The sequence below is a fragment of the Streptomyces sp. NPDC006335 genome (assembly GCF_040612795.1).
In the GTDB taxonomy this organism is placed as follows: Bacteria; Actinomycetota; Actinomycetes; order Streptomycetales; family Streptomycetaceae; genus Streptomyces.
The window spans coordinates 1-182985 of sequence record NZ_JBEXQX010000018.1 but is presented as its reverse complement, the minus strand read 5'-3'; the positions used below and the strand labels follow the sequence as shown (position 1 = coordinate 182985).

The window sequence follows — 182985 nt, the reverse complement described above, 5'->3', positions numbered from 1 at the left end:
CTCTCTCGTTTTTTTTTTTTTTTTTTTTTTTTGTGTTGTTTTTGTCTTCCTTCTCCCCCCGTGCTTTTTTTTGGGGGGGCGCGGGGGGGGGGGCCCCCCCCCCCCCCCCCCCCACGCCTCCGGCGCACGTATCGGGTAATCACGTTCGGCCTGTCGCTCATTAGGGTGACCAGTGCCTCCGAAGTGTTGTCACAGGGCCCCCTATAGGTACGCACGCGCCACAGCCACACACCTGTCGCCGGCTCATGCGTGCCGAGCCGCTCGCCGTGCCCGAGTACGGAGGGCAGCTCCGTTCACGTCGCCCCAGCACAGAGGAGACCGCATGATCACCATCCGTCGGGTAGCGCTCGTCACCCCCGCCACCCTGGACGCCGACGCCTACCGCGAGTTCTGCTGGGGCGCCGGTCTGGAGCGTACGGACGCCGGCTACGGGCTGCTCCAGGCATTCGACGATGTCACCTGGGAGGAGGTCATCGCGGTCGTCGAAGATGTCGAGTACGTGCGTCTCCTGACACAGTGCTCCGGAGTCGTCGTGCCTGCCGACAAGGTCACCCACTTCCTGGCCGATTGGCCGGATTTGCGTCCAGAGTCCGACACCGTCTGGCCCTGATGTGCACCACGCCCGGTCAGGCAGCCGTCCCAGACGGCTCGCCGCGTAGCAGGTCGGGACGAGCGTCGGCCAGGGCGAAGGCCCGCTGGAGAACGGCCACCAGGAAACCGTCGAAGTACCGGCGGGCTCGCCCGTCCCGTAGGAGGAGCGGTCGGCGCCGTCAGGGCCGACGCGGCGCTGAACTGCCTTGACTCTGGTCAGGGTCCCGCCGATCTTCGACGGCGGGATCGGGTCGGTCGGATGGTCGGCGAAGTGATGTACGCCGCCGCAATGGCCGTTCTGCCCGGCTGGCCACCGGCACGCCAAAGAGCCGAGACGGCGTGGTCGAGGCGGTGAGGGCGCTGTGGACCACCCGCCGCCACCAGGCCCTGGACGCCGAGTTCGGCCCGCAGGTCAAGCCGAGCTGTTCGGAATCAGCCCCGAGACCGCCGCCCTGGCCAGCTGGCCTCCGCCGGGGACAATCCCGAACGCATGTGGTCCGAGGAGGCATTCGTGTACCTCGCCGATGCCGCTCGGATCCCGACTTCTTCCCGCACTCACTTCTACCGCCTCACCGCGGCGGTGATCGGACCGCGACCAACGCGCTGCACACCATCGCGCTGGTCCCGATGCGCTTCGACGGACGCACCGGCGCCTATGTCGAACGCCGGGCCAAGGCCGGGCGGTTCAAGAAGGACATCATTCGCTGCCACAAGCGAATCGTCGCCTGCGAAGTCCACCGTGCTCTGACCAGCACACCGGCCACGCACATCATTCAAAACAACCCCGCTCCAGCTGTTTGACAGCTATATGGGCGTCCCGAGAACGGAAATTCCGATGAGCGTCAAGCTGTACGACGGGTTGCGGCTGACCGCGCACGCGCCCGACCTCTTCGAACTCATCCGCCTGATCTCCAAGCGCATGCGCGAGGTCTTCCGCGAGCTGGCTGTACCCATCATCGCCAGGAACGTCGCCCGCGTCGTCGACGACACCGAGGTACGCGAACGCAACATGGGCGGCCCCCTGCACAACTATCTCGTCTACAGGGCCCGGAAGCTCTGGCTCGACGAGCAGTCAGGGCTCGATGACCGCATGACGTTCCACGATCCGCTGCGCTTCAGCATCGTCTTCGGTCAGGTCCACGACGGGTACGGCACGCGCCGGCTGGCCTACCCCTTTGCCGGGAACCGCGCGTACACCGATGCGCTCCTGGCCCTCGAAGCCGATGGTCACCCGGTCCTCGCCGACTACCACTACCAGGATCAGGCTGACCGACCGAAGGAGATCCGGAAGGACGAGTGGAAGCGCCGGCGCGACGACTGGAACTATCTGCTCGACGCCGACGACCGCGAGACGGACGGCACCTTCGGGCATCTCCCCGGTTGGCAGCTCCCGGACAGCATCGAGGGCGTCTTCGACGCAGTGCTGCTCGGCTACAAGGACACCACCATCGATCTGAACGCGCACCGCACCATCGAGCACCGCATGCGCCGGGCACTCAACCGGGCGGTGACCCTCGACCTGGACCTCGACGGGGTCAACGGCATCAACAGATTGCTGACTCGTAATCAGCGCATCGAGCGCGCGATCTCGCAGTTCCTCGACACTGCCGAGGGCAAGGCCATGCCGCGGCCCGCGCCAATGCCAGGTGCTCGGGAACTCGACGTCATGATCAGCGAGTTGCCGCCCGTCTATGAGCCTCCAGCTGGAGCCGTTGCCCGGATCGGCGAGCTGTATCGCGAGCAGGCGCTGGCAGGTGACTGATCTGGATCGACGCAGTCGATCCGGGAGTAAATCTGCAGAGGCATCAGCATCCCCTTCGCCCAGGAGCGCAATTGGTTCGTGGGTTTGAATCCCACCGTTGTGCTGGAATCCATGGGGCCGGTTGCGGCGGCGTGCTGGTGGGCGCGGACGATGGTGGAGTCGATCTGGACGAGCCAATCGATGTCGTCGGCCGCGTCGACGTGGGCCTGGATCTGCTGGAGAGCTCGCGTGAACACGCCGTCCAGCGCGTAGCGCCGGAAGCGGGTGTAGACCGTCTGCCATGGCCCGTAGCGTTCCGGCAGGTCACGCCAGGAGATCCCGGTCCGGATCTTGTAGACCATCCCGTTGACGACCTGCCGGTCCTCCACTCGCGGACGGCTTGTCGCGGCCCGCGGTATGAGCGGAGCAAGCAACTCCCGCTCCTGATCGGTGAGTTCATGGCGGCGTATCACCCCACCATGATCCACCAACTTGATGATCTTTGAAGACGGACCCTAGTTCACCCTGGCAGTCGTCCACCGCGGAAAGAGCGCCCATCTCGAATACTCCTACCGGCTCGCCTGCGAGGCCGGCGACACCGCACGAGCGGACCAACCGGAGGCCGAGTTGAGGGGCATCCGGACATCACGCCGGAGGTCTGGTCGGGGAAGTGGCCGGTAACTCACTGAAGAACACGAGCCTGATCGGCGGAGCCGATTCGGGACTCGGAATGACAAGGCATTCGATCAGCACAGCTGATTCGGATGAAGCATTGAAAGAGGACATCATCTGATCAGCGAAGCTGATCCGGATGGTGGCATGACAGACAACTGAAGGTCTCAGCTCAGCTCAACCCAACCCAACCCAACTGCGTGCGGACGACGACGTCGATCCGGGCGTTGTGCTGTACTCGAGGAGAAGAACTGATGTCGAACCCCCGCAATAACGGACAGCTCATCGGCCGCCTCGCGAACGACCCCAAGGTCTTCGAGAACAAGGACGGTTCCAAGAAGGTCCTCTTCACGGTCTTCACCGACCGTGCCTACACCAACGCCCAGAACCAGCGCGACTCGGACGCCGTGCCAGTCGAGGCCTTCGTCCGGGCCCAGACCCAGGGTCTGGGCCCCTACGCCAACGTCCACAGGGGTGACCTTGTCGCCGTCGGCTTCTCGCTCCGCATGGACCGGTACGCCAAGGGGGGCGAGCAGGTATTCGACCTCAAGGTGATCTCCGAGGACATCACCTTCCTGGAGTCCCGCGCCACCACCCAGGCCCGCCTGGCCGAGCGCGTCACCAAGGCCGAGGCCCAGAACCAGAACCTGCAGGCCCAGGCCCCCACCCCGGTCGCCGCTGCTGCGCCCGTCGCCGTCGCGCAGGCCAGCGCCGTACAGGACGAGCAGCTGCCCTTTGGCCCCGGTCCGCGCTAGTCGCTCCGGGGCCACCTGCACCTGCCCGGCCCCGCATCGGTGCGGGGCCGGCCCTGGTTTGCCTCAAGACCAGATTCGACCGCGTGACGTCAACTGCACTCATAGCACGCCCTGTTGCGTGTGTTGCACCGCCGGTGGCCAGATACACCCACCATCCCGGGCGGTCAGCCTGCGACCCCGTCAACTCAACAGGAGCATCATGACCTCTCGGGTTCCCCGCAGCACGACTCCCTCGGCCCAGTGCGGCGCCTCTCCGGCCGCCAGAGTCGAAGAAGTCTGGCGTAGCCAAGGCTCCAACGACCCGGACCTGCTCATCGTGTGGCACGAGCCGACACAGCACGACCAGGACCGCAGAATGACCACCGCAGATGTCGTCGCACGCTACCCCGAGGCTGAATTCGTCATCGCCGACCTCGCCTGGTTCCCCAGCGAGGCTGAACACCACAGGTTCTACCTCACCGGGCACGGCACATCCGAACCAGTCGCCTTCCCCGAAGACACAACCGCCGTCGCGATGTGGGCACACGGCTACCTCAGCGCCGCGAAAGCGATGGGCGGATGGAGTGCGTTCGCGGCGGAAATCGAGGACCGTGACGACCACGAGGCCGCCGACTGGGCCGACGAGGCCGCCAGCAACACCCACCTGTAACCGCAGCCCCCGCGAGAAGGCGAAGCGGACCGGCTGGACGGCAGGTCCGGTTTCCGCGCCCCACCCGATCGACCTGATAGGCCCAACGCCCTACACCGTCGGCATCATCCGACTGTGGCATCTACCGGGGTACCCGCCAGATCACTCACGACGCGGGCGGCGTGCACGGCACTTTCGGCACCATCCAGGTCGGTAAGACCAGCGGGAAGGTACTGCGCGCCGAGATCATCCACGGCAACGATGGCACCCGCGGCGCGCCCAAGGTACCAACGTCGTCCGCGCGCTCCTCAAGGCCGTGACGCTCACACCTGCCCCGAAAGCCGCACGACCTCCATGCTCACCTGCCGCCCGTAGCAGTCCGGAGCGGGACGCGCACGCCGCCCGGGCTGGCCTGGCATGACAAAGCCCCACACCGCAGACTCTGAGCGCGCCTCCGCGACAACGCACCGGCCCGCTGGGGTCAACATTCCAACGGAGCACCGAATGGAAACGCAGTTCTACGCGCACCTCAACTTCCCGGCAGCTGCGTGTGTCCTGGTCCGCCTGTTCTACTCGCCGGACACCCCCTACTGCGTCGATGTCACCTTCGACCTGGGCGGCGACCATACCCCAGTGATGTGGACGCTAGGTCGGGAGCTGCTGAGGGACGGACTGAGCGGGCCTGCGGGAATGGGCGATGTGCACATCGACCCCACCGATCTGCCTTCGCACACAGTGCGCCTTCGCCTGGATTCCCCGCACGGGAGCGCCGAGTTGAGCCTGCCTGGTCAGGCTCTCGGCGACTTTCTCCGACGGACCGCGAAGGCCGTCCCCTACGGCCGCGAGGCGGAAGCGCCCGGGTTTCTCACGAACCTGGACCGCGCGCTGGCCAGCATGCTCGCCGAGCCACGATAAGCCAGCCGGGAACGACAGCCGGCCGCTGCCGCGGCGGCGAGACGTGCCGTCCGTCCGGTCTGCTGCGTCGACGTTGCCGGATTCCGGTCAGGGATGCCGCGGCCGGATGGTGCGCGCAGCTCGCCCGGTGTGCCACCTCGCCGAACTGTTAGAAGTGCCACAACCGGCCACTGCGTAACCCCCGCGGGGTGGCGGATCCGTCACCCGCTCAGAACGAAGGGAGCGACCCGTGAGCAAGTCCCGTGTTCGCATCAACCTCGGCACAAGGGCCGACGACAAACCCATCTCCCGCGTCCGCATCCACCTGCGCGACGAGAGTCCGAAGGGTGCGGAAGAGAAGGAACCGAGCTCCCGCGTCCGGATCAATTTGGGAGGCAAGAAGGGCTGAATGCCTGGCTGCGAAAAGGGGCCCCTGACCAGGGGACCCGGCCGGGGCCGTTCTGGCCAACATTGGTTCAGCCGGACAATGCCCCGCACGCCCCCCCGATGTGCTGTGAGCGACCGGTTCGAACCCGTGGTGCGTCGACTGATCCCCGGCGTACTCCAGTAAGCACACCTGAGGACTGCAGCTGATCCATGCGTTGCGCCCCTGGAGATCTCCGCGGTTCCGGCTTCTGTAGCACCCCGGTGCACGCTGTCTTCGGGCAGCAGCTGCGCCGGGGTGCCGTATTTTTTCTTCTTCTTCGTGGCTCGCCTTGCTCGTCCCGTGACGGCAGTGAGCACAAGGGATCAGCGGAGCTGATCCGGATCTGGCGCTGAAGAACATCCTCGTCACGCCAGGAGCCGGCCATGAACTGCCCGAACTGCGCCACCGACATGGAGTCGAGCACCCACGGTGTCCGCGACGGCAAGAAGACCAAGAAGGTCACGCACACGTGCTCCGAGTGCGGCTACAGCGAGACTCGCTGACCAGTGGCTTCTTCGCCCTGTCTTTTCTCTCCCCCTCCACTGTGGTCTCGAAGGAAACCGCGCCGATGAAGATGCTCTAGACCGCTTGCCCATGATTCTCATCGTCTTTGCCGCTGCCCTCGCGACGATGGGACTCGCCTTCCTCCTGCCGGACCTGATCGGACGGAAGCCGAGGGCCAAGAACCACGGCAGCACGACCGAGCAGCGTGTCTGGCCCGCAGTCGGCAACTACGTCCTCCTCGCTGAGACCAGCGGCTACCTCGAATGCGCGTTCGGCGCAGTCCCCCGCCGCATCGGCGTCATCGTCCGGCATTCCTGGAACCGCATTGACGACACCAGGGTGTTCGTCCACTGGCTGACGAAGCCGGACGACCTCGTGGGCCAGGTCCTCGCCGCCTTGGACACACGTCTACGGCGTGCGCTGCGAGCGCGACGGGCCCGTCTTCCTCGAACATGCCGGCGGTCCGAGCCGAGCACAAGCCACTGACCCAGGGAGTACTGATCGCCATGAGCTTCCTCAGCCGCATCGGCTTCATCGAGACCGAAGAACAGGAGCGGGCTCGGCTGGGCCAGGCACCCGATGGCTCGACGAACCACTACCTGTCCACCCTGCCCGTGACCATCGAAGAGTGGCCCAGGGACCTACTCGTCGAGCTGCCCTGGGAGCCGCCGCGCACGAACCAGTCCTACCGCGTCGTCGTAGTGCCGATCGAGTTCCGGAAGGACGCTCTGCCCGACGGCGTCGAGGAGGAGCCTGTGCCCCGTAAGCGCCACTCCGGTTCCTGGATGTGCGCCGTGGTGTTCTCGACCCACCCGAGCTACCCGGTCGGCGGCTACCGCATCGTCGTCCCGGCCGCCGAGCTGGCCCGCGGCCGGAGGATCGACCTCGCCGGAGTACCGGCCCAGGTCTGACGCCACGCCCCTCAACACCACCCAGCAGAAGGCGAGTTCCGCTATGTCCACCGTCGGTGAAGAGCAGAAGGTCGACGCCGTCCACCGGCTGGGCGTGATGTCCGAGCGGCACCCCGAACTGAAGCGCCGCGTGGCGGACGCCCGGCTCGAACTCGCTGCCGCCATTCTCGCCATGGACGCCGTCGACGAGCGCATCCAGGCGGGGGAGGAGATCCACTCCCTCCAGGAGCAGGCTGCCGTTGAACAAGCGAAGAACGCCCATGCTCAGGCCTTGGCGGACCTCCTGCGAGGCGAGCACTGAGCCCGTAGGGGCTCGTCCCCGCAACCATCTCCGAACCGCACAGAGGGGCCCGGTCATGCCTGATGCACCCGAATACACGCCCCGCAGCGTCTACACGCTGGAACCGCACGCTGATCTTGTGACCGTCGAGAACGGACACATTGCGATCGAGGCCATCGCCGAGCGCGTCTACGGCAAGCCGTACAGCTCGCTGCGCGGATGCCAGCGGGACGACGAGCACATCGGCAATGACAGCGTGAAGCTCTACGAGCTCACCTCCGACGGGGAGTACCTGCAGGCACTCGGCGACCTCGACGACGCCGAGATCTACCTGGGCTGGGACTCACGCACCGGCGAGAGCGTCTTCAAGACCGGCACGACGGAGCTGGCCTACTGGCTGAGCATCCGCGTCGCTGACGAAAACACACCAGCCACCGTCGAGGCGAACCCGCCGGCGACGCAAGACCTTGAGAACGCCGTGTTCGAGGACCGGTTCTTCGCCGATCGTGCCTTCTCGCCGTCGCTGCGGCTGGTCCTGGCCGATCTGATCCGCCGCGGCGAACTGCCGCGCGGTGACTACCTGTTCCGGCACTGGTGGTGATGACCAGAGCGAGATGACAGGTGAAGCGGTGGCCGAGTCCCTGACATCCGCCTTCGACGTCGCCGAGTACATCCTGCAGAAGCGCGCCGCAGCCGAGCCCGACCGGCCGGCGTGGACCGAGATGAAGCTCCAGAAGCTCGTTCACTACTGACAAGCCTGGCACCTCGCCTGGGAGGGCAAAGCCCTCTTCCCGGAAGCGATCCAGGCCTGGGTCTCCGAGCCCGGCTGCCCTGCGCTCTACGAGCTGCATCAGGGCCACTTCGACATCGAGGCCGGCTTCTTCGCCAAGCGGCTGCGCGTGCGCAGCGATCTCGGAACTGCCTGAGCACCAGCAGAAAGAGAGAGACCACCACCATGTACAACACCCCCCTACGCGGGCGCTCGTTCCTTCGCGGCTGGGCGATCGCGATCGCGGCCATCGCCGTCCTGGTCGCGAGCCTGGTCATCTGGGGCAACCAGTTGAGAAGCCGGGAAGCCCAGGACCGCGCAGTCATGGCCAACACGAAGATCGTCTACGCCGCGGACCCCGTGCAGAAGCTCGTCGAGCGTGCCGACGGCAGCTACTACAGGGCCACGACCGCCTCGGAGTATCCGTCCGACATCAGCTACGACTACACGACGGTCCAGGACCGGGACGTCGTCGTGCACGGCACGGTGACCACCCAGGAGCAGAGGCCGACGGGTTTCCTCTGGTCCCAGAAGACCTTCGCCAACGACATCACGGTCCGGATCATCGATCCGCACGAAGCGGACCGGACGCCGCGGCTGGAGCGGCTGCGCTGCACGGTCCAGCCCATCGACCCCTCGAAGCCGAGCTACACCGGCGACCCGCACGTCAGGAGTCGGCTGAAGATCGGGCCCGACCAGGAAGGCACGGACGCAGGAAGCCTGACTGGTCTCTTCTCGAACGGCGGCCAGCAGCTGTGCCAGGACCAGATCACGATTCTCGTGCCGGACGGCAGCATCCAGCCGTAACCGACTGGGGCTCACCTCTGGGCGTCGGCAGGTGAATCCCGCGGAGCCCCCGTCGGCTGAGCATCATGCTCGCCGGACGGAGGTCTCTCTTTGTCTGCCTGATCAGCGGAGCTGATCCGGTCTGGTCTTCAGTGGATGAGGACACATGCACGGCGCGCGGCAAGGCAGCCCGCATAGCGGCGGTCGCCGAGTTAAACGCGAGCGACCGGCGCGCGGCGCGCGCCCTGGCAGCCACCGCCGGACTGACCCCGGCGAGCACCGCCGACAACGGCGCCCCGCTCTTCATCCCTTCCCCACGAGGCGCCGTCGACCGGCGGTGCCCCACGGCCACGGCACACGCACCAATCCCAAGGAGGAGCCCTGCATGTCCACGCTCATCGCACGCCCCAGCCTCACCAAGACGCGCCCCGCGTACGACGGGCACACCGGCGCCATGCTCCGCGAGGCACTCGAAGCGCTCGGGATCGTGCACCACGTGGACCAGCCGTGGCGCGGGCTGCCTACGGAGTACCTGGTGTGCAGCGTGCGGGGGCGTGCACGGGTGTGGATCCATTGCGTGGCCGACCCGTCCGCCCGCACCCCGGAGGGCCGCCAGTTCGCCGATCACTACGACCTGCCCACGGTCGCACTGTGGGCCGTCGCCGCCACGGTCACCGACGACGAGTCAACCCGGTTCGTGTTCAACGGGTTTGGCGACGAGCGCAAGCCCACGGCGAGCGCGGGCATGCAGGCCGGGCAGTGTGCTGCCGCCGTGGCCGGCCACTTCGGGCTGCCGGTGCCGGAGCCTGAGTACACCTGTCTGCACTGCGCGCGCGTTATCGAGTGGATCGAGGCCGACGGGCAGGGCGCTTGGTACGACTCGTCCAACTGGATCGGATGCGTGGACGGCGAGAGCCTGCACGCCCCTGAGCCGCTGTGCGGCTGGTGCGAGGACTACGGGCTGATCGAGGTCTTCGACGACTCCACCGACGCCCTGAAGGGGCACACCACGTGCGACAACGCCCCGTGTGTCGCCCGACGCATCATCCGCAGCGATCAGGCCGAGCGCGAACGCCAGGCCGCGCGGGCCCAGGCCGCCGCCCACGAGTGCACCGGCCCCCTGTGCTGCCCCCCGTTCTAGGCCGCATGGCGCCCTGCCCTGCGACGAGTGCGGGCGGCCGGCCGGGTCGAGACCGGCCCGGGGCCACTCAGCACACAACCGACCACGGCAGCAACCCGAGAGGAAACCCAGCATGAGGTCCCAGGTGTCGGCCACCCTGACCGAGCGGCTAGAGCGGATGCGTGCGGGCCAGCTCGTCGCCCTGCCGGCCGTCGCGGAAATCCGGATGGCGTACCTGCTCGCCGGTGGGGGCGCCACGCTGCGGCTCATGACCTCCGAAGGCAGCACGACCGAACGCCACACGGTCCCGCTCATGGACCGGGGCGCGGCCGGTCGGGAGAACGACCCCGCCGGTATCTACCTGGACGCCATCATCGACGGCGCGAACACGGAAGGGCTGAAGACCGCCGCCGGCTGGCACCTGATGAGGCTCGGCTTCAACTACGCGCCCGGCGCGGCCTGGGTGCCGTACACCGGCAGCGCGAGCAGCGAGGCGCAGTGGGAGGAGTGGGTACCGATGCTGCCCGAGGGGCACCGGTGGCCGCACACGGTGCGCGTCGCCATTACGGCGACGGCCGAACATCTTGCCTACATAGACCGTGCGTACGGTCCCGCGCCGGAACTACCGGACCTTCCAACTGGTGTGAGCGCGCACCCGTCCGGTCCGCGTTCCTGGCGGATCTGCTACGCCAATCGCCGGTTCTGGCAGCTCTCCTACCGACCCCGGATGGGCGGCGACGTGTGGACTCTGTACGCCGACCCGGCCCGTACCAAGTCCCTCGCCAGGGCCGCGAGCCCCGGTGAACTCCTCGCCACCATCCCCGACCGTGACTCCGAAGGGCTGGCCCGCGCGGCGGCCCGCAAGGGCTACTGAGGCGGGATCCGCCACGATGACGGTAAGGATCACCGCGGTGCGCGGCCGGTTGGTCCGGCGCCACACGGCCAGCATGCGTCCCACGGAGAGCGATCCTCCGCCTCGTCTGGGGCTCGGAGCAGTTCAGCTCGAAGCAGGAGCTGGAGAGTGAAGGAACTGAGTTCCGGCTGATCGGCTGGAGCGAGTGAGCCCGCCCGCATCCCAGTGAAGCCCGCTCCCCCGGCGCACCGGCCCCACCACCCTGAGGAACCCGAGATGACCGGGGCCAGCCGTCAGCCATGATCGCCTTCCTGCGCACTATCAACCCGCCCACTGCCTCGCCGCAGCGGAGCTTGCGCTGGCTGCATAAGGAGAACTCGATGCGTATCTCTCGAATCGTCCGCCAGACATCCGTGAAGCGCGGCGACGAGTGGACGCTGACCGTGTCCACCATCCAGGTCGACTTCCGCGCCTACGAGACCACCGTCTTCGACAACACCCCCGACAAGCGGCTTGAAGGCTGGCTGCTCGGCGACCGGATCGTCGAGACCACTGTCGACAAGGCCAGCACCCGCGAAGAGGCCATGGCCCAGCACCGCGAAGCCCTGTACGCGGCCCGCACCGAGACGCCGAAACCGCCCGCCAACTAGGAGACCGTGATGACCCGCCAGACCGCCGCCCCGTTCGACCACGTCAGCCTCAACCCCTCGTACCAGTCGGCCCGCTGGCTCGCCCGCCGCGTCGTCGAGGGTGAGATTGACGCCAACCCGTCCTACCAGCGCGGCAGCGTATGGACTGAGGATCAGCGCATCGCCCTCGTGCAGACCTGGATGCGCGGTCTCCCTGCTGGAGTCGTGATCCTTGCCGACCGGGGCAACGGTGCGTGGATCGGCGATGACCCGTGGCAGACCGGCCAGGGCATGTGGGCCGTCGTCGATGGCAAGCAGCGCCTCACGACCGCCGTGATGTGGTTCGGCAGCGAGTTCGCGATCCCCGCCAGTTGGCTGCCCGGCGATCACGTCGACGTCACCGAGGACACCGACGACGGCCCCTACGTCCGGCACAACGGCCTCGCGCCGAAGGGGCAGCGCTTCATGGAGCGCTACTGCTCGCTGCTCGTGGCGGAGACAAAGGACTGCGCCACCGAGGCGGACGAGGCCGCGTTCTACCTCCTCGTCAACGGCGGCGGCACCCCGCAGACCGACGCCGACATGGCCAAAGCCAGGCGCGTCGCCGAGGGCCAGCCGTGATCGCCTTCCCGCGCACCACGATCCCCGTCCCGGATGCGGTCGCCGGCCTGTCCGCCGGGCAGCAGCCGGCCCGCGTGCAGGCCGCGGTGGGTCATGGTGCGGAGGCTGCCCGCCTGCGCGCCGTCTGCCGAGACGGTCAGTACACGGAAGCCCGGCAGCGCCTTGAGGCCCGGATTCGGGTCGCGAACAAAGTGCTGGCCGCCCGCAACCCCCGGCTCGTCAACGGATGGGCGGACCTGACGAACCTCAACCGATAGGAACAGCATGACCACCACCGACTGGCCGTTCGGCACCGACGCCGACCGCGACGACCCGCTGACCAAGCTGCGCATCCCCGTCGTTACCAGCTTCAACCCTGAGTGGAAGTACATCGCCGCCTACATCGACGTCGACACCGGCCCGTACAGCTGGGGCAGCAAGGAACGGCCGACCGACGCCGAAGCCGCCATGCTCGCCTCGTACATCGATGAGTACATCCACTACTTCCTCGGCGACCGCGAACGGCAGCGCATGCTGAAACGCCCGCTCGATGTCGAAGGCCGCGTCGTCACCCGCGTCTTCATCAAGTACGGGGCCGCCGACTGGGGATATCGCGTCGTCACCTGGCAGTACGGTCCGCTGTTCGTGCCCGGCCCGCCCGGATCCGAATCCCGCCAGACCGTAGGCCCGCTGTCTCTGGAGCAGGCCATGGACCGCGACCACGACATCTACCCGAAGCGGTGGCTGGACTGGAAGGCCGCGCAGCCGGAGGTGTTCCCGACGTGAGCGTCCCCGACCCCGTCGGCTTCCTGGCCGCTCAACTCGGCCCACGGCTCGCCGCCCGTCTCACCACCCCGCAGCAGCAAGCAGACGCCGCTCGCATCCTTCAGCAGCTCGCCCAGGTGGAAGGCGAGGCGACCGCCCGCGCGTGGATGGTCGGCATGAACCCACACCTCGACAACATGGCGCCCATCCACGCCATCGCCGGTGGGCGGATGTGGGACGTCGAAGCCGCAGCCCGTGCATACCTGAACGGAGACTGGACGTGAGACTCCGCCAAGCCCACGCCATTCTCGAAACCGTCACAGCGCTCGAAGCGGCCGCCCTCGGCATCGACATGGCACCCTTCGACTGCGGCGAACCCGGCCGCACCCCGCCCAGCGACGGCGTTCAGATGGAAGGCGGCTGAGGACTCACCGACCACGACGCGCGGCCAGGTTATCGAGGGCGCTGGACGCCAACGCTCGTGGTGGTCCATCGACCGCAAGCTCCCTTCGGCGCCGAGCAGCCAGCGATGTCGCTGGAGGGTTGCTACCACTACACCGCCGGGCCGCAGCGCTGAAGGATCGGGCCATGTCTGAGATCAACGCCAACCAGGGCGACCCGCAGCAGGAAACCGTCGCGTACCTCATGGGCAGTTTCTGGGTCTGCCCGCCCTGCGCACGGGAGCGGGACGACATTGAGTCGTTGATGCCCGCGCGACGCGCGGACCTGATGGACGTCTACGCGTACCACTGCGACCAGTGTGGGAAGCCCATCCGGTGACTGATCGTCACAGCAGAAGCGATGCCCGGGGTTGTGGCGGGTTCTATTGATCCCCGCAACACACTGGAGTTGAGGTGGAGTGAGCCGCCCCGGTGCCGCGGCTGCAAACGCCAGATGAAGCACCGCACCCCATCCGGCTACGAGCCGGTCTGCGAACGCCGCTTCAACGGCATCCCGGCCCGGATCCGCACAAGCAGCCGCGACGACCAAATGCCCGGCGAGGAAGAACTCGTCTTCGAATAATGCGCAGTGACCTTGTGGAGCCTCTGATGACCGACACCGATTCCCGAGCCGTCCAGCTCGCTGAGTCCCGCTACCGCAACGGCTACGGGCCGACCGTCGCCGAATCCTGGGACGAACTCCTCCCGAGCACCCTTCAGTTCCTCGTCAGCGAGGCCGAGTCATGGCTGGGCGCTGCCGTCGCCGCCGGACTCATGCCGCCCGCCGCCCCGACCGCCGATGATCTCGCGGCCGCCGACGACCCGACGCATCTCCGCTGGGGCCTGAACGATGTCCTGTGGGGCGACGACGACACCGTGATCGTCCTCATGTCCGACGAGGAGCGGCGCCCGTACTCGCTGGAGCTCGATACCGAACACGCGACCGTACTTTGCCGAAACCTCGCCGGACCCGACAGGGAACCGGCCGATGAGGAGAACGGGCGCCGGCCGTGCGGCCACGACGATTTCCACGACGCCCACGAGTGGCACGACCGGCCCGGCGTTTGGTGCCCCGGCATCGGCACCGACTGACCGTGACGACCGAATGATGCAGCCCCGCCGCTGCCGGAAGGAGATCCACCGAAAGGCCCTTCGGGTGACATGGCCTCGAATCGAAAGGTGATCCCAAATGGCCTGACAGGGGGGCGAGCTGGGGGAGAGGGAATCGGATGAGACGCGGGCAATGCGCTGCAAAGCAGCGCCGGGGCTCTCACTGCCGAATCCATCACATCTTCCCGGGGGAGATCGCCATGCCCGAGCGCGCCGAGCACGCCCTGCTCTATATCAAGTATGTCGACGACGCCCTTGCCGAGCAGGGTGTCGCCGCTGTCGAAGGCGCGATCTCCGGCATCAGTCTGAGGATCCTGGCGCGGGCTCTACCTGACGGCCGGACGTCCGTTGCTGTCTCGCTCTACAAGCGCGTGCACCGCATGCGCGCCTCGGGCAAGGCATTTCACTACTGGACCTCCGAGAAGCTCACGTCGATGGCACGCACCAAGAAGAACCTCGTCGTCCTGCGCGAGATCGACCGCCGCACCGGCAAATCCACCACCCGCCATGTCTTCTCCGAGACCCTGGTCGAGTCCTGGATCCACGGGCTGTCCGAGACGCTGCAGCAGTGGATGCGCAGCAACCCTCTGGCCCGCCGGCTCGAAGGACCGGAGCCCGAGGGAGTCGACAACGCCGTGGACCAGGCGATCGCCGCGATCCGCGAACACATCGGCGGGCTACCGAACTGGAACGACCGCTTCCCGCTGCTCAAGGACGGCTGGCAGGGTCGTCCGGCCTCCGCCTACCTGCCCTATCTCGATGCCCACGACCATGCGCAGGTCGCGAAGAACCTCTTCGGCGTGCGCGCCTACCGCCGGCCGCTGGCCCGCGAGGTGGAACGTCTGGACAACAGCACCCTGAGCTGGTTCGCCATGTTCCGCGGACTGGTGCCTGTGGACTGGCTCATCGACGCAATGCGCACCACGAAAACAGCCGACGGCCGCAGCCTGATGCGCGAGCTGTCGCTCACATCCCTGCAGCAGCGAGGCATTCGCTCGATCCTGCGCCGGACTCCGCAGCCGGTGCTGCGACGGATCCTCAACGAGCCCGTCCACCAGGCGCGGCGCACGCTGGCCGATGCAGCCGACTGCACGGCTCACCGTTTGGCCGTCACCCGTGACCTCGACCTCCTTCCGGAGATCATCGCTGCCCGCGGGCAGCGCCGAGTCCGCGGCTCCCGTGACCTCGAGCACCTGGTCCGGGACCTGCCCGCAATCGAGCGCTGGCACAACCCCCGGGGCCGCACGGCCCAACGTGTCATACAGGAGGAGATCTACGCCCTTCGCGAGATGGAGCACTACAACCGCGAGATCCGGCTGCTTCCCGAGGGCACGGCCCAGGCCGCTGACTGGGACCTCTGGAAGGACGAGGCGTTCCGCGTGCAGGCGTTGGGTCTGATCGAGGACCGTCGGCGCGAGCTGATGGCTGCCCGCGATCGTGAGCGCTACGAACGCGAGGCGGCCCGCCGTCTCGAGCGGATCACGAAGCAGGCCCGGCGCCACCAATGGGCACTGCAGACGGCCGCCCTGCTGGACGGTCGGGAAGCAGCCCCTGGTCTGAGCCTCGTCGTCGCCCGTGATGCCGAGACGCTCTCCCGCTGGGGTGCGATGCTCAACAACTGCATCGGCGGGTACGCCGGCGAGCTGGAGCTGGATGTGTTCGCAGCGGTCTGCGAACCTGACGGTCGCGTGCGTCTCAACCTGCAGATCACGCAGGCGCATGGCGTAGAGCAGATCCTCGGGAAGAACAACCGCGACGCCGTGCGCGAGCTCGGCGAAGCGGCCCAGCAGGTCGTCGACGGGCTGGTCGCCATGGAAGTCAGCTTCCACTCGGAGGCTCTGGGTATGGTTGGGCTGCGACTGCCCCAGAGGACTCACTGACGTCAATCTGTACAAGATCCCCGGCTAAGAGGTCGCTTTCTCCCGTTGTTTCATCCTGGTATGCGTAGTTGGTCTGGAGATGTTGGGTCGCGCCAGGAGATGATGGCCTCGCCGGTGAGGCGGCGAGGCCATCAGGTCGGTCACGACACGGCGGCGGGCGATGCGCGGCACGATCTGTCTGCGGACGGTGTCGCCGCTGGATGAGCGGATAGACCTGGATCGTCTTCCTGGAGTAGCAAGCGTTGCTGTGGCCGGGCGTGTGCGATGCGATGAACGGGTGGGAAGGACGACGAGCATCGATGATCTTCGACGGCGCGCCCGTCGGCGCCGTCGCGTCGGTCGGTCTCGGCGCCAGGGGCGTTCGGCCGCGTCCAGGCGCGCCGACTTTCGTGGCGCGCAGCTGAGTGGCGTGAAATTGTCGGACACGAAGCGGGCCGGCGCTCGGGGGCTTCCGCCGGAGTAGCCGCCTGCACCGTCGACGCAACCACCTGGTGAGATCAGCGCCAGGTGACCGATCCTAGGCGCTGCGCGGCCGGCGGCCGGTCGCCTCCTTCCCGGCTCTCTTCTTCACCGCACTTTTCTTGGCCGGCTGCTTCTTCGCCGTCTTCTTGGCTGCGGTCTTCATCGACAGTTCGCGTACGTCGGCGTCTTCGCCACGGGAGGCCCGGGCCTTCTCCACCGACTGGTTGAGCGCGGCCATGAGGTCCAGGACCTGGGTTGGCTGCTCGGGCTCCGGCGCCTCGGGGAGCTCGCGGTCGTCCCGCTTGGCCTCGATGACTTTCGCGAGGGCGTCGGTGTAGGTGTCCTCGAAGTCGGGGCCGTCGAGGTCTTCGCGCGTCATCGACTCCATCAGGGCGAGCGCCCCCTCGATCTCCTCCTCCGACACCGTTTCGTTCGGCGGGTCGACGGCGGACGGGTCGCGGATCTCGTCGGGCCAGTGCATGGCGTGCAGGACGATCGCGCCGTCGCGGATCCGCAGTAGGCCGAGGCGTTCCCTGCCGGACCAGGCGTATTTGGCGACGGCCACCTTCGACGACCGGCCGAGGGCCTGCACGAGCAGCTTGTACGGTTTCGCTGCGACCTGGCCGTCGGGGGCGAGGTAGTAGCCGTCGCCGATCTGGATCGGGTCGATGCTGTCGAGGGGCACGAACGCTTCGATCTCGATGGCCTTCGCGGTCGGCAGGGGCAGGTCCCGCAACTCCTCGTCCGAGATGGGGACGACCTTGCCTTTGGCGTACTCGTAGCCCTTGCCGATCTCCGACTGTTGGATCTCGCGGTCCTCCAGCTCGCACACCTTCCGCGTGCGCACCCGGCCCATGTCCTCCAGGTGGTACATGTGGAACTGGATCGAGTGGTTTTCGGTGGCACTTTGGACGTGAATAGGTACCGTGACCAGCCCAAAGCTGATCGCACCGCTCCAAATCGTTCGGGGCATGGGTGACCTCCGCGTGAGCCCCGAGCAGCATCAGCGTATGACCGACGGCGAGGCGTCGCATGCGGACAGCCGCATACCCTCCCGCGGGGAGGACCGGGAGGGGCGGCGGGCCCCCGCTGCTCGCAGCGAACAGCAGGGCCCAACAGGGACTCCACCTGGGGGAAGGGGAAGCACCCGGACGCACAGCATGCGCCCAAAACCAGCCACGGGGGAAGATCTCGGCCAGAAGTAGTTCATTCGGCGATGTCAGTGCCGCCAGCGATGATGACCCCATGACGATCACCATGCAGAACTACGGCCTCACCTGGACCGACGCCGACGGGACTCCGCGCGCCTCCGCCGTCTCCTACGACGAGAGGTCCGCCGACCACCGCAAGACCGAACTGGAGAAGGCCGGCGCCACCAGCATCGAGATTCTGCCGATCAAGCCCGGCGAACTCCCCCACCCCAAGGCCTGACACACAGAGGGCCGCCCGGTGCCTCCGTGAGCCCGAACCGCGAGCGCCCGCCAAGACGGGGGGACTCAGGAGGATCGGGCGATGAGCCGGCGGGTCAGAAAGGCAGCAGACCGCGTGGGATGAGGTCCTGCACGACGAGCACCCGTCATGGGGGATCGTCGTAGGTACCGATTTCCCAGTCGGTGATGGTCGGCCCGAACGGCTTCCCGTGAGCGTTCAGTGGGAAGGCGTAGCCTCTGTGCCGTCTGGCGTGGCGCCCTGCGGGAGCGGCACGGTCAGGGACGAGTCGGGCGCTCGGAACGGCGTGCCCGCAGTGACCTCCGGGCCGCTCAGCATCAGGAAGACTGCAGCCAGCACGGCGGTACCTGCCGCGATGGCGGGGCCGAGGCCCTCGCCGCGCCTGTCGACGAGAAAGGCGGTTCCCGCCGCCAGTGATAGCGCCACAATGGCCGTGAGGGTCATCATCGAATGTCCTTCGCTCGGCCCGGCTGCTGCGCTCCGCCAAGAATCACGGCAGCCGGGCGGTCTATTCTTCGCGGACCGTAGCGGCTCGGCAATGCCTCTCACGGAAACCTAGGATCACCGCTGGCCGCGCGCACGAGGCGATCCGGTTTCCCCCCGCCCGTCCCTTAGCCGGCCTGACAGCCCGATCGCGCTGAGCCGACCTTGCACGAATCCCACTGCCCCCACTTACGAACAAACGCCGCCGCTCTCCCGCAGGCCGACACCACCGTCAGTGACCTCGGCGGGGCGCAGCACCGCCCCGAGGAGTGCGGGTGCCAGCGGCTCGACCCCGCCGACCGCTGACCCTGTTGCCCCGTCTGCTGCATGTGGCAGGCCGGGCTTCGTCACACTGGTTTGCGTGACGATGCCCCGCGATGAGTGCGCTTGCTGCAACAGGCAGTGCCTACGCGCCGAGCAGCGGGATGTCCTCCACGCCCAGCTCGCCTCGCAGACGTAGGAACCGGACCGGGTGACGGTAGACCCCGTCGTCCACCGCGGTATCGGCCAGGAACTCCGCGACGAGATCCGGCGCCACGGGGCGGTACTGCAGCTCGCCTTGCGTGCCCCAGCCGGCGGAGAAGCGCCGCCCGTGCCACGGATGCTCGGGCCCGGCAGGGCGGAGGCGTCCCGCGAGGTCTCGCCGCACCGCGGCGGGCAGGGGAGTGGACTTCGCGATCAGCCGCAGACGGCCCGCACTGTCGTACCTGGCAAGCAGCAGTGACGCGGGAGCCGCCAGTGTGCCGGTGACCCCGCCGATCACTCCCTCGGCGGTCACGCGCGACCGGACCTTGATCCACGCCCTCTTGCCCGGCAGATACCGCTGCTCGCTGCCCTTGAGGACGACGCCCTCGATTCCCGCTGCACCCCAGGCCGGGTCCAGCCAGTCGAGCATGGTCGCCCTGTCTGTGGTGGCCGGGCACAGCGTGAACGGCCCGGCGAGGACCGTACGGACGAAGAGGTCCTCCAGCAGGGCGCGGCGCTCCCTGTACGGCTGGTCCAGAAGCTCGACCCCAGCAGCCTCCAGGACGTCGAAAACGATGAGGTAGGCGGGGTGCTCGACGGCGGCCGCCACCGCGCCACGGCCCCGTCGGCGAGCGCGGTTCTGCAGCTGGCCGAAGTGCAGCCGGCCCTCGTGCGGCACGACGAGTTCGCCGTCGAGGACCAAGTCCTCCTCGAGCGCCGATGCGGCGGCGATCTCCGGGAACGCCGGCGTCAGGTCCGCGCCGTTGCGCGACTGGAGCATGACCCTGTCGCCCCGGGCGAACAGCACGGCCCGGAACCCGTCAGGTTTCTGCTCGGCGACCAGGCGCCCGGGCAACGCCCTGTCCGACGGCAGCTCGCGCCACGCTTCGGCCAGCATCGGCTCGATGGGAGGAGACAAGGTCACCTCTTCACATCTACGCGGTACCGGCCGATCCCGCGCGTCGGACATACGGCCGGGCGTTCGGGACATGGCCCGACAGATGACCTACGGACGGAGCATGGGGGGCTGTTCACCTCCGCCCTGCCCGGTACTTCCGGGAAGGCTGGTGGCAGCCCCTCGTCCGGGTTACGACTCTTCTGCTTCCTCCAGCAAAGCGTTGAGCCGCCGCTCGATAGCGCTCTGGTGTGCACTCTCGCGTAGAACCTGGGTCGCCTTCAGTTCCCTGTCCAGGACGGCATTACCGATAGCCTCAGCCCACCACGGCGGAGGAGGAGGGTACATTCCCTCCGGCCTCGGTAGCGGTAGCTTGTAGCCGTCGCGCGCGAGGTACTCGGACAGCATCGAGACGGTGATGGCGGGAGCCTTGGATGGTTCCAGCTTTTCGAACTCGTCCCGGTTCAGGGCGCGTGTGGGGTCGTGCCGTAGGACGGTGAGACGTGGATCGTGCGGGTCCGGCCTGAAGATCACGGACGTCGTCCAGGAGCAACCAGCAGTCGCGATGGAAGTCGCGGTGTCAGTGGTCGAAGGGCTGACGAAGGCGGTGCCGGCAAGGTCCCACCGGACAACGGCCGTACACCACTCGTGCTCACCGATTCGATATGTCCTGACGTCTCGCATGGAGTGGAACTGCGCCTTCATCGTCACCCAGGACAGGGCAGCGCCAATCTCCAGTTCGCCTCCGGAGAAACCGGCGAGAAAGCAGCACTCAGACAGACGCTCGTCGCCCACAAGCCGTCGCTTCGCCGCCTTCTTCACCGCCTTCAGGAGATTCGCTGCACGGAGAGTCTTGGCTACCAGTTCTTCATCCGTATCGGTCGGCTCGGCGAACCGGGTGATCACCTCGTCCATCTTTGTCAGGTGCCGGAAGCGGTCACCGAGGTCAGCGACGTCCGCATCCATAGGCCACGTGTACGCGGCGCCGTCGCCAAAGTCCCGCGTGTTGGAGCTGACGAAGTAGACAGTCTCCTTCGGGTGTTGACGGGCGTACTCGATGGCGGACAGCCAAATCGCAGCGTCCCGGGAGCCGACCTTCGCCGACCGTCCGCCGTCCGTTTCCTTGCACGGCGGCAGAGCGTTGGCCTCCCGGAAGACCGCCTCACGGAGTGCTTGCTCGCTGGTCGGCAACTCCTCGACGACGGTCAGATACTGGTCGCGCCAGTGCTGTCGTAGCCGCTCCAGATCGCACTGCGGCAGAACCGCCTCGTAGTCCCAGGGCGTCGCGTCTTCGAGGGACGTCACGGCCTGGATAGCAGCGTCGTACTTCTTCCGGTACGCCACTGCCTTCTGGGCGGCCAGTTCCTCCAGCACCATCCAGGGCGCGGCTACGCGCTCGGCTCGCGAAGTTCGGATGGCCCGCAGGAGGTCTGTGTTGCTGTCCTCCAAGGACAGGCCTCGGAGAATGCACGAATCGAGAATGATCACCGTCTGTACTCCTGCAGTTGCGCGCGTAGGGAGCAAGGGTGGCAGGAGTTGGTGCACTCGTGCACGGGAATACCGGTGAGCGTGCTGCCGCGGCCAGGAACGCGACCGCTCAGCACGCCGATGCGCGGTCTGCTGTACGCGGCAGGCCGGGCATTGTCACACTGGTTTGCGTTAAAATGCCCCGAGTTGAGTGCCCGTACTGCGAGCGGCACATCGCCGCCGGGATAGTCGCCGGGCGCCCCAAGAAGGGCCGCCTGTGGCGGCATGACCCCGCCGAGCAGCCGAGCGAGTTCGGCAACGTCCTGGTGTCCTGTACAGGGTCGCTGGCGATCGTGGACCTGCCCCGGCCGGGCGAGCAGCTGGCCCTTAACCTCGGCCTGGACGGCGATGAGGCCGACGAGGCGGAGCAGGGCATCGACACGTTGGCGCTGTTCTAGCAGTGTCGGAGGTCGGCGGTCAGCTCGGACGCCACTGTGCGAGCGGATCGAAGCCAAGGAGTGCGATCTTCTGCTGCCGTGTCGACTCCTTCGGCTTCCACCACAGATAGGGCGGGTAGCGCAGCGCAAGGTGTGCTGCTGGCGGATCGGTCATGTAGTCGGCTCTCGGGCAGCCATCCACGTGCGGACACTCCTCGACGACCCGGTTGCAGAACTTGCAGAGGAGCCCTCGCACGAGACCGGTCGCGTAGTCGTGATCCACCATCGCTCCGGGCAGTGCGTGGCACAGATGACATTCCGGGCCGAGGGCGTTGACCAGGGCGGCGCGCAGCCTGCGGACCACTGACGTCTTGGCTGGGGGAGGCGGCCAGTAGTGGAAGCCCCCGTAGCTCCCGCCGCCGCACCGCTGCTCGACCGGCACCGAGTCAGGAGGTACGCCCTCGTCCACGAGTTGCACGAGCCATCTGCTCTCGATCCATTGGTAGGTCCCGCGGGTGTCCTCGGCCGGCTCCTGGTGTGTCTCCCTCCAGGAGCAGTGCTGGCTGTGCTCCCATCCCTGCTTCGATGCGCGTTCAGAGCAGACGAGTTGGCCATCGCTCATCAGGTGACGGCGGCCGTCGGACCCGAGGATGGCCACGCGAGGTGAGGCGGGCACGGGGACACCGGGCAGGGGGCAGGGTTCTCCGGCCTGTTCGCGGATCATGTCCTCGATCCCGTAGATGCCGAAATGGGCGTAGTCCCAGAGCAGTTTGGCCCGGCGGTATGGCGGGAGGTCATCCAGGGTCGACATGTGCGGCATCGTGCCGCAGGGCACTGACAAAGCACTGCCGGGCCCCCGCGCTCGGGGTTGCGGGGGCCCGCAGATCGGGGCGGGTGGCACCGGCGGCCGGGGATGCGCGACCCCTGCCGTCCGGACGCTGTCAGCGGCGTGACCGTCGGCGCATTCAGGTTCGCCTCGTCCTCAGGCTAACCGAGCATCAGCCCGTCCTCCCTGGTGCCGCGCAGCACCACCGTGGACGCGGCGGCTGCACCGACTGCCTGAGCGACAGCACTCACCTGGTCCGCCGGGAGCATCGCCGCCACCGCGACCACGACCACGCCGACGAGGATGAGCTTGAGACGAGGCTTGCGGCGAAAGGGGTGGCGGGGGTCATCATGTGAAGAGGGCGTCAGCATCTGTTGCCGTCCTATCTGCCGCGAGAGCGGCGGTCCGGCCGCCAGGCGTCCTCACTATGCTTGCGAGGCAGAGGCGCCTGGCGGCCGCTGAGTTGGGGTTTGAGTCTGACAAGGCACTTGTGGCTCCAGAAGAGGGTCGAGACCGCCTCCGACGAGCCGGAGCAGCCGACCGAGACCGAGCCGGTCGTAGAGCCCGAGCCGGCCAAGGGGCCCGTGACGGCCTCCGCGGTCGTCAAGTCCCGCGCCCTCGACCTGTCCTGCGTCCGTGTTTACCAGCCGCACGTGCTGCCGAAGTACCCGAACCCGCGCTCTGGAGATCACCGTCTCCGTCGACGTCCCCGGCTACCAGCCGGGCCAGCCCCTCGACATGGAGGGCGTCACCGAGGGCATCATCCGCCGCGCGAACGCCCTGAAGACGGCGGGCGGCGGCGCCGGCCTGTACGCCTCGTACCGGCTGCCGTCCGACAACAACCTCATCATCAACGGCAGTTCGTCCGGCACGGAGGGCACCTGGGGCCCGCCGTCAGGCGTCTTGCTCCCTGGCCCGGAGAAACTCACCGGCACGCTGCCCCGTTCCTATGAATACGGCATAGCACCAGCGACATGATCAGCCAAGCTCAGTGAATGATCTCGGCATCGATGCCCGGGGTTGCGGTGGGGATGAACTCGCGGGAGACATGGAGGGGTTCGCCGCCGCTGGCCTGGTCGTCGTCCTCATCGGAGGTGACGTCGTCGTCCACGAACATCACAATGTCGAGAACCCACGCGCGGGCCTCTGACATCGCCTGGAGTTCGGTTCGGTCCCCCTTTCCGTCGAGCGTGCCGCCCGTGGAGAACTCCCAGCCGTCCGGCGTCCACTCCCAAAGCATCCGCACGACCCGGCCGCGGTCCTCGTTCACGTCGTGAACTTGCACCACGGCTGCACTCGCTGGGTGAACCAGGGTGCGCGACGTCCACCGGCCGGACTTCTCGGCCTCGGAGATGAGCGCGACCGCTTCTGCCGGGAGTCGCTTGGACTCCTCATCAAGGCGGGCCGCCTTCTCCTCGGCCGCCGCCTTCTCGGCCTTCTCAATCTCCTCGTCCACCGGCGTTTCCCCCGGCCAGTACTGACGAGCGGACAGCAGCCGGTACGGCTGCCCCTTCACGCCGTTGTGGGCGGTGTCGGTCTCCGGCTCAGTGACGGCCTCCGCCTTCATCACCCGGGACCACAGGCGGTAAGCCCGCTCACCGTCCTCCGTGAGGCCGAAGGCGCGCACGCCAGGCGCCACGGCGAACACCTTCACGTACCCGGCCGACCACAGCGCCGGGATACGGTTCCGTTTGATACGGGCCGACACGTCGGCACGGTCCGGGCTGACGTCGTACGCCTTGAACCCCCCGCGCGTCTCCTGGACCTTGCCCTCACGGATCCAGCCCAGCGCCCGCCACTGGTCGCGGGAGAAGCTCAGGGCTGCGGCCTGCTCGATCTCGGCCGGTGTGACCACACCCTCATCACGGCGCGCGTGGTCGTCGGCGTGCAGCTGGGCGGCGAGCTCGGCGTCGACCCGGTTGTCGAACTGCATCGCCGCGCTCTCGTACTCGGTTCCGTCGCCGAACCTGTCCACCCACACCGTCACCGGGGCATGCCGGGTGCACTCGACACCCCAACGGGTCTGCGCCAGGTCGAACGCGGCGGCCCGGGCGAACGCCTCACCGGTGTACGCCTCACCAACGGCCATCGGCTCGGCCTTGTTGCCGTCGTCGGCGGCGGACGGCTCGGGGGCGGACGCAACGACCGGGACGGCCACCGGCTCACCGTCGGCGTGCCTGCGGACGATGTCCCGGACGTCTTCAACGAGAAACTCGCCGTCGATCACGGACGGGCTGCCGATCCGGTCGCCGCTCGGGGCGACGATCATCCACGGCCACACCTCGCGGTCCTCATGAACCACCGTGTACACCTCGCCGCACGTGATTGCGTGCCACAGGCCGTCAGTGATCCGCTCCACCGTGATCCGCCGCCTACCCACCGTGCCCCCAAATCCTTCTGCGTCGTGGCTGCTCTGCTGTGTGTTCGTGCTGCCTGCCGGAAGAGCGGGGAAGTCCTCAATCCCCCGCGCTGCCAGTTCCCGGCACTCCCCGCACCGCCGTTCCATCGGCCACACCCCCCTGCAGCACCGGCGCGGCGCCCTGGCCTCCGCCTCCCGGGCCGCCTCACGCTGGGCCTCCCGGCGGTCCCGGATCCGCGCACGCCTCATCAGCGCCTCGGTGCGCTTGCGCGTCTTCTCCGCCTCGACGGCCGCCCGCTCCGCGCCCTTGCGGGCGACGGCCAGACGGCGGCGTTCCTCACCACCCCCGGGGAGCACCGGCAAGGCGTGCGCGTCCTGCCCGCCGAGGCTGTCCCACTGGCGGGCACGGCGGGCCTTGCGAACGGACGCCATGACGTCGGCCTCATCGCGCAGCACGCCCGGCCCGGCAGCCTCGGCGAGCCTGAGCGCCTCGTATCCGTCCTCTGTCGCCACGACCAAGCCCGACGAGTGGCGCGCGAGGTATCCGCAGCGGGCGAGTAGCCACACCCGCTCACTCTTGACCCGCCGGCCCGTACGGCCGTCCGCATCCACCGCGCGAAACCCGGAACCGTCGGCCTTCAAACCACCGGCTGCGGCCAGGCGGACCGTCGCCACGAACGCAGCGCTCCAACCGAGAGCGGCCATGGTCCGCGCGGCGTCGCTGTCCGGATCCTGCGAGCCGGCCGCGACCTGGGGGCTAGGGACCAGCGCCAGCCGGGAGCAGGGGGCCGCCCCGAAGGGGGCGGCCGTCGTCTTGCGGTGCGCCAGGGCGCCCCCCTCGCGCGCAGAGTGCCGAATGAGCTTCCGGCCGTCGGCCGTGCCGGGGGCGTGCCCGGTGACCGGCGCGGAGACAGCCGACCCGCGCCAGGCCGGAACGTCGTCGCTCTCGACGTCAGAGATCGTCATCGCTGCACCTCCAGAGCAGCAGCGGGTTTTTCGGTGGTCTCCTGAGGTGACACGATCCTCATCCGCCGTGATCCACGGACGGCCTGGCCCAGCCTGAGCCTCCGACTCCAGCCGCCCAGGACATGGGCTGGAGTGGGCCACGTCTCGAAGATTTCCAGGGTGAGGACGTCGGACCGACGTACCACCGCGGGGATGTGCAGCAGTGTCAGATGGATATAGATCATGTGCATGGCCTGCGGTGCTATGTCCTCTGCCGTCACATGCAGGTGCGTCTGAGGGTTCAGACCGTGCTCGAGCATCGCCTGCGACAGAGCAACCACGAACGCGCCCGCGCCGCAGGTGGGTTCATAGACACCGGCGAAGCCGCCCCGCTGCACCTGCTCGACCACCGTGTCGATCTGCGTCGCGGCCATCAGCTGGGCGATGTCATACGGCGTGTAGTACTGGCCGAGCCGCTCGTTGCCGAGCTCCAACTCCATGTAGAGGCGGCCGAGTACGTCGCAGGGCTCGCGCTCCATCTCTGTGGTCACCAGAGCCAGAGCGTGCGCGAAGCGGTCCAGCTCGGCGCGGTCGTAACGGCCGGCGATCTGTAGGTACTGAGCCTCGCGCGCCTGCCAGATCTCGCTCCCGCGGACGTCCACGGCGTTACGCATCGCCAGCGCCACCATCTCGACGAAGTTGTCGAAGACCTCGCTCATCCGCCTCGCGCCGGTGTTCGCCGCCAACAGCTTCACGATCTCCCGGTAGCCGCTCATGCGCTCGGCACCACAACAGTCGGAGCCTTGGAGTCCGGACGACACGGTGGGCCTCCGGATCGAAAGGAAAGACGTGCAGGTTTCAGGCACCTTGAGCGGCGGGCCCGCAGGAACCCGTACGGGCGGGCGTGAGTCATACCGTGCCCTCGGCTGTCGTGGCTGATTCAGCGGGGGGCTGTGAGTCGTCCTTCTTCGCCTGCTCGGCGAGGATCTGCTTCACCAGCCAGGCCGGTGCCCGTGTTGCGATGGCGATGTCGCGCCTCGTGGTACGGCGCAGGGCCAGGGAGTGCACCGCGGCACGCAGGGCCTGTTCGCGGGCGTCATCGGCGGCCCGGAGTGTCTCCAGCTCCGGTGTCACCGGGGTGAGCGTGACCTCTGCACTCACGCCGACGAGTTCGAGCCCCTCCACGGCGTTCGCCTCCGTCGCCCGTAGCGTTCGCCCGTGTGCGTAAACACCGTGTTCGGCAAGGTGGGCCACCCAGGTCCGGCCGCGCCGGTGGGCCTGGCCCTCAATGGTTTCGCTCACTCCGAGCTCCCCAAGTCCTCGATGACCTGCTGGACGAGCGTGTCCGGCACCGGGAAGGGCAGGACGATCTGCCGGTTCCCGATCCGGTACAGCGCGTGCGTGGAGCTGCTGCTGACCGCAGAGACGGTGAACCCGAGCCGGGAGGCCGCGGCCCGGATCCGCAGCAGCGGTCCGCCTTCGGCCCCCACGCGTAGTCCCGCGGTGACCTCCTGGGCCCGCGTCCACTCCTCCAGACTCACCACCGGCTTGTGCACGACCTTCGGCGACCACACCCACTGGGAAATGGGGTTGCGCCGCGAGAACCCGGCGCGGCCGGTGCGGTTCGCCCGCCGGTTGTACACCTGATATCCAGTCAGCTTTGGGTTCGCGACCAGACCCTCGACCCTGTTGTAGGTCCACTCGCCGTCGATCGGGTACCGGTCGGGCTCCGCCTTGAGGATCGCGACGATGTCCGGGCCCTTCAGGTGCTCCTCGCGCCGGAGGCGGCACAGCTCCCGGGCGGCGTCGAACCGGCGTTCGTCGGGATGCGGAACGAGCTTCTTCTTCGGCCGCATCTCACCGAACCGGCCCTGCCCCCGAACCGGGGCATCCTCGTCGACCACCGCGACGTAGGGGTAGGGAGGATAGCCGTGGTTCCATCCGTTGATGGCGTGCTGGAACTGGCCGCCCATCGACATCTCGATCATCGTCGCGCGGTAGATCTCCGCCTCAGCCTGCCCGTACCTGCGGGTACGCAGCCGGCCGGACTCGGTACCGCCCGTCGGCTCGTTGGCGTAGATCACCTCTGCCCCAAGGCGCTCCAGCTCGTGTTCCACGGTCAGGCTGGTCAGCATGGCACGTGCCACGCGGTCGGAACGCTCGGCCAGGACGTGCGTGACGCCCATCTGCTCTGCACGGTCCACGAGGTCTTGGAGGCCGCCGTCCCGGGGCGTTGGAACACCGAGCCCGTCGTACATCTCTTGTGGTCCCAGGCCCCTCAAGTGCGTGGGCAACATCCCGGACTCCACATCCCAGAAGTGCGCTACGAATTCTTCACCCGGATCGAGGCGTTCAGCGGCGAGGACGACTTGCCGCGGGATGGACGAGGCGGGAAGCTGCCGGTCCTTGGTGGAGACACGGCCGAGGAACACCGCGCGGCGAGGACGTGTGTCGGCCTGCCGGAAGTTCGGCAGGTGACTGAGGTCGATGGGCGGGGCGAACGGGTTGGTCATGACGTTCCTACGGACTCGGAGCGGACAGTGGTGCTCTGCTGAGGCCGCGGCGGCCACCATGGGGGCGTTCACCGTGCGGCGTAGGCCCGCGGGTTCCAGAAATCCTGGACATACGGGTTGGCGGCTCCGGATCAAACGTCACCGGGTGCGTCCAGTTGGGCGGGACGAGGCCCGAAGTCCTGGACCTCATCCAGGGAGCCGGTGTCGGGGACCCGAGGTGAGCACCGGTGGCGGTCGGCCATGAGATCGAGGCGCGCCAGCGTCCACCCCTGCCCCTCGTGTCCAGCCTGGGTGGTGATGGAGTCGCACTTCGTGCACCGCAAACCCTCGGCCACCTGGCAGTTGTCGCTGAGCGCGGAGTTGACGACCTCGAAGTCATCCCGGGGGAGTGCCTCGGACTCACCCACCGCGGCGGTCTCGGCGCCGCCGGTGAGGAACTCCAGCAGTTCCAGGGGCAGGGCAACCTCGTACCCGCGCTGGTGAACGCTACGGATAGCAGCGCCAACCCCATCGGTGACAGCAGAGCGGAGACAGCCGTTGTTGGCGGCGGGAGCACGCTCCTCGCCCTCCGGTTCGCTGTACCCGTCCCAGGGAGCCGGCAAGCACTCGATGCCACCTGCGGCAAGGATCTCGTCCAAGCGCGCCCAGAGCCTGCGCACCGGGTTCGTCTCGGGCAGTTCGCGGATGGCCTCGGTCATCAAGGCGTGCAGCTCATCCGTGCCCAGTTCGTCAAGGGTGGGTTCCGTGATCACGTCTCTTCTCCTAGACCTGGATGGTGAATTGGAGCGTGTCGGCGGCAGTCAGTCGGTGACGCGGTAGGGATGACCAACCTGCGGATAGTCCCCGTCTGCGGTGACGTTGTGCGGCCATCGGCATGCGACGGTCTCGATGTGCACGCCGGGATGCTCCTCGCAGCGGACCCGGTTGTTCGGGGCGACCTTGGGGAGCGGGACGGGGATGACCACAGTCGGCACGGATCCGAGTTCGGCTTCGTCGTGCGCGTGCTGCTCCAGGGCGGCAGAGAGCGCGGTGTCGCGGATGTTGAGGTTCTGGGTCTCGCCGTCGTGGTAGGTGACGAGGGCGGTGTCCTCGTAACTGATCCAGCCCGAGCCACCCCTGGTCGGTTCGACCGTGACGGAGGCGACGGCCTTGCCGGTGGATTCACGGTGCTGGAGGGCTTCAACGGCCGCTGATGTGAGCTTGCCGATCTCCATGCCTAGTTCTCCCGTCTTGCAGTCAGGCGACGCGCTCGACGTGAGTGAAGGTCACGGTCTCGGCAGCGTCACGGTCGCAACCGCGTTTCACAGCGTGGTGGATGACCTGGTACGTCACGGGCCGAGCCGGCCCAGCGAGCCGGAGCCGCGTGCGATGCGGGCCGGTGGTTCGTGCGTACTCGTGGCAGCCACAGTGGTGCCGCGTTGCTGTCCCGGCCTCGTTGAGCGCCCGGGCTCACCGAGGACGAAGTCGCCGGTCTTCCCGGCCTCGGCCTTCGAGGTCGCATCCAGTGCCTCACACATCAAGCCACCTCGTTAACTGCGCTTGCCCGCGGGCTTCGCAGCGAGGGCCTGCTGCTCGACGTGGCGCGCCGCGATGTACAGGCCCTCGCGGTTCAGGTGCCGCGAGTAGCTCGAGTCGAGGTAGAGCACGGGCACGTCGCCGGCGGCCTTCAGCAGCGCCGGGTGCAGCAGGTGCTTGATCGGGCCCGAGCCGCCGCCGTAGACGTAGACGACTTCGGTCGTCGCGCCGGCCTGGGAGAGGACGTCACCGAAGGAGGAGACGATCTCGTCGACCAGGTAGCTGGCCTCGTCCTCGACGAAGCCAGAGGCGCGCTGGTGACGGTTCTTCACCAGCACCGACGGCTCCGCGTGCAGGAAGTCGGCCAGCTGCTTGCGCGAGGAGAACAGCAGCGTGGCGTCCGACTCGCTCATGCGCTCCATGGCATTCATCAGCGCGGTGCCGTAGCCCTCCTCGAGGGTGTCGGCAGCCTCGGGGTTGAACCGGCCGTCGGTGAAGACCGGGAAGTTCACGGTGCCCTCGCCGACGTCGACGCCGATGGTGTTCTGCACCGCCACCAGATCGGAGGCAGAGACACCTTCCACGAGGGACGCGTCACGGGCGCGCAGATCATCGAGCAAGGCCTGTGCGAGCGGCTCGCCCTTATCGGTGATGGCGAACTGGGCGGAGGCACCCTCGGCCATCACCTGCACGTCGGCGAACTGCAGGCGCACCGAGACCGGGGTGCTGAAGTTCTTGATCGTCACCAGGTGCACCGTCGGATCCGCGCTGCCCAGCAGACCGATGAACTCGGCGGCGTAGGCGTGGCGACGCGCGACGAACTCCGAGATCGGCAACGCCAGGCCGGCGCGCACCTGCACGCGCAGTTCGTGATCGGGCAGTGCGCCGTTCTCGCGGACGTAGTCGCGCAGGGCCTTCGCGGCGAAGACACCCAGGACCAGAACCTTACTCAACTCCTGATCGGCCTTGGAGTGCTTGCCCAGCACCTCGAACTCGGTGAACTTCGAGCCGCGCACAGACAGCGCTGCGCGGCCGAAGATCCGGCGGTCGCTGGCCGCCACCAGGGGAGTGGTGAGCGAGCAGTCGATATGATTGTAGAAATCGCCGGCCAGCACGGAGGCCGCATCCGCGTCGGGGAGCGGCACCTTCGGAGAGGTACGGGAAGTCGAGACGACCGCGCTGGGCAAATCGATCTCGTCGAAAGTCCCCTGCTTCGTGTTCTGAATGACGCCCTTGACGTAGCCATTGCCGACGTCGATGCCGCCGGTGAGAGTGATGAGGTCGTTGCTGTTGGCGCTCATGAATTCGATCCCTCGGTATCTGTGGTGTCTGCCTGGAAAATGAAATTCACCGCGTCACTCAGCGCCGAGTACTCGCCATGATTTCGTCGATGGATGCCTGCTTCGGCGGCTCCGGCGGTGGAGAGCTGGCCGTGCTTGCCGCGGGCTCCTCGGCCGTCTCAACCGGTGCGGGAACCGGCTCGGGCTGGGCTACCGGCGCTGGCGCTGTCTTCTCGGCGATGGCCTCTGGGCCGACCTCGACCTCGTCGGCGCCTGCGGGCTGTGGCTGAACCGGCCTGGCGGTCGGACGACGCTCGATGACCGCCTCGTCGTCCTCGCGCTGCTCGATGCTCTCCAGCGGCGGTCGGCCGCGACGCGGTAGCTGATCAACGGGCTTGTAGAAGACGTCGATGTATCCGTCGCGCTGAATGGACTCCCGAATGAGCAGTCGCAGCGACTGCGAGATGTTCTCCTGCTGATCGAGCCACTCGATCACCGAGGTGTCGGCAGCGGGCACGGTCCAGCGGATCTTACGAGGTTCACCCGGCTGATTCGCCATTGCCCTCACCTCGCTCCGACCCTCGCACCTGCGCTTCATCCGGTCGTTCGCCGGATGCCTCTCGCTGTGCCATATGGACTCACCGTCCTGCGCGTTTGCTCTCGAATGCGAACCAACGCGAGCTCACTCTAGTGCCCTTATCGAGTCCTATGCAAGCCCTATTTGATACGCAAGGGAGACGCTGTCCGAGTCCCTGTCGAGTACCGGCAGGGACACTTGTGAGACACCCCCATGCCTCCATCAGGGGAGACCGCACGCAGGCCGCCGGCACCGTACGCCTCAGCGCCCCAACTGCGACGCAGCAGATGCTCACCCGGGACACCTGCGAGACACCTGAGGTACCGACACTGATCCAGGAGAGGCGCAGCGAAGTGCGGATGAGGTTTTATTGGCGTCCCTGTGGCGCCTCCCGGGAGACGCCACCCGGCATCCCTGCACAGGTGAGTACTTCGCAGGCTCTGTGTGCGACGCCAGTGTGGCACTGACAGGGCGCGCGCGAGACACCGTAAGGACGTGGGCAGAACTCCAAGAGGTACACCGGCATCAATCGGTGTCCTATGTGTGTCCCAGTCGCGTCCCCCGCGTGTCCCGATGAGTCGCCCCAGAGACACGCGGGGGACGCTGTTCCATGGGTTCGAAAAGCCTGTCTGTGCCCCTCGCGAGAGCCTGTCGGTGGGCATGGCAGCGCAGCCACGGAAGCGCCGGCGGAGTGAGATCAGCACACCGGCCGGTGAGCCGTCGGCACGATGCTGTTGCGGCGGTCTGTACAGGGGTGCCATCGGGCCGTCCTGGTCGAGCAGAGGGTGAAGGTGCGAAGGGGGAGTAGGTCCCCGCACGCACCGAGCGAGCGGGGAACGACTTGCTTCCGCAGCAAAGGCTCCTGGAGGAAGACGACAACAGCCCGATGAAGGTGCAGCTGCTCGCTGCGCGATGGTCAGCTGATCGCAGCAGTCCGGCCACTCTTCTTCTGATGCGTCCACGAAGGACCACCCCGGGCTCGCCGCGCAAGCGCAAGACGGAGCACATCCCGGGGCCGGATCGTGCGACGACAAGGTAGTGCCGAACGCCCACCTCGGACGCGGTGCGTGAGGTGATGGCACGCTGCCGCGGCAGCACCGGAGCAACCACCGGAGCGAGGCGAATCCACGTCGGTGCAGCCAGCACAACGCGACGGGGCGAGGCCGGCTGCGCCGCCGCAGCGAGCGGTGGAGGAGAGCGTTGTCCTGTTGCGGGAGGACGGATCCGCTGCGCGGCGAAGGCGGTGTCGCCGACGGCAGCAGGGCGATGAACCGGGGCTGTGCCCCGTCGGGAGCAGACCCGTACCCCCGCCTCGCTCGTGCCTCACGAGGACGGATCAGCGTAGGGTACGGCCGTATCACGGACGTCGAAAAAGCAGTACAGCCAGAAGGTGCGATGACCAGGCGAAACAGCCAGACCCGTACACCCGCTGCGCGGAAAAGGGGGAGGGGTACGGATCAAGAGGGTACGGACCGTTTCCCCTGGTGTTCCAGGCTTCCGCTAAGGCTCCAGCCGTGGAACAGCGACAACGACGACAAGAAAGCAAAAGGGCATAAGGGAACCTGATAACACGTGTCCTGCGGACCCTCGCTTCGCTCGGCCTCTCCACTGCGCTCCGAGGACGTGTCAGTCGGCATAGCCGACGGGTTCCACCGCTCGCTTCGCTCGCTGGTCCGTCGGTCGCTGGCGCTCCCTCCGTCTATGCCCAGCGCTGCGCTTGAGAGAGGAAGCCCCACCACTGCCCCGCTGTAGCTGTCCACAGATGCGGAGAGCAGCAGAGGGTGCAGCAGTGGTGGATCGCCTGGCGCTGCGCGCCTGGCGCAGGCGGGAAGTGCCGACCCGTGCGACCGGCTCGCTGCGCGATCCATCCGGGAGCAGATCACGCCAGCGAGTTCTTCAGGGTCGTCAGCCAGCAAAGCTGGCACGGGGGCTGGATCGATCATCGAGATCACACGGCCCCGAGCGGGTCCGCACTCGATGGTCGCCACTCGCACCCGAGTCCACGAAGGGACGCCACCAGCACGCAGTCCCAGCCCGAACTCTCGCCCTACGAGACCGGAGCCCGCTGCGAGCCGAAGTTGTGGCAACCGAACAACGAAGCCGTCGCCGAGGTGATGCGCTCCCGCGAAGGCGAAGGCCGCAACGTCGACTTCACCGACGACGAAGACAGCACCGTCGTCCCCCTGCACGTCTCCCACAGCGATGACGGGATGTACACCCTCATGCCGACGTGTTGACGAGCAGATCCGCGTCGAGCTCCACCGGGAGAAGGACCAGGCCGTCATCGATCTCAGTACCAGCCGACCGGTATGAGCCAGCGACATGAAGGCCGTCACGCCTGTCCAGACATCATGGCCACAGCTCCCGACTCCAGCTGTGGAGACCTCCGAGTCACAAGGAGAGGAGACTCAAATGATTGCTGAAATGATTCCAGAATCGTTCTCGCATGTCGTCCTCGTCACCGGTTCCCGCAGCTGGAACGACGAGCAGAGTATGCGCTCGACCTTCAACGACGCCTGGCGCGACTGGGGAGCGAAGAACGTCACCCGGCCGGTACTCATCTCGGGGCATTGCCCCGAGGGCGCCGACGCGATGGCCGAGCGCCTGTGGAGGGCCGCCGGCTTCAAGATCCTCCCCTTCCCCGCCGACTGGTTGGCGCGTGGGAAGCGGGCCGGCTTCCAGCGCAACCAGGAGATGGTCGACGCCGCCCAGGTCTTCCGCGGGGCTGGGGCTCAGGTGCTGTGCACGGCCTTCCTCGACCTCTGCCGGAAGCCAGGATGTCCGCAGCGAGCCCAGGAGCAGCTCATGCCGCATGCACCGGGGCACTTCTCGCACGGCACGATCCACTGCAGGTCTCGCGCGCGAGCCGCGGAGATCGAGACGACCACCGTGCTCCATCCGTCGCTTCCGCCGTTCTGAAGACACACGAAGGGCCCTGCAGTGTGCTGCAGGGCCCTTCAAGGACGGATGGGAGGAGTCGGCCGGGAGGTGAACACCAGGCTCAGCGCTACTTGCTCCGATCGATGCCGTGCGCCTCGTCATAGGCCTTCATGACCTTCTTCGGGATGCGCCCCCGTTCCGCGAACTCATAGCCCTCCTTCTTGGCCCACTCACGGATCTTGTCGCGCTCCTCGGCAGTCGTCTCGGGTACGACTCGCTTCTTGACCGGCATTGTCTTCCCGGCCTTCCGGCCGGCCTTGAGGTACGGCTTCAGTGCTTCCTCAAGCTTCTTCTGTTCTTCAGCGGTGAGATCGATTTCGTACCAAGTGTCACCCAGGCCGAACATAGCTGTCGCCGCATCCGGCTTCCCACTGAGATCTGACTCGACAATGCTCCTAATAGCCATACCGGCGATAGTAGCCGATGCACAAGGACCTTGGAAAGTCTGTCGCAGCCATTCGAGATAAGTGTGCCATTGAAAGCCCGAGTAAGACTCGGAAGTACTGCTAATTGGGCAGTAGATGCAAATGTCACTGCTAAAATCGCAGTGTCGGTTAGGGGGTTTTTGCACCGTTCCCACCGACCAACAACCCCGATCGAGAGGTCCCCGCCATGTCCACGCTCCGTACCGTCGACGACCATTCGCTCACCGACGAGGACACCGACCTCTTCGAGGTGCTGCGCCAGCGCCGGGGCTGGTCGGATCAGTACCTCAAGGAGATCGAGTCCACCGAGCACGATGAGCTCCTGGACCTGGCCGAGATGGTTGAGGCTCTTCATGACGCCCGGACCGCGGGCAAGAAGATCACCATCGCCCCCGACTTCGACATGGACGGCATCTCCTCCGGGGTCCTCGGCTACGCAGGCCTGTCCGAGCTCGGCTTCGACGTCGAGCTACACCTGCCCGACTACCGCCGCGGCCACGAGCTCGCACCCGAGGACGTCGCCGAGATCCACGCGAAGTGGCCCGACACGCGGGTTCTGCTCACTTGTGACGGGGGAGTCAACTCCCACCGCGGTATCGCCGCCGCACGCGCCCTGGGCTGGACGACGCTGGTGACCGATCACCACGAAGAGCTCGCGCCGGGCTCGACCGCAGACATCACCGTCGACCCGTGCCGGATCGACGAGACCTACGCCCACACCGGAATCTGCGGTGCCCACGTGCTCTACCAGGTGATCGAGGCCTACACTCGCGTGCACCGGCCCGAGAAGCTCTGGGAAATCCGCCTACTGCGCCTGTTCGCCGGCCTTGGCACCGTCTCCGACGTCATGCCCGTTCTGTACGAGAACCGCCAGCTGGTGCGCGATGCAATTTCGATCGCCCGCCTGCTGCGCGTTGCCGCGCCGAAGACGATCCCCAATCCCTGGGGTGGGTTCGACGCTGACCCCGATGCCATCGACGTCGAGCAGTCGATCCTGATGCAGCTGCTGCGCACCGAGCCACATCATCCGGTCTTCCTCCGGGCCTTCGAGGGCTTCGCGATCGTGCTCAAGGCCTTCGCGCAGATCGGCAAGATTCGAGACGTCGACGACCTCGACGAGGGCTTCTTCGGCTTCTACCTCGCCCCGGCGATGAACAGCCCGCGCCGCACGGGGGCCTCGCTTGAGCCGTGCTTCGCGGTGTTCACGGCCGCCGGTGCTGACGTCAAGCTCAAGGTCGCCCACCAGGTGATCGAGAGCAACGATCTGCGCAAGCAGCTGGTCATCGAGCACATGGAAGAACTCACCACCGGGGACCAGCCGTTGGCCCCGTGGGTGTACTTCTCGGACGCCTACCCGGGCATGTACGGGCTGCTGGCCAACCGGATGATGGAGCTCAACGGCCACCCGGTCGTCGTCGTCAACCTGCCCGCCGGCCCCGACGATTTCGTCAGCGGCTCCGGTCGCGCGCCGGGGTGGTTCGATTTCATCACCAGCCTGGAACCGCACGACGGACTCAGCGCCATCGGGCACCAGCAGGCCTGTGGCGTCCGCGTCGCGAAGGCTGAGAAGCTCGGTGACCTCGTCGCCGTGCTGCAGGAGGCCACCCAGGTCGCCCTGCTCGCCGTCAACACCGAGGGACCGAGCGGTGATCTGGTACTCGGCCCGGACGCCGACTGCGACGCCGGCCTCGAGGATCTGGAGCCGCTGTTCGAGCTGGTGCGCCGGATCGAGGGACTCAAGCCCTTCGGACACGGTTTCACCGCGCCGGTCGTCGAGATCGCGATCGAGCCCCTGGGACTGCGCGTGGACCGGATCGGATCCGAATCGCAGCACCTGCGCCTGGTCACCCGGTCCGGCCTGTCCTGCCTGTGGTGGAACGTCGCCGAGGAGAAGTTCGACGTGCTCCGGGGCTTCGTGCAGCGCGCCAGCCGCACCCAGCTCGGGACGCTGCGCTTCACGGCGACACTGCAGCTGAACACCTTCCGCGGCGACACCCGCGTCCAGGCCGTCATCAACGAGCAGATCACCACAGCGGCTTGAGATCCGTAGAGGGGGAGACCTTGACGACTTCACCGATCACCTCGCGTCTGCTCAGCATCGGTTGGTGCGTCCTTGTGCCGTTCGTGGTCATGGCGTTCTACCTCGGCCTCGGCACCTTCGCAGTCCTTCTTATCGGAGAGCCGATCGTCGCGACCGCCGTCCTGGGCATGCTCGTCGTCGTCCTGGTCGGTTGGATGAGGATCCAGCGGCCCCGGTGGCTCGCGCATGCTCCGGCCCCGCAGCCGAGGCCGGAGATCCCACGCTTCGGGTGGACCGTCCTCGGCTGCGCGGTCCTGGCCTTCCTCGCCGGCCAGGCGCCATCCTTGTGGATCTACGTGACGGCCGGGTCTGCCGGCTTCGACGCCTCGAACCAGACCAGGCATGCGGCCGGGGCTGCGGCAACTCTTCTGCTCACCCTGGTCGCGGCTCCCGCCGGGGAGGAGTTCCTGTTCCGAGGGCTGATCTACCCCTTGCTGCGCAAGCGGGTGGGCATCCTCGCCTCAACGCTGGTAACCGCTGTGGTGTTCGGCCTGGTGCACGGTAATGCCATGCAGTTCGCCTCGACCTTGCCGTTGGCGGTACTCCTGGCTCTGGTGTACGAACGCACGCGCGTGCTCTGGCCCTGTGTGCTCCTGCACTTGGGCTTCAACCTCGCTGCCGCCCTTGTCCCAGCACAGGTGCTAGGCGTTCTGGCGAACCCTGTCTCCGCGGTGTTCCTGTGCCTGGCCTTCGCTGGTTGTGCCTTGGGGCTCTACCGGCGGGTCGTCGGCGGGACTGCGCCGGGCTCAGTCCAGGGCGCGGAAGGCGAGTCCGCGATGGAGTGAACGAGGTACTCAGCCTCTCTTCTGAACAAGACGATGGTGCCCTCCGTGCGGGAGTGGCGGCCTTTCAGCCGCCGGCCCCGCGTGCGGAGGGCATGCTCGTGGTGACCGGGGTGTTCCGGTCACCGGGGGTATGACTGAAAGTAACTACTCAGTCATACTCGTCAGGAGAGGAGAGGATCTCATCATGGCTGTCGTCAGCACCTGCACGTACGACTCACGAGGACAGCTCGTCCGTCCCGACGCGCTCGACATCAGCCGTGCGAAGATCCGTCTGGACCTCGACACTGGTGAGAAACCCACCTTCGATCGCGGTCACACGCACGTCTTTGTCGTCTCCGACATGGGCATCACGGCCGAACAGGCCCGTGAGCGAGTGAACGCGAGGCTGCTCCGGTTCTTCGATCGCGCTGAGTCCGTCCGAGGCTTCCGCAAGATCACGATGGAGAAGAGCCAGAGTAAGAACCGGCTCAACCTCAACACCACGATTTCCTACGAGATCCTCTACGTTGTCGAAACAGACGATCGAGTCCGTAGGCGCAGTCCCGAGGCCTCCAAGGCGGGATGACAGCTGAAGCATGGTCACCCCTGGGTGATTCGCGCCATCCACGCCTTGCGCACGTCAGCACATGCAGAGAGGCCGGCGAGCTCCCTTCCCACGGGGATGCTCTCCGGCCTCTCTGGGTTCACGTTCCAGTGCAGCATCGATCACCTGGCGCCAACGATAGCAGCAGTCATGGATCACTTGCAATGAGCAGCGAATTCCAGTCCCATGCCCTCTCGTCTCCAGTGGAGCCTTATGGGCGAACAACTCGGACAGAGTTCCGACTTGCGCCCGGAGGATGCGTCAGCAGCCTTCTGTGAGCCTCGGGACGCCAGTGATGTCCCATACGGCTTCCAGTTCCCTGAGGCTCGGCCGGGACGCAGAGTCGTACGGCGTCCCGGCCCGGGAGGCGCCTCGGCTTGGTCGCCAGGCGGCGCATCGAACTGCCAGCTGTACCACGAGACGTGGTACAGCCCTGAAAACCGCGTCTGGCCTGGGCGAACATCTGTACCACGAGGCTGTTTCCCGCATCGGGCGTACCACTTGAGAGCATCGAAATGGTACGACGTTTTACCTGGTCACCCAGCGCATCCCGCCCGTGTACCACGAGTACCACGCATTTGTGACCGTTTACATAGGGGATGCGCTCGGGAGCAATCCACACAGCGCCAGCCCCTAGCTCGCCAGTCTGCTCTCATATCCCCCGCGCGTGTATCTAGTCGTCATTTCCTGGTACAAGTGGTACGGAGGGTATATAACCCTGTCTGACCTGGGGGAATGCCTGTACCACGCACAATCTCTACGTGGTACACCCTGCTCTTGAACTCCCAAAATTCCTGGTCTGACCTGGGGAAACAGGTGTACCACGTCAAGTGGTACAGGCTCGTATACCCCTGCGGTGTATGCAGCTTTCGGGGCCCTCCTGGAGGGCATCCCGTCGATGCTCTGGTGACGGCTGGCTCGGCTGGTCAGAAGAACTCCTCCGAACCTCGATCACAGGCCGGGCGGCTCACGCCGCCCGCGGGTGCGTGGTCGAGCATGAGAAGCCAGTGACTCCGTGAGGGCATGCGCCCGACGGAGTCACTGGCTTCTCACGTCTCACCCAGGCTCGTGACGTGTGTGGCTTGGCCGTGGTGGTCGCGGCACCCCTCTCCAATCCCTGTCCCGGCCCAATCGTGACCACCTTTGGCGGCCATCCGTGACCTCAGTGGACACGCTCATTGGCTGGAGACTCAATCATTGCGAAAGGCGACTCTGATGACATAGGGTCAAGATCGCGTTCCATTCGATTACGAGTCCAATCGGCTTCCCACTCATCGCCGGCAGGATTCGATCACGATCGAGAAAGCAGCAACATGACGCCTAGTGATGCCCCCACATCCGTACCCGCCGCCGGTTCCAGCGCCGGACCGCGCACCAACCCCGTCGCCGACGTCCTGGCCAGCGTCATGGGGTACTTCTCGAACCGCGACGACATGGCTCCGCAGAACGAGATCGTCACCTACGTCACCGCCGCCTACCTCGACCAGATCGACCCGGCCGATCCTCCGACGTCTCGCGTGCTGGAGAAGGAGCTGCTGGCGATCGTGGGCGGCGTCATCAAGGCCGAGAACTTCAAGGCAGCCGTGGCCGCCGAGAAATACCCCCTGCCGAGATATCTGACGTACTGGCAGGTCGCGCAGATCCTCCTGCGTCTGCACCACGTCATCCGCATCACGCCCAACGCCAAGGACACCGACCGTGAGTACGACCTGCTGGCGATGTACCAGGCCACGGGCCGCGCGCGTGGAACGTACACCACCAGCGAGGACGACATCCGCACCACGGCGCGCATGTACAACACCCAGTTGACCCTCAAGGAGTTCGCCGAGGTCCTGGCAGTTTTGCGCGAGGACAGCCCGCGTCGGCACCAGAGCACGCACCGCGACTTCATCGCCGCGCGCAATGGCATCGTCTTCTACGGCACCGAGCCGCTGGACGTCACGATCTTCGGCAAGGACTTCCACTTCGAGCCCAAGCAGGTCCACCCCTTCGACCCCGCCATCGTGCTGCTGACCAAGAACGACGTCGACTACGTGGACGACGCCCCGCAGCAGGTCATCACGCACCCTGAGGACGGAGATTGGGAAGTCGTCGCCTGGGTCGAAGAGCTCTTCGACCAGCCCGGTGACGAGGGTCTCGCTGACCTGATCTGGGAGATCATCGGCGCGATCATCCGGCCGCACGTGCGCTGGGGCAAGACCGCCTGGTTCTACTCCGAGCAGGGCAACAACGGTAAGGGCACGCTCTGCGCGCTCATGCGCAACCTCGTCGGCAGCGGCGCGCATACCTCGATTCCGCTCTCGGACTTCGGCAAGGACTTCGCGCTCGAACCGCTGGTGCGCGCCAACGCGATCATCGTCGACGAGAACGATGTCGGCACCTTCATCGACAAGGCGGCCAACCTGAAGGCGATCGTGACCAACGACGTCATCCAGATCAACCGCAAGTACCGGATGCCGATCGCCTACCAGTTCTTCGGCTTCATGGTCCAGTGCCTGAACGAGTTCCCGCGCGTGAAGGACAAGTCCGAGTCGTTCTACCGCCGGCAGCTCTTCGTGCCCTTCACCAAGAGCTTCACCGGAGCCGAGAAGAAGTACATCAAGGACGACTACCTCCAGCGCCGTGAGGTCCTGGAGTACGTCTTCTGGTATGCGGTCAACCGCGCCGGTGCGTCATCGCCGGGTGACTACTACCAGCTCTCAGAGCCGGTGGCCACCAAGGAAGTCCTGGCCGAGTACAAGGAGGTCAACGACCCCGTGCGCGCTTTCTGGGAAGAGTTCCGCGGCCGGCTGGCCTGGGACCTTGCACCGTTCACGTTCCTCTACGACCTGTACAAGGCCTGGTTCGCCGACGTCTCGCCGTCGGGCTCGCCGGTGAGCAACAAGCAGTTCATCACTGACCTCGTGGCGATCGTCCGGCCGGATGCGTGGTGGCACTGTCCGGACAAGAACCGCAAGATCCGGCCCGGCCAGATGATGAGCCACCCCGAGACGCTTATCGCTGAGTACGAGCTGAAGAAGTGGATGCACCCGAGCTACACCGGCAGCGACCCGAAGAAGAAGTCCCAGCCGACGCTGCAGGCCAACTACCGCGGACTGCTCCGGCACACGGGCGCCTCCACCCCAGCCGACGACACCACTGACGAACAGGACTGATGCACCCATGACTAAAACTGCTGGCGCACTCGGCGAACTCACCCAGGCCGGTACTCCAACTCGCCCGCGCCGCCTGATCACGGCGATGTCCGACGTTGCGCGCGGGCAGCAGATCACCCACCTCATCGTCCGCTCGCGGACCACGGCAGAGCCCGAGGAGAAGGCCCGGCTCATGAGTGAGGCGTCCCGGCGCATGGAGACCCCGCGCCTGTGCTCTCCTCACGATTTCCTCTGAGGCCACGCGCGCCTCCTCCCCGATACCGGCCGTGATGGTCGGACCGACGAGAAGAGATCCCCATCATGACCACACAGCGAACACCCGTCACGGCCTCGAAGGCGCGCTTCACGTTCTACGACATCGAGTCGCTGTCGGACGTCTTCACTCTGTGCGCCTACACCCCGCGGCCCGACAGAGCCGTCGACGACCTGGAGATCTTCTTCCTCGCCGACAATCAGCAGCTCTCCGACGCCGTGGACCCGCAGGCACTCTATGAAGCCATGGTGCGCTCCAACCCGGGCTTGCCCGCGGTGAGCGTCCAGCTGTGGAACCTGCGCGGCGAGCGGGGCAACCTCCGCCTTGCCGAGCTGATGGGCCTCTCGAACGCCGAGCAGGTCAACGACCGAAGCGAGGTCTCGTCCTATCCGGCGAGCCTACGCCCGGTCTGCGACACGGATCCCGAGTACGACCCGCTGAAGCACCCGTTCCTGGCCGGGTACAACTCGCTGAACTACGACACGACCATGCTCGCGCTGTACCTGATGGAGACCTTCCCGGCTCCGCACTCCGGTCGTCTGTTCCAGCCGACCACCGCGCGCGAGATGCGCGAGCACAACGACAAGCTGTTCAACGAGCACATCGAGTACATGCCCGGCTACCTCGGCTGGGATGGCCCGGCCGCCAAGATCCGCCGCGCCATGATGCACTCGGGCCGGCATCTGGACGTTGCCCGCCTCAACGAGCTGCAGACCAAGGTGAGCCTCAAGCGCCTGCTCGGGATGCTCGGCCGCCAGATCAAGGAGTCCGAAAAGCTCGGCCACGACACCTCGATCGCCGCGATCGAGGATCTCTACGAGCTGCTGGCGTACAACGTCTCCGACTGCCTGGGCCTGGCACAGCTCTTCCAGCACCCGGCGTACGCCAGCAACTTCGACCTCAAGGCGGGCCTCCTGGCGCAGTACTCCGAAACCGTTTACGCCAAGAACGGCTCGGTGCGCCGGGACCGCCTGACCATCGACTCGTCCTCGGCGAAGTTCGTCGGCCGTATCCTCGCGCCGTACACCTCGCTGAACGACATCGAGGCCGTGTCGTATCTCTATCCGGCCAAGGAGGTGGCCGAGAAAAGGGGCATCTCGCAGGTCAACGTGCTCGACGAGTGCGTGCGATTCTTCGAGGAGAACGTGGCCCCCGATCCTGCCAAGGACCCAGCAGCGACGCCGGCACAGGCGAATGCGCACCGCCAGTTCATGCAGGTCGTCAACTACTACCGCTCGATCGAGGGGCATAACTTCAACGACTCCGAGGAGTACCGCGACCTGTTCGACCTCCCGGCCAAGTCCTTGCGCGAGCTGCCGAAGACGCCGAACAACGTGCCCTACTTCCACCGTGACGCCTCCCCGTCGTCGTGCTTCGCCACGTTCAGCACAGGCGGCATCCACGGCGCGGAAGCGAACCTGGCAGTCTTCGACGCCGACTCTTTCGAGTACCGAGAACACGCAGCCATGATCGGCCTTGCCAAGCTCTTGTACCCGGATGCGAAAGACTTCGTCGCCGAGGCCAAGCGCCAGCACAACCTGCTCGCGCTGCCCGACGGCACCGCCGTCGACAAGCGGCTCGTGTTGCTGGGCTCGGACCCGAAAAAGGTGAAGTATCGCAAGCCGAAGAAGGACGATCCGGACCAGGCGGAGCAGCTCGCACGTGCGCAGGCCCAAGTGCCGGATCCGACCCAGCTACTGACTACCCAACGCCCGGACACCGAGGCGATGCACGTGCGCCTGGCCGACGGGACCGTGCTCGACGGCAAGGTCGTCTTGGCCGTCACCTCGGCGGCCAGGGCCGTCTACCGCGATGAGCCGGCGAGGAAAGCACCCGCGCTGTTCATTGCGAAGGCCGACAAGTCCACCAAGCTGCACCCGAAGTTCGCACGGACCTCGGCAGGCCTTGTCATCCACGAGGACTTTACGAGCTACTACCCGAACCTGCTGCGCAACATGAGGGCGTTTTACAATCCCGAGCTGGGCGAGGACCGCTACACGACGATCTTCTTCGAGAAGGAGCGCCTGGGCTTCGAGATGAAGAAGCCGGGGATCTCCACCGAGGAGAAGGCCCGGCTCGCGACCTTGCGCAACGGCACGAAGCTGATTCTCAACTCAGCCTCTGGAGCTGCTGACGCCGCGCACCGGACCCCGATCAGGATGAACAACCGCACCATCTCGATGCGGATCATCGGACAGCTGTTCAGCTGGCGGATCGGGCAGGCCCAGACGCTGGCCGGCGCGCGGATCATCTCGACGAACACCGACGGCCTCTACTCCGTCGTCGGCGGCGAGAACGGCTTCGATGAGACCGCCAACAACCGGGTGCTCGCCGAGCAGCAGGCCGCCATCGGCATCGACATCGAACCGGAGCTGATGTTCCTCATCAGTAAGGACTCGAACAACCGGCTCGAGCTGGAGTCGCCCAGTGAGGACCGGAGCGTCGCCGACAGCCCGATCATCACCGCCTCCGGCGGGACGCTCGCCTGCCACGCGGGTCCTACGCCGACGAAGTCGCTGGCCCACCCGGCCGTGATCGACTTCGCACTGGCCCGCTACCTGCAGACCGTCGCCAACAGGGGAGAGGAGGCTCTCGCCGAGCCGTTCGATCCCGTGCTGGGTCGGAAGATGATCGAGGAGGCGATCGACCCGGCCGATCCTGTGCATACGCTGCTGCTGTTCCAGAACGTCCTCGCCGCCTCGCGTGGATCAATCACCTACCCGTTCGCCGCCGACCCGGTCAGCGCCGGGCCCGACCGTGACGACAACGAGGACGCCGATGCGCAGCTGGTGAACCCGCGGGCCCTGCAGATGGTCAACCGGGTTTTCATCGTCCACGACAGCACCGATGGTGCCGTGAGCCTGCACAACGCCGGCGCATGGAAGGTGAACCCGGCCAGCCAGAGTAAGCGGCGCGAGTCCGGCAGGGCCGGGGTGCGACGTGACCCGATCGCGCTGGAGATCCTGCGCCACCACGGGTGGGCGAAGAACCGCAGCGAGGCCAGCACCTCCGACGGTCTCAGGCTGCTGCCCGATGACCAGGACGTCGTGATCCGCCGGATCAACGGCATCGACCCGCACTGGTCGGTGATCGTCGTCAACGACGACCTCCGCGCGCTGCCGGCCTACCGAGTCGAGCAGCTCATCGGGGCGCTCGATCTCGACATCTACACCCGGATGCTCGACGAGACGTTCACCAAGAACTGGAAGAACGCCGCCTGATCAGCTCCCCGCTCCACCATCGGACCGCAGGACGCCGGGCTGTGCCGACACGACGCTGCTCGGTGCCCGATTCGAATTTCAGATGAAGGCGAGTCTGGCTCGCCATGGCAAGAGAGTCGAGAGACGTCATGTTCCAGACCACCACACTTCCCGTCTGCATGGTTGAAGGGGGCGACGAGCTGTGAGTGCCGCGATCGACACCTCCGCCCAGGACGAAGACGCTCAGGCTCAGCAGGAGAAGAACACGACCCGCGAGGGCATCCTGGTCTGCCGGGGCCAGATCTGGGAGGACCTCGACACCCGGCAGGGCAAGCGCCACGTCGTCATCGAGTCCGTAGCGGACGGAGAGGCCCAACTCCGGGATCACTACGGCACGAAGTACTCCAGCCTCAGCGTCTCCCGAATGCACAGGCACTCTACGGGCTTCCGCCTCGTCGCGCCCGGTGAGCTGAAGTACGGCGCGCCGACGGTCTCCTCGGACGAGAACACACAGCCCTGATGGCTCGCACGCGTGAGAGCACCATCGAGGACTACCTCCTCAGCCAGTGCCGGGCGCACGGCTTCCTGTGCCTGAAATTCGTCTCGCCGGCACGCGGGGGAGTGCCCGACCGGATCGTCGTCGCCCCCGGCGGCACCGTGTTCGTCGAGGTCAAGCGCCCCGGCGGCCAGCTGCGGAAGCTGCAACAGCTCACGCACGCCAAGCTGCGCCGCCACGGGGCCGAGGTTCACGTCGTCGACGACAAGCCGAGCATCGACGTCTTCATCGGGCACCTCCTCAGGATCTCATCCGACCAACAGAGCGCAGCACCACGACCCACAGATACATAGGTGCGTCGTGAGCGAGCCTCGCTACGCGTGCCGCCGGTGCGGCACGTGGAACTGCTCCACCTGCGATGGACAGCGGGCGAACACGGACGTCCGGTACGTCAACTACCCCTGCAACCGCTGCCGGAGTCTGACCGGGACCCTCATCCCGACCATGCACACGGCCAAGATGTAGGGCACGCACAACGACGGCCCGCTGCCGATGGCGTACCCCTACGGCGAGCGCCCTCCGGCCGGGGAGTGGGGCCCTGGGTTCGGCAGCCGGGATGTTCCGCAGCCGCACTACCGGGGCGTGCCCGTCCCGGCGGACATTCGGTTGAATCTGGAGTCGTTCCGGCGAGGCGTGGACGCGGCGCTGGAGCGTTACGGCACCGGGGGCGCGTCGTGAGGTACAGCGGAAAAGATCCAGGAGTCCGTTCAGAAGGTGGCGCCGCTCCAGGCTGAACGCCGTCTGCGGAACCGACTGGACGCACAGAGCCTCCGCCTGCTGGATGAACTGCTGGCCGACGGAGGCCCCCGGGGTGCTGAGCACCCTCTGGGGCCGTCTGGGCGAGCCAGGGCCGACATGCGCCGGCTCATGGCCGAGCACCATGCTGACGTTCCATCGTCGGACTCCACTCATGAACCCATACCGGCCCAAGAGTTCACGGTGGCCCAGGCGTTCATCCAGCACAGCACAGCTTTCACCTGCCAGCCGCCGTACTTGATGACGTAGGACCACTCGTCGAGTTCGCCGTGGCGCAGGGCGATGCCCTGGAGGACGCGCAGGTGCCGGACGGGCCGCCGGGCTGACGCCTGGTTCGACGCCCAAGAAGGCAGCCTTCCTGCGGATACGCCGCTGAAGGTGACCTCCGACGGCCGCTATTCGAGGTCATACGTGCGGCTGAAGCCGAGACCGAAACCCAATACACGTCCCAGGCACAGGAGTTCAGGTACGAGGTCTGCCGGCGGCCCTTCAGCACTGCGGCTGCTCTGGGCTCGCGTCGGCGAGCCACCTCGATGGTGCCGCGTCAGTTCCCGCAACCAGAACGAACTCCGACATCACTCCCGAGGCTCCGCAGAAAGCAAATGAACACTCACTCGAAGAGAAGGGATGACCAGCGACATGACCGCGGCTACTGCTCCGTCTCCGATCTCGCTGATGCCGCATCAGCAGCAGATCCACGACTTCCTCGTTGACCACCCCTTCGCCGGCGCGTGGCTCGGCGTCGGGGCCGGCAAGACGCTCACGACCCTCAGGGTCCTGCAGACGGTCCGCCCGATGGGGCACATCCTCGTCATAGCGCCCGTGGCGATCGCCCGCTCCACCTGGATCGACGAGATCGAGAAGTGGGGCTTCCCCATCCGGATGAAGTCGCTCATCGTCGACGAGAACGACAGAACGCTCTCCAAGGCCAAGCGCCTGAAGCGCTTCCAGGAGGTCGCCACCGATCCGCCGACGATGTACTTCATCAATCAGGAGCTGCTGACTCAGCCGTCCCAGGAGACGAAGCTGATCACCCCGGTACCAGGCGCAGTGCCTGCCCCGACCGTCTCACCGGAGGCGATGGCGATCCTGGGCCTGCTCCAGGTACGGGGGCCGCTTGGCCGAGACGAGCTGGTCGACGGGTACCGTGCTCTGGTCGCCGGTAACGCCAACAACCGGGTGCCCGCCAAGGCAAAGATCCGCGCATGGATCCAGGAGTTGCTCAAGTCGGTCCTGGTGACGTGGGAAGCCTATTCCTGCCGGACCTGTTCCGGCGCAGGCTGCGCTCGATGCCGCTTCGGTCTGGTCGACCAGCTGCCGGTCCAGAACATCAACGGCCAGAACACCATCATCTGGCCCTTCCAGACGGTCATCATCGATGAGTCCCAGGGTTTCAAGTCGCACGACTCGCAGCGCTTCCTGGCCCTGGCGACAGTGCGGCCGGCCATGACCCGGCTCATCGAGCTGACGGGAACGCCCAGCCCTAACGGTCTTCACGACTTGTGGAGCCAGGTCTACCTGCTCGACCAGGGCCAGACGCTGGGACAGAACATCACCGCGTTCCGCAACCGCTGGTTCACGCCGAAGATGGTGCCCGGTACGACGACGCCGGCGAAGTGGATCCCCACGGCAAACGCCGAGGCTGAGATCCATCAGGCCATCTCGCATCTGGTGATGAGCGCTCAGAATACGAGCCTGCAGCTCCCGGCGCTCAGTATCCAGGACGTCAATGTCACGCTCCCGCCGGACCTGCTCCAGGCCTACAAGGACTTCAAGCGCGACCTGGTCCTGGACATCGTGCAGAGCTACACCGACGACGACGGGAAGCTGACGCAGAGCGTCGAATCAATCGTTGCCGCGAATCAGGCGGTGCTGACAAGCAAGCTGATGCAGTTCGCCTCTGGCACGCTCTACACCGCGGATCCTGACGACCCGACCACGAAGGGCCGGTACGAGGTCATCCACGACAAGAAGATCGAGATGACCGAGTACCTGGTGCGGAACAACGGCGGCGAGCCCGTGCTCATCGCCTATCACTTCAAGTCCGACAAGGAGCAGCTACTCACACGGCTCCGGAAGGCCGGCATCGACGCGCAGGCCTTCGATGGCTCGCGCGACATGGTCCGCCGGTGGAACGCCAAGCAGATCCCGGTGATGCTGCTCCACCCTGCCGCCGCGGGGCACGGCCTGAACCTGCAGCACGGCGGCTCGACGATGATCTGGTACACGCTGCCGTTCTCGCTCGAGCACTACCTGCAGACCAACGGCCGGCTCTTCCGCACGGGCCAGACAAAGCCGGTGACCATCCACCGGCTCATCGCCAAGGGCACACAGGACGAACGGATGCCCTCGGTGCTCGCTGGCAAGCAGCAGGTCCAGGACGACCTCATCGAGGCCGTCTCCGGGGACTCCAACGCCGAGCAGGCGCTTCTCGCCGCCCTGGAGGAAGAGATCCGCGAGGACCTCAACGACCTCTGGGCTTCCGAGCGGGTCTAACCCACACCCATCCGACGACGGCCCGGCGCTCTGTACCGATCCCCACCTCGGGTGCGACGGAGCGGGCGGCACAGCCGCCCCGGACGACGGCATGAGATGCCGAGAAGCCCTGGGGGATCCGTGTTGCCCAGGGCTTCTGCATTCCTGCGCCCGCGACAGGCACCACAGAGTACTGAGCGTGCCAGCACACAACAGAGGAGTGACAGCACAATGCAGGACTTCACCGGTGGAAGGCCTCGTAAGGGCTCCAAGCCGAACCCGGCAGATCAGAACGCCAGGTTCACCGGGCTGGTCGTCGATGACGACGATCCAGATGTGGCGGCACTCAAGAATTCCATCGCGGACAGCCTCGCCCCGATGGGCGTCACCAGCATCACCTTCACCGAGCCCGGTGAGATCACCGATGCCCGCAACCAGATCCGAGGGCGCGAAGACGCCTACATGCACGTGAGTGACGGCACGTACCACGGTTGCCTGTGCGGCTACACCGTGCAGCGCAACGCGCCGTCCGGGGCACCTGAGTGCCCCGTCTGCGCGCTACTCGACGCCTGAACGACGCAGGGTCGGCTCTGCCGCCCGTTCCACGCTACGTCCCAACGGGCACCTCGTCTCCCCTCAGGGGCATCCCCGGGTTCCGGCGGTGTCCCTGAGGGGACGTTCTGCTGCCACCAGCCGGACGCGACAACGACGCTGATCTCCGAAGCCCCCAGCAAAACACCGATGAGACCCGTCAATGCACCAGCCGGGACGCGCATCGACCTCCAACCAGACCCCTGACGGCCTCTCATTAGCGCGCCCTGACAATGCGTCTGGTCATGGACACAAAGGAACAGTGCGCCTCCGTCCTCTGCGCCAAGGGCAGCGGCTTCCTCTACGTCATGAGCGGAGGCCAATCCGGCCAGGACGGAGGCCCTGTCCCGGCTCCCCGAGCGGGACCCGATCTTCAAGGACCAGAAGTGATGAAGCACAAGACCACAGAGACCGTCGACGCCGCGATCCAGATGTACGCCGACCTCCAGGAGATCGCCGGACTCATCTCGCGCGTGCTCGCGAAGTTCCCCGCGGAGACAGTGCCTCAGATACTCAGGCCGTTCCTCGGCTCACCGAGCGTCGCGTTCGCACGACCGTCCATGACGGGCGACGGCAAAATCACCCTCCGACTTGAGCGCGGGCTGTCCCAGGCGCAGGCCCAGATCCCCACCACATGGCTGATGATGCACCAATCGGAACTGACGGCCGCCGTGCGTGAGATCTACTGGGGCGACAAAGAGCACAGCCTCCGCCGCGAGCTCAGCCGACTTGAGAAGTCGATCGGGGACCACAACCGACAGGCTGAGTATCACCGTGTCCGGGCGAGCGACGCACGTCGAGAGTACGACCGCCTCGCCGCCAGCATCCGTCGGCGCTCGGCCCGCAAGCGCAGCGCCATCGAGGGAGACTCCGATGGCTGACTCGACGGACCCCCACAACATGTCCCAGCGGGAGCTGGAGGAGTACCTCGACGCCCTGGCCCACGCAGAAAATGGTGAGGACCCTCCGAGTTCCGGCGTGCCTTCAGGGTGCGGGGGAGAGCAAGTAACCGCTGGCCACCTGAGGAAGACCCATGTCATCGACGACGTGCTCGTGCTGGGCCAGGTCCTGCCGCACAGCATCAACCCACATCACGCCCTTCGAGGAGGGACTCACGCATGGCCCGCAAGCAGAAGATCACGCAGTACCAGGTTGACCACTGGAAGAACGCGCTGGAGCAGATGCTTGAAGAGGGCAACTTCAGGCAGGACAGAGCAAGCGTTGGGCCGGCTCAGGAGCGAAAGAAGCACCCAACTGCCGGTGGGGCCGTGCTTGCACAACCAGCCCAGCTCCACCGGCAGTTTCGTTGCTGATTACAGCCAGCTGCCATACCCAACAAGCTCAAGGAGCAGCGCTCTCATGACTGATCACGACTGGGACAACCTCATCACCAGCGAGTTCGCCGGCGCGCAGCCACTCGAACACGCGAACGGGGAAAACGCTGTGTCCGGTACAGCGATTCCCGAAAGTCTCATACGAACCGTCACTGACGCCTACCTGATAGCCCTCAGACAGAGGGATCTTCACGCAGCGCTCGGACTCATGATGCAACTGGCCAACGCCTACGGTCTGGTAGCCGACCGTGGCCTCGCCGCCGAGCTCGCCATGAACCTTCACACCCAGTGCCCGTCACGTCTCCGTACTGCCTTCGGCGGCGCGAACCTCTCCGCTCTCGCCCCCGCGGCGGACGACGACGCGCTCACCACCCTCGAAGTCGCTTCCAAGACCAACCGCCTCATGGGACGCGGGCAGGTCACAGCTGCCGACTTGGAGGACACCGAAGTCCAGATGCGCGTCACGGAAACCGTCCGCCATACCGTTCAAGCGGCACTCAATGCCGCTGCTGGGCAGAGCAGTTCGGCTGCAGTCGCTCAGCTAGGCGCGCTGACCACGCCCCGTGAGTTGTCTGCGGCCGTGGCCCTGCTCACCAACGGGCTTCGTGCCGTGCTGACATAGGCGCACACCATGAGTCCCCCATGTCTGCCGCAAGGGCCATAGCCGCCCGATCCCGTTCCGCTGCAGGTCCGGCGCTGGACACCCAGGAACGTGCAGCGTCTTCACCCTCTGCCCCCCTGAGAACGCTGACGACTACGCTGCGCTCCTCGCAATGAGCAGGGAACACCCGGATCTCGGTCGGCGGCTCGAACGAGAGCCGGACCGGGCCGTGTTCGACCATCTTGCAGATCCACTCGGATTCCACGACGTCGGGCTTGGTGTCCTGGGCCGTGATCTCGGTCCACCGGGCTTTCAGGTCACAATGGTCTCGCCTGTGTGGATGATCATCCACGTTAGCCGGACCGCCGGTCCGCGCACCATGCCGCCGTTGACCGCCCCGGGCATGCATGGTTGAGTCCAGTTACAAGAACATGCTTGGTGTTTGCTCCTGTAGCCAACCTCGGGCAGGTTCAAGTCAAAACAACACATTCAAGTCTCGATGGTCGGCTTTTACATGCACGGTGTCTGCTACGAACGGGCTGAAGCGGCAAGAGGTGACGCGCGCGCACCTCAGGGCCGTATTTAGTCGATGTGGTGCACGACCCATAGGCATGCCGGTCGGTTTGTTCATGCGCGCACGGTGCGCATTCGGCATCGGCATAGCGTCCCGTGCAAGCCCAGCCAGACCCGATCTTCCGAAGTCAGGCACGGCAACAGCCGAGTACGACGGTGCATGACGGTTGAGGTTCGCTGCTTCGAGGCGTGTGTCGTAGCCAATGCGCCCCCTGGCATCGCAAACCTCCCGGATCTCGCATATGAAGGAGCGCACCGATGATCCACCCCCACACTGAAGCGGCCAACTCTGACGAGTTCAAAGGCTTCAATGAAGCCCGGCGCATCATGTGGTGCCATGACGCTCGTGCCCGCGTGTACGAGCGGTTCGAGCAGACGAGCTTCATCGGTGACACGAACATTGCAGCGGTCCACGTCGACAACACCACCAGGCCCGACCGTGTGTTCCTCGTGGCGTTCGACAAGGCCGGCCAGCAGGTCGGCGTTGACACGCTCTACATCGATGAGCCGGATCAACACCTCGACATCGCGCCCGAGTTCGACCATGCCTTCACCGGCATGGACGTCGTGCCGGGATCTCAACTTGACCAGGCCATCTCTCGCGAGAACGGCTGGGTCGTCGACTTGAAGGTATTGCGCGAGTACGACTCCTTGGCAGATCGCCGAGCCACACAGCGCGCAGTGTTCCTGGCGCACCTGCAGGACATGATGAAGAACGGTGACGTCCGCGGATTCCTGTTTGGCCGGGGTGAGTCCGATGACACTGATGCGGCGTGAGAGACCAGACCTCGTACTCAGACGACCCCCTCAGCAGTCTGGCCGGTGGGGCTTTCTGATCTCTGACGCTGGTTACAGTGCTGCATTTCGCAATAGGGGAGGGGATCAGCGCAGCTGATCCGGGTGTCGAACCCGGGCCGAGTGCTTTGCGGGGAGACATGCCGTGGGCCGGCTTACGCCGGTCCCGGGTGACGCCTCGCGGTGAGCCGGACGAGGCCACGCAGGTCGTCTTCGGCGCCTTTGACTTCCAGGAGCAGCAACCGTGAGCAAACCGCTAAGCATGGAAGACCTCACGGTCAAGTTCCAGAGCAACCGCGCCAGCGGCCACCGCGCCGACTGCGGCGAGACCACGATTTGGCAGGCTCCTGAGGGAGGTGATCGAAGTCTCAACCATAGATACGGGAGCCTTGTGGGCCTCTCATCCTGCAGCACTTGCGTGCCGTGGTCGCTCTGGTGCAGCTGCCCAAGCCGGCGCGGGCATCGATCTCCTGGCCGCGCGGGCGCCCGGTCTGCTGCGTGCCCTGCGTGGGGCAGACCCCGAGTTCGTCCTGCTCGACGGCGCCCAGGCCGAGTGTGACGCCTTTACACGCCGGATGCCCCCCCCGTCAATGAGCGATGAGGTCGAGTAGCTGCACCAGCTGCGCACCCGCGACTGATGGACCTTCAGGCCAGCGGGAGGCAGAGTCCTCCGTCTGAGAACACGCCGATGCCCTGACCGCCTCGTGACGGTCAGGGCATCGAATCAGGCTCGGTGCGGGGCAGTGCCGCCCTGCCGGGTCGTCACACCGGCGGGATGAGCAGCGAAGCCCCCGCGTAGATGAGATCCGGATTCTGGATCTTGTTCGTCTCAACCAGGATGCCGATCGGCACCCCCGTCTTCCCCGAGATCGCGGTGAGCGTATCGCCTGGCTTGATGGTGTATGGCTTCGCCGTTGGCGCGGGCTTCGCCTCGGCCGGTGCATCCGATCCGTTGGGCTTGTCCTCGTCGCCGCGACCCGGCGTCGGATCCTGACTTGCCCCGTTCTCGTCCTGCCTCTGAGTACCGCCCTCGCTCGGCTGCTGGGCGCTGCTGTCTCCGACGTTCGTCTCGCCGGGATTCACCGGTGCCTCGACCGGGCTGTGATTGCCCCGCAGTGCCTGGATGAAGCCGCCGTCGGACGTCGCGAGCTGCGTCAGGCCCCATCCGGCGAAGAGCGCCGCTCCGCCCACCATAACGCTGGCGGCGATGACGGGTCCGTTGCTGAAGCCCATCGGGCCGGCGTGACTCCCGGCAGCCGCTCTCATCTGTGCCGACGGCTTCAACGCCGTCCCCGCTGGCCTCTGAATCGTAGCCGTCATCCCTGTTTCAACTCCTCTGTGAATAGCGCGCACAACCATTCATGCCTAACAATGACATTCTACTCATAGTCGAACAGAAGTTGATACGATAGGAGACTGGATGGCAGTCCGAACCTTGTCTGATAGCTCCCTAATGGACCCCTGAGTCACCGACCGCAAGACCGAACGAAGGAACCGCATCACCATGGCCAACTACTCCATCTCCGCCAGTCAGATCACCGAGGGCAAGAACGTCTTCATTCGCGGGAAGCTCGGCTTCGCCGTGCTCGCCCGCCTCATCCAGGGCGCGGAGCTCGTTGCCAGCGATCAGCGCAAGACGAAGAACGGCATGAGCCCCGTCGGTAAGCCGCACACCACCGCGACGATCACTCACGCCGAGGTCCAGTTCGCCGATCCGAACAACCCCACCCTCGAAGAGCAGTTCGTCTCCGAGCGCCGCTACGACTCCCCGAAGCGGCCCGAAACCGGACCCAACTACTCCATCGACTCCAAGGGCAGCACCCTGCCGGTCATCGCGATCCCTTCTCCGAAGGGCGACGGCACCTACGACCAGGACGAGTCCGGCCAGGAGCTCGCGCAGGGCCTCGATGTCACGCTCGTGCTGCGCACCTACAAGCCGAAGGACTTCAACAACCGAGGCCTGGCCCTCGAACAGGTGATCGTCCATGAGGCGCCGCGCTACTACACTGCCGGCGGCATCGACCAGGCTGAGCTGGCTGCCCGTGGCATCGTGCTCAACGGCACGCCGCGCCCCGTTCAGGCCACTCCTGCCGCTGTCGCCGCTGTCCCGGTGGCGACCGAGGTGGAGGACGGCCTGTCCTTCCCGGCCCCGCAGCCGGTGTCCGCACCTGTGGCCGTGGCCGCGCAGGCTCCCGTTCAGGCCCCGGAGACCGCCGTGGCTACGCCCGTCGCTGCTGCTCCGGTTGCTGTTCCTGCCGCGGCTCCTGCCCAGCAGGAGACCCTGGAGGAGAAGCTCGCGCGTCTTGAGGCCGAGAACGCCTCCCTCAAGGACGCCGGTTCGGCGGTGGGCTCGCCCGTGGCCACCGCCCCCTGGAACGGCTCCGGCCCGGCCCAGCAGGCGGGGATCACCTACCAGGGCTGATCCACGCTGACCATCGATGAGACCCCCGTACTCGCATCCGTGCAGTACGGGGGTCGTGTCTTTCTCTTCCCCTCCTGACGCCTCCGATCGAAAGCGTGCGTCCCACGATGACTCCGGCCGACCCCCATGCCTGGTTCCCGCAGTTCTACGGCAACCCCGCGATCCGCACTCTCGCCAGTGCCTGTCGGTGGACCATCTCCGGACAGATCGGGGAAGAGACCCCCGACGACCCCACCAAGCCGCCGAAGCACAAGGCCCCGATCGACGTACGGCACCTGCTCGCTGGCTGCACGTCCAGCTGCAAGCACGCCGGCCCACTACGCGGAGCCTTCGCCCTGGACGAGACCTGCCTGCTCACCCTCGACGAACTCACCGCGGCGATACCGAACGCCGCGAACACCGCCTTCTACCTCCAAGCCCAGACTGACGGGCTGCTCGTCCTCGACATCGAGGCCCACTGCCCGCCAGGTGTGGTCACAGACCTGCTACGGCTGCCTGGCGTCTTCTACTCGGAGCAGTCGATGTCCGGCCAGGGCTTCCATCTCGTCATGCCGCTGCCGAAGAACTTCCACGACTTCCCCGTGGCCGCCGGCAAGCGCGTCCTGCGTGAAGAACACGGCTGGTACGAGCTGCTCCTGGACCACTGGTCGACCTTCACCCGCTGGCCGGTGCCCGATCGCATCATCGCTCATGTCAACGCAGCAACTAGCGCGCCGGCCTTCACCTCCATCGAGGACCTCTACGCGCAGCTGGCCGTGAACGCCAGCGAGAGCTCCGGTGCTTCAGCATCAGCTGTCGATACCGCTGAGGACATGCCCCACATCCCGTACTCGCAGGCGATCGTCGAGCAGACCCTGGCCAGTGCACACCATCAGCTCCGGGATCCCGGCGACTTCAACCACGACATGTCCCGCTGGGAGTTCTCGGTTCTCGCCTCGCTCTACGGCTGGATGCGGACGCAACTGCGTGCCTACAGCGCCCTCGGCGTCAAGTACTCGACTGGCGACACCGCATGGCTGCTCTACAAGGCAGCGCTGGACATCATCCCTGCGCGCCCCAAGCACAGCGAGCAGCGCAACGGCCGGCCCTTCCTCCTTGACCGCGCGGCTGCGCTCGTGGCCGACCGCGAGGCCCGTTCCTCGTCGACCAACTGACTGACGCTGTGGGCCTGTTCCTGCGGCTGATCCTGCGCCTGGTTCATCTGCTGCCTCCGGCAGCGGGCGGGGTGGGTGACGGGGTGTTACGGCGGGGTCGAGCACGGGTGGTGGACAGTGCTGGATCGCGCGGAGCGCGATCGGGTGGCGATGTGCAGCGGGGCTCCATCGCCACCAATGGCGGGAGTGCAGGGCTCCGCCGGGCTCCGAGGTCGCGGCCCGCGCCACAGGACCGTTCACGGCCTATGCAGCCTCGGTGACGCCGAGAGCAACAGCGCCGTCCTCCGACATCTCTTCTCTTTCTCTCTCTTCCTCGCCCGCCCACAGAAAAGACATCGACATGAAGTTCAACGACACCCTGACGACCCTCATCAAGCAGTCCCTTGAGGTCGGCGCGACGCCTGCTCTCATGGGCGAACCCGGCATCGGCAAGTCCAGCTTCGTCGAGGACCTGGCCTACTCCATGGGCACGCAGGCTTTCACACTGCCGTGTAACCAGCTCGCCGACAAGGCCGACCTCACCGGTGCGCGTCTGGTGCTGTACACCAAGGACGACGGCAGCCAGAGCTACAAGCAGGTCTTCTACCCGCACCAGGTGATCCAGGAGTGCATCGACTACGCCGAGAAGAACCCGCGTGAGTGGCCGATCCTCTTCCTCGACGAGATCAACCGCACCACCTCTGACGTCACCTCCGGCGCCCTGACCCTGGTCACGCTGCGCCGCATGGGGCATGTCGAGCTGCCCAAGAACGTCCGCATCGTCGTGGCCGGCAACGACAGGGGCAACGTCACCTCACTCGACGAGGCGAGCTTGTCCCGCTTCGCGATCTTTCACGTCGAGCCCGACGCCGCCACCCTCATGTCCGTGCTCGGCGACAACATGAACCCCTGGGTGAAGACGGTGCTCACGCAGTACCCGGGGCTCATCTTCCAGAAGTCGACGCCCGAGGCCATCGTCGTTGACGGCCAGGACGACGACGACAACGGCAACGTCACGATGGCCGATCTGTTCGACGGCGGTGAGGAGATGAACCAGCTCACCACGCCGCGCACCATCGACAACCTGTCGAAGTGGCTCAACGCGACCGACCCGCAGCAGCTGGCGCAGTACCTGGCCACCCCGATCCAGATCGGGGACCGCGAGACCTCGCTGCTGAACGAGGCCATCGAGGCCTACGTCGGGGACACCATGTTCACCACGCAGCTCGTGGCCACCATCTCCCAGGACCTGGCGAACAACGCCGGCGGCGTGCAGCAGAACCGGGTGAACGTCCCGAAGCCGAACTGCTACCAGAGCCTGAAAGCCGCAGCGACCATGACCGACATGGCCGCGGTCATCACGACGCTGACCGACAACGAGAAGTCCGGGTCGCTGCTGTACGCGCTCAAGGAGAGCAAGGACAACGCGCGCCTCATCGAGCAGCTGGCCCAGGCCATCACCCAGATCGAGCCGGAGCACACCCGCACGCTCATCGAGATGGTGACCAGCCAGCAGATCGACCGCCAGAACCTGGAGGCCTTCATGGAGATCGACGCTCCGATCGTCAACCAGGCCAAGCCGGTCCTCTCGGCCTTCCTCTGATCGCTCGCTCACTGGTGGTGGGGACTGCTGCGGGCTGCCGTCCTTGCTGCAACTCCCCACCGCCGGCGGCGCTCTGCCGCTGTCTCGTCCTCAGAAGGAGACCACGACCCATGACGATCACCGTCACGAACCAGAAGCCGGCCGTACTCGACGCATTGCACACCATCTCGTGCACCGGTGATTACGACCCGATGCCGGCGATCCAGCAGACCCTCATCGACCCGCTCCTGGAGCCGTTGAATCCCAGCGCCCCGACGACCATCACCGACGCTCAGGGTACTGATCTGACGGGGGGCATCCCGGACCTGATCCTGAGCTGCCTCGGCGACACGCTGAACGCGGCCAGCGAGCAGGCCGTCAAGGAGCTGCTCGGGCAGACCCTGATCAACTTCGACCAGGGCACACCGCTGCCGGTCGCCGAACTCTTCGCCGTCCAGGCCGGACAGCAGAACAAGATGCCCGCGCCTTCCCCGCGGGTGCTCTACACCGCACAGGCTGATGTCCTCCCGGCCGCGAAGGCCCTGCTGGCGGGTACCCGCAACGAGAGTGCCTTCTTCGCCTCGATCGCCTACACCTTCCACCCCGACACCCTCGGGTTCTGGTTCCAGTCCTCCGCGGCCTTCGACGACTTCAAGATCTGGCTGTCCCAGCAGACACAGACGATGGCCAGTGCGTTGCCGCCGGCCACCACCAAGCTGCTCAACGACTTCACGACCCTGTCCCTGAAGGGGCTCACCGAGTCGCTGCTGGTGCGTAAGGACGACGCTGACGCCAACGATGAGCACTCCTTCGCGCGCGTGCTCGTGCACATGCTCATGAACTACGCCGAGCGGCAGCGGGCCCAGGCCAGCCAGCAGAACACCGCCCTGGACACCGGCGTCCTGCCGTTCACGGTCGGGGAGTTGTTCTGCCCGCGCTCCCTCGTCCTGGTCAACGTCGAGGCCCATGCCCGGGCTACCGCGGCGAAGATCACGGGGGAGTGGAACCTCATCAACCAGTCGCTGGCTTCGCCGGTGAAGGTCGTCTCGAACACGTCGCTGTCCAAGCTGACGTCGCTGCCACGGGCCGCCGCCCGGGCGGCCGCCCTGGGAGCCACGCAGCAACCGGGCCAGCCTGGCAGCCGTAGCGCCCAGGTGGCGTTCCGCAAGCAGCCGCCGAGCAAGCTCGACTTGCTCAAGGACATCACCCGTGTGCTGCGCCGGATGGGCAAGGTCAACAAGTCACAGAACATCTTCCGCACGACGAAGGCGACCTTCCTCAAGGCCAACCGCAGGGACCCGGACGACTTCAACAAGCCCGGCCGGATCACATCGGTGCAGTACATGCCCGACCTGCACATCTACATCGACACCTCCGGTTCGATCTCCGAGGAGAACTACCAGGAGGCGGTCATGATGCTCATCCGGATCGCCAAGAAGCTCAACATCAACCTGTACTTCAACTCGTTCAGCCACTTCCTGTCCCAGGAGGTGATGCTGCGCACGGAAAACAAGTCGACGGCTCAGATCTGGAAGGAGTTCCGCAGGATCCCGAAGGTGTCCGGCGGAACGGAGTACACGCAGATCTGGCGGTACATCAACGCCAGCCGCGTGCGCCAGCGCAGGCTCTCGCTCATGGTCACCGACTTCGACTGGCTGCCGCCGTCCACGCGCCAGGACCACCCGAAGAACCTGTACTACGCACCGTGCTCCGCCATGGACTGGTCGTACATGGTTGACCTGGCAAAGCGCTACGCCGACTCGATGCGACACATCGATCCGAGCATCCGGCAGAGGCTCCTCGGCATGGTCGTCTGACCCCGCTGTCCCCAAGGACCGCCAATAGCAGTGCCGTGCAACCAACTCCCCTGGCCAGCACCGCCCTTGGTGACCCCTGGCTTCTTCTCTCACCCATCCCTATCCCTGCTCGGAGCCCGTGACACATCCACCCAGCGCGCCATCACGCCGAGCGACCCGCACCGAAGGAGGACCCGATGGGTCTCAGCAACTTCACGCCCGGTGGCTCCGACGACGACAAGGGCACCGGCGGTGGCCGACCTCCAGCGTCGTTGCCGCCCATGGGAATGCCGTCCGGTGGCAGCAACGACGATGACGTCAAAGAACTCCTCGTCGACTACAACGAGAAGTTCAAGAACGCCGGACCGACCATGTTCCGGGACTCGCTCATTGAGCAGGTGCTCTCGGTCATCATCAGCAAGACCAAGCCCAACACTCTGCTGGTCGGCTCCGCCGGCGTCGGCAAGACGAAGATCGTCGAGGACATCGCCCGGCGCATCGCGCTGGGCGACACCCTCATCCCCGATCAGCTCAAGGACCACACGATCTACGAGCTGCCCATCACCAACATCATCGCCGGGACTGGCGTCGTCGGTTCACTGGAGGAGAAGGTCAAGGCGATCGTCGAGTTCGCCTCGGACCCCAAGAACAAGGCCATCCTGTTCATGGACGAGATCCACCAGATCACCGGAGGCTCCGGCAGCCACGGCGACGCCGTCGGCCGCAAGATCTCGCAGATCCTCAAGCCGGCCCTGGCCCGCGGCGACATGTCCGTCATCGGCGCGACCACCAGTACGGAATCTCGGGCCTTCGACGAGGACCCGGCCTTCGCCCGCCGCTTCACCCGGCTCATCGTCGACGAGCTGAGCGTGGAACAGACGCTGGCCGTGATGACCACGGTCCGTCCCGGCCTGGTGGCGCACTACCGTCACCAGATCGGAGTCTCTGACGATGTCCTGGCCTCGGTGGTGCAGATCGCCGATGCGAACTCCCGGGCTGGCCAGCACCGTCCGGACAACGCCATCACGCTGCTCGACCGGGCGATGGCTGATCGGGTCCTGGAGCAGAAGAAGCTCATCGTCCAGGCAGAGAACGCCGGCGACACGGCACTCGCGCAGACCTTGCGGTCCATCCCGCAGGTGCCGCTGACGAGCACCCGCGTGCTCGACGTGGCCAAGCGCCTGATGACCGGAAACGCCCAGCGCAAGGACCTCGACGCCGCCGCGCTGAGCGCCACGCTCACCAGCCGCCTGCAGGGTCAGGACGACGTGCTCGCCAAGCTCACGGACCGTCTGGCCCGCGAAGAGCTCGACCTGTTCCCGACGAAGACGCCCACGACGTGGCTGTTCGCCGGGGCCTCGGGGGTGGGGAAGACCGAGGCAGTCAAGATCATCGCTGAGGAGACGACCGGCACCGAGCCGATCATCCTCAACATGACCGAATTCCACAGCGAGTGGTCGACGTCGAAGATCATCGGCTCACCTCCTGGCTATGTCGGCTCGGACTCCAACCAGGAGCTCCCGTTCGACACGCTGGAGGCCAACCCCCACCGGGTGATCCTGCTCGACGAGTTCGAGAAGGCCGACAAGGCCGTGCAGCGCCTGTTCCTCTCGGCGTTCGACGAAGGCTACATCCGCAATGCCCATGGCAAGGTGCTGGACTTCTCCAAGGCCCTGGTCATCTGCACAACGAACGCCGCCCGTGATTCGCTCGACGGCAAGATGATCGGCTTCGGCAACAACCCGAAGACCATCTCGAACCTGAGCCTCAACAGGGCACTGGGGCAGTTCTTCGACGCCGAGCTGCTGGGCCGGTTCTCCCTGATCGTGGGGTTCAACCCCATCGACCGGCAGACCTACCGGCAGATCATGGCCGCCGACTACGAGCGGCAGCGTGAACGGATCGCCACGGCCAAGCCGCGGCTGGCTCAGGTACTGCCCGCGTCGATGCCTGACGACGAACTGCGCGCCATCGAGGAGACAACCTACGTGGATTCCCAGGGTGCGCGGCCGGCGCGCAAGGCTGTTCGCGCCTGGATCGAGGACTACCTGCTCGCTGGCCAGACTGGCGGCACAGCCTCGGTATCCCCGTCGGACGACTGAGCAGCCGTTCGCATCGCATCGAGGGCTCCTGTCCCGGGTGTTCCGGAACAGGAGCCCTCGGCGCCATGCCCGTCGACGACATCACGGCGGTGCTGGCCCGGGCCCTGACCAGCATCCTGGGGCCGAACACGCTCCCGCGTCGGGGGGCCGGGCCTGGATCAGACAGCGGCCGCCGCTGGCCCGGCCCCAAGGGGCCAGCCGGTGCCACCCCACTTGACAGGAAGTGACATGACCGAGGAGATCCGGACCACCGCAGGGCGCCCGATTGGGGCACGCGGTCTGAAGACCCGCAGCCAACTGCTGCGCCATCTCAAGGAGTTGCTGGCCGAGCGCGGCTATCACGCGACGAGAGTGATCGATGTCGCCCGTCGCGCGCGTACCTCGCCCGCGACCTTCTACCAGTACTTCGCAGACGTCGACGCGGCCGTCCTGGAACTGGCCCGGCCCGTGGCGCAGGAGGGAAGCGACGGACTGATCTACGCGGAGATCGGCAGTGGGTGGGACGGCGGTCGTCACGAGGCCGGGAGCACGGTGGACGCCTTCTTCGCGTACTGGCGGGAGCACGAGGTGGTCCTGCGGGTGGTCGACCTGCGGGCGGCCGAGGAGGACATCCGGTTCACCGAGATCCGCCGCCGCATGCTCTCCGGTCTCCTGGGGCACCTGGAGTACGCGATCACCGCTCGTCCGTCATCACCTGGCGCGACGGAGGAATCCTTCGCCGCTGCCGAGGCGCTGACGGTGCTGCTTGCCGCGGCCGCCGGGCGCCAAGACCCCGAGACAGCGGCCTCACAGGTGGTTCGCCAGATGCTGGTCGAACTCATCGCCCGGGCCGTGTCCGGCGGCACCGTCGCCGTCCACCTGCCGACTGCGTGACCCGTCAGGGACGCGAGGCGAGCACGCGATGTCCAACCGGTGACACACTCGCGGTCGTGATGTGGTGCGCCAACCCCCGCCCAGACGGGCGGGGTACCCGCCACAATCCTCTCGGGAGTACCGCGTTGGCCGTGACCGCCAATGTGATGGACACACAGATCGGGCGGCCACGGGCCAGTGACGGCTCGGGCCGGCCCGCACCTGGCCGGACCGCCCTTCCCCGCCAGACGGCTTCGGCGCCCCGCCTCCCACCCAGGCGCCACTGATTCCACCGCCCATGGGCAGTGCAAAGGACGTCAGTCATGTCACTGTCTCTCTCAGCTCGAGAGGCACCTGCTGGGCGCCGCCGAGGTGCTGCGTGGCCCTCTGGGCCCGCACCCATATCAGGACTATCTGCTGCCGCTCGTCTTCCTGCAGCACGCCAGCGACGTACCTCGCCCCCACGCCCTCATTGCTCAGAAAGGGGGACAGTCATGGCCACCATGCTCCCCGAACCTCTGCGCCCCGCTGGTCTCCCGGAGCGCCTGCGTGACGACCGGTCGTACGCCATCCAATGGGGGACGGACGACGGGCAGTGGCACGGCAGCATCGTCTCCTCGGCGATATCCAGCCCCGACGAGGCCGGCGCGTACGTAGCTGACGTGCAGGCCCTCGCCGCTCCCGGTGTCACGGTCCGGGCGGTGGAGATCCGGCTGACGCACACCGTCCTCCCGGCGCCCAGCACGGCGAAGCCGGTCGATGCCGACCACGGGCCCGTCGCCGCCCGCACGCTGCACTCCGGGTGCAGCATCAACTTGTTCGACACCGACCGCCTGATCTACCGGGTCGAGTACCTGCACGCCGGCAACTACCTGCGGCTCCACACCGTCCCGCCGGCCGGCGAGCACTCGGGCTACTTCGTCTTCACCAAGTCGCCCCACGACCTGGTCGAACTGATCTCCCGCGGCCCCGCGGTCGACATCACCGGCAAACCCGTCGACGACGCCAGCTGATTCCGGGCACTGGTCGCTCGACCCGGTCCGCGCCCCTCACCCTCGGCCCGCCGCGGTGCCAGGCATGCCGGACCGACCGCCACCACGAGGGTTACGGCATGCTGGCCACGGACACCTGCTGGCCGAAGCCTCCCTCGGCGTCGACCAGTCGCGACGGTCGCATGTTTCTCCATGAACGGCCTCGTGTGTAGCTACCCACATGGGTCCCTCGGATCTCGACGCCGCGATGCTGCCATCGATGGTCCCGGCCAGCGCTCGGACTCACCCTCGAAGTGAGGTGAGTTGCCGCTGATGAACGACCGCGCGCCTGGGTAGCGCGCGGTGTCCGGGGTGTGGCTTCGCCACGTACCCGGACTCAGGGGCCTAACGGCCCCTGACGGGTGGGTTGAGAGGAACACGGGCGGGGCTCGTCGGCTGACGAGAGCCCCGCCCTGTTCGTACCTGCGCCCATGACCCAACCCCGTCGCTTTTCGCTCACCTCCGAGCATTCGATTGACTATTCACCTCTTGTTGGGATTGCCGTGCGGCCTGATTCGTGCTTTCTTTCAATCCGCCTCTCGATCCACTGAAGAAAGGCAACGACATGCCTGTCCTGCTTGATGAGCTCGACCTCTCGGCCGATGCCGTTGCTCAGAAGGCCGTCGACCCGAAGTTCTTCTCCTCGAAGCTCACTGGCAACGGCAAGAAGATCGGCTTGCTCAACGAGTCCTTGCTGCCGATCAACACGGCCACCAACACCGCCTACGCCGTGGCCACCGACATCGAGGTCAAGCAGAGCTCGACGCAGCACGACATCACCACGACGTCGATCCCACTCGCGCCGATCACGCGCCGTGCCCTGAACGCCGGCGGGTCCTTCACCCTGCCGAGTCCACACCCCGACGACCGCTTCGCTGTCGACGCCTCGTCCAGTCGATTCGACGACTGGGACATCGTCTTCGACATGACCCCGCAGGCCCTCGTGTTCTACGAGGACAAGTCCGGCGGCAAGACCACACGCGACCTCGTCATCCAGTACCGGATGGAGCTGTACTTCTTCAAGAAGGGGCTGCCCGAACCGGAGTGCGCGACCACCGTCTCGCGCTCGGTCGGCTACGGCAATCACGACGCCGCTGTCTTCCTGCAGTGGGACACCAGCCCGCTGGAGAATGCCCGTGACTACGTCCAGGACGTGCTCACATCCGTCGGTCTGGCGGCCTCCAACCTCGGCGATGAGTTCGATGAGTGGATGCGCAAGTACTCGATCTACGAGCGCATCACGCGACTGGCCCAGATCTGGGACTCCGAGGCGATTGCCGACGAGGTCTGCCGCTACATCCGGGACATGCCCGCGGGCCCGACGGAACAGCAGCTGAACATGCTCGCCGTCCAGCTGCGCTACCTGGAGAACTACAACGTTCCGCTGGAGGCCTACCGCCAGATCCACAAGCAGGTGGATGCGGCCTTCTCCGACCAGATCGCCACGAAGCTGTCGAAGCAGAACCTCAGCCTGCTGATGAACCACACGCTCGACCATCTGGAGCAGATGAAGCCTCAGCTGATCGTGCCTGCCCAGCCGGCCACGCCTCCGAATTTGCCGCCCCACCTGTCAAAGCAGCAGCTCGACGCGCTCACCACACACGAGCCGTTGGTGATGACGCAGGCCGGAGCCGGCACCGGCAAGTCGACCGTGATCCTCGAACGGATCAAGTACCTCGAAGCATGCGGTGTCCCCGCCTCGGACATCACGGTGCTCTCGTTCACCAACGCCGCTGCCGACAACATCACGGAGAAGAACCCGGACGTCGGCTCGATGACGATCGCCAAGATGATCATCGACATCTACTCGATGAACCACCCGAGGCACAAGGTCTCGGCGATCGACACGATCATCAACTCGATCGACATCTTCTACCCGAACAGCCAGTTCGCGGCGACGTTCCGCCACCGCCTGCTGGAGGTTGACCAGAACAGGACCGGCGCGTTCACGGCCCTGAACACCTTCGTTGAGAGCCACTTCGACGAAGTAATCGCCCTGCTCGACCGCATCGAACAGACGTCGCTGGAGCTGCAGATCATCATCTGCTACCAGAAGATCGACGACATGGTCGAGCCGGCCCACGTGCAGTCGAAGTACCTCATCATCGACGAGGTGCAGGACAACAGCGTCTTCGAGTTCATCTACGTGCTGAAGTACATCACCAAGCATGCTCAGTCCCTGTTCATCGTCGGCGATGCGTCCCAGACCCTGTACGAGTTCCGCTCAGCGAACCCGCGCGCGCTCAACACGCTGGAGGGCTCGGGGGTCTTCGCGACCTTCAAGCTCACGACGAACTACCGGAGCAACCAGGAGATCCTGGACTTCGCGAACGTCGTGCTCGGCGGACTGGAGACCAACCAGTTCGCCAACATCCAGCTGCAGGCGAACTCGCTCGCAATGCCCACGGCCGACTCGTTCCAGGAGAAGGTCATCCTGGAGTACCGCGAGGTAGCCAGACTCACCGGGTTCGTTACCCAGGACCTGCAGGCGATCGTGCGCAACACGGTCATCCCTGACTACGTGGACAAGTGCCTGGACCGGGGCGAGCAGGTGGCCTTCCTGGCCTACTCGCGCCGCGAGGTGTCCTTGATCCACGGTGTGCTCGAGCAGCGCTACCCGGACCGCCGCGTCGCCTCTCTGGTCAGCGATCGGGTCTACGCCACGGACATCTTCTCGAAGTACATCAAGTGCTTCTGGAACGACGTCCTGCAGGCACCGCCGGCCAACGCTGCCTTCGTGGTCTCCCAGGGGATCAAGGCCAACATGGACAAGCTGACGAAGAACGCTGCCAACGCCAACGTGGAGAAGGCGATTCTGCGCACGATCTCCGAGTGGTGGATCGACAACAGTGCGGCCATAAACGGCTGGGTCGCGCTTTGCCACCAGGGCACGCTCACGCACGAGGCGTTCTTCGACCGGCTGCGCGACAACCTGCTCTCCTTCGAGATTCAGCGGAACCAGCAGAAGCTGAACATCAACAAGCAGAAGAACCAGGAGCGCAAGCGGAAGAACCTCGAGTCCAAGGCCGACCTGGTCGTTTCGACGATCCACGGTGCCAAGGGTCTCGAATTCGACAACGCTGTCGTCCTCTACAGGGAGGACACGAAGATGACCCAAGACGCCAAGCGGATGTTCTACGTCGCCTTCACCCGTGCCATGAAGAGCCAGTACGTACTCGGCTACGGCACCGTGAAGAACCCGCCGATCCAAAGCAGTTATGAGCAGATCGTGACGGCTCTGACCGAGCGCGACAAGAGGAGCGCCGCTCGCACCCTCGGCATCGATCCGGATCTCCTGGACGACAACGACAACGACAGCGCTGCTCCCGGCAGCGCCGACGACCGCTCCGCGGTCACCGCGGCCGTCTGACCAACCGCCGCCACCACCCCATGCCGTAGGGGCGGCTGTCTCGTTCGTCGAGAACACCCGCCCCTACGGTCTTCCACACTTCACACTCCTGAATGACGCAGCCCGAAGGGGCACGCCATGACCACGCGTGGCGCACAAGGCGACGACTTTGACGAGTTCGCCGGTTTCACGACCAATGCGAGTCGCCCGAGCAGCGGCTGCGCTGGCTGCGTTAGTCGTCCGGCATGACGGCCAGAAGCCGCCGTGCCCAACAGATGGCAGCGCTCCAGCCCGAGAAATCCTGACACCCCTTGTGACGGAGAGGAAGCGGACATGAAGCAGACGGCCGACAGCCCCTGCGCGCCCGTGTCGTTCACGCCCTCACTGCGTGCGGAGCGGTACGACGAGCTAGTCATATCCGCTGGTTCCAGGACGGCGCTGTCGCGCCCCGCTGGAACAGCATCGAGGTGACGGGCCACGTGATCCTGCCAGACGAGAGCCTGGACCGTCGCCCCGTCCGGGAAATCTGGACCCACTACCACGCCGAGCTGGGCCAGGTACCCGACTGGTTCCTCCAGTTCGTCAGCGCCAACCCCGCGGTGCCGCAGACCGTTCCGGAGAGCTGACGCACAGCCCGCCCCCGCCGCTAACGACGTCCGTCTCACCAGCACGGTGACGCTGGAAGGCGTCGATGCGGGCACGGCCTGCGCCGTCGCGAACGCGCGCGACGGCTACAGCATGAGACAGGCTCTGGAGGAGGTCCTGCGCGACGCCGTCACCGACGTCCGCCGTACTGCCGTCCGCCTGAGCGCCCGTGTGGAGCAGACCGACCGCGCGCACAGCGCGCAGCAGCTTCACCACCCCGACAGAGCACGGAAGTTGGTCCCCGCGAGCAGCACCTGGCCGCGCTTGTCCCAACGCTCCGCATGTCGACACCGTCACCCTCACCAAGCCCGCGCTCACTGAGAACGAGGGCGTCTACCGGGACCGGCGGCGTGCTTCCGATCCGCTGCGTGTCGCTGCCCCGCCGCCTTCTCCACCCACATACTCCCGCGAAAGCGAGAAGTCTTCATGCCCGCATCCACGATCGTCGCCTCTGGCGGGGAGTTCCGCCTCTACGGGGACTCCGTGCAGACCTTCGCCGATCTGCCCGTGGCCACCTACACGATCGCCTTCTCTCAGACGACCGGCTACAGCCTGCGCCAGACGGAGCCGCTGGCATCCGTCGAAGAGACCGTCTACGGCAGACACGCCTCCCGTGTACAGCGGATCGTCACCGGCTACTCCGCCATGGACCGTTCGCTCGGCGTCATCCTCTCCGGCGACAAGGGTATGGGTAAGAGTCTTATGCTCCGCCTGCTCGCCGAGCGGATGCGCGAGGAGCACCACCTGCCCACCGTGCTCGTGCAGCACGACACGCCGGGGCTGGCCGCCTTCCTCGACGAGCTGGGCGAAGTCGTCGTCGTCTTCGACGAGTTCGAGAAGATCTTTTCCAACGAGGACGACGAGTCGCAGAACCAGTTCCTGAGTCTGTTCGACGGGCTGAGTACGACGAAGCGCCTCTACGTGCTGTCGGTCAACGAGCTGCACCGCGTCAATGACTACATGCTCAACCGACCCGGCCGCTTCCACTACCACATGCGCTTCGCCTACCCCGAGCCCGAGACGGTGGCCACCTACCTGCGCGACCAGGTGCCCGGAGTGGCCGAGGAGCAGGTGGCTGAGATCGTCGACTTCTCCCGGAAGTACGACATCAATTTCGACCACCTGCGGGCGATCGCGTTCGAGCTGCGCCTGGGTGAGTCGTTCGCTGGGGTGATCGGTGACCTGAACATCAAGCGCAGTGAGCACGCCGGCTCGCGGATCGAGGCTCACATCACCTGGAAGAACGGCGACACCGACGTCTTCGATGGCCGTGTCGATCTGTTCAACAGCGGCAGCCTGCAGACCATTAACGACTGGGACAGCGGCACCGGGCTGCAGTTCCGCATGCGCGACGCCGTCCCGTCCGAGGACGGCTACCAGCTTCCAGATGGTGCCTTCACGCTCACCGACATCCGTGACGAGGACGACAGATCGTCCGACGGCCAGAAGGAGCTGCGTGCCGCCGCGGTGATTCTGCGCCGTCCCCCGAACTACTCCATCGATTTCTGAGGGCGCCCCCATACGAAGCACCGAGGAGCCACTCCGGTCTCCTCGGCGGTTCGATGTCCGGCTCACGCGTTCCCGTACAGAAAGCAGTTCGACCATGCCCAAGTACTGCATCATCTCCGAGCCCGACCCCGGTGCAGAGCATCGGGAACACCGAAGGGCCAACCCCTTCCTCGGCAAGGCCCGTCTCGTCACGGTCATCGACTCCGAGGATCTGTTCTGGGCAACCAGGCGTGAGCCGATCTCCTTCGGCAACGCCCCGCACTGAGCGCCATGCAGCCAGATCCGACCGTGCTGCTCGCCTGCCTGGCCGTTTCTGCGCTCGGCATCCTGTGCCTCGCCATCGGCGTTGGCTGTAAGCGGCGCTGGCGGGACCCCACCCGGCTTTTCAGCTGGTCCCAGAAACAGCAGCTCATCCGCCAGGCCCACGGCCGGTGCGAGCACAAGCCGCCTCTCTGGTTCCGGTGCCCGGCACCGGGGACCGAGGCCGATCACATACACCCCTGGAGCCGTGGCGGGCCGACTGAACTGCGGAACGGCCAGTTGCTCTGCCGCCCGCACAACCGGCGGAAGTCCAACCGCGGGCCCAGCCCCCTCTACCGCTGGCGTCTCGCGCGCCGGCGCAAGAAGTATTGACCACCCCGACACACATCTGGAGCAAACTCATGGCCTGGATCAAGATCTCCGCGTCGGCCTCCGGGCGGTCATCGAGAAGGTCCCCACCGTGGCCGACCACCGACGATAGCGCTCTGCGGACGACCCGCACGCAGGGAAGCACCCGGTGAGCCGCGCGGAAACCTCACGTCGAGGCAGTCGGCCGGGCCGGGCGGGCATCAGAGACGTGGCCGCCGCCGCCGGAGTCTCCATCACGACCGTCTCCGACGCCCTGAACGGCAAGGGCAGACTCCCGGACGCCACCCGCCGCCATGTCAGGGAGGTCGCCGACCGACTGGGCTACCGGCCCTCGGCCGCGGCCAGAACCCTCCGTACGGGCAAGTCGGGACTCATCGGCCTGACCGTGACGACGTACGGGGATGAACCTTTCACCTTCACCGAGTTCGCGTACTTCGCCGAGATGGCGCGGGCCGCCACCTCGGCCGCGCTCGCCCGCGGCTACGCCCTCGTCATCCTGCCGGCGACCTCCCGCCACGACGTGTGGTCGAACGTCGCCCTGGACGGCACGGTGGTCATCGACCCCTCCGACCAGGACCCGGTCGTCAGCGAACTGGTCCGGCAGGGCCTGCCGGTGGTCTCCGACGGCCGCCCGGCCGGCGCGCTCCCGGTCACCGCCTGGGTCGACAACGACCACGAGGCCGCCGTCCTCGGCATCCTCGACCATCTCGCCGACGCCGGCGCCCGCCGCATCGGCCTGCTGACCGGGACCACGACGGACACCTACACCCACCTGTCGACCACCGCGTATCTGCGCTGGTGCGAGCGGGTGGGCCAGGACCCGGTCTACGAGGCCTACCCGGCGCACGATCCGTGCGCGGGCGCCGTCGCCGCCGACCGGCTGCTCGCCCGCCCGGACCGGCCGGACGCCGTCTACGGCCTGTTCGACCCGAACGGCACCGACCTGCTGGCCGCCGCCCGCCGCTACGGACTGCGCGTCCCGGACGACCTGCTGATCGTCTGCTGCAGCGAGTCCACCGTGTACGCCAACACCGAGCCGCCCGTCACCACGCTCTCCCTCAAGCCCCGGCGCATCGGCACGGCCGTGATCCAGCTCCTCATCGACGCCATCGAAGGGGTCGAATCGGACCAACCGGTCGAGCAGGTGATACCGACGGAGCTGATCGTGCGCACCTCCTCCCAGCGGCGGGCCCCACGCACGACGGTCAGCTCACCGCGGTCCCCGGAGGAGGGGTAGGGCACGGGCGGTTACCGACGGGCTCAAGGCCTGCGAGTGCGGTGGCCCGCGGACTGCTACCCGATTGACCCCGTCCCTCCACCGGCCCCGACTCCCCGGCATCTGCCAGGGGTGCGGGGCCGGTGCACGTCGGCCAGGGCCCGGACGGCCGCTGGACATTCGAAGGTGGTCCGTGCGTGACTACGCCTCACCCGAAGGAGCCATCGCCCTGCTGCTGCGCACCTCACACCACTGAGCCACGTCCGTTGGCAGGGCACTGAGGCCGCCAGCGCACCTACCCCTGCCGCCGGACTCCTGCCGGGCGGGCTAAGCCTCTTGCGCGGCCTTCCTCTTGCCCTTCGACGTGGCAAGGGGAGGTGCTGCTTGTACGGCTTGGTCCAGCCCGGGGGCAGTGTCCAGGCCGGAAGGGATGCTTCCGCACGCCCACTCGACGCGCGGTCGAGCCCCCGGCCCCCCGGCCCCCGCACCGCACGCAGCCGCGCGCCGCACGTTCCTCCTGGAAGGACGACCCTGTGATGACGCTCCCTACCTCCGGCCAGTTGCGTACGCTCATACATGACGCACTCACCACAGCGCTGACCCGCGACGCCGCCACACTGCCGGCCTCCATGCTCTACACGCCCGACTGCCGCCCCGCGCTGTTCATCGACAGCAGCGTGGTCCGCGGTGGTCCCGGAGTCGGCAAGACGTTGTGGGCCCGAGTCCTGACCGATCCTGACCTGCGTGCGGCAGCCGCCTATGACTTGAAAATGCCGCGCCTGGAGGATATCCGGGTGGCCTCCGCCCCTGGGGCCGCAGGAGACAGCGACGGCTATCCGGCCGCGCCGGAGCTGGAGGCACTGCTCGGCGAAGGGATCCGCCCCGTGACAATGTGGACCGCTGTCGCCCTGACCGCCCTGGGCGTCTGCGACCTCACATCCCTGCCCAGCTGGCGCGACCGCGCGCAGTGGTTGCTGCGTAACCCCGACGCCCTGCGCCAGGCCGTGGCCGACCTGAACTCGCAAGGCCGCAGTCATCTGGTTGTCTTCGACAGCCTGGACCATATCCACCCCGATCAGCGCATTACGGACCGACTTGTCTCCGGAGTTCTCCAGCTCGCTGCCGACCTGGCTCGCCTCGGCCCGCGCGTAAGGGCGAAGGTCTTCCTACGCCCCGACACCCTCGACGCGGCCCTGTGGGCGCTTACGTCGGAGGCCCGACGTGCGCTGCGTACGACCGACTTGAACTGGAGCACGTCGGACCACTGGGGCCAGGTGACCGGGACGCGCCTCTACGGGCTGTTCTTCCAGCTCCTGGCGAACCACCCCAGCGAAGGTGCCGTCGCCTTCCGTTCTCTGACCCCGGGCTGGAGGCTCACCCCCGACGGCCGCTTCAGCGCCCCCGAGCAACTGACTTCCGATTCCGCCGCGCAGGAACGCCTCTTCACCGTGATCGCGGACCCGTACATGGGCGCGACCGCCCGCAAGGGTTCCACGTACCGGTTCATGCTCACGTATCTCCAGGACGGCGTCGGCGGACTCAGCCCGCGCCCGTTCCTCATCGCGCTGAGGCAGGCCGTGCGCCACGCCTTGGACGATCACCCCGACCACCCGCGCGCCCTTCACCATCGGGACATCCGTCGGGGTGTGCCGGAGGGAGCGCGTGCGCGCGCTGCAGAGGTCGAGAAGGCCATGCCGTGGGTGCGGGCGGCACTCGCTCCGCTGGCCGGGCAGCAGCTGCCGATCGAATCCGACCAGGTCATCGCCCAGTGGGACCACGCGGGCCTGCCAGACCGTCTCCGCCGTCTCGGCTCCCGCTCGGCGGACCCGTACCCCGGCGGCATGCGGCACCTGGCCCGCTACCACGACCTCCTCAAAGAGCTCACTGCCGCTGGCGTTGTGCACCCCAGGACCGATGGGTCCTGGGACATGCCCGATCCGTTCCGCATCGCATACGGCTTGGGACGCCGAGGAAGCGTGAAGCCGGCCTCGGCCCCCGTCTAGCCCGACTGAGGCGCGCCCGGATTCCGGCCACACATCGGCACGCGCACCAGTTGTCGCGCCGCTGCCCCGCCGCCGGATACCGACTAGCAGGGGTGCGCCTCCCGTCGACTGCGACGAGTGGTCGCACAGCGTGAGCGCAGGCGCTGGTCGACTCGGTTCCTGAAGCCGAAGGCGTTGCGCGCTTCGAACCGCGCATCACTCGCGCCCTCAAGGCCCTCGCCGAGGCGGGCCAGCCCGTGACGCTCGGTACCTTGTGGTGGAAGCTGGAAGGGCCGCCGACGTTCGAGCGGCAGCCGCGCACGGCGACAACCCCGGCGCCTCGGTCAACGACCGCGGAGTCGACGAGGTGCTGTGGTGAGCGCCCCCCCGACTACGCCCCCGGCCCCCGGCCTTCAGCGGCCCCGCCGCCCGCAGAGCACCACTTCGGCTGGCCGGGCACCGTACCCGTGGGCCGAGTACAGAGCCTCTGTGCGACCGGCTGGAACGACACCGACGAGCAGGAGCCCGCGCGGCGCCGACAGTCGACCGTACCCGGGACAGCCAGCCCATTACCCACCAGACGACAGGCCTTGTCCCAACTGGCGCTCCGAGGCGGCCCAACCCCTGGCCGACCCGATGCCCACGCGCGGCCAGCAATTCTCGAAGATCCATAAGCGCAAGGAGCGCTGACATGTCCTCAGCCCAACCCACCGAGACGCGCCTCCTGACCTGGCGCGAGGAACTGACTCACGACCTGGCCGATGCCACAGAGAAGACGCGGGCGGCCTGGTTGTCGCAGCGCAACGTGGTCGCCACCTACCTGCGGGCCGTCATGCCCCACCTGGAGGCGGCGTTCCACCGGGGCAATCTCGGTCATCTGCGCGACCGGGGGATCCTCCCGCCCTCGCTGACGCACCCGCTCACCGGCCGCGAGAAGCAGGTCATCGTCCGTGTGGCGCGCGGCATGTCCAACGCGAAGACGGGCGCGGACTTGTTCCTCTCCGAAGAGACGATCAAGACCCACTTGGGGCGCATCTACAAGAAGACCGGCACGCACGACCGGGCCCACGCTGTCGCCCTCCTGCTGATCCGGGGCGACATCACGGCGGCCGACGTTCTGAAGCCCCTGGATGACGACTGTTGACGAGCCTCTCCCGCACCTGGCGCACGTAGCCAGCACCGGGCGCCCGGTCCACTTCGTCGAAATCCGGCGGTGCGGCGACGAGTACCCAGCCCCTGCGCTGGCGGGCATGGTGCGGCGGCTAGTAAACGTGCTTGTCAGCTGAAGCCCCGCACGACAAACCGGGGTCGCCGTTCCACGGGGGCCCGGCTTCGTCATGCCGTCGCGCTCGCCGCCATATCCACAACATCCCCCGTACGTCAGAGAAAGCGCATTACACCCGCCATGACCAAACCGACCAACCCCTACGCCCAGGTCAACTCAGACTTTCTGGGCGGGACCACCGAGCGCCAGGCCCAGCAGACTGAGACCTCTGAGGTGGTGCCGGCATGAGCCTCCGTCCAACCCAGGACCCCGCGATTGACGCGGAGCACGGTGGTGAGATCCACCCCGCCTTCGGCGTCGCGGTCGTGACGCGAAGAAGTGGCTCGGGTCGTTCGCTGTTCCAGTCAGACCTGCTCCACAATGCGACCATCTCGCTCTCCGTCCACGAGGCCACGCGCAATCGCGACCTCAACCACGACTGGGTCCATCCGGGCCGGCAGCTTGTGGAGATCGAGATGAGTCTCGCGCAGTGGGGCTCGCTCGTGTCCTCCATAGGGCTCGGCAGCGGCGTACCGGTGACCATCCGGCGTACCGAGCACAACGCCTCCGTGCCTGAGATCCCTCATCAGCCCCGCACCGCCGAGAACCTGCGAGAGGTTCGCGAGGTCACCGACCGGATGTACGCCCGCGTCAAGGCCGCCACGGCGGCATTGCACGAGGCGGTCCACGAGAAGAAGGGAGTGAGAGCCACCAAGGAAGCACTCAACGCACTGGAGAACGCCGTCGCCGGTGCGGGCAGCAACGCCCAGTTCACCGTCGACTCACTCGTGGAGGCCGGCGAGCAGGTCGTCGCTCAAGCCCGCGCCGATATCGAGGCCCACGCCCTGGAGGTCGTCCGGCTGACGGGGACCGAGCCCTCCATCGAAGCCTCGTCCTTCGATGCCCCGGCGCTGCCTGGGCCCGCTACCAGCCGAGAGGAGCCCACCGATGCCTGAACTCACCGTGCCCGACGAGCTGTTCGACGCCGATTTCGTCGTCTCCGACGAGCACAGGCTGGCCGACCGCTTCGACTGGATCATCCGGGACGGCCAGATCGTCCACGCTCCCGTCGTCGGCTGGACCTGGGCGTGCCCCAAGTGCGGCGAGTCCGGAACCCTGCCGGAGGACCCTGTTGCTCTTTTCCACAGTGCCTCTCCGCACGGGAAACAGCAGGCAGGTGACCCGTTCGACACCCTCGTGCCGCTCCTGGTCTCCGTCGTGCGCGAGTTCCCTGGCCCTGCTCCGGGAGCCGACTGAAGCACCAGCCTCGATACGGAGGGACACCAGCCATGAATGCGCTCACGACCACCGGGACGCCGTACACGGCATGAGCTGCGGGCAGAGACCCCGCCCCGCCGCATCGGGCTCGTCCCTTCCCGGCCGCGGGAGCAGGGATCCGCTTCAACTCCGGCCGATCAACCACGTTCACCGAGATCCCCCAACTGCCCGGTCTCTCGATCGAACGCATCAATGACAGCGTGGAGGAGCCGTGATGGATGAACAGAGGAGGCAGGAATTGCTGGACAGCCTGCCGGACGACCCGGTCAACGCCGAGCGGCCTCCGGAGTCCCTCCAGCAGAAGGCAGACAGGATCGCCTCTGCCACAGGTCATTCCACCGAGGACGACATCACCCTGCCGTCCCAACTGGAGCGCCTGGCCGACCAACTGGCCCGCCAGTACGACTACCGGCCCCTGACCGAGCTCGAGCAGGAAGACCCCGAACGCGCCCAGGAACACCGGGACGCGGCCGCGCACCTGGCGCCGTGGATCCAGGAGTGCCCCCGCGAGGAACGCCGTGCCGCCTTTGGCCGCGGCTTCGACAAGGGCAAGGAACGCCAGAAGCTGCGTACTGCCGGCGACGTACAGCGTCTCAAGGGCGAGGTGGCCGAACTACGGCAGGACCGTGACCCGGACGGGCTGCGGGCTCGTATCCGGGACCTGGAGTACGCGCTGGAAGGCTGGGACCGCTTCATGACCGGCCGGGTCCTCCCGGACGCGCCAGCGGACTGGAAGGCGCAGGCCACCGAGTACCTGGCCAAGTTGATCGCGGTACAGCGGGAACTTGCCGTGCTGAAGGGCGTACAACCATCCAACGCCACCCGAAGCAGCTCGTCGTGACCGAAGGCGCCTTGTCCGCGTGTCTGGATGGGTTACAGGCGGCCTTGTCCCGGCCCACACCGGCCCCGCACCCGTCCCTGCCACTACGACCCGGCCGCTGGCTCCGCGGAACCAGCCTGCTCCACCCGGATACCCGCTAGGCAGCACCGGCCCCCTGTTCAGGACGACCCTGTGCGTTGCCGGATACGCCGCCCACGTCACCGGCCACATCCTCGCAGTCGTTCGCGACCCGCCCGACTCCCACGGCAGCCGCGCCACCTACACCGTCGCTCACAAGCACGGCAGTCAGGCCCTGCCCGTCTGGGGCGTCGCCAAGCGGGAACTGCCCTGACCGGCACCGAATCGACTGGGCGGCGATCCAGCAGTAGCCGTCCGCCCCGGCCGAGTAACCGCCCACGACCGCCCGGTTATTACCTGGCCCCTCATCTGCCTGCCCGCTTGTGCGCAGACGCTTCCATCGTTCGTCGCGCCATCACCGTGTGGCGGGGGCGGTGCCCCGTTGCCAGCCCTGACCCGCGGCCCGCCCAGCGCCGGCGTGGACCGGTCCGCGGGCTATATCCGACCGCTCGCTAGGAGAGCATCCGCTATGTCCAGCCGTCTCGAATTCGTGCGTGTCGCCAGCGACAACCCCATTGATCTCCTCTACCCCGGCACTAGCATCGGCGGCGATCTTGTCAGTGACGGTGAAATGGCCGTCGCCCTGTGGAACCGCAGCAACGGCATTGCCCTGCACGGCACGCAGCAGGACCTGCTCAACCGCCTCGAACAGCTCACCGCCGTCGTCCGCGCTGCTCCGCCGCTGCCGACCGAGCCGTATCACCTGCCCGCCCACCTCGACCCCGATGACGTCATCCCGGAGACCGGCGACGTCTGCGTCGACGGCGTACACGACACCACCCGCTGCGCCACGCCGGGCATCACTGTTCGTGACCCCCGCCGCGCCACCTGCGCCGCCTGCATCAGCGACTGGAACGACATTGGGCACACGGCCATCGCCACGGTCCTGTACGTAGCGGCCGATCCAGCCAATCACACGATCAGCCCCAGCCTCCCTTACTCCCTCACCAGCTGGGTCACCGACGAAGGTAGGACATCATGACCGTTACCGACCCCGCCTCCTCCGCGGGCGCCTACCTGCTCAACGCCCTGCACGCCGCCGGATGGACCGCCGTCGAGGACGGCGACAGGGCTAGCGACTACGTCGAGCTCTCTTTCGGCACCGGCGGGGGAGTCATCCAGGTGACCGCCAGCGGCGCCCACGAGAGCGAACTCGCCTACCCGCCCGCAGAGCACGCCGGATGGCACGCCGTCTGCTACCCCGACGGCTACTCCGGTGACCTCCCCGATGACGCGTTCTATCCCGCCGGGATCCCGGACCTTGCCGAGGACACCGCCCGCCTGATCACCGCGATCCGCGCCGCAATCACCCGGCACGCCACCCCCTGACCCCCACCACGTGTCAGCGGCGCGTCCCCTTCTGAAGTCGCGACCGTTCATCCATCAAGGCCCGTGCCCCGCTCCGCACCGTGCGGGGCTGGAGTACGGGACTCCTCTTTGTCTTGCCCGTCCCACCTCTGGGAGACGGAGTAATCCACCATTCGATTCACTTGTCGACTCGGTGAACGCGGTCGTATGTGAGTCGATAGGGATCTATTCTAGAATGATTAGACTGAGGCTATGACTCACAACAGTAACGCTCACGACAACCACACTCCCGACACCGAGCTCCCGAAGTTCTCCGTCAACGTCGTCCCGACGAACCAGCTCAAGTACGAGGACCTCCGCACGCTGCTGATCCTCTACCGCCGCGGCGAGATCGCTCCGCTGATCTTCGGCGACAACAACAAGCCCGAAGCGGCCGTCATCCCCTTCGCCGCCCTCGTGCGCCTCATGAAGTACGACCATGCGGCTGAGGTGCACGAGAAGCGCGCCTTCCAGGCCGAGCTTTCTCGTCGTATCCAGGCCTCGGATGCTTCTGGCGATCCTGGCATGACCCTCGAAGAACTCGGTGATGAGCTCGGAGGGCCTGCGCAGACCATGATCCGCAAGGTGCTCGACGATGAGGCATAGCCTGCGCATCAGGGTCCATCTGAGCCCTGGCGCTCGCGCCGACCTCCAACAGCTCAACGAGCGAGCCCTCAAGCATCCGCACGGGAAGGAGGAGGCCCTGCTGGAAGCGACCATCGTGATGCTGCACCGGCTGAACGGGCGTCGCCATCCGACGAAGCCGCTCGACTACAACCCGCATTTCGCAGATCTCTCAGACTGCGACACGACCTACGTGGGAGCCGATCCCTACGAGAAGCCCCCTTTGCGGATCGTTTCCCGGGACATCCGGCCAAGGCGCTCCGACGGGATCACCCGCCGCGAGATCGTCGCGATTGCCGCTCGGCAGGACAGCAAGGTGTACCGAGTTGCGGGCCAGCGTTTAGGCCGACCCGTGGGCGTCACCCTCGCCGATCTGGCCGCGCAGCGCGAACCGACCGCGGATCCCTCGCGATCCCCCGAGCGCTCGGTCAACAGCTTCGACTCTCCGCCCGTGGATGAGCCCCACTTCCTCTTCGAGTGACCTTTAGTCGACGACTCTGTTCATCATTGAGGGCTTCTCGTGGAATGGGTGCAATGGCAACTAGATGAGGGCGAGTTGATGACGATGTACGACTACGAGGCGGCGGCACGGGCTGTTGCCCCTGATGCCGATTCCCAGTACGACTCGGGACCGTGTTCAAGAGCGCCCGCGGCGAAGTCGCCAGCGCTCGGCGACGCTGCGGCCGAGACGGAGCAGGTGGCTGGAGCATCGCCCGGGGCCGGCCAGCTGAAAGATATCGACGGAGTGGGAGGCAGGGTCACGATCCGCCAGGTGCTGAAGGTGTGGCGTTCGGCATCGAGCGGCGCGCCGCGAGTCGTCGTACTGCGGCTGCGGTACCGAGCGGTCGGCAACGACTGGGGACACGCGGGGGGCGGTGGCCGCACACCCATGCGGATCAGCGAGCAGGGCGTGGGCGCCGACGAGTGCGCGGTAGCCGCCCTGTGCGTCGCACTGGCCGCCGTCGAGCCGGACGATCAGGTGTTCCTCATTGCGCCGTTCAGCGTGGCTGCGCTGATTCGGTCACTTGTCGAGGCGCGCAGCGTGGTGGCGCTGGCAGCCTCACTGCGCCCGTATGTGGCCCCGTACCTCGCCCGGCTGGGCTCCGCCTCGATTGAAGTGAGGAACCGGCAGGGGATGCGCGACATGTTCCGCAAGGTCTCTGCGAGTACACCTGCACGGGCGTTCGTCTCGCTTGAGGATGCGATCCGTCGGGTTGCCACGGGGGTCGCCTCCCGCCCTGCGCTGCCGACGGCGGCGGACATCGGTGAGCTGGGGTGGGTTACAGACTGGGGCCGCTCCCGGAAGTACGACGGTGCGGCAGTGGCATTTGTCCTTGCCTCCAGCGAGGGTGTGCAGGAGGCCACTACGCGAGTAATGGTCATTCCGCAGGAGCCGGAGATCGTCGACGGCGAACTGGCGGCTGTCCTGGCCGCCCATGCCTACGGGCAGGTGACCGGGCAGAGCATGCAGGCGTTCTACACCGACTCGCGCGACACCAGTGTTCACCTGCGCCGGTACATCGAGACCGGCCGACCCGCCCGGTACGGCACCCTGCTCGCTGCTCTGACCGCACCGTTCAGCGACGCCGAGCTACTGGCTCTGAAGGTGCGCTGGATCCACCGAGGGCTGACGCGGGCGCAGCGGCTGGCCGATACCGCTGCCCGCCACCTGAGCCGGCATGAGCAGGTCCCGCCCGAGTCCATCATCGACCTAGATTGGCTGTTGCAGGAGCTGGCAGCGCTCTCGGCAGCGTGACGGCCGCCGGGTTGCCCGCGCACTGTGGGGACCGATTCGGCGTGTCCGTCGCCAGCCGTCCCATGATCGTCTGATCGTTCTGCCCCGGAAGAAATGCGGCGTCCAGGACGCAGACCTTGTTCAGGTCGACGAACGAGGCTCAGGGCCGCTGGAGCACCTCGGTCAGCGCAGGCGGCAACAGACACTCGCGCTCACGGCGGGCGTGCTCGTCGTCCGGCACATTGTGCTCATTCTGATCCTCGCGATCGACGACGACTAAGCCTCTCAACTGGGGTCGCCCCGCCACAAAAGAGCCCCCGCGATGCTCGTGCATCGCGGGGGCTCTCTTTTTCTGCTGGCTCCTCGTTGCTTACGACGCGGCTCGCAGCTCACGATCCTCCATAGCGTTCTTGATCATCCCGCAGGTCTCCGGTGAGATCTCATCCGCATTGCCCCCCAATCGACGGTTGAAGCTGCTCGACGCGGAGAACTTCAGCACCACGTAGTCGTCGATGTCGCTCTTGCCGAAGCGCACCTTGTGGCCCTTGTGATCCTGGCGGTAGAACCGACCGAAGCTCGTGAGTACGACCGTCTCCCCACAGCTGACCGCGCCCGTGAGCTCGCCGAGCAACGACTCGTACACCTTGTTCACCACCCGGACCGGCAACTTGCTGCGCATCGCGACCCGAGAGATGAACTCGCGCTTACTGACACGCGGATTCGTCGTCGTCTCCATACCCACGCCCTGTCCTGTCGTCCTTCATGCCGCAGTTTCGCTTATAAACCAGTCTATCGGAGGCCGTCGTGAGTCCGGAAGGAGGGATGGGCTTATCAAATGGCGCTATCTAAGTTTGTCGTGACCCATTCGGCTAGAGCTCCAGATCCGGCTCGATCTCCTCCCGGTTGTCCTTGGGCTCGTAGTCGACCGACTCGATGATGTTCCGCGTGCTCGGATCGCGGCGCTGGTTCACGACCTTGTCGTGGGACTCCTCGAACCGCTGCTGCGCCGCCACACGGTGGGCGGCGTCGAGCTTCGCGCCGATATTGCGCTCCCCGAACTCCATCAACGAGCCCAGCACTGCCTTCGTGCCCTGCTTGGTCGCGCTGACGTTCGGCTTGTTCTGGGCCCGCATCTGCTCCCATCGGCTCCTGTCCTCCGGGGTGACGTAGCCGAACATCCGCGCGAAACGCGATCCGAACCTGACCTGCTGCCCCTCATCCTGTTCCTGGCTCATGGCCCTTCTTCCTGCTCCTTGTTCGTGTTCTCGGATCGCCCTCAGGCGGGCTGGCAGTCCTCAGAATCGGTCTCAGCGTTCGGGCTCTCGTTCTGCGGGCCGGCCTCCCGCTCAGGCGACGGGCCCGCAGGGCGCGACCGCGGCTTGAGCCGCCGCTCCTCGAAGAAGGCACCCGGATCGTCGACCGCCGTCTGCAGCGTCTGCTGCCAGTTCTCCCCAAAGCTTCGCTTCAACTCGGCCTCGAGATCTGGGTACTTCTCGTTCACTGCCTCCATCGCGTCGACGTAGGCGTTGGAGTAGACCCGCCGCTGCTCCTCGGGCGGCAGGCCGTCGATGTCCATACTCGCGATCATCACCTCGGACTGGTCCAGGCGGTGCTGGAGCATGTCGGGGAGCCCACCGGTGTCCAGACCCTGCCTCTGTGCCGCGAAGCCGACCAGGTAGCCGAGCATGTTGCCCCCGTAGCCCTCTTGGTCGCCGCGGCCCAGCGCGTCGAGCATCGAGGTCTTCATCGTCTCGGCGAGATGGACCTGGTGGGTGTCCGCGTCCATGAGCCGGCGCAGCGTGAACATCCCGTCCTCAGGCAGACGCTGGCCCAGCTGGTCGTCGAACTCACCACTCCAGACCGTGCGAAGCCGGTCCGAGCCCGCGATCCGCTCCTCATGCGCAGGGGCCTTGACGATCCGGCCGTGGGCCACGCCGTTGAACATCGTGCGCAGCTCGGGCTCATACTCCATCCGCTCGCCGATGATCATCCGCGCGCGGTGGACGACCTCCTGACGCTCCAGGCCGTCTTCACTCATCTGCTCGCGCAGCCGCTTGCGCATCGCCTGGTAGCTGTCGCGGATCAGGCCAGCGTCCGCGCCCGGCTCACGCATTTTCCAGAAGGCGTTCTCCATGAGCGCGACCTCGGTCATGGCCGCCGAGTCCGGAGTGAACATCTCCCGGTGACCGCGCTCACGGTGTCGCATGGCGTCGAAGCGCTTGCGCCACTTCTTCGTCAGGTGGTCACGCGGATCCGTGCTGCCGATGAGGCGCTCGCGCCGGGCGCTGCTCGGCACGTCCTTGAAGATCCTCTGCCGGTGCGCGATGTCGCTCTCAGCGGAGGCGACCATACCGCGGGTCCGGATATCGATGCGCTCCTGGATCTTGCCCTTGAAGGGCCGGAGGTAGCTGCCCATTTCTTTCTTGAAGTCCGGGGCAAGCATCCGCATCGCCATCACCATGCCGACGGCCTGGACGACCGAGTTGGCATTCACCCCGCGCGAGAGCGGCTTGAGACACGACTGCATCATCATCTGCATGTAGACGTGGTGCATGACGCCGAGCTCCTGCGTCCGCTCCTCGTCGTTGAAGCCGGGCACCAGCAGCTTCGAGTCCCGCAGCGAGGCCATGTACTTCTCGCCGGCCAGCCGCGTCTCCGCCCGGAGTTTGAGTAGCTGCTCGCGCTGGCCCAGGCCCTCGGCCTCGTCCTCGGCCCGGTCGACGTCGATCCAGTGCACGCGCTCGCGGTCGGCCATCCGAGCCTGGGTCTTCACGCCGAAGAACCCGCGGGCGCGGTCCCGGAGCCGCTCGCGCCAGGCGTGCGAGCCGTCGTCCTCCGATCCCGGCTCATCGATCACCTCGGCGTCGATCGGCTCGTCCGAGGGCGAGTCCCGGTAGGTGTACGCAGTGCCCTGAGGCTCATCGGCCCGCTGCCGACCCTCGTCCACCGGAAGCTCCTTGGTCGCGCGCCGACGGCCCGCACGGCCCGTTCCCAATTCCTTGGACTGTGGCATCTCAGTACCCAATCCCGTGGTCGTCGTCATTGCCATGCGGCTGATCGATCTCGATGCTCGGCGTGTAGACGGGGCGCGACGTGCCCACGCCCACGGCATGCGTAGAGCGACGGTGCGAGCCGCGGGTTCGGGAGGTCCCCGCGTCCTGAGAAATCACGTCGCGCTTGACCACCGAGTCGTCGACGGCGATCGCAGCGTTGTCATGGCTGTGCGCTTCAAAGGAGCCCAGCTGATCGAGCTGCCGGGACATCTCCGCCCGGGCCTTCCGGGTCCCCGAGGAAGCGAACTGCTCGTTCTTCTCGCCGTCGTAGACGCTCTCGCGGTTCTTGGCCGCCTGCACGAGCGCCTCGAAGCCACCGCCGTAGGCCATCCGGTCCATCACGGTGCCGCGCAGCGACGGGTCCTCTTCGAGGTTGCGGATGAGCCCGGTCTTCGGGTCCTCCAGCGCACTGGCCACACGGGAAACGTAGTCCGGGTTGACCGTGACACCGAAGCCCTCTTTGGACTCGTAGAACTCGATAAACTGCTTCTGCCACTCCTCGGCCGTGGCCTGGATCGGCTCACCCTCGAGGAACGCCGTGCGCCACTGGCCGGGGCCGGCGTGTTCGATGCGGCGGCCCCTCCAGAGCTCGCGGCCGGGGCCCTGGAGCATCGCGTACTTGTGCCGGGCCTCGGCGGCGTCGTGCTTGGCCTGCAGGATCGACTGAGTCACCGGGTAGGTGACCTCCAGGACAGCCTTGAGGTCTTCGCCGCGCAGGGCACGCACGGCGCGCTGACTGAACGAGCCGCCCAGGCCAGTGCCGTGGGCCTTGATCGCCGTGGCGAACATTGAGGCTTCTTGGTCGTCCTGCGTGATGCCGGGCTTACCCTGTGCATCACCCAGGTTCCGGGCGTAGTCGGCGAGCTTCTTCTCGCTGCCCTTGGCACCGGTCTCGACACAGACCTCGCGCACGCTCTGCAGGTGCGCCTCGCGGTCCGAGAACGTCAGTGCCGCGCCGAATTCGCCACGCTGCGCCTGGCGGTACAGCGCGCTCAGCTCCTCCGTCACGACCCGCTGGCCGAGCTTGATGTCCTCAGGGGACTTTGCGCCCGTGAGTGCCTGCAGCCGGAGCCGGTTCGCCGCGCTCCGAGTACTCTCCAACTTCTCAGCCAGTCCGGCGTCTTTGGAAAGCGCGACCTGGGTGTCCAGCGAGACCTGCATGGCCAGCGGGTGCGAGCCGTCGCTCTTGACCACGCCGGTGTCCACCAGGTTGGTCGGCACCGAGAGCTTCGCCAGGGCTTCGGCCTTGGCGGCCTCGCTGTGCAGCTTCACCACGGCGACCGCATCACCGTCGAAGTCGCCGTCGAAGCAGGCGTCCATCACGGGGTTGATCGCGGCACCGGTGAGCCGGTCGTCGATCGCTACTCGCATGTAACGCACGCCGGCGTCACGGAGCACCGGGTCACGCCACACCAGCGCGTGGTCGCCCTCGGCCAGCCCCAACTGCTCGGCCTTGACCGAGCTGAGCGCAACCTGGTCGACGTCCAGTCGCGGGTCCGCAGTCCACACCATCGTCGCCGAGTCGGTCAGCCGCGAGGTCATCAGCCCGGTCTTGAAGATGTTGTTCTTGCCCGTGAGTACCCGGTTCTGCACGTCGGTCGTGATCGCCTCGAAGGCGCGCTGAGCGCGCGAGACCGACTCGCTCATGCCACGACGCACCTCGGCACGCTTCTCCGCAGACAGACCCTGGCCGTTCAGATGATCGGTCATGTAGCGGTAGCGGCAGGCCTCGACGAAGACGTCCTGGTAGCTGCGGGTGTAGTCGTGCGTGACGGAGGTCCCGTCCTCGAACTCCTGGCCACTGCGCAGATGCGAGGACATCACCGGCAGTTTCCACGAGCTCGCGCTCACCATCTCGGTCTGCTCGCCAGTCGGATAGGTGAGCGGGAACGGGATCTCCATGTCACCGCCGCGGTCGCCGATGAGACCGCCGAAGGACTTGCGCATCGCCGTGGTGTTCAGTCCCGGGAGCTGGCCCTCCTTGCGCGGCTGAGTACGCAGCAACTCGGGCATCGGGATGAATCGGCGCTCGGGGCGATCGTCGACGCCCTCGGCGTGGCCGACAACCCGCAGGGTGCCGTCAGCCTCCATGTCCATGCCGGTCACCAGCAGGTACTCGCGCAGGTTCGACTCGGCCCCGCTGTTGTGGCCGTAGAACTCGCGCATGATCGCTGGGCAGTCCTGAGACTGCAGCGCCCAGGCCAGCTGTGAGGAGGCCCTGCGGCCCTTGCCAGCACGCACCTGCTCGTCGTCGTAGATCTTCGTCTTCTCATCGACGGCCATGTGGGTGACCACGAAGCGCATCTCGCCCAGGGCACTCGGCCGCAGTTCTCCGTTGGGGGAGTGCAGGTCGGAGACGTTCCCGCTCATCAGCTCGCGCGCCGAGCCCGCGTTGCGCCGGGAGATCAGGCTGAACGGGCTCATCACCACGTCCAGGCCCGGGTTGGCCCGGAACCAGTTCACCTCTTCGACGACATCCTGTTCCTGCGCGTCCTGCGGCGGCATGTCCCGGTCGACGATCATCGAGATCACGCCCTTGTTGCCGTGCAGATCCGAGATCTTGTCACCCACGACGAGATCGCGCTCCTGGCCACCGGCCCCGCGGATGCGGTGGCGCTCGGCGAACTCCCTCGACACCACGATCGGGTCATCAGCCGTCCAGCCGCCGAAGGTCATCAGCGCCGTCTTCGCCGGCGCGGTGACCTCAGAAGACTGCATGATCGTCGAGGCTGTCATCTGCTGTCGGTCGAACGGGTCATACCGCAGAGTCTCGAGCTCGGGGAGAGCCATGAGCGGCGCGCGCTGTCCGGCCACGCTCTCGTCGCTCGGCACGATCCGGCCGTCGGCGTCGACCTGGGCCTGAGTGGTCAGGTACCGCACGATGCCCTGGTTGGTCGCACCTCCGGTCATCACAGGGTCGAAGTAGCCGCTGGGCGCAGCGACGTTGTTCCGGTCCTTGCCGGTGAGCACCGTCATGTTCCGCCCGCCGGTGAGCCGCCAGGGGTCGAAAACGTTGTCGTCCGCCGGGTCAGTTCGGTCGCGTTGGGCCCGGTACTCGGCGTAGATCGTCGAGCCGGCCTTGATCTCGTTGGAGTAGCGCACGCGGCGTGCCTCGGTCTGCAGGATCGCGGCCGTCCACTCGTCCAGGTGCTCCTTGATCTCGCCGGTGGACTCGTCGAGCTGGTACGTGGTGGCGCGCTCGATGAAGTCGATCGGGTGCTTCGTGCTGTACAGCTGCGAGTAGACGGTGTTGAGCGAGGAGGCCTCGCCGGTCTCGCTGCGCCCGGCGATGAGGTCGCCGGCGATCTGGTACTGGATGCGCTCGTGCATGAGCTGCTCGTAGCCGCGAAGGCGCGTGCGTTCCTCGACCGAGGTCGGAGTTTCGCCCGGAGTCTGGGCCGTGATCGTGGCCTCGTAGCCCGGCACGACCAGAGCGTTCTCCCCGCTGGCGAAGGCGGTGGTGATCTCGCCGTACTTGCCGACATCGAAGACCTGGCCGATCTCACCCGAGATCGGAGTTCCCTTGCCGTCACGGCGCAGCTTCTCGCCGCTCCAGCGGATGACGCCCTGCTCGTCGACCAGGATCTCGGAGACCGTCGCCGCGTTGCGCTCGATGCTCTCGCGCACGGTGACCCCGATGCGCCGCATGAACGCAGATTCGTGCTCGGTGATCGGCATGGAGCGCTGGGCGTTGAAACGGACGAGCCGGTCTTTGAACCGGGTCGTCTGGAAGGTCGAGCCCATCATCTCGTCGGGGGAGATCTCGCAACGACGCAGCGCCGAGGCGAGATTGTCGAGGTTCGACCACTGTCCGGTGGGGCTGGTCATGTACCGCGCCACTCGGTCCGGGTTGAAGCGCTGATCGACCCACTCGCCGTCGACGTCGTGAGGCTCCGCCTCCCAGGTTCCGATGAGTTCGAAGGGGACGTCCTCGGCGTGCTGCCGGACTTTCTCTACGGCGGTTCCGCCGTAGACGAGGTTGCCCATCTCGGGCACCTCCTCGGCCTGCAGCTCGCCGATCTCTTCCAGTCGTTCCTGGTACATCTCCTCGGTCGCGCCCGGGCGCAGCAGATCGCTGTGGGCGCCGGTGAGCACGTCCCAGTAGGAGCGCTGGATCGCAGCGACCTCGGGGTCAGCCGAGTACTCCGGCGGCTCGATCGCATCCAGATTTCCGCCCGTTCGCTTCAGCTCAGCCGCAGCACGAGCGATCAGGTCTTCGACGCCAAGAGCTGCCTGCAGATTCTCCCGCGCGCTCTCGACGGCGCTCTTCGCGTAGGCCTCAGCAGGCTCGGCGTCGACGAAGAAGGTCGGCAGGGAGCGGTTCTTCGCGTCCCGGCGCAGCATCACCTTCGACCCGGGCCGCGGACCGGACTCGCCGGGGGCCACGTAGTCGCCGACCACGAACATCGACTCCCGGTCGACGTGGTAGCTGTCGGGTACATCCATCAGCGTGCGGCCACGGCCGCGCTCCTGGTGGGTCGTGCCGATCTCGCCTGCGGCGTGCCCCGGCAGATCCGAGCGCTCGATGCGGTGGCCCTGGGCGAAGCGCAGCAGCTGAACTGCCTCCGCCGGCGAGGGGGAGTAGACCGCCATGCCACCGGGGACCCGGTAGTTCGTCGAGTAGCGCAGCACGGTGCCGTTGTCATAGATCCGGGCTCCGGCGTACTCCTCCTGGCGCGTGTCGGTGAGACGGATCTCCATGCCGGTCCCGGCGATCTTCGCCTTGATCTGCCCCGGCTGCCGGTCGCGCATCACCTCGTAGGACACGCCCTGGGCCTTCAGCTCTTCGAGCAGTGCTGCCGAGCGTGCCACGGCGCGCTGGGACATGAAGCGGTTGCGGTCGACACGGTTCGTCTGGGGATCCCGGCCGCCGTCGATGACCCACTCGCGGACCTGGTCGTACTCTTGCTGGCTCATCTTGTCCATCAGCGCGGTGAGCCCAGCGGCGTCATCGTTCGTCATCGCTCGGCCGGCTTCGAAGGGCTTGCCCTCGTCGTCGATGCGCCAGAGCACCATGTTCCCGCGCCGGGGATCGGCCAGGGTCGCCACCTCGCCGTCGGCAACACGTCCGATTGTCTCGTCCGGCAGGTACACCAGTGCCGTCCCGGCGCGCTTCACCGTCGCGCGTTCCGTCCAGTCGGGGGCGTATGGGCTGATCGGCAGTCGAGCCGACTTCGGGTCGGCCTGGGCACCGACGCCGGTGGCGCGGGTGAACTCCCGCTGCGACTGCTGGTAGCGCTCGTTCTGCGGGGAATGGTCACCGAACTGCGGCTCGTAGCCGGACACCTTCTCCGCGAATGCCTGGTCGATGGTGGTGAGGCAGTCCGTGACGCCCAGCCGCGGGTCGGCCAGAGCAGTGCCCCGCTGGCCGAGGATCTCGTCGACCCGGGCGCGGATCACCTTGGCCTGAGAGATCGGAATGACCTGTCCGGTCTGATCCCGGGCCTGCTCTACTGCCTTGTAGTAGAGGTACTCGTAGAAGTACTTGCGCAGCCCGTGTGCCTTCTTCATGGCCAATCAGCTTCCTGTGGATGCTCGGGATTACATAAGCGTGTATAGAGCCTACCTCGCCTATCAAAAGGAGTGAGGGGTCATTTGGAAAGGCCAGTGCCGAGGCGCCCCCTCCTAGTCGAGAGGCGACCTCGGCACTGGTCGTGATCCTTCGCTGGCCCCTAAGTGGCCGCCGGCTACTTCGAGTTCATCTCGATGGCCATGGCTCGGTCGAACCTGCCGTCGGCCAGCACCTCCCAGCTCGGCAGTGAGGCCAGGTATTGGTAGAAGGCCGAGTGGACCTTCACCGTCGCCAGCGACTTCAGGTCCTCCGCGGTGATGTCCGCCTCCGCGAACACCCGCGAGTCTCCGTCGTTCACCTGGCCGTTGATCCGCCGGGCCGCATTGGCGTACGCGTCCGAGCGGATCTGGCTGATGTATGTATGAGACCCATCGGCGCTGCGCAGCTCGCCGTCGCCGCCGACCGAGAAGTGCTCGTGATCCTGTTCCAACTCGGTCTGTGCCGACTTGTAGGCCTCACCGATCTCGATGTCCAGGCTCTTGACCTTCGCCGAGCCGTCGGGGTTGACGAGCATCTCCTTGCTGATCGTCCCCTCGGCGTAGAGCAAACGCTGCCGCTCGACGCTGGCCGCCTGACTCTCGGCGACCGCAACCCCGAGTTCGACGTTCTCGATGAACTGGTCCTCGTCGAACATGCTCATCCCCTCGTACGCATCGGGGTCGACGACCACCGGAGCGTTGGGGTCCTGGCCCTCGTCGACCGTGGTCATCGTCGTGATGACCTCCATGACCTCGTCGGCGTAGACATCCGGGTCCAGGCGCTCGATGTCGACCTCCTGGTAGCCGTAGATCTCTTTGTACTGCGCCTTTGCGTCCGCGGCCTTGACCGCCTGCCGCATGCGCTTTTCCAGCATCTTCACGAAGTCCGGCTGGTTCATCCGCACGTCGAAGTCCATAGCGCTGGACAGGGTCGGGATCGTCTGCAGCGAGTAGGTGTGCCCTGGGTGCTTGATCGTGTTTCCCAGCAGCCGGAACGACATCGGCAGGATCGTCTGGTTGCGGTTCCAGATCGGCGCGTCACCGGCCCGGAAGACGATCGAGTTGCGCGGCGAGAGGAAGGCCATGTCGTTGTAGCTGATCAGCGGCTCCTCCTTGGTGCTCATCGTGTAGGAGACCCGGCCCTCGGTCTTGCCGCCGATGACCTTGTCGAGATCCTGGCTGATCTGCTTGCTGTCCCGGTACGACCGGTGAGTCTTGCCGCTCATCTTCTCCAGCGTCTCGATCATCGAATCGTCCGTGGACTTCAAGAAGACGATGTTCGAAGTGTTGCCCTGCACGATCTTGTCGACGCTCTCGCCGTAGACGTCGCGCAGCTGCTGCAGGGTCTGCAGGATGAGCGTGAACTGCTGCTCCTGGCCCAGGCCGATGGAGAGCATCGTCTCGAAGCCGTCGATGCCCTTGCCCTCCGACTGCAGGTTGCCGAGCTCGTCGAGCATGAACCGCGTGCGGTAGAGCGGCTTCTGGTTCGACTTCGTCATGTACGCCTGGTCGGCGCTCACGTCGAACAGCTGCTTGACCAGGATCAGGATCAGCTTCGCGTACTTCATCAAATGAGGCGGAGTCACCAGGAACAGCGCCTTCGGGGACTCCGAGTAGCGCGACAGCGTCTGTGTGATCGCCCGTGCCTGATACGAGACCTTCTCCGGATTGCCGCCGCCGGAGAAGTCGAGTCGCGAGTCCGGGTAGAGCGTGTCCCCGGCCTGGAAGGAGAGGATCTTCCCGTCCCGGGTGCCGCCCTCACGCACCGGCTTCAGTTCACGCATCACGCCGTTCTTCACGATCTTCTTGCCCGTCACCGGCTCCACCACGTAGTGCCGGCCGTTGAGCGAGACCTGGTAGTTCTTCGTGAAGCTGAAGTAGAAGGTCCGCACCAGCATCTTCGTCTGGGGGTTGACCAGCTCCAGCTTGAGCCAGGCTTCGTCGCCGGGGAACTTGCCCTTGAAGTTGTACCGGGCCCAACCTTCGCGGCCGACGATCTCCTCGTGTTCAAAGTCCGCCCCCAGGTTGTCGGTGAACATCGGGTCCGCGTAGGCCGACCAGACGGCCTGCTGGCCGACGAGGTGGTCGCGCTTGACGTAGTTCGGAGCGAAGCGCACGCCGAGGCGACGCGGGAAGCTCAGGCCGGCCAGGTCGGTGTTCTGCGAGGGCTTGCCCGAGGTCAGCGTCGAGATCGTGGGGTCGGTGAAGAACGACATGGCGGTGATCGCGATGCCGTACACCGAGGCCAGCATCTTCTCCGCCCCGGCCATCGAGCGCAGTGCGTTGTGGGCGTTGCCCACTAGCGTGCGCATGTTGTTTCGGGGCAGCTCCTCACTGGCGTTGAAGTACAGGCTGAGCATGTCCTGATCGGCCTTGCCCTCCCACATGAAGGCCTGGGCCGCCGCCTTCTCCTGCTCCTCGGCCAGGGCGTCCTCGTTGTTCTCGAACTCGCCGGCCTTGACCCGCTTCTCGAGCTCGGCCTCAGGGTTCTTGATCTTCTTCGAGCTCATCTGCACGAAGAGTTGGTAGCAGTTGTAGAGCGTGACCTTGCCCCAGAGGTCATCGAGCTTCTGCTCCAGCAGCGCCGGGTCCATATTCAGCACGGCTGCGGCGCCGCGCAGCTCCCGCTCCTCCTCCAGGTAGAAGTCGATGAGTCCGTAGGCCGCGCGCTTGAAGGCGTTATTGGCGGCATTGGGCCAGACCGGGTCCTCGCCGCCGTCGAGCGGAAAGAAGATTCCGGCGATGTTCTCCACGTACAGCGCACACTTGGTGAAGTTGCCCTCACGCGCCGCGTCGGCTGCCAGCCCCAGGGGGTTGTAGATGTCGGTCTTCATGGAGTTGATCAGGTTGAACTGCACCGGCTCGAACCCGCGTGTGACCAGGGGGACGTAGTTCTTCACCAACAACTCGCCCTTGGGGTCGTTGATGACCATGTTCGAGGGCTTCTTCTCCCGCGACCACATGTCGATGACCGGCTCGATGTACGTCTGGCCCTTGCCGGCTCGGGTGATGGCCAGCACCATGGTGTTCACCGGCGCGGTATCGACCACGTACGCCCCGGCCGGACGCTGGACCTCGTACGACGGGAACGTCCAGTCCGCCTTGATCAGGTCAGCGACGGTCTTGTACGTGTCCGCCCCGAAGCCGAGCTTGTCCCGGTTCTTGCCGTCAGGGTTGTACGGGATCCGCGTCGTGTCGTACTTCTGACGCAGCGTCTTGTCATCGGGGAGCCCGGAAGCCTCGAACAGCTTGTCACCGAAGTCTTCGTCGATGATCGGAAGGGTCTGCGTCAGCGAATCGCCCTCGTCGTCGTCCATGACCTCGCCGGCGTAATAGACGAGGGTCCCCTCCTCATCGATGACGTCCTTCTTGGCGCGCTGGGCGACCTCGACGGTGCCCAGACCCTTCTTCTTGAGCATCATGTGGCTGAGCATCGAGCTGACCTGCACGCTCGAATGAGCACCGGCGTCGGGGAACCAGTCGTAGTTCTGCTGGATCTCTTCTGGCAGAGCGATGTGCTGGTCGTTCTGGTACTGGTTGATGTCGCTCGTGGTGTTCATCAGGTTCGCCGCGGCGACCTTCCGCGAGAACCACGTACCGATGATGAGGGCGACCATCAGTCCCGAGCCGAGCGTGATGAAGAGCTTGAACGCCGAGACGTCGGCCAGCTGCTCGCCGACCGTCGTCGCGCTCTTCTTGGGCTCAGCCGGCCTCTCGGCGCTGGGCTTGCCGTCCTTCGCCGCGGTGTACCAGCTGGGGACCGGAACAGCCTCAGCGCTGGGGTAACACTTCGCCTTCACGTCCGGGTTGCCGTCCTTGGTCAGAGGTCGGTAGCACTTCACGACCGAGCCGCCCGCACCCGTCGTGGTGTCCTGTATGTAGTAGGCGCTCGGCGTGCCGGTGCTGCTGCCGGGCACGCCTGAACCCACGGACAGGGCCGCCGAGAACACTGCCGTGGCGATGAGCGAGTAGAAGACCCAGGCGACGATCGTCACCAGCACGCCAGTCATCACCGCGACGACGATGCCCGGTCTGGTCGACCTCAGGGTCAGGACCTTGCTGCGGTCCAGCTGCTGGTTGTTGTAGACGTCTCGGTTCGTCAGCGTCTCGCCGGGCGTCCGTGCCGAGATCTTGTCCCAGCTGCTCGCCTTCGGCCGTGCCGCCTTCCGCCTGCTCGTGACCATTGTGATTCCTTACTCTCGGGCCTCGCTCGCTTTGCTGTCCTGGTGCCCAGTGCGCCTGCCTGCACAGACGACGACGGCGCAGGGGGAACGCGCCCCATGCGCCGTCGGATCACCCCGTCCGTCATGACCGGATCGCTCAACGGGTCAAGACCACTCCGACGATGAAGCCGGCCGCGCCCATCAGGAGCGAGAGCGTGATGATCATGACGACGAGGATCTTGTTCGAGCGGCTCTGCATCTCGGAGGCTCGTGCCAGCTCGTTGGCGTAGGACTCCTTGTCGGCCTGCATCTCCGTCAGGCGCGCCGCGTACCGCTTGGCCACTGAATCCTCGACCGTCGACAGCTGCTGGAGCAGGTCGGTGACCCGCGCCACCTGGGAGTTGGTCTTCTCCCTCTCCAGGTCGAGGTTGTGCTGCCACTCTGCGTCACGAGCCGTCATCTGCGTGATGGCGTCCTTGCGGTTGCGTTCGAGCTCGTCCTGCATCCGGCGGATCCGGTCGGCGTGCTCAGAGCGCACCGACTCCAGGAGGGCCTGTTGCTCCCGCCGCAGAACACCGATCTCGCCCGTGGTCCGCAGGTGCTCGGCCAGCGCCTCGGACTGGGCGATGTCGGCCTTGCGGTTGTCATCGACGATCCGCTGGATCTCGGACTTCCACTGGTTCAGGCGCTCTTCCTCGGCCGCCAGATACTCCGACTGCCGTTCGGCCAGCACCTCGAAGATCCGCGTCTGCCCGGTCTGCATCTTCAGCGTCGCGTCCGAGCGCCGGACCCGCAGGATCTCCTGCTGGTTGTGCGCGTGGGTGTCCTCGATGTCCCGCTCGATCCCGGCGACGGAGTCGATCTGTTCGCGCTCCATCTTCGAGCGGTTGCGCTCCTTGTACTGCAGTTCCGCCGAGAGCGCCGCCTGCTGGGCCACTTTGGAGGCCTGCGACTCGTAGTCCTTGGCGATCTCCGCACGGCGGACCCGGATCTTCTCGTCCTTCTCCGTCTGCCGCTGGTGGTGCTCGGCCTCGGCGGCGTCCTTCAGCAGTTTGTACCGGGAGCCCGCACGGTCGGTGGCCACATCGCGGATGACCTGCTCGGTGTGCGCCGACATGAGGTTGACGTAGAGCGCTCGCAGTTCATCCTCATGCGCGGAACGGAGCTGCATCAGGTCTGCGTTGGCCTGGCGGTTGAGCTGGGCGACCTGGTCCCCGAGCCACTCCGTCGCGCCCTCAGGCACAGCGATCTGCACGACCGGCGCGCCGATGGCGAACGTCGCGTTGAACTCACCGAGCCGGACGTCCAGATCCAGCTCCTCAGAGAGGAACCGGCGGGCGATGACGTCGCGCACCTGGGCCTGATCGGCCAGCAGCACAGTGTCGCCGGCCTCCGGGTTGCCGCCCTCGATGCCGTAGTCGGCGTCGGTCTCGTCGAACCCCTCGTAGCCGTCGTAGTCCGGCTCCGACTCGACCGGAGTGATGCCCGAGTCGTCGATACCGGAGGCGTCCTCCTCGAACATGGGTGCGTCCGCCCCTCCATCGTCGTTGCCGACGTCGCTGAGGAGCGGCTCGTCGTCCAGGCCCTCGTCAGCCCCCTCGTCACCTGGGATCTCGTCGAAGATCACATCCCCCTCGTCCTCTCCGAGGACCGCGGTGACAAGGCCAGTGGTCTCAGCCTCGGCGACCAGGCCGCTGTGCTCTTCCCACGCCTTCTTGCCCACGGCTTCTTCGAGGCTCGTGGTACCTGCAGCGACAAATCGCGCCTGCGCGAAGGTCGCATCGTTCACCAGATCGACGAGCAGGTCGCCGCTGGGCTTCTGCCACACGACGGCCCAGGCGTATATGGCACCGGTGAGCAGCGAGTACTCCTCCATGCGCGCGAGAGTCTCGTCGGTGGGGATGATGCCGAAGACCTCCTCTTCGAGCATCTCCGCCGTGGCCACCGTGCGGATCTGGTCGGAGCTGATGAGCTCGATGATCGAGCCCTTCGCCTCGTCCCGGCCGTGCCGCTTGCTCAAGCCGCCGATCGAGTCGGCTGCGAGCACGAGCATCACCCAGGCCGTGCCGCTGGGAAAGACGAACTGTGTGTTCGACCGCAGCAGCTCGACTGCCGCCGGGATCGCCGTCTCTCTCACTACGGAGGCCAGAAGTTCGTCGGGCTTCCTCTTCCGCTCCTTCCTGCGGCTTCCTGTTGCCGTATCCAGAATGCCCATTGATGCGCGATCCCTCCGCTAATAAAACACAGTTCGCCTGATTTATGAGTACCTTATCGCCTCTCTATTGTGATAGGCAATCATAGAACATGAATGGACTATCGACTCGCGAGTTGACTAGGTCCAGCCGTCCTCGACCGGCTCATCGCGCCGCGCTGACCTCGATACAGGCGTCGGAACTCAGCAGGTTCTTGTCGTCGCTGACCAGGTCGCCGACGACGTCGATGCGGATCCGCCGTTCCGAGGGGTGTTCGTTGAGGAAGGTCGCCACCGCGGTGGTGACCTCGTCGGTCAGCTTCGCAACAGCCGCACGCGCACCGCCGGCGTCAGAGTCGGTGTCACCCTTGTCCTCGATGAGGTACTGCAGGACCCTCGCATCGACGTCGACCCGGACGTTGTGTTTGACGAACACCTCCTGCACCAGCTGGCGCAGCTTCTTCCGCACGATCTTTTGCTGCGTCAGCAGCGACAGCGGCTGGAAGGGCACGATCGCGTCGATACGGCCCAGCAGCTCGGGCGGAAACCGGTTGTCGCCCGTCGTCGAGGAGATAGAGCGACGGATGAGCTTCTCGTACTCCATCAACTGCTTGCCCGACCCGGTGTCATCCGCCGCGTACTGCGAGATGTCCTTGTAGATCTCCGAGCCCGCGTTCGTCGTCAGCACGATGTAGGTGTTGAGGAAGCTCACCTCACGGTTGTTGTCGTCGTTGAGCCGGCCGTCGTCGAGCACCTGCAGCAGCACGCGGGTCACCATCGCCGAGGCCTTCTCGACCTCGTCGAAAAGAAGCACCGCGTGAGAGAGATCCCATACGCGCTTGGTGAGCTCAGAACGGAACGCCGCGAACGACGAGTCCTCGGCGTACTCCGTCATGTCGAACCGGATCAGGTGCCGCTGGTCATCGCCGAACAGCAGTCGCGCCAGTTGCTTCGTCAACTCGGTGTTGTGCGTGACCACGAAGTCGCCGGCCTGGTAGAGATGTTCGTCGTCGTCGACGTAGATGCATGACGAGCTCTGCTGCTCTGGCAGCTTCTCGATCGACGTGATGCCGACCATGTCGAAGTTCTTCACGCGCTTACGACCCGAGGTCTCGATGACCGCCCGCCGTGCGATCTCGTGCTTGCGGGGGAGGGAGAAGAACCGGGCCTTATCCTGGTTGCCGACCTTCACGTGCACGTCGTACTCGGCCAGTTCGCGCCCGCCCTCCTTCGTGCGTGTCCACGATTTGATTGTGTTCGAGACGCCGAGCGAGAACAGCACCTCCCTGAGGTCCTCCGCGAGTCCCTTGGAGTACGTCGAGTACGAGACGTTGAAGCGGTCGTTCGAGCCGCCGATCGATCCGTCGGTGTCGAAAAGGCCCCGCACCAGCGCCCACCGCTGCTGTACTGATCCGTGTTTGTACCTCTCCGGGATGCGGCGCTCCGCCGAGCGCGCACCGATCAGATCGGGAACCGAGGCAAGCACGTCTTTCGTCTGGTACAGCGAATCGCGGCGGTCCTCCATCGGGCCAACGCCGACAGGGAAGACCCAGCTGTAGCTGTGCCCGTATGACTTCGGTGCCGATCCCAGCCATTCGCCCACCGTCCACACGGTGTGGTCGGCGTCGTCCACGTCGGACGAGAGCGTCAGTTGCGTCTCGGTGAGGCACCCGTTGCCGATGAGGACACCCAAGACGTATGGGTCGACGCCGAAGTCCTGCTCCGGCCAGTGCACCGGTCCGTTCGCCGGGATGAAGAACTTCAGATGCTCCCGAGAGTCGCCGGGGTAGGTCCGCACGACGCCACGCTCGACGATTTCCTGCGTGCTCAAGACCATCGGCGCGACGTCCTTGCCCGCATGCTTCTTCGACCGCTGCTTGGCTGTGTAGACCGTCCACAAGTGCGGTCCTCCAACGTCGAGAGTCCGGCCGTCCCAGAGGGTGACCCGGTAGACGTCCTGCATGCCCTGCGGGAAGTGTCCGAGTACCTCGACCGGGCGACCTTGGCGACCGAACACTCTGTCACCCGGGACCAGGTCGCCGTGCAGCTTCCAGGTGGTCTCGCCGTCGCTCGAGTAGACAGGAACCTGCGTGGAGTCGGTGCAGAATTTCCCCACACCGGTGGAGCCCGTAAACAGCAGGCTTGCCATCGGCTTTCCTTTGTCGTTGAGGTCCGCCACCGACAACTGCAGACGACGCGCCACCGCGCCGGTCGCCCAGTCCTGGCTGAACACCTTGGCGTCCAGTTGCTGCTTGATCTTCGCGCCGTCGACCCGGAACGCGACGTTCACGTTCAGCGACTCCATGAGCACGTCCGAGAGCAGGTCCCGGTCCATCGGCTGGTGCGTCAGGCGATGCCAGCCCACCATGGAGTCGAGCACGAGGATCGACTTGCGCGGCTGGGCGCTGGCCGGCATGTAGCGCTGGGTGTACTCGTAGATCTGCCGGAAGACGTGGTCGTCGTAGAACTCGTCGGCCACCCCGTACCGTTCGGCCATGCCCTGCAGGATCTTGATGGTCGTCGCCTGGTCCGGCGGGTTGAGGTTGATGCGCTGCAGGCGCTCGACGAGCGGTTGGTTCGGCGCGATGTGCTTGTGGAACTCCTCGTAGGTCGTCGCCGCGATGATCCTGATGCCTCGGGTTCCGGAGGCCGCGAGGACCGGCTTGATCGCCTCGACGGCGGCGTCGGAGAGCTGGATGATCTGGTGGAACTCGTCGATGAAGAGCACGAGTTCGTGCTTCTCGGACTTGACGAAGTCCTCGGCCTCGTCGAAGAAGCCCTTGAGTATCGCGGCCATGTTCTCGGCGTTGCCCGCCTCGGAGATCATGCGCGCCGGGTCCACTTCGAGATAGAGGCGATCCGGATCCACGAGCATGGTGGCCTGGACCAATGACGTCTTACCCGTTCCGGCTTCGGCCAGCAGCAGCGCATTGCACAGCTCAGGACGGCTCATCGAGGCCAGCAGCTGCATCGTCTCGCGCTCACGGCCGACGATGTCGCGCTCAGCCTTCTTCAGCGGCTCCGAGAGCTCGGACAGGAGTGGGTAGCGCTCATCGAGCTGTGCTTCGTGAGGCATGTCGCGTAAGACCTCTCGACTGGGCTTAAGATTCAACTTGAAAATCAGTAGAAAGCGTATCATGAGCAGTATTCAATAGGGCATTGAATGGGCATTAATAAAGGTCATGGACCTCACTCTGAAGCCCTTCGTTCCGCGCCCGGGGGCGGGTCGCTCACCCGCCGCATTCGGACTCGTCGCCGTCCGGCGTCTGGAACCGCGCGAACCGGCAGTTGAAGCGTTCGTTGGTGGAGGCCTTGCTGGATAGCTGTGACGCGGCCCACCGTGCGCGTGCTGAGCCTGGCCTTCGGCTCCTGCCTTTGCACCCAGCAGAATGGACACGGCTTTGGCGGCGCCGTTGGGCATCAGCCGCGGCACCGTGTGAGGGGAGACTGCGGCCTTCGGTGCGCAGCAGGTCGTGTTGATCGAGCAGCGTCGCCGCGCCGCCCGCACCGCTGCCGATCACCGCGGCGAGCCGCTCCGGCTCGACTGCGGGGGCGCTGGCGTCATCCCACGCCTCGCGGGACGCAGCCACGGCGATCTGCCGGCTGTGGTCCAGCCGCCGGCCTGGCGTAACTCGGCGGTCCGGCGCGGCGAATCGTCTGCCGTACGGCCGCAGCGGGAACACCCGCCCGGCCGAACCACAGCCGGCAGGCAACACACATGTGCCCCCGCACCGGAAGGACGGTGCCGTGGGCCCACGCACTTCGGGGCCAACGGCCTGCCGGTCTTGAGAGTTGGACTGCTGCTCGCCAGCCGACGACGCCCGGACCCCGCTGTTGCCCGACGCAGGCGTGCGGCCCAAGACGCTGCTCGCGAACGACTCCGGTCCCCGGCGACGTGATGTCGCCGGGGACCGGAACTTGGTAGCGGGGGCGGGATTTGAACTACGCGACCTCTGGGTTATGAGGCGGCGGGCGGCCCGGAGTTGTTCACGCGGCGCGGGGGACGGCGGGAGTGACCTGGACGTCGGCGCGGGAGAGAACATCGGCGAGGTGCTGCTGCGCTTCGTGTGCGCTGTCGCCGCTAACGACAGCGAATCCGGCGCGGATGTTGTTCGGAGTCGTGCTGGAGGGGGTGAGGGTGGCCGCATCGCCCACGTCGCACAGCCACTGGAAGTGCTCCAGGTGCCGGTCGCTGCCGGGGCGCAGGTCGAGGCGGGTGATGATGCCCTCGGACGGCGGGTAGATCATGCCTATGGCGGCGCTACGCTGCCGGGTGGGGCGCAGGTTGGGGATTTCGCCGCAGGCGAGGGCGGCGGTCGCCAAGGGCAGGGAGATGCCGGTCGCCAGGCGGACAAGTTCGCCGATGAGGTCACCGCCGTGGCGGGCGTTGACCTCGATGACCTTGGGCCCGTCCTGGGTGAGGCGGAGTTCTGTGTGGCTGACGCCGTGGGTGATGCCGAGCGCCTCCAGGGCGGCGGCGGCGACGGGAGCGACCTTCAGCAGAAGTGGATCGACGGCGCTGACGCTGTGGGCGGTCTCCAGGAAGTAGGGGGCGAAGCCGACCGACTTGCGGGTGACGGCTACCGCGCTGGTGACGCCGCGGTGGGTGACGCTCTCCACGGAGACCTCGGGCCCGTCGAGGTACTCCTCCACAAGCACGCCCTGTCCGTCCGGGCCCTGGTGAGCGGCACCGGCCGAGGCGATGGCCCAGGCCGCAGGCAGGTCGGTGATCGTGTCGACGCGGACGACGCCGATGCTGCCAGCATGGGCGGTGGGCTTGAGGACGATCGGGTAGCCGATGCGTTCGGCTGCCGAGGCGGCAGCGTCCAGGGAATGCACCCAGGTGGAGGCGGCGGAGGGCACACCGGCGGCGGCGAAGCGCTGGCGGGAGGTGGCCTTGTCTCGGGCGGCGGCGATGGCCGCGAGGGCGTTGCCGGGCCGGCCGCCGAGGCTGTGGGCGAGCCGGGCGGCCGCCGTCAGGTGGTACTCGTCCCAGGTCAGCACCCCGGCGATGGGCCATCGCACGGCGAGGGACGCGGCGGCGGTGTTCACCGCGACGGGGTCGCTGAGATCGGCCACTTCGTGGTCGACGACGTAGGGCTTCTGCCAGGTCAGCGGCGCGTCGTTGATCAGCAGTAGCGGGTAGTGGGCCGCGGTCTGTTCCAGCAGGTAGCCGCGCATGGGGCGCGGGCCGGAGCCGATCACGAGAAGCATGGGGTGGGACACGGTGAACTCCGAGGGGAGATGGGTGGGTTGGACCGGAATCAGGCCACGCGCGGCGCGTCGGCCGCTGCTGAGGTCGGGTGGGCGGCGACTGCGGGATCGGCGGCGGTGAGGCTGGGCGTGTAAGAGGCGCGGTGGTGCCACAGCCCCCGGAAGGCGAGGGCCATGGCGGCGCCCTGCAGGAGGGCGCAGGCAACGAGCAGGCCGGGCAGGGAGCCGACGGGGAGGACGGCGACCAGGGCGCCAGCCACGGGCATCGGCACCACGACCAGCACGATGGTCACGCTGAGCGTGCTGCCGAAGACGGCGGCCGGGATGAGGCGGGCGCGCAGGGTGCGCAGGACGACGGTCAGCGCGCCTTCGCCGGCCATTAGGGCGCCGATGGTCACCGCGTACACGCCGAGGTTCGGGGCGAGCGCGGTGGCGAGGCAGGCGGCGCAGGCGGTGGCGGCGCCCGAGGCGCCCACCGGCCACAGCCCGAAGCGGTCGATGGACCGGCGGCAGGCGGCGACGGCGGCCAGGGAGACCAAGCCGGCTGCGCTCCACACGGCGCCGACCGCGATGGAGGAGTGTCCGTAGCGCGTCATGACGGTGATGGGGGCGCTGGCCTGGGTGACGGCGAGCGCGAGGTTGCTGGCCACGAGTCCGGTGACCAGCCAGGCCAGAGCGGGGATGCCGCGCACGGTGTGCCATCCGGTGCGCAGGCTGGCCGCGACGGCGCGTGACCCCGTGGCGGCCGTGCCGACCGGGGCTGTGGCGGCGGCGGTCGTACTGGCGGCGGCAGTGGCGGACAGGGCGGCCACGACGGTAAGCATCAGCGTCGGACCGACGGCCAGCAGCAGTCCGCCCAGGAGCGGGCCACCCAGGAGGGCGCTCTGGTCGATGCCTATCTGCACGGACTGCACACGGTGGGCGTCAGAGCCGGCGCGGTGGCTCGCGTGCGCGCCGAGCGTCTCGACGGCGACGAAGGAGGCCTGGGAGAGCAGTCCCCCGGCGGCGCCGACGGTCATCACTACGACGGTGGCCGCGGTGCCGGAGGGGGGCAGCAGGGCCAGGGCGGCAGCGGCGACCGCGCACAGCAGCGTGCGGGCGAGGGCGGCGGCGCGGAAGACGCGGTCGGCGCGGAAGCGGTCGACCAGGGGCCCGCCGAGAGTGAAGGCCACCAGCCGTGGCAGCCACTCCAGCAGGAACGCGATGCCGGTCAAGGCTGTCGAGCCGGTCGTCACCAGTATGAGCAGGGGAATGGCGTAGGTGGCGATCTGGGTGGCCAGGGCGTCACTGGCCCGCATCAGGCAGCTGCGCGCCAGCGACGCGGGAACGGCTAAGGAGGGCATGGCGATACCTGCACGGGAGAGAAGGGGAAGGAAGATGGCAGCCGCCGAAGGACGGTGCCCCCGGCGGCACGGGCTGCCGGGGGCACCGCGGTCAGGAGGGGTGCTGTCCGCTGGAGTAGCTCTCAAGAGCGGTCTGGGCTGGAGGTGCGGCCCCGGCCCAGCGAGGCGGACGCGCTGGGGATCTGTGGATCAGCCGTGCGAAGCCGGCTGATCGCCCTGACGGGAGCAGCGCCACGTGTATGTCGAGGCACCCACGGCAGCGAGGCCGACAGTGAGCGTTCCGCCACGCCGACGGCGAGTTCGCCCAGTGACATCCAGGGGCCTTTCGAATCAGGCTTGACTCGGTCTCAGCCGACCGCCGGCTCGTTGACCTCGACCTCGGCTGCCTGCTCCTGCTTGGCCTCGGGGTCCGGGGCGTGAGCCTGCGACTCCTTGGCAGCCGCCCGTGCCTCGCGGGCGGCACGCATGGACGCGAACTGGTTGTCCAGCGTCTTGTCGTCGACCTTGAACTCGGAGGCCTCGACGGACTTGGTGTTGACCACCAGGCCAGTGCCGCGCGTGGCGGGCATCACGTTGCCCTTGAAGCCGTAGATGGTGCCGACCTCGCTGCCGTCCTTGTTCAGGATCGGCTCAGTGTTCGGACCTGCGGCCTTGACGATCTCCTCCATCTGGCCGGTGGAGTAGGGAGCGCCGTTGTTGTAGCGGACCTTGCCGTCCTCACTCTCAATCCGATCGGACTTCAGATGCAGGTTCGTCTGCTCCGGACCGCGCGGATCGCGAGCGTCGAGCTGGACGTCGGCGTACTGGGACTTGCTGTCCTTGGTGACGCCGTTCTTGTAGACCTTCGCGATGAGGTTGACTCCGGTCATCGCGCCCCTGCCCTTGAGAACTGCCATGATCCCTTCCTTTCGCTTGTTCCGACTGCCCTCTGGCAGTCGGCCGCGATCAGGCACATCGTCCGGACAAGGCATGAGTCCCGCCGAACGCTGTTCACGCTAATACTCTTATAGCGCATTCGACAAGACCGCTGACTAGTCTTTCGACTCACGTTCAGGGTCACCATCAATAGGAGTTGACTGTGAGTCGAGTACCGTTTCGGCGTTCGGTGTGGTCACAGCCCGATCAACCTGGGCCTGGACCCGCACGATGAGGCCGGCGTCCAGCGGCGAAGCCTTGGACCGCCGCATCCGCTCGGCCTGCTCACGTTCGGCGCGCAGCTCCGCGATCCGGGAGCGCAACACGACGCTGCCGGTTTCTTCGTCCGCCTTCTGAGGCGTCAGCTCCCGGGAGGCCCGTGTCATCGCCGCCACATCGTCCACTGGCAGATCGGGAATTGCCTCGGCCTGGCCGGACTGGTCCAGGTAGTCCATCGCCGCCAGTAGCAGTCGCCGGCGATCCCTGGTCGCCTCGACGAAGGTCTGGCGTGCCTGCGGCCCGATCTCGATGTCGGTGACGAAGTCGTATCCCAGGTGGTGCAGGTCCAGGGCCTTGACCTCGTCGAAGTCATACGCGACACCGACGACGATCTTGAAGTCCGTACTGACGGCGTCGGTCTCCGTACTGGCCTGACCCTCGGCGCTCGACCCCACGCGCAGCACCAGGCCGGAGGAAGCGAGATCGGCTCGCAGCCTGTCCAGCTTCTGGTCATAGGACTGCTTCATCGTCCGGATGCGAGCGTCCAGCACCTCTCGGCCGCGCTTGCCCTCGGCCAGAAGACGGCCGCCGGGCTGATCGTAGATCGTCCGGCCCAGGTTCTCGGCCTCCTTGGAGTCTTTCATCCGCTGCAGGGAGGCATCCGCGCGCAGCGCCATGAGCGAAAACAGCCGCTGGCCGTAGGCCGCTACGTCCTGCTGCTGCTCATGCCACTGGCCGGCGTCCCCGAGAAAGGGCAGGAAGTGCCGGTACTTGCTCATTAGTCGCCGGTGGTAGTTCTCCTCGAAGCGGTAGAAGTCGTAGAGCGGGCGCGAGTCCTCGGCGACGACGTCGGCTTTTTCGGCCTGTTCCCACTGGTGCGCGAGGTCGCGGTAGACCCCGGCCTTCTCCCGGTGATGCTGCAGGCGTGAAGCGTAGCTGCGCAGCCGGAAGCCGAAGGAGACCAAGTCGGGCTCAGTGTTCTCGTCTTCGCCCTGCCGGTCCGCGGCGAGCACCGCCATCTGCTGGTAGTTCATCCCCATGACTTCGAGCATCGGCGTGCGCACCCGCAGCTCCGACTCCGGCATGGCCCGCAGCATCTGGTAGATGCCGTTGACGGCGCGCTCCATAATCTGTGTACGTCCCTGCTCGACCAGCTTCTGCCATTCCTCCGTGCTCAGAGACTCTTTCGCGCGGCGCTCGTTGGCGTAGTCGACGATGCGTTCCATGGCCTCCGGCATCGGAGACCCGGCGCGGTCGAGCTGCTCTTTTACGAGCTCGGTCACCAGCTGGTTCGCCTTAAGCATGCGGGCGTCATTCGAGCCTGCGCGCCACAACGTTCGGTCTGCAGGCAGACAGGCGAGCAGGAACTGAGGCAGGGACTCGGCGCGGATCCGCTCGTGTGCCCACCGCTTGATGAAGGTGGTGACGTTGCGCCGCTCGTAGCCGACGGCGCTGGAGAGATGAGCCACCGCTTGCTTCTCATCGAGCCAGGCGTCAACACCGCGGCGGAGCCTGGACTTGTGCCGGTCCAGGAGTTTGCCGCGCTGCGTACCGTTCTCCGTCACCTGGCCGCGGCCGCCGTCGACCATGGCCAGGTGGCAGTGCACGTGCTCGGTATCGACCTGGATGACCCCGACGTAGCGCAGGTCGTCGAAGCCGCTGGTGCCCGAGCTCATCCGCTCCAGACCGTGCATGATCGCCATGCGCAGCTTCATCTGGTCGATGTGGCCGCGGTAGTCGCCGCGGGCTTCGCAGCGGAAGTCCTGGTCTACGATCTTGTGCTTCCGCAGGTAGTCCTCGTCGAAGGACAGCACCGTCTTTAGCACGGTCTTGCCGTTCTCGAAGTGCTGCTGGATGTCGTTGGCGGCCGCGCGTAGCTGCTCGTCGGAGAGTGAGACCGAGCCGTAGCCGAAGGCCACGCCGCCGGCCCCCTGGGCCTGGCGCATCTCATGCTTCGTCGCGCCCCGCGAGATGCCGGGGCGCTCGACGGCCGACTCCCGCGCCATGTAGCGCGTGATGAAGTCGTCAGTGCGCAGGCGCTGGATGGGGGCCAGCGACTCGGTCGCCTTCTCGCGGGCCATGTACCGGGTGACGTAGTTGCCCGGCGTTGCGCCGCGTGATCCCGCGCCGCCGGGCAGCGGCACGCTGAATTCGTTGACCACGATGATGTCCTGCTTCAGGCCCATCGTCGCTCCCCTTCCGGTCTCGGTACCGATGCACTACGGCCCCGGCTGCTGTTCGCCAACAACCGGGGCCGCGCTTCTCGCCTGATCTGTCCTCAGGACTCCAGGCTCTGCTCGCCGTCCTCGCCGAAGTCCAGATCGGCCGCACGCTGGGCCACCTGTCGCTTGCGCTCGTCCAGACTCGGAGCGGGCTTGGCCTCACGTCGTCGGGACTCCTGCTCCTCCAGCTGCAGGTCGAGATCCCGGTTCAGGTCGCGCCGCGCCTCATGGGGCGGAACCGGGGGAGCGAACGGCTCCTCCTGCTCCTCAGCCGTCTGCAACGCTGCCGCCACGCGCTCCCGGTAGAGGTTTTCCGTGGTGCCCTCGGTGCTCGCGCGCTCGGTCTGGTACTGCTCCCGTTCGGCGGCGATCTCCGCCTCGATCTGCTGCAGATGCGCGCTCATGCCGTCAGCGGCCGGCGCTACCTCAGGCGCGGGTGCTCCGACGACCTGCTTGACCTCGGTGTTCAGGCCCAGCTCGTCCTCGGTGAACAGTGAGTTGATCGCGTCCGAGCGCGCCTTCAGCCCGCGTGCATCGACTACGACCTCAGCCCGCGGGACGCCGTCCTTGGAGTGGTCGGCGAAGTAGCCGGCCAGGTCGTAGCCACTGGACTCGAGATCGATCTCCAGGCCCCCGATGTCATGGATCTGGGTGAAGACCACGGGCGCATCGCCTTCGATCTGCGTCCCCGACGGAGCGAGCACAAGCATGTCCGCCGTGGCCGGCAGCTCCCACTCGATCCCGGTGACCTGCTCTGGCACGGCGAAGCCGCTCGTGAAGTAGCCCTTGCTGGCGAGCACGACCAGCTGCTGGTCGTCGAACTCGTAGAAGGCGTCTACCTTCTCGCCCTGGCCGGGGGAGTAGGTCACCTGGGAGATGTCGAACGGCAGGGCCTCGGCCGGGGTGACCGAGCGCAGCTCGCCCGTCATGTGCAGATACGGGCGGTAGTTCTCCTCCTTGCCCCTGTGCTTGAGATCGAGCGATTCGACCATGACGCCGAGCTCGGCGGTCACCCCCTTGAGCCGGTAGGTCTCCACTCCCCGTTCACGCAGGACACGGTGGGCCCACACGTCGTTCATCGTCAGTCCTGCGGTGCGCATCACGTGCTCCTCTTGCGGTTGGTCTTGCTCTGGTTGGTGCTCCTGGTCGTGGACTTCGGTGTGACGTCGGCCCCGGTCGCCTCGCCCCGGGCGTCCCGAATCTTCGCGATCATCCGCGTTGCCCAGCGCCACATGCCGCGCATCACGACGATCTCGCCTGCGGCCAGCAGTGCGACCAGGAAGAGGAGCGGCATCAGCCACATGGCGATGGTTCCGTCCGCACTGAGCGCACTCCGGGATGCGCCGGACTGCTGGTGCAGCCATGCGCCCAGCAGGGGGAGGATGACCACGGCCGTGATGAACGCCAGCAGGTAGTCGGCGAGAAGGACGATGGCCCGGAAGAACCCCGACCACACCACGACGGAGAACCCGCCGGTCTCCTTCTTCGGGGTTAGACGCCGCCATCCGGTGCGCAGCTTCGATTCCTTCTGCTCCCTCGTGGGCTTCGCCGTGGTCTTCTTCGCCGTCGCGGCCGCGCTTGTCGGGGCGGTCGTCTCGGTCTTCTCCAGGATCTGGCTCGACATGTTCGGGTCCTTACGTCTCGTCGGGGTCTTCATTGGTGCGTGCTGAAGCGGTGAGCGCTTCGCTCACCCGGTCGGCTTGAGGGAGGGCTGTTCCCCGCTGGCGGCAGTGAGGGCGTCGCGGGTCTTGCTGGAGGCCCGATTGGCGTCTAGCGACGTCACCGCGCCGTCCTGAGAGGTGGCGTAGGTGAAGACCACGAACTCGCTCTTGATAGCGCTGTTCTGATCCGTTCCGACGCGGACCGGATCGAGCCGGACCACCCCCGTGTAGGAGTAGTTCAGGCCCTGCACCCGACTCACATCGATGTCCAGATCAGCGAGCGTGTACGTCGTCCCAGTGCCCTTCGTGGCTCCGGTCGCCGTCATCCACTCCGGCACGAACTCGGTGAGCACCCGGGACTTGTGGCCGATGAAGCCGTAGCGCGCGTCGAGCAGTACCTGTTGCTCTTTGGCGGTCCGGGTCGACGCCGAGCTGTCGGTGAGGCTGAGCAGGAGGGACCGCCCCGTCGCCCTGTCACGGTTCACCCGCTCGATGTCCATGCCCGGCAGCTGAACCAGCAGGGCCGTGTGCTGCATTGCGAGCTTGGCCCGGGCGTCGCCGAGGTTGCCTTCGAGCTTGTGAACAACCGCATCGGCCTGGGTGTCTGACGCAGCCGGGCCGTCGCTGAGCAGGCTGGCTCCGAGCGTGACCATCGAGAGCGCGAGCAGTGCCCCGGTGCCGCCGAGCAGTATCTTCCCCGCGTGCTGGCGCAGGTTGTCCTTGATCTCCTCCTTCACGGTGCCCTCATCTCCTGCTTCAGGGCCTCGCCGGTGGCCGTCGTGCCGGTCTGGATTTTCACGAACGCCTTGCGGACCAGGTCCCAATGGGCGCGGGCCCAGGCCAGCACCGCCGGCCTCTCGCCCGCACCCGTCCTGGTCTCCATCGCCAGCCAGGTCATCGTGATGGTGCTGTCGTCGTTGACCAGGTAGGGCACCTGGGCGATCCACTCAAAGCCGGAGTTGAAGCTCATCGGGATCCCGACGCCGGCCGCCACGTCCTTGTCACTGGCGAGCAGATACCACGGCCCCAGGTCCGCCTGGTGCACCGAAGGGGCGAAGTAGGGGATGAGGTTGCGCAGCGTCGCCTCGGACGTCGCCGTGTCGAGCGAGCCGCCGTCTGCTGCCACGCTGGGCGTCAGGTAGCGGTAATCGTTCTGCAGCTTCGCGACCTGGCCAGCCGCCGCCAGGGCCGCGGTCAGACCACGCTCGGCGTCGTCGGCCTTTGGCAGCGCCGCCGTCTTCGCCTCGGTGATCCTGATCTGCTCCTGCAGAGAGGAGATCTCCGGCGCAGATGTATCGCTCACCGCGCTCTGACCGCCGGAGAACCCCGCGGAGAGTACGAAGCACAGCAGTGCGCCCACACCCATGCTCACGCCGGCCACGAGGGTGCGCTTGCGCAGGCCGCTCGCGGGCTCCGTCTGCTCAGGAGTGTCCGCGGCCTCCTGCGACGACGCGGACGCCGCGACGAAGCGCGTCTTGCGCGCTGCGCCCCAACCCGACTCACCCGACTGTGTCGATGCCATTGGTCCTCAACGTGATGTTGCACTCGAATACCAGGGAGATTCTATCAATAAGGCGACTTGAAAGGCAGGATGAGTCATCTTGAATAGCGAGTCTCGCCACTCGCCGGGACGCCGGAGAGATTCGAAACCTTGCCCTCGGCGTCGACCGTGGCGAAGAGCAGCGCGCGCCGGTGCGCCGTGACACTGGCTTTGCTCGCCTTGTTCTGGGACACCGCGTCGGAGGTGACCTCGACGTCGGCCAGAACGGCGTAGGTGTAGACGTCCGCCTTGACATCGACGGCCTCGATGCCCGGATCCGCGCCCAGAGCCGAGTTCAGGCCGACCGTGTCGATGTAGTAGTAACGCCGCCCCTGAGAGTCCTCGTTGAACCTCGACGGAGGCATGAACGACTTGAGGAACGTCGTGTTCTCGGTGAGGCCGAACCGGCTCTTCAGGCTCTCGCGCGCCGCCTCGTAGCTCTGTCCCGAGTCCCATGTGAAGGCCGTCGAGAGCAGCGACTTGATGCGTTCACCGTCGGTGCTCAGCCGGTTCTGGCTGACACCCAGGGCCGCCATAACGTCCGCGTTCACCTGCTCGGTATTCTTCTTCTGGATGCCTGCCAGATGCTCCTCGGCGCCGTTGATCTGGGCTTCCTGTGCAGCCAGGGCTGCGTACTGGCCGCTCCAGGTCGCACCGGCAACCGTCGCGACGACCGTGAGGACCGCTGCCGTCACCAGGACCGAGAGGTTGCGCCGGAAGAATCCCCGCCGCGTGGATGCTGCCGTCTGCTCCGTCATCGCTTCCCGCCCTTCTTCTGTGTGCCCGTGCCGCTGAGTTCAGGGAGTCCGGACCCGGCCGGCATCTTGATCGCGGGGTTCTCGTACTGAGCGCCGGCGGCGGTCACCACGAGCGCCACGTGGTCGAAGGTCCCCGACGTACCGTTGCGCGCGTAGCGCGCGCTCGCCCAGGCGAGCACCGCTCCGCTTTTCATGTCCCGGCAGAGCCAGACGACCTTCGCCTGGTTTGTCATGCCCGAGACGTCCTTCATGCTCAGGTCCGGCATCACCGTCTCGACCTTCCACGCGTACGCGCTTGGAGCCGCTGCGTTCTCGCCGTCGTAGCGGATGTACCAGGCGTGGCGCGGATCGATCTCGGTGGTCGCGTCGAACGGCGTCAGTGACGACGTGCTGTATGCCTCCTTGTCACTGACCAGGAAGGAGTCCTTGCTGAACAGCGGAGCCATGTCCCGGCGGTGCTTGATGATCTCCAGCATGGCCTGGTTCGGGGCCCCGTTGCTCGGGCTGGGCTGGACGCTGGTCTGGTGGTACAACGTGGCGAAGGCCTGCTCCCCGGCCGCGACCTTTTTCGCATCGGTGGCTGCCGCCTTGGTGAGCCTGGACAACTGCGCGCCGGCGTCCGCTGGCACGGGCGTGGACTGAGCATCATCCAGCTGCCCCTTGAGCTGAGCAATCTGGGCCTCGTTGTCCGCCTTGCTCGCCTTGAAGCTCTCGCCGGCCACGCCCGTGACGGCGACCAGGGCGAGGATCCCCACGCCCATCGCTGCGATGACGCTGCGCCGGATCAAACGTGCGTTGTCCTCAGGGGTGCGCACCTGGACCTTCTCGCGCTGGCGCATCGCCCAGCCCGCGAAGCGCTCCTCGAGCTCAGCTCCGGTGACCTTCTCGCGCGTCTTCGGTACCGCGGGCTTCTCCTCGGGCATCGACCCGGTCTCCTGGTCGGGGCCCGAGCTCGCGGGCTCGTTATGGACTGTCGCCACGGAACGCACTCCTCACTCCACTTTGCCCTTATAAGCGACTCAAGTCTATCTTGAAAGGTATTCGGGATGGATGTTGAATCCATTCGATAAGGACTCTGAAAAGCGAAGCCCACGCACAGGGCCTCCACCGGACATGAAGAAGCCGGTGCCCGGATCACCCGGCACCGGCCCCTCGCTCCCAGATCAGATGCAGTGCATCAGACCGTTTTGATCTTGCCGGAAGGGAGCATCGAATCCGACATGTCCACGAACTTCCACCCCTCAGCCGCCATCCGCGCCGCGCTATCGACACGGACCCGGCCCATGAAGGCGCAGTAGCCGGCCTCGCCGAGGATGACCTTGTCGCCCTGGACGCCGAGCACCACCAGGGTGTGGCCAGCGGGACCCGAGCCCGGGCCGGAACCCACCGAATACGCCGTCGGAGTCGAGGACAACTGCTTGCCGGTCTGCCTCGCGATCGTGTACGCCGTCTCCTTGCCGTCACCGGCCGGATAGGTCTGGAACGTCGTGTACTTGTTCACGAAGTAGGTCGAGAACGACACGCAGTTCTCAGCATGGTTGCTCCCGCACGAGCCAGGACCACCCTGGTCGCCGTAGCGATCGTCGAGGAACTTGTCCCCCTCTTTGTTGAAGAGGTCGACGAGGGCCTGAGCCTCTTCCTGGGCCAGCCCACCGTCCTTCAATGAGACAGAAATATCGCCCTTGGTACTGCAGTTGCCCAGAATCGTGTTGATGCCGTTGGCGATGTTCTCGATGATCCCGCCGACGATGTTCTTGACGTCGTCCACGATCGAGTTGTCGACCGACCAGCCGCTCATCTTGCCGAACCACATTTCGGCGTTGTCGCCTCGTGCGGTGAGCCCGGCCGCGCCGTCAGTCGAACGCTCCCAGTTCTCATGGAAGTACAGCGCGGCCGCACGCGGGGAGCCCTGTGACGTCTCGAGTATGTCCTTGAAGACCGTGACATCGCCCGGACTGTCCCCGCCGACCATGAAGGCCAACTGGGCCTTGATCGTGAACCAGTCGATGCCCTTGCTCTTCGCATACTGGCGCAGCAACGTGTTGCGGCCGAACGTCCACTGCCCGAGACCGATGCCGTTGTCCGTGTTCTGTGCGGCGCTGGCCTTCCCGGCGGTCATGGCATACGTCCCCGTGGGGAAGTTCTGCACGCTCGTCGGGTCGATCCCGGACTCCTGCGACCAGTTGCCGAGGATGCCCGCGATGTTCTCCTTCGGCATCCCCCAGCTGCTGAGCACCGAATAGATCTCCTTGGCGTTCTTCTCCACGTCCGCCGGGACGGTGGCGCCGGAACCATTGCCGACGCTACCTGCGTTGACGACGCACGCCGTCCCGTTCGCGTTGATGCTGCCCTCAGTCAGTGCCGTCGAGTTGAGGACGCCGGTCAAAACCGTGCCCAGCAAGGCCACGACGGTGGTCACCGCGACCGCACCCGACATCGCTGCGGCAACTGGGGCCGTCGTCGCCGTGACGGTGACGCCCAGGACCACGCTGGCCCCCTTGGCAAAAAAGTTGCCGATCGCCATGAACGGCGCAGCGATCGCATGGCCAACCGCCTTCGCGATGTTGACGATCAGCGTCCACAGCAGCTTCCCGGCATTGACAGCCATCGCCATGGCGGCAAAGAACATGGACTTCAGCCAGTTCAGAAAGGCCATGGCCATGACCACGCCCATGGCCGGCGGGGCAGTAGCCGCACCACCGCCGACGGCGACGCCCTTGGCTGCCTTCGAGCCCAGGCCCTCGTCGTCCTTCGATGGGCCCTGCTCGTAGCCCGTGCCGCCGGCACCCAGCTCACGCCGGCCGGCCGGCTTGGCGTCCGGGCTGACACCGATAACTTTGGACACACCCTTGGCCGCGTCTTGGGCTCCCTCGACGCCGACGTTCTTCGCTGCGCCAACGGCGGCTCCCGGAAGGCCGCCAGCCCGTGTGCCGGCCACGGCACCGGAGACGGCAGCTCCCGCGTAACGCCCGGCGTTGCGGCGGGTCGTGCTGCTGCCGTCTCCCTCGGTCGCCCTCTGAGCCGCGCCTCCGGCGATGTTCGCGGCGACGCCGTTCATGCCCTGCTTGATCCTCGACCCGGCACGCGCGGCACCGGCCGCCTTGTCCGCGGTCTCAGAGGTGCCTGCAGCGTCCGGCATCATCGGCGCGGTGTTCGCCGCACCAGAGGGACCAGAAGAATCAGCCCCCGACTCCGGGAGCTGCTTGCGCGCGATGGCCGTGCCCTTGAGAGGCTTTTCGATGCCCTCCTCACGGTCGAGGCTCTTGGCCCCGCGACCCTGCCGGGGCATCCCCTGACTCACCGACATGCTCGACTGGTCCTTCGGCGTCCCCTTCTTGAGACTCCGATTCGGCTTGTCGGCGGCCATGTCATATTCCTTTCCGGCTCAACGCCAGACAGCGGGATGCGTCACTCTCCTCACCGCACTCAATGGAGAGTGATGAGGAAGTCCTTGTCGTCGCGAATGGTGCTGTTGGACTGCACGTCCCGCAGACTCACGTCCAGTCGGAGCAGGTCGAGCGACAGATCCGACTCGTACTGCACCTTGTTCCGGAAGTAGTCCTGATACGCCTGAGAAAGGTTGTTCATGATGTTCATAAGCGGGCGCATCGTTACGTCAGAGGACTGGTAGTCCTTGGTGAGGCTGGTGCCGTCAGAGAGGATCCACTGCATGTCCGTGATCTGCTGGCTTGTCGGATCCGAGCCCTCGTCACGCTTCTTGGTGAAGAACTGGGCGTAGCTCTGTCCGGCCGGCACCAGGGCGTCGAGGTAGCCGTCGTAGACGTTGCCTGCACGCCAGTTGAGGTCGAAGCCGCCCGGGACGACATGCTTGGTCTGCAGCGCCAGCGTCGAGACGCCGTTCTTGGCTTCGGCCGCGGAGACGCCCGTGATCTTGTCGGTGGCGATCGAGACCGGAATGGTCGGCGGACGCAGGAACAGCCCGTCGATCTTCGTCGTCTGCAGGTCGGACGTGTACGACTGAATCTGCGTCAGATTCGTGCGCATCTCGACGAGCTTCTGGTCCAGGGCGTCCCTGGCCTCGGCCTCCATCCCCTTGAGCGCGACCTCGTAGTAGGCCTGCGCAGGGTCGAAGGCCGGAGCGTCGAGCGCCGCGATCTTCTGGGCCCCGGATGCGCCGGGGTTGAAGAAGACCCGCCACTGGTCGTACTTGGAGAAGGTCTCGTCGCCGGCCAGCTTGCTGCTGCTCTGCGTCTGCTCCGCTTGGGGCGTGGTGAGTTCGGCATTCGCACGGACCGTCAGGTTCAGCACCTGGCGGTCAAAGGGCCGGTCGGCGTTCAGGAGGACTCCGATGTAGCCGGTCGATCCGAAGACGTAGAAGGAGCCCTTGATTCCGCTGGTGCTGACCGGCTCGCTGTTCAGAGAGGTGTCCGACCCGAGCAGGAACGCCCTGTAGTCCGCGGCGTTGTACGAGATCCGAGCGGTCGCACTGAAGTGCATCATCGCGAGCGCCTTGTTGCCGCTCTTGTTGGTGTAGATCCCGTCAACGGTGCCGTCGAGATTCGTCTTCGACGTCTTGAACTCGCTGCTGTACAGCGCCGTCTGCGATAGCGAGTCACGCTCTGCCTGGTACGCCGAGGCCCCCGATGCGCTGATCACGATCGCGCCCGTGACCGCGAAGATGCCGAAGAACACCCCAAAACGCTCGATCGCGTGGTGCGAGTCGAGGTTGAACTTCCTGCTGAATGCCAGCGCCTTGTCCTTGATTCCCATGCTCTGCTCTCTTTCGCGCTTGCACCCTGCTGCGGGCCCGGAATGGCGAACCGGGCCGGAGGTGGCCTTGCACCTCAACCGACCCGGTTGGCTCGACGTCTGTGTCCCCGGTGGTGTGCACGGTCGGTGACCGCCTCTTACTTGGAAGGGCCGCTCAGAAACCCACTGAACTGATCGGCGGTCTGGACGATCACCGTGCCGCCGCCGAGGTCCGTGATGGTCTGCTGGCCGCCGGAACCAACCGTCGAGATCAGTGACCACCCGCCGGTGCCCAGGGCTCCGCCGACGAGAATGAGGAGCGCAATCGTGCCCCAGCCCTGCTGCTGACCCGCGGACTGAGGGTTGGCCATCAGCTTCTTGATCAGGAGGACGCCGCCCCAGACCAGGCCGGCAGCGCCGAGCAGCATGAGCAGAAGACCACCCCAGAGCTGGACCTGGGACTTGGCGTTCTGCAAGAAGCTGGTCAGGTCCCAGGCTGCACTCGGCAGGGAGGCCTGTGTGAGGGCGGCTGCCTCGTAGATCTTCGTCATGGTTCTTTCCTCTCGTCTTTCGAGTCATTCGGTGACATGACAGTTGGTCACATGGCAACAAGCGCAGCTCGCCCACCCGGACGGGCAACGATAGAAGCCGGAGAGGCTAATGACATGCTGTTGGACCCTCTTGCTGGCTCGTATACGTGAGCGCCCGAGTGGCTAATCTACCCTATTCAGATAGGGAGTCATAGGCGAGTGCGAAAGGGTCTACTGGCAAACGTTCGAAAGATGTTCGAAAGCGAGACGAATCGGCGTCACGGCATGCGACCGCAGGGTCGCGACGGACGCCTGTGGAATCCGCAGTGCCAGATGTGTAATGTGCCGCTCCAGCACCGCTGCGACGCCGGCCTGCTCGATTTCGAGGCGGGTCGCCCTCATGCACCCCGTCGATCGCGATTTCGACCAGGAAGTACCAAACCGTCATGAACCGACTGCCCGGGGACCTCTTCGCCCGCCGACTTCGTCGAGAACGCGAACGCCTTGGCATCAGCCAGGCAGAGCTAGCGCGCCGTATGGCCGCACTGCTCGGCACAAACGTTGACTCCACCGCCATCACACGCATCGAGCAGCAGACCCGCGCAGTCCGGCTCGACGAGGCGGTCACGGCTGCCGAGGCTCTCGGGGTCCCTCTGATCACACTGCTCAGCGACAACTACGCCCGCGAGAACGAAGCTGAGATCCAGAAGCAGCTCGCCGAGCTGGCCCTCGCCGAGCAGGAATGGGAGAGGCTGCGCCAGAAGATCCACCGGATCACCCAGACCATCCAGCAACTCTCCGCAGAGCGGGAGGCCTTCCGCTCTCACGCGCTGGACGTCAACCCTGAAACCGCCGGCGACTACGAGCTCGACCCTGATACCCAGGCCGCTCTCGACGCCCGGATGCGTCATGTCCGCAACAAATCGGCCGGAGAGGTCACAGACCCAGGTGCATGACGCTGTTGCGGACGGCCGGGTTGAACGCTCAGTGGTAGACGTGGCCGTCTCGGGCTTCCACCACCGGCCGGTCAGCATGATCTCCTCGGTGCTCGCGCCGTTCCGCCTTGCGTGAGTTACGTGACCAGCTTGCAACTGTGGAAGCCGTACGCCGACGCATTCATCCTCACGGTTGTCAAGGAGGTGCGGTTACCCAAGGCGAAGGACTGACAAATTCAGGACCTCGACACCACGAAGCTGGGGACGCACACCATTGCGCTCGTCACGACCGAGATGACACCGCGGTCGTTCGGGGCGTCAGCCCAGGCCGACTGGGCCGCCAATGCGCTCTCAAACTTGACGGGATCAGCCCGGAACTGGTCGGCTCCGCCGATTACCACACCTACACGCTGGGCCCCGACCCCGATCTGGACCCCAGCGCGCACACTGACCCGTCGTAGCCGGAGGGGCAACGATCACGTTCGGATTCCGCTGCAGGACGGCAACGGGGCCTGAACGGATACCTGCTGGCCCGTCAGACTGCGCGCGTGCACCAGCTCATGAAAGGCGTGTCCGATCACGCCGACGCAGTCGCCCAGTTCATCGGCGCCTTCATCATTGCCCTGTTCTCCGCCCTGTTCACCTACTGGCTGACCAAGCGAGTCCGTGCGCGTGCCGACCGGCAGGAGGAGCGGGCCGCCCTGCAGGTCCAGGCCGACGCTCTGGGCGTGGCCATGGCTGATGTCCGGGCTGCGGCGATCGTCAATCACACGCTGTGGGAGAGCCCGGCCTCGCGCGGCCGTAGTTTCCTCCTCGCCCTCCTGGCCTGCGCCGGCGGCGCAGCCCGCGGCCGCGTGGCCGGCGGCACCGATGGACTCAGCTTCGCCATCGGGATGGGAGAGGCCGCCCTCCTCCTGAGCCGGGAGCGCCGGGCCAGTAACCAGGCGATCGCCGCCGTACGCGAACCGCTCCTCCGCCTCGCCACGGCCGCCGCACCGCTGCTGCGCCACCCCAACGCCCAGGTAGCCGACGCCGCCGAGGCCGTCCTGGCCGCCGCCAGCAATATCGAGAACCACGCCAGCAGCGACGTCGCCGTCGCTGCCTTCGGGCGGGCGGTGCGCGCCGCCCTGCAACCGCCGCCCACCTTGTGGGCCAGGATCTGTCACCGCCTGCGGCCTGGACCGGCCGCAGCCGGCGGAAGCGGCACCGGCTCCTCGTGATCGTCGTATCGCATGAGTCGGCGTGCCGGTGTGGGCATGCCGGGATGGAACTGGGAGTGCCGGCCATGCTGCAACTCTCCGAGCAGGGGGCCAGGGTGGGGTTCACCCTGACCGATCAGAACTGCTACGACTTCACCGAGAAGATCACCTCGACTCTGGCGGCGTAGCCTGAGCGCCTGCGGCGGGACGAGCCGCGCTCAGCACGAGGAGGCCCTCCCGGTGGATTGGCTCATCGCCGCCGCTCAGCAGACCAGCACGAGCACCAGCCCCGTGTGGCTCGCCCCTCTTCTCGGCGGCGTCGGGGCCGTATTGGGCGGAAGCCTGACCTCGCTGGTCGCCTGGCGCGTTCTGTCCGACACGAAGAAGGCCCGCGAGCGCGCCGAGGAGAAGGAGGCAGCGGCGACCATCACCGCCGCGCTGCTTGAGGTGCGCCAGATCTACCGGAACACCGATGTCGGGTCCGGGCCGGCGCCCGAGGACTTCGAGTACTGGGCGGATTACCTCCTCTCGAAGCTCGGCAAGGCGGAGGTGGCGGTCATGGCGTTCCGCAGCGAGGCCCTGCGTACGCGCCTTACCGCCTCGCTGGATCTGCTGATCTGGGGAGCCCACGACTCACGGTTGCTGTACGAGACACGCCTCGGCAGTTCACGTGCGGTGGCGTACGCGGCGCACCAGGACGCGATGGCTTGCCTCGGCGCGAAGCTGCGCGGGGAGGAGCTGCCCTCGGCCACCAAGGTGTGGATCGCGGCAGACGGCCATATGCAGTGGCAGGCCGAGGAGGAACGGCGGGCCGGAGAAGGGGAATAGCGTCGGCATCAGGTAGAGGGTCAGAAGTTCGCGGCCGGTCTCCCCTCGGACGACCACGTGCAGCCTTCGCACAGACCGTTCCGATCGTGGCCAGCCGCCTCCCAGTGCGTCCGCTTCAGCTCCCAGAATGCCGCCCGGTATGCCTCGCGGGCACGCTGGCACCATTCCCGCTCCGCGGCATCGAGGTGGGACCAGCACGCCCCCGGGTCGTCGACCTCGACGAAGCCCTCCGGCCACTCCGCAGCCTGCCGCGTGCAGGCCCGGCCGTCCTGCCGGGCGCGCACGCACAGCGGTTTCTCGAGGCCTAGCCGCCCGCCCCACGGAGGGGCGTGGAACCGTACCCAATCCGCTGGCAGCGTCCGCACGACGCCCGGCGGCGGCAGCCGCAGGTCCAGGTGCAGTCGGCCGCGGACGGCCCCCTGCCCTGCGGGCTCGCGGTCGACGGGTACACCGGTCGACGCCCAGGTCCCGGCCAGCCGCTCGGCGATGGTCTGCAAGGTCGCTGCGTCGCCGGCCACGATGTCGACCACGGCTAGCCCGGGCTCGGACACGAGCGAGGGGGTGATGTCTCCCATGCCGTACGAGACCCCAGGCGACAGGCTCTGGTTGCGGCCACTCGGCAGGGTTCACCCGGCCGAGTGGCCGCAACCAGGCGGAGGCCCGAAGTGATCGCCCCGGTGCGGGCCTTGTCCACTACCCTGGTACCTGGTCGCCCGGCTGCGGACGACCCTGGCCCGAGTAGTCCGGCCCGTGACCGGACGGCGACGACAGCCCGAACCCGCTCAGCGGGAATCTGCAGCAGCGAAATCCGAGTGTCCGCTTCCAGGCCGTCCTGCACGCCAGGCGTGCCCCCGGCGTTGAAGAACGCCGCCCGCCGACGCGCGGCGGAGACCAGTCAGTCCTGCGAGGACGCGCTGAAGGCGTCTGCCCAGGCAGCCGCCACTGCGGCGGTCTCCGGTGCCGCCGAGGGCGTTTGTGGGCGGTCTGGAACGAGCCGAGCTCGTCCGGCAGGTCACGCCAGGGAGAGCAGGTGCGGTACTTCCACGCGATGGCATCCGAGGTTCGGCGGTGATCGGCCCACCGACCGCGGACCGGATTGGCCGGCAGCGGCTCGATCCGGCCCCACATCGCATCAGTGATCACTGACCGGACGGACACATCTGATCAACTGACCAACCGATCAAAGAGACACGCTTTAGGTCCCCTCTCCTCAGGCGGTGCGGTTGAGACAGTTGCTGCAGGAGTCGATCTCGTCTCCAGGCGCGCGGAACGGGACGAAGCAGCGGATGCAGTGCGTCAGCCCCGGAACCGCTCGGCCGCACGAGAAGCAGAAGAACACCTGCTCGTCCGGAGCAGCGGCGGTCTTCGCCCCCACTACGAGGCTTTCCTCCTGGCAGTCCGGGCATGACTCCACGGCCATGATCCCAAACAGGTCGGGCGCTCCCGGGTCGCGGCCCAGGACGAACACGGCGTACATGGTCGCCCCGTCGTGCGTCGGTTGGGACGTGCCGCAGAACCGGCAGGTCACGCGGTCTCTTGCTGGCTCAGGGACCAGGGCCCATTGGTCGCAGTCTGGGCACTGCACGGTGCGGTCCCGCAAAGATTCCAGGTCGGCGCGTATCCGCTGCATGCGCTTTTTGACGAAGCCCTGGATCCGCGACAGACCGCCGCGGATGTGCTCCATGTCGGCCTCGCTGCTCTTTGCCTCCGGCGCTGGCAAGGTGGGCAGAAGCTCCTCGTCGAGGAAGCGGATCAGGAAGTCCAGGACCTCGGCGGCCTGGCTCTCCACCGCGCGGGCGTTCGCGGCCGGTCCGATTAGCCCGTAGTGCTGCAGCGCGTTGCGGTGCTTCGCCAGTTTCAACACTGCGCTGGTGTCCTTGTCGGTAATGGGGGCTCCGGCGATGTCCTTCAGGCGTTGCACGGTCTCCTCGGGGGTGCAGCTCTTCAGCGTGCCGTCCTCCAGCTCCGACCGCTTGGCCTGCCCCGGGTCCTTGAAGACCAGTGTCCAGTGCTCCAGTTGGAGGCGGGCCTTCAGGAGCACCTCGGCGCCGGCTGCAAGGTGGAGGACGGCGTACTTCAGGTCCCGGGCGCTGACGCGTTCGTCGCCGGATTCCAAGTGCTCGACCACACTGACCAGGTAGTCCAGGCCGTTGGGCACTGGAGGGAAGGACACCTCGCTGCCCGGGTGCTCCACCTCCCTGCGGGGGTCGTAAATCTCGTCGTCAGCGACGCGCTGTCTGCGCCAGCCCCCCGGATACCGCACAGGTGCCCTCTCCTGGTGGGTCAGCACCTTGTCGAGATTCTCCCAGTCGTCCATGTCGGGCAGCTCGTCATCGGCAGCGCTCATGCGCCAGGATCCGTCCGCAGCGCGCCGATCATGTCGGACGGCAACTCATCGCCCTGGTCGACGAATTCGGCGGTGAGCCGGGCGCGCTGCTCCGCCGGCCAGTCGGTCAGCACGGCGGCGACCGACTCGCTGAACGGCTTGGCTCGCTGCCGCTCGCGGATGGCCGCGTCGACGTGCTCGTTGATCTCGGGGTAGCTGGTACTGAGGAGGTCAATGTTGGGCAGCAGCATGTACGCAAGCGCGTGCAGTTCCCAGCCGGTTTCCCGGCGGCTCGTGTCGGCGTCCTCGCGGAAGGCGAGGGTCTCACGCAACGGCTCGGCGTTCAGGACCAGTTGGGCCGCACCGTCCGCCGTCGGCGCCTGCCCGGGCGTGGCGTGCTGGCCGACGTCGCCGAGGCAGGCAGCCTGGTGGGTGATCCGCGTGGCGAGGTCGGCGGCGGAGCGGGCTGGTGCGGGACGGTGCTCGGGCATGGCCTGGAGCCTAGCCGGAATCACCTTCCATAAAGGGTAGGTGATTCATTTGTTCGAATCTGAGATCAGTCCATGAGGCCACGCTGTAACTGATGGACCATCAGTTTCGTCGGCTGGATCGTTCCTCCGCTCCCACCGAGTGCCGCCCGCCGCCACAGGCGCCGGACAAGTCTGGCTCGACGACCGGTCCTGGGGTGGCCTGACAGGACCAGACTTTATTCATCACTGTCCATGGCCGCTCCTCGCGCCGGGCGCACCCACTGGATCGAGCGTGGCACACGGTCCGCGCGGCAGCCGTCAAACGGCCCAAAGGGTGCTTTTCCGGTGAGGCGCTAGAAAAGCAACCGACAGAACGGGCCCCGTGGAGGTCGAACGCGGATATCCGTGGGTGGAGCGGGTAGCGGGTCGCCGGAGCCTGCGGGAGGCTCTCAGCGAGGCGTACGGCGCTGCGGGCCCCCTACCTCCGTCCGGCCTGCTGTTGCACGCTTAGGCTCGGCTTACCTCCTATTCCTGGCAGAATACGAGGTAACTGGGGCGGGGGTGAGGCGCCATCAGGTGTCGGACCGCACCAAAGGCTTCAGCACAGCACGAAAGAGTTCAGTAGGTTCTTCAGTGCCGCAGCGAACACTTCAGTGAGGGGAACCCTATGCCAGAGCATCCGCAGATCTCCAGGATCCTCTGGCCGAAGTCCAGGCCGTCACAGAGGTGAACAGGCGGCCTGGCCTGATACCTGGGGCACTGTGGTGCAGGACCTGAACGGCCAGGGTGTCGTCGCGCCTTGGCCAACTGTCGGCGAGTGAAGGCTTCTGTGCGCCCGACACAACCAACGAGAGGACTCCGCGGATGAGCGCTGAGGACAGTCGGACGGTAACCGACCTCGAAGGTAATCCCGTTACGGAAGGCGCTCCGGTCGTGGCGTGGCGGCACGACAAAAAGAAGTTCACCGCTACGGTCAAGACCATCATGCCGCACAGAGCGGGTGACGGTGATTTCCGGCGCATCGTCTTGGTCAAGGATGACGACCAGGAAGAAGTTGAACGGCACTCCGACCAGCTCGTGGTCGTTGTCGGCGACGACGAAACGCTTCCGGACACAAACCTGACTGCAGTGGTCGACGCGCGCATCCACGGTGGGCGGGATGCGCGCATCCACGGTGGGCGGGTATGCATCATGCTTTCGGGGAGAGCGGGACTACAGCCTGTGAATGTCGGTCAGGTGCCGATGGATCCCTTCACACGGCAGGTCCGCGACGTGCTGATGGCCGTTCCCCATGTGTCGGGTGTTGCCGTCGTTTCCACTATCAGTAACCGGCAACGGAACATCGTGGTCCATTGGGAAGCCGGCGCCGACCGCAAGGTAGTCGGTCAGAGGGCGTGGCAAGCAGTAGCAGGCGTCCTCCCAGACGTCCAACTACGCCGAGCGTTTTGGCAGTAGCCAAAGCACGATTTCGGCAGGTCCGATCCGCCCAGCGACGAAAAGGGCCCATGGTGGGTGCCCCATGGCACTGGACCTGAACGGTCAGGACGCGGTCGCGGCTTGGTCACCTGCCGGCGAGTGAAGGCTTCCGCGCGGCACCGGAGATGCGGGCGGCGCACGAAAGATTGATGCCCCGGCGGTCGCAGGTCTCCCACCACTCGTGCCGGTTCACGGAGGCCGTCGCCTTCCGCAGGGCCTCGAACTGCCCGTCGTACTCCGCGGCCTCTTCGTCCGTCCAGCCGGGCGACGCAGGCCGGCCGGGGTGCTCCCTGCCCCGCTCCGACTCCGCAGGCCACCCCTCGTGGGGTGCGCGGGACCACGGGAGGGTCTTCTGGTAGGTGTGAAGCGCGGCGTACAGTTCGGCTGCCTCACGCTGCTTCGCGAGAAGGTCGACGGGGAACGGGTGCCGACCCCTGCGGACGCAATCCCGGCAAGCCCCGGCGGCCCGGCACCTCCACGGTGATCTCCCGGACGGCCTCCACCACCTCGATGCGAGGCATCGCGGCCCGCCGCGCGGCCTTGCCTTGACCTCCTCGGCCGAGACCTCAGCGGGGTGTATGACCCACTTCGCCTCGATACTCGCGGCCCGCGCCAGCTCCTCCGGCGCAAGCGCTTGGCGGGCCCTCCCAGATGAGGCGTAGCGAAGTAACGGCGTCCCTGTGGTGGCCCGGTCGTGTCTCCTGGGAGGCGCCACCCGGCTTCCCTGCACAGGTGAGTCCTCCGAAGGCCTTGTGTGCGACGCCAGTGCGGCACTGCCAGGACGCGCACGAGACACCGTGAGGACGTACGCAGCTCCAAGAGGTACACCTGCATCAATCGGCGTCTTGTAGGTGTCCCCGTCGAGTCTCGTTCGTGTACGGATGAGTCACCTCGGCGCGCTTCCCTGGCCAGCCGGTTCCGCTCGTTCTCCTCACGTCGCTGGACCTTCAGCGCCTTCCTCGCCGCGGCCTCCTCTATCTGCTTCGCCGGCACCCGCTGCATGTTCCCGGCAACCGGAATCCCCGCCACCAGCGCTCCTAGAGGCCGACCGACTTGAGCATGTTCAGCAGGATGCCGGTGTTGCCGATCACAGTCTTCTGCGCCTCCCGGGCCGCGCCTCCAGCTGTTCGGCCTGCGCGGCCAAGATGCCCACGTTGCCCTGGGCGAAGGCGTCCTGACTCGCGGCGATCACACCGACCAGCAGGTGCGGGCCACTCGCCGCGTGTGCGGCGGCCAGCGGAATCGGCCCGGTCGCATGGTGCTGGGCCATCAACCTGAGCGGCGTGTCGGCCCGCAGACCTGCCAGCGGATGAACTCGACACGCTCGACCGAGTCGTCATGCCTGGCACCTGCGGCTTTCCGCGTGGAGGGCGTCGTTGTCCAGGACGACACTGTCGGCGAGCGCCGCCTCGGTCTGCACCATTACGCGAGCGGTTTTTCCTGTCCGGGCCGCCGCGATTGTCAGCCGTTGGCTTCGACCATCCGAACGGATCCGGGGACGAGACCGAGGCACGTCTCTGGCCGAGCATTCCACCCCGCCATCTGCTCCACACAACAGCTGCTGTCGAGATCGAACACCGCACAGGGATGCTGGTTCAACGACGATGTGTAGATCAGCCCCTGAACGGGGTTGTCCGGGTTGAAGACCTTGAGGAGGAATTCCGCGACCACCTGGGTCGGCACGTAGTCGATCTGGTCGTAGCCTTCCCGAACCGGCTCGGCCATCTGTCCAACGAACTGGTGCAGAAATAGCAGGGTGCGCCGCTGGTGGCCGCGGTCGGGGTCGAACATCGACGGAATGCTGGGGAGTCGGGTGAAGTCGACCACCGCACATCTGCGGGAGAGCTCGAAGGTGCCCACGACCAGCCGTTGCAGCTCGCCGCGCGTCACCTCCTGCACAGCGGTGTCCTGGTCGAACGCGCCGTAGAACATCGGGATTCCGGCCGGGCTCATCCTGTTGGAGGTCCGGGCGAACTCGCGGGGCGCGGTGCCGAGGTCGGCGGCGCCCCAACTGCGTGCGGTCGTCACCTCGCTGTCCTGTACCTCGCGGGCACGCCACAGCTGGGTGCCGGCGGGGAGTTCCTGTACCAGGTCAAGGTCCAGGATGTGCTGACCGATCTTGTCGAGGATGCGCCCTGCGGGGATCTCACCCCAGTGGTCTTCCTCCTGGTCTGCAGCGTCACCGCGGAGCCAGAAGACGTACCTGGTCTTGTGCTGGATCTGTTCGCAGAAGCTCTTCCAGCTGGAGGTGAGCTGCTCGTTGTAGCGCAGGAACTGCCAGTCGATCTCGGTCCATGTCTGATCGCCGATTGCTTCGCGGACGGCCTCCAGGACCGCATCGTTGGCGAAGACGTCGGAATGCTCGTACACCAAGTCCCAGGTGTCCCAGGTGGTGGCGACCTGGTAACCGCCCTCCCGGCTGTCCCAGGGGACTCCCTCGTCGTCGGCGTTGGCGTACTCGGTCTTCAGTCCCCCGACGAACGCTTCGGTGAGAATGTCCAGTTCGACGGCAGGACTCTCGCCGCAGAAAGTGCATTCCTCGTCGTCCTGGGCGGAATCAGAGATCACCTTCTTGAGCGCCGGGTCGTTGAGGCATCCCGCACACACATGATCTCCCCGGGAGGACCAGCCTCGCTCGAACTCCAGCTCCATCTGCCGCTTTACCGCACCCATGTGCGGCAGCCTACGCGCGGTCAGGGGCCAGGGCATTCCGGCAAACGGAAGGTCCGTTCTCGGACTCGCTCCCTACCCTTGGCGCTCAGCCCCTGGGCTACAGCCCGTGCCGGGCCTTGGAGCGAAGAGTGAGTCTCGCTCTAGGGGACGACACGAGCCCGGGAGGATCAGCCATGAGATCTCCGAGCCCAGGCCACCCCATACGGCCGGGTAATTCAAGCAGCCGGGACCGGGACTGGGCATACGAACGCTGAAATGCCGACATGTACACGGACTTTGTCCGTCTCATAAGCGCTGTCTGCCCTACATGCCCTCACGTCCCCAGGGTCGGCAAGACCCTGCTTTCCGTCGCGCTGGGGCGGGTGGCCCTGCCCATGCCGGCCGTCCTCCCGGTATTGCCGATATGGGGGCTCGGCGGAGATCCGCCCAGCCTCCGTTACGTCTGTGGGCCGAGCACCCGACTGGCCGGAGTTCTGCGCAGGGCCGGCCGGAGCGGGGCGTTCCGCCGCGCCGGAAACCTGCCAGGATTCAGCGCGACCAGATAGCTCCTCGTCTCACCTCACCTCATGCATCTCTCACAAACGAGAGCGGCCGGCGATGCTGTCCGGAGTGATGGCGTGAAGGGAGTTGAAAGATTTACGCACGTTTCCTTCGCTTGTCTGCCGCTACTGTTATAGACATGGGATCCGGCGCGCTTCCCACCGTCCAAATGACTCTGGGGGGGCGTATGTGCACAACTCCTAGCCACGCTGTACCAGTTGGTCTCCACTACGCCCGCGAGAACATCCTCGACCAACTCGGCACCCGCATCGTCCGCACCTGGCTCCGGGACACCTGGGGCGTCTGGTCCCGCGACGATCACAGCATCGTTATCGCATCCGGGTTCAGCGCCGTACAGGAAGGATGCGTCCTAGCGCAGGAGTTGGAGCACGTCTGGGCCGGAGACATCGACTGCGGCAGTCAGATTCGGTCAATCCGCCAAGAACGAAGTGCGGACCTCGCTGCAGTTCGCAAGCTCATAGCCATCTCGGACCTCGCCGAAGTCACCCAGTGGGTCAGCGACATCCCCACCGCAGCGGCCGAACTGCACGCGCCTGAAGGTCTCCTCGAGGTCCGCATCAACGACCTGCGTAGGGAGGGCTAGCCGTGGCGACGTCAGGGTGGATCGAAGATCGCTGGCTGAAGAAGCGTAAGGACCCGGTCACCGGGAAGCGCGAGCGCACAGACCTGTGGGGCACCAAGACGAAGCGCTACCGAGTCTGCGGCATCCCCGGCGTCAAGAGGCGCAGCTTCGAGACGCTGGATGAGGCCAAGACATGGAAGATCGACACGATCGCCGCGATGAAGAAGCACGAGTTCGTCGACGAGCGCGACGGAGAGATCCTCCTCGGCGACTACATCGCGGATGAGTGGTGGCCCAAGCGCGACGACCCGATCAACACCCGCGGGCCGATGAAGTCGAAGATCTGGAACCACATCGTCGACAGCCAGCTCGGCCGCACACCGATGAACCTCATCGACGACGAGGACCTCATCGACTGGAAGTTGGAGCTTAAGGGTCGGGGCCTGGCCCCTGCCACGATCGAGGTCATCTGGAATCACCTCAGCTCCATCTTCAAGTTCGCCGTCGGGAAGCGCATCGCGAAGAACCCGTGCAAGGGCGTGGACAAGGGAGTCCGACCTGTAGCCAGCAAGGGAACGAAGGCGCGCGCCTGGACGAGGACCGAAGCTCGTTCGATCCGTGCGGCTATGGCGGACCGGTACCAGGCCATCGCGGACCTGGGCATGTTCGCCGGCCTACGTCAGGCGGAGACTTTCGGGTTCAGCCCGGCCGACATCGACCGCGACCTCATGGTCCTGCACGTGCGCCGCCAGCTGCTGTGGGAGAACGGAACAAGGCCCTTCCTCAAGCTGCCCAAGGGCGACAAGGAGAGGGATGTCCCTCTCTCGCCCATGTTGTTGCAGCTGCTCGACGCTCACGTGAAGCGGTTCCCGCCGGTGAAAACGACATTGCGCTGGGATGGCCCGGGCAACGACGGGCGAGACGAACTCACGGTGCCGCTGCTGGTCACCACCTGGCACAAGAACCGTATGAACCCGAACACCTTCAACGACCGCACGATGAAGCCCGCCCTCGCGGCGGTCGGGCTGATTGCCGAGCGCGACAAGGAGAAGGGGAAAGAGCGGTGGGGCTGGGAGGCCTCGCGCGAGATGATGCACCATCGCTGGCGTCACACCTACGCGAGCGTCCAGCTCGGCGCTGGCGAGGACGTGATCTCCGTGAGCCACTGGATGGGGCATGCGTCGCCAGACATCACGCTGCAGATTTACGCTCACTTCATGCCCGACCACGGGCAGCGCGGGCGGACGGCGATCGACAGGTGGCTGGAGCCGGAGCTGAAACAAGGGGGTGTCTCGCCTGCGCCGCGGCTGCGCGCGGTGAGCTCCGAGGGGGACGAATCGGAGGGAGTCGCGTGAGGATCGGCCGGAACCCCCTCACAACTCCCTTGGTCGTGTGACGAGTTACCGGAGGCCGCTTCCCGATCATGGGGGAGCGGCCTCCGGCGTGCTCTGGTGATCACTTTCGCGGCACAACGGAAGTGATGTTCGTGCAGGTCAGCCGTACGTGTAGAAGCCCGACCCCGTTTTCCGGCCCAGCCGGCCCGCGTCGACCATGCGCTGGAGCAGCGGCGGAGCGGCGTACAGCGGCTCCTTGTACTCCTCGTACATCGAGAACGCGACCGAGGCGACGGTGTCCAGGCCGATCAGGTCGGACAGCTTCAGCGGGCCCATCGGGTGGGCGCAGCCGAGTTCCATGCCGTTGTCGATGTCCTCGCGGCTGGCGATGCCCGACTCGAACATCCGGATCGCGGAGAGGAGATACGGGATCAGCAGCGCGTTGACCACGAAGCCGGAGCGGTCCTGGGCGCGGATCGCGTGCTTGCCGAGCAGCTTCTCGGCGAACTGCTGGGCGCGGGCCAGGGTGCCCTCGGAGGTGGTGAGCGCCGGGATCAGCTCGACGAGCTTCTGCACCGGGGCCGGGTTGAAGAAGTGGATGCCGACGACCTGGTCGGGCCGTGAGGTGGCGACCGCCAGCTTCACCAGCGGGATGGAGGAGGTGTTGGAGGCCAGGATGGCGTCCGGGCGGGTCACCACCTGGTCGAGCACCTGGAAGATCTCGGTCTTCACCTGCTCGTTCTCCACCACGGCCTCGATGACGAGGTCGCGGTCCGCGAACTCGCCGAGGTCGGTGGTGAAGCTGAGCCGCGCCTGGGTGGCGGCCAGCTCCTCCGCCGTGATCTTGCCGCGTTCGGCGGCCTTGGTCAGGGAGTTGAACAGCCGGGTGCGGCCGATCTCCAGGGCTTCGCCGGTGGTCTCGGCGACCTTCACGTCCAGGCCGGAGCGGGCGCACACCTCGGCGATGCCCGCCCCCATCTGGCCGCAGCCCACCACTCCGACACGTGCGATGTCTCCGGCCGGGAAGTCCGTCACTTCGTCCCTTTCGCTGATCTTCACCTGGTGGCAGGTCGGCTGTGGCCGGATCCTGCTCCGTTCGAGCACGTTACTCCCAAGTATCGATGATCGATCGTCTGGGTCCGTCCTTCTTCGTGCATTCTGGGGCGCGGAGACGATCCGTGACCGTGCGGATCCATGGTGTTGGGGGAGTGTGCACATGGGACGTCTGTCGCGCCGGGCCTTCGCGCTGGCCGCGCTGTCCACCCTGACGACGGCCTCGGGAGCGGCCGCCGCGCCGGGCCGTCCGAGGCGGGCGGCGACCGAGATGCGGGGCGTGTGGCTCGCCACCGTGTCCAACCGGGACTGGCCGTCGAAGCCGGGGCTGACCGCCGCACAGCAGCGCGCGGAGCTGATCGCCCACCTCGACCGGGCGGCGGCGGACCGTCTGAACGCGGTGATGTTCCAGGTACGGCCCACCGCCGACGCCCTGTGGCCCTCGCCGTACGAGCCCTGGTCGCAGTACCTCACCGGCACGCAGGGCAAGAACCCGGGCTGGGACCCGCTGGGTACCGCCGTCGCCGAGGCGCACCGGCGGGGACTGCAACTGCACGCCTGGTTCAACCCGTACCGCGTCGCCAACCACGCCGACCCGACCCGGCTCGTCGCCTCCCACCCCGCCCGCAGGCACCCGGACTGGGTGGTGCCGTACGGCGGGAAGCTCTACTACAACCCCGGACTGCCCGAGGTCCGCGCCTTCGTCCAGGACGCGATCCTCGACGCGGTGCACCGGTACCCGGTGGACGCGGTCCACTTCGACGACTACTTCTATCCGTACCCGGTGGCCGGCCAGACCTTCGACGACGACGCGGCCTACGACGCGTACGGCGGCGCCTTCCCGAACCGGGCCGACTGGCGGCGGGACAACATCGACAAGCTGGTCCTGGAGACCGCCGCCCGCATCAAGCGGATCCGGCCCACCACCCAGTTCGGCATCAGCCCCTTCGGGGTGTGGCGCAATGCGGCCACCGACCCGCTCGGCTCGGACACGCGCGCGGGTGTGCAGTCGTACGACGACAACTTCGCGGACACCCGCAAGTGGCTGCGCGAGGGCTGGATCGACTACCTCGTGCCGCAGCTCTACTGGAACATCGGCTTCGCGGCGGCCGACTACGCCGAACTCGTGGCCTGGTGGGCGAAACAGGCGCGGGGGAGCAGGACCAGGCTGTATCTCGGTGAGGCGCTCTACAAGGCGGGGGATCCGGCGCAGCCCGCGGCCTGGCAGGACCCCGCGGAGCTGTCCCGGCACCTCACGCTCGCGCGCCAGTACACACAGGTGCGCGGGCATGTCTTCTTCGCCGCGAAGGAGGTCGCCGCGGACCGCGTCGGGGCGATGGCGCGGGTGGTCGCCGACCACTACCGGGAGCCGGCGGCGCCCCCGCGCCGGATCACCGGCCCATCTGCTGGAACCGGTGCCTGATCTCGGTGTCGGGGCCGGGTGAGCACACGCCCTCGTGCCCGTCCTCGAAGCGGACGCGGTACGGGGGGTTGCCCTCCTGGCCCATCACCTCGACGATCTCGCCGACCTTGTCCTGCTGTCCGACCACCCTGCCGTGCTGGACAAGCTGGTCGCCCACGGTTGCACGCATCAGCGGTGCCTCCTCGCCAAGTGAGCGGTCCGTGGCCTGATTTTACGGCGCGGGGACCCACTGGGAACCGACGCGTACGCGCCGCTCAACCCCGCGCCCGCTGGGTGACCGCGATGCACACCAGCACCGCCGCGGCCGTCAGCGGGGCGGCCACCGTCAGGTGCTCGCCGAGCAGCAGCACCGACCACACCAGTGTGAGCAGGGGCTGGGCCAACTGCAACTGGCTGGCCTTGGGGATCCCGATCGTGGCCATCCCCCGGTACCAGACCACCAGCCCGAAGAACTGCGAGCCCGCCGCCACCCACAGCAGCCCGGCGACACTGTGCGCGGTGAGGTGCGCGGGCTCGTACGACAGCGCGAGCGCCGCCGCGGGCACACTGACCGGCAGGCACAGCACCAGCGCCCAGCCGATGACCTGCCAGCCGGGCATGACCCGGGCCAGCCGGCCGCCCTCGGTGTAGCCGGCCGCGCACACCAGCAGCGCGGCGAAGAGATACAGGTCGGCGGTGGTCAGGGCGCCGCCGCTCTGCTGCACGGTGAAGGCGACCACCGCGGCGGCGCCCACGAGGGCCGCCGTCCAGAAGGTGCGTGAGGGGCGGGTGCCCATGCGCAGGGCGGACAGCAGCGCGGTCGTCAGGGGGAGCAGACCCACCACGACGGCGGCGTGCGCGGTGGTGGACGTCCGCAGGGCGAGCGTGGTCAGCAGCGGGAAGCCGACCACGACCCCGGCGGCGACGACCGCGAGCCCCGGCCAGACACGACGGCTCGGCACCGGGACGCGCAGCGCGAGCAGGCACCCGCCGGCGACGATCGCCGCGAGCACGCTGCGCACGGCGACGAGGGACCAGGGCCCGAAGCCCTCCAGACCCCACGCGGTGGCGGGGAAGGTGAGGGAGAACGCGGCGACCCCCAGGGCGGCCTGGACGGTGCCGTAGGTCCTGGCGGGGGCGGGGACCGCTATCCCGGTCGGTGCGATAGCGCTACTCTGTGCTCTCATGCAAGAGCGTAGCAGTGTCACCGAACTGGCGGAACGGCTGCGGAGTGAGCTGGACCGCTACTCACCCGGTGGAAAGCTCCCGTCGAGCCGGGCCCTCGTGGACCGCTTCCGGGTCAGCCCGGTGACCGTCTCCCGGGCCCTCGCCCAGCTCGCCGCCGAGGGGTTGGTGGTCACCCGCCCCGGCGCCGGTGCCTTCCGCGCCCAGGCGCGCGGCACCGCCACCGCGGCCGGGGACACCTCCTGGCAGGAGGTCGCGCTGAGCGCGGACGGCGCCGTCGACCTCGTACCGCGCTCGGTGGACGCGTCCGGCGTCCTGGTCTCGCTGGCCGCCCCACCGCCCGGGGTGGTGGAGTTCAACGGCGGCTATCTGCACCCCACCCTCCAGCCCGAGCGGGCGATGTCCGCGGCCCTGGCCCGCGCGGGCCGCCGCCCCGGGGCCTGGGGGCGACCGCCGACGGAGGGGCTGCCGGAACTGCGCGAGTGGTTCGCGCGGAACATCGGCGGAGCGGTCACGGCCGCGGAGGTGCTGATCACCGCGGGCGGTCAGTCGGCGCTCACGACCGCGCTCCGCGCACTCGCCCCGCCCGGCGCGCCCGTGCTCGTCGAGTCGCCCACCTATCCCGGCATGCTGGCGATCGCGCGCTCGGCGGGCCTTCGCCCCGTCCCCGTCCCGTTGGACGCGGACGGCGTCAAGCCCGCCCTGCTCGCCGACGCCTTCCGCGCGACCGGTGCCCGGCTCTTCGTCTGCCAGCCGCTGTTCCAGAACCCGACCGGCGCGGTGCTGGCCCCCGAACGCCGGGGCGAGGTGCTGCGGATCGCCCGCGAGGCCGGTGCGTTCGTCGTCGAGGACGACTTCGTACGACGGCTCGTGCACGAGGACGCCGGCCCGCTGCCGCATCCGCTGGCCGCCGACGATCCGGACGGCGTCGTCGTCCACGTCAGCTCCCTGACCAAGGCGACCTCGCCCAGCTTCCGGGTGAGCGCGCTCGCCGCCCGCGGGCCGGTGCTGGAGCGGCTGCGCGCGATCCAGGTCGTCGACACCTTCTTCGTCCCGCGCCCCCTCCAGGAGGCGGCCCTGGAACTCGTCGGATCGCCGGCCTGGCCCCGCCATCTGCGCACCATCGCGACGGAGTTGAAGACCCGCCGGGACACGATGACCGCCGCCCTGCGCCTCGACCTTCCCGAACTCGCCCTCCCGCACGTCCCGTCGGGCGGCTACCACCTCTGGCTGCGCCTGCCCGACGGTGCGGACGAGCCCGCACTGACCGCCGCCGCCCTCCGCGCGGGTGTCGCGATCACCCCCGGCCGCCCGTACTTCAGCGCGGAACCTCCGGCGGGACACCTGCGGTTGAGCTTCGCTGCGGTGGCGGGCCCACAGGAGATCCAAGAGGGCGTACGACGACTCCGCGCGGCCTGCCGGGAGGTGCTCTAGCCGCTCGGCACCGGCGCCACCCCGCACAGGAACTCGGCGGTGGCGAAGAGCTCCGGTGTCAGGCGTATGCCGGTCAGGCGGTGGGCGAGGGCGAAGGAGGCGCCGGTCAGGGTCGCGTAGTAGGCGTCGTGGTCACCGTCCTCCTCGCGCTCGGCGAGGTCGAAACCCGACTCCCGCATCTCGGTGAGGAGTTCGTCAGGACGGCTGCCGTACCGCGCGTCGGCGAAGAGCGGTTCGAAGTGCAGGCGCAGATCGCCGTCCTCGTACCAGCAGAAGCGGTCCACCGCGTTGACGTTGAGGAAGTGCGAGACCACCCTGCGGCCGCGCGAGACGGGCAGCATGGCCTGGTCGGTGACGCCGAGGTAGCCGTTGAACTCGACCATCAGCGTCCAGTCCGCCACGGCCGTGGCCCCGACGAACAGCCGGTAGGGGGCGGAGAGTTCGTACGACGGTCCGCTCAGTCCGTCCACCCCGACGATCCGGCCGCGTCCGTCGGCCCCCAGCTCCCCGAGCAGGCCCTCGGGTGTGATGTCCCGGACCAGCGTCACGCAGTACGCCTCCATCAGGAACTCGTACCGCTCCTTCAGCCACGCGTAGTCCGTGGCGGTCGTCATCCCCGTCATGTCCGCAGCATCGCACCCGGCACTGACAACGCCCCTCGGAAAAACGCTCGACGCCGACCTTCGGGGCCTGGAAATCTCCCGGTATGAACGACACCCCGCCCCTCGCCGAGGGCTACGAGATCTCCACCGACCCCGAGCGCATCGACGCCGAGCGGGTGCACCAATGGCTGTCCACCGACGCGTACTGGGCGCTCGGGCGATCGAAGGAGAAGCAGGACCTGGCGATCGCCGGGTCACTCAACTTCGGGGTCTACGCGGTGGAATCCGGCGAACAGGTGGCTTATGCCCGGGTGATCACCGATCTGGCCACCTTCGCCTGGCTGTGCGATGTGTACGTGGACCGGTCGGTACGGGGCGCGGGGATCGGTACGGCGTTGGTCGGCGCCGTGCGCGAGCACCTGCGGCCCTACGACCTCAGGCGCGTTCTGCTCGCCACCCACGACGCCCACGGGGTGTACGAGAAGCTCGGGTTCGCGCCGCTCGCAAAGCCGGATCAGTGGATGGCGCTGCTCTTCGGGCAGTGAGCCCCGAGGTGCCCTCGGTAACTCCCCGGTAACGCCTCTTGACCTGCGCACTTTCGCGGCTCACGATCGCCGCATGCAACTTCGGGTCACGTTCGTCGCCGCCGCGCGCAGTTCCTCGCTGCTCGCCGAGCGGTTCGAGGACGACCGTCCGCTCGACCAGGCCGGCTGGGACGAGGTGCTGGGCGTGGCGCACGATCTGCTGCCGCTCGCGGCGGCCGAGCTGCGGTACTGCTCGCCCACGCCCCGCAGCCGCGCCACCGGGGACGCCCTCGGTTACTCGCCCCTCGTCCAACTCGGCCTGCGCGACTGCGACATGGGCCGCTGGCGCGGGCTGACCCTCGGCGAGGCGATGGCCCGCGAGCCGGAATCCGTGGACGCCTGGCTCGCCGACCCGCGGGCGACCCCGCACGGCGGGGAGTCCCTGCTGACCTTCATCTCACGGGTGGGGGAGTGGCTCGACACCAGGCCGGTGGACGACGGCGGCCGCGTGGTCGCCGTCGCGGAACCCGCCGTGGTCCGCGCCGCGCTGGTGTACGCCCTGAAGGCACCGCCGTCGACCTACTGGAACATCGACGTACGCCCCCTGTCGGCGACCACGGTCACCGGCAGGGCGGGCCGGTGGACCCTGCGTTGCGAAGGGGTTCCTGTGCGGGGTGCGCGGGCTTAGGCGGCGGTTGCTGGGGGTGGGGCGGCCTGTTCTTGTGCTCGGGTGGCTGTCGGTGGGAGTGCGTGCGTCGGCTGTTCGGTGTTCCGCAGCGGTGAGTGGCTGATGGTCTCGTGCGGGGTTGACGGGGGTTGGAGGCGGGGCGTCGCCTGACTTGCGCGAGGAGCCGGCGATGGTCTGACCTCGTGGACTCCCAGCCGCCACAGGCCGGTACCAGTCGGCGGTCTCGCTCGGTGAGTCGCGCAGATCTGAGGCCGGGAGTCTTCGGGCGTCTCGTGCCGACGGATGCTGGGCGTCCCGCGTGTCCATTCGCCGGGGTCTCTCGTGCTGACGCATGGCGGTTGCCTCGTGGGTGCGGTCGCCGGGTCTCTGATGCCGATGGATGCCGGATGCCCCGTTGGTACAGTCGCCGCGCTTCTCGTGCCGTAGATGCCGGGCGCCGCGTGAGCATCAGGCGCCGGGCCCCTCGTGTGCGCCGACGCCGGGCGTCCCGCCGGCCCAGTCGCCCCCGCGTGTGCGCCGACGCCGGGCGTCCCGCCGGCCCAGTCGCCCTCGCGTGTGCACCGATGCCGGGCGTCCCGCCGGCCCAGTCGCCCTCGCGTGTGCGCCGGCGCCGGGCGTCCTGTCGGCCCAGTCGCCCTCGCGTGTGCGCCGGCGCCGGGCGTCCTGTCGGCCCAGTCGCCCTCGCGTGTGCGCCGGCGCCGGGCGTCCCGCCGGCCCAGTCGCCCACCCCCACCCCGCCCCGGCGTTGATCAGTCGCCGGTCGGCTCCCCCGCGTCGGCGGCCGCCGTCTCGCGCCGGTAGTCCGTCGTCAGGAGCAGGTTCTTCGCCGGGCCGCCGACCCGCCACACCGTGTGCCAGTGGTCCGCGTCCAGGGTGGTGAACTCGCCGCGGTAGAGGTCCGCCGCGCAGGGGTGGTCGGTGACGTGGTGGCCGGACGTCAGGTCGAGGTCGTGGAAGGGGCGCCCGTCGGAGAAGTGGACGTGGGTCGTGCCCGGGGTGCTCGTCGGCAGGAAGCGGAGGGTGCGCTGCGCGGGGCGTGGGACGCCGTGCCACACGAAGATGCCCGACTCCTGGGACAGGAGCCCGCCGCCCTCCAGTCGGCCGAAAGTGGTCGTACCGGAGAACCGTCCCTCGTCCCCGCTCGCCAGATCCCGCACGGCTCGTTCGGTCCGCCAGCTCCCCGCCAGGTACCCCAGCACATCCGGCACTGGCCAGAACCCGCCCATCAGCCCTTCCCTTCCGACACTTTCGAAACCGCGCGACCCGTTGACGCTCCGGATCACCCTCCCTATCTTGCCGTTCGAAGTGCTGATCATCGTTTGGTATTTCGAACGGAACCTTCGACAGAGAGCCGCGGAGTATCCATGTCACGCACCCGCTGGAGACTCGGTCTGAGCGCCACCGCCTTCCTGGTGGCCGCCGGCCTGATCCCCGCCCCCGCCCATGCCGAGGACGTCACCGACTACGCGATCACCGTCGACCCGTCCGCCAAGGGCGCGAAGATCGACGACACGATGTACGGCGTCTTCTTCGAGGACATCAACCGGGCCGCCGACGGCGGTCTGTACGCCGAGCTCGTGCAGAACCGGTCCTTCGAGTACTCCACCGCCGACAACTCCTCGTACACCCCGCTGACCTCGTGGACGGTCGACGGCTCGGCCCAGGTGGTGAACGACGGCGGCCGGCTCAACGAACGCAACCGCAACTACCTATCCCTGGGGGCCGGTTCGTCCGTCTCCAACGCCGGATACAACACCGGCATCCACGTCGACGAGGGCAAGAAGTACGACTTCTCGGTGTGGGCCCGCGCGGACGCCGGTACGGCCCTCACGGTCTCCCTCCAGGACGCCGACGGCACGCTCGCCCCCGCCCGCGAGGTGGCCGTGACGAAGAGCGGCTGGGCCAAGTACAAGGTCACCTTCACCGCTACCCGGACCAGCAGCAACGGCCGCCTCACCGTGGCCTCCTCCGCCGCGGCCGCCCTCGACATGGTGTCCCTCTTCCCGCGCGACACCTACCGCGGTGAACCCAACGGCCTGCGCAAGGACCTCGCCGAGAAGGTGGCCGCCCTGCACCCGGGCTTCGTGCGCTTCCCGGGCGGCTGCCTGGTGAACACGGGCTCCATGGAGGACTACAGCGAGGCCTCCGGCTGGCAGCGCAAGCGCTCCTACCAGTGGAAGGACACCATCGGCCCGGTCGAGCAACGCGCGACCAACTCCAACTTCTGGGGCTACAACCAGAGTTACGGCCTCGGCTACTACGAGTACTTCCGCCTGTCCGAGGACATCGGCGCCATGCCGCTGCCCGTCGTCCCCGCCCTGGTGACCGGCTGCGGCCAGAACCAGGCCGTCGTCGACGAGGCCCTGCTCAAGCGGCACATCCAGGACACCCTCGACCTCATCGAGTTCGCCAACGGACCGGCCAACTCCAAGTGGGGCAAGGTGCGGGCGAAGATGGGCCACGCCAAGCCCTTCCACCTCACCCACATCGAGGTCGGCAACGAGGAGAACCTGCCCAACGAGTTCTTCGCCCGGTTCAAGGAGTTCCGCGCCGCCATCGAGGCGAGGTACCCGGACATCCAGGTGATCTCCAACTCCGGCCCGGACGACTCGGGTACGACCTTCGACACGGCCTGGCAGCTCAACAAGGACGCCAAGGTCGACATGGTCGACGAGCACTACTACAACAGCCCGCAGTGGTTCCTCCAGAACAACGACCGCTACGACTCCTACGACCGCAGCGGCCCGAAGGTCTTCCTCGGCGAGTACGCCTCCCAGGGCAACACCTTCAAGAACGGCCTCACCGAGGCAGCGTTCATGACCGGCCTGGAGCGCAACGCCGACGTCGTCAAACTCGCCTCCTACGCCCCGCTGTTCGCCAACGAGGACTACGTCCAGTGGCGCCCGGACCTGATCTGGTTCAACAACCACGCCTCCTGGAACTCCGCCAACTACGAGGTCCAGAAGCTGTTCATGAACAACGTCGGCGACCGCGTGGTGCCCTCCACGGCCACCGGCACGCCCTCGCTGCTCGCCCCGATCACCGGCGCCGTGGGCCTGTCGACCTGGGCGACGACGGCGGCGTACGACGACGTGAAGGTCACCGGCGCCGACGGGACCACCCTGCTCACCGACGACTTCGGCGACGGCGCCTCGCGGTGGACCCACACCGGCGGCGGCAGTTGGAGCGTCCAGGACGGGCAGTACGTGCAGACGGACGTGAACGCCGAGAACACCATGGTCTCGGCCGGCGACCCGTCCTGGCACGACTACGACCTCAAGGTGAAGGCCACCAAGAAGGCCGGCAAGGAGGGCTTCCTCGTCGCCTTCGGCGTCAAGGACACCGGCAATTTCTACTGGTGGAACATCGGCGGCTGGAACAACACCCAGACCGCCGTCGAGCAGGCCGTGGACGGCGGCAAGTCGACGCTGATCTCCAAGGCGGGATCGGTCGAGACCGGCCGCGCCTACGACATCGACGTCAAGGTGCGCGGCCGACAGGTGACCCTCTACCTCGACGGGCAGGAGTGGGGCAGCTTCACCGACGACAAGCCGGCCGAGCCGTTCCGCCAGGTCGTCACCAAGGACAACAAGACCGGTGAGCTGATCGTCAAGGTCGTCAACGCCCAGAACTCGGCGGCCCGTACGGCCATCGACCTGGGCGGCGCCAAGGTCGCGTCCAGGGCTCGGGTGACCACCCTGGCGGCCGCCCAGGACGCCGTGAACAGCGAGACGTCGACCGCGGTCGCCCCCGTGACGTCCACCTTCGACGGGGTCGCCGGGAAGTTCTCGTACACCTTCCCGGCGAACTCGGTGACCTTCCTGCGGATCAGGCAGAGGTAGCCGGTGAGCCGGCGGGCCGCTGCCCGACGAGCAGCGGCCCGCCTTCCCGTTGGCGCCATGGTGGTGGGCAATTCACCGCATGGTCATCCGTGGTTGCACAACCGACCCGATGCACCCCCCGTCTAGATCTGCGCAGAAACAACGCGCTGGGGTGAAGGCCCCGGACGGGGGCCTGAAGTGACCAGTGGACAGGGCGTGCGGCCGACCATCCCGCCCGTACCGAAGACCGCGGACGACGACCTCATGGGGGAGCGGCCGCGGCCGCCCGCGCCGGGCCCGTCGGCCGGACCGGGGCGGGCGGCCCTGCTGGCGGCGACGATCAGTGTCGTCGTGCTCTGTGCCGCCGACGCCCTCGCCCGCAGTTACCCCTTCGGGCCGCGCACCCGGAACGTCAACGACCTGGGAAACCAGTACGTCCCGTTCCACGCGCACCTGTGGGACCTGGTGCACGGCCGGGGCGCCGGCGGCCTCCTCGTCAACTGGCAGTCGGGATTCGGGGCGAGCTTCCTGCCCGACCTCGGCACCTATCTCACCAGCCCGTTCGCCCTGCTCGTGGCGGTGTTCCCGCGGGACGAGATCGATCTCGCGGTGTACGTGATCACCGTGCTGAAGATCGCCTGCGCCGGTGCCGCCATGGCCTGGCTGCTGCTGGGACTGCGGCCCGGGCGCTGGTGGGCCGCGGGTCTGCTGGGGGCGTCCTACGGCCTGTGCGGCTGGACCGTGGCGACCGCCTCGTACAACCTCATGTGGCTCGACGGGCTGATCGCCCTGCCGCTGCTGTGCCTGGTCGGCGAGTGGGTCCTGACCGGCCGGCGCCCGCTCCTCGGGGTGCTGGTGGTGACGGCCGCCTGGATCGCCAACTTCTACACCGCCTACATGGCCACCCTCGCCGCCGCTCTGGTGTTCCTGCTGCGGCTGTGGCTCGCCGACCTGCCGCGCCGCCGTCGGCTCATCGCGGCGGGTCGGGCCGTGCTGACCTTCGCGCTCGGCATGGGTCTGGCCGCGCCCCTGGTGACGGTCGTGTACTTCGGCAGCGCGCACGCCTCCGAGGGCCGCTTCACGCGATTCGCGCCCGTGGGCACGGAGGACCTGTCGGCCCGGCTGCTGCCGACGACGTACAGCTTCGGCTCCCCGGCGCTCTTCGTCGGCACCACGGCACTGCTGCTCGCCCTCGCCCTGCCCTTCCACCGGGCGGCTCCCCGCCGGGTGCGGGCCGGGTGGACGCTGCTCGTGGCCGTCGTGACCCTGTCGATGCAGTGGGGCCCGACCCATCTGCTCTGGCACGCCTTCGCCGAACCCCAGGGCAGTTCGTACCGCCAGACCTTCGCGGTGTGCGCGCTGCTGGTGATCGCGGCCTGGCACACGCTCTCCTACGGCCCTCTGGACCGGCGGCCCCTGGGAACGGCGGCCGGGCTGCTCGCCGTGATCGCCCTCGTCGCGAGCGGCAGTCAGCTCGTCCGTCCCATCGCCTGGCCGGTGTTCCTCACGGCGGCCGTGGGCGCGCTGCTCGGCCTGGTCCTGCTCGGCCGTGAGCGACCCGTACTGCGCATGGCCCCGGCCGCGCTCGCCGCCGTACTGCTCATCGCGACACAGCTGGGCGAGGCCACCGCCACCGACGCCCTGGCCACCCGGACGCGGTTCGGGCACATGGACGACTACGCCCCCTGGGGCGACCGGCAGCAGGACCAGGCGGACGCCATCGCCCGGGCCGACGGCTGGCCCCGCTACCGCACCGACCCGGGCCGCGAGCAGACCGTCGGCAACGACCCGCTGGAGGTCGGCGGGCAGGGCGCCCAGTACTACAGCAGTCACACCTCGGCCGTGCTCAGCAGCACGCTCACCGCTCTCGGCGGCGGCTGGACCTCGGGCGGCCGCAGCCTCCAGAGTCTGGACAACGCGGTCACGGACGCCGTCTTCTCCGTCGGCGCCCGGGTGCACTCCCCGCCGGACCCGCACCAGAACTGGTTCCCGCAGGACGGCACCGGGGAGACCGTGACCCGGGAGGACGTCCCGCCCCTGGTGACGGTACGGCCGTCCGCCGCGACCGGCGCCTTCGGGCCGTCGCCGTACCGCAACCAGGAGTTGCTGCTGGGCGCCCGCGTCTACACCCTGCCGCGCATCACCGTCCTCAACAGTGCCGGGAAGCGGCCGTACCGCAGCACCGACCGGCGCCAGGGCGTACGGGTCGGTGCAAAAGCGACGATCACCGCCCGGTGCCGGGCGGGCAGCGAGGTGTACCTCTGGGCGCCGCACTTCGCGGGCACCGCGCGGCTCGCCGGGCCCTCCGCCCACGGCCCGACGGGACGGTTCCGGGCCGACTGGCGGCCCCTCACCAAGATCGCCGCCATGGAGCGGCTCGGCACGGTCCCGGACTCCGGGCGCCTCACCATCGAGCTCTCCCCGAACCGGATGGGCGTCGTGCCGGACCAGGCGGTCGGCTGCCTGGACACCGGCCGACTACGGACCGCCGTACGACAGCTCAAGGCCACCGGCGCCACCGAGGTGACCGTCTCCGGCTCCGGCGGCACGGTCCGGGCCGAGCTCCCGGCGGGCAGTAAAGGCGTCGCCGTCGTGGCCGCGCCCAGGATCGCCGGCTGGCGCTGCGCCTCCGGTGACGCGGCACTCGTCCCCGCGCAGCAGTACCACGGCCTGATCGCCGTGCCCCTCGACGGCACCTCGACCAGCGTCACCTGCGCTTTCCGTCCGCCCGGCCTGCGGCTGGGTACGGCGGTCGGGGGCGGTTCGCTCGCGGTTGTCGCCGGAATCGGGGTGTTCGGGGCCGTGCGCCGACGGAGGGCGTGAGTATGCACGTGGTTGCATAAACGTGCAGCGAAACGTATAGTCATGCCATCCAGGAGGAGGATGACATGGCGGTACGGGCGGCAGTGGCCGGAGCGAGCGGATACGCGGGCGGAGAGGTCCTGCGCCTGCTCCTCGCGCACCCCGAGGTCGAGGTCGGCGCGCTGACCGGCAACTCCAACGCCGGGCAGAAGCTGGGCGCGCTCCAGCCCCACCTGCTCCCGCTGGCCGACCGGGTCCTCCAGGAGACCACGGCCGACGTCCTCGCCGGACACGACGTCGTCTTCCTGGCCCTGCCCCACGGCCAGTCCGCCGCCGTCGCCGAACAGCTCGGCCCGGACGTCCTGGTCGTCGACATGGGCGCCGACTTCCGGCTGAAGGACGCGGCCGACTGGGAGAGGTTCTACGGCTCCGCGCACGCCGGCACCTGGCCCTACGGCCTGCCCGAACTGCCGGGCGCCCGCGCCGCGCTGGAGGGGTCCAAGCGCATCGCGGTGCCCGGTTGCTACCCGACCGCCGTCACACTCGCCCTCTTCCCGGCCTACGCCGCCGGCCTCGCCGAGGACGAGGCCGTGATCGTCGCCGCCTCCGGCACCTCCGGCGCGGGCAAGGCACCCAAGCCGAACCTGCTGGGCAGCGAGGTCATGGGCTCCATGTCGCCGTACGGCGTCGGCGGCGGTCACCGGCACACGCCCGAGATGATCCAGAACCTCAGCGCGGTGGCCGGTTCCCCGGTGAAGGTCTCCTTCACCCCGACCCTCGCGCCGATGCCCCGCGGCATCCTCGCCACGTGCAGCGCTTCCGTGAAGCCGGGGGTGACCGCGGAGAGCGTCCGCGCCGCCTACGAGAAGGCCTTCGCCGACGAGCCCTTCGTGCACCTGCTCCCCGAGGGCCGGTGGCCCGCCACGGCGTCCGTCTACGGTTCGAACGGCGTTCAGGTGCAGGTCGCCCTCGACGAGGCCGTGGGCCGCATCATCGCGATCAGCGCCATCGACAACCTGGCCAAGGGCACCGCCGGCGGCGCCGTCCAGAGCATGAACATCGCCCTCGGTCTCCCCGAGGAGCTCGGACTTTCCACGATCGGAGTCGCACCGTGAGCGTCACGGCAGCCAAGGGATTCCAGGCGGCGGGCATCGCCGCCGGAATCAAGGAGAACGGCAACCCGGACCTGGCCCTCGTGGTCAACTCCGGGCCCCGCCGAGCCGCCGCCGGCGTCTTCACCTCCAACCGCGTGAAGGCCGCGCCCGTGCTGTGGTCCGAGCAGGTCCTCAAGAGCGGTGAGCTGACCGCGGTGGTCCTCAACTCCGGTGGCGCCAACGCCTGTACCGGACCCAAGGGCTTCCAGGACGCGCACGCCACCGCAGAGAAGGTCGCCGAGGTGCTGGAGATCGGCGCGGGCGAGGTCGCCGTCGCCTCCACCGGGCTCATCGGCCTCCTGCTCCCGATGGACAAGCTCCTTCCGGGAGTCGAGGCCGCCGCGGCCCAACTCTCCGAGCACGGCGGCGAGAAGGCCGCCATCGCCATCAAGACCACCGACACCGTCCACAAGACGTCCGTCGTCACCAAGGACGGCTGGACCGTCGGCGGCATGGCCAAGGGCGCGGGCATGCTCGCCCCCGGCCTCGCCACCATGCTGGTCGTCCTCACCACCGACGCCGACCTCGACAGCGCGGCCCTGGACAAGGCCCTGCGGGCCGCGACCCGGACCACCTTCGACCGCGTCGACTCCGACGGCTGCATGTCCACCAACGACACCGTGCTGCTGCTCGCCTCCGGCGCCTCCGAAGTCACCCCGGCCTACGAGGAGTTCGCGGAAGCCGTACGGCAGGTCTGCGACGACCTCGGTCAGCAGCTCATCCGGGACGCCGAGGGCGCCAGCAAGGACATCAAGGTCGAGGTGATCAACGCGGCCTCCGAGGACGACGCCGTCGAGGTGGGCCGCTCCATCGCCCGCAACAACCTCCTCAAGTGCGCGATCCACGGCGAGGACCCCAACTGGGGCCGCGTGCTCTCCGCGATCGGCACGACCAAGGCCGCCTTCGAGCCGGACCAACTGAACGTCGCCATCAACGGCGTCTGGGTCTGCAAGAACGGCGGCGTCGGCGAGGACCGCGACAAGGTCGACATGCGCTACCGCGAGGTGCACATCGTCGCCGACCTCGCGGCCGGCACCGAGACCGCCACGATCTGGACCAACGACCTCACCGCCGACTACGTCCACGAGAACAGCGCGTACTCGTCATGAGCAGCCCCACGCGGAAGCACACCGCGCTCCCCAAGGCCCAGATCCTCATCGAGGCGCTGCCCTGGCTGGTCCGCCACAACGGCAAGACCGTCGTCATCAAGTTCGGCGGCAACGCCATGATCGACGAGGACCTGAAGGCCGCCTTCGCCCAGGACGTCGTGTTCCTGCACCACGCCGGGCTCAAGCCGGTCGTCGTGCACGGCGGCGGCCCGCAGATCAGCGCCGCCCTCGACAAGCACGGCATCGTCAGCGAGTTCAAGGCCGGCCTGCGCGTCACCACCGAGGACGCCATGGACGTCGTACGGATGGTGCTGGCCGGGCAGGTGCAGCGCGAGCTGGTGAACCTGCTCAACGAACACGGGCCGCTCGCCGTCGGGTTGACCGGCGAGGACGCGCACACCATCACCGCCACCAAGCACCAGCCCGAGATCGACGGCGAGTTGGTCGACATCGGGCGGGTGGGCGAGATCACCGCGATCGACACGGGCGCGATCGAGGCACTGCTCGCCGACGGCCGGATCCCGGTCGTCTCGTCGATCGCCCGGAGCCAGGACGACGGACATGTCTACAACGTCAATGCTGATACGGCGGCTGCGGCACTCGCTGCTGCTCTTGACGCCGAAACCCTCATGGTCCTCACGGACGTCGAGGGCCTCTACGAGGACTGGCCGCACAGCGACGAGGTGATCAGCCGCCTCACCGCTTCCCAACTGGAGAAACTGCTGCCGGAGTTGAGCTCCGGCATGGTCCCGAAGATGGAGGGCTGCCTGCACGCCGTGCGCAACGGCGTGCACACGGCCCGGGTCATCGACGGGCGGGTCCAGCACTCGATCCTGCTGGAGATCTTCACCGACGAAGGAATCGGCACGATGGTCGTGCCGGACGCGCAAGAGGGGGATGCCGTATGACCGACAATCAGGAGCTCACCCAGCGCTGGCAGGGCTCGCTCATGAACAACTACGGCACCCCGCGCCTGCCTCTCGTCCGCGGGGAGGGCCTCAAGGTCTGGGACAGCGAGGGCCGGCAGTACCTGGACTTCGTCGGCGGCATCGCCACCAACGCGCTCGGCCACGCCCACCCGGCGATCGTCGAGGCCGTCAGCAAGCAGATCGCCTCCCTCGGCCACATCTCCAACTTCTTCATGGCGGAGCCCACCGTCGCCCTCGCCGAACGGCTGCTCCAGCTCTTCGGCCGGGACGGCAAGGTCTTCTTCTGCAACTCCGGCGCCGAGTCGATCGAGGCGGCCTTCAAGATCGGCCGGCTGACCGGGCGCACCCACATGGTCGCCACCGAGGGCGGCTTCCACGGCCGCACCATGGGCGCCCTCGCCCTCACCGGCCAGCCCGCCAAGCGCACTCCCTTCCTGCCGCTGCCCGCCGAGGTGACGCACGTGCCGTACGGCGACGCGCAGGCCCTGGACGCCGCGGTCACCGAGGACACCGCGCTGGTCGTCATCGAGCCGATCCAGGGCGAGAACGGTGTCGTGGTGCCCCCGGCCGGCTACCTCAAGGCCGCCCGGGCGATCACGGCGGCCAAGGGCGCGCTGCTGGTCCTCGACGAGGTGCAGACCGGCATCGGCCGTACCGGCCACTGGTTCGAGTACCAGGCCCACGAGGGCGTGCTGCCGGACGTGGTCACTCTCGCCAAGCAGCTCGGCGGCGGACTGCCGCTCGGCGCGACCGTCGCCTTCGGACGGGCCGCGGACCTGCTCCAGCCGGGGCAGCACGGCACGACCTTCGGCGGCAACCCGGTCGCGTGCGCCGCGGGACTCGCCGTTCTCGACACCATCGAGAACGACGGGTTGCTGGAGAACGTCAAGCGGCAGAGCGAGAAGTTGCGGGACGGGATCGAGTCGCTGAAGCACCCGCTGATCGACCGTGTCCGGGGTGCGGGACTCCTCCTGGGTATCGTGCTCACCGAGCCGCTCGCACCGCAGGTGCAGCAGGCGGCTCAGGACGCCGGTCTCCTGCTGAACGCGCCCGCCCCCGATGTCGTACGACTGATGCCGCCGCTGAACCTCGGCGACGACGAAGTGGACGCGCTTCTTCAGGCCCTCCCCGGCATCCTGGGTGCCGCCGAGGGAGACGGATGATCCGGAGAATGAGACGACGATGAGCCATGCGCCAGATCACGAGCACAACGGGGTCGCGGGGCCCGCGGTGCCGCAGACGCGTACCGCGCGCCACCGCCGGATCGTGGACATCCTCAACCGGCAACCGGTGCGGTCACAGAGCCAGTTGGCCAAGCTGCTGTCCGACGACGGGCTGAGCGTCACCCAGGCGACGCTCTCCCGGGACCTCGACGAGCTGAACGCGGTGAAGATCCGCAACAACGACGGCGACCTGATCTACGCGGTGCCCAGCGAGGGGGGTTTCCGGACCCCCCGGGCGCCGCTGGGGGAGTCGGCGAAGGAGGAGCGGATGCGGCGCCTCTCCCAGGAGCTGCTGATCTCCGCGGAGGCTTCGGCGAACCTCGTGGTCCTGCGGACTCCTCCGGGGGCTGCGCAGTTCTTGGCGTCGGCCATTGATCAGGCTGAGCTGCATGACATTCTCGGGACCATTGCCGGTGATGACACGTTGATGCTGATCAGCCGGAACCCGACCGGGGGGCAGGCGCTGGCTGAGCATCTGTTGCGGTTGGCTCAGAACGGGCACTGAGGGTTGTTCGTCGGGCGCGGGTGAGTGGGGGCTTGTCGCGCCCACGCGGCGGAGCCGCATATCGACACAGCCCCGCGCCCCTAGGGAAATCCGCTCACCCGAGTCGAGCTGCGAGGCCCCCGGTACACCTGACCTCATCGCCCGCCGTGATCAGCAACGCCTCCACGTCCGGCAGGCTCTCCAGCCACGCCAGGCCCTCCCGCGAACCCATCGCGAAAGCCGCCGTCGCCCAGCAGTCCGCCCAGGTGATGGTCGGCGCCACCACCGTCACCGCCAGCAGGTCCGTGACCGCCGAGCGGCCCGTGCGGGGGTCGACGATGTGGGCGCCGCGTTCGGCCGTGCCCGAGGTCGCCACCGCCAGCTCCGACGCGCCCGCCGCCGAGACCACCGCCGCCAGACCGCCCGGGCGGAGCGGGTCCGAGACCCCTACGCGCCAGGGGCGTTCGGGGCCCGGTACGCCCAGCAGCTGGACGTCTCCGCCCCCGTTGACGCTCACTCCCGTCGCACCCGACTCAGCCATACGACGTGCCGCGCGCTCCACCGCCCAGCCCTTCACGATGCCGGTGGGGTCGAGGCGGCCCTCGTAGCGGGTGCTGAACCAGCCGTCGCTCAACCGCTCGGCCTCGGCACCGAGTTCGAGGACCTCGGCGACCTCGGGATCGCAGTCGGCGACCGTCAGCTCACCGCGGGCCAGGCGGGAGACCTGGCTGTCGTCGCGGTAGGTGCTGAACACCTCGTTCACGCGGTGCAGCCCTGCCACCGCCTCCCGCAATGCCGCCTGCACGGCGAGGGGTTCCCCGCCGCGGACGTCGAAGGAGAAGACCGTCCCCATGACCTCCTCCGCGTGACGTACCGCGGCGGGAGCTTGTGCCGACTCGGCCACCGTGTCAGCCACCGGCCTGGTCCAGCGCGGACTGGAGCGACTTCTTGTAGCCCTCGCTGGTGTAGGTGGCACCGGACACCGAGTCGATGTCCGCGCTGCCGGCCGCCAGGGCCTCCTGGTTGAGCTTCGGGATGGACAGCGCCGTCTTCTGGTCGCTCGTCCCGCCCTTCGGCGTCTGCACGGCCTCGGCCTTGGTGATCTTGCCGCCGCTGACCGTGATCCTGACCTGGACCGGGCCGTACTGCGTCTGGGAGACCGCGCCGGTGACCGTCCTGGCTGCCGCCCCGGCGTTGCCGCCGGCCGTCTGAGAGGGCTGGGCCGACGGCTGGGTGGGGGCGGCCGCGTTTGCCTTGTCGATGGCCGACTGGAGCGACTTCTTGTAGCCCTCGCTCGTGTAGGTCGCCCCGGAGACCGTGTCGATCTGGGGGCTCTGCTTGGCGACCACGTCCTGGTTGAGCTTCGGCACCGAGAGAGCGGTCTTCTGGTCGCTCTCGCCGCCCTTGGGCGCCTGCACCGCCTCGGCCTTGGTGATCTTGCTGCCGCTGACGGTGATGCGGACCTGGACCGGCCCGTACTGCGTCTGGACCACGTCTCCGGTGACCGCGCCGCCGGCGGCCGCTCCCGTGCCGCCCTGGGCCGACTCCTGCGCGGCCGCCGTCTGCTGCGGGATCGTTCCGCCCGCCTGGGCGGACGCCGGGTCCGAGGAGGGCTTCAGCGACAGCAGCAGCACGACACCGGAGACGGTGGCGGCGGTCGCGAGCACGACTCGACGGACGGGGTGACTCTTCCTCATCGCTTCAACAGCTCCTGAATTCCCGTCGTCACATCTCGAACGACTCGTGATGGATGCGGCGGGCGGGCACACCCGCGCCGCGCAGTGCTTCGTACACGGCCTGCGCGAAACCGTTCGGCCCGCACATGAACACGTCGTGCTTGTCGATGTCGGGCAGCTTGCGCTGGAGGGACTCCGCGGAGATGTCCGGGCGTTCCCCGTCCGGACTGTTCACCGCGTACATCAGACGGGCGCCGCGCTCGTCCGCGATGGCGGCGAGCTCGTCCCACAGGGCCAGGTCCTGGGTGGTGTTGGCCCGGTACAGCAGGGTGATGTCACCTGCCGCGCCCGGCAGCGTCTCGAACAGGGCCCGCATCGGCGTGATGCCGACACCGCCGGCCACCAGCAGCACCTTGCCGCGGCTGCGGCGCTGGGCGGTCAGGGCGCCGTACGGCCCCTCGGCCCACACCTTGGTGCCGGGCTCCAGCTCGCGCAGCCGCTCGCTGTGGTCGCCGATCGCCTTCACCGTGATCCGCAGCATGCCCGGTCGGGGCGCCGCGGACAGCGAGTACGGGTGGGAGGAGAACCGCATGCCCGGCGCGAGGAACCGCCAGCGGAAGAACTGGCCCGCCTCCGCGCCCATCCGGTGCAGCTTGCGCCCGCCGATCAGCACCGACACCACGCCCGGCGTCTCTTCCACGACCGCCTCGACGTACATCCGGTGACGCAGGTTCAGGCGGATCGGCGTGAGGATCCGGTACCAGACCACCAGCGCGGTGACCGAGCCGTACAGGCCGTACCAGACGGTCTTGGCGACCGGCTCGACCGCGAAGTCGTTGCCGGTGGTGAGCTGGTGCCAGAAGGTCAGGAACACCGCCGCGTACGTCAGAAGATGCACGTGGTACCAGGTGTCGTACGGGATCCTCTTGCGCACCGGGCCGATCGACATCAGCCCGATGACGAACAGCAGACCGGTGCCGATGGCCGCCTTGCCCATGTCCGGGAGCTGGTTGATGGAGTCCATCGTCTGCTGGACGATGTCGCCGAGGCCCTTGCCGGCCTGGAGGGCGTAGCCCCACATGATCAGGAAGACGTGGGCGACCGTCAGGCAGAGCGTGTAGCGGCCGGTCATCGCGTGCCAGCGGGCGACGCGGTCGGATCCCACCCGGCGTTCCAGCGCGGGCACCCGGGCCATTTGAAGTACGACCAGGGCCATCAGGTAGCCGGCCAACAGACCGGTGATCCGGCCCGCGTTGAGGATCTTGCTGTTGTCGTCGGCCACGGACGGCGTGTTGTTCCACCACAGCCACAGCACACCGGCCGCGCCCGCCCATACGGCGATCAGCAGGACGGTCGCCGGGGAACGGCGCGGGCGGATGCGGCGCATCGTCTGACGGCGGGCGGCGCGGCCGCTGGCGAGCGTGGTGGTCACGTTTCCTCCGGGGACGGGGGCAAGGGGGGTGGGCGTGGTCCCTTGGCCCTTGGATACGTGCCGTGACGCCGGTGTGTTCAGCCGCCCGCGGAGTCCGGTGCGGACTGGAGTGACTGGCGGTAACCCGAGCTCGTGCAGGTGACCCCCAGACTGCGCACGTCGGCTTCCGGGGCCGCCCGGCGGGAGGGCCATGTCCCCACCGGCCGAGGAGAGTTCGGTGACCGGAGTGGCGGTCGCGGCGACCCGACCGAGCGGACACACGGCCCAGCGCACGCATGGGTGAGCGGGGCGCTGCCGCTTTCCACATCGTGCCGGGTCACGACAAGGACGCCCGCACCGAACGCCCCTCGCACGGCGGGCGTCGGCGGTGAAGCCGCGCAGCCGTTGCTCGGCGGCACCGAACTCGCCCTGCTGCCCCGGCTCCTGCCGCCGGAGATCACACGGGCCCTGGACCGCATCGCCGCCGAGTCGGCCCGCACGGGCGCCACGAAGGGGACGACCTGCTCCTGCCGGCCCCTCTCGACGCGCGCCGCCCCAGGGCCCGCCGCCGTCGACGCGCGGGCCACGGGGCCGGTCAGCGCTGGGAGTCGGGGTGTCCCGAAGGAGCCCGTCGCGGTGCCGGGAGGTGAACACCGCAGCCTTTGCGGGTCCATGACGACGGCACCGGGCAGGCGGCAGCGCGGGCCTCGGTGAGGCGTACGGGGGAAGCGGGGCGGTGGAGAGCGAGCGGGCCCGGCTCGGACGAAACCTCGCGGTGCGTCTGCGGCAGCCGTACCGCTCAGACCGGAGACGGCGGCAACGGCAGCGGCAGCCCGGGCAGGCCGTCCAGGCTCGTGGCGATGTGGTCCTTCTTGGCGAAGTACTCGCCGAGCGACACGTCGTCGTCGCGGGAGAACCGCCTGGCGTGCAGGTCGCGGTCGCTCTCGTACGCCATGTACGGCACCGCGTATCCGCAGGAGTCGCGGATGAGTTCGGCCGTGACCACGATGATCGCCCGCAGCCCGTGCGCGGTCGGATCGATGTCCGGGAAGTGCGGGAGCAGTTCCTTGCAGCGCGGGTCGTCGCGGAAGACCGGCTCACCGCGGCCGTGCACCCGGACGATGTTCGGCGGCCCCTGGAACGCACACCACATGAGGGTGATCCGGCCGTTCTCCCGCAGATGCGCGACGGTCTCCGCGGTGGAACCGGCGAAGTCGAGGTAGGCCACGGTGAGTTCGTCGAGCACCGCGAAGGAGCCACGCAGGCCCTTGGGGGAGAGGTTGACCGTGCCGTCGCCGGACAGGGGAGCGGTCGCGGTGAAGAAGAGGGGCTGCGCCTCGATGAAGGAGCGGAGCCGACCGTCTATGCGCTCAAAAGTCTTTCCCATGTCTAAGCATTATGGGCGCAGAAATTTCGCCTGTCTAAGGAATTCGGACGTGCGCTCGCGCGAAGACGTCCGTGGCCGCCCCGGCCGGCGCTCACACGGGGCGGCCACAGCGCCTGTCACGTCACTTGGTGAGCGTGCAGGCGGCCAGGGAGTCGAGGCCCTGCGGCTTCTCCGCGGTACGACCGATGGAGATGGCGATGCGGTCGATGGTCGACTTCCGCTTGTCGGCCAGCGGGCCGAGGATGGCGTTGTTGACGAAGTTGGGTCCCCCCTGGCCGACGGTGTCGACGAGCCGCTTGTTGGCCTCGTTGATCTGGGTCTGGAGCAGGGTGAGGTTGCGGGTGACCTCCGCCTGGGCGGTGGCGGGGATCGCGGGCAGCTTCGAGGCCACGTCCGGGCACGAGATCGTGCCGGCGGCGGTCGCGGCACCTCCCCCGGCGTTGGCGTTGCCTCCGCCGTTGGCGTTGCCCCCGGCATTGGCATTGCCCCCGCCGTTGGCGTTGCCCGCGTTGGCGTTGCCCGTGTTGGCGTTTCCGCCCGCGTTGCCGGTGTTGTTGCCGGCCGCGCCGGCGCCGTTCAGCGTGCACGGCGCCAGCGCGTCCAGGCCGGTCGGCTTGGCCGCCGTGCGGCCGATGGCCGTGGCGATGCGGTTGACCGTGGCCACGCGCTTGTCCTTCAGCGGGCCGAGGATGGCGTTGTTGACGAAGTTGGGTCCGCCCTGGCCGACGGTGTCGACGAGCCGCTTGTTGGCCTCGGCGATCTGCGTGTTGAGCAGGGCCAGGTTGCGGTCGACCTCGGCCTTGGCGGTGGCCGGGATCGCGGGCAGCTTCGAGGCCACGTCCGGGCAGCTGATCGTGCCGGGGGAGGCCAGCGTGCGGGCGGTGGCGTTGTTGCTGCTCTTGGAGGTCTCCCCGGCGAGGGCGGTACCGGCGACGATCGCCCCGGTCAGTGCCACGGCGACGGCGCCGCCGATGATCGCCACGCGGCGCTTGTTGTACTTCGGAAGAGCCCTGGACATGCGGATGCCTCACTCGGGGTCGGGAGTGGTCTTCTTGACAAACGCGGCGCCTGCGTTCGGCGAGAGGTACGGGCAAGCGGTTTCCCGTGTTCAAAGGGAGCGCAAATTCCTTGCCGCCCGGAGCCTGGATTGACGAATCATGCAGAACTCTGCATAATCATGCATGACGATGGAGTGCAGCGGTGAGGAGCAACGCAAGTGAGCAGCAACAGCGGTGACGTCCGGCTCTGGGGCGGCCGTTTCGCCGACGGTCCCGCCGAGGCGCTGGCGAAGCTGTCCGCGTCCGTCCACTTCGACTGGCGGCTCGCGCCGTACGACATCGCCGGTTCGCGTGCCCACGCGCGCGTGCTGCACAAGGCGGGACTGCTCAGCGAGGACGAGCTCCAGCGCATGCTCGCCGGGCTCGACCAGCTAGAGGCCGACGTGGCCGACGGCTCCTTCGTGGGCACGATCGCCGACGAGGACTGCCACACCGCCCTGGAGCGGGGCCTGCTGGAGCGCGTCGGCCCCGACCTCGGCGGCAAGCTGCGCGCCGGCCGCTCCCGCAACGACCAGATCGCGACCCTCTTCCGCATGTACCTGCGGGACCACGCCCGGATCATCGGCGGTCTGATCGCCGAACTCCAGGATGCCCTGATCGGCCTGGCGGAGGCCCACCCGGACGTGGCGATGCCCGGCCGTACCCACCTCCAGCACGCCCAGCCGGTGCTGTTCGCGCACCACGTCCTGGCCCACGTCCAGTCCCTGTCCCGGGACGCGGAGCGGCTGCGCCAGTGGGACGAGCGCACGGCCGTGTCGCCGTACGGCTCGGGCGCCCTGGCCGGTTCCTCGCTGGGCCTGGACCCGGAGGCGGTCGCGAAGGACCTCGGCTTCGAGCACGGGTCGGTCGGCAACTCCATCGACGGCACCGCCTCCCGTGACTTCGTCGCCGAGTTCGCCTTCATCACCGCGATGATCGGTGTCAACCTCTCCCGGATCGCCGAGGAGATCATCATCTGGAACACGAAGGAGTTCTCCTTCGTGACCCTGCACGACGCGTTCTCCACGGGTTCGTCGATCATGCCGCAGAAGAAGAACCCGGACATCGCGGAGCTGGCGCGCGGCAAGAGCGGCCGCATGATCGGCAACCTGACGGGCCTCATGGCCACGCTCAAGGCCCTCCCCCTCGCCTACAACCGCGACCTCCAGGAGGACAAGGAGCCCGTCTTCGACTCCTGCGACCAGCTGGAGGTCCTGCTCCCCGCCTTCACCGGCATGATGGCGACCCTCACCGTCAACCGCGAGCGCATGGAGGAACTGGCCCCGGCCGGCTTCTCCCTCGCCACCGACATCGCCGAGTGGCTGGTCAAGCAGGGCGTCCCCTTCCGCGTCGCCCACGAGGTGGCCGGCGAGTGCGTCAAGGCGGCGGAGGCCGAGGGCAAGGAACTGAACGACCTGACCGACGACCAGTTCGCCAAGATCTCGGCCCACCTGACCCCGGAGGTCCGGTCGGTGCTCAACGTCCCCGGCGCCCTGGCCTCCAGGAACGGCAGGGGCGGCACGGCCCCGAGCGCGGTGGCGGTCCAGCTGGCAGAGGTGAAGACGAACGTGGCCGCTCAACACGAGTGGGCAGAGCGCCGCTAGGGGCGCGGGGCTGTATCGATCTGCGGCTCCGCCGCGTGGGCGCGACCGGCCACAACGGCGCCGCACCCGCCACATTGCCGCACCACCCACCCCCTGAAGCGAAGGGCATCCCGAGCTACGTTGTCGGTATGCCCTTCGCTCGCCTCGCCACCGCGACCACCCCCACCTGCCACATCGGCCTCGGCCTCGCCGCGATCGCCCGCCCCGGCTACATCAACCTCGGCCGGGACGAAGACCTGGGAGACGACCGGAGCGTCGAGACGCTACGAGCCCGCACCCACGAACTCCTCGACGCCGCCTACGTCCAGGGCGTCCGCTATTTCGACGTGGCCCGCTCCTACGGCCGCTCCGAGGAGTTCCTCGCCGACTGGCTCAAGAAGAACCCCCACATCGACGACGTGGTCATCGGCAGCAAGTGGGGCTACATCTACACCGCCGGCTGGACCACCGACGCCGAACGCCACGAGGTCAAGGACCACGGCGTCCAGACGTACGACCGTCAGCGCGCCGAGACCGCCGAGCTGCTCGGCGACCGCCTGGACCTCTACCAGATCCACTCGGTGACCCCCGAGAGCCCGGCCCTCACCGACAGGGAACTCCACGCGAGGCTCGCGGAGGCGGCCGCCCAGGGCACCACGATCGGCTTCTCCACCAGCGGCCCGGCTCAGGCGGACGCCATCCGCGCCGCATTGGAGGTGACCGTCGACGGCGAGCCCCTCTTCCGTACCGTCCAGTCGACGTACAACGCCCTGGAGACCTCGGCCGCCCCCGCCCTCGCCGAGGCCCACGACGCCGGTCTCACGGTGATCGTCAAGGAGGGCATGGCCAACGGCAGGCTCGCCGGACCGCACGCACCGGACGTCCTGAAGGCCGTGGCCGAGGAGACGTCTCTCGGCTGTGACGCGGTGGCACTGGCCCTCGTCCTCCGCCGGCCCTGGGCCGCAGTGGTCCTGTCCGGAGCCGCCACCACCGACCAGCTCGCCTCCAACCTGCACGCGGCCGTCGTGGACCTGGACGACGACCAGCTCTCCCGGCTCGCGGCGCTGGCCGAGGAACCGGCCGCGTACTGGGAGCACCGCGCTCGGCTGCCCTGGCACTGACAGAACCGCCGATCAGGCCGTCGGTGAGACGCACATGCCCTCTATGAGACATGAATGTCTCATGTGGGCTATGGTTGTCTCATGGCTGTCGATCGTGACCACGTGCTGCGCAGTGCCGCGGCCCTGCTGACCCGTAAATCCACCTCGACGATGGACGAGGTCGCCAAGGCCGCCGGGATCAGCAGGGCCACCCTGCACCGCCATTTCGCGGGACGGGACGCGTTGGTGCGGGCGCTGGAGGAACACGGCATCGCCGAGTGCGAGGCAGCCTTGGACGCGGCCCGCCTCGACGAGGGGCCCGCGAGCGAGGCCGTACGCAGGCTGGTGCGGGAGATCGAACCCGTCGCCGGCCTGCTGGCCTTCCTCTACGGCGAGAACGAGCTCTGGGAGGACGGCGGAGGCGACCCCTGGTCCCGACTGGACCAACGGATCGCCACTCTGTTCGCGCGCGGACAAGGCAATGGCGAGTTCCGCATCGACCTCACCCCGGCCTGGCTCACCGAGGCGCTCTACGGACTGATCGCCTCATGCGCCTGGGCCACCCAGGCAGGCCGCGTCGCCCCGAAGGACTTCACCCACATGATCACCGAGCTGTTGCTCGGTGGCGCACTACGGAGAGAGGAATCATGACCAGCACCCTGCGGCCGGCGACCACGAGCGAGGCGGTGCAGCGTCCCGGCCGTTGGCTCGCGCTGTCCGTCCTGGTGCTCGCCGTGCTGCTGGTGGCCGTCGACGCGACCGTCCTCGGCCTCGCGACCCCGTACATCAGCGAGGACCTCGCGCCCACCGGGACGCAGCTCCTGTGGATCGGTGACGTCTACTCGTTCGTCATCGCGGGCCTGCTGGTGTCGATGGGCAGCCTCGGCGACCGCATCGGCCGCAAGCGGATCCTGCTGATCGGCGCGACCGCGTTCGGCGCGATATCGGTCCTCAACGCCTACGCGAGCACACCGGAGTTGATGATCCTGGCGCGGGCGCTGCTCGGCGTCGCCGGCGCGACCCTCATGCCCGCCACCCTGGCCCTGATCCGCAACCTCTTCCACGACCCGCGCGAGCGCAGCCTCGCCGTCGGCGTCTGGGGCGCGACCGCGTCCGCCGGTACGGCCGTCGGTCCGATCGTCGGCGGCTTCCTCCTCGAACACTTCTGGTGGGGCTCGGTCTTCCTGATCAACCTGCCGGTGATGGCGGTCCTGGTCCTCGTCGGCGTCAAGCTGCTGCCGGAGTCCCGCAACGCGAACCCCGGCCCCTGGGACATGACCAGCGTGGCGCTGTCCCTGGTCGGCGTGATCGGCGTGGTGTACGCGGTCAAGGAGGCCGCGACCCACGGATTCACGTGGGAGACGCTCACCGCGGGCCTCCTGGGCGGAGCCGCCCTGTACGGCTTCATACGCCGCCAACTCACCCTCCCGGCCCCGCTCCTGGACATGCGCCTGTTCCGCAACCGCGGCTTCAGCGGCGCCGTCCTCGCCGACCTGCTGACCATCCTCGGACTCTCCGGCCTGGTCTTCTTCCTCTCCCAGTACCTGCAACTCGTCCAGGGCAGAGGCCCGTTGGAGGCGGGCCTGGCCGAACTCCCGGCGGCGGTGGGCGCGGTGGCGGCAGGACTGGTCGCGGGCACGGTGGCTCGCCGCTACTCGGTACGCGCGGTCGTCTCCGGTGGCCTGGCGGCCATCGGCCTGGCCCTGGCCTGCCTCACCCTGCTCGACGAGTCCACGGGCTATCCGATGCTCGGCGCGGTCCTGCTGGTGGTCGGCGTGGGCGCGGGCTTCTCGTTCACGGTGACGGCGGACGTGATCCTGTCGAGTGTCCCGAAGGAGCAGGCGGGCGCGGCGTCGGCGGTCTCGGAGACGGCGTACGAGTTGGGTGCTGCTCTGGGCATCGCGGTACTGGGCTCGATCGTGACGGGCGTGTACCGGGGCTTTGCCGCCCCCGCGGGTACGCCGGAGGGCGCGCACGAGTCGCTGGGCGGCGCGGTGGAGGCGGCGTCCGGGCTGCCGGCGGACACGGCTCAGGACCTGCTGGCGTCAGCCCGGGAAGCCTTCGTGGACGGACTCGCCATCGCCGCGGGCGCGGGAGCCGCGGTCCTGCTCGCGACAGCGGCGGCGGCCTGGTTCATGCTGAAGAACCAGCGGCTGGAGAAGGGCTTTTAAGGGCGCGGCGACAAAAGCTTTTCGGGGGCGCGGCGACAAGGGCTTTAAGGGGCGCGGGGACGAGGGGTCTTCTGGGGGCGTGGGGACGAGGGCTCGTTCGGGGGCGCGGGAACAAGGGCTTTTTTTGGGGGGCGCGGGGACGAGGGCTTTCTGGGGGCGCGGGGAACTGCGCGACAAGCCCCCACGCACCCGCACCCGGCGACGAACCCCTACCGTCGACGAAGTCCTACGCGGCCTTCGCCTTGGTCGCGTACATGTCCACGTACTCCTGCCCGGACAGCCGCATGACCTCGGTCATCACCGAGTCCGTCACGGCGCGCAGCACATAGCGGTCCCGGTCCATCCCCTCGTAACGGGAGAACTCCATCGCCTCACCGAACCGGACCGTGACCCGCCCGGGCCGGGGCATCCCCGCCCCGCCCGGCTGCAACTTGTCCGTGCCGATCATCGCGAACGGGACGACCGGCGCACCCGTCATCAGCGTCAGACGGGCGATACCCGTACGCCCCCGGTACAGCCGGCCGTCGGGCGACCGCGTCCCCTCGGGGTAGATCCCGAAGACCTTGCCCTCCTCCAGGACCCGACGCCCGGTCATCAGCGCGGCCACGCCGCCGCGACCGCCGTCGCGGTCCACCGGGATCATGCCGACGCCGGTGAAGAACCACGCCATGAGGCGCCCCTTGAGGGACTTGCCGGTGACGTACTCGTCCTTGCCGATGAAGAACACCTGCCGGTCGCAGACCAGCGGCAGGATCATCGAGTCGATGAAGGTGAGGTGGTTGCCGGCCAGGATGACGGGACCGTCACCCGGGATGTGCTCCGCGCCCTCCACCTGTGGGCGGAACATCAGGCGCATGATCGGTCCGAGCACTGCCTTGATGAGCGCGAAGCGGGACAACGGGCCCTCCGGTGTCAAGAGAACGGCCAGGGAAACTGTATGAGTCTGTGCAGGTGAGGACATTACTCGCGGCTCGGGGGGTCGTGCACATCGGGCGCTCGGGGTTCACTCAGGTCTTACGCACTGTTGACACTCGTTTACCTGCGGTTGAACCCCGTCGCCTCCCGGAAACCCGGGCGGAACGATGTGACGGACGTCGCCCCGATCGACGCGTACCCCTGCTCCGCACCGTGAAGCCGACGAACCATCAGACATCTGTTCCCATACGACATCCCCCGTCACCCGCGTGTTCCGCCGGAGGTCTCCCGCCTGTCACGGACCCGGACCTACGATCGGCCCGCATCGAAGAGGCGACGGCAGGAGGGGTCCACATGGGATCGCAGGACGAGCACACGGACGGCACGGGACGGCGGGCACTGCTGGGGGCCGCGATGTTCGGCGCCGGGGGAGCGGTCCTGGGTCTCTCCGGCACGGCGAGAGCCGCGACCGCAGGATCCGCCGGGCACGGGAGCGGTGGGCACGGCGGCGGCCTGAAGAGCCTTCCCGTGCCGACGGTCATCGGTCACCGGGGTGCCAGCGGCTACCGCCCCGAGCACACCTTCGGCTCCTACCAGCTCGCCCTCGACCTGGGCGCCGACATCGTCGAGGCCGGCGACCTCGTCCCCACCAGGGACGGCCATCTGGTCTGCCGTCACGAACCGGAGATCGGCGGCACGACCGACGTCGCCGACCACAAGGAGTTCGCCGACCGCAAGAAGACCAAGGTCCTCGACGGCGTCTCCACCACCGGCTGGTTCACCGAGGACTTCACGCTCGCCGAGCTCAAGACGCTCCGCGCGATCGAACGCATCCCGGCCAACCGCCCGCACAACACGCTCTACAACGGCCGCTGGGAGATCCCCACCTTCGAGGAAGTCCTCAAGTGGCAGGACGAGCAGACCCGCAGGCGCGGCAGGCAGGTGTGGATCTACCCCGAGACCAAGCACCCCACCTACTTCCGCAAGCTCGGCCTCGGCCTGGAGGAGCGGGTCGCCAAGCTCCTGCACAGGTACGGCAAGGACAAGCGGAACTCCCCGGTCATCCTCCAGTCCTTCGAGCCGACCAGCATCCAGCGCCTGAACAAGCTCGTCGACAACCCCCTGGTCGTCCTGCTGTCCGCCGCGAACACCCGCCCCTGGGACTTCGTCGAGACGGGCGACCCGCGCACGGTCGCCGACCTGATCACCCCCAAGGGCCTCAGGGAGATCGCGGGCTACGCCCAGGGCATCGGCCCGACCCTGGACCTCGTCATCACCAAGAAGGCGGACGGCAGCCTCGACAAGGAGACGACCCTCGTCGCCGACGCACACAAGGTCGGGCTGATCCTGCACCCCTACACCATGCGCAACGAGAACCCCTTCCTGCCGACGGAGTTCCGCAAGGGCACCGACGCGGACGCCTACGGAGACGCCTTCGGCGCCTTCAAGAGGTACTTCGCCACCGGCATCGACGGCGTCTTCACCGACAACCCGGACACCGGTGCCCTGGCCCGCCAGGACTTCGTCAACGGCTGAGCCGACACCCCCCGATGGGGGTGACTTACGGCCGCCCGGGCAACCCACGACCCGGGCGGCCGTGTCGTACCGCATATGACGCACGACTTGGTCGCCACCCTGCGCCCGCTGCTCACCGCCGAGGCCTCCGCGGAGGCACATGCCTCCGGTACGGAACCGGCCGACCTGGAACAGGCGGTCTGGCTCCGGCTCCTGGAGCACCTGGAGACCCAGGGCCCACCCCTCGACCCGTCCGGCTGGCTCCGCCGCGCCGTCCGCTCCGAGTCCCGCCGCAGCCGTCGTACTGCCCGCCTCGAACGGCCGTACGCCATCGAGCCCGCGGCCGACGACGACCGCACCCCCGAGCAGCTCACCCTCGCCGCGGCACGGCGCACGGCCCTGCACGACGCGGTGCGCCGGCTGCCCGGCCGCTGCCCCTCGCTCCTGGCGGCCCTCCTCTCCCCGAGGGACCTCACCTACCGGGAGATCGCGGGGGAGTTGGGTATCTCACAGGGCAGTCTCGGCCCGGAACGTTCCAGATGCCTGGGATGTCTTCGCCGATTGCTCGCACCGGAGGTTGCGACCCGCCGGGCGCGGGGATAGGAGTGGGGGACAACAGGCGATCAGGTGAGCGGGAGGCGTGCGCACATGGGCATGAGCGTGACCATCTCTGCGGCGGCCGAGCAGGACGCGGAGCAGATCTTCAGGCTGCAGTACCTGTGCTTCCAGAGTGAGGCGGCGCTGTACGGCAACTACCGCATCGATCCGCTCGTCCAGAGCCTGGACTCGGTCCGCGCCGAGGTGGCCGCGGACTGCGTCTTCGTGGCCCGCCTCGGAGAAGAGGTGGTCGGTTCGGTCCGCGGCCACGTCACCGAGGACGGCTCGGCCGCCATCGGCAAACTCTGCGTCCACCCGCGCCTCCAGGGCCACGGAATCGGTGCCCGACTCCTCCGGGCGGCCGAGTCCGCCCTCGCCGAGGAGCGCGGCGCCACCAGCTTCCGCCTCTTCACCGGCCACCGCAGCGAGGGCAACCTCCGCCTCTACCGCAAGGTGGGTTACCAGACGGTGGGTACGTCGGAGGGCGCGGACGGGATCCCGATGATCGTCCTGGAGAAGCCGGCAGGAACATACGCGGCCACCGCATGATCTTTTAGGGGCGCGGAGAACTGCGCGATCAGCCACAACCGGCCGGATGCCGCCCGATGAACCTCAGGCGGCATCCCCCTTGGGCGCACCCTTGCGAAGCCAGTAGATGGCCGACAAGGGAAGCAGTACGGGGATGAACAAGTAACCCATCCCGAAGTCCGACCACACCGTCGCATCCGGAAACGCGGACGGCTCGACCAACGTCCAGGTGCCCACGGTCAGCACACCGAGCAGCTCGACGACACAGCACACCAGCGCCGCCTTGCGAGCCGTCTCCCCGCCCCGCACCAACGAGTACGTGATGAACCCGTAGACGACACCGGCAACCGCGGACAACGAGTACGCGAGCGGCGCCCGGTCGAACTCCGTAGAGATCTGCACCGCCGACCGCGACACCGCCCCGACGACCATCACGCCGTACAGCCACACGAGCAGCGTCCCCGGCCCACTGGTAAGCCGTCGCCGACGCACGTCAGCCTCCCCAGATGTCATAGAGCCGCACCTCCAGAACGGCCAGCACCACACCGCCGGCGGCGACCGTCACCGATCCCCACCGCGTGCGCTCCGCGAGCGACATGAACCCCGCCGCCGGCACGCACGCGAACGCCCCCAGCAGATAGGCGACGAAGATCGTCGTGCCCTGCTCCGGCTTCTCGCCCCGCGCGAGCTGCACGATCCCGACCACGAGCTGGACCAGCGCCAGCACCGACACCACGGCCATCCCGATGAAGTGCCAGTCCTTGGTCGGCTGATCACGGTAGGCGGCCCAGCCGCACCAGGCGGCCAGCAGCAGCGCGGCGACGCCGGTCACCAGCGTCAGGGCATCAAACATGCGGCGAGCCTATTACGGCCCAAAAGGCCTGATGCGGCCGCCCCCGCCGGGCACCGTAGGGTCGAAGGCATGAAGATCCAGGCCGAAGCCCTCCTGTTCGACAACGACGGAACCCTCGTCTCCTCCCTCGAATCCGTCCACCGCTGCTGGACGCGCTGGGCGGAGGAGTTCGGCATCACCGCGGAGGCGTTCGCGCGGGTCGAACTGCACGGACGCAAGGCCGGGGACATAGCCGCCGAACTGCTGCCCGCCGACGTCGTACCGGCGGCCCTCGCGCGGATCGAGCGGCTGGAGGTGGAGGACGTACCCAACGGCGGTGTTCATCTGCTGCCCGGGACCACGGCCTTCATGGACTCCCTGCCCGCCGACCGCTGGGCCGTCGTCACCTCCGCCACCCGCCGGCTCGCCGAGGCCCGCCTCGAAGCCGTCGGCATCCTCCCCAAGACCCTGGTCGCCGCCGACGACGTCACCCGCGGCAAGCCCGACCCCGAGCCCTATCTGCTCGCCGCCCGCGAACTCGGCGTCGACCCGGCCCGCTGTGTCGTCTTCGAGGACGCCCCAGCCGGCCTGCGCGCCGGACGGGCCGCCGGGATGACCACCGTGGCCTTGACCACAACCCACCAGGCCCACGAGCTCGACGCCGACCTGGTGGTCGAGAACCTGTCGGCCCTGTCGGCACTGGTCACCGCCGGAAGCGTGGAGATCTCCGTCCGGCCCTGAAGCCTGTCCACCGCTGTCCGCCATGCGGACAGCGGGTTCTTGGTCGCTCCCATACGTCTGCTTTACTGATCGCATGACCACGACGAGCTGCCGCACCCCTGCGACCGAGGCGACCCTGACGCCCGGTGCTCGTTGTATGTGTCGAATGTGCGCCTGTTAGAGGGCCCCCGCACCACCCCTTGAGCCTCGCGCCCCGAAGCGAGCCGCCCCGGCACGTCCGTACGCCGTGAACGCCGTACGTGACCCATGTGCCCGCGCACGATTCCTCTCCCGTACCAGGGCACACCCACGCCCCCGTACTCGACAGTGACGGAAACCCCAGTGATCACGACAACAGGCCTGACCAAGGTCTACCGCTCGCGCGGCCGTGAGGTCACCGCCCTGGACGGCGTCGATCTGCACGTCCGCGAAGGCGAGGTGTACGGCGTCATCGGCCAGTCCGGCGCCGGCAAGTCCTCCCTCATCCGCTGCGTCAACCTGCTGGAGCGCCCCACCGCCGGCACCGTGACCGTCGACGGACAGGACCTCACCGCCCTCGCGGGCCGCGGTCCGCGCGCCGGCAAGGAACTGCGGCAGGCGCGCAGCCGTATCGGCATGGTCTTCCAGCACTTCAACCTGCTGTCCACCCGGACGGTCCGCGACAACGTCGAGCTGCCGCTGGAGATCCTCGGCAAGTCCGGCAAGGAGCGCTCCCGCAAGGCACTCGAACTGCTGGACCTCGTCGGACTCGCCGACAAGGCGGGCGCCTATCCGGCCCAGCTCTCCGGCGGCCAGAAGCAGCGCGTCGGCATCGCCCGCGCCCTGGCCGGCGACCCCAAGGTGCTCCTGTCCGACGAGGCCACCAGCGCCCTCGACCCCGAGACCACCCGCTCGATCCTCCAGCTGCTGCGCGACCTGAACCGGCAGCTCGGCCTCACCGTCCTGCTCATCACCCACGAGATGGACGTCGTGAAGTCGATCTGCGACTCGGCCGCCCTGATGGAGAACGGGCGCGTCGTCGAGTCGGGGACGGTGAGCGAACTGCTCGCCACCCCCGGTTCCGAGCTCGCCTCCGCGCTCTTCCCCGTCGGCGGCGACGCCACCGGCGAGGACCGGACCGTCCTCGACGTCACCTTCCAGGGCGAGGCGGCCACCCAGCCCGTCATCTCCCAGCTGTCCCGCACCTACAACATCGACATCTCGATCCTCGGCGCGGCCATCGACACCGTCGGCGGCCTCCAGGTCGGCCGGATGCGCATCGAACTGCCCGGCCGCTACGAGGACAACGTCGTACCGGTCGGCTTCCTGCGCGAGCAGGGCCTCCAGATCGACGTCGTCGGTGAGCCCCAGCTGGTGAAGGAAGGTGCCAAGTGACCTGGTCCGAGATGCAGCCCCTGCTGGAGCAGGCGTGTTGGGACACCCTCTACATGGTCGGCTGGTCCACCGTCATCGCCGTCGTGGGCGGCCTGCCGCTCGGTGTCCTGCTCGTCCTCACCGACCGCGGCGGGCTCCTCCAGAACGTCGTCGCGAACAAGGTCATCGGGCAGGTCGTGAACGTGGCCCGCTCGATGCCGTTCATCATCCTGATGGTCGCGCTGATGGGCTTCACGCGCTCGATCACCGGCACGACCATCGGCCGCGAGGCCGCCATCGTGCCGCTCGCCATCGGCGCCATCCCGTTCTTCGCGCGCCTCGTCGAGACGGCTGTCCGCGAGGTGGACGGCGGCCTGGTCGAGGCCGTGCAGTCGATGGGTGGCAACACCTGGACCATCGTCCGCAAGGTCCTCGTCCCCGAGGCCCTGCCCTCGCTGATCGCCGGCACCACCACCACGATCGTCGCCCTCATCGGCTACTCCGCGATGGCCGGCACGGTCGGCGCCGGCGGCCTCGGCGACATCGCCATCCGCTACGGCTACCAGCGCTTCGAGACCCAGCTCATGTGGATCACCGTCGCGATCCTCGCCGTCGTCATCTCGCTCATCCAGTTCGCCGGCGACTTCGCGGCCCGCTCGCTGCACCGCCGCGGCGGACGCTCCGGACCCGCCCCGAAACTCCGTCTGCTGAAGGCGGCCACGGCGGACACCAAGACCGTCTGACGCGCTTCCAGATCTCCCGTGCACCCCTTCACGGGATCGCTGCACCCAAAAGGAAAGGCACTTTTCGTGCGTAACACCGCAAAGCTCTCCACCGCCGTCCTCGCCGCCGGAGCCCTCACCCTCGGGCTCAGCGCCTGCGGTTCGTCCGGCTCGGACTCCGCCTCCGACACCAGCGGACCGCTGGTCGTCGCCGCGAGTCCGACCCCGCACGCCGAGATCCTGAACTACGTCAAGGAGAACCTGGCGAAGAAGGCGGGCCTCGACCTGGAGGTCAAGGAGTTCCAGGACTACATCGTGCCGAACACGGCGACCGAGGACGGCTCGGTGGACGCCAACTACTTCCAGAACCAGCCGTACCTCGACGACTTCAACAAGAAGCGCGGCACCCACATCGTGCCCGTCGTCACGGTGCACCTGGAGCCGCTCGGCCTCTACTCCCACAAGGTGAAGAGCGCCGACGCCCTGAAGAGCGGCGCGACCGTCGCCGTCCCCAACGACGCCGTGAACGAGGCCCGCGCCCTCAAGCTGCTCGCCGACAACGGGCTGATCACGCTCAAGGACGGCGTCGGCAGCGAGGCGACCCCGCAGGACATCACCAAGAACCCGAAGAACCTCAAGTTCAAGGAGATCGAGGCGCCCCAGACCGCGCGCTCCCTCGACGACGTGGACGCGGCGGTCGTCAACGGCAACTTCGCCATCTCCGCGGGCATCAAGCCCGCCAAGGAGGCCCTCGTCCTGGAGTCCGCGAAGAACAGCCCCTACGGCAACTTCCTCGCGGTGAAGGAAGGCAACGAGGACGACCCGCGCGTGAAGAAGCTCGCCAAGCTGCTCACCTCCGCCGAGGTCAAGAAGTTCATCCAGGACAAGTACGCCGGATCCGTCATCGCGTCCTTCTGAACGACGTAAGGCTACCGGCGCGTATACGACGTATCGCCACGCACGGGGTCCACTCGCTCACCATGTGTGGGCCCCGTGATGCGGTTCGGTGCTTTCATGCTGCATGCTGGGCAGTTCAGCAGGCCTCGCAGGTTTTCCGACGGTTACGGAGTGGCGCATGACTGGCACCTTCCCCAACATCTCCATCAGCACGGAGCGGTTGGTGCTGCGCCCCCTCGACGAGGACGACGTGCCCGCGCTGGCCGAGATGATGAACGACGAGCAGGTCGGGGCCTGGACCGACGTGCCGCAGCCCTACAGCGAGGAACAGGCGCACGACTGGATCACGCGGTACGCGCCGACCGAACGGGAGACCGGACGCGGAATCAACTTCGCCGTCACGGAGTTCCTCACCCAGCGCCTGGTCGGCGTCGTCCAGCTCGCCAAGACCAACTGGCACGTGCGCTCCACGGAGTTGTCGTACATCATCGCCCCCTGGGCCCGCGGCGAGGGCTACGCGTCCGAGGCCGCGCTCGCCACCGCACAGTGGCTGTTCACCGACCAGAAGTTCGAGCGGATCGAGCTGCGCACGGCGGCCGACAACACCGCCTCGCAGCAGGTCGCCCAGAAGATCGGCTGCATCAGCGAGGGCGTCCTGCGCAACGCCTGCATAGCGCACGTCCGCGCCGACGACGGCACTTGGAGCGACGTCCGCACCGACTTCATCGTGTGGAGCCTGCTGCCCGAGGACTTCGACGGAGCGGGCGACCAGCTCGCCGACACCGACGGATTCACGACGTACTCCGACTGGAACTGACCGCATTCGCACACAGGGCGGCGAAAGCGCTTCCGGGGCGCAGCGGGTACCCTCACGGAGCCGCCCGCGGGCTGCCCACCGACGACCGCCTGCGCACACTTCTGGAGACTGAGAGACGATGGCCGACCGGGTCACGGTGATCGGCTGGGACGGCTCGCCGCTGACCGCCGCGGCACGCTCCGCCCTCGGCGCCGCCACGCTGGTCGCGGGCGCCGCCCACCACCTGGCACTCCCCGAGGTGCCCCCCACCGCCGAACGCATCCGCCTCGGCAGCGTCGCCCTCGCCGCCCGCCGGATCACCGGCCACCGCGGCAGCGCGGTCGTGCTCGCCGACGGCGACCCCGGGTTCTTCGGCGTCGTACGGACCCTGCGCGCACCCGAGTTCGGCCTGGAGGTCGAGGTCGTACCCGGTGTGTCCTCGGTCGCCGCCGCCTTCGCGCGCGCCGGAATGCCCTGGGACGACGCCCAGGTGGTCGTCGCACACCGGCGCACCCTGCGACGCGCGGTGAACGTGTGCCGGGCCCACACCAAGGTCGCCGTCCTCACCTCGCCCGGCGCCGGACCCGCCGAACTCGGTCTGCTCATGGAGGGCGTCCACCGCACCTTCGTCATCTGCGAGGAACTGGGCACCGACCGCGAACAGGTCACCGTCGTCACCTCCGACAAGGCCGCCGACCACACCTGGCGCGACCCCAACATCGTCATCGTCATCGGCGGCACCGCGGCCGTGACGGAGGACGGCGGCTGGATCGCGGGCCGCGACCCGGCCGCCGCGCCGCGCGGCTGGACCCTGCCCGCCGAGTCCTACGGCGGTCTCATGGGCGAAGGCGAACTGGAGCCGCTGCGCGCGGCCCAACTCGCCCGCCTGGGACCGCGCGTGGGAGACCTCGTGTGGGACATCGGCTGCGGCAGCGGCGCCTTCGCCACCGAGGCCGCCCGGGCCGGGGCCGCCGTCATCGCCGTCGACCGCGACCTCAGGGCCTGCGAGCGCACCGAGGCCAACGCCCGCGCCTTCGGTCTCCAGGTCCAGATCGTCCCCGGCACCGCCCCGCACGTCCTGGAGAACCTTCCCGAACCGGACGTCGTGCGCGTCGGCGGCGGGGGAGTGGCCGTGGTCTCCGCGGTCGCCGACCGGCGCCCGCAGCGCATCGTCGCCCACGCGGCCACCCGCGACGAGGCCGAACTCGTCGGCCGGGACCTCACCGAGCACGGCTACCGCGTCGAGTGCGCCCTCCTCCAGTCCGTCGAACTCGACACCCGGGCCTGGACGGAGACGGAACGGAGCGTCGCGTTCCTGCTCAGCGGGGTGCTCCCGGACCGTACGGCCTGATCCCGCCGGCCGTGGTCCGCCGTCCCCCGTGATCCTGTTGTCGTACTGCGCGCGGTAGGCTGGCCGACCGTTGTACCGCGCCCGGTGGACCGGCATTCGTTCGTCAATGTCCGGAAAGCGCGCCCGTTTTGGGGTGGGTGTGGTACGGCAGAACCGGAGGACGCGCAACGTGGCGCAGTCCACAGCGGGCTGTCGCGGATCAACCTGTCGCGACGGGGGAACGGCCGGGACAATGCCAGTTAATGGCTTTGTCGTCTTTCTCGGCGGGCCGTTCGTGCCGCTGGGCACGCACGCTCGTTCTTCACCACGGGGGGCGGTCGGTGCGCCGTCCCCGGTGAGCTGGTCGTAGAAGCACTAACCGATGGGCGAGGGGTACGCATGACCGACACCGGCCAGGTCCCGGGCGAGGGACTGCCGGAGAACGCAGGCATGGTGGAACAGCCGGGCGTCCCTGCGCCGGGTGCGTACACCTACCTCTCCGAGACCACCGCCGAGGACGAAGACCTGTTGCTGCTGCCGGGCGCCCAGAGCCCCTGGGGCAACGAGGTCGCCCCGCCCGCCCCGGAGCCGGTCGTCGAGACCGTCCACGAGCCGGGCCCGCACGAGATGTCCGGGCGCGACAGCGGAGCGCACGACCTGAGCGCGGTCCGCAGGCTCCAGGCTCCTACGGTGCCGATCCCGCCCATCACGCCCCGCCGGCCCCTGCACCTCGGCCCGCCGATCCCCGACGCCTCCGCGAGCCCGGTCCGCTCCCTCGCCGACCGCGGCCCCGCGGGCGCACCGGTACGGCAGCCGGCCGCGGCCGCGCCGGGTCCCGAGTACTTCGACGCCCCGCAACCGCAGGGCGCGGTCCCGTGGGGTGCCCCGGCCCAGGCCGCCGTCCAGACACCGGTGAGCCCGGTGGCCCCGGCTGCCGAAACGGTTGTTCCGGCTCCGGCGCCCGAACCGGTGGGCGCGGCGCAGGCCACGGAGACCGCTGGGCACATGGTTTTCGAGGCTCCGGTGCCGGAGGCCGAGCACGTGGTTCCCGAGGTTCCGGTGCCGGATGCCGGTCCGGGCCCGGAGGTCGTGCAGGCCACGGAGCCGTCGCAGGTTCCGGTCGCCGAAGCGGGCCAGGTTCCGGCCGACGCGTCCGGGGCGGCTCAGCCCGTGGAGGGCGAGCCCGCCGCTGTCGTCAGCGCTGACCCGGGCGCCGGACAGGTGCCGGGAGACGGCTCCCTGCCCGACGAGGTGCAGCCCGCCGCGGCTGTCGTCGCGGAGGCGCCGAGCGCGGACCCCGTGGCCGGTGTCACCGAGGCCGCGGTCGCCGCGCCGGACGGGACCGAGGCCGCTGGTGCCGTGCCGGTGGCCGATGACGCCCAGGCGGGCGAGGCAGCCGAGCAGGTGCCCGTGCCTGAGGCCGCTCCCGCGGTGGAGGTCCCCGTTGCGGCGGTCGACGCCGACGCCGACCTGCCGGTCGCCGAGACCGCCGTGGCTGAGCCCGTCGCCGCTGAACCCGCCGTGGTGGAGCCCGAGGTGGTGGAGCCCGTTGATGCGGAGGCCGTCGCGCCTGAAGCCGTAGCGCCCGAGGCTGAGGCCGCCGCAGCCGAGCCGCACGTAGAAGAACAGGAGGCGGCGGACGCCGTCGCCCCGCAGACAGCTGCCGTTGCTGAAACGGTGGCGCCGGAAGCGGTGGCCCCGGCAGCGGTCGCGCCCGAACCCGTGTCGGCCGAGGACGCGGCTGTCGCCCCGGAGACGGGCGCGGCTCAGGACGCGGAAGCCGTCGCGGTGCAGACAGCGGACCCGTCCCAGGAAACCGTGGCCGTTCCGGAGGCGGACCCGTCCCAGCAGACCGAGGCTGCCCCGGACCCGGCCGCCGCTCAGGAAGCCGTGACCGCTCCGGACGCCGCCCAGGAGGCCGTCGCGGCGCAGGCATCCGTCGCCGCCCCCGAAACCGCGGCGCCGGAAGCCGTACTCCCCGCCACGGAACCCGTCGCCGCCCCGGAAGCCTCCGAAGCCGCAACTCCCCAGGCTCCCGCGGAGGAGGGGCAGGTTCCGCAGCCGGCGGACGCCGTCACCGCACCGGTCGAAGTCGCGCCCGCGCAGGACGACCCCGCCGCCGAGGCCCCCGAGCCGCTCCCCGCCGAGGAGGTGGCACCCGCGGCCGAGCCGGCCCAGGAGCCCGCCCCCGCCGCTCAGCCCGTCGAGGACCCGCAGGCCCCCCACCTCGTACCCGCCCCGCAGGGCCCCGTCCAGGAGGCGCCGGTGCCCGTCGCGGCGGACGCGGGCGACGCCGTCGTACAGCCGACGGACCCGACGGCTCCCGTGGCTGCGGCTGATGGAGTCCAGCAGCCGGAGCCCGTCGCGCAGGACGAGTTCCCGCCGACCCCGGACCAGGCGCCGCAGGGGCCGCAGACGCCGGTGCCTCAGCCGCTCGCGGCGGAACTCCCCGGCGCGCAGCCCCAGTTCGCGGGCCCCGGCCCCGCCGAGGCCCCCGTCGTGCTGCCCGCCGGAGTTCCCCTGGAACCCCGACCGGGCCAACCCCTGGGCGAGTTCGTGCCGGTGGACGGCTCCGTGCCGACCGCTCCGCACCTCGCGCCGACCCCGCCCCACCCTCTGACGCTGCCCACGGACGACACCCAGCAGCCCGTGGTCCCGGCCCCGCGTGAGGCGGGCGGTGACCCCCGATTCGCCCAGCAGGCGGACGACCTGGACACCCGGGCGGCCGATCAGGAAGACCAGGAAGTCCAGGAAGCCCAGGAAGTGAGCACGGCCCCCGTGGCAGAAGCACGACAGTCCACGGGCCCCGCCGCGCCCGCCTACGACGACGCCGAGCGCGAGGCCGTCCTCAAGGTCATGCGGGAGCGCCGCGACATCCGCAACGGCTTCCGCAGCGACCCGATCCCGCACGAGGTGCTGCTCCGGGTCCTGGAGGCCGCCCACACCGCGCCCTCCGTCGGCCACTCACAGCCGTGGGACTTCGTCGTCATCCGCTCCGCCGAGACGCGTGCCGCGATGCAGGACCTGGCCCAGCGCCAGCGCGAGGCGTACGCCCAGTCGCTGCCCAAGGGCCGGGCCAAGCAGTTCAAGGAACTGAAGATCGAGGCCATCCTCGAGACCCCGGTGAACATCGTCGTCACCGCCGACCCCACCCGCGGCGGCCGGCACACCCTCGGTCGGCACACCCAGCCGCAGATGGCCCCGTACTCCGCCGCGCTCGCCGTCGAGAACCTCTGGCTCGCCGCCCGCGCCGAGGGCCTCGGTGTCGGCTGGGTCAGCTTCTTCGACGAGCGCGAGATGGTCCGCGCCCTCGGCCTGCCCGACCACCTGGAGGTCATCGCCTACCTGTGCGTCGGGTACGTCGACGAGTTCCCGGACGAGCCCGAGCTGATGCAGGCCGGCTGGTCCAAGCGCCGCCCGCTGTCGTGGGTCGTGCACGAGGAGACGTACGGCCGCCGCGCCCTGCCCGGCGAGGAGCCGCACGACCTGCTCGGCGAGACCGTCGCACAGATCCGCCCGCTGGACGCCAAGGCGCTCGGCGAGGCCTGGGAGCGGCAGAAGCGGATGACCAAGCCGGCCGGCGCGCTCGGCATGCTGGAGATCATCTCCGCCCAGCTCTCCGGGCTCTCCCGGCAGTGCCCGCCGCCGATCCCGGAGCCCGCGGCCGTCGCGATCTTCGCCGGTGACCACGGCGTGCACGCCCAGGGCGTCACCCCCTGGCCGCAGGAGGTGACGGCCCAGATGGTCGCCAACTTCCTCGGCGGCGGCGCGGTCTGCAACGCCTTCGCGGGCCAGGTGGGCGCCGAGGTGTGCGTGGTCGACGTCGGCGTGGCGTCCGAACTCCCGGCCACCCCCGGCCTGTTGCCCCGCAAGGTCCGGGCCGGGACCTCCGACATGACCACCGGTCCCGCGATGACCCGCGAGGAGGCCAAGCAGGCCATCGAGGTCGGCATCGAGACCGCCCGCGACCTGGTCGCGGCCGGCAACAAGGCCCTCCTCACGGGCGAGATGGGCATCGCGAACACCACCGCGTCCGCCGCCCTGATCTCGGTCTTCACGGGCACCGACCCCGCCGAGGTCACCGGCCGCGGCACCGGCATCAACGACGAGACCCTGGCCCGCAAGACCGAGGTCGTCCGCCGCGCCATCGAACTCCACCAGCCGGACCCGGCCGACCCGATCGGCGTCCTGGCGGCGATCGGCGGCTTCGAACACGCGGCGATGGTCGGGCTGCTGCTGGGCGGTGCCTCCCTGCGCACGCCGGTCATCCTCGACGGTGTCAGCGCGGGCGCCGCCGCCCTGGTGGCCCGCGCGATCGCCCCGGAGGTCCTCGCGGCCTGCATCGCGGGCCACCGCAGCGCCGAACCGGGCCACGTGGCCGCCCTGAACAAGCTCGGCCTGCGCCCCCTGGTCGATCTCGACCTCCGCCTCGGCGAGGGCACGGGCGCCCTGCTGGCCCTGCCGCTCGTCCAGAGCACGGCGCGGGCGATGCACGAGGTGGCGACCTTCGACTCCGCAGGGGTGACCGAGAAGTAGGCGTTGCGAGGGGGACTCGGGGGCGCCGTCCCCGAGTCCCCCACGCACGTGGGTCCGGGACCGGCGGCCACGCCCAGCCACCGGACACCTGTGCCGCCCTCCCCTCACGCCCCGTAAAATCCGCACGTCAGGGCCACTGCACCGCCGTAACAGAGGAGCCACCCCTCATGGCCGAGAACCCCGCCTACCCCGTAGGCCTCCGCCTCACCGGCCGCAAGGTCGTCGTCCTCGGCGGTGGCCAGGTGGCCCAGCGCCGCCTCCCGGCCCTGATCGCGGCGGGCGCGGACGTCCTCCTCGTGTCCCCTTCGGCAACCCCCTCCGTGGAGGCGATGGCGGACACGGGCGAGATCACCTGGCACAGGCGCCCGTACCAGGACGGCGATCTCGCCGACGCCTGGTACGCCCTCATCGCCACCGGCGACACGGAGGCCAACACCCGCGCCTCCGCCGAGGCCGAGCGCCACCGCGTCTGGTGCGTCCGCTCCGACGACGCCGACGCCGCCACCGCCTGGACCCCGGCGACGGGGCACAGCGAGGGTGTCACGGTCGCCGTGCTCACGACGAACGCGAAGGGCCGCGACCCCCGCCACACGGCGGCCATCCGGGACGCGGTCGTGGAGGGCCTGCGCGACGGCACTCTCGTCGCTCCCCACCACCGCACCCGTACCCCCGGCGTCGCGCTCGTCGGCGGCGGTCCCGGCGACCCCGACCTGATCACGGTCCGCGGCCGCCGCCTGCTCGCCGAGGCCGACGTCGTCATCGCCGACCGCCTCGGCCCGCGCGACCTCCTCGCCGAGCTCCCACCGCACGTCGAGGTCATCGACGCGGCGAAGATCCCGTACGGCCGCTTCATGGCCCAGGAGGCCATCAACAACGCCCTGATCGAGCACGCCAAGCAGGGCAAGTCGGTCGTACGGCTCAAGGGCGGCGACCCCTATGTCTTCGGCCGCGGGATGGAGGAGCTGCACGCCCTCGCCGAGGCCGGCATCCCCTGCACGGTCGTGCCGGGCATCTCCAGTTCGATCTCGGTACCGGGCGCGGCCGGGATCCCGGTCACCCACCGGGGCGTCGCCCACGAGTTCACCGTGGTCAGCGGCCACGTGGCGCCGGACGACGAACGCTCCCTGGTCGACTGGCCCTCGCTCGCCAAGCTCACCGGCACCCTCGTGATCCTCATGGGCGTCGACAAGATCGGCAAGATCGCCGAGACCCTGGTGGCCCACGGCAAGTCGCCCGACACCCCGGTCGCCCTGGTCCAGGAGGGGACGACGGCCGCCCAGCGCCGGGTCGACGCCACCCTGGCGACAGTGGGCGAGGTGGTCGTCGCCGAGGACGTGAAGCCCCCGGCCGTCATCGTCGTCGGCGAGGTCGTCACCGTAGGACCGCGGGCATTGGCGTAACCCCGGGTAACACAGTCCGCTCCCAGCCGTTGGCACCGCTCCCAGGACAAGGCAGTATCACCCTGTGGCCGATCTCATCACCGTCGAGGACCCCGACGACCCGCGCCTGCGCGACTACACGGGCCTGACCGACGTCGAACTGCGCCGCAAGCGCGAGCCGGCCGAGGGCCTGTTCATCGCCGAGGGCGAGAAGGTCATCCGCCGGGCCAAGGACGCCGGCTACGAGATGCGCTCCATGCTGCTGTCCGCCAAGTGGGTCGACGTCATGCGCGACGTCATCGACGAACTCCCCGCCCCGGTGTACGCCGTCAGCCCGGAACTCGCCGAACAGGTCACCGGCTACCACGTGCACCGCGGCGCGCTCGCCTCCATGCAGCGCAAACCCCTGCCCACGGCGGGCGAGTTGCTCCAGACCGCCCGCCGCGTGGTGGTCATGGAGTCCGTCAACGACCACACCAACATCGGCGCCATCTTCCGCTCGGCGGCCGCCCTCGGCATGGACGCGGTCCTGCTCTCCCCGGACTGCGCCGACCCTCTGTACCGCCGCAGCGTCAAGGTCTCGATGGGCGCGGTCTTCTCCGTCCCCTACGCCCGCCTCGACACCTGGCCCAAGGGCCTGGACTCGGTCCGCGAGGCCGGGTTCACCCTCCTCGCCCTCACTCCGGACGCCAAGGCCAGGACCCTCGATGAAGCGGCCCCGCACCGGATGGACCGGGTCGCGCTGATGCTCGGCGCCGAGGGCGACGGCCTGACCACCCAGGCCCTGGTCGCCGCCGACGAATGGGTGCGCATCCCGATGGCCCACGGCGTCGACTCCCTCAACGTGGGCGCGGCGGCCGCGGTGGCCTTCTACGCGGTGGCGACGGGGCGACCGCAGGACTGAACGGCCTGAGCCGGGCTCCGGTCACGGCCGTCGCGGCGAAGTGCTCAGTCCGTCCCGCCACCGGCCGGCTGCTGCGGCTCCTGGTACGGCGGCGTGTGCACCTGCCCCTGCCGCTGCTCCCGTACGACTGTGCCGTCGCCGCCGAGTCCGCGCGACGGACCCTGACAGCCCTGGGCCGCGGCGATGCCGAGCGCCACGAGCAGGGTCACGACGACGAACACGAACAGCCGCTGGCGCAGGAGGCGGGGGTTCGCGGGACGCAGCCCCGACTTGGTGTTCCTGGGCGCGGGACGGCCGGTACCGCTGCGCGGAGCGGGTCGGCTGCCGCTGCCGGAGCGGGTCGTGTTCCGGGAGGAGGAGGCAGGGGTGGGCCGGGAACCGGGACGGGACGAGGGCACGCCGTTGCCGCGCGGATCGCTACCGCCCCGCGACGAAACGCCGCCGCGCGCGGGAGCCTGCCCCCTGACCTGCCCGGAACCGCGGGCCGACGGAGTCCCCTGGGAGCCGGAGCCGGACGTGCCCGACTGGCCCTGGGGTCGTCGCTGGGCGGCCCGCTCCGGGTAGGTGTCGGCGATGCGTCCGGTGGGCCGGTCCGCCTCACCGGCCCGCGGGGCGGGCGGACGCAGATCCGGAAGGCCCTGCGCCTCGCGCGCCGCGATCTCCTTGAGCCGCAGCGACAACTGGAGGGTGCTCGGCCGCTCCTCGGGGTCCTTCGCCAGACACGCGCGGATGAGGGGGGCGACAGCGTCGGGCACGCCGTGCAGCTGGGCCTCCTCGTGCACCACGCGGTACAGCATCACCTCGGAACTGCCGTGCCCGAAGGGCGAGTCGCCCATCGACGCGTACGCCAGGGTCGCGCCCAGGGAGAACACGTCCGTGGCCGGAGTCACCGCGGCGCCGCGCACCTGCTCCGGCGCGAGGAAGCCGGGGGATCCGACGGCGGTGCCGACATGGGTGAGGGTGGAGGCCCCGGTCGCCCAGGCGATGCCGAAGTCGATGATCCGGGGGCCCTTGGGGGAGAGGAGGATGTTCGACGGCTTGAGGTCGCGGTGCACCACCCCCGCCTCGTGCACGGCGACGAGCCCTTCGGACAAGGCGGCCCCGATGGAGGCGACCTCGGCGGCACCGAGGGAACCCTCGTCGGCGACCTTGTCGTGGAGGGAGGGGCCGGGCACGTACTGGGTGGCGAACCACGGACGGTCCGCTTCCAGGTCGGCCGCGACCAGCCGGGCCGTGCAGCCGCCGCGGATCCGCCGGGCCGCGGAGACCTCGCGGGCGAACCGTGACCGGAACTCCTGGTCCTCGGCCAGATCCGGCCGGATGACCTTCAACGCCACCCGCTGCCCCTTGCGGTCGGAGCCCAGGTAGACGACCCCCATGCCCCCCTGGCCCAGCCGTCTGTGAAGCCTGAACGAGCCGACGACGCGCGGGTCCTCGCGCCTCAGGCGCATCATCGCCATGTTCATCCCCGCTGCCCGGTCCGTGTGACGAGCCACAGCTTACGTTTCCGCGGGCCGCCGCGCGCAGAGGCCGCGCCCTCTCGTCCCGGTGGATTGTCAGTGCCGGGTGGGAGAATTGAGGGGTGGTCAGGGAGCCGGAGGGCGGACGGACTTCGGTTCGGATGTGATCCCAACCACCCGTCCCAGAAGGGGGATTGAACCCGTGAAGGGTGATCGCGTGGAGATAGTCGTGGACGCAGGGGACACGACGCGCACATATGAGGTGGTGGCGAGCAGGGCGGGCCGCCGAGTGGAGACGGCGGTCCGTCGAGGTGTCGTGGAAGTGAGCGAAGTCACGCGCAACGGATCGGTGGTGCGGACGGCCCGGTTCATGGCGACACGAGTGCTGGCGCTGGTGGAGCAGCCGGTGCCGCGCGAGGACAGCTCGGAGAAAGCGGGGCAGACCGGACGCCCCCTCCGGGAAGACCCGGAGACCTAGGCCCCCGTCTCCACCCACGGGAGTACTCCGCTGGTCACGGCTCATCCTCGGGGAGGCCCGGCAATCGGTACGAGGGCATGACGTGCGCAGAGCCCGTGACGCCTAGATTTGAGGTCAAGCGGCGGGTGCAGCACTCGTCCCCCGAGGTCAGACACCCGCCGCTTGCCACGACAACAGAACGGTCAGGAGAGGGACCATGGCTCTTACGGCACCGCGGACACTGTCCCGCACACGTCAGCCCAGCCGTACGGGCCGTCGCCACCCACTGGTGGCGACGCTGATGGCCCTTCCTCTGGCGGTCCTGCTCCTCGTCGTCTTCGACGGCTGGGAGACGGTGACCACACAGGCGTCGTCCGTGGGAGTGATGCTGGGGCGCTGAGCGGCGCCCCAGGCCCGGAAGAGCGGTCCGGGCGGGGACATCAACCCATGAAACCCCGTGGGGACGGGGGTGCGGCGGACGGCAAAATGCCGGCGTAGCTGGGGAGCTACGCCGGCATTGCTTTTCCCTCCGGGGGTTGGGCGGGAGTCGTAGGTGCCGGGTTCGGTCGTGTGCCTGTGCGGGTCCGGCGGGGGCGAGCGTCTCGCGCAGTTCCCCGCGCCCCCGGATGCCTGCGGCGCATCTGCAACGTGCGGTTCCTAGCGAGCGCCGGGTGACTGCACCCCGCCAGGGGCGCGGGGAACTGCGCGACAAGCCCCCACGAACCCGCACCCGCCTCCCAACCGCACCGCCACCCCCGTAGGCGCCCGGCCCAAGCCCAGAGCGGTGCCCTGGCCTACCCTCGCGAACAGACGACCCGCCGCCCAGGGAGCCCCGTGACGACCCACCCCCACCCCCTCCTCACCGAGCTCACCCTCAGAGCGAGGACAGAGGCCCACTCCCGCCGGCGGCAGACGTGCCCCTGCGGCGCGGCAACCCTCGCCGACCGCCCCGACGCCACTGTCGTACGGCACGCGGACACCGTCGCGAAGGCCCACGCCCCCGGCACCCCCCTCACCGACCTGGCCCCCCGCCTCGCCCTGGCCGCCCACCTCCCCGGCATCCTCCTGCCGCCCCTGGGCCGGATCCCCGCGGACCTGCACGGCAGACTCGTCACCTTCTGGCCGTACGGCGAACCCGTGGACCCGGAGAACCCCGACGCCGCCCCGTGGGAAGAGGCCGCCACCCTCCTTGCCCACCTCCACCGCACCCCCGCCCCACCCGGCCTGCCCCCCATGCGAGGTCCGGTGAAAGCCGCCCTGGCCGTCGCCCGCCTGCTCAAGGCCAACCGGCAGAGACCGCACCCGGCCGCCGCGCCCGTACTCCGCGCCTGGACCACCCTCCCGGCCTGGGCCCGCGCCGAGACCCCCATGTCCGACACCACGAGCCTCTGCCACGGCGACCTCCACCTCGGCCAGCTCGTCCGCCACCCCGCCCCCGAAGGCCCCTGGCATCTCATCGACGTCGACGACCTCGGCGTGGGCGAGCCCGCCTGGGACCTCGCCCGCCCCGCCGCCTGGTACGCCTGCGGCCTGCTGTCGCCCGAGGACTGGTCCCGTTTCCTCGGTGCCTACCGCGCGGCCGGCGGACCCGCGGTCCCCGCCGAAGGCGACCCCTGGCCCGCCCTGGACGTCCCCGCCCGCGCGCTCACCGTGCAGACGGCGGCCCGGGCGATCGCCAAGGCGATCGACGCGGACCGGCCGCTGGAGGACGTGGAGCAGGCGGTCGTCGAGGCCTGTGACCGAATGGGTTGCCCCCCGCAGGAGTTGGCGGACGGTTTCGCGAAGTAGGGTGCAACCGACCAGAGCCGGACAGAGTCTGTCCTGGCGTAACGCTGAGCAGGACCGACCGGCGAGGAGTTGAGCCGACGATGCAGTGTCCGAAGTGTCATGCACCGATGCACACGTACAACCGCAACGGTGTCCAGATCGAGCAGTGCAGCGGCTGCCGCGGGATCTTTCTCGACTACGGCGAGCTGGAGGCGCTGACCCGGCTGGAGGGCCAGTACGGCGGCGGTCCCGCCGTTCCACCGCCTCCGGCCGCTCCGCAGTACCCGGCCGCGCCCGGCGCACCGGCGTGGGGTGCCCCGCAGCACGGCGGCGGCCACTACGGCGGCCACGGCGGTCATCACGGCGGCCACCACCGCAACCGCGGCTTCGGCCACATGCTGTTCTCCAGCTGACGGAGACAACGCGGAAGCCCCCGGCCGCAGGGCCGGGGGCTTCGGTGTGTGCGCGATACTGGGATTGAACCAGTGACCTCTTCCGTGTCAGGGAAGCGCTCTCCCGCTGAGCTAATCGCGCGGGAACACGATCGGGATCGTGTGTGCTGCGTGCGCGATACTGGGATTGAACCAGTGACCTCTTCCGTGTCAGGGAAGCGCTCTCCCGCTGAGCTAATCGCGCGGGTCAGACCCTCGATGATCTGTCGAAGATCCAGTGGACGATACTGGGATTGAACCAGTGACCTCTTCCGTGTCAGGGAAGCGCTCTCCCGCTGAGCTAATCGTCCTTGGAGGTGGAGACGGGATTTGAACCCGTGTAGACGGCTTTGCAGGCCGTTGCCTCGCCTCTCGGCCACTCCACCAGGAGTGCAGGGGCTCGGGAAGATCCCCTGGTTCCATCGAGCGGACGACGAGGCTCGAACTCGCGACCTCAACCTTGGCAAGGTTGCGCTCTACCAACTGAGCTACGTCCGCTTGTCGTTTCGTTCCGCTCTCGCGGCCCGGCGACGAGTTGAACTCTAGCGGATTCCGGTGCCAGTACAAAAACGCGTTTGCGCAGCGTGCTGCGGTGCGCATGTCGACGTACGTGGTCAGGGCGCCCGGAAGGACATGGTCAGGTCACGCGCGGGACACCCGCCATAGACTCGACAACGTGCTCGACCTCGCTCCTCTCGCCCGTTTCGGCGACCGTGTCGCCACCGGTCTCCTCGACGTCACCAGCGACCCCGCCGCCCTCGACTCCACCGGCTTCTGGGCCGTCGCCGCGGACTTCGAGGGCGGTGTGACCTGCGCCCGCTTCGCCGAGGTACGCCCTGAGCCGGTGCCCGCGCCGGTGGCGGGGGCGTGGCGAGGTCCGGCGGCCGGTGACTGGACGTCGTCGCTGGATCGCGAGGCGTACATGGAGGGCGTACGACGGATTCGCGCGCACATCGCCGGCGGCGAGGTCTACCAGGCCAATCTCTGCCGTGTCCTGACCGCGCCCCTCGCCCCCGGCGCCGACGTGGACGCGCTGACCGCGCTGCTGGCCCGCGGCAACCCGGCACCGTATGCAGGAACGATCCGGCTGCCCGGCCACGGGGTGGAGATCGCCACCGCCTCTCCGGAGCTGTTCCTGCGCAGGGCGGGGCGGGTCGTCGAGTCGGGGCCGATCAAGGGGACCGGGCGGACCGAGGACGACCTGCTGGCCAAGGACTACGCCGAGAACGTGATGATCGTCGACCTGGTCCGCAACGACCTGGGGCGGGTGTGTGCGACGGGCAGCGTCGCCGTTCCCGACCTGTGCGCGGTGGAGAAGCACCCCGGTCTCGTCCACCTCGTGTCGACCGTGCGGGGCGAGCTGCGCGAGGGCGCGGGCTGGGCCGAGCTGTTCGGCGCCGCCTTCCCGCCCGGCTCGGTCACCGGGGCGCCCAAGTCCAGTGCCCTGCGGATCATCGAGGCCCTGGAGACCGCGCCCCGTGGGCCGTACTGCGGAGGCGTCGGCTGGGTCGACGCCGACCGGGGTACCGGGGAGCTGGCCGTCGGCATCCGCACCTTCTGGATCGACCGCGCCGAGGGGGTGTTGCGCTTCGGCACCGGTGCCGGGATCACCTGGGGGTCCGACCCCGAGGGGGAGTGGCGGGAGACCGAGCTGAAGGCGTCCCGGCTGCTCGCGGTAGCGTCGGGGGCGTACGAGGTGAGTGGAGGGACCCTTACGTGAAGATCTGGCTCGACGGCAGGCTCCAGGACACGGAAACCGCCCGCGTCTCCGTCTTCGACCACGGACTGACCGTGGGCGACGGCATCTTCGAGACCGTGAAGGCGGTGGACGGCCGTCTCTTCGCCCTCACCCGGCATCTCGACCGGCTGACGCTGTCCGCGCGGGGCCTCGGGCTGCCCGACCCCGACCACGACGAGGTCCGCCGGGCCTGCGCCGCCGTACTGGAGGCGAACCCGATGCCTCTCGGGCGGCTGCGCATCACCTACACAGGCGGCCACGGTCCCCTCGGTTCCGACCGGGGCGAGCACGGGCCGACCCTGGTGGTCGCGCTCGGCGAATCCGCCCCGCGGCCCGACTCCACGGCCGTGATCACCGTCCCGTGGACCCGTAACGAGCGGGGCGCTCTCACCGGCCTCAAGACCACCTCGTACGCCGAGAACGTCGTCGCGCTCGCACGCGCGCGTGAGGGCGGGGCTTCCGAGGCGCTGTTCGCGAACACGGTGGGGCAGTTGTGCGAGGGCACGGGGTCCAACGTGTTCGTCGTGCTCGACGGCGAGATCCACACTCCGCCGCTCGCCTCCGGCTGCCTCGCGGGCATCACGCGCGCGTTGACCGTCGAATGGACCGGGGCCAAGGAGTCGGACCTGCCGCTCGACGTCCTGGAGCGGGCCGACGAGATCTTCCTCACCTCGACCCTGCGGGACGTCCAGGCCGTCCACCGCGTCGACGCGCGCGAACTGCCGGGCACGCCAGGGCCGGTGACCGCCAAGGCCATGCGGATCTTCGAGGAGCGGGCCGGGGACGACCTCGATCCGTAAAGGCCGGGGATATTGAGCTGCTCCGGCGCGCGGCAGCGGGTAGAACTCCGGTGATGACCACCACCCTGCGGCCGACCGAGCCGCTCCAACGAGGCGCCGACGGGGCGCTGTCCCGCCACTACACGGTGTGCGTGAACAGCCGTCCCGTCGGGGCGATACACCTCGCGACCCACCCGGCCTTCGGACCGGCCGTCGCCCAGATCCGGGACCTGCGGATCGACGAGCCGGACCGCGGGCGCGGCCGGGGCACGGTCGCCGCGCTCGCCGCCGAGGAGGTGGCGCGGGGCTGGGGCTGCGGGCAGTTGGAGATCAGGGTCCCCGCCGACGCCGAGCCCGCACTGCGCCTCGCCGGCATGCTCGGCTACGTCCACCGCAACCGCGGCATGGAGAAGCGGCTCGCCGCCCAGGCACCCGAACTGCCCGCGGGCAGCCGGGGCAGGCCCATGACGGAGGCCGAGTTCTGGCCGTGGGCCGAGCGGGGCATCGCCGAGTACGCCGGCGACTGGAGCACCCGCGGAGTACCCGAGGCCGAGGCCATGGCGAGGTCCCGCAAGGATCACCAACAGCTCGTGCAGCGGGGCCTGGCGACGCGGGAGGCGCTGTTCAGCGTGCTGGAGCACGAGGGCGTCCGGGTCGGGGTCCTGTGGCTGGAGTTCATGGACGCCAAGGCCTTCGTCTACGACGTCGAGACCGAGGAGGCCTTCCGCGGGCGTGGGCACGGCCGTTCGCTGATGCTGCTGGCCGAGGCCCAGACGATCGCCTCCGGCAGAGGGGTCCTGGGCCTCAACGTCTTCGCGGGCAACACCCCGGCCGAGCGGCTGTACGAGTCGCTGGGGTACGTGACGGTGGGTTACTCGATGTACAAGAGCCTGATCTGAGGCGGGTTCAGTCCTGCCCGGAGAGCAGCCGGTCCGCGATCTGTTCGATCCGCTCGCGCAGCCCTTCCTGGCTCTTGCCGCCGTCGAGCCGCTCGCCGTCGATGACGTACGTCGGTGTCCCGCTCACGCCGATGGCCTTGCCCTCGGCCTGGTCGGCGTCCACGATCAGGATGTGCCGGCCGTCGATCAGCGCGGTGTCGAACTCCTCGGCGTCGAGCCCCAGTTCGCGGGCCACCTCGACCAGGAAGGGTTCCCCCTTGCGGTCCAGCTCCGCGACGCGCCCCAGGAGGGCCTCGACGTACTCCCACCCCCTGCCCTGCTCCAGCGCCTCCTCGGCGGCCTGTGCGGCGGCGAAGGCGTGCTTGTTCTTCTCCAGCGGGAAGTGCCGCAGCCGCAGCTCCAGACGATCGCCGTAACGGGCACGCAGGGCACGGACGTCGTCCAGCGCGTCACGGCAGTCCGGGCACTGCAGGTCGCACCAGACGTCGAGGACGGGCGCGGCGGGACGGACGGGGGAGGGGTCGCTCATGGGCCCAGTCTCCCAGCTCGTGGCCGCCCGAGCCGAATCGCCCCCGGCCGTCCGCGACGGCAGGGCATGCCCCACCGGCAGGACCCGCGTCTGCCCGGCCCACCGGTACGACCTCCACCGGCACCTGCGGAGGAGGCGACCCGGAGATGTCCCTGATGTCCTGCCGGGGGCATGGCCCGGCGGGGGTGAGGAGGTGCAGGATGGACAGGGACGAAGCGGTACGTTGCCGATCGAGCCCCGCCTGGAGGACCGGATGATTGCCGAGACCGTCTGTTCCGCCGTCGCCGCGGCCGGCCTGGGCATCGCGGCGGTCACCGCGTACCGGAAGCGCTTCCTCGCGGCCACCCGTATCGCCGCCTACTCCCTCGTCCCGCTCGGTCTGGTGATGACCGGCGTCGTCGACTGGCTCGCCGACACCGCCTTCAGCCCGACCGCCTGGGCGGGCTTCGGCGTGCTCGGCCTGTCGTGGGTGCTGTTCTCGACCACGCGCGCGGTGGAGCGCCGCCGCGGCGGCACCCGCAAGGAGCGCAGGGCGGCCCGTGGCGCCCAGCAGGAGGCCGTGGCTCCCACGGCGTCGGCGCCCTCCCTCGGCCCGGCCGCGCGCACCCCGGCGGCCCGTCCTGCGGGCAAGCCCAGGACCACGGAGTCGGCAGCGGACGACTTCAGCGACATCGAGGCCATCCTGAAGAAGCACGGCATCTGACGTTCGCGTGGTGAACTGAAACGTTCGCAGTGGGGTCCGTGCCGGTCCCCAAGCGATCACCACTCGAAACGGACATCACGGAATCTGGCGAACTCCCGCTCATTCCGGGCGTGTTGATCGCGTCGGGGGCGCGGACTGCGCCATCATCGCCGCGAGATGCTGGACACGACACAGAGCGATACCGCGCCGCCTCAGGACGAGCCGCGTGGATGCCTCTTCGCCCTTTCCCAGCCACCGCTGATGATCTTCCTTGCGGTGATCGGGTGTCTGCTGCTCATGGCTGCGCTGCACGATCTGCTGCTGCTCTGAGCCGTACCCGTGGGTCCCCGGCGTCACCCGCCGGGGACCACGTCGGCATCCGCCGAGCCCAGGTGGACCTCCGCAGGAACCACGTCGGCGTTCGTCGGGGGCCACGAAGGCATCCGTCGGGGACCGCGTCGACATCCGCGGAGCATGCGTCGACATCCGGCACGTACTGCGTCGGGATCCGTGGGGACCGACTCGGCATCCTTATCCTTCGGAGATCGCGTCGCCCTTCGTCGAGGGGCACGTCGACGCCCTACGCCCCGCCCCGCCCCGGCCCGGCCCGGGCCCTGCCTCCGGGACCCCGCCTCCTCGCGCCGCGCCCGGTTCGGCCGCGGCCTGGCCTCGCCCCCGGCCCGGGACTCAGCCCGCGGCCTCCTTGCGCCGCGCCCGGTAGGCGGCCACATGGAGACGGTTGCCGCAGGTCCGGCTGTCGCAGTAGCGCCGCGAGCGGTTGCGGGACAGGTCGACGAAGGCCCGCCGGCAGTCGGGCGCCTCGCAGCGCCGCAGCCGCTCCTGCTCCCCGGCCACCACGAAGAACGCCAGCGCCATCCCGCAGTCGGCCGCCAGGTGGTCGGCGACGGAGGCGCCGGGCGCGAAGTAGTGGACGTGCCATTCGTAGCCGTCGTGATCCGTGAGCTGGGGGGTGGTGCCCGCGGCGGCGACCAGCTCGTTGATCAGGGTGGCGGCGGCCCGGGCGTCCGGGGCGGCGAAGACCGAGGCGAACCGGCCGCGGATCTTGCGCACGGCCGACAGGTCGAACTCCGACAGGACCCCGACATCACTGATCTCGTGGTTTCGTACGAAATCCGCGAGCGCCGCGACATCCGGCAGCGCGTCCGCCGAGGCGTCGTCCTCCGGTGCGGTGTTCACCAGATCGACCACGGTGTCGAGGGCGCACCGGGTGTCGTGGGTGATCAGCACGATTCGCTCCCTGGCCTGAGGGTCGGGCGAACGCCCGCCGATGCTGGCCGATGGTAATGGCTCGCCGGGACTCGGTGCCGGGTCGCACGTGGCTCGCCCGGTCCAGGTGCCGGTTCAACACGACAGGCGCCGTGGCTGCGGAGCGCTCCGCAGCCCCCGCGCCAGGCGGGGCCAAAGC

Annotated in this window: 168 protein-coding genes, 5 tRNA genes and 1 pseudogene; 110 read left to right on the top strand and 64 right to left on the bottom strand. The window is 68.0% G+C overall.

Going from position 1 to position 182985, the window contains the following annotated elements:
• Positions 1–322 precede the first annotated feature (322 nt).
• The 3 genes from ABZ098_RS36375 (at position 323) to ABZ098_RS36365 (ending at position 2353) form a co-directional block, all read left to right on the top strand.
• Positions 323–610, top strand: a complete 288-nt coding sequence (locus ABZ098_RS36375; RefSeq protein WP_356598025.1) for a hypothetical protein — start codon at positions 323–325, stop codon at positions 608–610.
• Positions 611–1218: 608 nt separating this feature from the next.
• Positions 1219–1392, top strand: coding sequence for a hypothetical protein (locus ABZ098_RS36370; protein WP_356598024.1), 174 nt, complete (start codon positions 1219–1221; stop codon positions 1390–1392).
• Positions 1393–1426: 34 nt separating this feature from the next.
• On the top strand, positions 1427–2353 hold the full coding sequence (locus ABZ098_RS36365) for a hypothetical protein (RefSeq protein WP_356598023.1): 927 nt from the start codon (positions 1427–1429) through the stop codon (positions 2351–2353).
• Here the strand turns inward: ABZ098_RS36365 and ABZ098_RS36360 are convergent.
• A complete protein-coding gene (locus ABZ098_RS36360) occupies positions 2281–2820 on the bottom strand; it encodes an IS5 family transposase (RefSeq protein ID WP_356598022.1) in 540 nt (179 codons plus the stop codon). The genes ABZ098_RS36365 and ABZ098_RS36360 overlap by 73 nt on opposite strands.
• Positions 2821–3258: 438 nt before the next feature.
• Between ABZ098_RS36360 and ABZ098_RS36355 the strand changes: the two genes are divergently transcribed.
• The 22 genes from ABZ098_RS36355 to ABZ098_RS36250 all read left to right on the top strand — a co-directional run bounded on the left by ABZ098_RS36355 (position 3259) and on the right by ABZ098_RS36250 (position 16355).
• Complete coding sequence (locus tag ABZ098_RS36355; protein WP_356598021.1) at positions 3259–3759, top strand: single-stranded DNA-binding protein; 501 nt, start codon at positions 3259–3261, stop codon at positions 3757–3759.
• Between the two features lie 355 nt (positions 3760–4114).
• Positions 4115–4408 (top strand): hypothetical protein, encoded by a 294-nt coding sequence (locus ABZ098_RS36350; protein ID WP_356598020.1) that lies wholly within the window; start codon positions 4115–4117, stop codon positions 4406–4408.
• 483 nt (positions 4409–4891) lie between these two features.
• The gene (locus tag ABZ098_RS36345; protein ID WP_356598019.1) at positions 4892–5302 is read left to right on the top strand and encodes an SsgA family sporulation/cell division regulator; all 411 of its coding nucleotides are present in this window, start codon (positions 4892–4894) and stop codon (positions 5300–5302) included.
• Between the two features lie 229 nt (positions 5303–5531).
• Entirely contained in the window at positions 5532–5690 is a 159-nt protein-coding gene (locus ABZ098_RS36340; RefSeq protein WP_356598018.1) for a hypothetical protein, read from the top strand.
• Positions 5691–6302: 612 nt separating this feature from the next.
• Positions 6303–6698, top strand: a complete 396-nt coding sequence (locus ABZ098_RS36335) for a hypothetical protein (RefSeq protein ID WP_356598017.1) — start codon at positions 6303–6305, stop codon at positions 6696–6698.
• A gap of 20 nt (positions 6699–6718) precedes the next feature.
• Complete coding sequence (locus ABZ098_RS36330; protein ID WP_356598016.1) at positions 6719–7123, top strand: hypothetical protein; 405 nt, start codon at positions 6719–6721, stop codon at positions 7121–7123.
• A 43-nt stretch (positions 7124–7166) separates the two neighbouring features.
• Entirely contained in the window at positions 7167–7424 is a 258-nt protein-coding gene (locus tag ABZ098_RS36325; RefSeq protein ID WP_356598015.1) for a hypothetical protein, read from the top strand.
• 55 nt (positions 7425–7479) lie between these two features.
• Complete coding sequence (locus ABZ098_RS36320; protein ID WP_356598014.1) at positions 7480–8004, top strand: hypothetical protein; 525 nt, start codon at positions 7480–7482, stop codon at positions 8002–8004.
• Positions 8005–8032: 28 nt separating this feature from the next.
• Positions 8033–8155, top strand: coding sequence for a hypothetical protein (locus ABZ098_RS36315; RefSeq protein ID WP_356598013.1), 123 nt, complete (start codon positions 8033–8035; stop codon positions 8153–8155).
• Between the two features lie 203 nt (positions 8156–8358).
• Complete coding sequence (locus tag ABZ098_RS36310) at positions 8359–8979, top strand: hypothetical protein (protein WP_356598012.1); 621 nt, start codon at positions 8359–8361, stop codon at positions 8977–8979.
• A 364-nt stretch (positions 8980–9343) separates the two neighbouring features.
• Positions 9344–10099 (top strand): hypothetical protein, encoded by a 756-nt coding sequence (locus ABZ098_RS36305; protein ID WP_356598011.1) that lies wholly within the window; start codon positions 9344–9346, stop codon positions 10097–10099.
• A 112-nt stretch (positions 10100–10211) separates the two neighbouring features.
• A complete protein-coding gene (locus tag ABZ098_RS36300) occupies positions 10212–10952 on the top strand; it encodes a hypothetical protein (RefSeq protein ID WP_356598010.1) in 741 nt (246 codons plus the stop codon).
• 359 nt (positions 10953–11311) lie between these two features.
• Entirely contained in the window at positions 11312–11581 is a 270-nt protein-coding gene (locus tag ABZ098_RS36295) for a hypothetical protein (RefSeq protein ID WP_356598009.1), read from the top strand.
• A 9-nt stretch (positions 11582–11590) separates the two neighbouring features.
• A complete protein-coding gene (locus tag ABZ098_RS36290; RefSeq protein WP_356598008.1) occupies positions 11591–12181 on the top strand; it encodes a DUF262 domain-containing protein in 591 nt (196 codons plus the stop codon).
• The gene (locus tag ABZ098_RS36285) at positions 12178–12438 is read left to right on the top strand and encodes a hypothetical protein (RefSeq protein WP_356598007.1); all 261 of its coding nucleotides are present in this window, start codon (positions 12178–12180) and stop codon (positions 12436–12438) included. The genes ABZ098_RS36290 and ABZ098_RS36285 overlap by 4 nt, the downstream gene beginning before the upstream one ends.
• Positions 12439–12445: 7 nt before the next feature.
• Entirely contained in the window at positions 12446–12946 is a 501-nt protein-coding gene (locus tag ABZ098_RS36280; protein ID WP_356598006.1) for a hypothetical protein, read from the top strand.
• Entirely contained in the window at positions 12943–13209 is a 267-nt protein-coding gene (locus tag ABZ098_RS36275) for a hypothetical protein (protein ID WP_356598005.1), read from the top strand. The genes ABZ098_RS36280 and ABZ098_RS36275 overlap by 4 nt, the downstream gene beginning before the upstream one ends.
• Positions 13206–13349, top strand: coding sequence for a hypothetical protein (locus tag ABZ098_RS36270; RefSeq protein ID WP_356598004.1), 144 nt, complete (start codon positions 13206–13208; stop codon positions 13347–13349). Before ABZ098_RS36275 ends, ABZ098_RS36270 begins: the two co-directional genes overlap by 4 nt.
• Before the next feature lie 164 nt (positions 13350–13513).
• Complete coding sequence (locus ABZ098_RS36265) at positions 13514–13705, top strand: hypothetical protein (protein ID WP_356598003.1); 192 nt, start codon at positions 13514–13516, stop codon at positions 13703–13705.
• A gap of 114 nt (positions 13706–13819) precedes the next feature.
• Positions 13820–13948 (top strand): hypothetical protein, encoded by a 129-nt coding sequence (locus ABZ098_RS36260; protein ID WP_356598002.1) that lies wholly within the window; start codon positions 13820–13822, stop codon positions 13946–13948.
• A gap of 26 nt (positions 13949–13974) precedes the next feature.
• Positions 13975–14457 (top strand): hypothetical protein, encoded by a 483-nt coding sequence (locus tag ABZ098_RS36255; protein WP_356598001.1) that lies wholly within the window; start codon positions 13975–13977, stop codon positions 14455–14457.
• A 218-nt stretch (positions 14458–14675) separates the two neighbouring features.
• Positions 14676–16355: a hypothetical protein gene (locus ABZ098_RS36250; protein ID WP_356598000.1), complete on the top strand. Its 1680-nt coding sequence runs from the start codon at positions 14676–14678 to the stop codon at positions 16353–16355.
• Positions 16356–16872: 517 nt separating this feature from the next.
• On the opposite strand, the gene ABZ098_RS36245 is transcribed toward ABZ098_RS36250, so the two are convergent.
• Positions 16873–17790 carry a Ku protein gene (locus ABZ098_RS36245; RefSeq protein ID WP_356597999.1) on the bottom strand — a complete coding sequence of 306 codons (918 nt, stop codon included), beginning with the start codon at positions 17788–17790 and terminating at the stop codon, positions 16873–16875.
• A 272-nt stretch (positions 17791–18062) separates the two neighbouring features.
• Here ABZ098_RS36245 and ABZ098_RS36240 point away from each other — a divergent pair, with 272 nt between their 5' ends.
• Complete coding sequence (locus ABZ098_RS36240; RefSeq protein WP_356597998.1) at positions 18063–18248, top strand: hypothetical protein; 186 nt, start codon at positions 18063–18065, stop codon at positions 18246–18248.
• Between the two features lie 216 nt (positions 18249–18464).
• Here ABZ098_RS36240 and ABZ098_RS36235 read toward each other — a convergent pair whose 3' ends face one another.
• From ABZ098_RS36235 to ABZ098_RS36225, 3 genes are all read right to left on the bottom strand, one after another.
• Positions 18465–18713 carry a hypothetical protein gene (locus ABZ098_RS36235; RefSeq protein ID WP_356597997.1) on the bottom strand — a complete coding sequence of 83 codons (249 nt, stop codon included), beginning with the start codon at positions 18711–18713 and terminating at the stop codon, positions 18465–18467.
• 442 nt (positions 18714–19155) lie between these two features.
• Positions 19156–20112: an ATP-dependent DNA ligase gene (locus ABZ098_RS36230; RefSeq protein WP_356597996.1), complete on the bottom strand. Its 957-nt coding sequence runs from the start codon at positions 20110–20112 to the stop codon at positions 19156–19158.
• A 189-nt stretch (positions 20113–20301) separates the two neighbouring features.
• Complete coding sequence (locus tag ABZ098_RS36225; RefSeq protein ID WP_356597995.1) at positions 20302–21597, bottom strand: PIN domain-containing protein; 1296 nt, start codon at positions 21595–21597, stop codon at positions 20302–20304.
• A gap of 176 nt (positions 21598–21773) precedes the next feature.
• On the opposite strand from ABZ098_RS36225, the gene ABZ098_RS36220 reads away from it, so the two are divergent.
• Complete coding sequence (locus ABZ098_RS36220) at positions 21774–22034, top strand: hypothetical protein (RefSeq protein ID WP_356597994.1); 261 nt, start codon at positions 21774–21776, stop codon at positions 22032–22034.
• A gap of 19 nt (positions 22035–22053) precedes the next feature.
• Here the strand turns inward: ABZ098_RS36220 and ABZ098_RS36215 are convergent, their stop codons facing one another.
• Positions 22054–22824 carry an endonuclease domain-containing protein gene (locus tag ABZ098_RS36215; RefSeq protein ID WP_356597993.1) on the bottom strand — a complete coding sequence of 257 codons (771 nt, stop codon included), beginning with the start codon at positions 22822–22824 and terminating at the stop codon, positions 22054–22056.
• 176 nt (positions 22825–23000) lie between these two features.
• Complete coding sequence (locus tag ABZ098_RS36210) at positions 23001–23132, bottom strand: hypothetical protein (RefSeq protein WP_356597992.1); 132 nt, start codon at positions 23130–23132, stop codon at positions 23001–23003.
• Positions 23133–23475: 343 nt separating this feature from the next.
• Between ABZ098_RS36210 and ABZ098_RS36205 the strand changes: the two genes are divergently transcribed.
• Positions 23476–23817 (top strand): hypothetical protein, encoded by a 342-nt coding sequence (locus ABZ098_RS36205; RefSeq protein WP_356597991.1) that lies wholly within the window; start codon positions 23476–23478, stop codon positions 23815–23817.
• 10 nt (positions 23818–23827) lie between these two features.
• Here the strand turns inward: ABZ098_RS36205 and ABZ098_RS36200 are convergent, their stop codons facing one another.
• From ABZ098_RS36200 to ABZ098_RS36165, 8 genes are all read right to left on the bottom strand, one after another.
• The gene (locus ABZ098_RS36200) at positions 23828–26164 is read right to left on the bottom strand and encodes a hypothetical protein (protein ID WP_356597990.1); all 2337 of its coding nucleotides are present in this window, start codon (positions 26162–26164) and stop codon (positions 23828–23830) included.
• A complete protein-coding gene (locus ABZ098_RS36195) occupies positions 26161–26919 on the bottom strand; it encodes an N-6 DNA methylase (protein ID WP_356597989.1) in 759 nt (252 codons plus the stop codon). Before ABZ098_RS36195 ends, ABZ098_RS36200 begins: the two co-directional genes overlap by 4 nt.
• A gap of 133 nt (positions 26920–27052) precedes the next feature.
• Positions 27053–27445 carry a hypothetical protein gene (locus ABZ098_RS36190; RefSeq protein WP_356597988.1) on the bottom strand — a complete coding sequence of 131 codons (393 nt, stop codon included), beginning with the start codon at positions 27443–27445 and terminating at the stop codon, positions 27053–27055.
• Complete coding sequence (locus tag ABZ098_RS36185; protein ID WP_356597987.1) at positions 27442–28656, bottom strand: recombinase family protein; 1215 nt, start codon at positions 28654–28656, stop codon at positions 27442–27444. The genes ABZ098_RS36190 and ABZ098_RS36185 overlap by 4 nt, the downstream gene beginning before the upstream one ends.
• Positions 28657–28787: 131 nt before the next feature.
• Complete coding sequence (locus ABZ098_RS36180) at positions 28788–29408, bottom strand: hypothetical protein (RefSeq protein ID WP_356597986.1); 621 nt, start codon at positions 29406–29408, stop codon at positions 28788–28790.
• Positions 29409–29456: 48 nt separating this feature from the next.
• Positions 29457–29870 (bottom strand): hypothetical protein, encoded by a 414-nt coding sequence (locus ABZ098_RS36175; protein WP_356597985.1) that lies wholly within the window; start codon positions 29868–29870, stop codon positions 29457–29459.
• A 315-nt stretch (positions 29871–30185) separates the two neighbouring features.
• On the bottom strand, positions 30186–31472 hold the full coding sequence (locus ABZ098_RS36170) for a ParM/StbA family protein (protein ID WP_356597984.1): 1287 nt from the start codon (positions 31470–31472) through the stop codon (positions 30186–30188).
• 58 nt (positions 31473–31530) lie between these two features.
• Positions 31531–32010, bottom strand: coding sequence for a hypothetical protein (locus ABZ098_RS36165; RefSeq protein WP_356597983.1), 480 nt, complete (start codon positions 32008–32010; stop codon positions 31531–31533).
• A gap of 2096 nt (positions 32011–34106) precedes the next feature.
• Here ABZ098_RS36165 and ABZ098_RS36160 point away from each other — a divergent pair.
• Entirely contained in the window at positions 34107–34265 is a 159-nt protein-coding gene (locus ABZ098_RS36160) for a hypothetical protein (RefSeq protein WP_356597982.1), read from the top strand.
• Positions 34266–34452: 187 nt separating this feature from the next.
• Positions 34453–34947, top strand: a complete 495-nt coding sequence (locus ABZ098_RS36155; protein WP_356597981.1) for an SLOG family protein — start codon at positions 34453–34455, stop codon at positions 34945–34947.
• Positions 34948–35035: 88 nt separating this feature from the next.
• Here ABZ098_RS36155 and ABZ098_RS36150 read toward each other — a convergent pair whose 3' ends face one another.
• On the bottom strand, positions 35036–35374 hold the full coding sequence (locus ABZ098_RS36150; protein WP_356597980.1) for an Lsr2 family protein: 339 nt from the start codon (positions 35372–35374) through the stop codon (positions 35036–35038).
• 206 nt (positions 35375–35580) lie between these two features.
• Between ABZ098_RS36150 and ABZ098_RS36145 the strand changes: the two genes are divergently transcribed.
• The 15 genes and pseudogenes from ABZ098_RS36145 to ABZ098_RS36075 form a co-directional block, all read left to right on the top strand.
• Positions 35581–37434, top strand: coding sequence for a DHH family phosphoesterase (locus tag ABZ098_RS36145; protein WP_356597979.1), 1854 nt, complete (start codon positions 35581–35583; stop codon positions 37432–37434).
• A 20-nt stretch (positions 37435–37454) separates the two neighbouring features.
• Positions 37455–38258 (top strand): CPBP family intramembrane glutamic endopeptidase, encoded by an 804-nt coding sequence (locus ABZ098_RS36140; protein ID WP_356597978.1) that lies wholly within the window; start codon positions 37455–37457, stop codon positions 38256–38258.
• 184 nt (positions 38259–38442) lie between these two features.
• A complete protein-coding gene (locus ABZ098_RS36135) occupies positions 38443–38823 on the top strand; it encodes a hypothetical protein (RefSeq protein WP_356597977.1) in 381 nt (126 codons plus the stop codon).
• A 1331-nt stretch (positions 38824–40154) separates the two neighbouring features.
• Complete coding sequence (locus tag ABZ098_RS36130) at positions 40155–41996, top strand: phage/plasmid primase, P4 family (protein WP_356597976.1); 1842 nt, start codon at positions 40155–40157, stop codon at positions 41994–41996.
• A gap of 7 nt (positions 41997–42003) precedes the next feature.
• Complete coding sequence (locus ABZ098_RS36125; protein ID WP_356597975.1) at positions 42004–42231, top strand: hypothetical protein; 228 nt, start codon at positions 42004–42006, stop codon at positions 42229–42231.
• A gap of 65 nt (positions 42232–42296) precedes the next feature.
• A complete protein-coding gene (locus ABZ098_RS36120) occupies positions 42297–45470 on the top strand; it encodes a hypothetical protein (protein ID WP_356597974.1) in 3174 nt (1057 codons plus the stop codon).
• Positions 45471–45651: 181 nt separating this feature from the next.
• On the top strand, positions 45652–45969 hold the full coding sequence (locus tag ABZ098_RS36115; protein ID WP_356597973.1) for a hypothetical protein: 318 nt from the start codon (positions 45652–45654) through the stop codon (positions 45967–45969).
• Positions 45969–46298: a VRR-NUC domain-containing protein gene (locus ABZ098_RS36110; protein ID WP_356597972.1), complete on the top strand. Its 330-nt coding sequence runs from the start codon at positions 45969–45971 to the stop codon at positions 46296–46298. The genes ABZ098_RS36115 and ABZ098_RS36110 overlap by 1 nt, the downstream gene beginning before the upstream one ends.
• Positions 46299–47388: 1090 nt before the next feature.
• The gene (locus ABZ098_RS36105) at positions 47389–49257 is read left to right on the top strand and encodes a DEAD/DEAH box helicase (RefSeq protein ID WP_356597971.1); all 1869 of its coding nucleotides are present in this window, start codon (positions 47389–47391) and stop codon (positions 49255–49257) included.
• A gap of 210 nt (positions 49258–49467) precedes the next feature.
• On the top strand, positions 49468–49809 hold the full coding sequence (locus tag ABZ098_RS36100) for a hypothetical protein (RefSeq protein WP_356597970.1): 342 nt from the start codon (positions 49468–49470) through the stop codon (positions 49807–49809).
• Positions 49810–50216: 407 nt separating this feature from the next.
• Entirely contained in the window at positions 50217–50708 is a 492-nt protein-coding gene (locus ABZ098_RS36095) for a hypothetical protein (RefSeq protein WP_356597969.1), read from the top strand.
• Between the two features lie 237 nt (positions 50709–50945).
• The gene (locus tag ABZ098_RS36090; RefSeq protein WP_356597968.1) at positions 50946–51140 is read left to right on the top strand and encodes a hypothetical protein; all 195 of its coding nucleotides are present in this window, start codon (positions 50946–50948) and stop codon (positions 51138–51140) included.
• 46 nt (positions 51141–51186) lie between these two features.
• Positions 51187–51783, top strand: coding sequence for a hypothetical protein (locus ABZ098_RS36085; RefSeq protein WP_356597967.1), 597 nt, complete (start codon positions 51187–51189; stop codon positions 51781–51783).
• A gap of 810 nt (positions 51784–52593) precedes the next feature.
• The gene (locus ABZ098_RS36080) at positions 52594–53112 is read left to right on the top strand and encodes a hypothetical protein (RefSeq protein ID WP_356597966.1); all 519 of its coding nucleotides are present in this window, start codon (positions 52594–52596) and stop codon (positions 53110–53112) included.
• A 485-nt stretch (positions 53113–53597) separates the two neighbouring features.
• Positions 53598–53690 (top strand): annotated as a pseudogene (locus ABZ098_RS36075) (IS5/IS1182 family transposase); the annotation flags it as partial.
• A gap of 202 nt (positions 53691–53892) precedes the next feature.
• Here ABZ098_RS36075 and ABZ098_RS36070 read toward each other — a convergent pair.
• Positions 53893–54363, bottom strand: a complete 471-nt coding sequence (locus ABZ098_RS36070; RefSeq protein WP_356597965.1) for a LysM peptidoglycan-binding domain-containing protein — start codon at positions 54361–54363, stop codon at positions 53893–53895.
• Positions 54364–54634: 271 nt separating this feature from the next.
• On the opposite strand from ABZ098_RS36070, the gene ABZ098_RS36065 reads away from it, so the two are divergent.
• The 23 genes from ABZ098_RS36065 (at position 54635) to ABZ098_RS35955 (ending at position 80606) form a co-directional block, all read left to right on the top strand.
• Positions 54635–55552: a hypothetical protein gene (locus ABZ098_RS36065; protein ID WP_356597964.1), complete on the top strand. Its 918-nt coding sequence runs from the start codon at positions 54635–54637 to the stop codon at positions 55550–55552.
• 95 nt (positions 55553–55647) lie between these two features.
• On the top strand, positions 55648–56706 hold the full coding sequence (locus tag ABZ098_RS36060) for a hypothetical protein (RefSeq protein WP_356597963.1): 1059 nt from the start codon (positions 55648–55650) through the stop codon (positions 56704–56706).
• Positions 56707–57046: 340 nt separating this feature from the next.
• Entirely contained in the window at positions 57047–58288 is a 1242-nt protein-coding gene (locus ABZ098_RS36055) for a MoxR family ATPase (RefSeq protein WP_356597962.1), read from the top strand.
• A 110-nt stretch (positions 58289–58398) separates the two neighbouring features.
• Entirely contained in the window at positions 58399–60084 is a 1686-nt protein-coding gene (locus ABZ098_RS36050) for a hypothetical protein (RefSeq protein ID WP_356597961.1), read from the top strand.
• Positions 60085–60260: 176 nt separating this feature from the next.
• The gene (locus ABZ098_RS36045; RefSeq protein ID WP_356597960.1) at positions 60261–62165 is read left to right on the top strand and encodes an AAA family ATPase; all 1905 of its coding nucleotides are present in this window, start codon (positions 60261–60263) and stop codon (positions 62163–62165) included.
• A 228-nt stretch (positions 62166–62393) separates the two neighbouring features.
• Positions 62394–63038, top strand: coding sequence for a TetR family transcriptional regulator (locus ABZ098_RS36040; protein WP_356597959.1), 645 nt, complete (start codon positions 62394–62396; stop codon positions 63036–63038).
• Positions 63039–63511: 473 nt separating this feature from the next.
• Positions 63512–64030 (top strand): hypothetical protein, encoded by a 519-nt coding sequence (locus ABZ098_RS36035; RefSeq protein WP_356597958.1) that lies wholly within the window; start codon positions 63512–63514, stop codon positions 64028–64030.
• Positions 64031–64613: 583 nt separating this feature from the next.
• Positions 64614–67418 carry an ATP-dependent helicase gene (locus tag ABZ098_RS36030; protein ID WP_356597957.1) on the top strand — a complete coding sequence of 935 codons (2805 nt, stop codon included), beginning with the start codon at positions 64614–64616 and terminating at the stop codon, positions 67416–67418.
• A gap of 458 nt (positions 67419–67876) precedes the next feature.
• Positions 67877–68023, top strand: coding sequence for a hypothetical protein (locus tag ABZ098_RS36025; protein WP_356597956.1), 147 nt, complete (start codon positions 67877–67879; stop codon positions 68021–68023).
• A 502-nt stretch (positions 68024–68525) separates the two neighbouring features.
• Positions 68526–69551 (top strand): AAA family ATPase, encoded by a 1026-nt coding sequence (locus tag ABZ098_RS36020; protein ID WP_356597955.1) that lies wholly within the window; start codon positions 68526–68528, stop codon positions 69549–69551.
• A 94-nt stretch (positions 69552–69645) separates the two neighbouring features.
• On the top strand, positions 69646–69816 hold the full coding sequence (locus ABZ098_RS36015; protein WP_356597954.1) for a hypothetical protein: 171 nt from the start codon (positions 69646–69648) through the stop codon (positions 69814–69816).
• A gap of 5 nt (positions 69817–69821) precedes the next feature.
• Positions 69822–70184 carry an HNH endonuclease signature motif containing protein gene (locus ABZ098_RS36010; RefSeq protein ID WP_356597953.1) on the top strand — a complete coding sequence of 121 codons (363 nt, stop codon included), beginning with the start codon at positions 69822–69824 and terminating at the stop codon, positions 70182–70184.
• A gap of 145 nt (positions 70185–70329) precedes the next feature.
• Positions 70330–71418, top strand: coding sequence for a LacI family DNA-binding transcriptional regulator (locus tag ABZ098_RS36005; protein WP_356597952.1), 1089 nt, complete (start codon positions 70330–70332; stop codon positions 71416–71418).
• Between the two features lie 515 nt (positions 71419–71933).
• Complete coding sequence (locus ABZ098_RS36000; protein WP_356597951.1) at positions 71934–73400, top strand: hypothetical protein; 1467 nt, start codon at positions 71934–71936, stop codon at positions 73398–73400.
• A 670-nt stretch (positions 73401–74070) separates the two neighbouring features.
• Entirely contained in the window at positions 74071–74523 is a 453-nt protein-coding gene (locus ABZ098_RS35995; RefSeq protein ID WP_356597950.1) for a helix-turn-helix transcriptional regulator, read from the top strand.
• Between the two features lie 365 nt (positions 74524–74888).
• Positions 74889–75599: a hypothetical protein gene (locus ABZ098_RS35990; protein ID WP_356597949.1), complete on the top strand. Its 711-nt coding sequence runs from the start codon at positions 74889–74891 to the stop codon at positions 75597–75599.
• A complete protein-coding gene (locus tag ABZ098_RS35985) occupies positions 75592–75900 on the top strand; it encodes a hypothetical protein (protein WP_356597948.1) in 309 nt (102 codons plus the stop codon). The genes ABZ098_RS35990 and ABZ098_RS35985 overlap by 8 nt, the downstream gene beginning before the upstream one ends.
• 235 nt (positions 75901–76135) lie before the next feature.
• Positions 76136–76762, top strand: coding sequence for a hypothetical protein (locus tag ABZ098_RS35980; RefSeq protein WP_356597947.1), 627 nt, complete (start codon positions 76136–76138; stop codon positions 76760–76762).
• Positions 76763–77348: 586 nt separating this feature from the next.
• Positions 77349–77861 (top strand): hypothetical protein, encoded by a 513-nt coding sequence (locus ABZ098_RS35975; RefSeq protein ID WP_356597946.1) that lies wholly within the window; start codon positions 77349–77351, stop codon positions 77859–77861.
• Positions 77858–78208, top strand: a complete 351-nt coding sequence (locus ABZ098_RS35970; protein WP_356597945.1) for a hypothetical protein — start codon at positions 77858–77860, stop codon at positions 78206–78208. The genes ABZ098_RS35975 and ABZ098_RS35970 overlap by 4 nt, the downstream gene beginning before the upstream one ends.
• A gap of 231 nt (positions 78209–78439) precedes the next feature.
• Positions 78440–78832, top strand: a complete 393-nt coding sequence (locus ABZ098_RS35965) for a hypothetical protein (RefSeq protein ID WP_356597944.1) — start codon at positions 78440–78442, stop codon at positions 78830–78832.
• Positions 78822–79331, top strand: a complete 510-nt coding sequence (locus tag ABZ098_RS35960; RefSeq protein ID WP_356597943.1) for a hypothetical protein — start codon at positions 78822–78824, stop codon at positions 79329–79331. Before ABZ098_RS35965 ends, ABZ098_RS35960 begins: the two co-directional genes overlap by 11 nt.
• Before the next feature lie 78 nt (positions 79332–79409).
• Complete coding sequence (locus tag ABZ098_RS35955; RefSeq protein ID WP_356597942.1) at positions 79410–80606, top strand: hypothetical protein; 1197 nt, start codon at positions 79410–79412, stop codon at positions 80604–80606.
• 349 nt (positions 80607–80955) lie between these two features.
• Here the strand turns inward: ABZ098_RS35955 and ABZ098_RS35950 are convergent, their stop codons facing one another.
• From ABZ098_RS35950 to ABZ098_RS35855, 20 genes are all read right to left on the bottom strand, one after another.
• The gene (locus ABZ098_RS35950) at positions 80956–81321 is read right to left on the bottom strand and encodes an HU family DNA-binding protein (RefSeq protein WP_356597941.1); all 366 of its coding nucleotides are present in this window, start codon (positions 81319–81321) and stop codon (positions 80956–80958) included.
• A gap of 133 nt (positions 81322–81454) precedes the next feature.
• Entirely contained in the window at positions 81455–81820 is a 366-nt protein-coding gene (locus ABZ098_RS35945; protein ID WP_356597940.1) for a hypothetical protein, read from the bottom strand.
• 41 nt (positions 81821–81861) lie between these two features.
• Positions 81862–83532 carry a hypothetical protein gene (locus ABZ098_RS35940; protein ID WP_356597939.1) on the bottom strand — a complete coding sequence of 557 codons (1671 nt, stop codon included), beginning with the start codon at positions 83530–83532 and terminating at the stop codon, positions 81862–81864.
• Between the two features lie 67 nt (positions 83533–83599).
• Complete coding sequence (locus ABZ098_RS35935) at positions 83600–89149, bottom strand: hypothetical protein (protein ID WP_356597938.1); 5550 nt, start codon at positions 89147–89149, stop codon at positions 83600–83602.
• A 176-nt stretch (positions 89150–89325) separates the two neighbouring features.
• Entirely contained in the window at positions 89326–93372 is a 4047-nt protein-coding gene (locus ABZ098_RS35930) for a type IV secretory system conjugative DNA transfer family protein (protein WP_356597937.1), read from the bottom strand.
• 136 nt (positions 93373–93508) lie between these two features.
• Complete coding sequence (locus ABZ098_RS35925) at positions 93509–95404, bottom strand: hypothetical protein (RefSeq protein ID WP_356597936.1); 1896 nt, start codon at positions 95402–95404, stop codon at positions 93509–93511.
• A gap of 304 nt (positions 95405–95708) precedes the next feature.
• Positions 95709–98618 (bottom strand): AAA family ATPase, encoded by a 2910-nt coding sequence (locus ABZ098_RS35920; RefSeq protein WP_356597935.1) that lies wholly within the window; start codon positions 98616–98618, stop codon positions 95709–95711.
• A 911-nt stretch (positions 98619–99529) separates the two neighbouring features.
• A complete protein-coding gene (locus ABZ098_RS35915) occupies positions 99530–100756 on the bottom strand; it encodes an ATP-grasp domain-containing protein (RefSeq protein WP_356597934.1) in 1227 nt (408 codons plus the stop codon).
• Positions 100757–100806: 50 nt separating this feature from the next.
• On the bottom strand, positions 100807–102099 hold the full coding sequence (locus tag ABZ098_RS35910) for an MFS transporter (RefSeq protein ID WP_356597933.1): 1293 nt from the start codon (positions 102097–102099) through the stop codon (positions 100807–100809).
• Between the two features lie 347 nt (positions 102100–102446).
• A complete protein-coding gene (locus ABZ098_RS35905; RefSeq protein WP_356597932.1) occupies positions 102447–102995 on the bottom strand; it encodes a hypothetical protein in 549 nt (182 codons plus the stop codon).
• A 135-nt stretch (positions 102996–103130) separates the two neighbouring features.
• Positions 103131–105419 carry a relaxase MobL gene (mobL, locus tag ABZ098_RS35900; RefSeq protein WP_356597931.1) on the bottom strand — a complete coding sequence of 763 codons (2289 nt, stop codon included), beginning with the start codon at positions 105417–105419 and terminating at the stop codon, positions 103131–103133.
• 92 nt (positions 105420–105511) lie between these two features.
• Positions 105512–106555 carry a hypothetical protein gene (locus tag ABZ098_RS35895; RefSeq protein ID WP_356597930.1) on the bottom strand — a complete coding sequence of 348 codons (1044 nt, stop codon included), beginning with the start codon at positions 106553–106555 and terminating at the stop codon, positions 105512–105514.
• Positions 106555–107079, bottom strand: coding sequence for a hypothetical protein (locus tag ABZ098_RS35890; protein WP_356597929.1), 525 nt, complete (start codon positions 107077–107079; stop codon positions 106555–106557). Before ABZ098_RS35890 ends, ABZ098_RS35895 begins: the two co-directional genes overlap by 1 nt.
• 63 nt (positions 107080–107142) lie before the next feature.
• On the bottom strand, positions 107143–107853 hold the full coding sequence (locus ABZ098_RS35885; RefSeq protein WP_356597928.1) for a hypothetical protein: 711 nt from the start codon (positions 107851–107853) through the stop codon (positions 107143–107145).
• A complete protein-coding gene (locus ABZ098_RS35880; RefSeq protein ID WP_356597927.1) occupies positions 107850–108638 on the bottom strand; it encodes a hypothetical protein in 789 nt (262 codons plus the stop codon). Before ABZ098_RS35880 ends, ABZ098_RS35885 begins: the two co-directional genes overlap by 4 nt.
• Positions 108639–108712: 74 nt before the next feature.
• A complete protein-coding gene (locus ABZ098_RS35875; protein ID WP_356597926.1) occupies positions 108713–109414 on the bottom strand; it encodes a hypothetical protein in 702 nt (233 codons plus the stop codon).
• Positions 109411–110394, bottom strand: coding sequence for a hypothetical protein (locus tag ABZ098_RS35870; protein ID WP_356597925.1), 984 nt, complete (start codon positions 110392–110394; stop codon positions 109411–109413). Before ABZ098_RS35870 ends, ABZ098_RS35875 begins: the two co-directional genes overlap by 4 nt.
• A 197-nt stretch (positions 110395–110591) precedes the next feature.
• Positions 110592–112781 (bottom strand): phage tail tip lysozyme, encoded by a 2190-nt coding sequence (locus ABZ098_RS35865; RefSeq protein ID WP_356597924.1) that lies wholly within the window; start codon positions 112779–112781, stop codon positions 110592–110594.
• A gap of 59 nt (positions 112782–112840) precedes the next feature.
• Positions 112841–114145 carry a hypothetical protein gene (locus ABZ098_RS35860; RefSeq protein WP_356597923.1) on the bottom strand — a complete coding sequence of 435 codons (1305 nt, stop codon included), beginning with the start codon at positions 114143–114145 and terminating at the stop codon, positions 112841–112843.
• Between the two features lie 137 nt (positions 114146–114282).
• The gene (locus ABZ098_RS35855) at positions 114283–114675 is read right to left on the bottom strand and encodes a hypothetical protein (protein WP_356597922.1); all 393 of its coding nucleotides are present in this window, start codon (positions 114673–114675) and stop codon (positions 114283–114285) included.
• A 425-nt stretch (positions 114676–115100) separates the two neighbouring features.
• On the opposite strand from ABZ098_RS35855, the gene ABZ098_RS35850 reads away from it, so the two are divergent.
• The 3 genes from ABZ098_RS35850 (at position 115101) to ABZ098_RS35840 (ending at position 117616) form a co-directional block, all read left to right on the top strand.
• Positions 115101–115610 (top strand): helix-turn-helix transcriptional regulator, encoded by a 510-nt coding sequence (locus ABZ098_RS35850; RefSeq protein ID WP_356597921.1) that lies wholly within the window; start codon positions 115101–115103, stop codon positions 115608–115610.
• 527 nt (positions 115611–116137) lie between these two features.
• Entirely contained in the window at positions 116138–116809 is a 672-nt protein-coding gene (locus tag ABZ098_RS35845; RefSeq protein WP_356597920.1) for a hypothetical protein, read from the top strand.
• Positions 116810–117028: 219 nt separating this feature from the next.
• Positions 117029–117616 carry a hypothetical protein gene (locus ABZ098_RS35840; RefSeq protein ID WP_356597919.1) on the top strand — a complete coding sequence of 196 codons (588 nt, stop codon included), beginning with the start codon at positions 117029–117031 and terminating at the stop codon, positions 117614–117616.
• Between the two features lie 20 nt (positions 117617–117636).
• On the opposite strand, the gene ABZ098_RS35835 is transcribed toward ABZ098_RS35840, so the two are convergent.
• The 4 genes from ABZ098_RS35835 to ABZ098_RS35820 form a co-directional block, all read right to left on the bottom strand.
• Positions 117637–118191: a DUF6207 family protein gene (locus ABZ098_RS35835; protein ID WP_356597918.1), complete on the bottom strand. Its 555-nt coding sequence runs from the start codon at positions 118189–118191 to the stop codon at positions 117637–117639.
• Positions 118192–118309: 118 nt separating this feature from the next.
• Complete coding sequence (locus ABZ098_RS35830) at positions 118310–118774, bottom strand: transposase (protein WP_356597917.1); 465 nt, start codon at positions 118772–118774, stop codon at positions 118310–118312.
• Between the two features lie 52 nt (positions 118775–118826).
• A complete protein-coding gene (locus ABZ098_RS35825) occupies positions 118827–119933 on the bottom strand; it encodes a hypothetical protein (protein ID WP_356597916.1) in 1107 nt (368 codons plus the stop codon).
• A gap of 26 nt (positions 119934–119959) precedes the next feature.
• Positions 119960–120433 (bottom strand): hypothetical protein, encoded by a 474-nt coding sequence (locus tag ABZ098_RS35820; RefSeq protein WP_356597915.1) that lies wholly within the window; start codon positions 120431–120433, stop codon positions 119960–119962.
• An 843-nt stretch (positions 120434–121276) separates the two neighbouring features.
• On the opposite strand from ABZ098_RS35820, the gene ABZ098_RS35815 reads away from it, so the two are divergent.
• Positions 121277–121867: a hypothetical protein gene (locus tag ABZ098_RS35815; protein ID WP_356597914.1), complete on the top strand. Its 591-nt coding sequence runs from the start codon at positions 121277–121279 to the stop codon at positions 121865–121867.
• Positions 121868–122975: 1108 nt separating this feature from the next.
• On the opposite strand, the gene ABZ098_RS35810 is transcribed toward ABZ098_RS35815, so the two are convergent.
• Both ABZ098_RS35810 and ABZ098_RS35805 read right to left on the bottom strand, forming a co-directional pair.
• Positions 122976–123185: a DUF6245 family protein gene (locus tag ABZ098_RS35810; protein WP_356598029.1), complete on the bottom strand. Its 210-nt coding sequence runs from the start codon at positions 123183–123185 to the stop codon at positions 122976–122978.
• Positions 123186–123349: 164 nt separating this feature from the next.
• Positions 123350–124561 (bottom strand): HEPN-associated N-terminal domain-containing protein, encoded by a 1212-nt coding sequence (locus ABZ098_RS35805; protein ID WP_356597913.1) that lies wholly within the window; start codon positions 124559–124561, stop codon positions 123350–123352.
• A 679-nt stretch (positions 124562–125240) separates the two neighbouring features.
• On the opposite strand from ABZ098_RS35805, the gene ABZ098_RS35800 reads away from it, so the two are divergent.
• Together ABZ098_RS35800 and ABZ098_RS35795 are read left to right on the top strand one after the other, a co-directional pair.
• The gene (locus tag ABZ098_RS35800; protein ID WP_356597912.1) at positions 125241–125705 is read left to right on the top strand and encodes a hypothetical protein; all 465 of its coding nucleotides are present in this window, start codon (positions 125241–125243) and stop codon (positions 125703–125705) included.
• Between the two features lie 2 nt (positions 125706–125707).
• On the top strand, positions 125708–127039 hold the full coding sequence (locus ABZ098_RS35795; protein ID WP_356597911.1) for a site-specific integrase: 1332 nt from the start codon (positions 125708–125710) through the stop codon (positions 127037–127039).
• 138 nt (positions 127040–127177) lie between these two features.
• Here the strand turns inward: ABZ098_RS35795 and ABZ098_RS35790 are convergent, their stop codons facing one another.
• Entirely contained in the window at positions 127178–128053 is an 876-nt protein-coding gene (locus ABZ098_RS35790; protein WP_356597910.1) for a 3-hydroxybutyryl-CoA dehydrogenase, read from the bottom strand.
• Positions 128054–128234: 181 nt separating this feature from the next.
• Here ABZ098_RS35790 and ABZ098_RS35785 point away from each other — a divergent pair, with 181 nt between their 5' ends.
• The gene (locus tag ABZ098_RS35785) at positions 128235–129494 is read left to right on the top strand and encodes a family 10 glycosylhydrolase (RefSeq protein WP_356597909.1); all 1260 of its coding nucleotides are present in this window, start codon (positions 128235–128237) and stop codon (positions 129492–129494) included.
• Here ABZ098_RS35785 and ABZ098_RS35780 read toward each other — a convergent pair.
• A complete protein-coding gene (locus ABZ098_RS35780; RefSeq protein WP_037715145.1) occupies positions 129463–129663 on the bottom strand; it encodes a DUF1918 domain-containing protein in 201 nt (66 codons plus the stop codon). The two genes, ABZ098_RS35785 and ABZ098_RS35780, sit on opposite strands and share 32 nt — an antisense overlap.
• 85 nt (positions 129664–129748) lie before the next feature.
• Positions 129749–130660: a DMT family transporter gene (locus tag ABZ098_RS35775; RefSeq protein ID WP_356597908.1), complete on the bottom strand. Its 912-nt coding sequence runs from the start codon at positions 130658–130660 to the stop codon at positions 129749–129751.
• Between ABZ098_RS35775 and ABZ098_RS35770 the strand changes: the two genes are divergently transcribed.
• A complete protein-coding gene (locus ABZ098_RS35770; protein WP_356597907.1) occupies positions 130659–132092 on the top strand; it encodes a PLP-dependent aminotransferase family protein in 1434 nt (477 codons plus the stop codon). The two genes, ABZ098_RS35775 and ABZ098_RS35770, sit on opposite strands and share 2 nt — an antisense overlap.
• Here ABZ098_RS35770 and ABZ098_RS35765 read toward each other — a convergent pair.
• A complete protein-coding gene (locus tag ABZ098_RS35765) occupies positions 132089–132715 on the bottom strand; it encodes a DUF6461 domain-containing protein (protein WP_356597906.1) in 627 nt (208 codons plus the stop codon). The two genes, ABZ098_RS35770 and ABZ098_RS35765, sit on opposite strands and share 4 nt — an antisense overlap.
• A gap of 83 nt (positions 132716–132798) precedes the next feature.
• On the opposite strand from ABZ098_RS35765, the gene ABZ098_RS35760 reads away from it, so the two are divergent.
• Together ABZ098_RS35760 and ABZ098_RS35755 are read left to right on the top strand one after the other, a co-directional pair.
• Positions 132799–133239: a GNAT family N-acetyltransferase gene (locus ABZ098_RS35760; protein WP_356597905.1), complete on the top strand. Its 441-nt coding sequence runs from the start codon at positions 132799–132801 to the stop codon at positions 133237–133239.
• Positions 133240–133312: 73 nt separating this feature from the next.
• Positions 133313–133906, top strand: a complete 594-nt coding sequence (locus ABZ098_RS35755) for a histidine phosphatase family protein (protein WP_356597904.1) — start codon at positions 133313–133315, stop codon at positions 133904–133906.
• A 749-nt stretch (positions 133907–134655) separates the two neighbouring features.
• Here the strand turns inward: ABZ098_RS35755 and ABZ098_RS35750 are convergent.
• Complete coding sequence (locus tag ABZ098_RS35750; RefSeq protein WP_356597903.1) at positions 134656–135132, bottom strand: DUF6314 family protein; 477 nt, start codon at positions 135130–135132, stop codon at positions 134656–134658.
• Positions 135133–135270: 138 nt separating this feature from the next.
• On the opposite strand from ABZ098_RS35750, the gene ABZ098_RS35745 reads away from it, so the two are divergent.
• The 7 genes from ABZ098_RS35745 (at position 135271) to ABZ098_RS35715 (ending at position 145449) form a co-directional block, all read left to right on the top strand.
• Positions 135271–137748, top strand: a complete 2478-nt coding sequence (locus tag ABZ098_RS35745; protein ID WP_356597902.1) for an alpha-L-arabinofuranosidase C-terminal domain-containing protein — start codon at positions 135271–135273, stop codon at positions 137746–137748.
• A 243-nt stretch (positions 137749–137991) separates the two neighbouring features.
• Positions 137992–140550, top strand: a complete 2559-nt coding sequence (locus ABZ098_RS35740; RefSeq protein ID WP_356598028.1) for a YfhO family protein — start codon at positions 137992–137994, stop codon at positions 140548–140550.
• A gap of 65 nt (positions 140551–140615) precedes the next feature.
• Positions 140616–141644 (top strand): N-acetyl-gamma-glutamyl-phosphate reductase, encoded by a 1029-nt coding sequence (gene argC / locus ABZ098_RS35735; RefSeq protein WP_356597901.1) that lies wholly within the window; start codon positions 140616–140618, stop codon positions 141642–141644.
• Positions 141641–142792 (top strand): bifunctional glutamate N-acetyltransferase/amino-acid acetyltransferase ArgJ, encoded by a 1152-nt coding sequence (argJ, locus tag ABZ098_RS35730; protein ID WP_356597900.1) that lies wholly within the window; start codon positions 141641–141643, stop codon positions 142790–142792. Before argC ends, argJ begins: the two co-directional genes overlap by 4 nt.
• On the top strand, positions 142789–143700 hold the full coding sequence (argB, locus tag ABZ098_RS35725; RefSeq protein ID WP_356597899.1) for an acetylglutamate kinase: 912 nt from the start codon (positions 142789–142791) through the stop codon (positions 143698–143700). The genes argJ and argB overlap by 4 nt, the downstream gene beginning before the upstream one ends.
• The gene (locus ABZ098_RS35720) at positions 143697–144884 is read left to right on the top strand and encodes an acetylornithine transaminase (protein WP_356597898.1); all 1188 of its coding nucleotides are present in this window, start codon (positions 143697–143699) and stop codon (positions 144882–144884) included. Before argB ends, ABZ098_RS35720 begins: the two co-directional genes overlap by 4 nt.
• Before the next feature lie 19 nt (positions 144885–144903).
• Positions 144904–145449, top strand: a complete 546-nt coding sequence (locus ABZ098_RS35715; protein ID WP_356597897.1) for an arginine repressor — start codon at positions 144904–144906, stop codon at positions 145447–145449.
• 94 nt (positions 145450–145543) lie between these two features.
• Here the strand turns inward: ABZ098_RS35715 and ABZ098_RS35710 are convergent, their stop codons facing one another.
• The 5 genes from ABZ098_RS35710 to ABZ098_RS35690 form a co-directional block, all read right to left on the bottom strand.
• On the bottom strand, positions 145544–146344 hold the full coding sequence (locus tag ABZ098_RS35710) for an FAD:protein FMN transferase (protein WP_356597896.1): 801 nt from the start codon (positions 146342–146344) through the stop codon (positions 145544–145546).
• Positions 146337–147125, bottom strand: coding sequence for an FMN-binding protein (locus ABZ098_RS35705; RefSeq protein WP_356597895.1), 789 nt, complete (start codon positions 147123–147125; stop codon positions 146337–146339). The genes ABZ098_RS35710 and ABZ098_RS35705 overlap by 8 nt, the downstream gene beginning before the upstream one ends.
• Before the next feature lie 28 nt (positions 147126–147153).
• Complete coding sequence (locus ABZ098_RS35700; protein ID WP_356597894.1) at positions 147154–148536, bottom strand: ferredoxin reductase family protein; 1383 nt, start codon at positions 148534–148536, stop codon at positions 147154–147156.
• A gap of 778 nt (positions 148537–149314) precedes the next feature.
• On the bottom strand, positions 149315–149902 hold the full coding sequence (locus ABZ098_RS35695; RefSeq protein ID WP_356597893.1) for a pyridoxamine 5'-phosphate oxidase family protein: 588 nt from the start codon (positions 149900–149902) through the stop codon (positions 149315–149317).
• Between the two features lie 121 nt (positions 149903–150023).
• Positions 150024–150920, bottom strand: a complete 897-nt coding sequence (locus ABZ098_RS35690; protein ID WP_356597892.1) for a hypothetical protein — start codon at positions 150918–150920, stop codon at positions 150024–150026.
• A 198-nt stretch (positions 150921–151118) separates the two neighbouring features.
• Between ABZ098_RS35690 and argH the strand changes: the two genes are divergently transcribed.
• From argH to ABZ098_RS35670, 4 genes are all read left to right on the top strand, one after another.
• Complete coding sequence (argH, locus tag ABZ098_RS35685) at positions 151119–152543, top strand: argininosuccinate lyase (protein WP_356597891.1); 1425 nt, start codon at positions 151119–151121, stop codon at positions 152541–152543.
• Between the two features lie 128 nt (positions 152544–152671).
• Complete coding sequence (locus ABZ098_RS35680; RefSeq protein WP_356597890.1) at positions 152672–153643, top strand: aldo/keto reductase; 972 nt, start codon at positions 152672–152674, stop codon at positions 153641–153643.
• Positions 153644–153724: 81 nt separating this feature from the next.
• Complete coding sequence (locus ABZ098_RS35675) at positions 153725–154273, top strand: TetR/AcrR family transcriptional regulator (RefSeq protein ID WP_356597889.1); 549 nt, start codon at positions 153725–153727, stop codon at positions 154271–154273.
• Positions 154270–155793, top strand: coding sequence for an MFS transporter (locus tag ABZ098_RS35670; RefSeq protein WP_356597888.1), 1524 nt, complete (start codon positions 154270–154272; stop codon positions 155791–155793). Before ABZ098_RS35675 ends, ABZ098_RS35670 begins: the two co-directional genes overlap by 4 nt.
• A 226-nt stretch (positions 155794–156019) precedes the next feature.
• Here ABZ098_RS35670 and ABZ098_RS35665 read toward each other — a convergent pair whose 3' ends face one another.
• Positions 156020–156691 carry a lysophospholipid acyltransferase family protein gene (locus ABZ098_RS35665; RefSeq protein ID WP_356597887.1) on the bottom strand — a complete coding sequence of 224 codons (672 nt, stop codon included), beginning with the start codon at positions 156689–156691 and terminating at the stop codon, positions 156020–156022.
• Positions 156692–157062: 371 nt separating this feature from the next.
• On the opposite strand from ABZ098_RS35665, the gene ABZ098_RS35660 reads away from it, so the two are divergent.
• The 3 genes from ABZ098_RS35660 (at position 157063) to ABZ098_RS35650 (ending at position 159369) form a co-directional block, all read left to right on the top strand.
• Positions 157063–158244: a glycerophosphodiester phosphodiesterase gene (locus tag ABZ098_RS35660; protein WP_356597886.1), complete on the top strand. Its 1182-nt coding sequence runs from the start codon at positions 157063–157065 to the stop codon at positions 158242–158244.
• Positions 158245–158319: 75 nt separating this feature from the next.
• Positions 158320–158826, top strand: a complete 507-nt coding sequence (locus ABZ098_RS35655; protein ID WP_356597885.1) for a sigma-70 family RNA polymerase sigma factor — start codon at positions 158320–158322, stop codon at positions 158824–158826.
• Positions 158827–158871: 45 nt separating this feature from the next.
• Positions 158872–159369 (top strand): GNAT family N-acetyltransferase, encoded by a 498-nt coding sequence (locus ABZ098_RS35650; RefSeq protein ID WP_356597884.1) that lies wholly within the window; start codon positions 158872–158874, stop codon positions 159367–159369.
• Positions 159370–159432: 63 nt separating this feature from the next.
• Here the strand turns inward: ABZ098_RS35650 and ABZ098_RS35645 are convergent, their stop codons facing one another.
• Complete coding sequence (locus tag ABZ098_RS35645) at positions 159433–159861, bottom strand: hypothetical protein (protein WP_280843494.1); 429 nt, start codon at positions 159859–159861, stop codon at positions 159433–159435.
• Positions 159842–160201, bottom strand: a complete 360-nt coding sequence (locus tag ABZ098_RS35640) for a hypothetical protein (RefSeq protein ID WP_356597883.1) — start codon at positions 160199–160201, stop codon at positions 159842–159844. Before ABZ098_RS35640 ends, ABZ098_RS35645 begins: the two co-directional genes overlap by 20 nt.
• Positions 160202–160270: 69 nt before the next feature.
• Between ABZ098_RS35640 and ABZ098_RS35635 the strand changes: the two genes are divergently transcribed.
• The 9 genes from ABZ098_RS35635 (at position 160271) to ABZ098_RS35595 (ending at position 172817) form a co-directional block, all read left to right on the top strand.
• Positions 160271–160921 (top strand): HAD family hydrolase, encoded by a 651-nt coding sequence (locus ABZ098_RS35635; protein WP_356597882.1) that lies wholly within the window; start codon positions 160271–160273, stop codon positions 160919–160921.
• 321 nt (positions 160922–161242) lie between these two features.
• Positions 161243–162274, top strand: a complete 1032-nt coding sequence (locus ABZ098_RS35630; RefSeq protein ID WP_356597881.1) for an ATP-binding cassette domain-containing protein — start codon at positions 161243–161245, stop codon at positions 162272–162274.
• Positions 162271–162996 carry a methionine ABC transporter permease gene (locus ABZ098_RS35625; RefSeq protein WP_356597880.1) on the top strand — a complete coding sequence of 242 codons (726 nt, stop codon included), beginning with the start codon at positions 162271–162273 and terminating at the stop codon, positions 162994–162996. Before ABZ098_RS35630 ends, ABZ098_RS35625 begins: the two co-directional genes overlap by 4 nt.
• A gap of 66 nt (positions 162997–163062) precedes the next feature.
• Positions 163063–163893 carry a MetQ/NlpA family ABC transporter substrate-binding protein gene (locus ABZ098_RS35620; RefSeq protein WP_356597879.1) on the top strand — a complete coding sequence of 277 codons (831 nt, stop codon included), beginning with the start codon at positions 163063–163065 and terminating at the stop codon, positions 163891–163893.
• 157 nt (positions 163894–164050) lie between these two features.
• Positions 164051–164689 (top strand): GNAT family N-acetyltransferase, encoded by a 639-nt coding sequence (locus ABZ098_RS35615; protein ID WP_356597878.1) that lies wholly within the window; start codon positions 164051–164053, stop codon positions 164687–164689.
• 118 nt (positions 164690–164807) lie between these two features.
• Positions 164808–166019 carry a precorrin-6y C5,15-methyltransferase (decarboxylating) subunit CbiE gene (gene cbiE / locus ABZ098_RS35610; RefSeq protein ID WP_356597877.1) on the top strand — a complete coding sequence of 404 codons (1212 nt, stop codon included), beginning with the start codon at positions 164808–164810 and terminating at the stop codon, positions 166017–166019.
• A 378-nt stretch (positions 166020–166397) separates the two neighbouring features.
• Positions 166398–170534 carry a nicotinate-nucleotide--dimethylbenzimidazole phosphoribosyltransferase gene (gene cobT, locus ABZ098_RS35605; RefSeq protein ID WP_356597876.1) on the top strand — a complete coding sequence of 1379 codons (4137 nt, stop codon included), beginning with the start codon at positions 166398–166400 and terminating at the stop codon, positions 170532–170534.
• Between the two features lie 167 nt (positions 170535–170701).
• Positions 170702–171934: a uroporphyrinogen-III C-methyltransferase gene (gene cobA, locus ABZ098_RS35600; RefSeq protein ID WP_356597875.1), complete on the top strand. Its 1233-nt coding sequence runs from the start codon at positions 170702–170704 to the stop codon at positions 171932–171934.
• Positions 171935–171998: 64 nt separating this feature from the next.
• On the top strand, positions 171999–172817 hold the full coding sequence (locus ABZ098_RS35595; RefSeq protein WP_356597874.1) for an RNA methyltransferase: 819 nt from the start codon (positions 171999–172001) through the stop codon (positions 172815–172817).
• Between the two features lie 44 nt (positions 172818–172861).
• Here the strand turns inward: ABZ098_RS35595 and ABZ098_RS35590 are convergent, their stop codons facing one another.
• Positions 172862–174283, bottom strand: coding sequence for a protein kinase (locus tag ABZ098_RS35590; protein WP_356598027.1), 1422 nt, complete (start codon positions 174281–174283; stop codon positions 172862–172864).
• Between the two features lie 196 nt (positions 174284–174479).
• On the opposite strand from ABZ098_RS35590, the gene ABZ098_RS35585 reads away from it, so the two are divergent.
• The 4 genes from ABZ098_RS35585 to ABZ098_RS35570 all read left to right on the top strand — a co-directional run bounded on the left by ABZ098_RS35585 (position 174480) and on the right by ABZ098_RS35570 (position 176914).
• On the top strand, positions 174480–174755 hold the full coding sequence (locus tag ABZ098_RS35585; protein WP_007380750.1) for a hypothetical protein: 276 nt from the start codon (positions 174480–174482) through the stop codon (positions 174753–174755).
• Between the two features lie 196 nt (positions 174756–174951).
• Positions 174952–175134, top strand: a complete 183-nt coding sequence (locus ABZ098_RS35580) for a hypothetical protein (protein ID WP_356597873.1) — start codon at positions 174952–174954, stop codon at positions 175132–175134.
• A gap of 434 nt (positions 175135–175568) precedes the next feature.
• Positions 175569–176522 carry an aminoglycoside phosphotransferase family protein gene (locus ABZ098_RS35575; RefSeq protein ID WP_356597872.1) on the top strand — a complete coding sequence of 318 codons (954 nt, stop codon included), beginning with the start codon at positions 175569–175571 and terminating at the stop codon, positions 176520–176522.
• Between the two features lie 80 nt (positions 176523–176602).
• Entirely contained in the window at positions 176603–176914 is a 312-nt protein-coding gene (locus tag ABZ098_RS35570) for a zf-TFIIB domain-containing protein (RefSeq protein WP_356597871.1), read from the top strand.
• A gap of 49 nt (positions 176915–176963) precedes the next feature.
• On the opposite strand, the gene ABZ098_RS35565 is transcribed toward ABZ098_RS35570, so the two are convergent.
• The 5 genes from ABZ098_RS35565 to ABZ098_RS35545 all read right to left on the bottom strand — a co-directional run bounded on the left by ABZ098_RS35565 (position 176964) and on the right by ABZ098_RS35545 (position 177430).
• A tRNA-Val gene (locus ABZ098_RS35565) sits at positions 176964–177035 on the bottom strand.
• Positions 177036–177065: 30 nt separating this feature from the next.
• A tRNA-Val gene (locus tag ABZ098_RS35560) sits at positions 177066–177137 on the bottom strand.
• 34 nt (positions 177138–177171) lie between these two features.
• Positions 177172–177243 (bottom strand) — tRNA-Val (locus tag ABZ098_RS35555).
• Position 177244: 1 nt separating this feature from the next.
• Positions 177245–177318: transfer RNA gene (locus ABZ098_RS35550), tRNA-Cys, on the bottom strand.
• Between the two features lie 39 nt (positions 177319–177357).
• Positions 177358–177430, bottom strand: a tRNA-Gly gene (locus tag ABZ098_RS35545).
• Between the two features lie 178 nt (positions 177431–177608).
• Here ABZ098_RS35545 and ABZ098_RS35540 point away from each other — a divergent pair.
• Genes ABZ098_RS35540 through ABZ098_RS35530 form a run of 3 tightly spaced genes read left to right on the top strand, consistent with a single transcriptional unit; the run spans position 177609 to position 180348 of the window.
• On the top strand, positions 177609–178652 hold the full coding sequence (locus tag ABZ098_RS35540) for a chorismate-binding protein (protein WP_356597870.1): 1044 nt from the start codon (positions 177609–177611) through the stop codon (positions 178650–178652).
• Complete coding sequence (locus ABZ098_RS35535) at positions 178649–179470, top strand: aminodeoxychorismate lyase (protein ID WP_356597869.1); 822 nt, start codon at positions 178649–178651, stop codon at positions 179468–179470. Before ABZ098_RS35540 ends, ABZ098_RS35535 begins: the two co-directional genes overlap by 4 nt.
• Before the next feature lie 50 nt (positions 179471–179520).
• A complete protein-coding gene (locus tag ABZ098_RS35530) occupies positions 179521–180348 on the top strand; it encodes a GNAT family N-acetyltransferase (protein WP_356597868.1) in 828 nt (275 codons plus the stop codon).
• A 7-nt stretch (positions 180349–180355) separates the two neighbouring features.
• On the opposite strand, the gene ABZ098_RS35525 is transcribed toward ABZ098_RS35530, so the two are convergent.
• On the bottom strand, positions 180356–180877 hold the full coding sequence (locus tag ABZ098_RS35525) for a DsbA family protein (RefSeq protein WP_356597867.1): 522 nt from the start codon (positions 180875–180877) through the stop codon (positions 180356–180358).
• A 253-nt stretch (positions 180878–181130) separates the two neighbouring features.
• On the opposite strand from ABZ098_RS35525, the gene ABZ098_RS35520 reads away from it, so the two are divergent.
• Together ABZ098_RS35520 and ABZ098_RS35515 are read left to right on the top strand one after the other, a co-directional pair.
• The gene (locus ABZ098_RS35520; protein ID WP_356598026.1) at positions 181131–181580 is read left to right on the top strand and encodes a hypothetical protein; all 450 of its coding nucleotides are present in this window, start codon (positions 181131–181133) and stop codon (positions 181578–181580) included.
• Between the two features lie 156 nt (positions 181581–181736).
• Positions 181737–181889: a hypothetical protein gene (locus tag ABZ098_RS35515; RefSeq protein ID WP_170068264.1), complete on the top strand. Its 153-nt coding sequence runs from the start codon at positions 181737–181739 to the stop codon at positions 181887–181889.
• 357 nt (positions 181890–182246) lie between these two features.
• Here the strand turns inward: ABZ098_RS35515 and ABZ098_RS35510 are convergent, their stop codons facing one another.
• Positions 182247–182807: a CGNR zinc finger domain-containing protein gene (locus ABZ098_RS35510; protein WP_356597866.1), complete on the bottom strand. Its 561-nt coding sequence runs from the start codon at positions 182805–182807 to the stop codon at positions 182247–182249.
• Positions 182808–182985: the final 178 nt, after the last annotated feature.

Bases quoted from the DNA above. Each gene is read 5' to 3' on its own strand.
- ABZ098_RS36110 (WP_356597972.1), top strand. From the start codon at position 45,969: ATGGCTCGCACGCGTGAGAGCACCATCGAGGACTACCTCCTCAGCCAG.
- ABZ098_RS35975 (WP_356597946.1), top strand. From the start codon at position 77,349: ATGTCCAGCCGTCTCGAATTCGTGCGTGTCGCCAGCGACAACCCCATT.
- ABZ098_RS36215 (WP_356597993.1), bottom strand. From the start codon at position 22,824: ATGTCGACCCTGGATGACCTCCCGCCATACCGCCGGGCCAAACTGCTC.
- ABZ098_RS35905 (WP_356597932.1), bottom strand. From the start codon at position 102,995: ATGGCAGTTCTCAAGGGCAGGGGCGCGATGACCGGAGTCAACCTCATC.
- ABZ098_RS35770 (WP_356597907.1), top strand. From the start codon at position 130,659: ATGCAAGAGCGTAGCAGTGTCACCGAACTGGCGGAACGGCTGCGGAGT.
- argB (WP_356597899.1), top strand. From the start codon at position 142,789: ATGAGCAGCCCCACGCGGAAGCACACCGCGCTCCCCAAGGCCCAGATC.
- ABZ098_RS35635 (WP_356597882.1), top strand. From the start codon at position 160,271: ATGAAGATCCAGGCCGAAGCCCTCCTGTTCGACAACGACGGAACCCTC.
- ABZ098_RS35945 (WP_356597940.1), bottom strand. From the start codon at position 81,820: ATGAGCCAGGAACAGGATGAGGGGCAGCAGGTCAGGTTCGGATCGCGT.
- ABZ098_RS35835 (WP_356597918.1), bottom strand. From the start codon at position 118,191: ATGGGAGACATCACCCCCTCGCTCGTGTCCGAGCCCGGGCTAGCCGTG.
- ABZ098_RS35880 (WP_356597927.1), bottom strand. From the start codon at position 108,638: ATGGCATCGACACAGTCGGGTGAGTCGGGTTGGGGCGCAGCGCGCAAG.
- ABZ098_RS36345 (WP_356598019.1), top strand. From the start codon at position 4,892: ATGGAAACGCAGTTCTACGCGCACCTCAACTTCCCGGCAGCTGCGTGT.
- ABZ098_RS36195 (WP_356597989.1), bottom strand. From the start codon at position 26,919: ATGAGCGGCTACCGGGAGATCGTGAAGCTGTTGGCGGCGAACACCGGC.
- ABZ098_RS36230 (WP_356597996.1), bottom strand. From the start codon at position 20,112: ATGCTGGCCGAAGCGTGGCGCGAGCTGCCGTCGGACAGGGCGTTGCCC.
- ABZ098_RS36350 (WP_356598020.1), top strand. From the start codon at position 4,115: ATGACCACCGCAGATGTCGTCGCACGCTACCCCGAGGCTGAATTCGTC.
- ABZ098_RS36035 (WP_356597958.1), top strand. From the start codon at position 63,512: ATGGCCACCATGCTCCCCGAACCTCTGCGCCCCGCTGGTCTCCCGGAG.
- ABZ098_RS35680 (WP_356597890.1), top strand. From the start codon at position 152,672: ATGCCCTTCGCTCGCCTCGCCACCGCGACCACCCCCACCTGCCACATC.
- ABZ098_RS35815 (WP_356597914.1), top strand. From the start codon at position 121,277: ATGAGCGCTGAGGACAGTCGGACGGTAACCGACCTCGAAGGTAATCCC.
- ABZ098_RS36165 (WP_356597983.1), bottom strand. From the start codon at position 32,010: ATGGCGAATCAGCCGGGTGAACCTCGTAAGATCCGCTGGACCGTGCCC.
- ABZ098_RS35915 (WP_356597934.1), bottom strand. From the start codon at position 100,756: ATGCTTCTCGTGATCGGCTCCGGCCCGCGCCCCATGCGCGGCTACCTG.
- ABZ098_RS35515 (WP_170068264.1), top strand. From the start codon at position 181,737: ATGCTGGACACGACACAGAGCGATACCGCGCCGCCTCAGGACGAGCCG.
- ABZ098_RS35895 (WP_356597930.1), bottom strand. From the start codon at position 106,555: ATGCGCACCGCAGGACTGACGATGAACGACGTGTGGGCCCACCGTGTC.
- ABZ098_RS36125 (WP_356597975.1), top strand. From the start codon at position 42,004: ATGACTAAAACTGCTGGCGCACTCGGCGAACTCACCCAGGCCGGTACT.
- ABZ098_RS35910 (WP_356597933.1), bottom strand. From the start codon at position 102,099: ATGCCCTCCTTAGCCGTTCCCGCGTCGCTGGCGCGCAGCTGCCTGATG.
- ABZ098_RS35760 (WP_356597905.1), top strand. From the start codon at position 132,799: ATGAACGACACCCCGCCCCTCGCCGAGGGCTACGAGATCTCCACCGAC.
- ABZ098_RS35955 (WP_356597942.1), top strand. From the start codon at position 79,410: ATGACGATGTACGACTACGAGGCGGCGGCACGGGCTGTTGCCCCTGAT.
- ABZ098_RS35925 (WP_356597936.1), bottom strand. From the start codon at position 95,404: ATGCTCGTGCTCGCAGCCGACTCGATCGGCGGCTTGAGCAAGCGGCAC.
- ABZ098_RS35640 (WP_356597883.1), bottom strand. From the start codon at position 160,201: ATGTTTGATGCCCTGACGCTGGTGACCGGCGTCGCCGCGCTGCTGCTG.
- ABZ098_RS36365 (WP_356598023.1), top strand. From the start codon at position 1,427: ATGAGCGTCAAGCTGTACGACGGGTTGCGGCTGACCGCGCACGCGCCC.
- ABZ098_RS35780 (WP_037715145.1), bottom strand. From the start codon at position 129,663: ATGCGTGCAACCGTGGGCGACCAGCTTGTCCAGCACGGCAGGGTGGTC.
- ABZ098_RS36120 (WP_356597974.1), top strand. From the start codon at position 42,297: ATGACCACACAGCGAACACCCGTCACGGCCTCGAAGGCGCGCTTCACG.
- ABZ098_RS35660 (WP_356597886.1), top strand. From the start codon at position 157,063: ATGGGATCGCAGGACGAGCACACGGACGGCACGGGACGGCGGGCACTG.
- ABZ098_RS35990 (WP_356597949.1), top strand. From the start codon at position 74,889: ATGAGCCTCCGTCCAACCCAGGACCCCGCGATTGACGCGGAGCACGGT.
- ABZ098_RS35855 (WP_356597922.1), bottom strand. From the start codon at position 114,675: ATGACGAAGATCTACGAGGCAGCCGCCCTCACACAGGCCTCCCTGCCG.
- ABZ098_RS35580 (WP_356597873.1), top strand. From the start codon at position 174,952: ATGGCTCTTACGGCACCGCGGACACTGTCCCGCACACGTCAGCCCAGC.
- ABZ098_RS36375 (WP_356598025.1), top strand. From the start codon at position 323: ATGATCACCATCCGTCGGGTAGCGCTCGTCACCCCCGCCACCCTGGAC.
- ABZ098_RS35850 (WP_356597921.1), top strand. From the start codon at position 115,101: ATGAACCGACTGCCCGGGGACCTCTTCGCCCGCCGACTTCGTCGAGAA.
- ABZ098_RS35650 (WP_356597884.1), top strand. From the start codon at position 158,872: ATGGGCATGAGCGTGACCATCTCTGCGGCGGCCGAGCAGGACGCGGAG.
- ABZ098_RS35705 (WP_356597895.1), bottom strand. From the start codon at position 147,125: ATGAGGAAGAGTCACCCCGTCCGTCGAGTCGTGCTCGCGACCGCCGCC.
- ABZ098_RS35920 (WP_356597935.1), bottom strand. From the start codon at position 98,618: ATGCCTCACGAAGCACAGCTCGATGAGCGCTACCCACTCCTGTCCGAG.
- ABZ098_RS36155 (WP_356597981.1), top strand. From the start codon at position 34,453: ATGATTCCAGAATCGTTCTCGCATGTCGTCCTCGTCACCGGTTCCCGC.
- ABZ098_RS35980 (WP_356597947.1), top strand. From the start codon at position 76,136: ATGGATGAACAGAGGAGGCAGGAATTGCTGGACAGCCTGCCGGACGAC.
- ABZ098_RS36330 (WP_356598016.1), top strand. From the start codon at position 6,719: ATGAGCTTCCTCAGCCGCATCGGCTTCATCGAGACCGAAGAACAGGAG.
- cobA (WP_356597875.1), top strand. From the start codon at position 170,702: ATGGCCGAGAACCCCGCCTACCCCGTAGGCCTCCGCCTCACCGGCCGC.
- ABZ098_RS36310 (WP_356598012.1), top strand. From the start codon at position 8,359: ATGTACAACACCCCCCTACGCGGGCGCTCGTTCCTTCGCGGCTGGGCG.
- ABZ098_RS35890 (WP_356597929.1), bottom strand. From the start codon at position 107,079: ATGTCGAGCCAGATCCTGGAGAAGACCGAGACGACCGCCCCGACAAGC.
- ABZ098_RS36080 (WP_356597966.1), top strand. From the start codon at position 52,594: ATGATCCACCCCCACACTGAAGCGGCCAACTCTGACGAGTTCAAAGGC.
- ABZ098_RS36130 (WP_356597976.1), top strand. From the start codon at position 40,155: ATGACGCCTAGTGATGCCCCCACATCCGTACCCGCCGCCGGTTCCAGC.
- ABZ098_RS35755 (WP_356597904.1), top strand. From the start codon at position 133,313: ATGCAACTTCGGGTCACGTTCGTCGCCGCCGCGCGCAGTTCCTCGCTG.
- ABZ098_RS35670 (WP_356597888.1), top strand. From the start codon at position 154,270: ATGACCAGCACCCTGCGGCCGGCGACCACGAGCGAGGCGGTGCAGCGT.
- ABZ098_RS36175 (WP_356597985.1), bottom strand. From the start codon at position 29,870: ATGGAGATCGGCAAGCTCACATCAGCGGCCGTTGAAGCCCTCCAGCAC.
- ABZ098_RS35570 (WP_356597871.1), top strand. From the start codon at position 176,603: ATGCAGTGTCCGAAGTGTCATGCACCGATGCACACGTACAACCGCAAC.
- ABZ098_RS36240 (WP_356597998.1), top strand. From the start codon at position 18,063: ATGACGATCACCATGCAGAACTACGGCCTCACCTGGACCGACGCCGAC.
- ABZ098_RS35965 (WP_356597944.1), top strand. From the start codon at position 78,440: ATGACTCACAACAGTAACGCTCACGACAACCACACTCCCGACACCGAG.
- ABZ098_RS36150 (WP_356597980.1), bottom strand. From the start codon at position 35,374: ATGGCTATTAGGAGCATTGTCGAGTCAGATCTCAGTGGGAAGCCGGAT.
- ABZ098_RS36055 (WP_356597962.1), top strand. From the start codon at position 57,047: ATGAAGTTCAACGACACCCTGACGACCCTCATCAAGCAGTCCCTTGAG.
- ABZ098_RS36355 (WP_356598021.1), top strand. From the start codon at position 3,259: ATGTCGAACCCCCGCAATAACGGACAGCTCATCGGCCGCCTCGCGAAC.
- ABZ098_RS36185 (WP_356597987.1), bottom strand. From the start codon at position 28,656: ATGACCAACCCGTTCGCCCCGCCCATCGACCTCAGTCACCTGCCGAAC.
- ABZ098_RS36015 (WP_356597954.1), top strand. From the start codon at position 69,646: ATGCCCAAGTACTGCATCATCTCCGAGCCCGACCCCGGTGCAGAGCAT.
- ABZ098_RS36030 (WP_356597957.1), top strand. From the start codon at position 64,614: ATGCCTGTCCTGCTTGATGAGCTCGACCTCTCGGCCGATGCCGTTGCT.
- ABZ098_RS35865 (WP_356597924.1), bottom strand. From the start codon at position 112,781: ATGGCCGCCGACAAGCCGAATCGGAGTCTCAAGAAGGGGACGCCGAAG.
- ABZ098_RS36235 (WP_356597997.1), bottom strand. From the start codon at position 18,713: ATGATGACCCTCACGGCCATTGTGGCGCTATCACTGGCGGCGGGAACC.
- ABZ098_RS36295 (WP_356598009.1), top strand. From the start codon at position 11,312: ATGCGTATCTCTCGAATCGTCCGCCAGACATCCGTGAAGCGCGGCGAC.
- argC (WP_356597901.1), top strand. From the start codon at position 140,616: ATGGCGGTACGGGCGGCAGTGGCCGGAGCGAGCGGATACGCGGGCGGA.
- ABZ098_RS35970 (WP_356597945.1), top strand. From the start codon at position 77,858: ATGACCGTTACCGACCCCGCCTCCTCCGCGGGCGCCTACCTGCTCAAC.
- ABZ098_RS35740 (WP_356598028.1), top strand. From the start codon at position 137,992: ATGGGGGAGCGGCCGCGGCCGCCCGCGCCGGGCCCGTCGGCCGGACCG.
- ABZ098_RS36325 (WP_356598015.1), top strand. From the start codon at position 7,167: ATGTCCACCGTCGGTGAAGAGCAGAAGGTCGACGCCGTCCACCGGCTG.
- ABZ098_RS35995 (WP_356597950.1), top strand. From the start codon at position 74,071: ATGTCCTCAGCCCAACCCACCGAGACGCGCCTCCTGACCTGGCGCGAG.
- ABZ098_RS36170 (WP_356597984.1), bottom strand. From the start codon at position 31,472: ATGAGCGCCAACAGCAACGACCTCATCACTCTCACCGGCGGCATCGAC.
- ABZ098_RS36280 (WP_356598006.1), top strand. From the start codon at position 12,446: ATGACCACCACCGACTGGCCGTTCGGCACCGACGCCGACCGCGACGAC.
- ABZ098_RS35525 (WP_356597867.1), bottom strand. From the start codon at position 180,877: ATGAGCGACCCCTCCCCCGTCCGTCCCGCCGCGCCCGTCCTCGACGTC.
- ABZ098_RS36220 (WP_356597994.1), top strand. From the start codon at position 21,774: ATGCCCCGAGTTGAGTGCCCGTACTGCGAGCGGCACATCGCCGCCGGG.
- ABZ098_RS36105 (WP_356597971.1), top strand. From the start codon at position 47,389: ATGACCAGCGACATGACCGCGGCTACTGCTCCGTCTCCGATCTCGCTG.
- ABZ098_RS35825 (WP_356597916.1), bottom strand. From the start codon at position 119,933: ATGGACGACTGGGAGAATCTCGACAAGGTGCTGACCCACCAGGAGAGG.
- ABZ098_RS36320 (WP_356598014.1), top strand. From the start codon at position 7,480: ATGCCTGATGCACCCGAATACACGCCCCGCAGCGTCTACACGCTGGAA.
- ABZ098_RS35695 (WP_356597893.1), bottom strand. From the start codon at position 149,902: ATGGGAAAGACTTTTGAGCGCATAGACGGTCGGCTCCGCTCCTTCATC.
- ABZ098_RS36300 (WP_356598010.1), top strand. From the start codon at position 10,212: ATGAGGTCCCAGGTGTCGGCCACCCTGACCGAGCGGCTAGAGCGGATG.
- ABZ098_RS36290 (WP_356598008.1), top strand. From the start codon at position 11,591: ATGACCCGCCAGACCGCCGCCCCGTTCGACCACGTCAGCCTCAACCCC.
- ABZ098_RS35765 (WP_356597906.1), bottom strand. From the start codon at position 132,715: ATGACGGGGATGACGACCGCCACGGACTACGCGTGGCTGAAGGAGCGG.
- ABZ098_RS36255 (WP_356598001.1), top strand. From the start codon at position 13,975: ATGACCGACACCGATTCCCGAGCCGTCCAGCTCGCTGAGTCCCGCTAC.
- ABZ098_RS36260 (WP_356598002.1), top strand. From the start codon at position 13,820: ATGAAGCACCGCACCCCATCCGGCTACGAGCCGGTCTGCGAACGCCGC.
- ABZ098_RS36245 (WP_356597999.1), bottom strand. From the start codon at position 17,790: ATGCCCCGAACGATTTGGAGCGGTGCGATCAGCTTTGGGCTGGTCACG.
- ABZ098_RS35775 (WP_356597908.1), bottom strand. From the start codon at position 130,660: ATGAGAGCACAGAGTAGCGCTATCGCACCGACCGGGATAGCGGTCCCC.
- ABZ098_RS35805 (WP_356597913.1), bottom strand. From the start codon at position 124,561: ATGGGTGCGGTAAAGCGGCAGATGGAGCTGGAGTTCGAGCGAGGCTGG.
- ABZ098_RS35750 (WP_356597903.1), bottom strand. From the start codon at position 135,132: ATGGGCGGGTTCTGGCCAGTGCCGGATGTGCTGGGGTACCTGGCGGGG.
- ABZ098_RS36335 (WP_356598017.1), top strand. From the start codon at position 6,303: ATGATTCTCATCGTCTTTGCCGCTGCCCTCGCGACGATGGGACTCGCC.
- ABZ098_RS35785 (WP_356597909.1), top strand. From the start codon at position 128,235: ATGGGACGTCTGTCGCGCCGGGCCTTCGCGCTGGCCGCGCTGTCCACC.
- ABZ098_RS35520 (WP_356598026.1), top strand. From the start codon at position 181,131: ATGATTGCCGAGACCGTCTGTTCCGCCGTCGCCGCGGCCGGCCTGGGC.
- ABZ098_RS36070 (WP_356597965.1), bottom strand. From the start codon at position 54,363: ATGGGCTTCAGCAACGGACCCGTCATCGCCGCCAGCGTTATGGTGGGC.
- ABZ098_RS35715 (WP_356597897.1), top strand. From the start codon at position 144,904: ATGAGCCATGCGCCAGATCACGAGCACAACGGGGTCGCGGGGCCCGCG.
- ABZ098_RS35675 (WP_356597889.1), top strand. From the start codon at position 153,725: ATGGCTGTCGATCGTGACCACGTGCTGCGCAGTGCCGCGGCCCTGCTG.
- ABZ098_RS36265 (WP_356598003.1), top strand. From the start codon at position 13,514: ATGTCTGAGATCAACGCCAACCAGGGCGACCCGCAGCAGGAAACCGTC.
- ABZ098_RS36200 (WP_356597990.1), bottom strand. From the start codon at position 26,164: ATGACGATCTCTGACGTCGAGAGCGACGACGTTCCGGCCTGGCGCGGG.
- ABZ098_RS35655 (WP_356597885.1), top strand. From the start codon at position 158,320: ATGACGCACGACTTGGTCGCCACCCTGCGCCCGCTGCTCACCGCCGAG.
- ABZ098_RS36095 (WP_356597969.1), top strand. From the start codon at position 50,217: ATGAAGCACAAGACCACAGAGACCGTCGACGCCGCGATCCAGATGTAC.
- ABZ098_RS36090 (WP_356597968.1), top strand. From the start codon at position 50,946: ATGGCCCGCAAGCAGAAGATCACGCAGTACCAGGTTGACCACTGGAAG.
- ABZ098_RS35875 (WP_356597926.1), bottom strand. From the start codon at position 109,414: ATGACGGAGCAGACGGCAGCATCCACGCGGCGGGGATTCTTCCGGCGC.
- ABZ098_RS36040 (WP_356597959.1), top strand. From the start codon at position 62,394: ATGACCGAGGAGATCCGGACCACCGCAGGGCGCCCGATTGGGGCACGC.
- ABZ098_RS35690 (WP_356597892.1), bottom strand. From the start codon at position 150,920: ATGTCCAGGGCTCTTCCGAAGTACAACAAGCGCCGCGTGGCGATCATC.
- ABZ098_RS36135 (WP_356597977.1), top strand. From the start codon at position 38,443: ATGGCTGTCGTCAGCACCTGCACGTACGACTCACGAGGACAGCTCGTC.
- ABZ098_RS36010 (WP_356597953.1), top strand. From the start codon at position 69,822: ATGCAGCCAGATCCGACCGTGCTGCTCGCCTGCCTGGCCGTTTCTGCG.
- ABZ098_RS35860 (WP_356597923.1), bottom strand. From the start codon at position 114,145: ATGGGAATCAAGGACAAGGCGCTGGCATTCAGCAGGAAGTTCAACCTC.
- ABZ098_RS36050 (WP_356597961.1), top strand. From the start codon at position 58,399: ATGACGATCACCGTCACGAACCAGAAGCCGGCCGTACTCGACGCATTG.
- ABZ098_RS36000 (WP_356597951.1), top strand. From the start codon at position 71,934: ATGACGCTCCCTACCTCCGGCCAGTTGCGTACGCTCATACATGACGCA.
- cobT (WP_356597876.1), top strand. From the start codon at position 166,398: ATGACCGACACCGGCCAGGTCCCGGGCGAGGGACTGCCGGAGAACGCA.
- ABZ098_RS35960 (WP_356597943.1), top strand. From the start codon at position 78,822: ATGAGGCATAGCCTGCGCATCAGGGTCCATCTGAGCCCTGGCGCTCGC.
- ABZ098_RS35615 (WP_356597878.1), top strand. From the start codon at position 164,051: ATGACTGGCACCTTCCCCAACATCTCCATCAGCACGGAGCGGTTGGTG.
- ABZ098_RS36085 (WP_356597967.1), top strand. From the start codon at position 51,187: ATGACTGATCACGACTGGGACAACCTCATCACCAGCGAGTTCGCCGGC.
- ABZ098_RS36145 (WP_356597979.1), top strand. From the start codon at position 35,581: ATGTCCACGCTCCGTACCGTCGACGACCATTCGCTCACCGACGAGGAC.
- ABZ098_RS35645 (WP_280843494.1), bottom strand. From the start codon at position 159,861: ATGACATCTGGGGAGGCTGACGTGCGTCGGCGACGGCTTACCAGTGGG.
- ABZ098_RS35930 (WP_356597937.1), bottom strand. From the start codon at position 93,372: ATGGTCACGAGCAGGCGGAAGGCGGCACGGCCGAAGGCGAGCAGCTGG.
- ABZ098_RS36305 (WP_356598011.1), top strand. From the start codon at position 9,344: ATGTCCACGCTCATCGCACGCCCCAGCCTCACCAAGACGCGCCCCGCG.
- ABZ098_RS36045 (WP_356597960.1), top strand. From the start codon at position 60,261: ATGGGTCTCAGCAACTTCACGCCCGGTGGCTCCGACGACGACAAGGGC.
- ABZ098_RS36370 (WP_356598024.1), top strand. From the start codon at position 1,219: ATGCGCTTCGACGGACGCACCGGCGCCTATGTCGAACGCCGGGCCAAG.
- ABZ098_RS35745 (WP_356597902.1), top strand. From the start codon at position 135,271: ATGTCACGCACCCGCTGGAGACTCGGTCTGAGCGCCACCGCCTTCCTG.
- ABZ098_RS35935 (WP_356597938.1), bottom strand. From the start codon at position 89,149: ATGAAGAAGGCACACGGGCTGCGCAAGTACTTCTACGAGTACCTCTAC.
- ABZ098_RS36100 (WP_356597970.1), top strand. From the start codon at position 49,468: ATGCAGGACTTCACCGGTGGAAGGCCTCGTAAGGGCTCCAAGCCGAAC.
- ABZ098_RS35950 (WP_356597941.1), bottom strand. From the start codon at position 81,321: ATGGAGACGACGACGAATCCGCGTGTCAGTAAGCGCGAGTTCATCTCT.
- ABZ098_RS35820 (WP_356597915.1), bottom strand. From the start codon at position 120,433: ATGCCCGAGCACCGTCCCGCACCAGCCCGCTCCGCCGCCGACCTCGCC.
- ABZ098_RS35985 (WP_356597948.1), top strand. From the start codon at position 75,592: ATGCCTGAACTCACCGTGCCCGACGAGCTGTTCGACGCCGATTTCGTC.
- ABZ098_RS35800 (WP_356597912.1), top strand. From the start codon at position 125,241: ATGGGATCCGGCGCGCTTCCCACCGTCCAAATGACTCTGGGGGGGCGT.
- ABZ098_RS35590 (WP_356598027.1), bottom strand. From the start codon at position 174,283: ATGAACATGGCGATGATGCGCCTGAGGCGCGAGGACCCGCGCGTCGTC.
- mobL (WP_356597931.1), bottom strand. From the start codon at position 105,419: ATGGGCCTGAAGCAGGACATCATCGTGGTCAACGAATTCAGCGTGCCG.
- cbiE (WP_356597877.1), top strand. From the start codon at position 164,808: ATGGCCGACCGGGTCACGGTGATCGGCTGGGACGGCTCGCCGCTGACC.
- ABZ098_RS36065 (WP_356597964.1), top strand. From the start codon at position 54,635: ATGGCCAACTACTCCATCTCCGCCAGTCAGATCACCGAGGGCAAGAAC.
- ABZ098_RS36250 (WP_356598000.1), top strand. From the start codon at position 14,676: ATGCCCGAGCGCGCCGAGCACGCCCTGCTCTATATCAAGTATGTCGAC.
- ABZ098_RS35720 (WP_356597898.1), top strand. From the start codon at position 143,697: ATGACCGACAATCAGGAGCTCACCCAGCGCTGGCAGGGCTCGCTCATG.